Genomic DNA, 230,686 nt, shown 5'->3' with positions numbered 1-230,686 from the left:
TTGTATTTTTCGTAAAGGCGATCCTTTTTTCTGAAGTGCCATTTTTTGCAGCATCCAACCCAATAAAGCTAACTGGCAGTACCTTGTATTGACTTCTTACTAAAATTTGATCAACATAGTCACCATTTTTATCTGTCTTAATCGGAATGCTAGGGTAACCATTGTAAAAAGGCATTACTGAATACTTCGATGGGTCTACAGGGATACCATAGCTGTTCGTTTCTTCCATTTCAGTATCTTCTACATGTACATTAAAGTCATACAAAAATTGTCCTTGTGAATCTAATTGACTATCACTATATTCAATGACCTTTTGATCTAATGAATCAAAGCTGGTCGTTACATTTGGTATTCCAAATTCGTTCATAACATCTTGTGATGCTATGAAGGTATCTCCATTCTCATTAGTCCCAACAAGTTTGACGACATAATGACCAGGTTTTAATATTTTCCAATCATTGCTGACAGGATTTTTCTTATCACCTGTAAATGGATAGTAATAATTACTGACTAATCTAGGAATCTTGTAGAGTGCATTTTCATCCATAACAATGGTATTAAATGATCCTACCACTCCTAAATCTTTACCTGTCTTTGGATCGTGAATGACCACATCCAATGTTTTCATATGTGATTTGATTACTATTTCAGCATCCAAAAATGGATAATAAGCCAATGAAACTGTTTTGTTCGTTGAATAAATTGGGTTAGCTACCTTAAATGTTTCTATTCCTTCATTAACTACACGGCCGCCAAATGGAATTTGGTATTGTTCAGTTGGATTATCATTGTTCGTAAAAACAATATATCCTTCATACGTTCCTCTTTCAGCTGTTTTTGGAATGTTTAAATCAAATTTGATATCTCTGACACTATTACCCACAACTTTTACTGTGGTTGGACCTTCTAATGTCACATTGTTTTTAGCCGCATCTTTTGATCCTCTTAATCCCGTTTGGAATTTTACATCTACGTTGAATGTTATGTTTTGTTTTGTAAGACTTTTTACTGTAATGTGTCGGGAATCAGTAATATCTTTACCTGTATAACCAAATGTTCCAAAACTGATTCCACCCGTTAAATTATCGATTAATTTCTGTTTTCCACTAAGGTTCATAGGTGTTTTATCGTTCACTACAAACTCAACACTCGAGTGAATCGCTTCATAAGCATCCACTCGTCCGCTTCCTGCTTCAAAAACACTATAGTCCTTTGATAGTGGGTCAGCAGTATTCATTAGAATTGACTTGATGTCGGCTGGTTGAAGGTCCTCATTTGCTTGAAGCAATAAGGCGGATATACCTGCAACATAAGGTGTTGCCATTGATGTTCCTGATAAACGTTCATATGCATATTGATAATCTTCCGGTTTCGACCCATCTGCCGTTTTATTATTCATATAAAATGGAACTGTAGATAATATGGAAACGCCTGGTGCCGTTATTTCAGGTTTTATTTCATAATTTACGCGGGAAGGACCTCTTGAACTAAAACCAGCAAGCTCATCTTCGGCCGTTCTTAACTTTGTATAGTCACCAAAAGTGAAATCAGTTTTACCTGCTTTAATGGCTTCTAAAATTACTTCCCCATCTGCATTGGAAACTGAAAATGCTGGAATAGCATCTACCGATTCGCCTAAAAATGCCTGAATCTCGCCCTCTGCGCTGTTTGCTTCATCATTATACATAATAACTCCAACCGCACCACGAGCTTTTGCGTTTTTGATTTTATCCATTAATCCAATTGAACCACGCTTAATGAAAGCAATATTTCCAGTTACATCCTTACCATTAAAATCAGCTGGGTTACCTAACCCGACGTCAACAAGGTTATAGGTTTTTCCTTTTAACTGTGTTAAATCATCACTATAGTTTCTTGCCAACTGTCTTAACGAATAACTCTTTCCATCTTGAGCACCTGCATATCCATAAATATCAAATGCAACAGATGACGCACCAACTGTAAGCGCTAACGATGCTGCACCTGGTGAACCAAGTGTAAACATCTTGTCACCAGTATTCCCTGCAGCTATGACAGCGGTGACTCCATTAATAACAGCATTGTTAACTGCAATAGAAGTTGGGTAGTTTGGGTCATTAATCGTGGCACCCAAAGACAAATTGATGACATCCATACCGTCTTTCACAGCGCGATCTATACCTGCCATTACCGCTTCACTTGAACCACTGCCGTATGGTCCAAGTACACGATAACCATAAACATCTGCCTCAGGTGCAGCCCCTGTCATTTTATACTCACTATCTGCTGCTCCACGGCCCGCAATGATCCCTGAAACATGCGTACCATGTTCTGTATAGTATGCACGGCCACTATTTAATTCTGGCTTACCAGACTCTTTCCAATCGGCGTATGTTGTTTCCATTGGATCGCTATCATTATCGACAAAATCAAATCCGCCTTTATATGCATCCTTTAAGTCGGGATGGTTATAATCGATTCCTGTATCGATAACACCGACCTTGATTCCCTTACCAGTGAAACCTTCAGCATGTAAACGATCTAGTCCATCATATGGTGTATAATTCGTAACACTGATTTGATCTGATTGATCATTTACCTCATCTTGATCAGGAGGATCAATCGTAAATGTTTCGTTGCTCCAAACCGCTTTAACAGCATTTAATTTTAATAGATTTTCAATTTGGTTAGCAGGCAGACTAATGGAAACACCATTAAATGCATGTTTAAAAGAACGATGAATTTTGACATCTGACTTTTTATTTTTTTCGTCCGTTAATTGTTGAACATCTTGACTAAACGTTTCATGATCCTGGTCAACAAGTTTTAATGCTTCCGTTTCAGATAATTGTTTCCCTTCTGCGCGTGCCACAATTTGAGCAACCTTTGCAGGCTTATTCTTAAATTCAACTATGACAGTTGTTTCATTTGAAGAGGTTAAATCAACATCGGAAGAAATTTGTAACCCCGTTTCTTCATTCGTTGAGATTTGCTTAAGTGCTGCTCTTTGTTCTGGTGTTAAGCTGGCAAGCATCTCCTCCGCCTTCGAAAAACTTGTCGCTTTTGATACAAGTGGTACTTGACCAATAGAACCTAAAATAAAACTAGCTGATAAAGCCGCTACAGTTAAGCTTTTGGCAATTCTACTTTTGTTTATTTTTTTCCCCATTTTTAGTCCTCCATGTTTCTATAAATTACATCTGTAAGTGTTAATGAAGTACGAAAATATGATTCTAAAAGGATACTTGTATTTTTAGCCTTCATCTCTATCGTTTGCTTCTATTAAAATTACTTATGCACTTATAATTATTGTAAAAATTTCAATTATTGTAAATTGGGGGAATTTTCAATTGAACGTATATTCATAAACTCATCTTTCTTTTCAGTGGTTATGTAGTAAATTATCTTTTAATAGGAAACCGTATAGAATTTGCTCGAAAATGCTTTTGTTTTGTCGTATTTTCTGTTTTTTTATAATAAAAATTCGTCTAAAAGTTGGGGGAATATCGTAAAAATCTATTTAATTTTGTGGTTAAGTAAACAAAAAAGGAACCAATAAAATTGGCTCCCCCTTCACCCTCTTTAATAAAAAAAACCGGGAAGTTGAATTCTCCCCGGTTTTTCTACTATTTTAAAAATCAGCACTAATTTTAGTTGTGTGAGTTAAACACTTTGAATTCGTATAAAGAATAACCCCAGCTTGTTGACCGTTTCACACCAAGCATTCTTACATATCTTGCGTCTGTTGAAGGAAACTTGATTTCATCTATTCCCCCATTACTATTTAACTCTGTATAGACATCCGTCCATTGGCTGCCATCTTGTGAAACCTGGATTTTGTATTGTTTTCCATAGGCAGATTCCCAGTTTAACACAACTTTATTAATAGAATAAAGCTGACCAAGATCGACTCTAATCCATTGATTATCTGTATATAAAGAGGCCCATCTTGTATTGTTGTTTCCATCAACTGCTAAATCAGGCGTTAGCCAGCTGACTTCTGATGAAGAAGCTGTAGCGGTTTTTCCTTCTGCTAAATTTACTCCATAAATAACACGCTCAAGGAAGGTTGGGATGACACCCAAGCTTAGCTTTTGCGGGAATTTTTCCATTTCTTCCATCGTGTTTTGAAGTAATGTTCTTTGCTCAGCTGCAGTTTGGGTATCATTTTCCTGTTCCGCCAGGGCCATTTTAATGGCTGCTTCGCCTGCGACTCCATAAAGCTCCATCTTCTTTAGATAGGGATCGACTTCTTCTAGGAAATTCTGATTTTTCATGGCATTCCGCAGTTGAGACGGTGCAGTTTTCAGCTTCGTGAATTCTTGTATAAGAGCGTCTGCGGCCGCTTGCCCATTTTTAGCCTCATATTCTGACCAAAACTGCTCGATTAGCGGCTTTAATTTTTCCGAAATCGGTTCTTTATAGTTATTAAGACTGATAGAATAGGATGATTCTACAAACAGTTTTAATGGTTCATAAGCAGCTCCAGCAAATTCCTTTAAACTCTTTTCCAAAGAGTCATTTGGGTCATAGGCTTCTGGGTTCCATGTATAATCTGCTACGGTAAACAGCGGAATTTTCGATGCCTCCGCTTCGTTCATTGGATTGGCTGTTAGACCAATGACGCCATGTTCTGGGGTAAGGCCTGCATCTCTTCCAACTAATGGCCCAAGGAACAAACGATTACGGTCATAATCATTTACCGGATAATTATCCCAGATTAATAAGTCATGCTTGAATATCCCATGGATCTTATCGGCATCAGCAGTGGTAATTGTAGGAGCAACTACGCCAATTCCCGTCCACTGAACGACAATATCTGGTTGAACCAGTTCGGCGAATCTTTTTCGATAAGGGGTAGTATCCGCTTGATAATAATCTGTTGGCACGGTAATTAAACGCTCTGCCCCTTCATGTTTTTTGATAAACTGATCATTAAAACGATTTAACAAATAGGCTTGTGCAGCTGCAGGCGGGTTTGCATCCTTGCCAAACATGGCTCGGTCCTCTGGTGAGCGAAGATTTGGGTCAATATCATCAAGGAACAAGGCAAATGACCTAACTCCGACGTCCCACATTGCTTGGGCCTTGTTGACTAAAGCCTGCAGGTCAGCATCACTTGAATAAGTGATTGTATTCCCTGGTGAAATGGCGAAGGTGAAGGTGACATGGTTTTTTTGTGCAGTCTTAACAAGCTGTTCAATTTCTTTTATTTTTCCTTGAGGATAGGGATCCTTCCACTTATCACGATGGTATGGATCATCTTTTGGCGCATAAATATAGCTATTCATTTTATGCTCGCCGTAAAAATTCAGTTGACTTAAGCGATCTTCATGTGACCACGGTTCGCCATAAAAACCTTCAATCGCTCCTCGTGTCGGCATCGTTGGCCAGTCGTGGATTTCGACTTCAGGAATCCAATCCGTTCCTTCCCGTTCGATAATCATTTGTTTGAATGTCTTGGCACCATAATATGTACCTGTTCCATCTTTCCCTGAAATCACAATATGCTTTTTACTTTCTTCGCCATGTATAGAAGTGACTACATACTCTTCTTTCTTTGTTACAGTCAAATCATCAAGGCCCGTACTATCCTTAATAACTTTTAACTCAGCTTCATCTGAAAATTCCCCTAGCCAGATAATAACTGGAGCATTAAGAAGGGGAGCATTTATGTCACTCTCAACGATTGTTTTAACACCTGCTTTTTTTAGGGCGGCTTTTACTTCTTCAATTGCTGATTGATCTGTTCCATTTTCAGTAACCAATCCAACTTTTGGATTAAGCGGGAACCCATTCCCTGTATTTTCAATTAGTTTCGGGGTAGGAGATACAGTAAACACGTATTTTTCATTTCCTTCCTTCGCGCTTGTCTTTTGCATGTCTAGGGGAATGACTAGTCCGGTTACTAAACAAACTGAAATGATAGCCTTAGAAAACAACTTTCTTTTTGCCAACTTTGCCACCTCTTCTTTCAAATTTTGTTTTCTCTCCAAAAATCGAACTAAGATTTTTTATTGTCTTAAAATCCCCCTTCCGCTTCAAATAAAATTTTAAAAAATATTGAAAAAGCATAAAGCTTATTCAAACTGTGCAACTTGTAGAAATGCCAACATTTAGAAAAACTTGGTGTTCGCCAAGTCCTTTTTGGCGAATGCCTTAGTTTTTATTATGCGATCTTATTAGCAGATATTTAATTGAACACACTCTTTACTTTAGTACGTTAATAGACTTAAACTTTCCTTTTAGCCAAAAAAGGCAGGGGAACACTAACAAAAGGGATGCTTCCTTTTGTTAGTGTCGCCCTGCCTGATCGAATCAGTAACATGCGGATATGTTGAAGTGTAACCATTTTCACTGCTATTTACAGAATAGTATAATTTAAAATGAAAGCGGTTTACAGGGCAATAGTACCTGCTTTTTTAGGAAAATGCTCCAAGTTATTATTATCATTTTTTTCCATACAATCCCATAATTTATCTCCTAGGTGAAAAATATTAGATCACCTCTTCATGTTCAAAAAAACACGGGGACGGTTCTTATGTTTCCGAGTCAATATATGTTGTATATATCACACATGCTACTATATAAGATTAAACGAAATTCGCTATATCAAGGTGACTAGAACTCCTTGCAAATGGTGCTTCACAATGAATACCATTGACTTTCAAAGTTCTCGCCTCTTCCTTGAACAGTGCCTGTCACTCCTCAAAAAATGTCCAACTAACCAATTTTTCGACAAAATCCGAGTGATAACAGGCACTACTTCAAAGGCATCACTGTGACAAAGTTTTTAGCGCTATGGCCCTCTCAGGAAAATCAGTCATAATCGCATCTACTTGTAAATCTAAAAGACGTACGATATCAGTTGGTTCATTTACAGTCCAAACACGTACTTTGTCATAGAGGCCTTGAAAAGGCAGATAATCTTTTGTTTTCGGTAATACAATCGTTTTGTTGAGATGAAAAGCATCTAAATCTAAAGCTTTTAAATAATCTGCTGGATGGGTGATGGCCTCATTTAGTAACCAAGCGATTTTCGCATGTGAATTTATTTTTTTCATTCTTATTAGAGTCGGCAGATGAAAGGAAGAATAAATGACGTCCCGGCCTTTTCCATATTGATCAACGATGGCATGAACTTTTTCTTCAATTCCCTCATAGGTAACAGCATAGGTTTTAAGTTCAATATTCAATTCAAAAGGATATGGAGTTAGAAATTCCAGCATTTCCTGCAATGTCGGCACTCGTTCATTGTTCCATCCCTCCTCATAGCGAGGAAAATGAGAAAATGGACTTCCTGCACTAACACTTTTAATGTCTTCTAACGTCAAATCTTTAATCCATCCCGTACCGCTTGTCGTGCGGTCAAGCGTTTCATCATGAATGACAACCACTTCGCCATCCTTCGACAAATGAACATCTATTTCCAGTCCATCAACACCTTGTTCAATCGCTTTTTTAAAGCTTAGTAAAGTATTTTCAGGATATATGCCTTTTGCACCACGGTGGCCATAAATTTTCGTCATAATGATTCATCCCTTCCTAATTGATCAAAGAACAAATGCACAAGCGCCTTCGAAACAATTACAGATCAAATTGTTTCTGCGAAGTTTATTCAAGGAGGCTTTCCTTTGTGCTCACCTCCGACAAGCACAAGACGAGCCTCACGGAAAGGTGTTCTTTACCTTTCTGGGAGGATTGATCGAAATGTGAAGGCGACTGTTTAGGGACGACTGCATAAGACGAGCCCTGTAAGAAGACGTTCTTTGTCTTCTGGAAGGGATCGGCTTATGACGCGAGTCCCTAGGAGCCGTAACTAGACAAGCTTGTGACCTCGAGGTCGACAAAAACGCGACGTCCTCCCAAAAGCTTCTCTTTTGGTCGTGCGATGTCTCGCTAACGTAGCTTTCCTTATCCTGTCGCATTGTCGACACTAGTACGTCCTGTACGTCGGAGGTAGGCGCTGGAGCTGAACGTAGATAAACTATATCTTAAGTTATCAACAGATAGCGAAAATTATAATTTTCTATACAATAAAAAAGGAGAAAAAAGCATGGAAAGCCCACACCTTCTTCTCTTTTCCATTCACGATATGATGTGATGTTTTATTCTCCTCTAGCTTTATTCGCTTTTTTGATCGCTTCATTAAATTGTTTTACTGCATTTTGATGGGCTTCATCAACATCTCCGCCATTATAAACTGACTCAAGAGCAGCCTCTGTAATTTTACGTCCTTCAGGAAGCATATCCATTAATGCACCTTGAGTCGCAAAAGAAGGTTTTGTTGATTGTAATTGTTCTACTGTTACTTGCAATTGTGGTTTTTCAGCCCAAGCCTCTTTCACCACTTGTTCATCATAAGCTGCTGGGTTGATGGCAAAATAACCTGTACCTACATGCCATTTCCCTTGAACTTCAGGAGTTTGTAAATACTTCATGAATTCCCATGCAGCCTTTGTTTCTTCTTCTGGTTTGCCATCAATCATCCATAAACTGGCTCCTCCGATGACAACACCTTGACGTTCTTTATTTTCTGGATGTGGAAGGAAAGCAATCCCTACTTCGAAAGGAGCATTATCAATTACATCTCTCGCACTTGCAGAAGATTGTAAGAACATTGACACATCACCAGCTAAGAAACCAGCAACCATGTTATCACCGTTCGTACCGTAGTTGGCAAAAGTACCATCATCCACCATGTGTTTAACCCAATTCAAAATAGATTTTCCTTCTTCTTCAGTCCAGCCAATTTCTGTTGGGGTTTTTGAACGACCATTATCATTGTTTAATAATAAAGCCCCTTGGTTTGCTAATAGCTGCTCCCATAACCAGCCGTAAGCTTGTAAAGCAAAACCTTTCATATCCGAATGAGCTGCCACGATTTTTTTGGATGCTTCCTCCACCTCTTCATATGTTGCTGGCGGATTTTCTGGATCTAATCCAGCAGCCTTAAATGCATCTTTATTGTAGTACATAACTGGTGTAGATGAGTTAAATGGCATGGAATAAAATTTTCCATCCAAAGAGTAATAGTTAATGATGTTTTTTTCTAATCCGCTCATTTCATAACCATCTGCATCAACAAACTCTTGAATCGGAATAATATTTCCGCTGTTAATCATCGACTTCGTACCAATTTCAAATGTTTGGATCATCGTTGGAGCACTATCTGTACCGGCAACAGCATTAAATTTTGTTAATGATTCATCATAAGTCCCTTGATATTCTGCATTTACTTGAATATTATCTTGAGACTTATTGAAATCTTCCACAATACTGTTCAATGCATCTTGACCAGCACCACCCATAGAATGCCAGAATGTCACCAGCTGTTTTTCACTGCTTTTTTCAGAACCTGTTTTTTCAGTTTCTTTGTTTTGAGAGCCGTCGACTGGATTAGAATTTCCGCCAGAGCATGCCGCTAATATAAAAACCAAACTGAGCGTCAGAACCATCATGATTTTCTTCATTATTTTCTCTCCTTTTTCATCAATCGTATTTTATTAATGAAGACAGCTGTTACTTTAGAGCCCCTTCTGTTAAACCTTTTTGTAATTTCTTTTGACCAAGGAAAAGTAAAATTAAAGTTGGGAGGATGATTATAACTGCACCTGCCATAATGACTCCCCAATCGTTTAATTGTTCCTGCGTCTGCAATTGTTTTAAGCCAATTTGAACAGTGCGAACCGTATCATTCGTAGTCACTAATAACGGCCATAAATACATATTCCATGAAGTTAAAAAGCTATAAATCCCATACGTTACTAAACTAGTTCTCGAAACAGGCAGAATGACCTTTAAAAAGAATTTAAAATCACCAATCCCTTCAATTTGACTAGCCTCTCGTAATTCTTTAGGGATTTGTTTGAAATTTTGCCGCAGCAAGAAAGTTCCAAAAGCTGTTGCAAAAAAAGGCACAGTCAGTCCAGAATAACGATCAATCCACCCTAAATCACGGATAATGTGAAAGTTAGGAATAACCGAAGCTTCAAAGGGAACCATCATCGTTGCAATAAATAAATAGAACAGAAAATCTCGTCCTTTAAACTCCAAAAACACAAACGCATAAGCGGCCAACGCCGATAAGATAAGCTGTCCAAGCATGATGACAATCGAAACGATAAAACTATTCAAAAAATATTGCAGTAATGGAAAACGAGTAAAGGCAGCAAAATAATTATCCAAAGAAATCGTTGTTGGCAAACTCCCTGTTAAAATATCCTGATTGGTCATGAAGCTCATGACAATCGCCATAAGAGCAGGCCCGGCTATCAGGAATGCCGAAATAATCAGCAACACATAAAAGATGGCCTTTTTTCCAGCAGACAGCATCATTGATAATGGACCCTCCTTTCGCCCAGCTTAAATTGCAGTGCAGTCATCAATAAAATAAAGATGAATAACACAATCGCTTGGGCACTAGCGGATCCAAACTGATAATTGACAAAGGCTTCCCGATAAATCGAATACACAATCAAATTCGTTTCATTGGCTGGACCGCCTTGGGTTAAAATATCAATCTGTCCGAAGGTTTGAAAGGCATTAATAATCGAAACGGTGATAACAAAGAATAATGTTGGCGATAGCATTGGAATCGTAATTCTTCTTAGCTTGTAAAAATAGCTTGATCCCTCAATATCGGCACTTTCATAGAGGGAAGAATCAATGGATTGTAATCCTCCTAGTAGAATCAAAAATGTAAAGCCAATATTCATCCAAATGGTCGTAACAGACACGGCAAAAAGCGCCCAATCTGGATCAGTCAGCCATCCGATCGATTCTGCTCCTAACAATTCAAGAAATTTGTTCAGCAATCCCATTGTCGGATTGAATAAATACAGCCAAAAAACGGAGGCAGCCGCAACCGATACCCCCATCGTTGAAGAAAAAATGGTCCGGAAAACACCAATTCCCTTTAATTTTTCATTCGCAATGACAGTTAAAAACAAACTGATTATGACTGTTAACGGCACTGTATAGAAAACAAATAAAAATGTATTTTTCATGCCTTTTAGAAAAACAGAATCAGTAAAAATTTCTTTGTAGTTATCCCAGCCTACAAATACGGTTGTCGCTCCTTTTGCATCTGTTAAAAAGAAGCTTAAATAAATGGTTTTTAACATGGGGTAAAACAAGAAAACACTGAATAAAATAAGGGAAGGCAATAAAAATAACATGCCTTTTATGAAACTTAACTTGCGATTTTTCTTTTTTACTCGTTCTACCTGATACATAAACGTTTCATTTGCTTCGAGCGCTGAATTTGCCATTCTCATATCGTGACAACCTCTCGTAGCTTCCCAATGTCTGCCGATTGAATTAATTGACCTGTTTCGACATCAAAGAATAATAAATATTGTGGCAAAATTTGCACGGGCACTTTTTGACCAAATTCAATCGTCCATTGTCCAGGCCATTTAGCCGTCCACAGCTCTGAACCTACCTCAAAAGCAATTAAAGTTTCATTTCCTAATTGCTCTACATTGACTGCTTCTAAATGGTGAATGTGATCTTTTTTCGATTCTCCTGGAAAAAGATGTTCAGCCCGAATGCCGACTTTTAAGTTTCGATCTTTTGGTACACCCATAATTACATCAGGATCTATCGATATATGTAATTGATTTTCGATAATGAGATGGTTTCCATCAGCAAAAAAGGCAGCATTCCCTAAATTCATCTTTGGCGATCCGATAAATGAAGCAACAAACAAGTTTTCCGGTTCATTATAGAGAGTAATGGGTTTCCCAACTTGTTGAATCTTTCCTTCATTGAGCACCATAATACGGTCACCCATCGTCATCGCTTCAACTTGGTCATGAGTCACATAAATCATCGTCAACCCTAATTGCTTTTGCAGTCTGCGAATTTGAACCCGCATGTTCGCTCGAAGCTTCGCATCCAAATTCGATAGGGGCTCGTCCATTAAACATAGCGGCGCATGACTAACAACTGAACGGCCCAATGCAACCCGTTGCCTTTGTCCGCCCGATAGCTCTCTAGGTTTCCGCTTCAACAATTCTGTAAGTCCTAACATTTCTGCCGCTTCCATGAGTCTTATTTGCTGTTCTCGTTTCTCTACTTTTCTCGCTTTTAAGCCAAAGAGAATATTTTGTTCAACCGTTAAATGGGGATATAGCGCATAATTTTGAAAGACCATTGACAAGTTCCGCTCTTTTGGCGGAAGATGATTCACTGTTTGATCATTAATTTTCAAAAAGCCTCCGGAAATTTCCTCTAGACCTGCAATCATTCGTAACAATGTACTCTTTCCTGAACCAGAAGGACCAACAAGAACAAAAAATTCGCCCTCTTCAATTGATAGATTGATTCCGTTTAGTACGTCCTTTTGTTTATCGTATGATTTTGTGATATCTATCAACTCTACCTGACTCATACTTATACCTCCCTTCTAATCCCCTTACCCATTTAACCATATTCATTCCTTTGAAATGGGTAATTTACAAATAATATACAAATGTTCAAATATATTCACACACTTTTAACAATCGGTTTGATAAGTGGGTAAGAAAAAAACTCACCGTGCTCCCCGCACCGTGAGTTTTTTTTCTATATAACATGGGGATAGTTCTAACAAAACATGGGGACGGTTCTAATGTTTCCAGGCTAATATGTGTTGCATATACCACACTTGCTGCTATATAAGATTAAACCAAGAGGATTAGGACTCCTTATCAACTTACAATCTCTTAGATAAGCGAGAGTCTGTTTTTCCCTGGCGCAATTCACTGTGGTCAAGACCCCAAAATATAGACATTATCAAAATACGACATTATATCGCTTTTTGATAGTTTAAATAGTAACTTTTAGGAGAAATGAATCCAAGTTTATATTGGGTTCGTTTTTCATTGTAGTAACGGATATATTTATTTAAATCTTGTTGAAATGTTTGTAATTGAATTTTTGGATAGAAACAAGGAAATTCTGTTTTCAATTGAGAAAAGAAGCTTTCAATCACAGCGTTATCCCAACAGTTTGCCTTACGAGACATACTAGGTGTAAACTTCAAATTCTTGCTCAAGTTATAATAATTAAACGATCTATATACACTTCCTTGATCACTGTGTACGGTGACTCCTTCAAGCGTTTTTAATTTTCGTTTCTTTCGAGCTGATTCAATGGTAGCTTTAATAAGCTCTTGATTAGGGCTAGAGCTAACTTCTAGGGCAAGAACTTCCTTATTAAATAGATCCATCAAGGCTGATATATAAAGTTTTTCTTGTTCAACTTGAATTTCTGTCATATCCGTAACCCATTTTTGGTTGGGGTGACTGGCATGAAAATCTCGTTCTAAAAGATTTTTATACACATATCCGGCAGCCTGGCCTTTTGTTTCTTGCGTTGTTTTAGGCCGTCTTACTAATGCTTTAATATTTGCTTCCCTCATAATACGAGCTACTCTTTTATGATTTGCAATAGTCCCCTTATCTTTTAAATATTTTGCAATTCTTTTGGCTCCATACGTGCCTTTATGAAGAGTGTATGCCCGTTTTATCTTAGTTAAGAGCTTACGATCCTTGTTTGAGACTTGCTTTTTAGGTCTACTAAGATAAGCATAATATCCACTTTTTGAAACCCCTAATACACGACAAAGAAGAACAACTGGATAATCCTTTCTCAAAAAAGAAATAGCTTCGAATTTCTTGCTTATTCGTTCTCTTTGAGAAAGGCCTGGAACTTTTTTAATATCTCATTCTCCAATTCTTTTTCTTTTAGTTTTTTCTCTAACTCCTTAACTTTTTTATTACTATTTTTAGATTGAGGGGTACTATGAGAATGTGGATTTTCTAAGCCCTTTTCTCCTCTTTCCTTATATGCATTAACCCAACGATTAACAGTATCACGGTGTAAATTTAGTCCTCTAGCAGCCTCTATTACTGATTTCTCCCCATCTATTATCTGAAGTACAGCTTTTAACTTAGTTTCGACACTTGTATGTTTTCTTGTCATTTTGTATGTCCCCCAATAATGTAGATATGTCGTATCTTTATCTATCCTATATGTCCATTATAAGGGGGGCAACCACTGGCACCACCCGAATTTTGTCGAAAGAATTCCGTAGTTTTGACAAAATCCGAGGATTGACAGGCACTTGGTTATGCCAATTTTCCGCCATTTTTAAGATAATTCTCCATTCCTTCTGCCGCCCGATAAGCCAACGCCCCAATTGTTGCGGTCGGATGATGGCCTGCAAATTGAGGAAACGCGGATCCGCCCACTACAAAGAGGTTTTCCATATCCCACATTTGCAAATAATTGTTAACAGCAGACGTTGCAGGATCTGCTCCCATGATCACGCCTCCAGCATAGTGCCCGCCTTGATAAATATGATCGAACTCATCGGGAATATCATCCTCATCAATAACATTTGCCCCCATTTCCTTCATGATTTCTTTGCACTTTTCGACACCGAATTTCGCTATGTTGCGGTCTTGATCTGTATACTTATTTGTTACCCGCAGAAGCGGATCGTTGAAGTCATCTTTATAGGTCGGATCCAAGTCGAGGTAATTATGCCACCAGGACATAATCGCTGGTGTATACCACACTTCCAGATTTCGGTTTGCGTAAAACAGGGATTTATCCTTGAATTCTGGGCCCCAGCCCGGGGTGCCCTTGGGGACATGATTACTCGCAATTGCCCCGTCGCCATATTGTCTGAGCTCTATGCCTCCACCGTTGATAAAATCCAGTTTTGTATGGTCGAAATTATCCGCGGCAAAATCACTCATTGTGCCACCCAGTGCTCCTGCTCCCATATATAAGTTGAATTTTTTCTTGTTGAAAAATCCTCTTGCACCTAGGAATGTTATATTAAACTGCCCATTGAAATTCCTTCCAATCACACCTTTTCGAGTTTTTGGATCATAAGGCTGTCCAATTCCAGATAACATTAATAGACGGTTGTTCGTAAATGTAAATGCACCGAGTGCAACTACATCGGCAGGTTGTATGTATTCTTGGCCCGTTCTTGTATCCACATACATAACCCCTGTTGCCTTTCCGCCTTTATGGAGCACTCTCCTTGCATAGGACTCATATCTTAATTCAAAATTATTGGTTGCCTGAGCCGCTGGGATTACCGTTACTCGAGCATCCGACTTCGCGCCGAAATCGCACCCATATTGGGTACAAAAAGAACAATACATGCATTGGTTAATGGTTTGCCCATCTGGGTTTGTATAGCCTTCCGATAGATTGGCAGATGCAACCTGGTAGGGATGGTACCCTAATTTCTTGGCTGCTTGCTTAAATAAATGGATCGGCGGAGACTCTTTCATCGGTGGGGTTGGATAGTCACTCGAGCGTTTGGCTCCAAGCGGATCCGGTTCACCTGAGATTCCGGCGGTTTTTTCCCAACGATCATAGTACTTTTCCATCTCATCATACTTAATTCCCCAATCTTGGATGGTCATGCCGTCTGGTATCTTGTTTTTACCATAGCGCTCGACTGTTTTACTGTACATTTCGAAATCGTATGGCCACCATCGATAGGTTGCGCCCGCCCAGTGAACGCTTCCTCCTCCTAAATCAGTTCCAGCCATCATTTCATCCCTAGTTCTTACTGGCAGCGCTGTTTCATCCAGTGTGTTGCGGGAGGTGATCGTTTCGTGTGATAAATTTTGCATCAATTCAAATCGATTGGTAAAGCGCAGTTCATCTTTGACACCTGTAAAATCGGCGAGTTCTCGATGCTCGCCGCGTTCCAATGCTACGACTTTTTTTCCTGCCTTGGCAAGTTCAGCTGCGACAATACCTCCAGCCCAGCCTGTTCCAACAACCACCACATCTACTTTATCCAGTTTTATTGCCATGTTATAAGCCCCCAGTACAGTTTATGAACCATGTGATTGATAATCCCTTAAGCCTTCAGGTTCCATCAAAATAAAATCTTCTTTATCAATATCATTTAAATAGGCCATTCGTGGACCGGGGTATTCTTTCATTTTCCAGCCCATCATATTTTTATTGCCGCCATACACGGGATCCGAATAAACCCCTTCTAGCGTTGTCTGTACAAGCAAATGAAAAAAGGTTACAGCGGCTACACCTTTCATATCAACTTCCCCCTTTTCAAAAGCCTTCAGCACTTCGTTTTGTTGGTCCACTTCGGCTTTTGGAAATGGCACATTATATTTTTTTTGGCTCACTTGATCGATTTTTCTTAGGCCTTCGATGAAAATTTCACTCCTGTTAAGTCTCGATTGATATCTGGGTGTTGGTGTTGGTAATTTTGTGGATGTATTTGGCCCCGATTTATCCTGCTTGGTCGTTTTATGTTGGTATTCATGAACTTGTTGAGTTTGAATGAACGGATCTTTCATATACTCCTTGGCATTTGTACCCCATGATCCGGCCAACTGCTTATCAATGTAATATGGAACACCCAGTTCAACTGCGCCTGGCCCATTATCATCTTTCGGAAAGATCCGTTCTGTAGCAGCTTCCAATACTGCAAAATCCTCTTCGCGGCTAAAAAACACCCGTGCTTCTTGTAAACTTTTCGTTGTTTTTTTGTTTTCCGTTGGCTGCCTTGTTTGCCATTGGCTTGTCAACAGTCCGCCAATCAATGAACCTCCAACTACACCACCGGCTACCAATCCCGTATTCTTAATAAATGTACGGCGGGTAATATTTTTTTCTTTATTATCATCTGCCATGTTGTTTTCCCTCCTGCAAGAAGTTCAATTATTATTCGTAAATCCTTCTGGTAATTCTATCCTTTCCAAATAAAAGAAGAATATTCTTGGTTGACAGCGAATTTCTAAATCTCTGGACTTTTAATCCTTTGTGGAATAACACGAACCTAAAAATATCACAGCCAAAAAGACCATAGCAGAAGAAAATTTTCTTTTCTTAATCGAGTAGGAGGGGGTGACTAATCCCCGACCTCTCACACCACCGTACATACGGTTCCATATACGGCGGTTCATTTAGGTATGACGCAAATGGTTGTATCTGTCCAGTAAACTTTTCAGCTTTTGTTTTCGCCAAAACTCTAAGTCAAGCGTTGTGTGTAGGATTGAACTTTTTGAAATGCGCCAGTATTTCTTTCTGGAATTTCCCCAATCATAGGCTTTCTCTTTTGGAACTCCAAGTGAGATGAGCCTTTTTATTTTTGTTTTGGGTAGCTTCCATTGTCCATCTATCTGCTTCATTTACTCTGTATCATCTTCGGCAGAAAGGACTTTGCTTTGTTATGCAAACTTATCCAATGATACCTAGCCTTATATGAAGTTCGTGTCCCTCAGACCGGAGATTTGCCGCTCGCTTCCTTCAGATTCTGCGTCACCACAGACACCCTTGCGTTAAGCTACTGCTTCTTCTGCCTTCGCAGTTCGGGACTTTCACCCTATAGACTGCACTTATGCTGGGCACACTAAAAAAAATCAGAGCCGAGGCCCTGATTTTTTTTCTTAGCTAGTGATCCGTAAGCCTGTTACACTTTAGTTTGCTTATACTCTACGGATTACCTTTTTGTATTTTCCATTTTAAATGATTTGATTGAGTGTTACCTGCAATGCAAAAAGGAGTTCGAAGGAAGGTAAAGTGGGGGAATATCTTTAAATTTGATTAATTTATTTTCCCATCGAATATACTAATCATTTAATCCCTTTCCATTGAGAACTTGCTGCATGCATTTTTCAACTCTAGGAAAACAGGGACGGTTTTAATGTCTCCGGACTAATATCGAATCGAACTAGTCAAGAGATGCTTGTTCCCTGGTTGCCTTCTGGGTCAGAAAAAGACCGGTTAATTCAGCTATTGCATTGTTATACACCTGATGGAGAGTAGAACGCCCCCTACGGATGGAGGCATGATCTTGGGATGGAAAATCACAAACGATCAACAGTTTTCATTTTTTGCTGTATTAAATTAGCATGCATAAATGCGATTTGATGAGAAAACATTTCAATATTTTTTAGTAATTCTGAATCTGCAATTTCATTCCGAGCATTAAAATGACTATTATGTGCGAAAACAAAACTAGGTGCAACATAGGCATTTAAATAACCTGCAATGGGTTTTAATTGATTTTCAATCACAAGGTAATGCTGATTGTTTCCGCCTGTAGCAACAAAGCCTATTACTTTATTGCTAAATTCAGATGGAGGAACCAAATCTATTAAATTTTTTAATGCGCCAGTAAATGATCCTTGAAATATAGGAGTCCCAAAGATGTAACTGTCAGCAGATGAAATAATTTCAATTACCTTCCGGGTATCCCCTGAATAATCTGAAGGTGGACGCCCATCACAAAACTGAACATTGTACTTCTTTAGGTCTAACACTTCTACTTCAGCTTCAGGTAATTTTTTTTTTATTTCATCCATTACTTTATTTATTACTATTAATGTTTTCGATCCAGTAATCGTTCCAGAAATCCCTAATATTTTCATAATTCACTGCTCCCATTTAGAGTTATTTAAAAAGCCCCGTCTCATAAAAATTAGAAATTCATTATTTATTCGGCCAATTTTCTGGAATCGGACCTATATTTCTATTGAAATAAAGTAATGGTTCCTTATCTTGTTTGTTTAGATCTATTACTTCACCTAAAAGGATCACATGATCACCTGCATCAATTTGTTGAATGGTTTTACACTCAAATGTTCCTAATGAATCTATAATAATAGGCAATCCATGCTCAGAAGTCTTCCAATTAACCTTTGAAAAACGATCCGGTTCTTTACCGGCAAATGCCCAACAAGCATCTGCCTGATCTGAAGATAATGTGTGTACAGCAAAGTTTTTTGCATTCATAAATTTATCTAAAGAAGATGCCTTTTTATCAATACACCAAAGCACGATAAGAGGATCAAGAGATACAGAGGCAAAAGAATTTACCGTAAGTCCAACTGGAGTTCCATGTTCATCCATCGTAGTTACAATCGTAACTCCCGTTGGATATAAACCCATAATTTGCTTAAATACACTAACCTTATCAACAAGTTCTTTCATAAAATATCACCTGTCCTTTTTATATTTTAACTATGAGTAAATCTAGCTGTCCTCTTTTCTATAAAAGTTTCTACTCTTTCTCCAACATCATCCGTAGAAAATATATCCCCGAAGAAATCTCCTTCAATATTTTTTATATACTTATAGAATTCAAGAATTCATCAAACATAGCTGACAATCCATTCTTGCCGATTTTCATTCGGCCATTCGGTTTAATCTCCTTGGAATGATGCATATAGAGGAGGAAATGAATGATTTTGTTCCGCCGCTCCAGGATATCTACACTTCCCTTATGAAAAAACCAGGAGTCAATGACATTATATACACCGCGATTGACGCCAAATTCCTCTTCACAGAACTGCACGAAAGACAAATCAGGCAAATGAGGGATTTCATCTTGATTAGGAATCCCCCTCCGTTCCCAGTAAAGAATAGGTTGAGGAAATTTCTTCGTTCCCAGTAAAGCAAATCTGTTTCGGACAAGTTCAACATCCCGACAGATTTGCTGAACCAATTCATCCTTATCCGGAAAAGAAATCTCTTTCCTTACAAAAAAGAGAAGATCCACTGTCAATCGTTCATGATAAATATTTTGATTAAAATCAAACAAGTGAACTTCATAACTGATCTGGCTATGATCATGTATAGTCGGCCTTATGCCAATATTCATGATGCCGTAAAATTGCTTCGCCGAAAGAGTAACCGATACACCATAAACTCCATGTTTAAGTCGGGGAGTCGGAGAGGTCAAAGATAGATTGGCGGTCGGGAATCCAATCGTTCTCCCCAACTGATTGCCTTTTATCACAACTCCTTCAAGTGTACTAAGGACCGGAGCCATACGTATCCTCCTTTTTCGTTGAAGCATAGCCATTTGTTTAGCTGAAAAGGCATTAGGGACGGATTGCTTCATGGGCTTTTTAGGAATTTTTAACTTCCTCTTTTCCTTTACTGATTCCATTTTCCACCTCATATCTTAATTGATTTTTTAAAAAGGAATTTGGTAACGAAAAGATTTTTAAAATTTCGATAAATTATCTACTATTATATGTTAGAAAAAAGGAAAGCTATCGCTTCCCCCTTCAGCTTTCGCCTCCCGTTATAATGGAGACTTTATTCTCTAACCGTTTCCGTATAACGCTCCATTGTGCCGGTATTTCAAACGAAACGTCAAACACGCCGCCTCTGTTTGATTCTGATGAATATTTCTTAGAATCCCTCTCGAAACGAACAGCACTCATTAAGATGTGCCTGATCTGCCCAACAATGTTGAATTAGGAGTAAAGGCCTTACAGTGTGAAAGCAATATCGCTGGTTTTCAGAAAGTCTCGAATGAGGGAGATCACTTCCTCCGTCTGTTCAACGTCGACTAAATGTGAAGCGCTTTCAATGATTTTTAGCTCAGAGTGGGCAATACGGCGATGAAATTCTTCCCCATACACGACTGGGATTAATCCGTCTTGTTTGCCCCAGACCAACAGCGTTTGTGCTTTAATCCGGTGTATTCGCGACTTTAAACCTTTATCGGGGATCGGCCATAAAAACTTGGCAGCCGCTACCTGGTTTTGGATCCGCTCGATCATCATCTCCGTTCGCTCATCGAGGTCTTCCGGAACATAACGCATCATTTGCGCTGCAGGCGAATCTTGATCCAGTACGACAAGTCTATTAAGTTCCTCCGGCAGCATGGCAAACATATCCGGAATCGGATGATCTTCTCGAAACAGTCCTGCCGGGGCGATCGCCACTAATTGCTTTACCCGGCTTTGATCGGTCGCCGCCAGTTCCGCCGCGATCATGCCGCCCAGTGAATGGCCGATGACATGGGCCGATTCAAGTCCGAGTTCATCGAACAAATCGTAATAGCAGAGAATCAAATCCCATAAATCCCGGATTGTCTCAAGCCCTGTCGAAGCCCCTGTTCCAGGTAAATGAGGGGCGTACACCTGGTAATGATTGGACAGTTCATCGAGAAACTGGTTCCACTTCAAACCTCCTAAATTATGCAAAAACACAACGGGCTCTCCCTGCCCTGCAATTTTCACTTCAAAAGAAACATTTTCATTTATTTTAATAATTTTGCTGATCGGCTGTGCCATGTTTTCACCCTCCTCCTCCATTGAAATGCCCACTACGGCTGTGTTACCGCTTCTTGTACTTTTTCTTCTGAAAATCCTTTTGGCCAATATTGCGAGTGATCCCATTCACTGTGGATATCTTTTACGTAAGGCATTACTTCTTCGGCAAACAACTGCATATTTTTCAGTGTAAGCCAATGCGGCATGGAACCAGCGTGCAATAAGCAGACAACGTTTCCGGCTCGCAGAGTCTGCAGAACATCTCTCAACCGGTCGCGAACCGTAGCCGGTGAACCCGCGATGATAAAACCTTCATCAATCAAATCCTGCCAGGTCATCGTACCGTCTTTAAGCATGTCTCCCGGTCTTTTTTTAGTTCCGTCAAACTGGGAGCGAAGTCCGGCCCGCAGACTTTTGACGGTCCGGTAGCCCGGAGCTTCGGCAAATCGGCGATCGGTGTGCATGCACTTACTGAAAAAGTAGCGAATATGTTCTTCATATTCTATTTGAGCTCGCTCGTCTGTCTCGGACACAAAAATAAACTGGCAGATCCCTGTTTTATACGGATTCCTATCCCCACCTAACTCATCGTTACGCTCCCAGAAGGGGCCCAACACCTTATTGGCATACTTATGGCCGAAGTAACTAAGAAAGGAGAACGAATATTGGTTTTCAATGCAGAAATCATAGGTTTCCACACTGCCGCCGCCGGGAATCCAGACCGGCGGATGCGGTCGTTGAGCCGTGCGCGGCCACGGATTGACGTAGCGCAATTGATTGTACTTGCCATTCCACATGAAAACATCATCACTCTTCCACGCCTTCATAATCAGGTCATGTGCTTCGTAATAACGTTCCCGTAGTTCCGCTGGGTTAATTCCATACGCGTAGTTTTGATCCATGGAGGTGCCTACCGGAAATCCGGCGATCAGCTTTCCGCCTGATAAGACATCGAGCATAGCCATTTCTTCGGCTACCCGTACGGGAGGATTATATGAAGCCAAGCTGTTACCGAGTATGAGTAGGCTGGTTTTGTCGCTTTTTCTTATTTTTCGAGATAAAATAGACGCCATCAGATTCGGGGATGGCATCATGCCATAGGCATTACTGTGGTGTTCATTGACACCCACGCCATCAAAGCCCAAATCAATCGCATACTCTAACTCATCCAGATAGTCATGATACATGCGGTGTCCTCGCTCCGGATCAAAGAGTGTCTTGGGAGGTGTTACCCATACGCTCGGGTACTTTTCTTCAAAGTCTGAAGGTAATTCGCGATACGGCATGAAATGAAAGGCAATAAACTTCATAATGGTTTCCTCCTGAATTTACTAGTTTTACAATCGGCCAGTCTCCTGTATGTTTAAATTCACCTACGAAGCTTCTATTCTCTTAAAGTTACCGTGTTCCTCCCTATTAACGCATAGTTCGGCAGCGTAATCCAACCTGGCGTGTAGTTAGCTCATAAGCGTCTTCCACCCAGTCGCACAGTACAGCGCGTGTTTCGCACGGCTCAATAATATCCACAATTCCGAATTTTTCGGCGGTACGGAACGGAGAAGCAAGCTTGTGGTAGTAGCCCTCCAGCTCTTCACGGCGTGCATCCGGATTCGCTGATTCCGCAATTTCCCTTTTATAAGCTGCGGCCACACCGCCTTCGATTGGAACAGACCCCCAGCGTGCCGACGGCCAGGCAAAACGATGATTGAGTGAGCGGCCTTCCGGGCCTTGCTTTGGTCCGTGCGCACCACCGCCGACTCCGAATGCACGGCGGACAATGATCGAGCACCATGGAGTTTGAGCCTGTTCGATCGCTGCTATCGCCCGCATCGCCGCAGCCATGGTACCGTTGCTCTCGGCTTCCAATCCCGTCATCACTCCTGGCTGATCGACCAAATTAATAATCGGGATATGGAAGGTATCACACAAGTCAACAAAGCGCTCCATTTTTCGCGCTGACTGCAGGGTCATTGCCCCTCCCATAACAATCGGGTCGCTCGCCATCACACCTACGGTATAACCGTTCAACCGCGCCAGGCACGTAATGGTGGAACCCCCAAAGTACCTAGCGATTTCAAACAATGATCCTTTATCGAACACGGTTTCCAGTATCTTGCGAGGCTTGTAGATTTTTCGCCGGTTTTTCGGAATGATCGAGTTCAATTCTTGATCGACACGCCACGGGTCATCATCCGTAATCTTGCGTTCAGGGACTTCCCAAACATTTCGCGGCATGTAAGAGAGAAATTGACGCACTTGGCGGAATGCATCCGCTTCATCGACAGCTTCATTATTGACCACGCCGCTCAATCGGGTGTGAACATACGAACCTCCCAATTCCTCCTTGGTCACATCCTGGTTAAGTCCTTGCTTCACCACTGGCGGACCTGCGGCAAAGACCTGGCTCATATCTTTCACCATCACAGAAAAATGCGAAAGCCCTACTTTGACCGCACCAAGACCTGCACAAGCACCTAGTGCAACTCCGACAACGGGGACACGACCCAAAAGAGAGATATTCGACCACATAGGATAACCTGGAATCTTGGTTCCTTGCAATCTTTCAAGATCTTTGACACTTCCGCCGGCCGTGTCTACCAACCGAATGAGCGGCATCTCCATCTCATGTGCCATTCGCTCGGCATATACCCATTTCTCGGAAACGGCAGACTCGGATGAACCGGCACGTATCGTGAAATCGTCACTCGTTACGATAAGCTTCCGTCCATCGATTCGTCCTGTGCCGGTAATGGAGTTGGACGGGGTGAACGATTCCAGATCTCCATCCTTGTTGTATTTACCTTTTCCTGCAATTTTTCCTAGTTCGCGAAAGCTGTCCTTATCAAATAAGAGATCAATCCTCTCACGTGCAGTCAGCTTACCTTTGCTATGCTGATAGGCAATCGATTCAGGACCGCCCAGTCCCTCGGCTACCTCGCGTCGGTATCGAAGCTCCTCAAGCTCCGGGGTCCAATCCAATGCTACTTCCGTTTTCTTATTTTCTGTCGTTTCCATCTATCTTTCTCCTTTAACTTTGGATTTTTTTCTCTTTCCAGCATCGTGTCGTCCCATCAGGCTATTCCCTCGTCCCATTCCCAACATGAACCTGTTTCACCATTTCCGCTGAATAAATCAAATTCCGGGATTCCAACTCCGCGATGCGCAATTCGTTCAAGCCCAGTAAATCGACCAGCACACTGCGAGTATCTCGTCCCACTTCACCGCCAAGCTGATAAACGGCACCTGGTGTGGCAGAAAGCTTCGGTGCTACCCCGATGACGGTCAGTTTCCCAAATTTCTCGTGGGGCATTTTAACGAGCTGTTCGCGCTCCCTGAAATGCGGGTCATCAAAAATATCCGCAATGGTGTACACACGCGCGGTTGGTACCGCCGCTTCTAGTAAAACGCTTTCAATTTCTTTGCCAGTATGCTCTGTGGACCATGCTGAAACGATTTCATCCATTTCATCGACCCGCACTGAGCGTGACTTTTGTGTGCTATAACGCGGATCGTCAGCAAGCTCCGGTTGTCCCATGGCCTCTGTAAGTCGCCGGAAGATGGCATCGTTGTTGGCGGCAATTAATACATATTCGCCATCCTTAGTGGGATAAAGGCTATTGGGAGCGGTATTCGGCAGTTTTGCACCCACTCTTTTGGGTACGATGCCAAGCTGTTCAAAAGCTGGAACGTGCGGCTCCATCAAGCTGAAAGCGGCTTCGTACAAAGATGCGTCGATTACCTGTCCTTTTCCTGTCTTTTCCCGTTCAACTAGTGCCATCATCGAACCAAAAGCAGCGTAAACGGCGGTCAAATGGTCAGTAACGGCAAGTGCCACCCGAGCCGGAGGAAGATTCGGTTCCCCTACCATGTGTCTTACGCCAGCCACTGCCTCGCTGGTGACACCGTAACCCGGACGAGGACTGTAGGGGCCAGACTGGCCATACCCGCTGATCCGTACCATGATAAGCCCCGGGTTATCTTTTGTAATGTCCTCATAATCCAGTCCTAGCCGCTCCAGCGTACCGGGGCGAAAGTTTTCGATCACGATATCGACTTTATTCATCAGTTCGCGTACAAGATTCTGTCCTTCAATGGTCTTCATATCAACGGAAATAAGTCGCTTGTTGCGCAGAATTGAAGCCGCATAGAGCGAAACGTCGTCGGCGTGCCGCCCCATATTTCGGACCGGGTCACCGGTTGGCGATTCAACTTTGATGACCTCTGCACCGAAGTCAGCCAGTAGGCGTGCACAGAACGGTCCAGCAATAGTCGAACCCAGCTCCAATACACGATACCCGGTCAAGGGCCCTTGCGGCTTATTTAGTTGTAGAGCTGATTGTCTGTCGTTACCCGCTTTTTGTTGTTCCTGAGACATTTCCATCCACCTCTCCTTTAAAGTGCTTTATTCCTCCAGAACGACTGCCAGATCACCCTCTGCTATGGTATCTCCTTCCTTTACCTTGATTTCCTTGACAACACCCGCAGCGGGCGCCATAATCGGGATCTCCATCTTCATTGATTCCATTATTAGTAAAACATCCTCTTCCATCACCTGCTGTCCTGCCTTTGTTTCAATTTTCCATACAGATCCTGATATTTCGGCTTTTACTTGGATAAGTGCCATGTGAGCATCACCTTTCTTATTATACTAATATTTAGAAAATTAAAATTTTTATTATTTGTATATTATATAAACATATAAGGGATTTTGATGTGAAATACAAATTTACAATATCAATATAAGCATGAGTTATGATTGTCTTAATCAAATCATCAGTGGTACAATCAAAGCTGGTTTCTATTACAGTTGGTTGATTGGATCTTAATCTATTAAACTCTATTCCAAAACCAAGAAACGACTTAACATCTTATGAAAAAAAGGAGCTGTGTGCTTTCTGCACTTAGCTCCTTTTGTTATGATTTCACTTTCTTGTTGATTTCCTTACTTTACTTACGGCTTAACCACGAGCTTACCCCAGGATTTACGGCTTCCTAAAAGATCTAAAGCTTGCGGTACTTCTTCGAATGGAAGAGGTTTGTAAATGAGAGGACGTACATCGCCACGTTCATATAGGGCCAGAAGGTTCCTATGGATCTCTCTAACCTGTTCAGGGAAGTGGTCCCGGAATAATCCCCAATGTACCCCAACTATAGAATAGTTCTTAACGAGCGCATGGTTAGTCGGTGCATCCGCAATGCGTCCCCCGGCAAAACCAATAACTAGCAGTCGACCGTCAAATGCAATACACTTTCTGGAGCGATCAAAGGTATCACCACCAACCGGATCGCAAATCACATCTGCCCCGCGTCCTCCTGTTTCTTCCTTGACGATTTTCACGAAATCTTCCTTGAGATAATCGATGGCCACGTCAGCGCCCAAATCCCTGCAAATCTGTGTCTTCTCCGGTCCACCCGCGGTTGCAATCACACGTGCTCCCGCTGCCCGTCCCAATTGGATCGCAGCGGACCCCACGCCGCCAGAGCCCGCATGTACCAACAGTACTTCACCAGCTTTGAGATTTCCTCGATTGTGGAGTGCATAATAAGATGTCTGATAAGTGATAAACATTGCTGTTGCCTCTTCAAAAGACATGGATTCAGGTATCGGGAAAACGGATTCTTCTGAAACAGCTACCCATTCGGAAAGACCTCCAGCAGGCAACTGAGGCCTAGCAAATACCCGTTGCCCAACAATATATGAACTCCCCTCACCAACCACCCGGACAATTCCGGAGATTTCAGCACCCGGTGTAAACGGTAACGGTGGCTTTGTTTGATACTTTCCTTGACACAGCAGGATATCAAAAAAGTTTAATGCCATTGCCTTAACCTCTATCAATACCTGTCCCGTTCCCAAATTAGGTTTAGGTACCTCTCTGATTTGCAATACATCACTTGGATTCCCATTTTCAGCAACTACCCAACTACGCATTCATGATTACCTCCTTTTGAATCTATAAAATCATATAAAGAGTTTTAATGTAAAATACTAATACAGAATATCAATATAAGTATCAGTTATGACGACATCGGTCTTTTTTTGCTTCCTTAACTAGACAATATAGTTGAGGCAAGACCTGTGTGCACCTGGCCTGCCCTAAACTGTTCTGAGGCAAGCGCATCGAGCAGAAAAGGAATATTCGTCTTTATTCCAGAGACTTCAAATTCCTTCAGTGCATCTATTAAGATTCCGATCGTTTTTTCGCGATTTTCCGCATGGGCAATCACTTTAGCGATCATTGGATCGTAATAGGGAGTTACGGTCAGCCCTTCTGCGTATCCCGTTTCCACACGAATGCCGTTTCCGCTGGGCGTACGAAATGTGTTGAGTTTACCTGGAGAAGGAAAGAATTTCTTCGGATCTTCCGCATACACCCTTACCTCGATGGCATGGCCACTGCGCTCGATTGGCGTTGGAATTATATCGCATAATCGTTCACCTGCAGCGGAACGGATTTGAGCTACAACGAGATCCACTCCCGTAATCTCTTCAGTAACAGCATGTTCCACCTGCAGACGGGTATTCATTTCCAGAAAGCTATAGGAACCGTCACTTCCCCGCAGCATCTCAACTGTTCCGATATTATCGTATCCAATGTCTTGCAGCACTTTGGTGATTTGTTGCGCCAACCCATCCATTTCTTTTCGATCTACAGCAGGTGCGGGTGCTTCCTCGATGATTTTCTGGTGACGTCGCTGCACAGAGCAATCTCTTTCAAACAGGTGCTGTACCCCTCCGTGTTGGTCGCCAAGAATCTGGAATTCAATATGGCGCGGCAGAACCATGTACTTTTCTAGGTAAACTTGATTGTTTGAAAACGACCGAAACGCCAAGGAACGGGCTCTTTCTACCACTTTAAGCAATTCTTCCTCGTCATGAGCCGGAAGCATGCCAATTCCCCCGCCTCCACCAGCGGGTTTGACCAACACCGGGAATCCAATATGACGTCCTTGCGCGATGATTTCCTCTTGATCATCACTAAGAATGCCCGATCCACGCCCAATAGGCATTCCGTATTTGGCCATCAACTCTCGCGCCTGACTCTTGTGGGACATCGCGTCAATCCAATGGGGTGCCGGTCCTATGAAACGCACGCCAGCACTTTCTACACGTGCAGCAAATTCCGTGTTCTCAGACAGAAACCCATAACCGGGGTGAACTCCATCTGCGCCCGTATCTTTAAGCACTTTTAATAGAGCATCCTGGTTCAGATAACTGGCTTGAGCCTGTGCTTCTCCAATCAGATACGCCTCATCCGCTTCTGCAAGATACGGCGCCCCTGCATCGGCCTTAGAGTAAACGGCAACAGAACGGATGCCGAGCGTGCGGAGGGCACGGATCACACGTCTGGCCACATCCCCTCTATTCGCCACTACTACCTTATGAAATTGATGAATCCCCCTCGTTTTGCGCTCTCCTTTTTCGATCCGTTGTGTTTCTAGATTCATTTGACAACACCTCTTTTTTAAGTTTGGTAGGACGGGGATAAACGCATGAAAATTTTAAATATTGTAACTATTATTTAACATATAAAGATAAATGATGTAAAATACTAATATTGAATATTAATATAAATACTACTTATAAGGTGGGATAATATGCGTATTGAACAGCTAATCTACTTAATTGAAATAGCGAAATGTGGATCTATTTCATCAGCAGCAGAGCAGCTTCACATTTCTCAGCCGGGCATCAGTCAAGCTATTGATAGTCTAGAAGAAGAGATGAACACAAAATTATTTCTTCGTTCCAAAAGATTTGGTTCGCAACCGACGGAAGATGGAAAAAAAGCTATCAAAATTGCAAAAGAGATTTTAGGCAAATTTGATGAATTAAAAGAAGTTTCCAATGCAGAATCCGAGCAATTAAACGGGACACTTTCTTTTTCTGTAATTCCAAGCGTATGTATGAGTGTCTTACCTAAAACATTGGCCGCGTATACAAGTAGGTTTCCCTTGGTAAATATCGAACTTTCTGTACAAGGTTCATTACAGATTGAGAGCGATGTACTAAATGGAAAAATCGATATTGGAATCATTTCCAATGGAAACTATGAGGAAAATAATTTGGAGCATTCGTCGAAATTATCCTTTGAAAAATTGCACGACTTTAAGACTTTCGTATGTGTAGGCCAACGATCACCTTTATCGCGTAACGATTCCGTTTCCCCAGAAGAAATACTTAACTATCCGATCGTTATTCCCAGCCCAGATTTTAAAATGTATCATAAAATAACAGCATTGCTTAGAAAGTACGGTGAACCCAACATTCTTTTAACAACGGGAAACACGGAAGCCTCCAAACGAATTATAGCCGAAGGATTAGGAATTGGATTTTATACGGATTTGGAACTAAAAAACGACCCCTATGTACTTACGGGTAAAATTATTCCCTTGCAAATCTTCGGAGAGGAAAAGAAGTCTGTATTTGGCTGGGTCAAGTTGAAAGACCAGTATCTCTCAACGACTAGTAGAGAATTTATCAAAGTTCTGAAATCAACCATTTTGGTAGATTTCTAGGGAAATCTGGGCATGCGACCAAGAAAAAGATGACTTCGGATATTCTGAAGTCATCTTTTGGCTGCCTACAACAATTAAGGAAATGTACTCTCTTTTTAATTGTTTAATAGGAATTCAAGGGCTATTTCATTAAATTCCTCTGATTGCTCAATGTGTGCACAGTGGGAGCTATTTTTAAATACTCGAACTTTAGCATGTGGTATGCTGCTCTGTAATTTTTGTGCATAATCTGGGAACTTTAATGTATCGTTTTCTCCTGCACAAATCAGGACGGGAACCTTAATCTTTCCATAATCGGGAATATGGCGCTCCTTTTCCGTTGCAGCAGGCGATTTTAGGCGAGCAGCAGTAGCCGATTCCCATACTCCAGGAATCAGACTTGTTTCGTATCTTTTTTCTAAATACTCTCCAGATTTCCACTTATCGTCATAAAAAAGGAGATCTAAGATTTTTCCCATATACTCCTTACTGCAATCATAGTTATTCAGAATTTCGAAAACGTCGGTATTGATTGGGCCTCCCCCACTAATCGTGATAAGCTTTTTTATCGGCAAGATCGGTTGGTCTTGTGAAGCCGCTGCTAAAATCATACCTCCCCCTACTGAATTTCCTATAAAGGAGGCTTCTTGTATGCACATCACCCGCATGAATTCCCGAATATGATTAAATCGAAAGCCTTGCGCGTCATCAAAACTGAATAATTTATCCGTACCCCCAAATCCAACCATATCTAAAGCATACACATGAAAGTGTTTACTCAGTGCTTCGATATTGTACTCCCAACTGTTTACCGCACTTGCTCCATATTCCCCACTGTGCAGCAGCATTAACGGTTCTCCTTGACCAGCCTCTAAATAGTGGGTTCGTATATTCCCCACCATTACGTATTTACTTTGAAACATAGTAATCCTCCTAATTCGTTCATTTTCATAGATTTGTAGAGATATCCCTCTAAAAGCTCCAAAGAAATCAAATCATCGCATAAATTTCACGATTTCGGCTGTGAATAGTTCGGCAGCCTCAATGTTCGACAAATGAGCGGCCGCCAATTCAAGATATTCGGCACCAGGAATCTGTTCAGCAAGTAATTGCACGACGCTCGAAGGCATGGACAAATCTTCACTGCCCCCAATCACTAATGACGGAACAGTTATACGCCCAATGGTATCCCTTTGATCCATGTCCCGGATTGCTGCACAGCAAGCTGCGTAGCCCTCTGGTGACGTTGCCAATACCATTCTTCTTAACTTATCCACCTCGCTTGGTGCCGTATCGTGAAAGGACGCACTAAAGCAGGTCTTTAAACTTCCGTTAACAACAGCATCCATCCCGCCCATGAGAACGGATGCAATGCGCGAGTCAAAGGTTTCAGGAGCTCCTTTATATGCCACAGTATTACAAAGGGCGAGTTTCGTCAGGCGCTCAGGAACATGTCCGGCCAGCCATATACCGATCATGCCACCTATCGAAATGCCGCAAAAATTTGCCCGCTCAATTTCCAAACCATCCAGCAAGCCCACTACATCCATTGCCAACTGCTCTATCGTATAAGGTCCAGGGGTTGCCTCCGACGCACCGTGCCCACGCATGTCATAGCGCAAGACCCGAAAATGTTGTGTGAATTCTGGTATCTGCAAATCCCACATGGAAAGATCGGTTCCCAGCGAATGGGAAAGAACCAAGACAGGCAGATCCGCCGCACCGTCAAAACGATAATGCAATTTGGTTCCGTTTACATTAATAAAATTCATACCTTATCTCCTTAAATTGTATAGTGTTATTTACGCCCGCAACCCACCATCGATCTTATATTCGGATCCTGTTATAAAAGAGGCTTTTTCCGATGACAAGAATAAAACGAGCTCTGCAATTTCTTGTGGCCTAGCATAACGTTTCAAGGGAATACGCTGTTCGGATTGCTCCCTTGCCTTCTCCGTGCTTTCCGGCGAACGAAACTCTTCGATAATATTCACCATAGGTGTATAGACAGCAGATGGGCAGATGACGTTAACCCGGACCCCAAAACCTGCCGACTCCAGGGCGGCTGTTTTGGTGAGTCCGATGATTCCATGCTTAGTAGCCGAGTAAGCAGCTAGCCCAATACCCCCATGCAATCCAAGGCCAGACGACGTATTCACGATGCTTCCTGATTTTTGTTCTTGCATGACTTTCAACACGTGCTTTAAACCATAAAAAACACCCTTTAGATTTACATTAACAACCTTATCAAAATCTTCAGCAGTGGTATCCGTCATACGTGCCAACTTGCCTACAGTACCAGCATTATTAAAGAATATGTCAATCCTGCCGTACTTCTCTTTTGTCGCCTGAACGTAGTTCATCACTTGATTCTCGTTTGAAACATCGGCTCCTATAGCCAAGTAATCTTCTAGTTCTAGTTCCGACGCAACGGATTCCAGGGCGGATTGATCTAAATCTACCAATGCTAGTTTTGCCTCTTGTTTGGCAAACAGGCGAGCCGTCTCCTTACCGATTCCTCCAGCAGCACCCGTAATGATTACTACCTTATCTGCAAATTCCACCTAAGTTTCCTCCTCACTTAAATACGGCGTAACCGTCATCCAACATAACAGTACTTCCATTAATAACATTTGCTGCATCCTGACAAAGCAGATAAACAGCATCCGCAATAGCTTCCGGTTGGATAAGCTCATTTCGCATGTGCTTTCCGGTAGCCCTATCTTTGGGCCGTTTACTGATAGGTGTATCGACGTATCCTGGTGCTATCCCGACAACACGAATACCATATGGTGCCAGCTCCAGCGCAGCACATTGGGTCATCATTTTCACAGCAGCTTTGGAAGTATGGTAACCAATAATTCCTCTGTTAGATGCAAGAAAACCAAATGTAGAACCGTTATTGACAATTACTCCTTGGATGCCAAGATCTTTCATTTTGCGTGCTGCTGCTAAAATGCCATAGTAGACACCATACTGGTTTACTTTTACAACACGATCATAAATCTCCGGATCATGCTCAAGCAGTGGCGCTCTTCCACCTATTCCAGCGTTATTAAACATAATGTCTATGCTTCCATATATCTCCACCGCAAAATTGACTGCTTTTTCCACATCTTGTACGTTTGCCACGTCGGTTTTGATATACGCAGCTTCTCCACCTGCTTTTTTTATCAAATCAACTGTTTCCATTCCACCAGCTTCGTTAAGATCAGCAACGACTACTTTCGCTCCTTCACTGGCAAATTTACGCGCTGTCGCTCGACCAATCCCGCTGGCTGCCCCTGTAATGACAATTACCTTTTCTTTTGCATTCATACTTGTTAACTTCCTCTCATAAACTCGTACCCAGTATAACCATTTTGGATTAAAAGAACAATTACACTATTTCTACTCATCTGAAAATTCTATATATTTTTTGTCAATAAGGGTAATTGTCTATGACCTTACCATTTAACCCAAAGCTCTTTCGGTCCACGTGCAAACAGATTAGCAACGATAGGTTTTATTTCATCCTCAACAAGCTGGAGGTTTGGCAGCCGTTTGGCAAACTCTTCGAGAATCACTCGCACCTCTAGGCGGGCAAGCGGAGCACCGAGACAGAAATGTTTTCCAAAGCCAAAGCCCAGATGGTCCTTCGTATTAATACGGTGAATATCGAACTTTTCTGGGTCTTCAAACATGGCTTCATCATGGCCGGAGGAAGCCATCACCAGCAGTACGTTTCCGCCTTCTGGAATCTCTACACCACCAATATTTACCGATTTCAGTGCACGCCGCCGCCAGTAGAAGACGGGAGGATTGTAGCGCATAACTTCCTCTACAGCATTCGGGATGAGGCTCGTATCAGCACAAATCTTATCCCAGGCATGCCGTTCGGTGAGCAAGGTACGGAAGGCGTTGCCTGCTAGGTTAGTCGTCGTTTCATGGCCGGCAAACAGGAGGCCGTACAGGAGTCCCGCGATGTCTTCCAGGGATAATATGTTATCATCCCCATTCCGATAACGGAGCAAGTCTCCCAGGAAGTTATCTGGAGTAATCTCGGCATCTGCGACCTCTTTTACCATATTTTTAGATAATCTCCAAAAATCCACTGCCGCGTGGGCTTCGTTTTGTTGCTCTTCTTCCGTGAGGTTACCAAACTTCAATATCATACGCTGCTCGGAGAGTTGCTTAATCTCAGACAAATACTTTTTTGGAAAACCTAAGAATTCGAAGAGAACCTCTGCTGGAAATTCAAAGAACATGTCTGCGACTAAATCGGCTTTTTCCTTATGAATAAAACGATCAATATATTCATTAACGAGAGTCCGCACCTTCGATTCCATTTCATTTACACGCTTCGGGACAAACGCAAAGTTAATAGGTCTGCGAATTTTTTTATGTTCAGGATCATCATTAGTGACCGTACTTTTCGGGTTAACCTCGCCCTCCCTAAGGATTTGGGTGGCCTTTGGAGATAACGAAACAAGGGCTTCCTTGAGAATCTGCGATGAAAACGTAGCTGGATCAGCCAGAATCTTTTTAATGTCTGCATAGCGTGTTACAACCCAGTAGTTCAACTCAGGGTGATAAAACACGGGTTCGTTCTGTCGAGCATTTTCCCAAAAAGGATAGGGATCTGCCCAATAGGTTTGGTCGAAGGGTTTAAATTCGCTTCCCGCGCCATGAAACGGACATTTGCCAGTGGATACAGCATTATTCTCAAGATACATACATTTTCCTCCTTCAATAAAATCATGTTTGCTACTTTAAAATCGAGCTATTGGCAGTAACAAAGAGGGGAACCCTAGGTAACCAAATCTAATGTTCGCATTCGGGTCTCACCTCAACTTATGTGGCTTTCTCTTCCTATTCAAAATGGTATCATACACTATTCGGGCTGTCTTTCCCTTTAATTTAAGGTATATAATTATCGTAGAAAAAAGTTAACACGCCCCTGTTTAACCTACTGACACTTCTTCACTGTGATGTACAGTCTTTCTTATATACGCATCCGGCTTACAGAATAGGGAGAAAACTAAACCGGTAACCACTAATAGCGAGCTCATAAATAAGATCGAATAGTTAAATCCAAGCGCTTCATTCGTACCGGCAAATTGCACAATGAGTCCGGTCGCAACGGGTCCAACAATCCCTGCGAATTGGGCGCAACCCGTTCCCACACCAAGGATTAACCCTTTCCTTTCAGGCAGCAAGCTCACCGCAATCGACACCCACAGGATAAACACGGCATGTACCATGGCTTTAGCTAAAATCATAGCGATAAGTATATAGATGGGATGGGTAATAATGGTCATTGAGCAGTACAGGGCACCTGACAGAACGGTACCGATACCGGCCACCATGACTCGCGCTTTACGCAGGCTGTTATGTTTCTGGAATAAACGATCGGAATACCAGGCAATTAATATGGTTAACACAACATACGAAGCCCCTAAGATGGATGAAAAATACCCCATCTCAGTCGGTGTCAAATGGATCACTTTCACCAAATAGGTAGGTAAAAAGGACTGTGTCCACACCAAAACCCAATAGGTCGAAAAGAGAATCAGACAAATCATTACAAAAGGACGAGACAGTAATACAGGGTAGGTTTCCGACCATTTCAATTTTGGCATCGTTTTTACTTCCGTCTTCCCGGCGTTCTCCGAAACCGGCTTATCCTTCCCTAACCATATCCACATGACAACCCAAGCTAGACTAATCGCACCTAAAATGCCAAACGTATGCCGCCAACCCAATTCCTGAATACCGAGAACGAGCAAAGGAGCACAAATCATACTGCCTACCGCACCGCCTGCATTGACGATGGAAATAGCGAAACTGAGGCGTTCCGGCGGAAACCACTTGCTTACATGATTGTTCGACGTGGGAGAATACGGTCCTTCGAAAGCACCTAACGCCACTCTCATGATAATCAGACCGTATAACCCCGTAACTAGAAATGCGCCGGACTGAATGACCGACCAGGCAAGCAGCATGATAGTCAACAAATTTCTGGTTCCAATCCGGTCGCTAAATGCCGATCCGAAAATTCCCGAGATCATAAAGAGCCAGAAAAAGCTGCTGCTTAACAATCCCCATTGCGTGTAGGTTAGATTAAACTCTTCCATAATCGGGACCGCTGCATATCCTGCAACCATTTTATCAGCAAAGTTTATCACCATACCTAAAAACAAAAATACAACTATTCCCCAGCGCATAAACAATTCACTCCTCCAAAATTAAAATCTAACCCCTTAACACGCATTTGCTTTTAAATGGTTGCGCTTTCATTTTTTCGGATGCAGTTTCCCTATTCGTTTGTTACGATCTATCATCCAGATAGATCCCCCCCTTCCATATCCAAATTAGCTGTGAACGAATGATCATCCTGCACGCTCTGGAACAATGACCGCAGCCTCTGGGTCGAAAGCTAGCAGAAGACTTTCTCCAGCCTTAAACCGTCGTCGCGAGTTATCATATACGGTTAACAAATCCCCAGTTTCAAGCTTTACTTCAATTTGGTTTTCCCGGCCAATAAAGCTGGACGATAGGATAACCCCGGATATGCGGCATTCAGAAGTGTTGTCTACCGTATTGCTGTCCACAATGCGAACCATCTCTGAACGTAGGACCAAGCACACGGAACTTCCTAAGGAAATTCCCGTATGAGCGGGAACCGATCCCAAGAGCTGCAAGTTTTTGTTCGAATTCTCCAGTTCGATTTTCCCAAGGCCACCTTTGGAAACGTTAACCAACGTACCATTTAAGGGAAATGCCCGGCCAATAAATCTAGCCACCCGAGCGTCTACCGGACGAAAATATACAACTTCAGGATGATCGGACTGTAGAAGTTTACCTTTTTCCAACACCAACAGATAGTCCGACATGGCTAACGCCTCTTCCTGATCATGTGTTACATACACAAAAGTAATTCCAGTTGTTAGTTGAAGTTCTTTCAATTGCTCACGCATTTGAATTCGCAATTCAGCATCCAAATTACTAAGAGGTTCATCAAGTAACAGCAGTCGAGGTTTTAGAACCAGACTTCGCGCAAGCGCAATCCGCTGTTGCTGCCCCCCGCTCAATTCACCGGGGCGGCGCTCCACGTATTTCTCCATATTGACGAGTTGGAGAACCTCGTCCACAAGTTTCTTAATCTCTGGCTTATGAACTTTGCGCGCGCGCAGTCCGAATGCGACATTTTCAAATACGGTCATATGCGGCCACAAGGCATAACTTTGAAAAACCATGGCTAAATCCCGCCGATTCGTCGGCAGAGAATGAGTATTGTCTGACACGATTTGATTATCCATGTAAATTTTTCCTTCCGTTGGTTGAAGGAATCCGGCCATTAGACGAAGAATCGTGGTTTTTCCGCTTCCACTAGCACCAACCAAAGAAGTAAATTGTCCTGCCGGTATATCAAACGAAATGTCAAACACGCCGCCACTGCTTGAATCTGAAGAATATTTCTTAGAAACGCCCTCAAAACGAACTGCACTCATCAAGATATCCCCCTTCATAACTATTTTAAAAACGAACGCCCGACCATTCGGTACACAAAGGCATATGAAATGGCTGTAACGATGAACAAGATAGTGCAAAAAGCGTTCATTTCCGAAATCAGCCCTTCTTCGCTGTAATGAAGCAGGACAGTTGAAGCCACTTGCGTCCCTGTCCCAATCAACAAGATTGAAGAGGAAAGTTCATTAAATGCAAAGATAAACGAGAGGATCCCAGCTGCGACCACTCCCCTGCGAATAAGAGGGCAAAATACTCGCCGAAACCAATCCATTTGTGAACCACCATGCGCATATACACTTTCCTCCAATTCTGCACCTACCTGGCCTGCAGCATTATTGGTAAATCGCAACGCTACAGGAAGAAACTTTCCTACGTAAGCCAACACTAGAATGACAGAGGTACCGTATAAAATCAGCGGCGGTTTGCTGTAAGCAGCAATGAGTCCCACGGCAAGAACAATTCCGGGTATCACAAACGGGATTTCCGCCACAACTCTTGCCATTTTTGACCACCATTTTTTTCGTCTCGTGAAATAAGTCAACGACAGTGCAATAGCAACCATGAGAACTGCTGACACCATCCCTAATCCGAAACTATTAGTCAGGGAAGGAACTACGTCACCCAAATGAAATAATTTTTTATAAGAATCAATTGAAAGGTTGGAAATAACAAAACCGTTCCCGTATGTTTTTAAAAAGGATGTGGCAATGATTATCATCATGGGAACAACTAATGTTACCGATATAACCACAACATTTAATGCTAGGAACATCCCTCTGCTTAATGCTCCCATATCGATCATGGCGGGTTTCATTCCCTTTCCGAAGATCGTTGGGAATGTCTTTTTGGCTACAATAACACTTACAATGGTGGTTATTATCAACGAGATGGCAATTAGAATGAGAGAGAGATTGGCTGCTGCTGTAAACTGAACGGGATAACTGAAGTGAGAATAGATCAACGTTGTTAATACGGGAATCCTTGCCGGAATGGCAATGAGCGCTTGAATACCGAAATTGTTTAATCCAATCACAAACGATAGCATCCAACCAGAGAGAATTGCCGGCAATACCATCGGCAGAGTGACCCGCCATGCAGTCAAAAGTTGACCGGCTCCATGAGCAAGCCCCGCATTCTCTAAATCAGGATCAAGATTTTCCAAAGCAGCTGCAATGGTCAAAAAGATGATCGGATACGCTCCACAAAAGGTTAAAAAAATCAACCCCCACCAACTATAGATACTCGATGAGATCCCAAACGAATTTAATAAATCTGTTAATAATCCCGCATTGGGACCAAAGATGATAATATAAGCGAACGCCAATAAGATAGGAGGCTTCATAAATGTCAGAAAAACAAGAGCACGGATCAGCCCGCGAAGCGGCATATTTGTCCTCGTACAACTCCAGGCCATGGGTACAGCTACCATCACCGCAATGAAAGTAGAAACCGCAGCCATGACAACCGTGTTTAGTGTTGCCCTCCAAGTCAAATTGGAACTAAGTGTACTCCTAAAGATACTGAAGTCAACTACTCCCGTATTGATATCAGTTATAGATAACCAAAGAATTCGTAAAGTGGGATAAACAACGATCGCTGCCAGACCAACAAGGGTAAAAATCCACAGGAAATTCGGAACAAGGGAAATACCCCGTGTTTTTTGCTTGCCCTGCTGATCAGGTTTTGGGTGCAGGATAGTCTTCATAGGTTCAAACTCTACCCTATCATTTTTCATTACAGTCCCCCATTTCATCATCAGCAATTTAGTGAACTTTGAGATGCGTGTTGAAGGCTTTCTTGATATTGGCTACATGACTTGGATCAGCCAGTTTTTCAGTGTCGGGCCAGATTAATTTAATTTCTGACAATGGTCTAATATGATTCGCAGGCTGAACATCATTTCGCGCTGGATAGTAATGGTTTTCAACCATAAAGTTTTGATACTCCATTGAAAAAATGAAGTTTTCGAAGAGTCTGGCTGCGTATGGGTGAGCTGCTTTAGCGTTAATGCCTACCGTTGTTAGCATCCCAAATTGTCCCTCTGATGGTTCAACGATCTTAATCGGTTTTTTGTCAACTAAATCTGCATACGCTCGAAAGCTAAGAACAACCCCTATAGGTGCCTCTCCCGATAGAATGCTGTTTTCCGTATCTCCAAAGCTCTTTAATACCCGCACATTATTTTCCCCAAGAGCTTTCAAATAGGCTTCGCCGCCAAACTCCTGCACCCATCCTTGTATGGTAGCAATAGAAGTTCCTGCATAATCTGGACTCGCCATGGAGATTTTTCCCTTCCATTTTGGATCGGTAAGATCTTTCCAACTTTTTGGTGCCTCCTTTTCCGATATAATATTGCTGTTATAAGCGATGGTTGCTGTTACAAGCCCACCACTGCTAACCCAGTACCCGTTGGGATCTCTCAGATGTTCATTGATCTTGTCAGCGTTTTCAGGAATATATTTCGCGATAATGCCACGGTTTACTTGATCAATGATTGCCGGACCGTCTGTATAATCCACCACATCCGCTTTGAGTGCACCAGCGTTTAATTCTGCTTCAACTTTGGATAAAACTTGTGACCCGCCAGCTTGAAAAATTTCAACTTTGATGCCCGGATATTTCGCTTCAAACATCTCGGCAAGTTTAATAGAAATAGGTCTTGGTTTGGATGTATACACCACCACCGTACCTTCCTGTTTGGCCTTGTCTATTAGCGAGTCGGAGGTAGCTGTAACCGGCAGGTCAGACGAAGTAGTTGTGTGCTGTTTTTCACTCCCTCCGGCAGGATTACCAGTACAAGCTGAAAGTAGTGCTGTTGAAAACAAAAGAATAAGAACCATCGTCATTACTCGGTTTCTGCTGTGAATCAACATTTTCATACCACACCTTTCTTTTTGCACTTCTACCTGTTCGTACCAAGTCCCGGTGCAAGTTCCCTAATCGGTATCTCCGTCTTCATTGGCTCCATCACCCGCTCACCTGCTTTCATTGCCATTTTCCATACAGCATCTCAATTTCGCCTCTGAGTTCGACTTATGCCATGTAAACATTGGGGTTTGTAATTGTAGTGAATATTCGAAATGGTTTGAATTTTTTATCTAATTACTATAAAAACATATATGTAGTTCCAATGTAAAATACAGATTCATAATATCTATATAAGCGCAAGTTATATAAACAATGGTACATCTAGGATTACCCCTGCACGATCGACATCAAAGGCTCCTTCATAATCCAAAAACGGGCATATCAAAAATCCTCTTCCATATGACCGTGAATCATAAACATAATATTACTTGTATTCCAGGTGTACTTGGGCAGCTATGATATTTTAATCATGTATTTTTGAATCACTATCTTCCCTTGAATACTGCTGATCGTTTGTCCAAAAATGCCTGCGTTCCTTCGTTCTTATCATCGCAACCAAATAGGATGGCCTGGGCCAATTTCTCCATCATCAAAGCCGTATCCATATCTAGATCAAAACCACGATTTACCGTTAGTTTAGCTAGTCTAATGGCGAGAGGACCTTTGGCAAGAATCTTATCCGCTTTATCCTTCACGGTCCTCCACAGGTCTTCTATTGGAACCGCACAGGATACGAGCCCGATCGCTTCAGCTTGCTTTGCCGTGATAATATCTCCAGTAAGGATCATATCTAGCGCTCTCCCTTTTCCTACAATTCGCGCTAGACGTTGTGTACCACCAGCCCCGGGGATAATCGAAAGGTTTAATTCAGGCAACCCAATTTTGGCATGTTCAGCAGCGATTCGAATATCGCAGGCCATCGCAAGCTCACACCCGCCTCCAAGCGCAAATCCATTAATCGCAGCAATCGTTGCCTTGCTGGAGTTTTCAATGAATCGGTAAGTAGCCGACATGCTTGGAAGAAGGGCATCCATTGCTGTTTTTTCTCTCAATTGGCGAATATCTGCCCCCGCGGCAAACGACTTCTCCCCAACACCTGTAAATACAATAATCCCAACTTCTTCATCACGTTCCAAGCTTTCTAAAGCCCGTTCTATTTCCTTTAATGTATTACCATCCAAAGCGTTTCTCACTTCCGGCCGGTTGATTTTTATTACGCCAATACGCCCTTCTTTTTCCACTAAAATATTTTCAAATCCCATGATTTCTCTCCCCCCTAAACGATTATTTTCGCGTAACTTTGAATGTTCCTGTTCCTTTGGCTAACAGCTTCCCATTGCCGTCCGTAATTTCTCCTTCTCCGATCAATGTTTTATAGCCTTGCTTGAGTATTTTAGCCGTTGCAATCATTTTCCCTTCACTAATTGAGTCTAGATAGTGAATATTTAGATTTATTGTTGTTACAGGATCTTTTACAACAGAACGAATTGTCATGCTTAAGATATTATCGAGCATTGCCGCATACGCTCCACCGTGAACCGTTTTATTCACATTGATCAATCGATTATCGATCGGCAATTCCAATATGACTTTTCCTTCCTCAAAATGAACGAATCGAAATCCTAAAAAAGCAACAAAAGGACTGTTCTCAAAAATCTGCCTTACACCCTCTAATGTAATAGGCGACATTTCATCCCTTCACCCTTCCTGACTAAGAATACGTATAAAAACCTTTTCCAGTTTTACGTCCCAAATCACCCTTTTCGAATAATTCTGTCACTATTTTGGAAGGCTTCATTTTTTCATCACCTGATTCCAGGTAACGCTGCATCCGAACATGATAGTTTACATCGATTCCAGTCAGGTCAATCAGGGCGAACGGGCCGATTGGATGGTTTAGCGCTTTGGTGCAAGCCAGATCGATTTCCTCGACTGTGGCGATACCATTTTCTAACAGATAAATCGCCTCATCCATCAGCTTTCCTAAAATTCGGTTGGCAACAAAGCCGGAAATCTCTTTTTTTAATAAAATGGGAACCTTGTTGATTCGCTTTGCTAATTCAAATGTGATTTGTGCCGTTTCTTCTGATGTATGCGGTCCTTGCACCACTTCAACCAATTCCATGACCAAAGCAGGGTTAAAAAAGTGCATATTGCATATCTTGTCCGGACGACTAGTTGCATCGGCTATTTTCGAACTGACGATCGTGGAACTGTTGCTGGCAATGATCGTATGGGCAGGGGCTAGTCGATCCACTTCAGCATAAAGGGCACGCTTGGCTTCCAATTTTTCCACAATCGCCTCAATCACGAAATCAGCATTCTTTACCGCTTCCTCCAACAAACTCTCGAAAAGAATTCGATCAAAAGCACTTTCCACCTGATCCTGTGACAATCTGCCTTTTTCTACTCTGCGCTTCATATTCCCTTCCAAAGACTGCTTTGCTTTTACCAGGCTTTCTTCATTGATATCCTGCAAGGTCACGTGATATCCGGCTAAGGCGCAAAGCATAGCAATTTGCGACCCCATTGCTCCGGAGCCAATCACAGCGATTTGTTTGATTTGATCGATTTCCATATCTATTTCACCTTTCCCATCTTTCAAGATTTATTTACACCTTCCTAGCATTCTTCTAATACACGTTGTGAGATGATTATTTTTTGAATTTCATTGGTTCCTTCATATATTTTGGTTATGCGGGCATCGCGGTAATAACGCTCTACCGGATAATCTGAAATGTAGCCTATTCCGCCATGAATCTGAACGGCATTGTCCGCAACTTTGTTATACACTTCTGTAGCGAATAGCTTAGCCATAGATGATTCCTTAATCGCCTTTTTACCTTCATCAATCAACCAAGCAGCACGATAAGCAAGTCCTCTAGCCGCCTCAGTTTCCGTTGCCATTTCCGCCAGCATCCATTGCACGCCTTGATTTTTTGCAATCGAGTGCCCGAATTGAACGCGTTCTTTGGCATAGCGTGCTGACATTTCAATTAACTTGTCGCATGAGCCGACAGACCGAGCCGCGAGTCCAACACGACCTTCACTCAAAATACGAAGCGCAGAGGAATATCCCATGCCTACTTCCCCAATAACATTTTCATCAGGAACCTCACAGTCTTCGAAAATGATTTGAGAAGTATAGGAACCCCTCAAACCCATTTTTTTATCGTTTTTGCCTACGACCAGGCCAGGGAAATTACGTTCTACCAAAAAAGCGGTGATGCCTTTTGCACCCTTTGTCTTGTCGGTTATGGCAAAAACGGTATAAACATCGGCAATCGGGCCATTCGTGATAAAGTGCTTCATCCCATTTAAAATCCACTTATCTCCTTTTTTTTCTGCTTTCGTAGAAAGATTGGTCGCATCCGATCCTGCCCCCGGCTCAGATAGAGCAAAAGCTCCTAGTTTTCTGCCTGCTGCCATATCAGGAAGATACTTCCTCTTTAACTCTTCTGATCCCAACCTGACCAGCCCCATACTACCGATCCCCGTATGTGCATTGATTAAGGTTACGAACCCGTTATGCGTACGCCCCAGCTGCTCCAACATGACCACCTTTTCCATCATGGAAAGACCAATTCCGCCGTATTCTTCTGGGATGCTGATTCCAAACAATCCTAACTCTTTGGACTTTTCTACTAAATGATCCGGAATTCTATCTTCTTCTTCAATTTGCTGGGCATAGGGCTCTACCTCGTACTCGACAAAATTTCTTACCATGGTGCGAATCTGATGCAGTTCTTCCGTTAAATGAAAATCCATGCTGAATCTCCTCCACAATCGTTATACACTTATATTTTCCAGTTTCTCTCCACTCGAGATTTATAACAGACATTTCACTATTGGATCGAAAAGCTCTCAATTACCCTATTTAATTAACTCAATGGCAATCGCCATACCCTGTCCGCCACCTACACATAGAGTAGCTAAACCCAGTTGTTCATTACGACGCTTCATTTCATAAAGCAGTGTAGTAACAATTCTTGCTCCAGTGGCCCCGAGCGGATGACCAAGAGCTATGGCTCCCCCGTTGACATTCAACTTATCGGTATCTAAGCCCAATTCCCGAATGACAGCAAGAGCTTGGGCAGCGAATGCTTCATTCAGCTCCACTAGGCCGTAATCGGACAATATGCTTCCTGTTCTGGTCAGCAACTTCTTCACAGCTGGAATCGGCCCGATTCCCATCACCTCGGGAGATACGCCAGCTGTAGCCCAGTCCACAATTTTGGCCATTGGCTTCACGCCCAACTCTTCTGCCTTTGCTCTAGACATGATTACCAGTGCCGCCGCACCGTCGTTTCTTCCGCACGCATTTCCAGCGGTTACAGATCCGTCTTTCTTAAAAACTGGTTTCAGAGCGGCCAATTGTTCCAACGAAGTATGGCGAGGAAATTCATCCGTCTCAAATAGAATGGTATTTTTCTTCTGTCTAACCTCCACGGGCACGATTTCATCTTTAAACTTTCCATCCTTGATGGCTTCAGCAGCCCGCTGCTGGCTCTTTAATGCAAAAGCATCCTGCTCTTCACGGGAAATTCCAAACCGTTCCGCAACGTTTTCCGCCGTCATACCCATACCGAGGTGAGGGCCATAGATTTCGATCGGCTGCTGCCCGTTTTCCAAGTTAGAATCGACCAAAATGGGAGCCCCCTCGCCAAATCGGGAATTCCTGAGATAAATGGGAGATAAGCTAAGGCTTTCAGCCCCTCCTGCAATCACTACATCCGCCTGTCCGAATGCAATCTGCTGTACAGCCGAACCGATGGCCTGCATGCCGGATGCACATAGACGATTTACCGTGAACGCCGAAGCGGTCTCAGGTACTCCTGCGCGCATCGCAGCAACTCTAGCCATATTGGAGGATTGGGTCGATTGCCGTACCTCACCCATGATGACCTCATCAACGCACTCCGGTGAAATACCTGCACGCTGAATCGCCTCGCGAATGACCATAGCTCCTAACTTCCCGGAATCGATGTCCTTAAGCGTTCCTCCAAATTTCCCAATGGCTGTCCTGACCGCTGATACAATCACAATTTCATCCTTCATTTACTTCACCTCATTAGTTTTTGTACTCTATCTATTTCTGTTTTCTGATCAGGAAAATCTTTTTCCGTAGAAACACCTGCAGGGTAATGGTTATACCATGGTCGCATGGTTCATTACCTCCTTGGATAATGTCAGAACTCTCCATCAATCACTTTCAAATAAATGCAAATTTTGTGCCAATTCTCAAAAATAATAGCCTGGATGCAACCTTTTGCTAATTTCTTTCAGCATTTAGACCCCATCCAGGCTAGTCGATCATTCATCTACATGATTGTATTAATCGAAAAATAAATTAAAATCGTGATAATCATAGAGTTATTCTTGTATTTTAATTTATTTTTGAATTACTTCCATTCGGATACTGCTCAAAAAAACTCTTAACGCTCTAAAATAAGGGCTATGCCCTGTCCGCCACCAATGCAGGCGATAATTAACCCGCGCTTAACGTCCCGGCGTTTCATTTCATAGGCTAGTTTAGTTACCAACATAGCGCCAGTCATTCATTCTCCTATTCTCCCTCTACAAATTAAGATTTCTTTTTCCACCATTCGTCATGAACTGCTTTGTTCCATTTATTTACCTCTAAATTAAGGGATGCGCTTTTCAAAGAAAGCTTGTACCCCTTCTTGAAAATCCTCTGTTCCAAAACAAACTCCCTGGGACAATGCTTCAAGCTCCAGCATCGTATTAGACTTCCAAATGTATGCTGTAAAAAAGGCTTTCTTCCATTAAATTATCTTTGCATCGGTTAATTCATTTTTGAATCTGTTTTCAACTCCACTTTCCATCCCCGGCAGTGGTTCTGTTCTGTAAATCTAACGTGGAAAGATCCAAGTCTCTTTGAAATTCTGCTTTTGTTTACCGCCACAAAAATACCCCCAAAAGAGTTTCAGACAAATCCCTAGGGGTTTTTATCCAATCTTTAAGGGGGCACATTACTTCTATTTACATTATGAAACCTGAATGCTTCTTCCATCAAAATAGGGGATAATCGATAACACCCCACATTGAGCGACAAAACTCAAGTCGGTTTCCAATCCACGTCCTAGAAACCTTTGCCCTACTCTCGATTTCTGCAGGATCTCTTCACTTCGATGCCGATTGCCTTGATAGAAGAGCAAAGCGGCCTGTGCGGCATCCGTCAATTCCCAAACCTGCTGTCCGCCTTCTGACAAACAATCCAGTAAGTAGCCCGCTCCATAAAAATCCTCGATGCAAAAAGACCCATCCGAACCCGAACAGATAAGAATGATCGTCTCTTCGCGATGCTTTTCAAGAATACGCCCTGCAACCGCTCGGCCATTTAATAAGGAACATATATAGACTTGATTAGCAGTAGATGCCTTGCGGACCGCGACTGTACCATTTGTTGTGGAAAGGATGATGCTTTTCCCCCTAACTTCGTCTTTTAACGGCAAGGGTTTCGGAGCGTAAAATCCATCGAGCGTTTTTCCCTTATATTCCCCCACCAGCAAAAAACTGTCTTTATTTCTTCCCTTAGCCTCTCTCAAAGCTTCTTCCCCCTGATGGACCGGTATCACTTCTTTGGCACCGAAATGCAGTCCGGCTGTAATCGTTGACGTGGCTAGAAGTACATCAAAGACAACGGCCACATGATTTTTCATTTTTTCTTCATCTATCTCTTCTTTTTTAAAAAGTAGATGAATTCTCCCCATTGTATACACCTCTGCATCTTGCCCTTATTTTCTGGTCGATAACTCTAGTGCCACATGGATTAACCCACGAGCAGTATCTTCATAAGTGGAAAAACGTTCATCTGACGTTTGCCCTTTTTTCCACCGGAAAAAAATTTGTTGGACAATCACTGCCAGCTTAAAGTAGGCGAATGTTAAATAAAAATCGATTTGGGATACGTCCCGTCCGCTTTTCTTCGCGTACTCTTCAATAAATTGATCTCGGGTCATAAAGCCGGGTAAGATCGTGACCGGAGGTTTTTCATTCTTGTTTTTCAGGATATCCGGATCATCTTCCTGAACCCAATAACTCATAGCACAGCCCAAATCGGCCAGGGGATCACCAATAGTTGTCATTTCCCAGTCAAATATCCCGATCATTTTACCTAAATCATGATAATCAAACATCACATTATTTAATTTGTAATCATAATGGATGATGGTCGCCTTCGGCGAAACCGGAACATGATCTACCAGCCATTTTTTCAGTTTTTCCAGCCCTTCCACTTCAGCAGTTTTAGCCCGTTCGTACCTGCCAATCCAGCCGTGCACCTGTCTATCCATAAACCCTGTGGGATAGCCCAATTCCTGGAGTCCTGCTGCCTCATAATCAATTTGATGGAGCTCTACCAGCCGGCCGACCATGCTTTCCGAGATTTTTCTGCAGTTCTCTTGTGAAGGGATATGGGACGCAGGAAACTCCGTATCCAAAACAAGCCCTTTCCGTCGTTCCATTAGTAAAAAGGCACTTCCAATGATCTCCTTATCATCGCAGAATAAATATGGCTCCGGCGCAAGAGGAAAGACTGCATGAATCTTTTTGAGCAGCTTGTATTCGCGTGCCATGTCATGGGCCTTAGGCGCCACCGGGCCATGGGGAGGTCTGCGAAGCACAGCCTCCCAATTCCCTTTGCGCAATAGATAGGTTAAATTGGAAGCACCCTGTCCGAATTGCCTGACAACCAATGGCGAATCATCCAAATGTTCGAAACTGCCCCGGAGATAGGCATCCAATCCCTCTAGGTATAGTTCATCTCCTTGGCGGACAACGATCGTATCACCATCCGCTGGATTCCAAGTGGCCTGATCCTTACTCATCTAGCTCATCACCTGCTTCTTTCCTTGCGTTTTCCCTTGTGTTTTTAGCTCCATTTTGGCAATAGCAGCTCGATGGACTTCGTCAGGACCATCCGCAAATCGAAGTGTCCTTGCTTTCGCCCAAGATGCGGCAAGCGGAAAATCCTCGCTCACTCCAGCTCCACCAACAGCCTGTATCGCCCGGTCTATCACCCTTAGCGCCATATTTGGGGCGACAACTTTAATCATAGCTATTTCTTTCCTAGCCACCTTATTCCCGACAGTATCCATCATATAGGCCGCTTTTAATGTCAGAAGGCGAGCCTGTTCAATGTCCATTCGTGACTCAGCTATCCACTCTTGGATGACCCCTTGTTCTGCAAGTGGTTTGCCAAAGGCAACACGTTCTTTTACCCGATTGCACATAATCTCAAGCGCTCGCTCAGCTGCCCCGATTAAACGCATGCAATGATGAATTCGACCAGGGCCAAGTCTTCCTTGAGCGATTGCAAAGCCCTTGCCTTCTCCCCAGATGATATTGGAAACCGGAACACGGACGTGGTTAAAATCAATTTCGGCGTGACCATGAGGTGCATGATCATAACCAAAGACGGGCAACTGTCTGACAATCCTTACTCCTGGAGTATCTAGAGGCACCAATATCATGGCATGCCGTTCATGTTTAGGTCCTTCCGGATTCGTTATCCCCATTACAATGGCAATCTTACAGCGGGAATCTCCGGCTCCAGAAGACCACCATTTCCGGCCATTGACCACATAATGATCCCCTTCCCTTTCGATCGTTGCTTCCATATTTGTCGCATCAGAGGATGCTACATCAGGCTCTGTCATCGAAAAGCAGGAACGGATTTCCCCATTTAATAACGGAACCAGCCATTTCTCTTTTTGCTCTTCCGTACCATAACGAACCAACACTTCCATATTCCCCGTGTCTGGTGCACTGCAATTAAAAACATCCGGACCAATCATGGAACGCCCCATAATTTCACAAAGCGGGGCATATTCAAGATTTGTTAATCCCGCCCCATATTCGCTGTCCGGCAAAAATAAATTCCATAATCCAGCAGCCTTCGCCTTTACCTGTATTTCCTCCATAATCGGAGGCACCTGCCACCGACTCGCGCCTTCATCCACTTGACGTTTAAACACAGCTTCATTTGGATAAACCACTTCATTCATAAATAAGGTTAAACTTTCCTGCAATTCTTTCACTCGATCACTGTACTCAAAATTCATGTTTTTCCCTCCCTGGAATTTAGATAAGACTTCCTCCATCAATGAAAATCGTTTGACCAGTCATATAGGATGATGCTTCGGAGGCAAGCAAAACCACTGTACCCGCTAAGTCATCCAGTTCTCCTAACCGTTTGATAGGCATCGCAGAAAGAATTTTATTCCGAAACGATTCATTGGAAAGTTCCTCCTCGTTTAAGGACGTTTGAATATACCCTGGAGCAATGGCATTGACATAGATGTGATACCTGGCCCATTCTTTAGCCAACGCCCGTGTGAGGTTAATGACTCCAGCTTTGCTTGCACAATATGGAGCCATGGCATTACTACCCTTTACACCTGCTAAAGACGAAATATTGATAATCTTGCCATACTTCTGTTCCTTCATGACTCTAGCTACAGCTTGGGCACAGAAAAATACTCCTTTTAAGTTCGTGTCTACAACCTTGTCCCAATCCTCTTCGGTCACTTCTAGGGCAAACTTGGTTATTCCCACTCCAGCATTATTGATGAGAATATCTATTCTTCCGAATTCTTTTGTTACGGTTTTTACCATTTGGCTAATGGAGGAAATGTCTTGCACATCTACCGAAAGTGCCATAGACTTGCGCCCCATGCCACGGATCTTCGCAGCAACCAGTTCCCCCTCTGCTTGATTTCGGCTTACAATGACAATATCCGCTCCTTGTTCTGCCAAGGCATAGGCCATTCCTGATCCCAACCCTTTGCTTCCTCCAGTGACAATAGCCACTCGTCCACTTAAGTCGAATCTGTTCATAAACCTCTCCCCCTATTCCATTTTTTCATAGACCAAAAGGGTAGCAAATTCACCTTTTAACCTTCGAATGTTAATAAACCCATTTTCTGTGCCATTTCAAAAAACGGATGTATAGCAGTTCATAAAATGATGCCATTCTATACTGAATTAATAATCAAGTGTTTACCACAAATCACAGTGATCACTTGTACTCTTGATGTAATTGGGCAGCGATGATATTCTTTTGAATTTCTGATGTACCTTCGTAAATCTTGGTGATTCTCGCATCTCGATAAAAACGTTCAATCGGGAATTCTGCGATATAACCAATCCCTCCATGGATCTGTACGGCCTTATCCGCTACACGATTATAAATCTCAGAACCTAGCAATTTCACCATCGCGGCTTCCTTAATCACTTTCATTTGTTGATCCACCATCCACGCTACGCGATACGTCATGGAACGAAGGGTTTCTACATCTAAGGCCATTTCGGCCAAGTAATGCTGGATAATTTGCTGTTCAAAAATGGGTTTTCCAAACTGTACCCTCGTATGTGTGTGATCAATGGACATCTCTAGCAATTTCACACAAGAACCAAGATTTCGTGCAGCAAGCCCTGCCCGTCCATTGGCGAGAATTTTCAGTGCATTCACATACCCTTGTCCCTCTTGACCGAGCACATTTTCTACCGGCACTTCGCAGTCTTCAAAGAATATTTCAGCGGAATGTGACCCGCGGAGCCCCATTTTCTTTTCGTTTTTCCCTAACTGGAACCCTGGAAAGTCTTTTTCTACAATAAAAGAAGTAATCCCCTTGGCTCCTTTAGAAGGATTTGTGACGGCCATGACCGTAAAGACATCAGCAATCGGGGCATTGGTAATATAGTGCTTAGTTCCATTTAATATAAATTTGTCCCCTTTTCGAACCGCTGTGGTTTTCAAATTCGTCGCGTGGGATCCTGCACTCGGTTCGGTCAATGCAAAGGCGCCAATCATCTCGCCCCTTGCCATCGCCGGCAAGTACTTTCGCTTTTGTTCTTTGTTTCCCATCTCCACAATCCCGACAGAACCGATTCCGGTATGGGCTCCAATGACGGTGGTATAGCCATTATGCGTTCTTCCTAATTCCTCATAGATGGCACATTTTCCGACCATCCCGATTCCTATTCCCTCGTATTCCTCAGGGATACTTAAGCCAAATAGTCCCATTTCCTTAGACATCCGCATGATTCGCTCTGGAATCTCATCCTTTTCTTCAATTTCCATCGCGAGGGGGTCTACCTCGCTATCAATAAACTCTCGAATACTCTGTTTTAAAAATGTAATATCCTCAGATAATCGGAAATCCATGTTGTTCACGATCCTTTCGGTTAAATCGTATAACTGTAAAATCCTTGACCTGATTTCTTTCCTAAACGCCCAGCTTTCACATATTTCACCAGCAAGGGGGAGGGACGATATTTTTCTCCTAAATGGTGATATAAATACTCCATATTGCGTAATCGACTATCTAATCCAACCAGATCAGCTAGTTCCAGCGGGCCCATCGGATGGTTTAATCCAAGTTTGAGGGCTTTGTCGATGTCCTCAGCTGAAGCCACCCCTTCCATCAGCATATTCATGGCCTCGTTTCCAATCAGACAATTCATGCGACTCGTTACAAAACCAGGAAGCTCATTCACTTCGACGGTTTCTTTCCCCATCTTTTCTGCTACTTGTTTGACGATCTCGACCGTCTCATCAGATGTGTTTAAACCTCGGATGATCTCGATCAATTTCATCCGGTGGGCCGGATTAAAGAAGTGCATCGCTACACATTGACTAGGCCTCTTCGTCGACGCCGCAATTTCTGTCGGGCTCATGGTGGAGGTATTTGTGGCAAGGATCGCATGAGAAGGAGCCCATTCATCCAGCTGCTGAAAAATGTTGATTTTGAGTTCCATCATTTCCAAAACCGCTTCTATAACCAAGTCCGTCTTTGCCACAGCTTCTTGCATCTGCGTAGTATAAGAAAGATGATTCCTTGCGATGTCTCGTTGTTCAGCACGAATATGACCCTTTTCTACACTTTTATCTAATTGGCGATCGATATAGCTTCTCGCCTGTTCGATCGCTTCTTGACGGATATCCTGCAACGTTACCGAAAATCCTGCTAGTGCCGCGGTATAGGCAATTCCTCTTCCCATCGTGCCACTGCCGATCACAGCGATATGATTAATCATCTCAAAAACCCCCTTATTACATGTTGCAATTTTCTGACGATATTAATTTTAATGCAACTTTTGTGCCAATATACAAAAAAAATAGCCTTGATGCAATCTTCTGCTAATTTCAGCATATAGATCACTTCCAAGCTATTCGAGCATTCTATTGGATTAATTCAAAAATAAATTAAAATGCGAAAATCATGAGTCATTTTTGAATTATAAGTTATTTTTGAATCACATTTACAGATTATACTTTTGTAGTTTCCTTACAATGGTCGACTGACTTGTCCCCAGTTCCTCAGCCATTTTATACGTACTATCATACTTTTGAAGCGCAAGAGCCAAAATCTCTCGTTCAGCAATCTCTGCTGCTTCTTTCAATGTCATTCCGCCGGTACAGTGAACAGGAACTTCTTCTCTCTTTTGATATTCAAAAGGTAGATCTTCAGCCGTTAAGGTTTGCGCGGGTACCGTAAGAATTAAACGTTCTACCATATTCGACAGCTCGCGTACGTTCCCTGGCCATGGATAATGGTAAAGAAATTCCTTCAAACCTCGATCAAATTCCTTGGAAATATGATATTTCTCATTAAACTTTTTCAGAAAATATTGTACAAGGGGGAGAATATCCTGTCTACGTTCCCTTAGTGGTGGGATAGAAATAGGTATGACATTCAAGCGATAATATAAATCCTCTCTAAATTCACCCTTCTGTACCATTTCTTTCAAATTGCGGTTCGTTGCAGCGATTAGCCGAACATCCACATTTTTTGGTTTAGTTGCTCCAATCCGTTGAATCTGCTTCTCCTGCAAAACACGGAGTAATTTTACCTGTAGGGCTAAAGGCAGTTCGCCGACCTCGTCCAAAAACAGAACTCCTTTATGTGCCAGTTCGAACATACCAGGCTTTCCAGTCCGGTTTGCACCGGTAAAGGCGCCCGCTTCATAGCCAAATAACTCGGACTCCAGCAGATCATGGGGAATGGCTCCGCAATTAATTTTAATAAATTCTCCCTTTTCATGGCGATTGCTTGCACGATAGATGTGTCGTACTAACACATCTTTCCCAACTCCGGTCTCCCCTAGAATTAAAAGCGTAGCGTCAAAATCTGCGATGCGGTCAGCCATATCATAGATATCTAACATTCGTTTACTTTCCACAATCATATCCGGGTCTTGACGCGTTTTTGTCTGTAATTTCTCTAATTCTCTTCGATATTGGTCGTTTAAATCCAACGCTTTTTTTAGTTCCTGGTTCAATTTATTCAATTCAGAAAGATCACGGATATTGATGATGACTTTTTCGACCTCCCCATTTTCATCAAAAATGGGGGATCCTGTTAACAATGTTTCTTGTCCTGCGTAATTTTCTTGTATTTGGCTAACCGTTTTTTTTTGTTCCACTACTTTTAACGTTATGGATTCCTTTAAGAACCCTCTTGCAATGAGATACTGCACATTTTTTCCAATATAGTAATGATTGGGAATCCCTGTAATCCTTTCGATCGCCGAATTGGTTCTTAGTGCCGTTCCTTCACGATCAGTTATATAGATGGCATCATACGAATTATCAATTATCGCATCCAATTCGCGGTTTAAGTTATCCAAATCTCGCATTTTTTGCTGTAAGCGCTGAAATTGTGAACCATCTAAGAGAACATAGAGCCATTTTTCATGGGATTCGACGGTTATTGACTGATACATTAATAAAAAGGGACATTGGTTTAATGTGACATAAACTGTTTGATTTCCATGATCTTCCCAAGTGTCAAATAGTTCTTTTAAGGAATCCTGATTGGTTTCTTCTATTAATAGGCTAGAGAAAACCTGATTTTTATATTCGATTCTGCCATCTGAATTTGTAAGAATGATTGGAAATGGAAAGAATTCCAAGAAGGCTTGTACTTGGTTCATCATCAATCTCCTCTTCTGATCTATTATAGTCAAAGTATCGTACAGCTTGTCGGGATAGGGAACTTCTATTCCGAAGGTCCTCTGAATGCACAATACTGTGGTTAATTATTTCACGGATAGCAAAAATGTCAGAAAATATTTAATTTATAAACTTTTCTACTATCGTACCTAGCAATGATCTTTACGTCAATATTTGTTAAATAATTTGCATCTTCTCTACCATTCTTAAAAGAATGATTGAAGCTTTTCCCCTATATTAATTGTTTAATAATCAAGTATCATGCCAAAAAAATAACGGATTGTATCATTTCTTTGAATAGGGCATCGGCAACTGAAACACCGATGAATACACGGTAAGCCTCATCCATATTTCCATTTTGAAACAATTGGACAATTCTTTCTAGAATCTGAAAAAAGGGACCTGGCCCCCGGGGTTCGTTTCATATTATGAATAATTTGCTCACTTTCCTTAGGAAAATAGCCACAAAATTCGCGGCAATAGTTAATTCTTTTCTCAAAATAAGTAGAATCATCCAAGCCGGCATTATGAAGTTCCGCTTCTAAGTCTTGGCAAAGGTTGCTAATAAAGAAGCTGCCACTATATTGTTTGTTTAAATAGTCTAGGCTTCCGAATATAGGTTTGAAGCGATACTTTAACGCTTCCCAAACCTTTAGTCATTGAAAAATCGAGTAAAAAGGACTCTAAAAGAAGCCTGATTGCAAGTGAATGTGCGATCAGGCTTTTACACAAAACAAAATGTAAACTCCACTTTACAAAATGTATACTATACTTTACAATGGAATTAGAAGTAATCTGAAGGTGGTGTGATTGGTCATTAAGAATCGCGTAAAGGAATTAAGAGCAAAGTGGAATTTTACCCAAAGTGCCCTCGCTGAGGCCGTAGGTGTGACAAGACAAACAATTGTAGCATTGGAGAAAGGGGATTATATCCCATCGCTTTTGCTGGCGATGAAAATTGCCCGTGCTTTTCATTTGACGATTGAGGAAATATTTTTTATGGAGGATGAGAAATGAATAACTTTCGATATTTAATTTCTTTTACGGTGCTGCTCGTTTTATTTGGCTGGGTGATTTCTGCATACTATTCTGCATCTGAACAAATAGCCGATTTCGTGAAAAATCCGGATAGGAAATATATGTTTGAACTAAATATCGGCCCATTTATTGCTTTGGTGTGCATTGGCGGTATTTTGGCATTTTTCATATACAGGAAGAAGAAACGAAACAATAAAATATTATCAAAAGTATTTTTGCTCCCGGCGGAGTTCGAGGAAGTCGATGAGCGTGAAAAAATGATTACAGCCCGTGCGTGCAGAACATCTTATGTCGCCATGATGTACGCAGGTCCGATTATAACCGCTTTATTTATTTTTTATCCGTTTGTTGCAGAAAAGGTCCCTTATTATCCGATCATTCTGTTTCTGTTGCTGCCATTTGTCCAATACGTTGCTTACTTTTTGTCATGGAGGAAGAACTACTAGGTATCATCAAAGACATAAAACGAATTTTTCTATGAAAAAGAGAATGTTCGTTTAATATTAATTATCTTGCTAGTATCATATTAAAAGAAATTGTGCTAAATTTTTAATTGTCTAAAAATTATAAACCTGAATTATTCATAGCTTAAATTTAAATTAACCTAAAACGCAGTAGTGACAAGTGATTTGAAGTAAAATGAATTTCACCCAAAAGGTGATAGTCTAAAAACATGAAAAAAAGCTACATCATTCTTGAGAAGAAAACAGAAACGCCAATCGGAATTACTTCATTGATAAACATCGATTATAAAAATCGCAATGCGGAATGCATTATCGATATTGGAAAGAAAGATAGCTGGGGGAAAGGGTATGGAACGGAAACGATGGGATTACTGCTTGACTATGCATTCCTCGAAATGAACCTGTATCGTGTATCCTTAAGGGTATTTTCCTTTAATGAAAGGCTTTGTTAAATAGTATTGTTGTTTTTCAGGCAAAAAATATGGGAACGTCTGATTTGGATGTTCCCGTTCTTATTCCGTTAAAGCACCCGTTAATGAAATAAGGTAATTTATTTATTAAATCTTACCAGTGTACTTGAAGTTTATTACCATTTGGGTCATAAAAGTGGAAAAAGGCATGACCATTATCTTCTTTTATATCCTCGACCTTAACTTGATTATCAATTAAGTGTTGATGAAATTTAGATAATTCTGGACTTGTAAAGCCAATGCTAAATTCTTGTTCATTATCAATTGTAAAATGTGCAAATGTTTCATCTTCGGTAGGAACTAAGATAAGTAAGAAAGGTCCTTCATTGACTTTTAAAATTGCAAGTTCCTCAGTATTGTTTAGTAACTGGAGCCCTAATACATCTCTATACCATTGTGCAGACAGTTCTAAATCTTTTACAGGAATTCTAATATAATGTACTTGTTCAATAAATGATTTACTCATAGCCTTCTCTCCTTTATTTAATCCGGTATATCAAATAGTTCCCTTTCTATATACCTTTTTCCTTCCGATTATTGTATCTCAGCTCCTGAAAACCTCTCAATAATCCATAATCCTAGATCAATTCCTGAAGTAACTCCCCTAGATGTAATTACACTACCTTCATCAACAATTCGATATCCTAAGTAATCAGCTCCATATCTAGGAAGTTCATCTTTCGCCAGATAATGCATAGCAACTCTCTTGTCTTTTAAAATACCAGAAGCAGCCATCAACATGCCACCTGTACAAACTCCGCACACGATCGTACCTTCGTCATGCATAGTCGAGATGATCTGCGTTAACTCCCCCTTCTCCGCCTCTTGTCTAGCCCCATGTTGGGCTTTATGGTTCCAGCCACCGCCAGGGATGATTAACAAATCTGGTCTATTGTCTAAACGTAAAAAATCATGGAGCGTCACTTGAACGCCAAAGGATGCGACGACTTCTTTTTGAGACCGACTTCCGACTAATTCAATCTCGAATGGAGCTCCTGCCTCGATTCCTCGCTTTAAAACTTCATAAGGTGCCAAAGCGACAAGTTCCCCAAATCCTTCAAATAATACAATTTGTATCTTCACCCTCATACTCTCCTTTAAAACCTCAAACAAGATAACCCCATTCTAGTTTTTTAGACGGGGTTAAAATTAGTTGTTTAATTTTTGATGTGCAATATTTTTTCGCACTTGAAAATATAACAATAAAGTTGTTTAAATCTAAGGGTATATATGCTCCATTGAGGAGTTAATACCACTCATTTTTGCCAGACGGTGACGATAAATTGGAACCGTCTCCTTCCAATACTTAGGGGATTAACTGCTCGATTCTCATAGATAACCCAACAATTCATCATAATGACGCTTCCAGCGTCTGGCGATTTCCTCTTCAGAGGATATATCATCATAAGCTGGTGAAATAAGCGGGGCAGCCTGTAGAACCTTAACTAAGACTACAGCCTTTATGCGGCTTGGATTTGTTCCCCTGCTTTGCTTAAAGTGTTCAACGATTTTGTTAAAATTGGAGCCAGACTTCAAAATTTCCGCTATGCCTTTAAAGCGATACCCTTTCCGCCTAATTGGATCAACAACATTAAGTTCTATAGACGAATTCTGTTCAAGGTTATTTACTGTTCCCTGTGAATACAGATGTAAGAAAACAAGATGCTCCTCTTCCCATACAGCGATAGTCCCCTTTGGGGATAAATTTGGACTGCCGTCTGGACAAACGGTAGCCACAAAAGCCAAGCGCTGTTCTTCGATTACTCGACGCATGTCGTCGTCAATCATCATGGTAATCACCCCTTGCATTGAATCTAGACCAATCATAATGTATTTGCAATTGAAATGTTGATAACAACATCTCTATCCAAATATTTATTTTCGACATAAAAATGCTGTTTCCCATTTCCCCTGATACTTTTTAGAGCATAGAATCAGTATTGACACAACAACCTAAAATACAGTTCGATCAACATTATTCAACAATTTAGCCCAATTCATGAATAAGGGCACTTTTCTTGCTCAAGAAATGCGCCCTTTTCCGTAACAACTAGAGCATGGATTTAATCCTAAAACCGCTTAATTCTATTTAAATTAACGTATCTAGTTGAACAAGATATTTTGAAATAAGATATAGTAAGGGCGAGTTATTGTTATTGAGAAGGTTTTGATTTCCTCTCCAATATACTCATAAAGTTTTTTCTGTAGTAAAACAACAAATAACCATGAGTGAGGACAAGTATTACTGCTAAAAAAAGTAACGAATGGTCTAGGAACAAATGAAGTAAAAAAATATTGGCTACAATAGGTGATAATATTGCAATGGCTAATGGGGTAAATTGGTTGATTATAAGTAAAATTCCACATATAACTTCTAAAGATTTTTCTGCAATTAACAGATATTCAAACTCGAATAATGCCATTGCTTCGGGGCTAGTTGCAATAAATGGTTCAAATCCAAAGATGACAAAATAACCATTAATACCTGCAACCAAAAAAATGATCCCTAAAAATAATCTACTTATTTGCATAAATATTTTAGACAATTTGCACACCTCCTATTAATCATCATTTTAATACTGAGAAATTGTGCTTTTTTTATTACTCCATAAAGCGTCCGTTATATGTAGTATGATTTTCGACCGTATTTAACGTTAATAAAGATGCAAAAACAGCCTATTTGCTATCTTTGTTTACTTGTTTATATATAGTTAATAATTATAGTTTCCAATGTAAACAACGATAGGACTTTACTTGGACGGGTGGGTATGAAAGGCACAGGGAAGCCATATAAATTTTCAAATGGCAGGTAGAGAAAAAACAAACTAAACTAAAATAATAAATAACTCCCTCTAAAAATGGTGCAGCAATGGCTATTGTCCAACCAACCATTCTCTTCCGTGCTGGGAGTTCCAATCGGTGTCAAAATTGGCGCAGGTGGAAAAATTGAAGTAGATATTGATCATATAATCTTTATGGGGGTTGATTTTATTGCCATTGACGGCGGACAAGCAGCCATGCACGGTGCACCGCCTATTTTATATGATGACTTTGGGATCCCAACATTGTATGCGATAGTCAGGGCTGCTAATCATCTAGAAAAAAGAAAGATGAAGGGAAAGATTAGTTTAATCGTTTCAGGAGGACTTTTAGTCCCCGGACATTTTTTAAAAGTTCTTGCACTCGGAGCCGACGCTGTCTATTTAGGCTCATCAATGTTGTTTGCTCTTGCACATGATCAAGTGTTGAATGCACTTCCATTTGAACCGCCTACACAGGCTATTTGGTATGACGGGAAGTTCAAGGATCAATTTAAGGTTGAAGAAGGCGTAAAATCAGCGGAGAAATTCTTAACAGCAAGTACAGAAGAAATAAAAATGGCATTAAGAGCAATGGGAAAAAGGTTCTTTAAAAGAGTTGTCAAGAAAGGATTTAGTGTCCTATGATGAATTGACCGCTAAAATGATTGGAATTCCGTTTTCCTTTGAACCATGGGAAGACAAACAAAAAAACGATATGTAAAAAAGGAAAGTCAGTTGTAAAGTTCCATCTTCAGGAGAGAGAACAATGTATTGTTCTCCCATTTCAATGTGATTTATCATTTCCTATTTGTTTATTGATATATATACAGTGATGGTGAGTTTCACCATTTTTCGAAACAGTATTTTCTTTGTTGGATAAGACGCAAAAAGCAGAGGGCCTCCCTCTACTTTTTACATTTCGTTATTTTAATAGAAGATCTGTCACTATCTCCTTATGATTGAAATCTTGAGATTGGGTATGATTATTTCTAACTGGCCAGGCATTTTGCAAAAATTCATGAAAGGTTTGGATATTCGGTTCTTCTGAACGAATTTTTAAATTGACGGCCGAGGTAATGATAGGTTGAGAAACTTGTTGGAGGATAGTGATGGAGCCATCCTTTATTTCATTCTTAATCACATTTTCACCTAATATGGCATATCCCGTTCCGTTTAAGACTGCCCGCTTAATCATTTCATCACTTCCACCAACCATTATTGTCGAATGCGGCTTCAGTATGCTTTTCTTGAAATGCTTGTCTATGATATTACTGAAACTGCAATCATCGTTGTAGGAAATAAAGGCATATTGACTTATGATTTCGTGAAAACTTCTCTCCTTACTAATTTCTGATGAAACGACTAAAAAGGTCTGTTCTTCCTCTAAAAAGTTTTTTCTTATATCGATTTCATTACATTCACTTGCAATTATCGCAATGTCTGCCACTTGGTCCCTTACGCTTTGGATGGCATGGACACTATTTAGCGGGAGAAGACTGATTTTCACGTCAGGGTACATTTCCGTATATGCTCTTACTATCGGTGAAAGATGTTGCCTGCAATAGTATTCAGAGGCAGCAATCGTAAGGACACCAGATGGCCCATGCAATGCCTCCATGTCTGTTTCCATTTCATCTATAAGGGTAAATAGTTTATCGACATGTCCTATTAGTTTTTTCCCTGCCGTTGTTAACATCGTCTTTTTGCCCACTCTGGTTAAAAGAGTATGATTTAGTTCTTTTTCTAAAGATTGTATTTGCAGCGTAATAGTGGGCTGCGTATATTTTAATTTTTTGGCAGCCCTTGTCATATTTAATTCTTCTGCCACCACTTGAAATGTCTTTAAATTTCTAATTTCCATTCCATCACCGCTTCATCAGATAATATGATTAGAATAATCACTTTGGGTGATATCCTCTATTATTATAGCAAGTTTCAATCGGTCATTGGATATGGAAAATTTTAGTGCTTACTCAAGATGGCTTTTTAGATGATCCATAAATTTTTTTAATGATTCGCCGGACCATCTTTTATCCTACTATACATCTACTTTACTAGAGATGCATATTCTTTCTTTTTGGTTAACGGGCGTTCTAACAATTTTTCACCGAATAACGCCCCCATAAGAGCTACTGCAACTTGAGCTGTTCTATTTCTTTCATCAAGTATCGGGTTTACTTCTACAAATTCTGCTGACGTAATGATTTCTGCATCTGCTAACATCTCCATGGCAAGATGGCTTTCACGGTAACTAATTCCACCCAGCACAGGAGTCCCAACCCCAGGACATTCGTTTGGATCGAGCCCATCCAAATCTAACGACAAGTGTACGCCATCGGTATTTTTTAGATAATCAATGGTTTCTTCCATCACTTTTGTCATCCCCAGCTTATCTATTTCGTGCATCGTGTACACCTTAATACCAATCTCTTTGATCAGATCCTTTTCACCATCATCGAGATCCCGTGCGCCAATATGACCACATTTTCAGGTTTAATTTTCGGAGCATACCCACCGATATTCGTTAGGAAAGGATGTCCAAATCCTAAACTAGCGGCAAGCGGCATCCCATGGATGTTACCTGATGGAGACGTTTCCTCTGTGTTCAAATCCCCATGCGCATCATACCAAATCACACCTAGATTCTTATAATGACGAGATACACCAGCCAATGTACCAATTGCAATACTATGATCCCCTCCAAAAGTCAAAGGAAACTCCTTTCTTCTGATGATGTTGTCCACTTTTTCCAATAAATCCAGGTTCGCTTTCACCACAGCCTCTAAGTTTTTCAAGTTGGTATGTGTGGCAGTGGCTCTCTCTGGAGGTGCAATGTCAATGTTGCCAAGGTCTGTTACCGTGTGGCCTATTTTTTCTAATCGCTCGACAACACCTGCGTAGCGGATGGCGCTTGGCCCCATGTCCACCCCGCGTCTTGATTGTCCTAAATCCATCGGTACCCCTAAAACTGAAATGTTCGTCTCCATGATCATGACCTCCTCAATGAATATAAGAACATTCTAATCTTTTTAAATTATTTGAATCAACCTGGCTAACAGCCTTTATATATATTCAATAAAACCTTTCTGCCAAGAGTTCTTATCATTGAGATAAATGATTGATAGAATTGAACTTTTCTATAAAAATACGTTTTATTCCATTAAAAATATTGATTGATTTTCTGTATTTTTATTAATTTATCATAAATCACCAACGCCCAGCTTCCTAATTTTTACTATTGAAATTTTTTATAGTTGGCATTTGACCGTTTTTGTAAATTGTAGCAAAATTCACTCAATACTTATTTTTTCGAAATGGGGATGAGGATATGATTGATTGGAAAACCATAAATGAAGAGGGTTTGTTGGCACCCACAATGGCAAAAGATTTTCCAAACCTGCCGGTCGTAAAATCTGAGGGATTTTTTTATTTAGGTGCAGATGGCAGAAAATATTTAGATTTTACCTCTGGTATTGCGACAGAAAATACTGGACACAGACATCCAAAGGTTATTGCCGCGATAAAAGAACAAGTTGACCATTTAGTTCATGGCCCTATCGGGATCATTAATTATGACTCTATTATTCACTTAGCAAAAAAATTGAAAGCGGTTTTACCAGAGCCATTGGATTGTTTTTTCTTTGGGAATAGCGGGGCAGAGGCAATTGAAGGGGCAGTAAAATTAGCCAGACATGTGACGAAGAGAACCTATGTCGTTTCTTTCCTAGGAGGATTCCACGGAAGAACGATGGGAGCCCTCAGTCTTACTACCTCCAAAAGTAAGTACAGAAGAAATTTACCTGTAGGAGCCAATATGACTTATCAGTTGCCATATGCTCAAATAACGGAAACACCAGATGGGAAAGACCATGATGATTATTGGTCAGCTCACGTTGAAAAAGACTTTGAACGATTATTTAATCACCAAGTTGCACCAGATGAAGTAGCTGCCGTTATTTTAGAACCGGTACTAGGCGAAGGCGGTTATGTCATCCCGCCAAAGGCATGGCTGCAAAAAATCCGGGAAATCTGTGATCGATATGGGATCTTATTAATATTTGATGAAGTTCAAACAGGTTTTGGCCGAACAGGAGACTGGTTTGCTGCCAATCGATTTGGTGTGACTCCGGATATCATGGCGATTGCTAAGGGGATTGCGAGTGGATTGCCCCTTAGCGCAACCGTTGCTTCACGAGGGTTAATGGAACAATGGGACATTGGAAGCCACAGTACAACATTTGGCGGAAATCCTGTCGCATGTGCTGCTGCTTGTGCAACCATTGAAGTTCTAAAAGAAGAAGGATTAATTGAAAATGCTAGAATTTTAGGTGATTATGCATTAAAAAGATTACTAGAACTGAGAGAAAAACACTCTGCCATTGGAAATGTTCGAGGCATTGGATTAATGCTGGGGATCGAAATAGTCCATCCTGCAACAGGAAAACCAAATGGTGAGGGTTTAATGAAAATTCTCGAGAAGTGTCTCGAGAAAGGAGTCATTTTCTATTTAAGTGGTAATAAAGGGGAAGTCATTCGAATGATACCACCGCTCAATATAGATAAAGAACATTTGGACTATGGTATTTCCTTTCTTGACGAAGCGGTCACGGAATACGAAAAAGAATCCAAATTTGGGGGTTTTTAGATGAATATACTGGATACGTTTGTCCTACTGCTGTATTTTGGTATGCTGATGGTTGTAGGGATCATTGGAATCAAAAAGGCAAAGTCGGAAAAAGATTTTCTGCTTGCTGGAAGCCGATTAGGCTACTTTAGCCATGTCGGTTGTTTAGCCGCCGTCATTATTGGCGGCGCCGCCACAATGGGTACAACCACTTTAGGGTATGATTTTGGTATTTCCGGTTTTTGGTTTGTATCGATGATGGGCTTGGGTATCGCCGCATTGGGGTTATTCGTCGTAAATAAGATTGGCGGTTATGAAGTTTTTACGATTAGTCAGCTGCTGGGAAAACGTTTTGGTGAAGGAACGCAGCTTATCAGTGCTATTGTGACTGCCATCTACACCCTTATGGTCGTCGTAACACAAGTCATTGGGATGGGAAATGTGATTCACGTCCTGCTGGGCTGGTCCGTTATTCCTTCCATGTTTATTGGCGGCGGAATTGTTCTCTTTTATACGATTCTAGGCGGGATGTGGAGTATTACCTTAACTGATATTATTCAATTTGTGGTTATGACGATCGGTGTCTTCTTTATTATGTTCCCTTATAGTGTCGATAGTGTTGGTGGGTTAACTGCTCTTTTTAATAGTATCCCAGAAGGTCATACCAACTTGACCAATATTGGTTGGGACCGTATTTTTCAATACTTTTTATTATACTTTTTTGGTTTAATTGTTTCTCAAGACATTTGGCAGCGTGTTTTTACTGCGAGGAACCAAAAGGTAATGAAAAGCAGTGCCATATCAGCTGGTCTATATAGTGTTTTTTATGCATTGGCACTAAGTATGGTCGGTATGTGCGCATTCGTTCTTCTTCCGAACTTAGGTGAATCACAATCTGCTTTTACTAGTCTGGCATTAGAAATTTTGCCTCCGGGGCTGTTAGGTCTTGTTCTTGCTAGTGTTTGTTCGGCGCTCATGTCCAATGCTTCAGGAGCGATCTTTGCGTCTGCCACCTTAATCACAAACGATATCATTAAGGTATACGCGAAAAAAGATATGACTGAAAAAGACGTTATCAAAACGTCTCGTATCGTAACACTTGGATTAGGTGTGTTATCAATCATCTTCTCGATTTGGATTCAAAATATTCTTGTTGCGTTAGATATGGCCTATGCCATTTTATCGGGAGCTATTTTCGTCCCTCTCGTCGTTGGTCTGTATTGGAAGCGTGTCACGAGCCAAGCTGCATTCTATTCTATTATTGCCAGCTCAATCGTCATCTTTATTACGTTTATAATTTATGGAATTACCTCTACACTGCCGATCATATACGGGTTAATTACAGGAATCATCGTTATTGTTAGTCTAACTCTATTGAGTCCACCTGCTTCTATTCAGTTGAGCGGAAGCGACGTTAAGACTAGTAATCATAAGTAATGCCACATAAAAGAGGCGTGTTCAATGCCTCTTTGGAAACTCGGGGGAAACACGGGGACGGTTCTCATGTTTCCGAGTCAATATGTGTCGCATATATCACACATGCTACTATATAAGATTAAACGAAATCCGTTTGTAATAAGGAGACTAGTACTCCTTATCAACTTTCATCACTTAAATAAGCAAGAGCCTGTTTTTTTCAATAAGGAAACGTAGGAACCGTCCCAATGTTTCCAATCCGGGGAGTGACAGGCACTTGGTTGATAGGATTCATTTTTTCTCTAACTTTTTGAGAATTACATCATTTTACTGTCCCCATCCATCAACATTCATTTCCAAAGTTATTGAGCAATTTACGCACTTCATCTGTTGACTTTGTGTTCATTAATTGATTTCTTAATTCACTTACCCCTCGGAATCCTTTGACATATATTTTGAAAAAGCGATGAAGCCTAGTGATTGAACGTGGCAATTCTTCTAAATATTTGTCATGAAGATCAAGGTGCAATCTTAGAAGATCAAGGTATTCCATACTGCTATGCTCTTTTGACTCTTTTTCAAAAGCAAAAGGATTTTTAAAAATACCGCGCCCATCATAACCCCGTCCACACCGTATTGTTCAACGAGCTTCAGACCAGTTTCTCGATCAGGAATGTCTCCGTTGATTGTTAGTAGCGTATTTGGTGCTATACGATCACGTAATTTTTTGATTTCCGGAATGAGCTCCCAATAAGCATCTACTTGGCTCATTTCCTTTCTTGTACGTAAATGAATAGAAAGGTTCGCGATATCCTGTTTTAAAATATGCGTTAGCCACTCTTGCCACTCGTTTACTTCCGTGTAGCCAAGGCGTGTTTTCACACTGACAGGATCTAGAGAATGGAAAATAATCCGTTTAATTCGTCCGATTTAATTTCTAATATTCTAGTTCCTTTGAAACTTTATTCTTACAATCCTAAACTTCGATAAGTAATAACAGCTTGGTTGCGAATACTTGAGTTCTCGTCACTTAATGCCTTATTTACGATTGGAATAGAATCACTTCGATCCACCCATTGGCTATTACCGAGTTCCTTCAGTAATCTTCTCCTTACATCAAAACTGTTACTCTCCATTAAGGAAAGTAATTCTTCTGAAACAGACTTTAATATAGAATGTTCTATACTGAATATAGCTTCTAGTAATACTGTGGATTCTCTTCCATCCTTAGAACAGTGCCTGTCACTCCTCGAAAAATGTCGAACTAACCAGGTTTTTCGACAAAATCCGGGTGGTGACAGGCACTATTTCTCAGCAGTAGGGAAACGCAGGAACCGTCCCTGTGTTTCCATGATGGATGCTGGGCTCGACTTGGAGACCAAATGCTTGCAGCGTAAAAACGGGAAGGTAATGGTTACGGATGGTCCTTTTGTAGAAACCAAAGAGTTAATTGGCAGTGTGTTCCTCATTGAAGCAAAGCATCAAAACATTCAAGGGCGCGGGCTTCAATAAAAGAAGATGGGAGGGAGAATTCCTATTAAGGGGATAAAAAGGCGATCCAAATAATTGAATCGCCTCTTCCCTTGAAAAAATGGTTCATGGGTGTTGTTTTTAATTTTCCATTTCTCCATACCCTTCTGGTGCTGGAATGGCCTTTTCAGCAGCACGGCTTACTTCTTCCCACTGCTTCCAGACATCGATTCGTTTTTTAGCAGAATCAATTGCTATGTCATAGACAACACTTCCCAGAATCAGCCGTAACGGCGGATTTTCACTATTTGCCAATTTTAAGATCGCTTCGGCCGCCAGTCTTGGGTCGCTATCGACAGATCCTTCCGAATTTTGTTGAGCCAGTTCGTTCCGTAATGGATCATAAGCGTCCATAGGCTGACTCGTTCGCATTTTTAAATAAAGATTCGTCCAATACCCACCAGGTTCAGCAATCGTCAGTTTCACTCCAAAGTGAGCTGCTTCCTGGGCTAAAGCCTCGCTCATGCCTTCCAATGCAAATTTGCTCGCACTGTAAACGCCGGCCATTGGACCGGAAACCAAGCCGCCTATGCTGGAAATTTGAATGATATGTCCTGAGCTCTGTTCCCGCAAATGAGGCATCACTGCCTGACAAACCCAGAGGGCGCCAAAAAAATTGGTCTCGAGCTGGCTTCTCGCTTCCTCTTCACTCTGTTCTTCGATCATCCCCAAGACCATGTTACCTGCATTGTTAATCACAATATCAAGCTTTCCAAAATGTTCAATAGCGGTTGCAACGGTTGAAAAAACTGCCCCTCTATTGGTCACATCAAGTTTTAAAGGCAATAACGTTTCAGGATATTCGCGGTACATCTCATTTATTTTTTCAATATTTCTGGCCACTGCAACGACTCTGTCCCCTGTTTCCAAGGCAGCATTTACAAATTCCAGCCCAAGGCCGCTGCTTGCTCCTGTAATAAACCAGACACGGGGTGTTTTAACGTTTTCGGTCACAGTTAGTCACCATCCTTTTCGTTTTTTAGATTCCAAGTTCATTAATCCCTGACTACTTCTTTATTATTTTCTCGCTCATTCGTGATTCCTCCATATCAATCAAAATAAAAAACACAGGTTGGCCACCTGTGCGTGAATAAACGGGAATACTATCCCAAAAAGATAAAATTTTTTTTAAGAAACGAGATAAATGGCAAAGAAAACGTCAGAAAAATTAGAATTACTAATGGGTTATGGCATTCCCTTCGACATTTTCTTTATCATTTGATCGATTTTAGGCACACAAAAAGAGGGTAGAATCGTCCCCCCTCTTAACGCATGTTTATATACCGGTTAAAGGTTTCTTAAAAATAGGCAGACTAATCCCGATTACTCTACGCACAGGTAGAGCCTTTAATAACTATTAAATTAGTTAAATAAAGGTGCAAATCGGAACTTCATTTTTAAGGAACCCTCCAATCATCCAGATAAAAAAATGGTATCATATGGGAGTAAATTAAACAATGTGTCTTTTGTCGGCTTTTTAAACAATTCAATAGTTTACCTGTATATAATCCTGTATTTTGGAAAAATAACCCCATTGTTATATTTTTTTAGGTCCATTAGTTCTAATTGAATCTGCTTTGTACTCGAACCAAAAAGTGAAATACCTTCTATAAATAATTGTTATTCTTCATCAACCTGTTCATTAAATTTGACTAGTGTTTTACAACATTCTGGCCCTAAAATGAAAATGAGCGCTTATCCTGTTCCAGGATTGCGCCCTATATTGGTAATTAAGTAAATTAAAATGCCCCTTTATATAACAAATTCAAACCCCGTCGGTTTTTGGAATGGCCCTTTATTGCTTATTTGAATTCTACGTTGCCTGTTTCCTTATCGCCCGATGCAGGTATATAATAAGGCATATTGCCCGGCTTTAATTTCCATTTATCGTCGAAAATCTTGGATCTATAGTCTCTTATATTCTGCAGCTCTTCCTCTGAGAAACGGCCATCTATAAGAAACTTCTCAATGTAATCACTCTGATAATCAGTATAATCATGGGCAAATAACATAACTGTGTCAGGCTTGGCATCGACTAATTTCTGTAGATTACGGGTTGCCTCCAGCTGTTTTTCTTCCTCTACACTACCTAAAGTCAGCTGTCTCACCTCTTCAATTGACATATGATTTAAGGTGTATGGAGTATCTCCCATGAATAAAAGATCATATCCCTCCGTCTGTACCAAAACAGCAGTGTGTCCTGGGGAGTGGCCGGGAGTAGGGAGAAGTATAACACTTCCATCACCAAAGTAATCCAGGCTTTTTGAAAAGCTCTTAAATTCACCAGAATCATAGGTAAACAGCTCGAGATCATCCTTTACTAAATCAAAGGAATATGGGTAAATTGAGGTTCCCTTTTCCCAATCCTCCTTGCTTATTACAGCTTTGGAATTGGGTAGGTTTCGCAGCCCGCCTGCATGGTCATCATGAGAGTGCGTCATAAATACCGTTTTTATATCCTCAAGCTTATAGCCCAGTCTCTCCACCTGAACTTGAAGCTCCTGCTCCGTAGTAAGTCTGTATTCATTTTTCACCGTCAGCAGACGTGAAACCATGTAATTGTGGTTATAGAACCCATCATGTTCATTTGCCTGTTCCCAGTTAATGGCTGCATCAACCATCATAAGACCATGGTCGGGGTGGTCTATAAGATATGTGTATAACGGTATAGTAATAGTATTTTCATCCACAAGTGTCTTAAAATATCCTGTCAATCCTACCCAGCCATCAAAACCCCCGTAGAATTGCCCATAGGCGAGAATTGTATCTCCCACGTGAAGGGGATAAACCTTAACCTTGCCATCTATTGCGGGCGTTTTAATAGTTGCAGATTGAATGGCCTGTAGACGCTTCTCCTCGGCCTGCTTAAAAAGGCTTGTAAGATAATTTTCAACCATTGGCACCGAAATAAACATTAAGACTAGCAATATGATAGCCGGTACACCGAGTAAGCTTAGTCGGCTGCATTTACTTTTTTTCGCAAAAGATTTCGACAAGGATTCAGGTCTCTTAAAGTCTATAACCATAAGAAGAAAAGCGATAACTGAGAGAATCCCCAAAATTACTGGTAAATCCTGAATATAGAATATAACTGCTGCATAAAAAATAATAAACAACACTGCTGAAGGTATACCAAAGAACTTCAGCACTCTCTTTCTGCTTTTCTCCCCTTTGGCGAGGAATTTGAAAATACCCGGCCAAAGAAGTCCAGTATTCACCGCAAGTGACATGATGACATAAAAGGTTAGCAATATGGGGTTTATCCCCTTCATATAGAATACGATAGACATAATGGCTAACAGCCATAGAGATAATATCAATAGTAGACCTTTTCCAATGTTTTTGAGTATTTTTAAGGTTATTGACAAAGTTGTCATCTCCTCTAGTTTATATAAACCAATGATTGATTGTTTCATAATCAATTAGACTAAGAGTAGATTCAGGTATTCCCAATACCTTCTCTATGGAATCAGTATACGCTGCAAGTATGTTTTTCATTTGGTCAATGCTGTTTCTGTCCTGCCCATCGGTTAGAATCAGCATAGATAATCTATCCCATAGGCTTTGTATCAGAGACAGCATAACTTCACCTGCGTAATCAGGAAAGGAAGGTTTAAATGTCCCTTCATGAATCCCTTGTAAAATAATCGAAGACAGTAGAGGTGAAATGCGTTCAGTTGAATAGGTGAGCATCTTCTGACGAACAATTGCATTATCATCGCTGTACCATACCCTCATTAGACTTATCAAATAATCCTTTTGTCCAACCTTCCACTTTCCTGCCACTGCGAAGTAATTAATCAACTTCTCTATGGCCGATAGGCCCTCATCCCTAACTATTGGGGTTATCTGCTCCACTCCCTGATCCATTAAGCGCTCAACGAGTACCTCCAACATAGCCTGCTTTGATGGAAAATAATGAAAAAAAGTACCCTTAGAAATGCCTAGTTCAGTCAGTATATCCTGAATTGCCATCTGCTCGTAGCCCTTTGTATAAACAAACTTTTGAGCAGCATTGAGAATTTCATTGCGCTTTGCATTATATTCCTCTTGCTTTAAAATCCTTGCCATAGTATCACTCCTTTTAATAAACCAACCGTCGGTATATTAATTTTACATAATATTCAACCTATGTCAATCGCTTATAAAATATATCTTTTCGAACAATGCCTGTCACTCCTCGAAAAATGTCGAACTAACCAGATTTTTCGACAAAATCCGGGTGGTGACACAGGCACTATTTCTTAAAACAAACCTTAACACATTTGTGTCAAGGTTTATATTCCGAAATTGTTTATACTAACTTACAAAATAGGCGAGAGTAGGCGGGAGACGGCTTCTTTACATTTGATAATAGTGGATCGTTCTTTATATCGTTCAAGTGTAAGTTTTGAACTTGCTTCACTGTCCTTAAGAAATAAATTTTGAAGTTGTGCAGAAATTTGCTCATCATATACAATGGCGTTTACTTCAAAATTTAATCTAAAGCTGCGCGTATCAATGTTGGTTGTACCTACCGAAGCCACTTCCTCGTCAACAACAATCGTTTTAGCGTGTAAAAACCCATTCTCATATAGCAGTATTTTAGCCCCGTATCTCAAAAGTTCTCCAGCATGCGCCCAAGAAGCCCAATAGACAAAAGGGTGATCAGGTTTATTAGGAATCATAATACGTACATCAACCCCAGAGAGCAACGCTATTTTACAAGCATCCATAAAACTAGTATCAGGAATGAAATAAGGGGTTTGTATATATACACTTTTTTTGGCAGACATAATTAACTTTACATACATATTTTTGAGGTGTTCTATTTTTGAGTTAGGTCCGCTAGCAATGATTTGAGCAATGCTACTCCCGTCATGCAATCCCTTTTGAAATGAAAAATCCCTACGATCTACCTTTTTTTGCTTTCTTGCTTGGTTCCAGTCTAAAATAAATCTCCCTTGAATATGATTGACGGCCCCTCCCTTCAATCTGAAATGAGTGTCCCGCCAATAGCCAAATTTTTCATCCTTCCCTAGATATTCATTACCGATATTAAATCCTCCGATATAGGCAATTTCACCATCGATGATACAAAGCTTCCTATGATTTCTATTGTTAACACGGAAGTTAATTAATTTAAAGAAAGAAGGGAAGAAAACCTCAACTTCCCCATTATAGGAAAGAAGTTCTTTAAAAAACGAAGGAGTCATCTTCTTAGAACCAATTTCATCATAAAGGATACGGACTTTGACTCCTTCCTTTGCTTTTTTAGTAAGTTCATCTCTCAGTTTTTCCCCTAGGGAATCTCGTTGGATGATGTAGTATTCAATATTAATTTCTTTTTTGGCTTGTCTGATATCGTTAAACAAAGCATCAAATTTATCATTCCCATCATGAAAAATGACAACTTCATTATCTTGTGTCACTAATGCATTGGATGATTGTAAGTTCATTTTAATTAACTGGGAGTACTTCTGTAACATCCTATTGTTTTTTTGAAGCTCCTTATTCCGTATCTGCTCCAATTGTTCATTAACTGAAGATTGAAGATAGCTTCTCTCTTCATCAGACAGTTTATAGAAATTTTTCCGCTTTAATTGACGGCCTAGGAAGACATAAACGAAAAATCCAATAATAGGTAGAAAGAGCAACACCATTAGCCATGCCCACGTTGAGCCAATATCTCTTCTTTCGAAAAAAATAACAACTACTGCTAACAAGATATTCAAAACCACTATTATGACAACAAGTAGTGGAACCAAGTTATTTAATTCCAAACAAAACCAACCCCCGTTCAATTTATATTTATTAGATTATTTTAACCTTTCACAAGTAACTTCATTACCTTTTCAGATTAATATGAAAAGGTGCACCAAATCAAGGAAAATGGAAGTTGAAAAGACCACCAAAAAGCCTTGAAAGGAGCACCTATTTAGTGTTTATGCAACGTATGGATTTGGAAAAGTAAGTGAATATGATAAAGTGATAGAACAGTTTGATGATCTTTTGAAATACTTCTAAATAAAGTGAAACTTCAATTAGTGGGGGTGTTACAGCCCGTTAATCTGCGATAAAATAAGCATTCTAGGAATTGTCCTATGAATGCTTTTACACTTCTTTTATTTAGCGTGAATTTCTTGGACGCGTCCACTCTGTCCATCTTTTAACCTGACTTTAATACCTTGAGGATATATTAAAAATTCATTGCTAGTCTAAGTGGCCTTCTTTTGAGAATTAAGGACCTTCACGCTCAAATGAATTATCAGAATTATTAGTGCATAATACATCTTAATAATCTATACTATAGGTAACCTTCACTATTCATCTCGTTTATTCCCCTCTCTGTTGCAAATTCCCTGTTTTTACAACTTAACAAGAAAGAAGGATGATTTATTTCATGAGAAGATTAATATTATGTAATTGTGGCAGCGGAAAGGATCAAGTAATTTGCTGTGGACCTATTCCGCAAGTAAAGGTAAGAAAATTCCCCATTAACTGCGAACAGGAACGCAAGGAAGTCCTCCAAAATATTCAAATCAGCTCACAATTTAACATGAGGTATCGAGGGTTGTTTGAATACTATGGAAAGGATCTAATAGCGTATAAACGCGAAAAGCCTCGAGACCAAAACAGAAATGAATTTCTTCGAATCATCTCTATATTTATGAGTTTTTACTTAGAAGATACCTGCCCCACCTCTTGGGAAAACTGCCAGCCATCATTTTGGGAAGAACTTATGATTACGATTTTCCCTCTTCATATGCATGTCACACCCCAGAAAAAAGAAGTTGAAAAATTCCTCCATGAACTAAAAAAATTTGTTCGCTGGCTTGACAGGAGAGTCGGTACTTCCTGGTCCCTCACTATTGAAAATCACATCAATAAATATCATGATGAACTAAAAATGTGTGAAGTATTGCTAAATACTCACTTCTTACTCCATTTTCCTCAAATCCACAAATCCGACAACTGGGATCCCCTACAAAATATAAAAAAATTAAAAGAGGATAGCAGTGAATTTAACAATACGATAAATAGTATTTTTAAGATTTGCAGCACGCATGAAAATACAACTGTATTAAAAGATATTTCGGATGATCGAGATTTTTATGTAATAGGACTTGATTGTAATCAGACTATGGAAGGGATTCTACTAGATTGTTCAATTGGAAAAAAAGATAGTGATATCTATTGGCATTGGCTTTTTACGGAAGGGGTATATCCTGGAAATACAAGTAAATACATTTCATTTGATTGATTCTATAATAAAAACACAGGCATATTGATTAACCATTTTTCACTATTACTGTTAAAGTGGGAATTGGATTTCCACTGAAATAATTTTTAGGCAAAACGACCAATTGGATACTACTTCCAAACTACAAAATTTCTCGAATCGCTACTAATTGTTTGCCATACTTCTGAATTTTGACGATAGAGGTTAGGATCCCCTGTTTCTATAAAACCTTTTATCGAACTTACAATCTCCGAATGAAGTAATTCACGGCTTTCTTCATTGTCCTTTGACCAGACAAACCGACCTAAATTCGGAACATCGCTTAAGAAGTTCCCAAATGTAAAAATTACATCCAATCCATGAAAAGTACCAAATATCTTCCTCCATGGTAGCGGTAGCTGATCCCATGTAAACTTGTATTGGTAAATTGGCTTTGGAATATCAGCAATCCTTCGCATGAGCTTGTTATCAAACCAATAGAAAAGGGATTTATTAAATAATGTACATTTCAATTTATAAGACAGGTACGATGGATTCTTTAAGAAATCACGCCTGTTAAAATTTTTTTCATTATGATTAAATAGCTCCCACAATTCCTTCTGCCCTTTGTAACCATAGACAAGTAAAAGACTGGCTTCATTAAGCACAGTGCCAATCATCATTGGAACTGCATTTGCTACTTGTAGCTCTTTCTCATTCCCGAAAGGTAATACTATCCCATCGCAAATATGGGAAATCTGCTTCACTCCTGCTCCTGCTTTTATTAGTTTATCTGTTGTTTGGCCTAACAAATACTGGCGAATACCCTCCGCTCCCATACTACGCTTATATTGCTCTGCCAATTTAGATGAATCAATTAATCCATCTTGCAATAACAATACAGTAATCAAAGCCTCCGCAGCTTCTTCGGCCTTCTCTATCGAACGAAGTTGCGGATATCCTGACATCGCAATCGCCTTGTGAAACAATCCGGTTGCCATTTGTGAATGAATAAGCCCCCATACATTCATACATCCAGCAGAATGCCCTTGAATGGTGACATTACCTGCATCCCCGCCAAAATTTCCAATGTTGCGCTGTACCCACTCTAAACCTTTTATTAAATCGAGTGTCACATAATTACCTGAATCATTCGCAGCATCGCCTGTATGCAGAGCTTGATGATAAAACGCCCCTAGGAATCCCAAACGATAATTAACCGTCACAACTACCACATTCGCTTCTTCTGCAATCCGAGAAGCTTCATAAATTGGATCGCTAGCAGTTCCCCGCGTGTTACTTCCCCCATGGATAAAAACTAAAACAGGCCGTTTGTCGCTAGCATCTCTAACTGGCGTCCACACATTTAAATAAAGGCTATCTTCAGACCCAACAAGTTTCCCATACATACTTGTATCTGGAGTTCCATAAATTGTTCCAGATTGTGCAGATGGCTCCTTAAAAGCCTTTACCTCCAATACCCCTTCCCAGGGTTCCACATCTTGTGGCTTCTTCCATCGTAACTCTCCAACCGGTGGTGCAGCATAGGGAATCCCCAAATACTTATCCACTTTCGCTAATCGTATTCCTTCAATCCATCCTGCCATCGTTTCCATTAAAGGTCTTTCTTTTATCTGCATTCAATCGCCCCATTCACTCCGAATATGTGTTAGTTAAAGTGAAATCATTTTGTTTATTATATATTTAACCAAAAATTCAGACAACTACAATTCTACTATTTAACTAACTATATAAGAAGCCAATTATTAATGGTAATTGTCTTTTTGTTTTGTCGTTATAGATATGCTATTACGCTTCTAATTATGAAAATCAAAGAATAGAAGGACACCACCAATTAGCTGTAACTAATCGAAGTGTCCTGAATAACGGATAAATTGATCTATTAATCTCAGAATATAAACGAAACAAGAAAATATAAAATCCCAGCCCCAAAACCTACACTAATGCTTGTGTTAAATCCTTTAATAAATCTTCCACATCTTCAATCCCAACCGAAATTCGGATAGAACAGTGCCTGTCACTCCTCGAAAAATGTCTAACTAATCAAGTTTTCATCAAAATCCAGGTGGTGACACTATTTCAAAGCAGAATGCTACGAAAGGATATGTTGCGACTACATCTAATTTTACTGAAAATGCCCGTTTATATGCAGAAGGTATAAATATTGGTTTGATAACTGGAACTGATTTAGTGGAAATGTGGCTGAATTATACTAACCCAGTTTCAGAAAATATTATAATGAATTCAGTCAACAACCATACGACTAATAAACTTGAAATGCCGATTTAAGAACTGCACCCTAACCGAGTTAGGGTGCAGGCTTTTTTACTTGTGTGGAAAGATTGATACTTGTATACAATCTTATAACCGCTATAGTTAATCATTTTCTTTCCCACACTTAAACATTTTCTACTATATCTAAATCTGTTTTAAGAAGTATTCACACACTTTACTCGAAGAAGTCTAACCGCTTTTCACTATTGCCCTATTATCCTCAATTTCGTGCTTAACTGTTCATTTTTTCAGGTGTAATAAACAAGAAAAAGGACGAGCATTATGTTCTCATCCTTTTTCTTATTGGCTGAAAGATTCTTGAGCCAAACAGATTACTTTTTTCATTCTTATCTGTTTCACTTGCTGTGCCAATGTTTGCCCTATTAGTATTCTGTTTGGTCCTCTGCAACTTTCCTTTCCCATTTTGGTGATAAATCTTGATATAAGCTAGTCTTTTGTAAACGCTGCTTAAAGTAATGATTTAACTTTGGATTTGTGCAAAAGATAAAGCATCCCTTTTGTCCGCGGGTCATCAGTGTACGGTAGGTGTTTCGAATGATTTGGTCTGCAACAGCTTGTGCTTTTTCTGGATTGTCCCTCGCCATTTTCTTTATCCCTTTTAAAGATTGATCAGTCTTTGCACGTTTTGTATAGTCTGATATGACCTCACCATTTTCAAAGCGTAAATCATCACCTATGATCACACCTACATAATCAAATTCTAGTCCTTGTGAAGTATGAATACATCCCGCTTCTTTAACAGAATTTTGATCAATTGCCCAAATACCATTTGATAAATTCCAGCTTATTCCAAAATCAAATTCTGGAATGACAATATCTTTATACATGGTGTTAGTCCGCTCTCCAGAGGGCCACTCCCAACAGTATCCAGCTAGCATACGTGATTTATTATTTTTCTTGTTTAATGTTTCAATCTCTTGTAGCAACTCATGTGGATTGTCGAACACACGAAAATCATAATCGACACCATAATCATGAGTGTTAGCCGTTTCCCTTATCTGAAGCACATCATCCAACCAGGCAATATAGGCATCTGATCCATCACAGCGGAATTGAGATATTAATTTCCCTGAGATTATTTCAGCATCAAACTCTTTAGAAAATTTTTCAATTAAATCAATACTTCCTATATCCTTTAATGTGACCCTCTGATTTTCATCTATGAAAAAGATGGTGAACTTTCCTGCCTTAATTAATTCCTTTATTTGATTTTCTCCCTGATTTCCATAAAAGCCCGATTTTTCATTTAATCGATGTGCTTCGTCAACAATAATAACATCGAACTCATTCAATTCTGCGTTAGTAAAACTCCCAGACCCTTTAAATAAGTTATCAATTTCCGTCTTTCTCACTTCACCTTTTAATTTGGAAGCGTACACATCTCTAGGTGCAGAATTTTTTGAAACATAAAGCGTCATTAATCCTTTATTTATTAGATTGACTAATAGATTTATTGCCATCACAGATTTACCTGTACCTGGACCACCTTCAATAACCATTACTTGTTTCTTCTCATTTTTTACACACTCTAATGCAAGATGAAAGGCATCTTCATAATATACTTTTTGTTCATCTATCATGAGAAATTCTTGGTTGCCATTTAACATATTTATAAGGGAATCCTGCAACGACTTTGAAGGACGAATTCGACCATGTTCAATTTGGTAAATTAAGTTATTCTGATCACCTTGCCGGACATATTTTTTTATAAAATCCCTTAATTTTTGAATTTCCCCTTTTGTAAATATAGGCGCTTTTAATAAATGATCCTTGTAATGTTCGTCAGTTAAAGGGTCGTTTTCCGTTTTCCTGTAATTATGTAAATATGCACATGGCTGCAGTTGTATTTGCTGCTCTTGAACATTTTCATTAAAATCCTTTATTAAAGAAGCATATGTCCAGGCCTGATAAGAAGGATGTGGTCGCTCACGTAGGCTTCTACCTAAATATGTTTTAACAAGTCCATCTTTATTCGTTATTTTCTCCACCTCAGACCATTGCTTCAGTTCAACAATGACAACATGATCCTGCTTTCCATCATTACCTGTAACGATAAAATCAACCCGCCTTGATGTATTCGGAATTTTAAACTCAATGGCGACCCCAGCATCATTAGGAATCTCTTCATCTTGCATGACATTTGACATTCGTTGGAGAGAATTCTCCCAAGATAATATTTCCTGTTTAGAAGTACGGCCTATTTTTTCCTGATATGAATTATATAAACGTTCAACCAATAACTCATTAGTAACATCTGAAACAAATTCAGATTTGGTTGCTTCATAAATAATCAATTTCCCCACAACTCCCAATAACTTTAATCACTATCTTCTGAACCCAATCCTAAATTGATATGATGGCAGTCTTTTATATACCTTTTTTCCTATTTTACCATTTTCTAAAATATTCTTGCTGTTTGTATCTTATAAAAATTTTCCCTTCCCTATACTAATCTATTAAGGGTTACAGAAACCCCAATACCGTCCCAACATTTTTCTAAACTCCATAAATTAAGGTGCCAGTCTCCCACAGTATTAAATAATTACTGCACTGGAGCCTGACACCTAATATAAAAGTTTTCCCTACTTATTTTCACCTGGAAACAAAACCGCTATAATAACGATGTTATTATCAAATTGTTTAAAATAAATTTGAAACTTCTTAATAAATATAATCTGCAATTAAATCTTCTTTTTTTGTTAAATCACAATTGCCAATAATTGACTTTAAGGTCTTTGTTGAAGGGTCCGTGTTTATACCTCCATTTATTGAGACAGTTATAGTAAGAAGAAAGCACTAATTTTAATCCTTATACTTCCTACAAATTTTAACTCACATATTTAAGAAAGTGCAAATTTCTGTCTATTTTTTAACATTAACACCAATTAAATATTGATAACTTTTGTCAAACATTTTAATATGATTCTAAAGGAGGGAATTTATCCTATAAAAAAGTAAATCTTATACTTTTAACAATTATCGGTATGTTCTTTATAAATAAAACTAACTTAAATCAATAAGAGGTTTTGATGTTGGAACATATTTATAATCTAGTATTTTAAGGAGACTAAATAAAGATGACAGCAGTATTTCTAATAGGATTTCTACTATTTTTATTTTCATTGATTTATATTCTCTTTCACTTCCTAAGGAAAATTAAGGATAGAAATAGAATTCTCTCAAAAAAAATCTTTTTTTCAACCTTTGTCGGAGGATTACTTTTGTTCATTATTGGCGGGACGAATATGGACACCGGAGTACAAAACGAGTTAAATGAATCTTTAGCAACTATCGAAAAATTAAGTACAGAAAATAATGATCTCCACTCAGAAGTTAAAAAGCTTAAATCAGAAAACGAACAGTTTTCAAAGCAAAATGGAAAACTAAGTGAGGAAGTAAAAGATTTATCAACTAAGGTTACAGCAGCTGAAAGTGCAGAGGCTGATAAAACAAATCTTAGCAAACAAATCACAGAGTTGGAATCTAAAAACAAATCGCTAGAAAATGAGGTAAATAGCTTAAAGGATCAGCTTGCTAGTAAGAATACATCAACAGCTAGTTCTAATACAAATGAATCATCCACTAGCACAACTTCTAGTGGAGAGAGCGAATACTTTTCAAATTGTACTGAACTTAGAAAAGTTTATCCAAATGGTGTTTCATCTGATCATCCAGCCTATCAATCTAAAATGGACAGAGATAAAGATAATTATGCTTGTGAAAGATAAGAATTGCCCTTTTTGGGCTCTCCTTTTTGTGTAAAAAATAAATTGTCGGTCTGATTAATTGAACAAGCCTTTATGTACGAAGTAATAACCAACGCAGTGAAATTAGGCAGACCGACATTTACATACAAGGTTGCAAGCAGATGGCTCATGAATTTTTTCCAAGAAAATCAGGTAGAATCATTTTTATCCGAGGCCGAGAAAAGTAGTAGGTGAATCTCCACTTCTTTATCGTGTACCCACCCACTTTTCACAATTGCCTCACTACCCTCTATTTGTTGTCATTTCATACTTAGCTTCCTTTTTCATTAACCATGGCTTAGATAACCAGCGCCTTAGTGCAAAAATTCCACGAATCCATTCATCAAACCCTTGAGCTACCCAAATTCCAAGTAACCCTAATCCAAACATTAAAACACAACTGGTAATTCAATTAATCCACGCAACAAATAAGTTGGACGCCATTTCAACGTTTCAGCATCTGTCTTCAGATGTAGATTAGGCATTCTGCGCAGTAAAGTGAGAAGGCCAATCATTATTTCGGCCTAAGAATATGGCTAATATAATAATGAATGCTCCTGTTTCTATTAGCAGCCACTCATTATTTATAAATACTATACGGGAGTGGTGCCGTAGAAAAGGGGGCATTTTAAAATGTAGGTAGTCATTTACCTTATTCTACATTTAAAATATTAAGGCCCTTTATAGTTGCCTACAACATTTACTATAATTTTACTGTGAGGAAATATAAATATAATAGTTATACATTACAATACATTAAAGAGCCTGTTCAAAAATCACCATTTCAGTTTAATGAGAGCAGCAGTAGGAGAAAATCAAGGTTCAATATTGGGAACGAAAGGGGGATTTCCGTGACGAAAAATCTCCTCTCATCCCGATCGATGGGAGGATGCCCGGCTACGGTGCTTTTTTTTTACTCAATTTTACGAGCGATTTGAACAGGATCTTAAAATACATAAAATATGGAGGTTTTCTGTAGTGAAAAGAATTTTATCCTTTACCCTTATATTAACGATGATATTCGTAATGTTATCGCCCACCGCAGACGCAGAAACTGCCACGGATTTAAAGGGCAATAATATCGTATCGGTCGAAATCGATAATATGCAGCCGGTTTACGGTCAAAAGATCACCGCCAATGTTATCACGAGTAATGGTTCAATGGGCAACAATCTAACATTTCAATGGCAAGTACAGGAATCACGTATGAGCGATAAATATATTAATGTAAAATCGGGTGGTACATCCAACAGCTACAAAGTAACGTTAAATGATATTGGTAAAAAATTGCGCGTTGTAGTTGGTTTAAAATCAAATGGTGAAAGTAAAACTTCATTGCCCACGAACGCAGTATTAAATGCCAACCCCCTTATTGCATCGATTAAATTCGATAATAATTTAAAGGACGATGCAAATAAAGAGAATTTGACAGCAAATGGGGATTATAGTTTTGTAAACGGTGTATTGCCCGGGACCAAAGCTCTGCACTTAGAAAGTGGAAACGGCAATTATGTCAGTACGAAGCATAGCTTGAATTTTGGTAATGACAGTTTTACCGTATCTTTCTGGTATAAGGGCGACACTAACAAGAATCAGGTCATATTATCAAACAAGGATTTTAGTAACGGCTCTAACGCAGGCTGGGCGATTTACACATCAGCCAATTCGGTCAACATGAATTTAGGATTCCCGACCGCAAAAGAAAAGAACATTTCCTTTGGGCGCAACACGTTTGATGCTTCCGATTGGCGTTACGTGACATATGTTGTAGATAGAAATAAAATGCTCGCGTCGTTGTATATCGATGGTTACGAAATGGCTGAAACTACGCTGAAGCTCGGAACTTTAGATACATCGAACCCATTAAATATAGGTTCCGACGGATTGGGCAACCTCGGAGGTAATTCATTCGATATCGCTGATCTGATGATTTGGGAAGGCGCATTTAGCAGTGATGTAGTTCAAGCTAATTATAATAGTTACGCTGTAAATAAAGTAGATATGAACGCGCTTAACGACACAATATCAGAAGCAAAAAAAATAATAACAGGCGGTCTCGGCAACGGCTTCAGCAAAACCGATTTTGATTATTTGAAAAAGGTTTTGAATACGGCAAATACGGTTGCAAAAAAGCAAAAAGAAAAATTATATACACAGGAAACCATTAATTATTACGAACGTGAACTAAACAACGCCATATTCATCTATCAAAAAAGCAATAAAACATTAACTCCCGCCGATTTAAATATGATTGTGGACAGCGACCCGGAAATCAGTAATAATCCCGCTTCAATCGCGCGCGTGGAGGCAGGTTTCAGAAAAGAACTGAGCTTATTCCCGCAGGCCGATGTAATGTTGCTTACCGGCGACATTACCGGCGGTAACAATGCCATAGAATATCTGTGGATGAATGAGCTGACAGGCATATACAATAAACTTAAAAATGAGGGTTTATTTGACAATACGGAGTTTTATATGATTAGAGGCAACCATGATATGGGCGGCGCCGAAAAATTAATACCTGTCGGTTCGGCGGGCGCGTGGAACGAATCTACGCAATCGTACGATAACAATTTCTTTAACGATTCTTATAGGGTAAAGGTAAAAGGATATAATATTGTGGGTTTTGATGGAAATTATAACAACGACAATACGGTGGCAAAAACCAACAACTTCCTCGACGAAATTACAAAAGAAGAGGATTACGATCCAACAAAACCCATATTTGTAACTTCTCACTTCCCTATTAGTGGAACCACGTGGTCATCGGCATGGAGCAGCGCGGCAAGTAATAATGTTGGTAAATATATTGCCGACAATAATTTGTCGCAAGTGGTATATCTGTCAGGTCATACGCATTACGACCCGACAGACGAACGTTCTCTCTATCAAGGTGCGGCTACTTATCTCGAGGCTGGTTCAACGTCATATTCCAGTTATATTGATGGAGGTCCGTACGGCGGATATATGGAAGGCGCGTATATCAATTACAATACCACACCTCGCATCGCGAATTTCTTAGAGGTTTACGGTACAAAAATTATCATCAAACAGTATAATTTAAGTTCAGATGAATATGTAGGCATACCTTTTGTAGTAAACGTTGGCGAAGGCAAAGATGCCTTTACTTATAGCAAGAGCGATACAATAGAACTCATCGCTCCGCAGTTTGATGAGGGCATTACGATCAATTCCTTCAAAAACAACGAACTTACTTTTACAATGAAGCAAGCCAATGACAATGTGCGTGTGTTGGAATACAATGTTCAGCTTATCAACAAGCTTACCGGGGAAGTTGACAAATCGTTCAACAGTCTTTCGCTCCCGCTAGACAAGCCATTCGATAAACACAGGGAATACAAGATTACAGGTTTGTCGCCGAATACTCCATACACACTCCGAGTCTTCGCTGCGGATTCCATGTATAACCGTTCGTCGCAAGACATTGACATTACGCCTTAAGGTGTTAATTTAGAGAGCATCACTGCACCTGCTGGCAAAACAGGGGTGGCATTCGGAGCGGCGAAGACAGCAGACAATCTGAACAGCTTTGTGAATGAATTGAAGGCTCAAAGCGGAAGCATATCTCAAGCGAAGCGGCTGAATATTTGCTGCGAGAAGCTAAATATGTATTGACACAAAAGTAGAGCGATTCAAGTGTTTGAAACCCTTTAACTTTAATCTGGAAATATTCCACAATATTGAAATGACTTACAATTATTATTGTAAATTATTTGATTCTATGTAAATAATATCGATAAGCAGAAACAGAGCTTCTTCAATTTCTAAACTTGTATAAATTAACATTTGTATAGAAGCAGGTTTTCCCTTTTCGGGAGCCTGCTTCTTCTGTTAGAAATGGATAAAGAGTATTGTTGTTGAAATTTCATATCAAAGAGTCTTGCTTAAAACACTGTTTATTCAAAAAAAGATGCCTGCCCCCAATATATTAATGGATTAACGCACTGGGGGCAGGCACCAGGAATTTATTAGAGGAAGGTTTCCTTTTCTGATACGATTATATCTAAAGAAACTGAAATAAACGACAAAGCCCCATACGGGATTACTCCTTATGGGGCTTTGTTATTTTTTAATAACTTACCGGAATAATTCCAGAATCTGTTCGATAGCATGCTAGCGGGTAAGCAGGAATCTCCTCATCCCAACGGTTTGGATTAACCTTTTCTACTTCAACTGTAGCTAAGCCGTAAAGTAAGGGCTTTTAATCCAAGATAATTTTGTTTGATTAAATGCCCGTTTGATTTTTATCCTAGATTTCCATCTCTTTTATTTCCTTTCGTTTCAAAAAAGATATCTAAAAAAAAATTCCTGACGTTACTAAAATTTGAGTAAACAGGAGAAGAGTCCCCACGTTTTTCCAATGGATATCGATATATTACACCTTAAAAGGATTGCCTCGTGCGGTAAGCCACATCCATATTTCCTGTTGTAACAATTGGAAAAAAGGAACTTGCAACTTGAGCGAAGGCGCAAATTCTCGGGGTATACCAGGTGCATTTATAAATAATATAAAGTTTAAAAAATTAATTGAGGAGGACTTGTATGCAACAGGATCAACATAGAACAGTGCCTGTGGTCAAGACCCCAAAATATAGACATTATCAAAATACGACATTATATCGCTTTTTGATAGTTTAAATAGTAACTTTTAGGAGAAATGAATCCAAGTTTATATTGGGTTCGTTTTTCATTGTAGTAACGGATATATTTATTTAAATCTTGTTGAAATGTTTGTAATTGAATTTTTGGATAGAAACAAGGAAATTCTGTTTTCAATTGAGAAAAGAAGCTTTCAATCACAGCGTTATCCCAACAGTTTGCCTTACGAGACATACTAGGTGTAAACTTCAAATTCTTGCTCAAGTTATAATAATTAAACGATCTATATACACTTCCTTGATCACTGTGTACGGTGACTCCTTCAAGCGTTTTTAATTTTCGTTTCTTTCGAGCTGATTCAATGGTAGCTTTAATAAGCTCTTGATTAGGGCTAGAGCTAACTTCTAGGGCAAGAACTTCCTTATTAAATAGATCCATCAAGGCTGATATATAAAGTTTTTCTTGTTCAACTTGAATTTCTGTCATATCCGTAACCCATTTTTGGTTGGGGTGACTGGCATGAAAATCTCGTTCTAAAAGATTTTTATACACATATCCGGCAGCCTGGCCTTTTGTTTCTTGCGTTGTTTTAGGCCGTCTTACTAATGCTTTAATATTTGCTTCCCTCATAATACGAGCTACTCTTTTATGATTTGCAATAGTCCCCTTATCTTTTAAATATTTTGCAATTCTTTTGGCTCCATACGTGCCTTTATGAAGAGTGTATGCCCGTTTTATCTTAGTTAAGAGCTTACGATCCTTGTTTGAGACTTGCTTTTTAGGTCTACTAAGATAAGCATAATATCCACTTTTTGAAACCCCTAATACACGACAAAGAAGAACAACTGGATAATCCTTTCTCAAAAAAGAAATAGCTTCGAATTTCTTGCTTATTCGTTCTCTTTGAGAAAGGCCTGGAACTTTTTTAATATCTCATTCTCCAATTCTTTTTCTTTTAGTTTTTTCTCTAACTCCTTAACTTTTTTATTACTATTTTTAGATTGAGGGGTACTATGAGAATGTGGATTTTCTAAGCCCTTTTCTCCTCTTTCCTTATATGCATTAACCCAACGATTAACAGTATCACGGTGTAAATTTAGTCCTCTAGCAGCCTCTATTACTGATTTCTCCCCATCTATTATCTGAAGTACAGCTTTTAACTTAGTTTCGACACTTGTATGTTTTCTTGTCATTTTGTATGTCCCCCAATAATGTAGATATGTCGTATCTTTATCTATCCTATATGTCCATTATAAGGGGGGCAACCACTGTCACTCCTCGAAAAATGTCGAACTAACCAGGTTTTTCGACAAAATCCGGATGGTGACAGTGGTTGCCCCCCTAGGAAGTGTATATAGATCGTTTAACTATTATAACTTGAGCAAGAGTTTGAAGTTTACACCTAGTATGTCTCGTAAGGCAAACTCTTGGGATAACGCTGCGATTGAAAGCTTCTTTTCTCAACTGACAACAGAATTCCATTGTTTCTATCCAAAAATTCAATTACAAACATTTCAACAAGATTTAAATAAATATATCCGTTACTACAATGAAAAACGAACCCAATATAAACCTGGATTCGTTTCTCCTAAAAGTTACTATTTAAACTATCAAAAAGCGATATAATGTCGTATTTTGATAATGTCTATATTTTGGGGTCTTGACCACAGGCGCTATTTCAAAGATATGGATAATTGGGGAAACGTACGAACCTTCCCCTTGTTTCCTTTGTAAATGATAAGAAGTAAGAGCCGTGTGTATTAAGGGCGAACGTTTCTGTGAAGGAAAGGAGTCCACCCCAAGTGGAAAGACCCCAACCTACTTGACCCTTATTCATTACAGTTTTTCATTTTCAGAAGCTTCATGATAGGCTTGTACATATTGTTTTGTTTTTTTTAAGAGTGTTTCATAGTCTGCCTGCGTATTCAATTTCTTGACGTTGACGAGATTACTTCCTATACCTATACCAGAAGCCCCGTTATTCACATATTCAGAAACATTATCTAAATTTATACCACCCGTGACCATTAAAGGAATTTGAGGTAAAGGACCATGAATATTTTTCACATAACTAGGCCCAAATGCATTAATAGGAAAAATTTTCACCATATCTGCCCCGTTCTCGTAGGCCGTTACAATTTCTGTTGGGGTTAATGCGCCCTGAATACATACTACACCGTAGCGTTTAACAAGTCGGATTGTATCAATATTTACCGTGGGAGAAACAACGAAGTGAGCTCCGGCAGAAATAACCATCCTTGCCGTTTCAGGGTCAAGAACTGTCCCAGCTCCCACCAATATTTTATCTCCCATATTGTCTACTGTTTTTTCAATTATAGGTACTAATTGCGGAGTTTCTGCTGTAATCTCAACTACTTTTATGCCACCTTCATATAATGCTTCACAAATTGGAATAACATTTTCCATTGTCGATTCCCGAATTACAGCTATAAGTCCCTCTTTCAATAGTGTAGATAATATTGTCACTATTAACAGCCCCTATTCATTATTATCTATCTATAAATTCTTTTTCACCCATTCGAATTAGGACATCATCAAAATAAGGTAGTCCTTCATTATCTCCAATTACACCAACAACAATGGAACCAATAGTATTGGCAAATAATAGGGTTCTTTCAAGTGACCAGTTATTAAGAATACCGTAAATAAATCCCGCATCAAATCCATCACCAGCGCCTACCGTATCTACAACCAATTTAGCCTTTACTGGGGGTGCGTCAATAAGCTCTCCATGAAAATAACCAATAGATCCAGCGTCTCCTTGTTTTATTGCGATGTAAGTAACGCCTAATTGAGTACTTTTTTTGATTATTTCTTTTGTATTTATTGTGCCGAATAAAATCTCTGCTTCTTCAATACTTGTCAATAAAATGTCTACATACGGAAGAATTTGTAATAAGGCTGATTGAACTTCATCTCTTTTCCATAACCTTAGACGAATATTTGGATCAAAAGAAATAAGAACCTTATTTTTTTTCGCAATTTGAAGAGCTTTTAATATCAAAGGAATGTTCTTCTCCTTATTAACAGCTAGAAAAACACCTGTGATATGAAGTACCTTCGTATTTCTTATATAATTTTCATCTATTGTCTCTTCAGTTAATGTATCTGTAGGGGAATTCGTACGATAATAAAATGATCTTCCACTACCATCTTCCAAAACTTCTTTAAAATAAAGAGAAGTAGCAAAGCCGTCTACTAGCTTTACTTGGCTTGTATCAATTCCCTCACCCCGAATAACATTCAGGGCATATTGACCAAATTCATCATTTCCTAATCTGCTAATCCAGCCTGTTTTTAGGCCCAATCGTGCACAGCCGATTGCAAAATTAAGCTCTGCACCGCCAATCTTTCGCTCAAAAGTATTTACAAATTTCATTGGACCCTTTGATCTTGGATTAAATGTAATAAGAACATCACCAATTGTCACTACTTCATTCATGACCAAACACCTCCCTCTATAAATGTTGATTTATCAACGGTTTGGCCGTTGTTTGGGGTGTCAAAAAAATATTTTTCGACACGTTTTTTAACGTTACTTTCACATAATTCAATATATTCCAATATTTAAGCATGCTTCTCGGTCACTACTAGAAAAAGATCGTAAGTAGTGATAGGGAATTATGCGATGCACAATGGATCTCAATTAGGGGGCATTTCGCGCTACCATTTTGACACCCAGGAACATACCAAGAGGGCTCTTTTTGTTCAAGTCCCCAAAAATCTTACTAACAGAAATGCTCCTTATACCTAATGATGTCGAATATGTAATGGAGAGGATGTTGAAATCTTCTGCTTTCTATACTATTTGCCGAAATCATAGAAGTATTTGTTCATCTACTTCTTTCTATCTTTTATATATTTCATATAAGAAGAAGAAACTGTAATAATTGCCAGTAATAAAAATATTACAGTGATAGGTCTATCATAAAGGAATGAAAGGCTTTTCTCATTCAACATAGCTGCTCTACGGAAATTTTCTTCTGCCATCGGTCCTAAAATAATCGCTAATACTATAGGCGATGTAGGGATATCCATTTTCCTCATAAAATAACCAAGTACACCGAAGCCTAACATAACGTAGACATCGAACATACTGTTATTAATGGCGAATGCACCTACAGTAGTTAAAACTAAAATGATTGGCATTAATATCTTTGTGTCAGTCTGTAGAACTTTTGCAAAGACTTTGATTGTTGAAAGTCCCAAAACAAGCATGAAAATATTTGCTACGATCATAGCTGCAAATATGCCATAAACTAGTTCACCGTTATCCATAAAGAGCTTAGGTCCCGGCTGAAGACCATGAATGAGAAAAGCACCTAATAATACAGCGGCAGCAGCATCACCTGGAATTCCTAAAGTAAGCAGCGGGATCATAGTCCCACCCGTTACTCCGTTATTTCCTGCTTCAGGTGCCGCAACACCTTTAAGATTTCCTTTTCCAAATTCATCTTTATTTTTAGACCATCTTTTAGCTTCATTGTAACTAACAAATGCTGCAATATCCGCACCAGCACCAGGAATCGCACCAATAAAGGTTCCGATAAAGGAAGATCTTAAAATGGTACCAATTAACCCTTTACCTTCTCTTAACGTAATAATTGTATTATCCAGTTTCACTTTTATTTTTTCTTCAATATTATTTTTTTCTACAATAGAACCTAATATCTCCGCTACACCGAACAATCCAATTAAGGCAGGTATTAAAGAAAATCCACCCATTAACTGTGTAGTTCCAAAAGTAAAACGTGGGTATGCGGTAAGTGGATCCATTCCCACCATTGCAATAAGTAATCCCAAACATGCTGCAATTAGACCTTTTATAGGTGAATTACCAGATACGCTTGCTATAATACTTAACCCAAAAACTGCTAACGCAAAGAACTCTGCGGCACTAAATTTTAGTGCAAAATCAGCTAGGATTGGAGAAAAGAAAATTAGGCAAGTAACGCTTACTATTCCACCGGAAAAAGATGCGATTGTAGCAGTACTAATTGCCTTACCAATCTTTCCTTGTTTTCTAAGAGGGTACCCATCCAGCACAGTAGCTGCAGCGGCGGGGGTTCCGGGGATGCTAAGTAGAATTGCTGTAACAGACCCACCATACATTCCTCCGATAAATACAGAAACCATTAGTGCAATAGAGGAGACTGGTGATAATCCGAATGAAAATGGAAGTAACAAAGCGATTGTCATCGTTGCAGTGAGACCTGGTAAAGATCCTACGACAATGCCCAATAATACTCCAGCAAATATGATGAAGATAACGTCAATTGATAATATTGCTCGGAAACCTTCAATAACCATATTTTACCTCCTTACCAAAAACCGCTAGGCAATTGGACATTTAATAATGTATTAAAACAGTAGTAAATTATGCCAGTAGCAAGTATTGGTACCGGTATCGTAATGCTCCATTTTTTTTTGTTTAATAATCTGAGTGATACAAACATAAATAAGATAGTAGCTAAGATAAAACCAATTGACACTAAAAGGAGATTATAAATAATTAGTAATAGAATTACTGAACCAACTTTTACTAATTCATATTTTTCAAACAGTTCTCCTATTGTTTGATTTAGTTTTCTGTCTGATGCTGTTGTAACAATAAGGGTTATCGATAGCAAAATTATTATTATTGAAACTAATTTAGGGAAAAATGAAGGACCTAAATCTACTTGAGTAGAAACTTTGAAACTATTAGCCGTAATAAAAAATACAGTTGCTAAGACAAGCATTATTAAACCCAGAATATAATTCATTAATCTCATCTTGAAATCCCCTTAGTACTGAATAGGATAAATAGTAAAAAGCTGATTTTTATCTAGTAAAATATTATTCCTATTGATTTTTAAATATAGGTGTCAAATTATTAATATCATTATCAATCATCTCTTTGAATTCTTCGGGACCACGGTAGTCAATTCCGAGAAATGAACTATTCATAAAGTCTACGAATTTATCACTATTCACTGCTTTTTTTAGTGCCTTTTCTAAAGTATTAACGATTTCATCAGGTGTATCAGGTGGAACAGCAATTCCTCGATAAGTTCCAGACGTGACATTTATGCCTTTTTCAATTAAAGTTGGTACATCGTGAAAACCAGAAAAGCGATCCTCAGCCATAACTGCTAATGCCTTTAAATTACCACCTTCTATGTGAGCTTTTACCTCTCCAGGACTATATAGACCAAAATCTACCCCTCCGGACAGAATTTCTGTAATTGCTGGAGCTGCACCTTGATAGGGTATTGTTTGGAATTCAACATCCGTAGCAAGTGCAAATTGAGATGAGTAAGTATTTGGAACTGCCGAAGCTCCAAATTTTAGTTTTCCAGGATTTTCTTTCATAGTGTTCAATAAATCTTCAATGGTGTTAATTTCAGAATCAGCAGAAACAACAAATACAGCAGGGTCATAGTTTACGTTCGAAATGTATCTAAAATCCTCAGTTTTAAAAGGTGCAGTTCCCAATAACGGTAAAGTTACTACCTCGCGTGTAACCATTGTTAATGTGTAACCATCTGCCTTGGCATTTAGACCTTCATTCATTCCAAGGGCTCCTGACCCTCCATCTTTATTTACCACAACTACATCTTGATTCAACTCTTCTTTTAATGTTTCAGCTAATACACGCCCCACAGCATCTGTTCCTCCCCCAGCAGCAAAAGGAACTATGATACTAATCGGCTTATTTGGGTAATCGCTTCTTTCTTTTTTATCAGAACAAGCTGATAATAATAGGACCAAAACGATTAAGAGAAAGAATAATAAATTATTTTTCATAAAAAAGCCTCCCTAATCAATATTTCATTTTTTATTTTTCTCTTTCATTCTCCACCAAACTTCTTTTATATGAGAATCAAATACATCTAAAATAATCTCTTCATTCCCGTTTTTTAATGCATCGATTAATTCGAGATGCGTGTCAGCTACTATTTTTAAATTAGGGTAATATAACTGATTGGTTGTTACAATAAATCGCATCACTTTAATCTTGAGATTTTTCCAAACTCGTAAAATCTCCGTGTTTCCACTGCGTTCATAAAAAAACTGATGAAATTCCATATCTAATTCGATTAGTCTGAGAAGATCTTCATTTTCTGCTGAGTTACGCATCTCATGATAGATAGATTCCAAGTGGTGGATATCATCGGGTAATCTTTTTTCGAGATACACCCTCATTACATAATTTTCCATTAATTCCCTTAATACGTATACATCCTCAATTTCTTTTTGTTCAATTTTTGAAATGATTGATCCTTTATTCTTTATGCCGATAAGTAATCCCTCTTGTTTTAGCCTTTCAAAGGCCTCTCGTACTGGTGCTTGACTTACTTCAAATTCTTTAGCAACTTCTAATACTAATAACCTTGTATTAGGTGTATAAATACCTGTTAGTATTTTTTTTCTAATTTCATAATAAATATACTCACTTCTAGAGCTTTTATAGTTTCCCATTGAAACCAAATCTATCCCTCTCTCTATAATTATATTAATGCTTAATATTTGACTCATCACCAAAACCTATGCCTGACAACATTCATAGTAAGTGGTCAGGAATTTCCGTTACGGGCGGACGCTTTCCGCGGGCATGGCTTGCGCCTCCTTGCACTACAATCCTACTTATAAAATATAGAGGATCAGGTGTTCCTCTATATAACTATATCCACTTTCCCTTCAAAAAGTAGATTAAAGCCAAGAAAATATTTCGGTTAAAAGACTAATATTTACTATTATATTTTATAATTTAAAGATTTGGTTCATTTCAAATTTGGGAAGCGTATAATTTCAACTTTCTATTACAGTATCTCGTACTTTTTAAATACTTCAGAAATTTTTACTCCCTTTAACAATTCTTCACGAACCATATTTTCACCACTCACTTTTTTAAGGGCTTTTTCAATTACTTCTGCTTCCAAAGCCGCTGGAACTACTACAATTCCGTCAATATCAGCAATAATTAGATCCCCAGGATTAACGGTTACGCCACCGCAACTGATGCTGACATCATATTCAATTACTTCATTTCTTCCATAGGAGTCTGTAGGGCGAAATCCGCGAGTAAATACAGGAAAGCCCATCTTTTTCAGTTGTCGAGCATCTCTAATCAGACCATCTATAATTGCTCCACGACCTCCTGCAACACTGGTAGCTGTAGCTAATAATTCTCCATAAAATCCAGAACGATTGGAAGCTCCAGTAGATGCTATAAAAATATCACCTTGTTCTATACTGTCTAATGCTTCAATCAATTTTACATACGGTTCTTTGGGCTCCCTATTTACTTCAGATGCTTGGATTGTTTTAGCTCTCCCCACCAGTACTTTATCCGAATTTATTGGACGTATTCCAGGGTCCGCTGTTTGGTTACGATAACCCAATGAATCCAATACATCATTCACTACTGCCGTATATAGTTTTTTTTCCAAGTCATCAAAATACGCTTTCGAATTATTTTTTAACATCTAAATTCCACTCCTCTTTATCATTATCGATAATATTATCGATAATACAGAATATACAGTCAATTTTATTTATAGTCAATACATTTTTTTAAATATATTTTTCGGGTGACAGTCAGAGCGACCGAACTTAGGAAAACACGGGGACGGTTCTTATGTTTCCGAGCTAATATGTGATAAACTAAATTCGTTGGAACAAGAGGATTAGAACTCCTTATCAACTTACAATCTCTTAGATAAGCGAGAGTCTGTTTTTCGCAGTTGGGAAACGAAGGAACTGTCCCTGTGTTTCTCCAACCCTAGGCTTAGCCTAGGGTTTTTCTTTTCCATAATAAAAAAAACAAGCAGCACTGGTGCAGTGCTGCTTGTAAAACAAAATACATCAGGGCGTGCCTGCTACTTATCTCACCTCAATCACTTCCCGAGCTTCTTCCTTCCGAACTAATTCCTTAATTCGCTGGTCAATTCGCTCGATTTCATTTACAGGATTCTTCCACCAATTCCTGCTCCAGATTCGTTCGATTGTCCAGCCTCTTGATTCCAAATATCTTTGGCGATAAACATCGCGTTCTCTAGCACTTGGTGAACTATGATACATAGCTCCATCACACTCTACGCCCAGTATATATCTAGAACTATCGTGAGGATGGACGACCGCCATATCAATTCTATAGCCAGACATTCCTACTTGAGTGGTAATTTCATAACCTAGATTACGAAGTTGTTGGTATACTTGCTCTTCAAATGGAGAATCAAAATGCAGCGTTTGTTGAACAACGTGAGTGTTAACTGCTTCATTAATCTCTTGAATTACTGCATTGATATCCTCTATCTTTCCACCAGAAACAGCTCTTGCATATTTCAAATAGGACTTTAACAGCTTTGGTCCAGGTTCGGACGTGTTGGCAACATTTAAGTCTTCTGGTTCGATACTAGAAACCACGATAATTCCTTCTTTAGCACGTGTAACCGCAACGTTTAATCGATTTTCTCCGCCTTTTTGGTTTAGCGACCCGAAACGGTTGTACACTTTACCTTCTTCATTTTTTGCATAGCCAATAGAGAAAATGATAATATCTCGCTCGTCCCCTTGGACGTTTTCAATATTTTTGACAAATAGTCGTTCATCTAGATCACGTGCCATTAGTTCATTATAAAGGGTTCTAAATTCTTCATCTTCTGCAGCTACATGATCAATCACATCTTGTACTTTTGACTGTTGTTTTGCGTTAAAAGTAATGATTCCAACTGTCTTACCAGGTTGTTGCTGCAGAGTACACTTTAACTGTGTGACGACTTCCAGAGCTTCTACTTCATTCGACTGGTTAAGCCATCTTCCATCTACTCGTTTCCATACTATTCCAGGCGGTTCTTTAAATGGTGTGACGTTTGGAGCAATTTGAACATAGCCGTTATAGAAGGCATGGTTGGAAAAGTTAATGAGCTCTTCATACTTTGAACGGTAATGCCATTGCAAAATCTTCTCTGGAAAACGTCGTTTTGCTAAATTGAGTAAGCTAACAGACTCATCCGTATCAAATTTCGCTTCTTCCTCATCTTCTTCATCCGCATATCCTGCTCGGAATAAATTGGACGGAGGGAGCTGCTTTTCATCCCCCGCAACGATAATTTGTTTACCCCGATATACAGAAGGCATGCCACTTTCAACTGTTAACTGAGAGGCTTCATCAAAGATAACGATGTCAAACAGTCCTTCTGTTAACGGAAAAATAGAAGATACCATTTCTGGCGAAGCTAGCCACACCGGTAAAATATCCACTAGTCCTTTATCGGCAAAGTCGTTTACTAGTTTACGAAGTGGCCAGATCATTCGCTTTTTACCGGTTTGATGTTTCAACTCTTTCGTCGATTTCCCTTGTACTTGCTGAACGGACTTTACTTTGTCTTTCAGTTCGTGGATCATAAACTCCGCTGCTACTTTTCGTTTTTCTTCCAATAGATTAGCAAACGATTCACGAATTCTTCCAAACTCGTTTGTAGAGATCTTCTGTACATCCGGATATTTAGCTTCAATCTGATCAATCCAGTGTATATACGCTGAATTTTTAAAAGTATCTACCCAAAAATTCGATAGCGATTGTTCTGTGTTATGCTCTTTTTCCTGCAGGGCAGTAATAACATACTTTGTGTCGTCACTTGCCTGCCGCCAGAACGTATCCATTAATTTCAGGTCATCAAAATCACGATGGATATACTCTAATAATAAGTCTAACTCTTTTAACGGAATATCCCCTTCTGCCACGCGGTCCTGTAATTTTTTCACTTGTTCCTCTTGCATAAAAGCAAACAGTGCCTTCATGTCATCCGCCATAGCTTTCGTTACTTTTCCTAAGTCGTGCATAATCTTTAACGACTGCTTTACCTTGATCCACTCTGTAGAACTCGTTCCTTTGAACTTCTCCCCATTTGTAATTTCTTCAATTATGGATTTTCCTGTAACTGTCGTCCACCAGAAAATGCGCAAACCTTGAAGAGTTCGTTTTTGACTATCATCTAAATCTGGATAGATTTTATCTAATCGATTTTGTATTTCCCATGTATAAGCAGGCGTAATCTTTTCAATATCCAATGCTTCGATATAGTCTGTCGCTTTTTTCGCTTTCTGGATTAGTGCCTCTAACGCTTCAATCGCTTCTAACTTCGCTTTCATGTCAAATGCGGCAAAGCTCTTTCGTTGATGCAGCGGATATGACTCTTGTCCAAACTGCTCGAACCACTCTCCATACGTATATACTGCTTCTGCCGTATCTCGTAAAGACTCTCTTGTTAATTGGTCGATCACACTGTTTAAAGAGATAATCTTGTTTGAATCAGTTATCGGTTTCGATTCACCGTAAAGTTCGTATAATTTATATCCATAGGCTTGAGTTTCATAGAGCGCTTTGGCAATCGTATTTAGTAACTGTTCTTGATTATCTAACCGTGAAGTCACAGTGATCAGCTTATCGACCGCTTCTGCAAACCGTACTTCATTATGTTCTAAAACGGTAGAAATCTTTTGGTAAAGTGCTTTACGGTCCATTTTCTCGTCATGCACAAGGGCAACATGGTCACTAAGCCCTAAACTATTCATCCGTTGATACACTACATCTAGTGCGGCACGTTTCTGACAGACTACGAGTATTTTTTTCTTTCGATGAAGTGCGTCTGTTATGAGATTTACAATGACTTGCGACTTCCCTGTTCCAGGAGGTCCGTGTACGACCAAACCCCTTTGATGGCGAGCCTCCCGCAAAATTTCTTCTTGAGAACCATCTGTATGTAATAGATTCAAAATATCTTCTTTTTCATTAGTTTGTACGTCTTCCTCAACACAACTAGGTAAAACCCCCGCCTCAATTGTTAAACCATCAACTGGATTAATCATTTCTCCAACTAACGAAAGAGAGCTCGTTTCTGATAGGTTAATCAGCTCGTCATAATCACGAACAATGGAAGAACCGCCTTGTGGAAAATCACCAATAATCGCATTTTCAAGTAATGTCATATTAGCAACTTCCGGAATATCACTTACCTTATACTCCTTTAATCGACTTAGGCCTGTTTCAGTAAATTGAACCTTCAAATGGTGTTTTTCCAAAAAGGTCTGAATGGATGCAAAGTCCATGGAGCTTGCAACGGAAACTGCCTCTTCAAAAATCTCCTCTGAGAAGCCAAGTTTATTTAATTTCTTTAACGCCAAAAAGAGCGTCCGATTTAACTGTGGCCCGCCTTCCTCCAATTGCAACACCCATTTTTGCATCGTAATATTATCTTTTTCCAACCGAATTGGGTACAAGAAAAGTGGGGCTTGAATAAAGGTTCCATCGAGGAGAACACCAGATAGGAAAGGATAACCTAAGTAAAAATCATGTACACCAGTTTCATCTTCCATTGCTTTAATTTGACGATAGAGATCGGTTAGCTTCTTTGATAAACTCATTGATTTATCATCATCAAGAGAAGGATGCAATAAAGTAATCTTTCCTTTCGTTTTCTGCTGTACTATTTTCTTTAAAATCGACTGTGCGTCTTCTTTAGCTTCTATCGAATCTATATTTTCAAGGTCAAAGCTCCATTTCTGATAGATCTTCAATAAGCGAATGGAGCGATTCCGTTTGTTAATATTATTTAGCTTATCACGCATATGCATTAAATGAGATTTCAATTGTATCACTTCTTTCGGTTAATACGGTTTTGTAGAAATAATCTGTTATAGTAAATTATACTTTAACTTGTGAGGAATTGGTAACAGAATTGGGATAGTAATATTTTCATGCTGTATCATCCCATATACTATAGATATGTAGTTTGTGTAGAGAAACACTGGGACGGTTCTAATGTTTTCTAGCTACAACCCTATTTCAAGATTTAAATAGACTTACAGTATAGATTCTTTAAAATGTCTAGGAATGAATAGAAAAAACGGGAAGCGTTCCATTTATTTTATTCAAAAATCAGGAGCAATTTCTGTTAATGAATATTGAGTAAAAAAGAAATAACCACTCTAATTCACCAAAGGCAAAAGAGCGGCTGTTTTGATCAAAACAAGAATTTATGTAGGATGAACGAAGAAATCTTAGGACAACTCTGCTGATCCCTTGAATTCCACCGTTACTTTAGGGCAGCAATCTTCAAAAAGCGCAAGAACCGTCAACATGTTTCCCTACTGAAAGAATGGGCCAAGTCTTACTTTAAATGGCGCCTCTCCTCAACTAACCTCTCTCTATCCTGGGCAAGAACGGGCCCTGATTTTCAACAATCAGATTCGTGGTAATTTCGTGATGGGCTGATAGAGTTTCCCCGATATTTCCGCAGTAGCGGAGTACATTTCCTTCTCGAAATCTATTTTTCTTTTGAATACCGTTCTCACATCAATACATCGACAGCTTGTTTGCTATCGACAAAATTTAGGAATGCCTGTAATGACAAATTCAAACCGTCTAACTTTCCATTGTAAATCATCGTTTGTCGCTAAGAACCTTTTACTGCTCCCTTTATCATTTTTCAGTATAAAGTGTTGTTTTCTTTAACAACTTAAGAAAAATCTGTAATGCAGGAGTTCTGTTATTTTTGTTCCAAGCAACTGAAACAGTCCAGTTTGACAGACTATTACCAATTGGCATCAATTCAACCTCTTCTCTATCTATAAACTTTATAGATGACGGCAATAACGCTACTCCAATACCGAAGGAGACCAGTGATATAAAAGTAAGATACTGTTTTGCTTCTAATATAATATTCGGTTCAAAGCCTGCCTGGTAACAAAGGTTCATCATGGCATCATAATAACCAGGTCCGTCCTTTCTGCGTGGCATAAGGAAATTTTCATTAGCCAAGCTAGATAGATCAACAGGCGCCCCCTGCTTAACTAAAGGATGTTTTTTAGGCAATGCAATCACAAATGATCCTTCATTCAAAGTTTCTATATTTAACAAATTACTATTAATCGGGGGGACAAGTAAACCCACATGAATTTCTCCCTTATTTAATGCCCTTACTTGCTCCGCTGTAGTTAGTTCTTTCAATTCAATTTTTAACTCCGGATATTCTTGTTTAGATACTTGAAGGACCCTTGGAAGTATGTGAAATGTTGGTGACCCCGTAAAGCCTAAGATGATATCTCCTTTTTCCCCAAGATGTATTTTTTGAGCTTCATCACATGCAAAATTGAGATTTTCTAGTAACTCACATGCTCTTTCATAAAAGGAAACTCCAGCTTCTGTTAACTCAACCCGTCGCTGGGTTCGATTAAAAAGTTTAACCCCCATTTCTTCTTCTAACTGTTTAATTTGTTGACTTAATGGTGGTTGAGCCATTTGTAAAAGTTCGGCTGCCCTACTAAAATGAAGTTCCTTTGCTACGGTAATAAAATATTTTAAATGCCGAAGTTCCATCTGATTAGCCCCTTTTGATATTTATTAGATATTAATAACTAGTATATATATATTAGACATATCATTGGACGATCCTGTATCATTCGTATTAATTAATGGAATATTTAGAAAAGTTCATTATTTAACTCGTTTCTATTACGGTAACAATAATTAAAAAACACAGGCAACTAATAAACTGTAATAAGAAAACTTTAATTTTTTTTGGAGGGAGACACATGAAAATAGCTTACTTGGTAAATCAATTGTTTGACGGCCGTAGTCCAGGGTACAAGCAGGATGTTGCCATCTTGGTAGAAGATGGCATAATCCAAGATGTTATAGGAAAATATGAGGTTCCAAGCCACTATTTAATAGAAGATCTTGGTAACCTTTTTGTACTTCCTGGATTAATAGACTGTCATGTCCATTTGGTTTGGAACGGATCCCAGGATCCAAATTCGATTATGGTACATGAATTTAATGAAAAAACAGCAGCACGTGTCGCTGAACATGCAAGGGAAACACTTATGCATGGAGTTACGACTGTTCGAGATGCTGGAGGGGATTATAAAGCGGTTTTCCCAGTACGTGATCTAATTGAAGAAAACGTCATAAGAGGTTCTAGGATTCTAGCATCTGGGAACCCAATTATGATGACAGGAGGACATTGCCATGATTTAGGATTCGAAATAGATGGACCACATGAGGCACGTAAAGGTACTCGTAAAATGATGAAATCAGGTGCTGATCTTATCAAAGTTATGGCGGGTGGAGGTTGCTATGGAAAATGGGAATCCCCCGATTGGCCGCAACTGACAGTAGAAGAATTATCTGCAATCGCAGAAGAAGCACACCATGGTGGCCGTAAAGTTGCAGCCCATGCAGAGGGGCTGCAGAGCATTATTAATGTTGTTGAGGCTGGTGTAGATACAATCGAACACGGGAACATGATGACTGCTGAAGTAGCAAAGGTTATTGCAGATAAAAAAATAATGGTTGTTCCAACTATAGCAACATTCTATCTATTAGCAACACTTGGAGAAGAAAAGGGTGTACCTGATTATGCTATCCGAAAAGCGCAAGAGATTCTATCTGGGAGTTATAAAGTCATTCAATATGCTAAAGATTATGGTATACAGCTTGCTGCTGGGACGGATTGTGGTGCACCAGGTTTCCCACATGGTGCCTTAGTATTTGAATTGGAAGTTCTCGTCCATGCAGGATTAACACCATTAGAAGCGCTAAGAACTGCGACATCTAATGCTTCAAAAGCATGCGGGATTGAGCAAAACCTCGGGACAATTGAATCAGGAAAAATTGCAGATTTTATCGGCATAAAAAATGACCCTTTGATCTCAATCAGTGCTCTACGAGAAGTAGATACAGTAGTAAAAAATGGAAATTTAGAGAAAAGACATGGATTTGGTAAAGAGACAGAAAAAGACTTCTCTACTTTAAATATTTTAAATAGTCATAAGGTGTTAGAAACGAAATAATCATATTTACTTTTAATACAGATCCATGTTTGGAGGTAACTGTAATGGATGTTTTGGTATATTACCAGATATTATAAAATCTCGTACCATATAGAATATATTGATTATTGCATAATAACCAATGAGTATTGTAAACAAATTTCTGACGAATTCTAAGATGATCTTTTAGAGAAAAACTCGTCGAGAATTAATTATATAAAGGGGAGATGACCTTGTCGGTTCATTTAGCTGTAGTTTTAGCATACTTAGCTCTCATGGTGTTGTGTGGTATCTATTATGCAAAAAAAGAAGTAAAAAGCAGTGAAGATTTTATGGTTGCTGGTCGTCGTTTACCAGGAATTGTACTTGTTGGAACATTGCTTGCTACATGGGTTGGGTCTGGAACCATCGTCGGTGGGGCAAGTTTTATTTATAAATATGGACCACTTGCTAGTATTATCTATTTTGCAGGAGGGCCTGTTGGGATTATTATCTTGTACTTTATTGCGGATAAAGTTAGAGCATTAAAAAAGAACACTCTGCCGGAATTGCTAGAAATTAAATATGGTAGTACAACACGATTAGTTGCGACCATTTTTATGCTGTTAGCCTACATTGGGATTGCAGCTTATCAGTTTATTGGTGGCGGCATTATTCTTAGTACCACAACTGGCTTATCCCCCGAAACCGGGACGATATTAATAGCTATTTTTGTTATTTTCCTAGCAGTATCAGGAGGTATGTTTTCTGTTGCATATACCGATTTTGTTAGCTCCATACTGATTGTTGGAGGGTTGATTCTTGCTTTACCTTTCTTAATACCTAGTGTAGGAGGCTTTTCTGGTCTTGCAGCTGCCCTGCCAGATACACACAAAACGTGGAGTGGCGGTCTAACGGCCATGCAGCTAATTGGTTTTTTCTTGCCAACCCTAATGCTTATTTTGGGTGACCAAAACATGTATAATCGCTTTTCTTCAGCCAAGGATGAAAGAACGGCTAAAAAATCCACTATTGGATTCTTTTTAGGAAACATCATCATTATCTCCACAGCAATTCTTATGGCAACTACAGCCGTTGTTTTGTATCCAAATATTAAAGGCGATACAGCAATTCTTCATATTGCAGCGCATGGAGTACCGATTCCAATAGGGGCAATAATATTAGCAGCAGCAGTAGCATTAATCATTACTACAGCCAACTCTTTCCTATTATCAGCAGCAGGAAATGTTGTTTATGACCTATATGCAAAATACAAAGGAAACCTATCCGAAGAAAAGCATTTATCCTTTAGTCGAAAAGCGGTTATTGCTATTGGAGTTTTGGCTTATATTCTAGGAACCTTTTTCCCTAGTGTATTAGAGGTTCAAATGTATTCTTATACGATGTATGGTGCAGCAATAACACCGATCGTATTAGCCACCTTTTTTTGGAAGCGTGCAAATACTCCAGGGGCATTGTCCTCTATAATTACTGGAGGCCTAGCCACTCTTTTTTGGGAAATGGTACTTGGAAAGCCTTTTGGTTGGAATAGTATTCTCTTCTCCTTACCGTTATCTATTTTAGTCCTCGTAATTGTGTCTTTGGCAACTGAAAAAAAATCAATAACACCTAATATAGATACAACTATTTAATTTCGTCTTTATCGTCCTAAGTAAAAAATACTATGATTCTATAAATACAATATACATTAGGAGTGAAATAGAATGAATGTAAGTCACCGCATATCTGAATTAAGGTCCTTTATGAATATAGAAGGCATAGAAGCTACTATCGTTTCTAACCCAGATCACCAATATTATGTTAGTGGATTTAAGGCTTTGCTTTATTCACGACCTATTATCTATGTGCTAGACGATCAAAATAGTCATTTAATTGTCCCTGCTCTAGAAGAGGTTCATGCGAAAGATGAAGCAAAGATAGATTATATACATGTTTATTTTGAGCATCCTGAAAGAGCGGATGAGGGTATAAGTCCGTATCAACATTTAAAGACACTGTTAAAAAATTATAAAACTGGATCAAAAATAGGAGTTGATATGGCTTCGACTCCTGCAGAACAAGTAGTTTTCATCCGTGAATTGGGCTTGGAAATAGTAGATATCGGTAAAAAGATAATGGAAATGCGATATGTTAAAGATGAAGAGGAACTAAAATTAATAGAGGAAGCTGGCTATCTAGCTAATGTTGCAGTAAGAGAATCATTAAATGCTTGTGAAGTAGGAATTACGGAAATAGAAATAGATGCAAGGGGAAATATAGCTGTATTTAAAGAAACGGCAAAAAAATATCCTAATGCAACTCTTGATTTAATTGTTATGTCCCCTTCAGGAGTAGAACGAACGATTATGCCGCATGTTTTTTCAAATACTCGTCAAGTAAGAACAGGTGACATTATTATACACAGCCGACAGGTTGCCTTAAATGGCTATCGTGCAGAATTAGAACGGACGATTGTAATAGGGGAACTGACAAAAGAACAAAAGAAAGGGTTTGAGGCAGCAAAAATTGCACAACAGGCTGCAATGGACTTTATTAAACCAGGGGTGACAGCAGCTGAGGTTGATGAAGTTTCCCGTAGCATTCTAAAAAAAGAAGGTTTTGCTGATTATGCCATTCACCGAGTAGGTCACGGAATTGGCATCTCAGCACATGAAGAACCCTCTTTAAGATTTGATAATAATCTTATCCTCAAAGAGAATATGGTTTTTACCATTGAACCAGGTATTTTTATTCCAGGCGTTGGAGGTTTCCGTCATTCAGACACGTTAATTTTAACAAAAAACGGCAGCCGACGAATAACCGAATATCCAAGCGAACTTGAAGATTTAACATATAGTTAATAATTACCAGCGATATTATTCGATCAACTGAGGCAAAGATATATGATCCATTATGAGTTAAATCAGTGCTTTGCAGTCAGGATCCCGTTTAGAATACTAGCAGATAACTGGTGATGCAATTTACTTACTTCCTAATTGTTGAAAAATAAGAAAAGAAGAAATCAACATTCCGTTCATAAAAGTTGATTTCTTCTTTTCTATGTTTAATTTAGACACAAAGAAACTGCACCTCTGAATGTTAGCATACGTCTAACAAATAGGTGCAGTTCAATAGGGTACCTACTTCTTTTTTAATAACTTATTCTATCTGTATTGTACAATATCAAGCTCTTAATGATCCCGGTTCACCATATAATTCAAGAGATGCTTCAGAAATGGAGTTTTGCGTGGCATTTCTTGTATCGCTTCCATCGAAAGACAGTAATGTTCCCACATTGCTTTTCTGGCACCTTCCTTACCTAGGATGGCTACAAAAGTCTTATTGTTGTTTTCAGCATCTTTGCCGATTGGTTTTCCAAGTAAGATTTGATCTCCTTCAACATCAAGCAGGTCATCCTTAATCTGAAACGCAATGCCGGCATGACGAGCGAATGTTTTCAATGCTTCCATTTCTACCTCATTTGCATGAGCGAGAATGGCAGGCATGATTAAGGAAGCTTCGAATGCAATTCCAGTTTTATAAAAACTCAACGTATTTAATTGTTCCAAAGTCAATTGCTTCCCTCTAGAATCCAAGTCCATTGCTTGTCCCTGACACATCTTCTCTGTCATTTGGGCCGAATATTGGATCAATTTAAGGACAGTTTTCGAATCGAACTGGTCAAGAGATGCTTGTTCCCAGGTTGCCTTCTGGGTCAGAAAGAGACCAGTTAATTCAGCAATTGCACTGTTATATACATGATGGAGGGTTGAACGTCCCCGACGGATAGTCGCATTATCTTGAGATGGCAAATCATCAAAGATTAGGGATGCAGTGTGCATATATTCCAATGATCTTAGAAGTGGAACGATTGCTGAACTTTCTAATCCATATTCGTTAACTCCCATGAACCAAGCAACTATGGGCCTCAGTCGCTTTCCATCGCCTTCCAAACTGTAGTTTGCAGCATCAATGATTGGCACATTCATTGTAGAAACATCATCGGTTTTATGAATATGCAGGACATTGTTGATTTGATTGCGGACCGTTTTGATTGTATCTAAAAAGGCTTCTTGCTCATTCCGTTCATTTCTCAGCATAGTAATCATACGGTCTCGTAGCAGCTTATCAAAGAAATCCACATCATCCGCTTTTTTCACCATATTTTGAATCAAACTGTTGAATTCCGGATTTCCAGAAGCAAAAAAATCCATCAATTCGTTGTATTTTTTGGTTCCCAATCGTTCTTTACATCGTTTTAGGCCATTTATCGCACGATCCAACATCACTTCGCAAGTCTTGGTATCTGAATGATACACATTATGGATCAAATGGGAAATGACCGTCCAATATAATTCAAAGGGATTTATTAGATCCGGACGCTTATCATGGTATTTCAAATAATAGGTATAGGGTGTGACCGCACCTTCCTTCATGTCATCAAACATATCTGCAAAATCATCAGCCAGCTGATTGTAAATGCCATAAAAGAATGTACGTTTGTCAAAGCCCTCATCCTCAGAAGCACTGATGACTGACCGGACAATTAATCGTGATGAAGAGGATTTTAATATGATCGGTATATAAAGCTCTTCATTGGTGTAATTTGCATTCGATAGTTCTTTAACTCGGTCCACTTCCTGGGAATTAAAAAATACATAGGATTGCTCGAAAAAATTTTTTCTTGTCTCGGGTCTCTGATAGGCCTTAATATACTCAAAGGCCTCACGAAGTTCCGAATGAATATATTGGATTAACCTTGAGTTTTCTCCAGTCCACTCGCCCAATTCCGGCACATCTCCGGTAATAAGTGTGGTCCGTATTAATTGGGAATACTGCCTTTTCTCTTTTTCAGATAAGACTTTGGCATCGAGTAAATCGTCAATGAATGGATAGGTCAGACCATAGTAATACCCTAGCCTAATAGCTTCATCAAGTTTCTGCCTACGTTCTTCAATTGATATGTCATCACCCATCACATCGACCACATGCATGATTACCCCGACTATGATTTTGATCAGTTTTCGCTGGGCTTCTTCAGCATCCATCCCCTTTGGAAGATTGGAAGATACCGTCTTTAGTTTGTCCATCACCCAGATCATAGACGATTCGACGCCTTCTTTCTGAGCCTTCCTGTACAACCCAGCCATGCTTAACATCTCATCTGTTGCGGTGGAATGAGTCAGGTTATTTTTAATATTTTCAATGACACGGCGAACTCTAGTCTGTGTGTCAGGTGAGTCCAGAGCTCTGCCCAGATCCCTCAAGTAAATATAGGAGATGCTTCGATCCAAGTAATTATCTAGTTTGCCTGAACGGTCTAACCATCGGATATAATTGTGATACTCTTTAGAATCAGGTTTTCTTTTTCCGCGCGAAAAAAAGGATAATAGAGAATGTTGAATATGATTATGTTTCCATGATTGAAAATCTTTTGTTAGGATAGGTACAAAAGCCTTTTGCCTAACTTGCACATAAAGTGATTGAAAGTACTTGGCAGCCCTCCGCTCCGCCAGTCTATAGCATTCATCGGCATCTATTATTAACTCTTTATTCATCATCCATTACCTCTACTTAACTTTCTCTTCTATAATCTATGCAATATAAATTCAAGTATTTTTCATAAAAATCGACAAAAATTATTTTACCCAAAAATAACATCTTTTTAACTAAATAGCTAAATATAGACTTTTGTAATATATACCATTAACAAAAGGTGCCTGACCCCCAATATATTAATGGATTAACGCATTGGGGGTCTGGCACCGAGAATTATGTTAAAATAACAAAAGTAGTTTTAAAAAAGTAGGGATTGGATGAAAAAAATTTACTTTGGCATCATATATGAACTTGTTCTTGCTGCATTAGTTATACTTTCTCTTGTCCTTGATCTACCTTCAAAACAAGGGGCGATTTTCGATGGGTTTATTTGGGGAATATTTATTCTGGACTACATGATTCGACTTTACAATAGTGAGAATAAATGGGAGTATTTCAAGGGCCACCCTTTAGACTTTATTGCCATTCTGCCTTTAGATCAGTTTTTTCGGACTGCGCGTTTTGTTCGGATTTTCAGGGTTCTTCGCATGTTAATGATTATGAACAGACGAACAGCCTTCCTTGATCAGCTCCTGAAAAAATACAAAATTGACACTTTAGTTGTTTCGGTAATGTCCATTCTTTTCCTTATTGCTCTGCCTATGAAGTTCATTGAACCGGGTTTTGATTCATATAGCGATGCGCTTTGGTGGGCAATTGTAACAATGACAACAGTCGGATATGGGGACCTCTCCCCGGAAACAACGGTAGGCAGAATCATTGCGAGCGTTCTAATGTTAGCAGGAATAGGTATCATCGGTTTAATAACAGGAACAGTTGCCTCCATATTTACAGATAATAGAGATGACCAACTTCCCAAGGAGCTAAAGGATATAAAACAAACGATTGATGCTTACCCAAATATTGATGAAATTGACTATAACTACATGATTGAAAAACTACAAAAAATGAAGGATAAGCACAATCATACTTAAAAAAGGTGCCAGTCCCCCAGTAATTTAAAATATTACCGTACTTAGGGACTGGCACCATAGCCAAAAATACTTCTCCATTTCATCTTTATCTACTACACCCCTCAAAAAAAATTTACTTACATTCTAGTAATCGTTTGGTATTTGATATCGGTTTTATCGGTTTTGGATTTTTTTGAGAAGGTAGATATTACTATTTATGGAGGGGTATGAAATTGAAAATGCCAGAACGCTTCCAAAGTCCTTGAAGTTTCCTGACACCTATTTTGAAATCGTAAGCATTGTATTTCTTTGCTAGCGCAACTATTTCTGGAAGTGGAGCAATATCACCATCCATACTAAAGACGCCATCCGTCAAAATTAGCTTCTTTCCATCACCGCTTGATTGCCGCAATTTGCGCTCTAAATCCACCATATCCGCATGTTCATAAACAATTGTATTTGCTTGACTAAGACGACAACCATCTATGATACTCGCATGATTCCAGGCATCAGAAAATATAATATCCCCTTTCTTCATTACACTCGAAATCACGCCAATGTTTGCTAAATAACCACTGCTAAAAAACAAACGCTGCTTCCGTTTCTTTCAAATCCGCAATTCACATTCAAGTTGCTCATGAATGACGAAATTTCCAGTTATTAATCTCGAACCACCAGTCCCTGTACCGTATTTACTAATGCCTTCAAATGCCCTATTTCTCAAAAACCGAATATCTGTTGCATGGCCTAAATAGTTATTAGATGAAAATACGATCAATATACATATACCCGAAATCTTTAACTAAAGGTGCCTGACCCCCAGTGTATTCGGTACTTTCTTTATTTAAAGATTGTGAGCAGGACTTTTGATAGTTATACAAAATAGGCAAGGAATAGTTATCTGAATGTTATTACTATTTGCTCATTTACTTCATTGGATTAAAATGCCATCATTTAAATAGTTCGTGTTACGAATTAGTAGTTTCAATTGTAAGTGATTCAAGGGAAAAAATTTATTTTATGGAGGTTCAGATGAAGAAAAAGCAAGTATTAAAGGTCCTTAGTTCAGTAGCAATCGCAGCATCCTTGTTCGTTCCACAGGTAAGCCATGCGGAAGGAGCAAAACCTGTAACAGAAGAAAATATATCAGTCAATGGCTTTATTCAATACGAGGAACTAAAGAAAAAACTTTACCAAATCGAAAAGTCATCAAATGGTCAGGTAAAGGTCGAAACGGCTGGAAAAACAAATCAGGGCAGAGATATTTTTACCGCTCGAGTCGGTCATGGCGATAAAGTAATCCTTATTCAAAGTGAAATTCATGGTAATGAAAAAACAGGGACTGTTGCCCTATTAAATATTCTTCAATATTTAGGTTCTAGCAATTCAGAAGATGCAAAGAAAATTAGGGAGGAACTAACCATTGTAGCTGTCCCAATGATGAATGCTGATGGCTCTGAATTAGACCGACGCGGGAATGTCATGAGTTGGAGGGAAGTTCAAGAACAATTCCCACAATTAAGAAACACGTTACCATCATGGAACTATTATTCAGGTTCCTTGCAAGGTGACAATTATAGCAATAATCCTGGATTTGACGTAAATCGTGACTTTAATCCGAACTTAAATTATGTACCAAAACCTGAAGATTTCCCGGGTGCTACCAATAAAGCAGGTTGGTTTATAACACCAGAGGCACAAACGGTACGGGATGTATATAAAAGTTTACAAGAAGAATTTGGAATAGTAGAAGTGTTTTTAGACCTTCATCACCAAAATTTCTATACGATTGAAGGTACTGATAAAGAAGTAACGATGTCGATTTCTGCAGACTTTGTTCCTGATCCAAAAACACCTAAAGGATCGAAATACAGCCAATATGCGGATAATTTCCGTTTTGATTTTTCGCGCCAAATTAATGTAGCCCTTTATAATGCACTGCAAGAAAAAGGAAATTCGATTTTCTCGAATATTTCCTTATATGATCAAAATCTAGATTTACCAGGTACAGCTTTAGGAGCATTCTCCCTCAATGGAAGTGGAATCGCCATATTTGAGGTGAAAGGCCAAACCCAAAATTTCGGCCAAAAAATGAAAGGGCAATTAGTTAAAACTGTAGAAACAGGCATTATGGGAGTCATTAAAGGTGTAGCTGATGGAAGTGTATACAAGTTAAACCCTGAAGACTATGATAATATTCCAAACAGAGTCCATAAGTAAAGTTAATATAGCAACTATTTCTATGGGACCGGTGCATTATAATTGCACGTATTAAAAAAGGTAGCTGCGAGTCATTCGTCTGCGGCGGTCATTTCAGCAAACCCACCTGCAATCAACTCCGCAACGTGAACTCCCTCCCAAGTACATTCGGGAGATCACTTCCGAATCACTCGCTGCCCTTTTGGACCCTTGGTGATCGTCTTTGAATTAAGCGTTAAATATCAAAAAGCAAAGAAAAGAGTCACTGTGTTCCTGCATCGTGGTTCTTTTTTATCCATTGTTTTAATAATTTCATAAAGTTATAGGTAATCGAAGGAGCTAAAGTCCTTTGCTACGTTCATTTTTCTTAAGTATGATAAAAGGAATAGGACGTAATCACTGAATACTCAGTATTGTCTAAAAGTAGAAAAATGTGGTCATATAATTATCTAAACTCAATAGCTTTATTTTGTACTAACTTACGGGGAGGTTCTTTAATGAAAAAGTTTTTTGTATTTCTTGCCGCTGTCATTTTAGCATTTTCTTGTACACTTACATATCAACAAAATGAGGTGTCCGCAAAAGATTCAACCGCATTAGATATACATTTTAACTCGATAGTCGTGGATAGCCATAATGATACGATGATGCAGGTAGTCGATCCAAATACATGGCTGCCAACGACCGATATTAAAAATAATACTCCATTCCATATTGATATACCAAAACTTCGTGATGGAGGGCTTAAAGTTCCGTTCTTTGCTGCATATACATCAGGCTACTACGGAAATAACCCACGCAGCATAAGCAGAACATTAGCTTTAATTAATGCTCTTTATTGGACTGAAGAAATGAATTCAGATATTTTCAGTATCACCCCTTCTTTAAAGGAAATTGAGAAAGCTATTCAGATTGGAAAAATTGCAGCTGTACCAACTATTGAAGGAGCTTATTCCTTAGAAGAACATAATGCGATTGGATTACTTCATCAATACTACGACCTTGGGGTCAGAGCAGTAGGATTCACCTGGAACTATTCAAACGCCTTAGGAGAAGGAGCAAACAGAGTATATGGGGATCCGGATAGAACCCCTTCTCAAGGCGGGTTGACAGAACTGGGTAAAAAAGTCGCAGAAGAAATGAATAGACTTGGAATGATCATTGACGTATCACATATGTCTGAAAACACGTTTTGGGATGTTATAAAGGTTTCTAAAGCTCCGATTATTGCAAGTCACTCTGCCGTACATTCATTAAGAAATCATCAACGAAACTTAACAGATGAACAGCTTAAGGCATTAGCAAAAAATGGTGGGGTAGTAGGCATTGTCTTTTATCCCGAGTTTTTGACATATGAATATCCTACTAAACCAAACTATATAAAGGACTATGTAGATCATATTGATTATGCTGTTAAATTGATTGGCATCGATCATGTAGCGCTTGGCTCCGATTTTGATGGAGGGCCACTGCCATCCGATATAAAGGATTCTTCGGAATTGTATAAGGTAACAGAGGAATTAGTTAAAAGAGGTTATTCAAAACAAGATCTTGAGAAATTATTAGGAAAAAATACATTACGTGTTTTAAAAGAAGTGGAAAAGGCGGCAGCACATAACCCTGACAATGTTGGCCAAACGCTTTCTGTTATCCCAGACTACAAAATGGGTGAAGTTATTCAAAGCAACACACCTCTTCTGAAAGCGAATATCGTACGAGATAAAGGATCTGAATTAGATGAGGCGAGTATGCGGATAATCGTTGATGGCATTGAATATAAGCCAACTTTCGATAAGGAAAATTCAACTATATCATTACAGGTTAAAGAAACATTAAAAGAAAAATTTCATGTCGTTACTTTCGAAGTTGCTAATAATACAGGTAAAATCACCAGAGAAACTAGAATTTTCTATGTTAATCAATAAAGTTGTAAATTGTTTTAGGTCCAACGCACGTGGGGCCAGGCACCGGGAATCTATTAGAGGAAGGTTTTCTTTCTTGATACGTTTCTGATTAATAACTCAAACTTCGCAGACTGAAATCGACAAATAAGCCTTGATATAGTTAGGCAGACCGTCAATCCATTGCTGAAGTTGACTTTTGAATAATTTTTGAATTGTTTTATTCGACTTTTTTAGGGTATCTTCAAGAAGCTCGATTAATTGCTGTAAAGCTACAGCCCAATCAAGTTCATTTACTTCATCGCAAAGTTCATAGAAGATTCCACCTAATGTTCGATGATCTGTATTGCAGCGGTTCTGCCACGATAAAACGATATATCTAGAAAACACAATGGCTGTATGGCTAATAAGCAAATCATAAGACATACCTTGGAACTCTTTTTGAAGGCGTAATAGTGATTTAGTCATCTTAAAGAAGACTTCAATATCCCAACGCATCCCATAGATACGAATGATTTCTTGTTCAGAAAGCGTACAATCTGTGCTGAGAATCGCAAGCCATTCACTCTTTTTGTTGCGATTTCGAACAAATACAACCTTTACTTCAATACCATTTGCCATCGTTGTATGGATAGATCGCAAAATGCCTTTCTTGTCTAAAACAGGTGTGGCAACCTTATATAGTTGTTTCAAAGACAGTTTTTGATTGTTTACTAAATAGCGTTGATTCGTTGCCTTGACCATGCCAATCACATCAAGACCGATTTCAACGATGGATTGAATAAGGGGTTGTTGAGTAAACCAAGTATCCATTAACACATACTCAGATGAGACACCTGCTTGTAATGCTCTCTCTATCATACTTGGAATGATGGTAGGAGCTGTTTCTAACGCTTCAACACGACGTTTATATCCTGAAGTACGTTTGTCAATATTCTCAGAAATCCCATTGATTTGAGCGTTTTTCGAACTCAATAAAGTAAAATCCAGCGGCATAAATGTAAAGCCATCTGACCAACCGAGAGTAAGCATTCGAAAGCCTTTATAGAAACGCTTATTCAAAGAGGAATGATCCATACAACGAGCGAGAAGCTCCACCTTTTTACTACGATTACGATCAAACATGGAATCGTCTATGATCAATACTTTTGAACGCTTTACATCCGTAAGCGCATCCACTTTTTGAACGGCATGATACTTAAAAGAGTTAAAAACCGACGCCAAGCAAACTTGGAATGATTCAAGAAACGGTAAACAGCGTCCTTAGCTGGATAGCGGTCTCCCTTCTTTGATGTTAAAAGGGTAAACCAACTTTTCTGATGGAAGATTAAACAAAAAACAAGTTGAAATAAGTAGCTAGCTTTGAAGCCAAATTTCTTAGTAATTCCAGCATTTCGAAGATGTTTAAACATCTCTAATTCACTGAATACTGTTCTTAATACTTTTGTTAGTTGATTGTTTTGGTCATTATGCTCTATCATATAGGAGGCACCTCTTCTGTTTGGTAGTGTTTTCTGGACAATCACACTATACCAAATAATGAGGTGTTTTTTGTATTTATTAAGCATATTGTCAAGGATCATATTGAAATGAAGAAGAACCAAATAGTCTCAACTACCGTACTTATTTATTTGGTGCGAAGTTTGAGTTAATAACTAAAGAAACTGAACTGAACGACAAAGCCCCATATAGGATTACTCCTAATGGGGCTTCGTTCTTTTTTAATAACCTACTGGAACAATTCCAGAATCTGTTTGATAACCAGCTAGCGGGTAAGTTGGAATCTCTTCATCCCAACGGTTTGGATTAACCTTTTCTACTTCACCTGTGACTAAGCCGTAAAGTAAGGCTTTTAATCCAAGATAATTTTGTTTGATTAAATGCCCGTTTGATTTTTGTCCTAGATTTCCATCTCTTGTATTTCCTTTCGTTTCAAAGAAGATGGCTGGGTTGCTGTGATTAGTTGGATTGATATTGTCGTAGTTTAAGCCCATCATCATAGCAGAAACAACTCCGCCTTTGATATCAATCTCGTATCTCTTATCACCACTACCGGTTTGGTAACGATCAATATGCATATACCCGTAATCTTTTAATGCATCATATACATAGACGTTCATTTGGCGTGTAAGGTCATTGTATAAGCCGTCTTTAATACTTGGTAAAGTCGGTCCATTTGGTGCTAATGATACTCCAAGCGACATGGATGTTGAATCATTTGTTCCGTAAACGGTTTTAAATCCTTGGTGGTGAAGATCCACAGCGAAATCTGGTTTCACATCTGCCCAGTATTTGTAGAAGACAAGTGATTCTTTTGCTTGAAACCCGTTTTCTCCCCAATCACGATTTAAATCAATGGTCATGGCATGACCTCTGTTGTCTACTCTAGGTTGTCCATTTTCATCATGAAGCACAGTCGTTCGCGTGTTCATGATGCTTCCATCCGGATTATACATTGGGATTGCATAAATAGTTGTTTCTTTTAAGATCTTTTCAATATCTTCGGATCCATTACTACCAAAAGTCTTCAATAATTCTAATACGGCATCCGTTGTTAACTTTTCATCTCCGTGAATTTGAGCTTGGACCCAAATTTTCATTGGGCCTGTACCGACTTTAGCTACGTAAAAACTTCGGTTCTGCTCACTCTTTCCGTATTCATCTAACGTGAATACTTCTACTTTCCCTTTACTCGTGTGTTCGATTTTCTTCAGTTCTTTAATCATGTCATCGTATGTAATCATACTGTCCATACTCGTGTTTCCATTTGTCGATGGACCACCAGGAATGGTGTTAGCTGCATTTGCTTGAGATGAAAACAGTGCTGACACAAAGAACATTACTACGACAAAAGACATCCATAATCTTTTCAACATATAACCTCCCAAACTATCATTATTTTCAAATACAAGACTAGTATAATCGAATGAATATTTAAACAAAATGGTGATTTTGGATTATTCTGACTAATTGAAGGTAGGGATTTTGTCTGTTTTATTGGATAGTAACATAGGAGGAAAGGATACTGTAATCAATAGCGTTATTTTCTGGTTTGTGTTTTTTCCTTGACTCCAACGCTTCACGGTCGTAACAAACACTTCTGCGACCTTTAGGACTTTCCGCTGAACAATCATAAAAAATGTATTCGCCCGTCTCTTTATCATGACCAACAACATCCGGTTCACCGCCAGTTCCTTCCATTTCATTGAGCGACCACAGTTTTTCAGTATTAGCTTCAAGCTTAGCTTGTACTTTAGCCCATTCAAGACCTTTATGGCGGTTCATGTTTTTCTCAAAACGGGCTTTCAATGTTCTGAGTAATTCTTCATGTTGTTCAGGTGAAAACTTGCTTTTATCATTTTTCATACTAAATCTCCTCGTATCATATGTTTAGAACTGCTTCAGCTCTTCAAAAAAACTGTTTCAAAACGTTTAGATGGTTCCAAATCATAAAAATCTTGCATGTCAAACAGGCTTCCTTGTCGTATAATACATGGGAGTCAACCTCTTTTCTATTCTTGATATGTTTGTTTGGTCACTTAAATTATACAAGAATTTGGGGAGGTACTCCTTTTTTACAGTAACCAATCGATTGCACATCAGTTACAAATCAGTGAGCGACGTATTGGGGAGATCATTAAAAATATAAAAAGAAAATGGAATGTAAAAACGAAATTGCAAATTGGTTTGATTGTGCATGAGCTGTTATTGGGAATTGACGAGAAGCAGCTCACAATTAATAAAGTAAAGGAAGTGAGTACCGATTGATTAGCAAAGTGCTCTATCCTATCTTTCATCTATTTTGTATGGGAAGTATAGGAGCTATTGCCATTCAACATACCAATAATTTATTCTTACACATTGTTTTCTTCCCATTAAGTTATTATTTGGCTATGATTATACATGAACTTGGCCATATCATCATCGCAAAAATCGATGACTGGAAGTTGAATCAAGTATCTTTCGGATTCTTTCAGTATGACTTTATACAAAAATCCTTTTCCTTCTCCAAAACGGTGGAAGAGTTCCTTGGAAAATCAGACATCTCAATGAGTCGACAGATCATCAGCGATCTAGAGAAGAAATTCATACGTCTTTCATTGGGCGGACCGTTAGCGAATCTTTTTTTTTCGATTATAGTCATTGCACTGATTCAGGTTACTTCACAGGAAAACATACAGACGATTTTTGCTAATTTACTTTTGGCGTCTCTTATGTTATATATATTTTCGATTATACCAATAAACTTTCTGGGAAGTGAGAGTGATGGATATGTTGTTTACTTGCGCATCTATCACCAAGCATTGTTTCAAAAGGATATTCTAATAAAAAAACTGGATTATGTTATGTTGGCAGATGGAATAGACTCTGGGAAAACAGCGTTTAAAACTTCTTTTCTATCTTTAGCTCTTAAGAACTTACATCAGGATCTCCAAACGTTAAAAGGAACAGCACTACATTTAGAAATAAAGCTTCGAAGATATATCGCTTATTACTATATAGATACCAATCAGTATAAAAAAACATCACAATTATTAAAACAGGCCGCATTCCTTCCAAGTAATTCTCCACTTAAACCAGAATTGATACAGTTATATGTAACCGCTGAGCTTTTACAGGGGAAAGAACTCCCTGTCATCGAACAGTATGATTATTCCGGTGATACAATTGGACAAGAACGGAACAACATTATCATATTGAGCAGGGAGAGAGATTCAAATCTAGAACAGAAAGGAAAAGAGTTTCTGGAAAATGTCGTATGGGATAATTATGTTTCCAGCATCGAGAGAAAAATTGTCAGAAATTCCTTACAACGGGACAAGGGGACAGGTTAACTGTCTCCTCACCGTGATAATCTGCTCATATTGATTTGCATACAAAGGATAGTAATGATTTCGTTTCTGAATCAATTCTTCATGAGTACCCGTTTCAACTATACTTCCCTTGTCTAAAACAAGAATAGTATCTGCTCCCTTTAATGTACTTAATCTATGAGTGATGATTATGGTTATACAAGCTAATTTTAGCACATCAACAATACCCAACCAAACAAGGAAATCCACTCTGCTCCTTTTTCCATTCCCGAAAATTAAGAAAGCGATTGCCAATCAATACCTCTTGATCCAGAGAAAGTTCTTGGCAATTCAATGGTTTACTCCCCGTTGTTCTCCACAAATGTACTTTCGCTTCTTCTGGGCTTTTGGCGAAAATAAATACCCATTTCCCCTTCTTCACCTTCAGTGCATACATATGAATCTTGCAAATACCCAGAAAATTGTTTTCAATCATGTTTGTCAATTTCTCTATATCAGGCTGGACTTCGAATAAAACAGAATCCTCATCATCCCATGCGATTTTTCCCTCTTGAATTAAGCAAAAAATGTAATGAGCAAGGACATGTTCCTCATAGCAAATGGCCTCTTCAAAAAGAGTTTTAATGGATGACATCCTCAATTCTCCCCGTAAATTGATTATAGTTTGCAAAAACGGTACCGACTGGGCCGTTGCGGTTTTTTGAAATAATCAGCTCCAGCTGTTTCTCGTCAGAAGCCTGATCATAGTACGTATCACGGTAGAGGAAAATTATGACGTCCGCATCTTGCTCGACACTCCCCGATTCACGGATATCCGACATGAGGGGACGTTTATTTTGCCTTTGCTCCACCGCCCGATTTAATTGGGCAAGTAAAATTACGGGGCAGTTCATTTCCTTGGCAAGCATCTTCAATTCCCGGGAAATTTCCGACACTTGCAAATGCATGTTTCCGCCATAATCCTGTTTTGGGCAAATTAACGTTAAATAATCAATCATGATGATTGGTTTTTGTTCGGGAAATTGATGAATGAGCTTTCTCGTTTTCGCTCTCATCTCAGCGATTGTTTGTCTGGCACCGTCAAAAATCTGCACATCTGTCATGGATACACGCCCGATAATGTCCGTCCATTCTTCCTTCTGCTCCAAACTAAGACTTTGAAACGGGTTCCGTAATTTGATGCGATTAATTCCCCCTGTCGACGCAATTAATCTTTGGACCAAGCTTTGATAAGGCATCTCGAGTGAAAAAATAACGGGAAGATATCCATGCCAGCCTGCTTCTTTCGTAAAATGGAGCATCACATCTGTTTTTCCCATCGATGGCCTTGCCGCAATGACCGTCAGCTCTCCTGCTTGAAAACCGTTTGTCATTTGATCCAAAAGGTTAATCCCTGTAGGAATCCCTTTTGTTTGCTCCCCTTCCTGCCATGGCGCTTCATACACTTCAGCCAGTGCCGTTGTAATGGAGAAATGGTCATCCATTCTCGCTTCATCAATGAGATGTAAGGTCTGAATCACTTGCTGGATTCCCCAATCCTCCTCTTTTGCCCGTGTTAAAATATTTCGCTTCTCCCGCTCTTTCCATTGCTCGAGAAGGAGCTGCTCATATTCATCAAACTTTTTCGGATTGGCGTACGATTGTAAATCATAAAGATAGGAGATTCCTCCAAATGGTTCCATATCCACCTTTGTGGTGAGCGTAATGATGTCAACGCTCCTGCCTTTTTCATGCAAAAGACGCATTTCCCTAAAAATGGCTTGATGACGCCGGTCTTCAAAATGTTCAGGCCGGATTATGCTATCACCTATGTAAAAATTCTCTTTCAGCATACTGCCAAGCAGCGCTTTTTCGACCGTCATGGCAGGTCCTCCCCTTCAGACGGATTATGCTGATAAATGCCTGGTACATTGGGTCTCATTTCCGTCATAGCTGGAGCCTTTTTTCGCTGTTCAAACTCCTTCTCCAACGCCCATACATCTTCCATTGTTTTCACCTGTTCGTCACGCCATCTTTTCAAAATCCCATATGTATACCGCCAATTTCGTTTGCCGACAGATAAAGATATTTTCATAGCCTCCATCACAAGAGGCTCCCCAAATTCTTCTACGGAATCTCCAATCTCCTCTGCGATAAATGGAGAAAGTACTCCAAAATTATGTTGATAAAAATCAAACACCTGACCACACTGACGATTTAGTAGTTGTTCTTCTTTTTCTTTTTCTTTTTGTTTTTCTTTTTGCCCCCGTAACGTGGACGTATCGTCTAAACCGTCACGAATCGATTGATCATCTGGCCCGTCTTTGGACCATTCAAAAGGAGAATCAGTATACGACTCGTATAGTTTCCGCACCTTTTCGTTTCGAATATGTTCTCCTACATACCGAATGAGCTCTAAGTCTTTTACCTTTTCTAACTCAGCATTCACGCAATCCTCCACCGGTTTTCCGCCGCGAATAAAATTGAATTTCCCCCAATTTTTAATTGCGATTTCCCGTGTATCCAGGTTATATTTCACAAGTTTGTGCTTATTGATCAAGCGCTCTAAGATACTTTGAATGGTCTCTTGCGAATACCCCGTATCAAAAGCCATTTGCTTCTTCGTGATCGTGTAGATCCCGATTTGCTTCGTATTTTTATTCGTTAACAAATAAAGAAACAAATACTTATCCTCCGGTGTCATTTCCTCTACTACCTTCGGATCATCCCAAAATTGAGTGTAAACCACACGATACTTTGCCATCGCTTCTCTCCCTTTCCCAGAGACTCTTTCAAATAATCGATTCACCTCATATATATGGATTGGTTCGAAAAAAGGACACGTTATATCAAAAAAAAATCAGAGCCGAAGCCCTGATTCGTTTTTTGTGGGAAATAATATTCATCCGTATGCATTTCTTGTTAAGGGAACTAACCTTTGCTCCTCGACTTATATGCTCTGCTGATATGGAAAAATCAGTGGCATACAATCGATTATACGCTGAAGCAAAAGAAGGATAAGCTTTCTCTGCTTAGGAGTTTGAATGTTTCATATACTTCCATAATTTTAGCTTCTATGTTATGATGCCTATAGTCAGAAAATTCTATATGTGAAATCACTAGGGGAATCCTTTTAAAGGACTGAGAGAAGAGTGTACTCTGATACCCTTATAACCTGATCAGGTTTGAGCCTGCGTAGGGAAGTGTCATGTTACTTTATATTTTATTTAAAGTACCACTTTCCTTGCTTAGGAAAGTGGTTTTTTATTTGCTTAATAGGGGGAATGTGATTGAAGCTGATGGCCGTGACGAATGATCGGTTCAAGGTGGATCATCTCACTAAAATCATGATTGATACAGAACCGTTCGTAGATTATTTCATCATCAGAGAACGGACGAAAACAGCCAATGAATACATAGAGTTGATCACTGCATTGACTGAAGCAAAAGTCAGTAAGGAGAAATTAATTGTGAATGACCGGGTGGATGTAGCTGTTGTTTCAAATATTCAACGAGTGCAGCTTCCAGGTCATGGGCTTTCCCTTTCGCAGGTGAAAGGCAATTTTCCTCAGTTACTCGCGGGACAATCAGTACATTCCGCGATGGAGGCTGAACGCGCTTCGTATGCGGGAGCCGATTGGCTACTATATGGACATGTATTTAAAACGAACTGCAAAAGGGGCGTAGAACCCCGCGGGCTTGCGGAACTTCATGAAATCTCGAAAAAAGTGACGGTTGATTTATATGCAATTGGAGGGATCAAACCAGAACATATCGAAATGTTGCACGATATCGGGATAAATGGGATAGCTGTTATGTCAACGATCTTTGAAAGCAATGATCCTGTATCGGCTGCAAAGGAATTTTACGAGGCTTTTCAAAAGATTGAAGGAGCTGAATTTTAATGAGTATTACGCTAAATGGTAAAGCTTATAAGCTGCCCGAAGATGTTTCAACCGTTCAGCAATTACTTGAGCATTTGGAGCTCTCCAAGCGGATTGTGATTGTTGAAGTAAATAAGGAAATTGTTCAAAAAGACCAATATGATCACCCTATTCGCGAACGTGACCAAGTTGAGATGATTCATTTTGTAGGGGGAGGATGAAGATGAGCATGTTAAAAATAGGAGATAAAACATTTCAATCAAGACTTTTACTGGGGACAGGAAAGTATCCATCTTTTGAAATACAAAAGGAAGCAGTCCGTGTGTCTGATGCTGAAATTCTTACATTTGCCGTAAGAAGGATGAACGTATTTGAGCCGTCTCAGCCAAACTTCCTGGAAATGCTAGATTTATCCAAATACACATTACTTCCAAATACAGCAGGAGCCACTACAGCTGAAGAAGCGGTGCGGACGGCAAAACTGGCCAAAGCATCAGGGCTGTGTGACATGATCAAGGTCGAAATCATCGGCTGCGACCGAACGCTTTTACCTGACCCTGTAGAAACGTTGAGAGCGTCTGAGAAGCTGTTGGCAGAAGGGTTCACTGTGCTTACCTATACGTCGGACGATGTTGTCTTGGCAAGAAGATTAGAAGAGCTTGGTGTTCATGCGGTCATGCCGGGTGCATCACCGATCGGTTCCGGAAGAGGAATTTTAAATCCCCTTAATTTGAAATTCATTATTGAACAATCTTCAGTTCCTGTAATTATCGATGCTGGCATTGGTTCACCAAAAGATGCAGTATATGCCATGGAGCTTGGGGCTGATGCGGTTCTGTTGAATACCGCAGTGTCCGGTGCGAAAGATCCTATAAAAATGGCTGAAGCTATGAAGCTTGCCATCGAAGCCGGCCGTTTGGGTTTTGAAGCAGGCCGGATCGAGGAAAGGGATTATGCTGTGGCAAGCAGTCCGCTTGAAGGATTGCTCCCGTCGTGAACAGCCGCTATTCAAGGCAGGAATTATTTAAACTGATAGGAGAAAAAGGCCAAAAGAAAATTTGCCAAGCTCACGTTTTAATCATTGGAGCAGGGGCGCTTGGCTCGGCAAGTGCAGAGATGCTTGTACGCGCGGGCGTCGGGAAGCTAACAATTGTTGACCGAGATATTCTTGACTGGAGCAATTTGCAACGGCAGCAGCTTTATACTGAGAAAGATGTAATAGACCAGCTCCCTAAGGCTGTTGCTGCCAAGAAGCGACTATACGAAATTAACAGCACGGTTGATATTGAAACAATTGTGGCTGATGTCACAGCAGAAAATGCTGAAGAGCTTGTCAGCGGAAAAACATTGATTGTTGATGCAACAGATAATATAGAAACGAGACTGTTAATGAATGATGCTTCAAGGAAGCTGGGCATTCCATTTTTTATGGGAGCGGTTGTTGCCAGTTATGGATTGACTTATCCAATTGGATTGGGGGAGCTTCCTTGTCTTCATTGCTTGTTGGACACACTTCCGCCACAAACACTTACATGCGATACAGCAGGGGTCATCAGTCCCATTATCCAGGTGGTGGCTGCTCATCAAGTAGCGAATGTATTCAAATATCTTGTCGGTGAAGAAGTGGATTCCAAATTGAAATCTTTTGATCTTTGGACGGGCGAGCAGGCCGCAATAGATGTAACACCGCTAAGGCGGTCTGATTGTCCAAGCTGTTCGAAAGATGCATCATACCCATTTTTATCCAAGGAAAGTCAGACAAGAACGGCAGTCTTATGTGGTCGGGATACGGTGCAATTGACCTTGCCTCCAGATCGGGAAGTGGAATTAAGGCAGTTTGCCGAAGCCATTCACCCAATCGTAACCGGACTCATTTGTAATATGCACCTTGTGGCATGCAATTTTAACGGTCACCGCATTGTTCTTTTCCGTGACGGTCGCATGTTGATCCACGGTACCAAAGACGTTGTCAAAGCTAAAATGATTGCGTCCAAGTTGATGGGTTAATAGTTTCTGAAACATCTCTCTATGGGATGTTTTTTCTATTCTAGGACCTTTTCCGCTGTTCAAACTCTTTCTTAAACGCCCATACATCTTCCAATGTTTTCACCCGTTCGTCTCGCCATCTTTTTAAAATCCCATATGTATATCGCCAATTTCGATTACCTACAGATAAAGATTATTATTTCTTTTAGCTTTTCGAAACATTTTTTATGTCTTTTTTAGACGAATTAGTATTGTCTTCTAATGCCGTTGCAAGTCTATCGCTAATTATCCAAGCTTGTGCCATAGTTTATCTATTACTAATCTTGCATACTTTTTTATTCATTCGTTCTTCAACGAACGCCCCCATGTAAAATTGAATGATTGATCTCTATTGATCCTCAATTTTCGGAAATAGAAATTGAATGACAAATTCCTTCCCATACTTAGATTCAACTTCAATTTCAATCTGCAATTCATCGCATAATTTCTTTACAAGATACAATCCTATCCCAGTAGACTGTTTTCTGTTAGGATTATCTCCTGTAAATCCTTTATCAAAAATGAAAGGGAGATCAGAATGAAGCACCCCGATACCATTATCAGATATCCTTAAAGAATACCGATTTTTTACACTATCAAAACCAGTTTTTAACCAGATAAAGCTATCAATTTTTTCATTAGAGTATTTAACTGCATTCACAAGTATTTGCGTGAAAATAAACTGGATCGCCTTTTCATCTGACACGATTGGCACATCTTTCATCTGAGAAATAACTTTAACTTCTTTTTCATCCAGTAATGACTGAAGTTCCAATAGTACATCTTCACAACAGAGATTGAGCGAGACTCTCTCTAGTTTATGATCAACATGCGCTGCCTGTAATCTTGCATAAAATAGGATCTGTTCGACATTATCATGGATATTAATTCTTGCATGCTCAAGTCTTTGATACACCAATTCTGACATTTCTTCTTTACGATTTTGTAGAACAAAGCTTAATAAAGAAATAGGTGTCTTTATCTCATGAACCCAACTTTCAATAAACTCTTCATAATCTAGTGACTGTAATTTAACCTCATCTAGCTGGTCATTTAGCATCCGCAATTTATTTGCTAGATAATTCACCTTTTCTGTATGCATTTCACCAATAGATTCTATCAATACATATTCCTGCTCCGGTGATGGTTCTCTAAGAAAATGATAAAATACTTTGTCATTCTTCGTCTGACTTTTTCTAACAAGTAACAAGCCCAAGACAATACTAGCTGCTGAAAAAATAATCATAATACCAACTAAAAGCTCGAATGTTTCAGGATACGCTACCCAAGCCAGAAAAATAAAAAAAGCATCATTTATACAAAGAAGTAATAGCCAAGGACGTGATACCTTTAGCATAGTTAGCCAATCCCTTGGCTTCATCGGCAGGAACCTCCTATTAATTGGTAACCAATTCCTCTGACAGTCTTGATTCGATTTGACAATCCAACTTCATCAAGAGTCTTACGTAATCTAGTCATATTCACTTGCAAGATGTTCTCATCCACATATTCGCTACTTCCCCATAACTGATTAAATAACTCTTCTTTTTTCACCACTGAAGGTACAGCTTTTACCAAGGCCTTCATAATCATTCCTTCATTCTCCGATAATGAAATAGAATTCTTGCCAACATACAATACATTTGCCTTCTCATCTAACTGAAAATCACCAGCATCTAAAAGAACATGCATATTTGCATATAGGTGATGCAGTTTTTGAATCCTAGCAATTAGACGTTTAGGATGACAAGGTTTCGTTAAATAATCATCTGCACCTAAATCCAATGCATGCAGCTCATCACGAAGTTGATTGCGTGAAGTCAGTACTAATATAGGCCCTATTCCTCTAGCCTTTAATGCACGGCAAATTTGGAATCCAGATAGCTTTGGTAAATTTAAATCTAATATAATTACCGAAGGAGCAGCTGAAATAATATCTTCCAAGGTCGTATCAAAAGAAGAGATACTCTCTACAGAATATCCCTCTTTCTCTAAAATACTTTGTAACTCTGCACGGAGAAAAACGTCGTCCTCAACAATGACGATCTTTACCATGATTTCACTCCTACTCAATCTCTTTTAATTTCTTTATTTCTTCATCACTCTTTCTCTGAATCATCCATATATAACAAAGTTCAAAAACGATAAACGCAATAAGACTAATTGCTATCACCATACTATTTTCTAAGCTTAATGTCATTGATAGGAAGGCATTCAACATGGACCAAATACCAAAAATACTGCTGATCAATGCTACCGAGATAACCAAACCAAAATATAACCAAATTTGTTTCCTTGCTGATGAACATAAAGATTCAATACTTGCTCCTAGCATAGCTACTGTATAATATCTATGTCTCGTACTTCGTTGTTGCATAAGGAACTTTAAGCCCAATACCGTGTTTGCTATGATAAGGAACATGATGCCTAGATAAAATGTCGTATAGCTTCCTGCCACAGTGTAAAATAACTGTCTTCCCATACTGGAAAGATAACTTTCATAGTCTAAGCCGGATGTATTCATTAACTGCTCTACTTCATACATAGCCTGCATTAGACCTTTTTCCTGAACAAAATCATGATTTAGAGCCATATTCCAGAGGTGTGAATCTTGAGAACTTCCAATGAAGCTGTCATAAATATCATCGGGCACAATCAATGCATATGAAAGCGTAATCGCTCTATCTGCAACGACATTGCTTGTATACAGTGTCGATACCAATTCATATTGTTTTTCACCTATACTAACTGTTGGATTAAACTGCAGTACCCTCTTTAATATATCATGAGAGTGCGAAAATTCTTCATCAGAATACATGGCAACTTCATCGTCTCCCAATATAATAGGAGCTTTGTTGATAGATATTAGCATTGTATTATAACTAGAAAGTGAAATGAAATAGGGCATATCTTGCATAGATAAATTCCTTAATAAATTCTCTTTTTCTTCTGAATTTTTTTCTCTAGAGATAGATTCTTCTAATCCAGACCAAGAAAATGTACGCGAAGCTGTATTTTCAGACATCTCTGAATCGGATGGCCAAAACTGTCCTAGATTCATAACGTAATAGCTTTCTATGTATGGCTTCATTTTATCAGAGGTTAGTGCAGAAACAATTTCTTCTTCTGATCCTCTAAACGTAAAGTCTACAGTTCTACTAGATGTAGCACTATTATTGAGAGCAGTAGAAGTTCCAAATGCAAAACAAACCATTGCCATTAGAATTAACAGTGATGATATGGCAAGAGAACTCCATTGATGCAGAACATTCTCTTGAAGTTGTCTTCCTGTAAATACAAATAAACCAGTAGAAGAACTACTTTTACGTTTTACCCATGCTCCAATTAAACTTCCCAATCCACGAAACAGGATGAAAGTTCCACTTATTCCTATGACCAATATTAACGCAAATATCCTATAATCAAGGCTACGCAAATATAATACTGCTAATACATAAGCTACGCATAGAAAAATTGCACCAAGGAGCAATACTGCTCCAGTCAGTAAACTAACCATACTCCACACGGGTGAAAGGACTCGTTGCGATTCATCCTTCTGATCATTCAGCAAATCCGCAGGTTCCTTCCTGCTCATTCTCCAGCTTAGAATAAATACGGCCAATACTTGAACCACAATAAAACCAAATACCGTCAATCCTAGCCCCACCCAGGAGATGCGAAATTGATGACCAATAATGCCCATTCCAATAAGCCTTGAAGTTGCCAGACTAATTAGCTCTGTTAAAAATAAAGCGACTGGAACTCCAATGCACAAAGCAACAAAACCATTCCACAATGTTTCCCCCATAATCATGGCAAATAACTTACTTTGCCTCATTCCCATCATTAAATACATGCCAAACTCATGGCTACGTTGTTGTAATTGATATCTATTTGCAAAATAAACCAAGAAAAATACGAAGAACAGCGAGACGGCATAGAGTATCGGAATCATTAACAAAAGCCTTGCTACCGCGTTACTCTCAACTGTCTTCAGATATACCATAACATCTTGTTCACCAAGTGACAGGATGACATAAAAAGCAACAATAGAAATGATGAGTGAGGCAAAGTAAACCCCATTTTCTTTTCGGGTCTTACGACTATTACGCTTGATAAAATTAAAGAACATTGCTGCTGCCTCCTCCCAACTGTGCCAAAACAGTTAGGATACGTTCATAGAACGAATTCTGAGTTTCTCCAGGCACATTCTTTCGAAGCTCATGAAAAATCACTCCATCTTGGATAAATAAGATTCTTGAGCAAAAGCTTGCTGCATTGGCATCATGAGTAACCATCAAAATGGTGGTCCCCTCTGTCTGATTGTTAGAATATAGTTTATCCATTAAGGTCTTTGCATTTTTTGTATCCAAGGCTCCTGTTGGCTCGTCTGCTAATACAATGCTTGGGCTTGAAATCAATGCCCTTGCTGCAGCAACTCTTTGCTTCTGACCTCCTGACATCTGAGATGGGAATTTATTCAATAAACTCTCAATATCAAATTGTTTAGCTAATTTTTGCAGTTGTTCCTCTTGCTCTTTAGGATTTACTCCATGTATTGACAACGGTAGAATGATATTTTCTCTAGCTGTTAAGTTATCTATCAATTCAAATTCTTGGAATAAATATCCTATCTTACTTCCTCTATAGTTCGCTAGTTGTGATCCTTTAAATGAGGATATATTCTTACCCTCCAATAAGATTTGTCCAGATGTTGGCTTTAGCATGGTTGCAATGGAATTAAGCAATGTTGTCTTGCCCGATCCACTTGCTCCCATTATTCCAACAAACTCTCCTGGAAGAACATCAAAGGAAACACCCTTCAATGCAACGGTTTCACTTTGTCCCTCACCAAATGTCTTATGTACTTCCTTAACTTGAAGCAGTTTATCTGATATATTCATATAAATTCCTCCCACACATATTCTCTATAGTAATACCATACAATAAAAAAATATTAATTAACTCTTACAGTTGTTGTAAGGTTTGAAACGCGAGGAATTGGAACCACAATTTATTATCGAGATTAAAAAAGTACCAAGTCTAAAATAAATAGACTTGGTACTCATATTTTCAAAAAACCGCACTTACTTATGATGCAGTTCACCGTAACGCACCTAAATGCGTTTTAACCTTTTTTACTAAAATAAATATATTAGAAATTCAATAAAGAACAGTATTGATAAAAATGCTATTACCCTTTTAATTTATTTCCAACATTGATTTTCTGGGTATGAGAAAATAAAGGTTAACTGGCACTGCTTATGGGCAGAATAAGCTTAATCTCTCTTGTAAACCTTCTAAGACTTCTTCTGGCACTTCCCTGACCTTGATATCCTCACCTAGGAAAAGCAGCCAATTTGTTATTTCGGTCAATTCTTCGGGATTATTAACATTGATAAAAGTCTTTAGTATGGCTGTGGTTTGGTAAGGATTTGTATAGGAAATTGAAACTTTTAAAGGATGGTATTTTTTGAACTGGGCAATCGCCTTTGGACCAAGTTCAAGGACAAGGTTGATTACTTCTTCCTGCTTACTTAGTTTTTCTAAAATCTTTTTCTTACTTAATCTTTTTTTCGTAGGGTATGGTTCGACATCGGTGAGATTGTCGACAGGGAAAATCCTCCTCTTCTCATCCTTTAAATCAAAGCCATCAATCAGCCAAAGGCCCTTTTCATGATAAAGATGCAAGAGGTTAATTGGATATGAATTGATTACCTTCCCTTCTTTGATGGTAATCAGTAAATAGCGATCCAAAAGAAGGATTTGGATGAGTTTTTCTAACATAGGATGGGGAAGGTCTGACAGTTCAAGTAGGTCGGGATTATTGGGGTTGGTCCCTTCAAAAAGCAAGATTTGATTTAATAGAACAAGGTCATCTTGCTGGTTTTCTGAGATGAGGCCTAGTAATTTTTCAGCTAAAGACTGACGGCTCTTTAAATATGGGAGTTGTTGATTTCTTGTGGCCATAAAGGCAATAAAGAGAGCTTTAATCTCATTATCGGTAAAGCGAACTGTGGGCAGGACAGAGTTGTTCATGACAAAATACCCCCCATCCCTTCCAACTTCGGCGACAAGTGGCATCCCCATGGCTTCAATTTCTCTAATATCTCTAATAGCGGTCGAACGAGAGATATTAAATTCTCGCATGATTTCAGAAATTGTAAAGTGGGAGCGGTTGTTGATATACCGCATGATGGTATTAATTCGTTCAACTTTTTTCATCGGGATCTCCTAAACAGTATCATTTTTTGACATGATTAAAGACTATTATAAACTCATCAAGTGAAAAGACAAATCATTTGATAAATTTAAAAAAGAGGATGGTTTGAAGATGGCAAATTATACCCTAGAAGAAAAAGAAAGCTTTACCGTTTTAGGCATTGGAACTGAGCTTAAAAGCGATTACACCGACTACGCTGGCATAAACAAGGAAAAGGCAGACTTTTGGTCGGCCGTCAAACAAGATGGAAGGCTTGATAAGTTAAAAGCCGTAGCCACAAATGATTACATTTTTGTCGTGAATGAAGCGGTGAATAACAAGATGATGCATTATGCCGGCGTCATGACAGAGGCATCATTACCAGAAGCATCCAGAGTGATTCAATTTCCTAAAGGAGAATACCTGGTTGTAAAAGGGGAAGCAGAAACAGCTGAAGAGTTGAGTAATACGGTTACTGGCATTGCATTTGGTCAAGCATTACAAGAAGCAAACGATGTTGCCTATGTTGGTGGACCTAATGCAGCGGTTGTGATGGAGCAGCGAAACGGAGTCTTTTATGGTGAAATGTGGATTCCGGTAGTTAGGAAATAAAGAGATAAAAGGAGAGATGGAATTGTCCTATACCGTTGATTTTAAAAATGTGTCTACGGTTGGTTTAGAGTCTTCACCTATAGTAGAAGCGCTTGCTGGTTTACGTGCTAATGAAGCTCGATACTTTATGAACAAATACAAGCATGAATTTACGGTTGTACCAGCTAGCGAGTCCTGCGAGACCCTTGATTATGTGAACCAAATTTTGAAAGAACGTGATATTGAGTTTGCAGCCAAACCTTTAGAAACGTCGCGTTTTCAAGTAGAAAATATCAAATTTGCCTACGTCTTTTATGAGGATGGTCTTAGCGTCAACGTCATGTATACGGTGGATGATCCTAAGAAGCGGGCTGTTGGTTTTAAGCTTTCTGATGGGATGGAAGTACCAAAAGAGTTAGAGGGGAAGTTTAAGTTTGCTAGGCAGAAGTCTAAACTAGCTGGAACCATTCGGGGCTCGTATTTTGTCATTAAAGGAGAATATTAAAGTAAGCAGAAGCATATGTGGAGGAATTTCTAGGCATTTAAATAACAAGACAGCACCTCTCCAATTAGAGCGTGCTGTTATTTTTTTCGTAAAAACCTCATTACTCATGATACGGTTCTCCGTTACATGTCTAAGTGCGGTTTTTATTCTCCTATACTTAGTTTAAGAAATTGTAAATAATTTTTATTTAACTCCGACACCTTTTAGCTATTAGTTTTATAAGAGGTTAATTACGATTTATTAATCCTCAAGTTTTTCATACATCTCTATTTTTTTATTTAATAAATCTTTACCCCACACTTGCATTGCTTCTAATACAGGTATAAACTTTTGCCCCAGCTCTGTTAACGAATATTCTACCTTTGGTGGTACAACTTTATATACTTCTCTGTGTACTAGCTCGTCCACTTCAAGCTCTCTTAATTGTCTAGTTAAGATTCCTTTTGAGATACCAGGTAACATCTTCAATAATTCATTAAACCTAATCATTTCATTTTGGCTTAAATGCCACAAAATCACTATTTTCCATCTGCCTGCAATTGCATTTTGAGTAACTGTTAATGGACAAATTTCTTGCTGTATTTCTTCAGAAATCGATGCATCTTTATAACTAAAACGTGCCAAAATAAAACCTCCTCCTTCTTCTCTAGGTACTATTTTTATGACTATGTTATTAAATTGTGCCTACTTACATAGATCTTTCTTAAGAAATAGTATATGTATTAGGTACAAAAATCAAAAATAACACCATAGTGGAGGAGATTGTATGAAAGTATTCGTAACAGGTGCAAATGGAAATTTAGGTTCTAAAATTGTCGAGTATTTACTTACCAAATTATCCGTTGAAGAAATAATTGTTGGTGTACGTGATGACCAGTCTGAAAAAGCACTTAGCTTTAAGGAACAAGGCTTAGAAGTACGTGTAACGGATTTTGAAAATAAAGAAACATTACTTACAGCCTTCAAAGATGTAGATCGTCTATTTATCATGTCAACATTTGGTGATTTTGAAACAATTATGCGTCAACATACAAATGCAGTAGAAGCTGCCAAAGCTACCAATGTAAAACAAATTATTTATCCAAGTGTTACGCGTGCAGAGGCAAATGACTTCTTCCTGGCAGGCATGCATAGAGTGCGTGAAGTAGCAATTATTGAATCAGGTATTCCTTATGTGATTCTACGTAACAACTGGTATGTAGAAAATGAACTTGGAACAATTCAAGGCTGTATGGCTGGTGCCCCTTGGATAACTTCTGCAGGTGAAGGGAAAATCGGTTGGGTATACCGACCAGATTTAGCTGAAGCAGCAGCGAATGTTTTAGTAGCTGATGGTCACGAATATAAAATTTATGAGCTTTCTGGTGAAAATTTATCACAACAGCAATTTGTTGATACGTTAAATGAAGTGTTAGGCAAAGAAGTTCCTTTATTAGCAGTAGACGATGTTTCTTTTGAAGCAATGTTAAAAGGTGCTGGTGTACCTGAAGCATACCTTCCAATGTTAGTTATGACTCAAAAAGGTATTCGTGAAGGTGGATTAGAATCAGCACATACAGATTTGGAATTTTTATTAAGTCGTCCGGCTACATCGTTAAAACAAGCACTAACACATTTATTAGTAAATACAAAATAGGATGAAACAAATTCTTCAGACAAAACAGATACTTTTTGTAAATAACAAAGTGTCAGCCTTCATTAGGACTGGCACTTCTCTTTTTTAGAAAAATCGCACTTACTTATGATACGGTTCACCGTGAAAGTTCTAAGTGAGGTTAGCAAGGTTCCGTTCAGCTATTAACGGACTAAAGTTGGACCAACTAATGCTTCTGGGTTTTCCCCCAATGCCAACTTGCTAATATTAGCATAGCTGAGTTGGTTATGCGTTTTTAGTAATTGCTTTAAATCAAGGAACTTTTTGTCTGTTTTTAAATTTTCGATTTCCCGATAATAGACAGACAACACATAATCATCTTGAGACATCGGATTGAATTTACCTGGGTCTTCATCCATAATTAATGAGCCCATATATTGATATCCAAACTGCAATTGACGAGTCACTTTAATGATATTGATAAATTTTCTGTAAATAGATGGTTTTGTGGAATTTAGTTTTCCGATAGCTATTTGCGCACTTTTCAATTGGTCGTAACTTGATGTTGTTAGCATAATCTCCCTCCCTTTTTGCTTGGTATTAATCCCATGGTTTATCCACTGAAAGTTTGGACACGAGTTCGTTATTTTGTTGTCTTTTTAGCTTGCGAATTTTTTCACGTTCTTTCCCCGTATCATAGAGAAATTTTTCTTCCTCTGTTTCTGGAATAACACCTGGAACTTCTATCGGCCTTTTATTTTCATCTAGAGGGACAAAAGTTAAGAATGCTGTAGCTGCAATTCTACGTTTTCCAGTTTCAAGATCTTCGGCCACCACTTTACAGAAAATCTCCATTGACCTTTTACCTGTATAGCTGACAAATGATTCGATACAAACCGAATCACTTACTCTGATTGGTTCAATGAAGTTAACTGAGTCAGTAGATGCCGTAACACACTCCTTTACCCTTGAGTGCCTGCGAGCGGAAAGTGTCGCACAAGCATCCATCTTCTTCATTAGTACTCCACCAAATAATGTATGATGATTGTTCAAATCATTAATGAGTACTTGATCGGTTTGAACAACACGCGTTTCTTTAACCTTTTTTGCTTGCATAAAATACCACCTTATATAAAGTGAAACTTCAATCAGTGGGGGTTTTCCTTCATCCCCCACTTAGAAATCTATTCTTCACTCAACTTCTTGAAGTGGGGCTCTTACAGCCCGTTAATCTGCGATAAAAATACATTTGAGGCGCTCTTCTCAAATGTGTTAAAGTTTTCACAAAGTAATTATAATATGACTATAGTGGAAAGATACAATGCCAATCCCATATGCAATTCATAACAAAATAGTATGTAAGCGCTCTTTAGCATACACAATAAAAAAAGCCTCCCCATAACAAGAGGATGCCTTCTACTATTTGACTCAATTTTAGATTATGAATCATCGTTATGATTAGATGTCGACAGCTTTATTTTGGCAAATCGGATAAATTCTTTCGCAACCTGTGATAAGTATGCATCTTTTTTCCAGACCATCGCTAGAGTCCATTCGATTGTCGGATTGATTACGGTTATAGTGCGAAAATCATTTGTTAGTTCCAAACATGTATTCTCAGGCAGCAAAGTAATACCTATATTGTAAGCAACCAATTCTTGAATAAAATCTAATTGTGATGTTTCCGAAATAATTATCGGTTGAAAACCAGCTTCTCTGCAAGCAGTCATGACAAGGTTTCTTAACTCAAAATCTCGATTGAACATAATAAAGCTCTCTTCTTTAAGTTCTTTCAATGACACTTCCTGTCTCCCAGCAAGACGATGAAACGAGGGTACCACTAGTTTTAATTTCTCATTAACAAACCTATAATGGTCAAGATTATCATTTTTCTCCGGAAGAACGATAACCCCAAAATCTAACAACCCACTGACAATCTTCTCCTCAATCGGCTTAGATCCATCCTCTTCCAATTGGAAAGTCACCTCTGGATATTTTTCATGAAACGAGGCAATCAGTTGTGAGAAGAAAATAGAATTAGTTATCGCTGGGAGTCCAATACGGACATGGCTTTTTTTTAGCATGAACATCTGACCAAGTTCCGTATCCAAAAGATGCAACTGTTTTTCAATTATTAATGCATGTTTTTCTAGAATACGTCCTGCCTCTGTTAAAATCAGCCCTTTTCTTGTGCGAATAAATAGCTGTGTACCAAGTTCCCCCTCCAAGGATTTGATAATTCTACTGAGGGCAGGCTGCGTAATAAACAGATTTTCAGCTGCATTGGTGAAATTGCCAGTACGTGTAACTTCAATAAAACACTCCAAATGTTTAATTTCCAAACCTATCAAACACCTTATATACTTTTTTAAAGATATTTTAGTTTACCACACTTTTTACTTTAGTAACCTCACTTGTGATTTATCAAAAAGGCAAACCAATATTTTTGAAAAAACCTGATTTACTTATGATGCGGTTCACCGTTACACCTGCAACAGAGGTTTTTCAATAAATAATTATTTATTTATTACTAACTACTTTTAACTTCTTTTACATATTCCCATGTTTCTCCATTATCTTTTGATTGATAAAGTGCACTACTATTACCATTATAATCTCCATCTGATCCTTGCCCGACTAACATATTAAAAACTCCATCTTTCTCATAAGGCATACCTGGAGAATCGAAAGGACTTATAGACTGTCCACTATTTAATTTTACTTCATGAGGTGTATAATTTACCTTTTTAAAAGATATGCCCCCATCATCTGTACGATATAACTCTCCGTTCGTACCAGAAGGACGGATTGCTCCTATAAATCCAAGTTTATCATTTATAAAAGTTATTCCTGATACACTACCAATTCCTCCGATGAACGGATCTTCATTTATAACCTCCCATGTTTCACCCCCATCAACAGTCTTACTTAGTGAATAAAAAGTACTTCCTAATGCTTTATCTGTAAAATTTAGTTGATAACCAACTTCTTTTGATAGGAAAAACTGTTCATTGTTATTAGTTAACTCTTGTTGCTTCTCTTTAGAACTATCTTGATTTGGCGTAGTATTTGATTTACTCCAACTTGGGTCACCGATTAAGTTATATCTAGCAGGTATCATCTCTTTCTCTTTTCCAGGGACAAATATAGATACCGTATATCCAATTATTTCAGAAGTTGCTTCTTCAAGATGAACCTCCTTACCTTCCTCATTAATATTAATAATTCCCTCTGTGTTATATCCCCAATTTCGTTTTCCATAATAAACCAATCCGTACTTACTCTCATTCCACTTACTAACGGTTTGCTGAACTGGAATAGCATTAACCGTTTTAATTAGGGGTTCTACTAGTTTATCATCATCATAATCAGAACCTGCATATCCATTTAGCCATAAAGTAATATCTTGTGACTTATTTTTATCATAAGTTATTAAGTAACTTTCTTCTTTCCCATCCGTATTTTTCCCATAAACAAATGTATCAAAAGATGTGATTGTTCCATCTGAATTAAATGTAAGCTTAAAATCACTTGCCATATATAATTTCTTTGGCAAAGTATATTCCTTATTTATATCTTCAAAAATACCTTCTACTCCATATTCATATATATTATTATGTTCAAATTTAACTGATCTTTCATTTTTTAATCTTTCTATAGTCCACGCAAGTTTGCCACCATAATTTGTTGCACTTTTATAAATCTCTACTCCATAAAATAATGTTATTGCCAAAATAATTATTATAGAAATATATTGCCAAGTATTTGATTTTTTAGAGCCATATTCTCTATCTTTTATAATTCTAATTGTAGTAAATGCAATGATAGATATTAAAAATACGATACATAATAATAAAATATAAATATTATTATTAATTCTTCCATACCTACATAATGAAGCTAACTCATAGCAAAAAATCCAGTATCCAATTATTAATATTGGATTTGTTAATAATGATCTAAGTATCGTTTTTATATTTTTCCTAAATATGAAAATCACCCCTTGTCGAAATTAACACCGTTTTCCCCCAAGTAATCTAAATTTAGTTTCTATTAATTATTATGTTTCGCTAGTAGAGAGAAATTTTCCTTCTTAACCTAAGCTGCATTTAGTTGAATAAGACCGCTTCATTTTCAAATGAAACTAGTTTAAACCATAAAGTGAAACTTCAATCAGTGGGGGTTTTTCGACGCACAGGATGTGCTAGTGCAGACGTTGCGACAGGACGTCACGTTCTTAGTCTGCTTATCCCCCACTGATTGTTAGTTGCGGCCCACACGAAGTGGGTCACGCAGACGTTGCCACACGATGTGGCGCTTTTAGTCTGTGTTCATCATACGGGCTTTTACGGGCTGTTGATCCCCCACTTAGAAATTTATTCTTAACTCAACTTCTTGAAGTGGGGGTCTTACAGCCCGTTAATCTGCGATAAAAAAGAACAAGCTTATTTTATGCTTGTCCTTCCTCAAATACTTCTAAACGCTTATTAAATTTCAGTCTATATTATTTGATTCTTTAACTTATACAATCTATATATTTCAACTGTAAATTCCAGTCTACTTGTAATCATTTTTAGGTCCTTCATCCATTATAACTTCTACCATATTTGAAGATCCCATCCTAAGTTTAGGTCTACGCTCTGAGTTCGGTGTACTATAAAGCTCCAATGGACTTATAATAACTCCATCTTGCGTATTATGAAGGATTCCTGGCACACATGTATAAATTCTATCATTATTATTTGCATTCTTGGAGGATATGGTAACGGAGGTTCCGCTATGATTATCTATACTCATGGACACTTTGTATCGGTAGAACGATCCTGTTCCATTTGACTGAGCAGAATAAACCACAGGAACAACTGCGAGAATATCATTATTCAGCCTTAATTTAATGACTTCTGTCTTAGTTGATAGATTATTTCTCCTAACATCCCCCATATGTTCCACTGCTCCGTTGCCAAAACTCTTGAGGGGAGATGTTCCTTTCGCCCCAAACATAGCTACATCTATCTGCTTACCATCCTTTGTATAGACTAAAGCATATATATCATAATCTGTCCCAGTCTTCCAAGATACCGTTGCAGTAATTTCTGGTGTTTTATCAATGATAACTGGCTTTTGACCTTTTTCAAGACTTATCTTACCCTTTACCTTTACAAGGCTTATCGGTGACAACGTGTTTTGTCTATTTTTATTTTCAGGAACAGTTAGAGTCTTGACAGGTTCTTTTGGGGTTTGTTTTTGAATAGTTTTAGGTTCAGAAGGCTTGTTTTGCTCATCAGATTCAACCTCAACACCGTAATTTTTACATAACCCTTCAAGCCCAGAATTAAAGCCACGCCAGATTGATTTTGCCTTTGTCTGACCATTCCTTAGATATAATTCTAATACTACAATTCCATTTTCATTTGTGAAACTAGATGGGGTTAACTGGATAATATTATGATCGGTACATATCTCAGCCTTTAAATTCTTTACATTTGAAAATCCAGTGCTATTATCCTCTGTAAGAGTTATTGCTATTTTAGTAATACCTTCAGGGACTTTACTCATATCAAAATTAATTTTATGTATTTTTGTATTACCTAATTTCTCAGATGGTATTAGGGTAGCTACACCAGAAGAGCTCTTTGGTTGATTATAAAATATAATCCCGCTATCTCCTTCTACCTTGTCTGAATCAGTTAAAAGGAAAGCTGTTAAGGAAATATCTATCGAATTAGAAATTTCGTAGCTTACAGTAACATTACCTTTTGGGGAACTTAAAACTGTATTTGCTCCCATCTGAAGAAATTGATTCATATAAACCACTCCCTACTCCTCTATCCATTTATCACCTAACAATTTTTCATAATTCACTACAAAATTCTCTTGTAGTAATTTTGACATTTTTATTGTAGTTTCCTTCTATTCACTTTTTCTTAGACATAAATTACTCATACTTTAAGACCAATGGAGAAAAAAACTCCAAATAGTCCTCACCTTTCAGAAGTCAGGACTTGGATTATTGTTTAGTTAACTTGTTAAAGGCTATTCAAGTTGCAGGAAGTGTTATTGACCAAGACAGTAACTTGAAAATGACTATAGCGATTAGTTGGAAGTTTGGAATAGTTAAATTAGAACAGTGCCTGTCACTCCTCGAAAAATGTCGAATCAACCAAGTTTTTCGACGAAATCCGGGTGGTGACAGGCACTATTTCAAAGACTCTCAACCATTTTGGTTGGGGGTCTTTTTTATGTTTTAATATTGCTATGGTCCATATCTTCTAGAGAATTAACTTCATTTGCTAAATACTGAAATATAATTTCACTCTTTTTATCAGAAATTTCAAAAAATAATGCTGATGGCGTAATCCCTTTGACATGTAGAAACGACTGTTATGAGACTTATGTGGTATAGACTACTGTACACCATTACCTATATGCTTTTACTATATGCTGTAAGCGTTACCAGAATCTTGGTATATATCGGGGAGACCCGCCTACAATTTTTTCAATTATATAAAGGAGGGTATATGAAAAGAAATACATTTATGATTACTGCAGTTTGTACTATTCTACTAGGCACATCAACAGTATTTGCCAACAATGACTATCCTAATGATCCAACGATTGAAAAGGAAGAAAAACTCACATTCCCCTCTAAGAAACCACACCCTGTCTTTACATGGAATTCGACTGTCATCCCTGTTTCGAGCGTTCTTCACCCAAGCTCTGCACGAGGAGCCGGGATGGTGGAAGCTCCACTCCAGCAAATCGATCAAATTATGAACCAAGCAATTTCACAAAAATTAATGCCAGGCGCTGTCACACTTGTAGCAAGAGCTGGGAAAATTGTAAAACATGACGCTTATGGCTATTCAGCTCAATACACCGATGGTAAGTTTACCGAAATGGAAAATCCAATTCCTATGGAAAACGACACGATTTTTGACTTAGCATCTATCAGTAAGATATTCACTGCTACGGCCGTGATGGTACTTTTTGAAAAAGGATTAATCAATCTTGATGATCCGGTGGCTAAACATATTCCAGAATTTGCTGCCAATGGTAAGAATAACGTGACCATTCGCCAGTTGTTAACCCACACTTCTGGGTTCACCGCTTGGATTCCTTTATATTCAAAAGGTAATTCAAGAGAAGATCGGCTGAAGTTAGTATTAAACCAACCGTTGAAAAATGCACCCGGTACGACTTACGAATACAGTGATTTAAATATGATTACGTTAGGAATGTTAATTGAGCACATGTCCGGACAGCGCCAGGATGAATTCGTTCGGGAGCACATCACAGAACCTTTAGGGATGATGGATACGATGTACAATCCACCAGCTTCTTTGAAACATCGCATTGCGGCAACTGAATACCAGGCCACACCAAATCGCGGTCTCGTGTGGGGAGAAGTTCATGATGAGAACGCTTGGTCATTGGATGGGGTTGCTGGACATGCCGGTGTGTTCTCAACCGCAAATGACCTGGCTAAGCTTGCACATATTTTTATTAATAAAGGCAAGTATGGCAGTAAAAGAATTCTGAAGCCGGAAACAGTACAATTACTGCTACAAAACCAGAATACTGCATTCCCTGGGAATGACCATGGACTTGGCTGGGAGCTCGGGCAGGGCTGGTATATGGATGCTTTATCAGAAGGTACGTACTCTTTTGGCCATACAGGGTATACTGGAACTTCAATTGTAGTAAGCCTGAACAATAAAACAGTAGCGATTTTACTGACCAACCGTGTCCATCCGTCTAGAAATATGGGGTCCATGAATCAAACCCGTCGCTTATTTGCTAGAAATGTAGCTGATTCGATTCCTGTCTCGATTCCTGGTAAGAGTGATGCTTGGTTTGCAGGGTATGGCGACAAACTAAACCGAGTAATGGAAACTGACCTTCAATTATCTAAGGATACCAAACTTACATTCTCAACATGGCATATGATTGAGAATGTATGGGATTTCGGAACCGTAGAGATTTTTAGAGATGGCAGTTGGGACCAGCTTGCACTATTTACAGGCACAAGCAATGGCTGGGAAAAGAAAGAATTGGCAATACCTAGTGATGCGACGAAATTACGGTTTGTCTATGGAACCGATAGTTCAACAAATTCCCGCAGCTGGTATATCCAGAATCCAAAACTGGATTCTGGATATGATCTTTCTTTTTCAAAAAATGAATGGGTATTAAGAGACTTTTAAATCATGAAATACTAGAGGAGGAGAAACATGCGAAAATATTTAAAGACATTTTTCACCTCGTTACTGGCATTTGTACTAGTGTTAACAGGGATTCCACTTGCAGGGGCAACCGCTGCTTCGGGAATTGAGGATTTAGTGATTGACCTCAATGTTCCCCAGGTCACAAGGGAAGTTAAAGATAACAAGCTTGATTTAAACGCTCTGCATGTTTATGAGGATGGCCACTTTATGCTGGCGTCTAAGAACTTAAAATGGAAGTCATCTAATAAAAATGTTGCCTCTGTATCTAAAGATGGAGAAGTAACTTTATCTGGTCATAATGGTACAACGTTTATCTCTGTCAGCGATGGCAGTAATAGCGATAGAATTTCGATTCAATTCAAGGGAAATCAAGACAAAATCCTTGTTGAAAAAGAAAAAGGCACTCGCTATGACCTTATCGGCAAAGCCATCGAGCATATGACGATGGAAGAAAAGGTCGGGCAAATGCTGATGCCTGATTTTAGAAATTGGAATGGCAAAAATGTAACAGAAATGAATGCGGAAATTGCCCAGCATGTTAAGGAATATCATCTTGGTGGTGTGATTTTATTCCGCGAAAATACGGTGACAGCTGATCAAACAACTAAGCTCGTTAGTGCCTATCAAGAAGCTGCCGAAAAGTACGGCCTAATGATTTCGATTGACCAGGAAGGCGGAATTGTTACACGTCTGCAAACTGGTACCGATATGCCAGGGAATATGGCGTTAGGTGCGACTAGATCTGAAGAGCTAGCTGAAAAAGTCGGCAGGACAATTGGTGAAGAGCTAAACGCACTTGGGATTAACATGAATTTTGGACCAGTGTTGGATGTAAACAATAATCCTGATAATCCGGTGATAGGTGTTCGATCATTTGGTGAGGATCCTGAGTTAGTGGCTAATCTAGGAAATGCCTATATTAAAGGGCTCCATGAAACGGGCATTGCGGCAACCGCTAAGCATTTTCCAGGTCATGGAGATACTGCGGTTGATTCCCATGTAGGACTTCCAGCGATACCACATGATCTTGATCGATTAAAGAAAGTAGAACTATATCCATTCCAGCAGGCAATGGATTCTGGTATTGATGCGATTATGTCAGCACACGTGACGTTCCCGAAAATTGATGATACAAAAGCAATTTCTAAAAAGGACGGAACAGAAGTCTCTGTACCAGGTACGCTTTCCCACAAGATATTAACGGGTCTAATGCGCGAAGAATTGGGCTTTAAAGGTGTTATCGTAACTGATGCCATGAATATGGGTGCAATTACAGATCATTTTGGTTCTGTTGATGCAGCGATTCGTGCAGTTAAAGCCGGAGCGGACGTTCTGTTAATGCCTGTTGGAATAGTAGAAGTAGCCAATGGAATCTATGATTCAGTAAAATCTGGCGATATCTCAATCGAAAGAATTGAGCAGTCAGTAGAGCGGATTTTAACCTTGAAATTAAATCGCGGCATCGTTAAGGCAGAAGTAGAGCAGAGCCTTGATGAGAAGGTAGCAAATGCGATACAGGTGGTAGGCTCAGCAGATCATAAAGCAATAGAAAAAGAAGCTGCAGCTAAATCCATTACGCTTGTAAAAAATAACACTGTACTACCACTTAATGTAGCAAAAGAGGATAAGATTGTCGTGGTGGGTGGCTCAAGCTTGTCCGCTAATCTCCTCGCAGATGAGGTCAAAAAGCACCATGAGAACGTTACCTATATTAATACATCGACTACGCTTACCGACTCACAGATGGCACAAGTACAGGGTGCAAAATCCATCATTGTGAGCACCTATACATCTAGTGTTTCAGCTAGAATGCCAAGCGGCAGTCAAATGTTAATGACCAATCAGCTTATTGGTACAGGTATTCCTGTAATTGCAGTGGGGGCTAGAAATCCGTATGACATTATGTCCTATACAGATGTAGATGCCTATCTTGTACAATATGGATTCAGACCAGCAAGCTTTGAAGCAGCAGCAAACACCATTTTTGGTAAAAACAATCCAACTGGAAAACTTCCAGTCACGATTTACAACCATGATGATAGTGTTTTATACGGTTTTGACCACGGTTTAGGATACTAAGTAGGGAATTTATTAAAGGGAATTTAGTTTTAACTCTGAGAGTTCTGCTATTTTCCCTAAGCTGGTTAGATAAAGTGAAACTTCAATCAGTGGGGGTTTTTCGACGCACAGGATGTGCTAGTGCAGACGTTGCGACAGGACGTCGCGTTCTTAGTCTGCTTATCCCCCCACTGGTTGTTAGTTGCGGCCCACACGAAGTGGGTCACGCAGACGTTGCCACACGATGTGGCGCTTTTAGTCTGTGTTCATCATACGGGCTTTTACGGGCTGTTGATCCCCCACTTAGAAATTTATTCTTAACTCAACTTCTTGAAGTGGGGGTCTTACAGCCCGTTAATCTGCGATAAAGGTGAGGAGGGGTACTTTTGAAACGGTTGTTAACTGGTTTATTGGTTCTTGTTCTACTACTGTCTACCGTTTCTGCGACGATGGCCAAGAACGATCAAGAGAAAAAGAATAAAAAGTTCCGTTTGGGCATCGAGGTTTTGTTACAGGATCAAATTGATTTGATTAAAGATAAACGTGTAGGTTTGATCACCAATCCAACCGGAGTTGATCAGAACGTTGCGAGTATCGTAGACTTACTCTTCAACAACCCCGAAGTGAACCTCACTGCTCTTTACGGGCCTGAGCACGGTGTTCGTGGAAGTGCACAAGCGGGTCAATATGTCGAACAATATACGGATGAAAAAACAGGACTTCCTGTTTACAGCCTATATGGAAAGACAAAAAAGCCTACACCTGAAATGCTAAGCAATGTCGATGTATTGTTATTTGATATCCAAGATGTGGGGGCACGATTTTACACCTATATTTACACCATGGCACTAGCGATGGAAGCAGCAAAAGAGAACAATATTCCAATTATTGTTCTTGACCGTCCGAATCCAATCAGTGGGACAAAAGTCGAAGGACCTGTGCTCGAGGATAAGTACTCTTCGTTCATCGGAGAATATCCGATTCCTGTCCGCCACGGGATGACAGTTGGGGAACTAGCCAAGCTTTTCAATAGCGAATTTGAAATTGGTGCCGATTTAACAGTTGTGGAAATGGAAGGCTGGAAACGGAACATGTACTACAATGAAACGCCATTAGAATGGGTCCTTCCGTCACCAAACATGCCAACATTAGAAACTGCAGTTGTCTACCCAGGGGCTGCCCTCATTGAAGGAACCAATGTTTCCGAGGGACGAGGAACAACAAAACCATTTGAATTGATTGGAGCACCGTTCATCAATAGCGACAACTTGGCTGCAAAGTTAAACTCGTACCAATTACCTGGTGTCACCTTCCGAGCGGCATCGTTTATACCGACCTTCTCAAAGCATGCGAATGTGTTAAGCCATGGAATTCAAATTCATGTTACGGACCGAAACTCCTATAAGCCGTTTGAAACAGGTTTGTATATCGTAAAAACAATCCATGATATGTATCCAAACGAATTCCAATTTAGAGCACCGAGTGCAGCAGGAATCTCCTTCTTTGATAACCTTGTCGGCAATGGCTCCATCCGCGCTGATATTGAAGCTGGCAAAAGTATTGAAGAAATGAAAGCATCATGGCAGGCTGGTCTAGATCAATTTAACGAGGTTCGTAAGAAGTATTTATTATATTAATAGGTGTGAAGGGCCTTCTTTTCAGAAGGCCTCTTTTTAGTATGAGATTAAAGTAGAAAAATCAGAAATCTAGTCGATGTTTGTATTTCTGGGGAAATAATAGGCGGTTTTTGCTGAATAATTCAACGATATAAATATATTGGATTACGATTAATGAGATTATATCGTTACGCGATATGACTAAGCCTCAGGAAGAAGATACTGCTTAAAACCATATCGTTGTTCATTTTGTACTATCGTATCGTTGGGCGATATGCCTTGTAGATAAAGTATGTATCGCCACCCGATTCAGTCAAGCCGCTTTCTCTTTTCTTTCAACATGACAAAAAATGTCACTTTAGATGTTGTTATATCGATGGTTGAGGGGCAAATTAGTCGGTATAGTAAGGTGGTGAAGGAGGACGAAAAAATGACTAAAATTATACAAACAAAGAACTTGTCGAAATCCTACGGAAAAACACAAGTGTTAAAAAATATTGATTTGAAGATTGAACAGGGTGAATTCACGGCGATTATGGGGCCGTCTGGCTCTGGGGAAATAACCTTAATGAATACCCTGTCAACATACTTAATATTTTCACAAAATTTTCTATGATAAAGCCTCATTTACTTATAATGCGGTTCACCGTAATTGTTCTAAATGAGGTTTTCTGTTTCGTTTTACTTCTTTTTAGCTTCATATACTTTCAACAACTTACCTTTTATTGTCGTGTTTTTCATCCTTTTCAACACAATCGGACCTTTATCATTTAATATTTCAACATAAGAAACAGTATCTAGTATTGTAATAATGCCAATATCCTCCACTGTTACTCCTTCGATTTTGGCAATCGTTCCAACAAAATCTACTGCCCTTAGCTTCTTTTTCTTCCCGCCATTAAAATATAACTTCATGATTTGTTTGTTTAGTTGTTCATTTTTTGCCTTTTTAATCGTTGGTTCAACACTCATTTTTGCTTCAAAGGCAGTTTTCTTATTTGAAACCTCTTCTATTGAAGGAGGGGTTATGTTCGGGATCTCAAATCCAATATATTCTTCAATTTCACTTAAAAATCGATCCTCAAATGGGGTAACAAACGTGATGGCTTTCCCCTTCTGACCCGCACGTCCCGTTCTTCCCGTACGATGGACGTAGCTTTCTTTCTCTAATGGAAGATCATAGTTGATGACATGTGTGATATTTTCAATATCAATTCCTCTAGCGGCTACATCTGTAGCAATTAAATAGCGGAATTCTCCCCTTCGAAAATCATTCATCACATCCAGCCGATCTTCTTGTACCATCCCACCGTGAATTTTATCGCAGCTATAACCTAAATCCGTTAACTGCTCACACACATCATCTACTCGATCTTTTGTTCGACAAAAAATGATGCAACTATCTGGATTTTCAACAATCGTTACATCTTTAAGCATAGAAAATTTATTGTCTTCTTCTACTTCAAAAAGAGAATGATCTATATTAACTGTGGTGAGTCCAGTTGCTTTTATTTCAATATCGATAGGTGTTTTCATATATTTAAGTGATAGGTTTTTGACTTGCTCTGGTAAAGTAGCCGAAAATAGCATCGTCACTCGATTTGTGGGTAGCTTTGTTATAATTGCCTCTACTTGTTCAATAAAACCCATGTTTAACATTTCATCAGCTTCATCAATAACTAGATAGCTAATCCGTTCTAACGCTAGAGTACCTCTTTCAATATGATCTAACACACGGCCCGGAGTTCCGACGACTACATGTGTTTTTTGCTTTAATTCAGTTTTTTGAATGACAAAAGGTTGTTTTCCATAAACCGCAGCTGCTTTAATTCGTTTAAATCTGCCTATGTTCGTGATATCCTCTTTTACTTGAACAGCAAGTTCTCTCGTCGGTGTCAAAATTAACGCCTGAGGTTTGTTTTCCTTCCAATCGATCATGTCACAAATAGGAATCCCGAATGATGCCGTCTTTCCACTTCCTGTTTGCGATTTCACAACAAGATCGATCTTCTCTAACACAAGAGGTATGACCTTACTCTGTACATCTGTTGGATTTTCATATTGTAAACTGTCCAGTGCGTTTGCTATTTCTTCACTTAATTTAAAATCTTTAAAACTTCTTTTACACATAACTAAGCCTCTTTTATTTAGATTATTTTTCTTATTATTTCCGTAAAGATCATTACCTTATACAAACTACTATTATACGCGAATATCCACCTAGCAAATGAATAAATGCTCCTATTAAAAGACTTTTCGTTAAGATTTCCCTTTGCTCTTTACATTCCCAACATTCTACAATTTTAGTAGTTATTAAACACCGCGGACAGAATTACTTTGTCCACAACACTACTTAATTGTTTATCATTGCACACAAAAGAATAGTAACCAAAACGGTCACTATTCTTTGTATAAATTATTTCTTCTTCAAACGGGCAGGATAGTTGAAGAGTGCTGTTTGACCTTTGTTCAACAATCGGGCCATTTAACCTATAAGGGTTTACCTACGAAAAATCGAATATTCAGCTCGGAAAATCTCTAGAACCCATTTTACTAAAGCTTTGTAAAAGGGGTGGGAATACGCGAAACTATGACTAGTTTTGTATAGGAATACAAGAATAGAAGAGAATCTGATCGCTATATATCTCCATAAAAATCTTATAAAACTGTTTATCATAAAAAAAACTTAAAAATCCCCTCAATTTAATTTCTTCTCATGTCCAACTAAAACAATATAAAATGTTTTGTATTATTTTGTTTTATTTTTTTTACGTGTGCTTTACTTATATTTATATTTCATTAACACGTCCCATTTACAATTAGATATGTACTTATGAAGTCTCATTAAAGTAGGAGGATAAATAATTGTTATAAACATCAAGCTTTAACTTAAAAGTATTTTCTAAACATCGTCGAAATGAAACTGATGTATCTTCCTGCAGTTGAAATGGTTAATAATTTGTGATGAAAAGAGGATCAACATTATGAAAAACGACAAATCACAGAAAAAAAATAAAAATAGTGGTGTTTTTGAAAAAGAAATGAATCGACGAGATTTTTTACAGGGGACAACGAAAACAGCTGGACTTGCCCTCGGCTTCTCGCTTTTACCGTTTGGTGGTTTTCAATTGAATGGAGGGCAAACAGCCCTTGCTGCAGCAAATAGTAATGTCATCACGATATCGAATCTTGAACAAGGGACAGGCTTGTTCAAAGTTAACTTCCAAGGTACAGGATGGGATCATTGGTCCTCGCACTCTGTTAACAATAAACCAGGCGTCTACTTTGAATTTGAATTTATAGGAGATCATTTCCGTCTACTGGGAGAAAAAGATCCCGGAGACGGGATTGCCGCTATCTCTATTGACGGGGGACCTGAACAAAAAGCAGACTTGTATGCCCCTAGTAGACAAACAGGTGTTTATTATGAAAGCCCTGAACTTGAAGCGGGGAAACATAAAGTAAAAGTAACTGTTACCGGGGAGAAGAACGCAGCGGCAAGCAATGCGTTTGTCAGCTTAAGTCAAATTGAAGTGAACATTCCTGCGGATATTTCTTTCATCGACTTAGTCCAAGCCGATGTTCAGCATGCTGGATTTATTGAGGAGAGTACCCATACTCCTTTCATGATTCGATTGAATGAAGTATACAGCGATTTTGTACCGAAAAGCATGAACATTCATTTTGATGCATCCATTCTCAAAGTTAATGATGTGACAGGAATGCAAGAGGGATTGCAAGCACAGATGAAGGAAGTCTCCAAAAATAAAATCGTAGTCAACTTCAAAACTGGAAATCCTTTAAAACAACGAAAGACGGTCAATCTTGCGAAACTAAACGTACAAGCGAAAGGTAAAGTAGGTAAAACTGGCAGCATCACGATTAAAGACCTTGTCGTAGCGGATGCCAATGGTCAGGAAACTGTTATTTCGGAATTGAAAGTAGACATCTCCATCACGAGAAAATCCATCATGACTTTCAACGTCATTAGTGATACTCAAGGGGATACCGTGGATTTTGATACCGCATTGAAGCAAATGAATATCATCAACCCTTATTCCAAAGCGCTGGTTATTAACGGTGATATTACAAACTTCGGCGATCCCGAAGAATTTGACGCGGTACGCAATATAATAAATAACAATGCAGTTCCTTTCAATATCATTCCTGCCATGGGAAATCATGATTTGTACAGAAGACAGGATAGCGTAGAGGTCAGGTTTCAGCGTTTTTATGATTTTGCTGGAGTGGACAAGCCATACTATGAGCGAAAAGTTCAAGGTATTCCATTTTTAGTATTGGGTAACGAAAACCATGCAAATTTCAGCACAGACCAAGTATATTTTAGCGATGATCAATTGAATTGGTTGCGCGATCGATTGGAAAAGTATTCGAAAGAAGCCAAACCGGTTTTTATCGCGACCCACCATGTCCTTCGTGACACCGTCTCGGGCTCGTACAAAACGTATTTGGGAGACTATCTGCGGCAAGCAGAGTTTATGGATATTATCGGGGATTACCCGAATGTATTCGTGTTTACGGGCCATTCACACTGGTCTTTGGAATTGCCAGATTGGGCGGTAAATGTTAAAGTACCGGGCGGTCATAAGAAAGGCATTACAGTCGTTAACGCCGGTGCCATTCAAACCGGATGGATGCCGACGAATCCGGAACCCGGAGAAATGATACACCCAGAAGGCGGCGCTTTTAATCAAGGCTTGCAAGTACATGTATATGAGGATGAAGTTGTCATCAAAGGCCGGAATTTTAGAACCAACAGTTGGATGCAGGAGTACATTGTGCAAATCGATAAATAACAGTTTGAAAAATGTTATATAAATAGGAGGAATTTAGAATGTTACAAAATATAGGGATTCCTGGTTTGATACTAATCCTTGTTATTGCATTAATCGTTTTCGGTCCATCAAAATTGCCAGAACTAGGTCGTGCAGTCGGTTCAACATTAAAGGAATTTAAAAATTCAACACGAGATCTGGTTTCAGATGGTGAGCCAGAACAAGAGCAATCGAAAATTAAGAACGAAAAAAGTATAATATAAATCTAGTAAGATGTGAGTAAATCATTTAACTCGCATCTTCTTTTTTTAACTAGGGATATTACTAATGGGCATATATCATCGATTCAAGCATACTGCCACTCAATTTGATGAATCATAAATGGGCAAAGTTAAACTGAAAATTACGACAGTATTTATGCAACGCTAGTGAGAATTTATACATGTCCAATAGGACTTAAGCAATATGGATGCTGCGTGTGTCTCTGTATCGCTTTCTAGTTTTCCCCATTTTCTCCAATAAGTTTATTCATTTTCTAATATATAGACAAAGGAAACCAGTCATTAAAAAACCTCATTTATTTATGATACGGTTCACCGTGATGTAACTAAATGAGGTTGTTATTTTCATCAGATCATTACTTAACGATCATTTTCTTAAAATCTATGATTGAACCGGATTTAATCATAAAATCTATTCCAAGAATGCCGTTAAATCCATAAGTTTCTTTTGTAATTCCTAACTGTAATGGAAAAGAATCCAACAAATGGTTATTGATTTTTATTTTCTTTACATTTTGCTCATAACAGAGTTCGCTTTCTCCGCCGACACCGTACATTCTTCTCGGTCTGCCATTTTTTCGATCAATTATAAGCCCAATTGACTCTACTTCAGCAGTATCGAAAATCGTCATAGAACACCCAGTGTCTAAAAGTACATTATGTAAGAACATTGTTTTTCCCTTATAAGATAAAGAAACGGAGACAATAGGTAATCCATCGTACATCTCAATCTTCATTGAAATCGTCACCTTACCCCAATAAATTTTTGCTCTTTAACTTCTATTGTTTTATGATCAGTATGAAAAATGTAGTATTCGCGTGAAGGATCGGCTAAATGCAGTTTCTTATATTCTTTCCATGCAAAAGTTGATTCGGGGAAGTTAGAAATGACTGATAGTTCATCAAGATAGCGTATTGAATTTTTTGAGTAGGCAGAGATTGCTTCGACAAGCACCCATTGTTCCGGATATTGTTCACGTACTTGCTCCCATTTCACTTGTAACACCTCCTCGTTCTAATGTGTCTAGTATATCATTTTTTAATAAATCTAATAGAATAAAAAGGTCCAGCCCCCAAAATTTAAATATCCAGATAGATTTATAACGTTTTGATGGAAGCAACATAGTCAGGATTATTGCGGCATAAAACTTTGCTTTTTTCGGCTTTTTAATAGGATGGGCTATGAACGATCCCCTTCGTTACCTAAAGTGGTAAATAAAAAATGTTGTTAATAGTAGTATCTTTTATGAATGTAAAAAAAGCCATAATAAGCAAGTAGTGCATGAAAACTTGCATATTTTAGGCTCTTTCATTTTATTTCTTATTGTGTTAAAGCCAACGTTACGTTATTAAGAAAAGAAAAATACTGCACACAAAAGTGCGGAATTGAGTGAAGCCTGCGATCCAAATAGGAGTTCGAATGAACGCAAGGTGAGGTAATTTCTTAAATTTATTTTCTTATCGAATGTTCTTGTGTGAGCCGTCACAGTTGGGCTTCTTTTGAGATAGTCCACAAGTGCAATCATTTAATCCCTTTCCATCGAGAATTTGCTGCATATATTTTTCAACCCTTGACACTCGCGTTTTGGATTGTTTGGGCTGAGAAAAATAAAGAATGTATGCTCTTTGCCGTCCCGGTGTCAATGCTTCAAAAGCAGTTTTAAAAGTAGGCATTTCATCGAATTTATTTTGAAGCTCGTCAGGAATGATGAATTCTTTATGTTCTTTCTTTTCCACTTCCAAACCGGCTTTTTCAACTTCAATGGCTTCATTAATATAGGCTTTCAAGATGGGTTCCATTTCAACGATTTCTTGAACACTAGTGAACCGAATCTGGCGCCCCGCCTGTACATTCTCCGTTTGTTGGATTAGAATCCCATGGGCATCCTTTAGCAAGGCACCTTTGTGAAACAGAAGCGCGCAATATTCTTTAAATCCATGTATTAAAACGATGTTTTTTTTCTCGAACGTGTAACAAGGATGCATCCACTTAAAATCTTCGGTCAGGTCACAGTCAAGAACGATATTTCTCAACGTCTCATATTCTTCTTTCCACTTTTTAGCTTTACTTAAAAAGTCATAAACCTTAGGATTCATTCTACTATTGGTCATCAAGAAACACCTCTCTTCACTTTTTCGATTTATAATAGGACAATAATTGGTTTCGTGTCAAGCAGACATGGCTTGGAAAGATTAATAATCATACTGCCAAAACATATATTAATTAATCTCCAGAAACACTAAAGTACAATCCTTCAAAATTTGCAAATTAACAAGAGGTGCCGCTCCCCAGCGTATTAAAATATCACTGCACTGGGAGGCAGGCACCAATTTTTCAAGTACATAAAAAGCAAAATATTGGTAATTAATTACCTTATCAAGACCTAAATCAAAAAAAGTCATAAAAATAGGGAGTTATACATATTATACATGACTAATATGTATAACTCCTTTACTTCTTGTTCAATAATCGCGCCCGTTCGTAATATAAGGTCAGCCAGTTTTTTCTGGTTGACCTTTTTTCATGAGGTCTTATGATAGCGGTAGTCGGGGTAGAACGTAGCGCCCGTGGGACTGGATCCCGTCAGCAAAACTGTTCGCCCCCTACTTGTATAAACATGTTTCTGGCTGGTTGGGACATTGATCCCGTTTAACAAGCGAACCTATGGCATTACAAGGAGTTTAGGGGTTACCGACTAATTCATTTCTAGGAGGAGATTGATAAATGAATCCAGTGATTGGTCTGGATGTTTCAAAAGGAGAGAGTCAGGTTCAAGCCTTTTTAGATAAAGGAAAACCTTATCGTAAAAGCTTTAGTGTAAAGCATACTTTGGATGGTTTAGATAGTTTATTAGATTTCTTAAAGGAGGTTACGATAGCATCAGAGGGGATGAAACCTTCGGTTATCTTGGAATCAACTGGTCCTTATCATTCCCCTGTTGTCCAGTTTTTAGATGAACAAGACTATGTGTATATTATGGTGAACCCTCTTGTGTCTCATCGCTCACGTAGTGCCAATCTTAGAAAGGTAAAGACAGACCCTGTAGATGCGTACCAACTTTGCGAGCTATTCTACAAGGAAGAGTTAGAGCCTCATAGAAAAAGAGGAATTCAGTTATTAAATCTAAGAAACCTCACCAGACAACAGGAAGCAATTGTAGGTGTCTCATCTCAAACAAAATTACAATTACAAACTCTATTGGATCAAGTATTCCCTGAGTATCGAGGTGTTTTTGGAGCTCTATATTCCAGAGTCTCTTTAAATGTCCTTAATACATTTCCTACATCAGAGTCTGTATTAAAAGTATCAAAGTCAGCGTTAATCGACATTATTTCATCCTTGTGTAAGAGTCGATCAAATCAGTGGGCTGAAGAGAAAGCAGAGAAACTTATTGAGGCGGCTGAAAGAAATCCATTTCAACATAATATGTACGACAGTCACATCTTTAATCTTAAGATATTAATCAATATCGTTCTTCAATACGAAGAGCACCTATCGAAGTTAGCAGCTGAAATAGATGCCCTCGCTGAAGAATTGGAAGAATATAAGATTATCCAATCTATCCCTGGTATCGGAGAAAAAATTGCGGCAACAATCATCTCAGAAATTGGAGAGATAGAAAGGTTTAATCACCCTAAAAAGTTAGTTGCATTTGCAGGAATAGACCCTAGTGTTTACTCTTCTGGTCGATTTACAGCTACAAAAAACAAAATTACTAAACGAGGATCTAGCCGATTAAGACGATCTCTATATATGGCTGTAAGATGCGGTATTCGTGATACCAGAAAGCAAAAGACAACAGATGAGATCATTGCAAGAAACAAAAAACTACGAGAGTTTTATGATAAAAAACGCGATGAAGGTAAACCATTTAGGGTTGCAGTTATTGCTTGTGTGAATAAGCTCTTACATTGGATCTATGCCTTATTGAAAAGCAAAACAACCTTCCAAGATATAGCTTAACTACTACATCTAACTATCAAATGAAAAACCTTCCAAACAGTATATTCGGAAGGTTATTTGTCATGGACAATTTAAGTATAGCATGGATAAATAAAGTTTTTTATTAAAAAATGTTGACAAACTATTAGCTGGTTTTGTGGAATTGGATACTTAAATATCCCTTATCCATTTATAAAATGATATAGAAAAAGTGCTGATAAATAATACTAGAAAAGAAACACCTATAATCATTGGAATAAATGTGAAGGCATCGATTACGTCACCCGAAGTTATCCATGATGTTGCGCCAGGTGGTCTTGAGAAAATCGATGCAGTTTCTCCCCCATTAAACCCCAATATTAAAAAAAGAACACCAAACACTAAAAAAAACAGTGGGATTCCAAATAATTTCATGTTTTTATTTCTCATAATCCATTCTCCCTTCCGCAATATGGCCCTATTACTGAAAAAGGCACAATTCCTCTTCAAGAATTGCGCCCTTTAATGGAATAACTGAGTAGCTCTTATTAGCTGGTTTAGTTTGGAAAAAGCGAGTAGCTGGTTTACCTCTGATTGTTAGTTTGTTCTATTTGATTTAATTTCTTTTTAATATACCTATTAGAAATGAACAGAAGCAATAGCATTAAAACTAAACATCCACCCATAATCATAAGGAAATAAGGAAGCCAAGCACCAAAGACTAAAAATTCCATTTACCTTTATTCCTCCTCTTTTAATGAAATTACCTTGGAGTCTATTGTTTATTTCTATATATGATGCAGACATTCCTTGGTAAACTAACTTGCTCGCTTCTTTAAGTATATTCTTTCAAAATTATCTTTTACATAAATATCCAAATCAATTGAAGAATGTTATTATGACTAACTAGCCCTTTTCAAAAGGAAGGACGCGTCTCTTATTACAGAAACGCGCCCTTTTGTTGAGAACTGGTTTAATAGGTTCTTCCTTTATTAGAAAACACCTTGACTTTATAGTGTTCTAAATCATTTTTAGATAAATTATCTTTTATATACTTTTCCACATTCGGAATATCATTTTTATCATATACGTCTATCCATATAACTGGATCTGTTACGCCAATTTGAGTGCTTTGTACTTCGTATTTATCCAACACAGAATTCACAACCACCTCTGTACTATATGGCTCTTTTGGTGAATACCAAAATAATGCAGATACAACAACAACACACGCTAAAATTAGTATTCCAAACTTGCTTTTTACACTCATTTTTGCACCTCCGATGTTTTTTTATTTGCTATAAATATTTCAGCAACCTGACCCGTTTCCTGTATAACTTTTCTTCCGTTAATGCCCCCTTTAGTTCAATAAAAGAGGAAGTCTTCATAATAACAAGTATAAAATTCTTTCATAAAATTATCATTCTTCATGTCGTCCACAATTCTTTCAGACACTGCGATAATTTCTTCTTTCTTTTTAAAGGAGACGATTCTAACGAAAGAATTCCGCTCATTTATTCTACCTTTTCTATTACAAGGATAAATTTGAACAACATAATCCTTCCAGACAGGTTCATAATAAACCTCTACGAACCAATACGTTACATACGGGAAATCGAGACAATATCCTTCAGTAAAAGCTGATTTATCTTCTTCTCCCATAGCTATAACCTCATAGGTAATGTATTTTGGTCCACCACCCTTTCGTTTGTACATTTGTCTTTGCACATACCTTAAAAGATTATATTTGTTTCCCAGCTTTTTCTTTAATCTCTTTTTCATATATCCCCCTAAATTCAATCCATGTCTTCTTAAACTCTTCTACCCCTTACTTCAATAAGCAAAGGAGCAATCCCTGCTTTTTAAAGGATTGCACCCGTTACTTCAAGAAGCCTTATCGAACTTCAATTACAAAAGCATAACTCGAACTTCCTTTTTCCCAACTTGCATGGACATCGTAAATATAAACACCTTTTTCTTTTGGTGCTATCAAAACATTATTACTTAACGAAACGTCTTCCACTTCGTTATCATTAAGCCATCTATTTACTCCCAATGTATTTGCGTTAGGTTCTTTTTCAAATTCTATTTTTAATTCAGATTCAGGCGATACAATCACAGATTTAATTTCATGATGTTCAATTAGCATTGGCGGAGAAATCGTATCGGCACAAATAGAATTAAATAAACCATCCCAACAATATGAACCTCGTGCCACTTCTAGTTTCTTTTTATCAACAGTTATACTTGGTTCAGGTGGATTATTATTAAATAACCCGATAACGAAGTAAATCCCAACACCTAAAACAACTAAAGTAATTAACGCCTTTTTCATAATTACCCCCTTATTGTTTTGAATCATCCCTTTCTTTAACTCTACTGCCTCTTTAGTACAATAAGTTCAACAAAAATAGGCGTTAACCCTTCTTAGATTAACGCACCCGTTAGCCATCCATGCAGCACAAAATCAGTGCTGCACCACAGAGTATGAAAATAATTAGGAAGCGCCAATACTAATACTGACCTTAATCCAGTCAACCCATTCCATAGATCAATGAATTGTAGCTCTTTCCATTTTTTTTAACGAAGGATAAGGGGTCTCTTTGGTATTGCCTTTTTTCGAAGTTAGAGAAGTTTATTTTCATGGTAGCTTCACAAGTACCTTCTCTTCTACTTCACACTAATTTATTCTCAATCACTTTGCACACCGAACATGTTTTAAGTACATAAAATGCCTATATATTTTTAACTACTTATGTAATGAGGTGAAGAAAATTATGGCTTTATATATGGATTACACATCACCATCAACTCAATACACATTTGACGTAAATAACAGTCCCTTGTTTAAAAAGGATGACAACAACTTTATTAACATATTAGGTGTGAACCAGTTAAATACATTGGAAAATGTATCTCTGTTAGACATTTTCCTAAGTGCCAATAATGTAGCAGAACCGCAATATCACCCAAATGCTGCCGAATTGAACTATTGTATTTCCGGGGAGCTAACTGTTTCGATGCTGAACCCATTTACAAAACAAATTCTCAATTACGCTATTACCCCCGGTCAAGTGGCAAACATTCCACAAGGTTGGTGGCATTATCAAATGGCTACTGCTGATAACACTCACTTTTTAGCAATTTTTGATGCACCAACTCCAGAGGTGGTTTTTGGTTCAGACATTTTAAAATTTACTCCTACAAATATTATGGCACATACCTACTGTCTCGATGAAAATAAATGGAAAGAAGCAATTGAATCGGTTAAACCATCAACAGTTATAGGACCTTACACAAACTGCAATAGTAAAAACGAAAATTTCACTCAGCAGTATTTAATTCAACAGTATCAACAACAACAATATAATCAACAATATCCCTACGTGCGTCAGTATCAGCAATACTGGGGCTTTAGATAAATTAAATAAATAAATCTATCGGCATGGCTAATCCATGCCTTTTCTGTGTACCTGTTTGTCTCAAAAGCAACAAGAAGGAGTTATTTCGCTTCTTCAACTAAACTGCCAGTTAGCTTAAGTACATTTTTTCACAATCTTTTCGGTATACAATCTAACCTATTATTCAAGAAGATGGCCTTGTTGGTAAAGAAACCGTACGGGGAAATCTGGAACAGGTGGCTCTTGCTGCGTTGGAGGATTTTCATAAATCGATGCCATTAATCTGTTCTATTTTCTCGGAGCCGGAAATATTGCTTCGCCATCGAGAAGGGGTTACTCTGCGAAATGAAGGTCCGCAAAGGGCAAATGAGGCGGTAGAAGCTTATTTGTTGAAAGAACAAAATATTGGCAGAATCCACGACAAACTGCATTCGAGAGCCGTAGCGGATTTATTGCTGGGAAGTTGTTTTCAACATGCATTTCAATTGATTTTTTTGGGTAAAGAGGAGACAAAAGAAGACCGGAGTGAATTTGCAAATCGTATTTTGGATACGTTATTTCCGGGACAAGTATAAGAGTAAGAACATGCTTTCACCTTGCAATAAATTGTATTGTATTCGTAAAAGGTATACCAATCAATATAAGTGATTTTACGAATTTCGGGTGCCTAATTGCAGTTTGAAGAGAGATATGCCCTCCCATTGGTAAGCCACAAAGATTGGCTTGTTTTACATTTTAATGTGCTAATGTAGCTTTTGAATAAAGCTTAACTAAAAGGATTGCAGAAAGCTTTATTTAGCAACAATAAAAAAGAGAAACTATTTTGAACAAAGATTGATCAGAATAGTTTCTTCTATCTAGAACTACTAGCTAAGTTATTATAAAAAAGATTGATTATTTTCAGATTCAAATTTTTCAAAGAAAGCTACCTGTTGTATATAAAGTTACTTTTATACACTATACAGTATCCTATTTTTATTTCCGCCAAAAAGTGGAACAGTCTGCCTTATCCAAAATATTATACTCAATCATTTTCCCAAATAATGAGAAATCAACCGGACGATCCCACGGGAAACGTATCAGCTGCTGGGTGTGCTCATAGCCTGCCTGTACAATTTCATCAGAAAAATGAATAATCCCTGCTCTTTCAGGGGCAACTGCCAAATGATGTTTGGCTATGCTAAAACCAATAATAAATGTGCCGTGATCGGTAAACATAGGCTGATTCCACTTAATTACCGGCATTAAATTTGGAAATTCCTTCGTTACCCAACCCAAAACTTCCTCCGTTCGAGACCGATGCTGAGGGTTATCTATACCCGCTAAATATTCTGCAAAAACTTCCATGTTGTTCCCTCCTAAAAAAATTATGTCATTCGGAGAAGTACCTCAAACACATTTTCTGTTAAAACTCCTCACAGAACCGCTAAGACTCCGTTAATTGAAAAATACTATTGCCTTAAAGCATAATCAAGTATTTCTTGGTACAGTTCGTTCCAATCATGATCATATCCTGTTCTTCACTAGGATTTATAAGAATTCTTTCTCCTGACCAAAATATCTAACATACCGGCTGAAGTACCTCATTCCTTCACCTGTTATTCCAAAGATATCTTCACAACATCATCCAAATATTTCGTTGTGCTATAGCCATCAATAACCAATTTCACAGAGGTCGCATCGATATCATGGAACCGAGCACTTTGAACCGTATGGAAATAACGAGGCTGCTCAATTTCTTCATATGACATTTCATTCACATCATATTCTACCCCATTTTTATCAACGAGCACTCCTTCAGAATTCATATCCATTGAACTAGGTTCATTTTTATCCTCACTAACAATATGGAATAGAAGCCTCTCATATGCTCGATTCTCAATTTCATGATTACTTATGACAATATCGGTAAACTGTCCAACTTCTAGATTGTCTATCGAGATTGTACTGCCTGCATATTCAAAGGTTTGAGGATATTCCTGAGTACCATCCAATTCGATGGATTTTTTGTCTTCAAATTCAAAATAAGCCGCCCCAAATTGAACGTTTACCTCTTTTGGTTTTTCTCCGCAAAGAGGATCAAAGTGTGTTTGAAAAGTAGTCCAATTTATGTCTTGCTGGGAATCCAAATAAGTGCTGCCATACATATCAGGTTTCATTTCTTTATTGTTCACTCTTAGATTGGTAAAATTAAGAACGTTTATCCGCTTCCCTGGCTGTTCATTATTAATACCAAATTGCAGAATCGTCGCTGTTGGAGCCATGGTTAGTTTATCAAATCGAACCGGAATCCCTTCTACTTCTGTTTTTCCATCCAATGCATATTCGATGGAAGGCTGTTTTGTTACAGGGATCTCGAAGCTCCACTCCCCTGTTTTAAATTCACTGTTCTCGTAAGGCCAAAAACTATTACGCATAGAGGAATCGTGAATTATTTTATGAAGCTTAGTGATCTTGAGTTTGATTGTCTCGTTATCCGCTGTCAGTGGCGGCAGACTAATCTTCCCTTGATACACGTTCTTTTCCTTGTTATTTACATCTGATTCAAGGTCAGGAGGATAGTACCTTGGATATGTTACACGGTTCATGATTTCATGTTCGTTCTCCACAAAAACCCCATCATCATAATTCATCACATATTGGTTGTCTTCATCTGTATCTTCTATTTCATAAAAAACAAGCGTCTGCACATCATCAGCTATTGCGCTCTTAATCTTAATTTTCACCCCATCGCTTTCCGCTTCCAGGTTCAGCATTTGACCAAGGTCCTGTTGTAGAAAAGCCCGCAATTCCGGATCTTCTTCTGTCCATGTATAGTAGAGGTAAGGAAGCACCCCAGTAAAGAAACCTATACCGATCAATAATGCGAATACACTTACAAAAACAAGTCCCTTTCTTTTACGTTTCTTTTTCTTCTGTTGTCTGCGCTTCTCCTTTTCTATCAGCTTATCTTTGACCTTCTCCATGAAACCAGATGGCACATGCAAATCTTCCATCCTATCAGTAAGATTTAACATGGTTAACATGGCATCCTGAAAGGCAGCCAGATCCTCCTGACATTCTTGACAATGATAAATATGTACTTCGAAATCAATCTTTTTCGACCGATCCATGGCTCTTTCTAAATAATCGAGGTAATCCTTTTGATAATCCTTACAGCCATTAAAGGTTGATCCAGACCTCATTTCATTTCTAAGTGACTGGATTCCGGAGAACAAAATCTCTTTCATCTTTTCCGCTGAAACTTGGAGAAGATGTGCCGCTTCCTCCTGAGAGAATCCTTGTACATAGGTAAGGACCATGGCTTCTTTCTCATACTCTTTCAATTGATCAAGTGCTTTAAATAAACCCTGACGTGGTTCACTTTCCTCTGAAGCTTGTAAACTTCTATCATTAGAAAGCTCCCGGCAGTTATGTATAAAAATGGCTGTAACCCACGTTTCGAATCGTGTTTTACCTTTAAATCGAGGCAACTCCTTTTGGACTTGTAAAATGGACCGGTAAAAAAGCTCTTCCATTTGCTGCTGATTATTAAGATAGGACCAACCAAGCGTATACAACGATTGTTTATGCTGATCGAACCAATCGACGATGGAGTCCCAGCCTTTTTCTCTTTTTGTAGTGATAGAAATGGGTTCTATTTTTGCTGGAATCATAAACGTGTCCCCCCTTTTTAGCGTAATTCACTGTCACTCCCGACTTTTCTTGGGCTGAAAGTTAATAATTGTTATCAATATATTACAAAAATTATAAATAATGGTTCATATATAGAATATCAAACTTCTTATTCGTTCGTAAGTCTATGTGTCTATTATCTAACTGATAACAGCTGCTTCCTTCTATTTAATCCTCGATATGGAGGAAAAAATGGCAAATTAAAAGAATCCATTTTGAAAAAGATCGATCAAAGTGGATTCTACTCTTTTGAAAACAGATAAATTTTTATAACAATGCTTGCTCACTTTAGGGGCGTTTGTTTAACACATTGCCATCGGTTAGCTTACTATCATACTTGCCGTTTATTCCAGCAAGTACGAAATAATATTTTGATTCGTACTTTGTAGTGTGCTTGCGATATCATCACGATTTGAAATTAATCTAAAATAACAAGTATCGACTTTATCCTGAAATAAACGATATCGTAATAGGTTCTTTTCACTTGTGAGTTTACTTATAATTTGTTCATAGAATTGTCCTTGAGTCATTACATCTGCTGAACCTAAATGAAATGTTCCCTTTAAATCATGTTCAATAATAAATCGTAATTGTTTTGCTAACAGTACATCCAAAAGATTGTTACATACGAGATTACTGTACACATCGATCACTTTATTATTTTTTATGCTTTCATTGATTAATTTCCATCTTGGTGAATCCTTCCCCCATATTGCCGGGATTCGGATAATGACCACTCGCTCATCCAAAATTTCTTTTAGCTTGTTTTCACATTTAATTTTGAACTTCCCATAATCTGATTCAGCAATAGGTATATCTGTTTCTGTGTGGGATCTTGAGAAGTCCCCATCAAATACATTCGTAGTAGAAAAGAAATAAACTCGACTACAATTATTTTGTAATTCTTTAGCCAATTCTTTATGAAACGTAAGCTGTTGATCAAATTCTCCTCTTAGGCAGAAATCACAATGTCAGGCTTAATTGTCCTTGTAATTTCCTTCAGTTTATCTATTTGCTGAACTTCTAATTGGAATTGCTTTTCATTAGGGAGGCTAGTTAACGAAGAAAAATACGTTCCATATACGTCATATTCATCAGTAAATTCATTTATTAAAACTTTTCCTACAAGACCACTTGCTCCAATAATGAGTATTTTTTGCATCGCCATTTCCCTCCACAAACTTTTTTAAACAAATATCATTTCTTTCACTTATGATGCGAATCATTTCTTCCACCTAAAAATTCTCTTTCCTATCCAACATTCCTCCCTCGTGAGCTTAACAAGAAAAGAAATTTTCACTACATGATTTTGCTCGAACTTTTTTTACGAATTATCAATCTTTTTTATAAACGATCAGACTTTATTACAATATCAAGACCTAAATCTAAAAAAGTCATAAAATATAAAAAGTGATACATATTAGTCATGTATAATATGAATCACCCTATTAATTATTGTTAAACAATCGTTGCCCTTTAAATAATGATTTTTTGTTTATTAGTATAGTGATAAGAAATTATCATTTCATTTGTGATTAAGACTAAGTACTTATTTACTCTAAAAACTAGAATTTGCTCCGATCACGACAGTAGCGTCAAGTTCCTCGTCTCTAGCCACTTTTGTGGTAAGCCCAGCACCTGAAAAGATGTCAAAGGTCTGAGGTGCCTGCATTTCGCTCGTCTCTATCAAAAGATGTCCTCCCGGTGCTAGCCAGAGAATTGCTTCTTCTGCAACTCTTCGCTGAATGTCAAGTCCATCCTCTCCTCCGTCAAGTGCCACTTTCGGTTCATGTAGGCGAGCCTCCTGTGGCAGCAGCTTGATTGCCTCGGTAGGAACGTAAGGTACGTTCGCAACTAGGATATTCACATGGCCTTTAAGTGAGTAGGGCAGAGCTTTATACAAGTCACCTTTAAAAACATGGCCACCGAAATCGGTTACGTTGCGGCCAGCGCATCGTACTGCGACAGGGTCAATGTCAACAGAATACAATTCAACTCGTCCTAAAGATGCAGCCAGTGCTACACCCACAGCACCTGACCCGCAACATAGGTCAACGACGATATCACCAGAACATGACAGGGCTTTTGCCTGGTGAACAAGAAACTCGGTACGTTTGCGAGGCACGAAAACGCCTCGGTCCACTTCTATCCGCAAACCACAAAACTCTGCGTATCCAACGATATATTCAAGAGGTAAACCATCGGCTCGCATTTCCGCCATTTTCTTGAGGTCCTCTAGAGTTCGTGCCTCTGAGATAAGTAACCGGGTCTCATCTTCTGCGAAAACACAACCCGCGCTCCGAAGCCTGTTAATTATACATTTTTCCGTTTCATTGTCCAAAAAGAAATTAAATTTTTTTCCTATTTATCTCACCACTTTTGATAAGCTTATTTATAGCACTGTATTCGTTAAAAATTGGAGATATCCTTCTTCAACAAAATGGCTTTAAAATTAAAAATGAGGCTTATCCATGTTCCAGGATTACGCCCTATAATGGGGGACTGCCAACATTTCGGAAATTTTGTACGATAAGCAAATTTCGACATAAATATAGCCAAATACCTATACGCTAAGGGATTGGGCTTATGTTATTGGTTAGTTTTTATTTAAGGGTCTTAATGAATTAACTGGTAATCTATTTGAATCAAATTTATATGTTCCAGGAAGATTTATATGTTCCCAAACTAAAGGTGAAATATGTGGAAGTAATCGTTCTTTTAGGGCATCATTTTTCTTAAACTCTTTTGTAGCTTTACTTAAATACACAGTGTTCCATACGCTTATTGCATTGATTAATATATTTAATGCACTAGCTCTTTGCAGTTGATCTTGTATACCACGCTCTCTTAATTCACCACGTTTTCCAAAAATCAAAGCTCTCTGGCTGATCCATTCATTGCCTCTTCTTTGTTTAAACCACGTTGTATGCGGCGACGCAATACTTCAAATGGGTCGTGTTTTCCGGACCGATAGCCTCTTGCACTTAACCGTTTGCAAAAAAATTAGAAAAACTTGGCGTTCGCCAAGTCCTTTTTGGCGGATGCCTTAGTTTTTCTTATGCGATCTTATTAGCAGATATTTAATTGAAATCACACTTTACTTTAGTACGCTAATAAACTTAAACTTTCTTATTAGCTAAGAAAAAAACCGAACCTTTTTCTGATAGAGAGACAATATAGTGTGTAAGCTGCTTACTCAGGAGGGCCCTCTGAATGCAAAGTGAAGATATGTACCAATTACTCACAAAAATGAAAGATGGTGATCAACAGGCGTTTCATACGATATATGATGCCACCTATCAGGATGTCTACCGGACAGTCTCCTTTATGGTGGATCATCAGCAGGATCGAGAAGATGTCATGAATGAGATCTATATGCAAATGTGGACCTCACTTGCTAACTACGATACGAACCGTCCTTTCCACTTTTGGCTACACGGATTGGTAATCCGTCAAGTGCAGAGATTTCGGGTCAAGAGCTGGCGGAGATTCCGAATTTTTGAACGCATCCGTGGCTTCTCACGGGAAGAGTCTCATTGGGATCAACCTACTGTGTTGATCGATGGGACAAACCAACTGATATCGCAGGCAATCCAAAAACTGACCGACAAACAACGAGCGGTGATTATCCTCCGCTTTTTTCACGACTATACTCTTGAGGAAATCGCGACATTGCTCGGTATTCCGCTGGGTACGGTCAAGTCCAGATATCATGCGGGCCTCCAGTCGCTTCGAAAAAATAAATGGATTCTCCCCCCGGAAAGGATGGAAAAGATCAATGACTATTGAACGTAAAATCCGTGAACATCTGCACAAACAGGCAGAAACTATGGAGTGCCCTACGGCCATTTCCAAACGAATAGAACAATCATATTCTCAATATTTGCAACGAAAAAGGAGCGAAATAACCATGAAAAAACGATTAATTGGTGGAATAGTTGCTGCTGCAATTTTGATTCCAACCGCTGCATTTGCGGCCCCTCCGCTGATTGAAATGCTTACTAGAACACCAATGACTGCTGAACAAGTCAAGGTGGATAAGGTTGGCGAAGCAACACTTGAAAAGCTGTATAGCGCATTTCCCGAAACAAAATCGTTTGAGATTATCGATGCAAGCTACGTTCAAGGTGTCCAAACAAGCATCATACTGCAGGAAAAAGGAGGAACTGGCAAAAAGATTACCCTTCATACAAACGGTATTACGGGTGAGGTTGAACACGTGAATCTAGAGAATTGGGAGCCTAAGGAGAAGCCACTCATTACTTTAACCGATCAGGAAATCAAGGCGAAGGTAGATTTGCTCATTGATAAAATGTATGGCAACATCGAAGAGTACGAGTTTGCTATGGAGCGAATGGAGAACCCGGATCAAAAAACGTTTATGTTGAATTACATCAAAAAGGGAGAAAAAACACCGTTCTACCAGGTATTTGTTCAGGGCGATACAATCAGTGTTACTCTTATCGGAGGTGAGACTACACCTTCAAACATTAGAGTAGAAGGTTTCTTCTCATCAAATGGTATGCCCGATTATACTGCTGATGCCTTTATAAACGATGAAAAACTCTTTTCTTTACTAAAAATGAACCCGACAGAATTAAAACAAGAATTAGCAAAAGGTAAATCTGTTGTGGAGATTGCAGCATCTAAAAATGTCTCTAAACGACAAGTGATTGATGTGATTGCAAAAACACAGGTTGAAAGACAAATTCAAGCTGAGCAAAATGGAGAGATTCCTAAAAACAATCATTCAACGGAACAATTATTAAAAGCTATTGAACCGAAAGTAGTACAAGTTATTGAACACAAAACTGAAACACCATGGTAGAAATAACAAGTGAAGTCGAATGAGGTTGACAAAACATCGCTTGAGAAGCTGTATAGTGCAATTCCCGAAACAAAATCGTTTAAGATTATCGATATGGCTTTTTTTCAAGCTCAACTTCATCATGGCATAATGCACACTTACTCATAAAAAACTATCCCGATTTCATTTTTAAATAATTTTAAATAAAGATAAGGGGCAACAGGTATAACCAGATATGTTTGCCCTAAATCCCTCTGATGTTCTAATTATAACAATGAGAGGAGGGTTTTTCTTTTTTCTTCTAGGGGTAGCATTACATACCCATTAAGCTAACAAGAACGAGTTACCCCGAAACGAAAAAAATGAGCTGAATTCCCATGGACAACTATGAAGGGATAAAATTTTCATTTTGGGGGTATTTCTAGCTTGATGGGCATGTGGTACTACCCCTTTACGGCAAGATTTTGGGTGCTTTGCGTACGGAACAATAGAGCCTGAAGGCTGAATTGAGTGAGCTACGGCTGCAAAATACTAAGGACTTTGGCGAAATCAAAGACCAATTGAGAAATACGGAAGTCATTGTGGAAATTTTGAAAGAAGAAACTTGGAAGAATCAAAAAGACATTCGCAGAATCCAGAAAACGATGGGCATAAAATAAAGGCTTCTACAGAACGTATTCCTCATTACTTTCTTCTTAAAATTTTTCGCCTCTGACTTTTCTTTTCCCCAGCTAAATCCCAATATTTTTGAGAAAGGGATAAACTATAACGTAGCATCTAAAGCGAAAGTGGGGTGTACCATTGGAAACGAATCAGCTTTATCCCTCCGATATGACTCACCTGTTTAAAAAACAGTATGTTGAAGAATGGATGGGAAGAAGAAAACATTATTTTAAAAAGGGAGAGCAGATTTATTTTCCCAAAAAATTAACCAATGAAATCTATCTACTGGTCGACGGTACGGCAAGAATGTTTCATGTGCACCACCATGGAAAGGAATGTGTCCTGGGGCTGTTATCGCAAGGGGATTTTATTGATTTGACGAGTGTGTTTACCGACAAATCAAGTAATGTTTTTGCAATGGCATTGACAGATGTTGCCGCTGTGCAGGTCCGGAAACAGGAAATCAGGGAGCAAGTGATGAATACACCGGAGCTTTCGATGGCTTTGCTTCATTATTTTTCGAATAAACTGCATGAAACAGTTCATATTTTGGAGCAGGTTGCTTATGAAAAAGTGGAAGAGCGATTGATGAATATGCTGAGGAAATTGGCCGATCCGAAAGAGGAGCTGGACGGCTGGTACCCGCTGCCCCATTTTTTGACCCATAAAGATATTGCCGGAATGATTGCGTCCACAAGAGAAACCGTGACATTCTTACTGAATAAATACATTCAAAACGGAGTAATTCGCCAGCAGCAAAATCGGCTCTGGATCCATGCAGATCCATTTACTTAACAAATGGATCGCTGGCGCCGTCATGTAAGGACGCTTACATACAGGCTTCCAATCTCCCTGTTATGGTTATGGTGTAGCCATCCTACAAAAAATCAGGGAGGAGATAAAGATGAATAATATCAATTTCAGGGCAGTCCAACAGATGATGGAGGCCATTCAATCTGATCCGGCGTTAAAAATGAGAAAATGGCATGCTTCAATCAAATGGCAAGACGGTGTCCGGAACGAAGTAAAAATACGTGATTTCGAGCCATTTATGATGGATGAGCCACAGCCATTGGGAGGCACAGACCAGGCTCCCAACCCGGTTGAAATGCTGATTGCTGCCGCGGGAAGCTGCTTTGCGATCACTTTTGAAGTGTTGGCAAGCCAAAAAGGAATTACCTTGGAAGATGTTACGGTGAATATTGAAGCAGACTTGAATGCTGCAGTATTTTTGGGATTGGAAGAAGGGGATGGCGGCATCTTGAATCCCGTACTGATTATCAAGGCAAAGACCTCCGCTTCCAAAGAAGAGATTGACACACTCGTTGCCGAGTCTTTAAGCAAATCAGTGGTCTTGGCCAGTTTAAAAACAGACGTAAACGTAACTGTTTCATAAAAAACTGCACCTTCAATTGTTAGACTGTGTCTAACAATTGGGGTACAGTTCATCAGTAAAAATTGAGAAATTGGACTTTTTTCTTTCTCCAGAAAAGCGCCCTTCGTATTATGGAAGAACAAATGCGCAAGCGCCTTCGGAACAATTAAAGGACAAATTGTTCCTGCGATGAATATTCAAGGAAGCTTTCCTTTTTGCTCACCTCCGACAAGCACAAGACGAGCCTCTCGGAAAGGTGTTCTTTACCTTTCTGGGAGGATTGATCGAAATGTGAAGGCGACTGTTTAGGGACGACTGCATAAGACGAGCCCTGTAAGAAGACGTTCTTTGTCTTCTGGAAGGGATCGGCTTATGACGCGAGTCCCTAGGAGCCGTAACTAGACAAGCTTGTGACCTCGAGGTCGACAAAAGCGCGACGTCCTCCCAAAAGCTTCTCTTTTGGTCGTGCGATGTTTCGCTAACGTAGCTTTCCTTATCCTGTCGCATTGTCGACACTAGTACGTCCTGTACGTCGGAGGTAGGCGCTGGAGCTGAACGTAGATAAACTATATCTCAAGTTATCAACAAATAGCGAAAATTATAATTTCCTATACAACAAGAAATGCAAGTTGTCTCACTTACTCATTTAATATTAGTTTTCCAGCCTTTTTGTAGTTGTTTTCGGATGTAAACAATTTGTCCAATATGGTAAGCGTTATGTGTGGAAATATTTCCTAGAACCCCCCACCACATTGCAGTCACTGGGAAACCATTCACTTCACTTTCTACCTTTTCTTCAGTTAGTAGATCTTGCCACTGAAGCAGAACCTCTAGGAGGCACTCTTTTAAGTCAGCAAATCTTTTATTTTCCGGAACAATAAAGCTTTTATTATTATCACCTATTGGCGCAACAGCATTCACATGAGATTTTTCGTACCTTTTTTGCCATGTCTCATTCCAGTAAAGTAGATGTTGCACAATTTCAGCGATACTGTTACTTTCATCGTTGGGTTTCCAAAACGCTTCTTCCTCTGACAAGTTTGCTACTGATTCCGAAAACGGAACGTAAAAGCTAGGGTCGTTCGCATTTGCTAGAAACTGATCGGCCAAAACATCTTTAGCATGGGACATATTAGTCACACTCCCTTTAAATTATATCTTTTCTATTTCCGTGCTCGTTTGAATTCTCCTGCCTAATTTCCAACTTTAATGGGTTCGAACAATGAATCAAACCCTATAGAATTATCTTCATCCGCTGAAAAAAATTGAGGATTATAACTGCTTTTAATAAACCCATAAAAAACGGTAAAATATACAGTTCTTACGAAATCCTTGGCAGCAACAGAGAAAAAGGGGAATTATATATTTGGGTGGCAAGCCAAGAGTATTATAAAGAAAATGAAGACGATGTGTTTAAGAAAACATCGGGCTTCTCTATAACTATAGTATTAGAGTTAAGCAACGGTGAGGAGTTAAATATTAAAGATTTTAAGTCACCAAGAGATGGAAAAAATTTATTATAAAGATATTGAAAATTATATCCTAAAGATGTAAGGGAAAAAATTAGCACATTTAATAGTGATAAGCTTTTTAAAGACTGTATAATGCTTTGACTGCCAAATAGTGATGAGTGACAATAAAGTTGTTTGGAAAAACAGAACTAGAAATAATTATGCATTAAAATAAAAAATACTCTAGAAACTAATCCAGAGTATTTAAACTATTAAAAAACAAATATTTATTTAACCGCTTCTTTTAATTCCTTACCCGGTTTAAAGGCTGGAACTTTAGAAGCTGCAATTTCTATTTCTTCACCTGTTTGTGGATTACGACCTTTTCTTGCAGATCGTTCACGAACTTCAAATGTTCCAAATCCAATAAATTGGATTTTCTCTTCTTTAGCAAGTGTGTTAGTAATTGTTTCAAATATCGCATCAACTACATTCCCAGCATCTTTTATTGTTAACTCTGCCTGTGTAGATACAGCTTTCACTAATTCTGTTTTATTCATTTTTATACACCTCAAATTTTTTGTATATGTAGAAATAAAATCATATCATATATTCTTCTTTTTTCCTATTTTAAGTATAAACTAATTAGATAAAAATTTGATTTTCAAACTCACACTAGAATATATTTCCCATGCCGAACAACTGTATTTGGCTGTTCGTATCCTAAAGCTTTTGCATCCTTACTTGAAATTTCGACTAATACACTATTAGTCCGAACAAGAAACACTCTACCTTCATATATGTTACTTTTTCTTTCAAAAAGAATAATATCCCCTGCATCCGCCTTCTTTTTATCGGAAAATTCACTCTTTCCTTTTTGCATTTTCTGTTATTACTCTCCTATTTATATTATTCAAATGGCTGATTTCTTTTGACTATAAGGAAGAATATTCTGTTTAGATGTTTAAAATCAACATTAAAAAGATATGATATCTTTTTAATAACCACCTTTCTAAAATTATCTAAACTCCGACCGCTTCCTTATTTTGTGTTATCATACTAATTGCATATGTAAGATTTTCTAAACATTCTAACCGAATTCTTTCATCGCAAACAAAATCATATAAAATTTCTTTTTTTAGTTTTGAAGTAATGACATATAGAGAATCTTCACTTATTTCTTTTAATTGATTCTCATTCAGATAGTTGTAAATTTCTCTTTCAAAGTATTCAACTGTACCAAATAACACCGTCAATTAACATTCTACCTCCTTTTTTCCCATTTACTCGATAGTCAAGCTTCGCCAAAACTATCTCAAAAAAAGCCCACCAAAAAGATTGGTGGACTTGTATGATAAAGGCTATTCTATCATAGGTAACAGTATCCAATCATTTGGTAACCCGACTATCATAGCTAATCACCTTAGACTCGAGGCTTTGCGTCCTTATCTTTCAATAAGTTTGCCTTTATCAAACTAATACTTTTATAATATTACTTTAGCACGGTATTTTTCAATAAAATTCATCATTTCCCAACATATTTTAATAAAAATAGTAGTTTCTTACCGTTTTTATCATAAATAAAATGATTCTAAAGACTTATTTAAAAAGTGATGGATGAGAATTTTATAATTTGATTGAATTTTTGTCTTGTAAGGTATGTCTGAAAACTACCTTTAACCTAGCAATTAAAGACATACTGAATTGAAAATTAACAATAAAGATTATTGATAAAATAAAGGTAATTAATTCAGACAAATACATTCCCTCCCTTTACTTCTTCAGATTATTAGAGAACCTATTAAATTGATAGTTTAGATATGGTCTCATATACAAAAAGCGAACTCAGGAGAAATAGAAAAGTTAGATAAATTTTTGTACCCCTTCTTAACATTAATATTGATATACCTGATGTTTGCGCATAATGAAAAGCAGTTAACCCAGCTAATATTCCCATTATGATGAACCACGGCTCGTAAAATAAAAGATCCCATAAAACTAAACTTTTGACATTGACTACACTCCACCATTTAAAGTCAATGGTAATGACACCTAGCAAATGAAGGCTCTTTGTAATAATACCACTGATACCATGAGCAATTAAGAACGCAGTCCCAGCTAGAGTTGGTACCAATAACAGTAGACAAGGAATTTTTCTGCCTCCAATCACCGGTACCCAATTTGGAACAACTTTTCCCCAGGGTTTGATTAGTAAAAGCAAGGCAAATCCGCAGAACATAATTTCGACACCAGCAACATAGCTTGCCATGTATCCTGATTTAGGGTCTATCAATTGACCAGGCATTCCTACCGATCCGCCTGCTGCTTGATAAAACCTAACAAACACAGCATAAAATAAAGCCCAAAGGAAACCAACATAACCCGGCCAAACAGATGTCATTGTAAAGCGTTCAAATTTATTTAATTTTTCTAATGGAAATTTTTCGTTTGTTAGTGTGTTTTTCATTCCTTTTTCATTCTGTATCATATTTAAGCTCTCCCTCCTCTACTGCATTTCGAACACTTATCTCTCCTGCGATAATAATAAGCAATAGTAGCAAGCCCGAGGCTGACTCCCCAAGGTATCCAAAAAATCATCGGCCCGATCGTTCCCCAGATATTGTTGACTAAAATATTATCTACTGATGTAAGATGAAGAGTGACAGCAATAAAACCGACGGTAAAGACAAACCCTGCAGAAGTTATAGCAATGGAAACAATAGAGGCAGGGATTACCGCTAATAAAATCGGGACTCTTTTACCGCCAATAAACGGGAACCAGTCCGGAAAAATTTCACCCCATTTCTGTATCAATCCAAGTGTAAGGATTCCTCCCATTATGCAAAGTGATCCAAATACCCATTCTGTTAAATGATGCCCCGGATTAATTGTAGATAAATCCTTAAAAAACTGTTTATCTACTCCAAAAGGAATATTCAATGCCCATGCAAAGCGTGATAAAGCATACAGAAGTGGAGCTATAGCAGCAATAATGGTAATCCAAGATCCCCAACGGACAAGGAAGGGAACTTTTCCAGTCTCTGTCCTTCCACAATACTCACAAGCTCCACTGGTTTTGCGTAGATAGATAACTCCTGTGAAGAACCAAAGGATTGCCCCAATAATACAAATAATCTGGTTAAACATCGTCCAGTTAAAAGCAAATTTTAGCATGAAGGCATAAGCCATCATCGCGAGTAATGTCATATCTGGGACAAAGAGAATCAATGAAGCAGCTAATCCCCAAGCATAAACTAAGACCAACCAACGCGGAAGAAATCTTTTAGAGTTTTTTTGCATGACGATACCGATTCCTATACCTAGGAGACAAAGAGTAACAAATGTAATACCTCCTGCTTGAGGGGAAAGATAAGTGATCATTCCTACGAACAAGCCCATACTCTCTTCATTCTTGAAAGGGTAACCGTCTCCTCCAAGTAACCAATACAATTGTAAAAATCCATAAAGTACCGACCAAATTATCGCAGCATACCCAATCCAGGAGGGCCAACCTTTTACTGATTTAACCATTTTTTTCTCCACTGAAGGTAATGGGGATTGCATTTAAATCGTCCTTTTCATATAAATTTTATTGTATATCATTATTCCTTTTACTGAGCGACCGCGGCTACTAGGCCGTAACGCTGGACTAAGTCTTCTTTCAGAGGAGGAAATCGTTCCTCCTCTGAATACACATTTATATTACAATGAGAGGAAGAGTTTGAAACGAATCTACAGAACTGTTTATAAACAGTTCTAGAGTAGCGTTCATGCTTGAAGACATTTCAGAAGCGCTTTGATTTTTATCTGGTGGAACAAATGGATGATAAATGAAGTTTTTGAAATTCTAAGCTGGCGCAATTAAAAGAAGAACTGCTCTATTACGTAAAAACTCGTCAATTTTTTGACGAGTTTAATAAAATTATATATATTTTTTTAATCTGATTGCATAAATCCTTGTTTCCAGGCAAAAACCGCTGCTTTCGTACGGTCGAGCATGTTAAGTTTACTTAAAATATTGCTAACGTGGCCTTTAACTGTTTTTTCACTAATGAACAATTCTTCTGCTATTTCAGCATTTGTTAGTCCGTTAGCAATATAACGCAGTACTTCAAGTTCACGTTCACTTAGTTCAGAAAAAGGATTGGAGGGGGGCGGATTTGTTACCCGAATCTCTTGAACAACTCGAGCCGCTACTTGTGGATGCATAATTGATTCTCCTTGTACAGCCCTCTTTACTGTTTCAACTAATTGATCAGGCTCTATGTCTTTAAGAACATACGAAATCGCACCAGCACGAAGAGCAGGAAAAATATACTCATCCTCATGATATGAAGTTAGTACAATTACTTGTGAACGCGGACTTACTTTTTTTACTTCTCGAATAGCCTCAACCCCATTGATGCCCGGCATTACTAGATCCATTAAAACAACATCAGGAACAAGTTCCGCTGCCATCGAAACAGCCCTTTCCCCATTATCTGCCTCCCCGACTACATGAAAGTCGGGTTGAATAGTGAACAGCGTAATTAACCCTTGTCTTACAATTGTGTGATCATCCACTATTAAAATCGAAATCGGTTCTGTCCTTGTCATTTTGTTTCACCTCTTCTAAATAACGATTCATACCTACTTTACTATCTGTAGAAATGTCTTTTTGGCTACATTGAACGGTAATCTTTACACCTTCTCCTGGCATGCTTTGAATGTCAATCTGTCCCTTTAGTATATGTATCCGCTCACGCATAGAGGAGAGACCAACGCCTTGTTGGTTATGGCTATTTATATCGAATCCACAGCCATTATCTTGAATGGAAAGAGTAACGTCTTCTTTACAAATCAAATGAATCGTCACCACGCTAGCCTGACTATGACGCACCACATTGTGCAATGCTTCTTGTGTAATACGAAAGAACACCTCTTCAATAATAGGGGAAACCTGCTGCTTCTCAATTGTCTTAAGGTCCACGTAAATCCCTGTTTGTTCCTGCCACATCTCAACATAATCCTTAAGTGCATCAGATAAATTCTTCCCTTCCAGTACAACTGGACGTAATTCACGTATTAATGCACTTAATTCCCGTTGTGTTTGATGTAACAAATTTTCAGCTTTCATCAAATGATCTCTAGCTGTTTTCTCATCTTTTCCGATAAGGGTTTTGCTCGTATTCAACCAGATCGAGGTAGCAAACAGCTGTTGCTTCACACTGTCGTGCAGCTCTCTCGCTAACCGATTCCTCTCCTCAAGTGTGGCTAAATCCTGCCGTATGCGAAATAAGTTACGAAGTTGTTTCGCCATTTGATTCAGTCTTCGTGACAACTGTCCTAATTCATCTTTAGAAGGATCATTCACAAATGTTGTAAAATCCCCTTTACTCCATCGATCAGTAGAAGATAAAATCTTACGAATCCTGCGAACCAGACTTCTTGATGTAAATATACCAAAAGCAATACCAACAAGAGCTGCACCTAACAGGAACGCTAAAATACTAAGAACGAAAAATTGAAAACTTGATTTCCAAAAAGTAAAGTATGAAAAATGTATATCATTAGCTTTTAAGACTAAGGTCCCTCGTACATCCTTTTCATTTGCTAATGGTGCAACAATATACAAGATATCATCACGAGTATAACTATACGATTTTAGTTTACGAGCTTCTGAGGGTGGGAGTGACAAAGCAATCTGAATATCCTTTTGTACTTTTTCAGGCAGTTCTGATTGAATATCTATTTTTTGCAGCGCCCTTTCTCCAGTACTTGCAATTATTTGCCCTTCTGGGTCGATGACCATAGAAAATCCTTGGAATTCAACTCCAACTTCAAATGGCCAATCTTCTAAAGCTTTCTCTAGTTGATTTTGATTAACAAAGGGACCATTAAAATTAGAAGCTATCACTTGTGCTTGTTTAGCAACCTGCAGTTCAAGTGCACGATTCGAATTAAAATTAACGAGAGTAAGAAAAACGAGGAAACCTATCACTTCAAGTAAAAGAAGAACAATTATGGTAATTAAAATATAGTATAGAGTCAACTTCCATTGTAGACGTCGGAAATTAAAATGGGGTAATAATCTCATACTTTATTCCTTTCTTCTGAACGATTAAAACCGTTTTAAATATTTAAATTTTATCTAAATTCGCTTTCTACCTAAAGATTTCTCTATACTTTTGTAATTCCCTTTATAAATAAATTATTAATTTAAAGAAGTGGAATTCTAAATCGATAGCTTTCTTCTACATAAATTAATAAAGAATTCTCGGCATTTAAGGTAATTAGAGAGGTGTTATTTAGAATATATCAAAACCTCTATCAGATATAAAAACCAAATGAAATTTCTTGTTCATTCTCTGTTCACATTCCAATAATAAACTACAGTTGATAGAAAGAGAATGGAGGAATAAAAAATGAATATTGCTTGGAAAGAAATGAAAAAAAATAAAGCAAGATTTTTAATATTAGGTTCTATCGTTTTTCTTGTTAGTTTATTAACGTTAATTATATCTGGTCTGGCAAATGGATTATCACAAGACAATGCTGCATTAATTAAAGATTTACCTGATGGTCAATTTTATATGACGAAAGATTCAGACCAGACGTATACTCTTTCAAAAATCGATAGCAACACACAAGATAAAGTTTTAGATAAAGAAAAAGATGCCGCTGCTTTTTCTATTCAAATGGGATTTGTGAATGATAGTGCTGATAAACAGCAAAGTGTCGTGTTTGTTACATCAACCGAGTCCGAGTTGTTCGAGAATGTGAAAAAAGGGGAAATCGTCCTAGATAACTCAATGAAAGATAAAGGGATAAAAGTGGGAGATGTCCTGACAAATAATCAATACAGCGGCGAGTTTACTGTAAAAGGTTTTGTAGACCAAAAGAAATTCAGTCATGCCCCTGTTGCTTTTATTAATATGGAAGACTACAAGGAAATGTATCGTACAAATGAAATGCAAATGCTTTTCGTTCCTGGAGAGGATTCACCACAAGCAATCGATGGATTACAAGCATTTTCGAAAAAGGAATTTCTTGATACCATTCCAAGTTATAGCGCAGAACAGATGTCCTTAAATATGATTGTTTGGTTTTTAGTCGTCATTAGTGGAATGTTGTTTGCCATCTTTTTCTACATGATGAACGTTCAAAAAATTGGTTTATACGGTATTTTAAAAGCAATCGGTGTCAAAACAAGTGCTTTGTTTAAAATGATGTGGACACAAATGCTGTTTATTACAGTCATTGCTCTTAGTCTATCCATTGCACTCAGTCAAGTTTTTAATAAGTTCGCACCTGAGGGTATGCCATTCCATTTAACCCCTGATACAACGGTAAAATTGTCAATCGTCTTCCTTATAATCGGATTTATTGGAGCTACTCTTTCAGGTATGCAGATAAAAAAAGTGGAACCATTACAAGCAATTCAACAAGGAGAGGTTTAATATGACAGTATTTACAATAGAGGACGTAAGAAAAACCTTTACAAATGGCGAAGTGACAGAAGAAATCCTAAAAGGAGTCAATCTTTCCCTTAAAGAAGGCGAGGTAACAGCATTAGTAGGTGCTTCGGGTTCGGGTAAAAGTACGCTTCTAACAATCGCAGCTGGACTTCAGCCAGCATCAGATGGACAGATATTGTTCGAAGGGACAAACTTGACTGAAATGAATGCAGAACAAGTTCGAAAAATACGGGCAAACAAATTTGGTTTTGTTTTTCAATTTGCCCATCTGGTCCCTTTTCTTACAGTAGAAGAGCAACTAATGCTGATGTTAGATGTAGCAGGCACTAAAATGAAGAAACGTGAACAAAAAAAAGAAATTGACGAGATCCTTTCATTAGTTGACATGGGCCATCGGAAAAAGGCCTATCCATCTTCCTTATCTGGCGGGGAAAAGCAGAGGATTGCCATTGCTCGTGCCATTATCCATAAACCGAAAGTTCTCTTTGCAGATGAACCAACTGCCAGTTTGGATTCTAAAAGGTCTAAAGATGTAATGGCATTAATCCGAGAATTAACCAAAACGCTTAACATTACTACCTTACTAGTTACTCATGATGAAGAAATGCTTGCATATGCTGATCGTATTATCAAAATGAGCGATGGACAGGTTGCATAGCACTAAGCTCGAATAATGGTTATTCAGATATGAAGAAGCAAGAGACTCTCCTCCTGCTTCTTCTATTTTAAATTTAAAAAATATTTTTTTACATAATGTTCTACTTCTATCGAAGTTTTCAATTGTAAAATATGTTCTAAATGGTCATTAAGTTGGTCTTTATTTAGCTTGGCAATTTGTCCTCTTGTCTTTAATATCGATAATGGACTCATCGAAAATTCATCTAACCCTAATGCTAAAAGGATTGGAATCGCCACTTCATCTCCTGCCATTTCACCACACATCCCTACCCATTTTCCATGATTATGGGCAGCATCAATAACCATTTTAATAAGCCTTAATACAGCAGGATGATAGGGTTGATATAAATATGAAATTTTTTCATTCATGCGATCGGCTGCTAATGTATACTGAATTAAATCATTCGTTCCAATCGATAAGAAATCCGCTTCTTGCGCAAATAAGTCGGCTATGACAGCAGCAGATGGAATTTCAACCATCATTCCAATTTCGATTTGATCATTAACTAATGCCCCGCCATCCAACAGCTTTTGCTTTTCTTCAAGCAAAATCGCCTTTGCTCTTCTAAATTCATCTAAGGTCGCGATCATAGGGAACATGATTTTCAAATTCCCATACATACTTGCTCTTAATAATGCACGTAATTGGGTGCGGAAAATATTCTGTTGATCTAGGCATAATCGAATGGCACGATAGCCTAAAAACGGATTTATTTCAGCTGGCAGCTTTAAATATGGCAGCTCCTTATCACCACCAATATCTAATGTACGAACAACAGTAGGCTTCCCATCCATTTTCGAAAGAACGGTTTTATATGCATCAAATTGCTCTTCCTCCGTCGGCAACTCCACTCGATCCATGAATAAAAATTCTGTTCGAAATAAGCCAATTCCATCTCCACCGTTTGCAATTATGGCATCTACATCTTTCGGGTTACCAATATTACCAGCGATTTCCACGATATGACCATCAGCACTAATGCTTGGAAGTGTTATATAATTTTTGAGTAATTTACTATCTTTCTCAAGTTCCTTCAGAGAAGCTCTATACTGAGCCTGTACATCTTCTGTAGCATTTACAATCACTTTTCCTTTTAGTCCATCAATGATAAGTGGAGACCCATTAGGAATATTCTTCGAGGCATTTTTAGTACCAACAATCGCTGGAATACCCATTGCTCTGGCTAAAATGGCTGAATGTGATGTTCTTCCTCCAATATCAGTAACAAAGCCTTTCACAAATTGCTTATCTAATTGGGCTGTCATGGAGGGAGTTAAATCTTCCGCAACGATAATAACTTCCCTTGATATTCGGCTATAATCAGGAAGCTCAACCTGTAATAAATGAGCCAATATTCGTTTGCAGACATCACGAATATCAGCAGCACGCTCCTTCATATAATCGTTATCCATTGATTCAAACATACCTGAATACATTGTACAAACTTCATCCAAAGCAGACTCCGCATTTATTTTTTCATTAAACTTCGCTTCTAATGCTGAAAAAATTTCAGGGTCCTGAAGTATTAATAAATGGGCAGAAAAGATCGCTGCCTTCTCTTCCCCCAATTTATATATTGCTGAATCGCGAATTGCCTCTAGATCCAGCTTTGTTTTGGCCACTGCTTCTTTTAATCTATTGATTTCAGAATCTACATGAGTGATCTCAACCTTTTCAAAAGATAAATCCGGCTCTACTAAACAATACGCAGCTGCTAGGGCGATGCCATTTGAAACAGAAATCCCATTAATCTCTAACATTCTTCACCAAGACCTTGTGAAATAATGACCTCTGTCACCTTACTGATTAACTCTTCCGCATCCGCCCCATTGGCTGAAATAGTGACAAGCGCACCTACTGGAATAGCTTGTGCCATTACACCCATTATTGATTTTAAATTTACGGATTTATTATTGTAGAGTAATTCAACACTTGCCGTAAAAGGTGAAACGGAGGAAACTAATAATGTAGCAGGCCTCGCATGCAAACCTTCGGATGTAGTAATTTTAAATGATTTTTCCATTTGTCATGTCCCCAATCGTTTATTTCATTAATTAGTTATTATTAAAATATGGGCTATGTTAAACTTCCCTGTTGATTTCCGCTGCAGGCACTCGCTTTCCGCGGGCGGTCCGGAAGCCTCCTCGTCGCTATCGCTCCTGCGGGGTCTCCCTTTGACTCGCTTTTCCCGCAGGACATTGAATAAACTCCCCTGAATAAACACCGCACGAAGGAAATGCGAATGCATTTTCGAGGATCTCGCGCCTTCCGCTCCAATCAACAACAAAATAGCATTTTCAACACTGAGTTTTAACACAGCCAAAATATAAAAACTGTTTAACTAGTTTTTACTACTGCTAAACAGTTCTTATAAGGTTATAGCAGCCCAAAAAGCCCATTCTTAAAGAATCGAGAATATTAATTATTTATCTATTTATTACGGATTTTTTTAACTTCATCTGCTACAAATTGGACATTTGTCCCTACGATTACTTGAATGCTTTTTGGTCCGGCAACCTTAATCCCATGGACACCTGTGGCTTTAATTTTCTTTTGATCCACATGATCCATATTTTGAACTTCTACACGCAAGCGAGTTGCGCAATTATCAACTGAAACAACATTAGCATCTCCGCCTAAACCATCGTAAATCTTCGTTGCCAATTCATAAAACTTATTATTAGAATCATTACTATGACCGCTATTAATCTCTTCTTCTGTCTCATCTTCTCTGCCAGGTGTTTTTAAATTGAATTTCAAAATTAAGAAACGGAATAATACATAATAAATAACTGCAAAGACTAGTCCTTGAACGAGAAGCATTAGAGGCATATTGGCAATCGGTATGCGAAGACTTAAGAAATAATCAATAAATCCTGCACTAAACATGAAACCAGCAGTCCATTGGAAAGTAGCAGCGATAAATAGAGAAAGACCCGTTAACAAAGCATGAACTACATAAAGTGCTGGTGCTAAGAACATGAAAGCGAATTCAAGAGGCTCTGTAACACCTGTAAAAAAGGAAGCAAATCCTGCTGCCAACATTAAGGAAGCTGCTTGTTTTTTTCTCTTTGTTTTAGCTGTATGATACATGGCGAGTCCTGCAGCTGGTAATCCAAACATCATAATCGGGAAGAATCCAGCCTGGTACATTCCAGTAACTCCTTTTTCACCTGAACTGCTCCAGAAATTCCCGATATCATTGATTCCAATCGTATCAAACCAAAATACGGCATTAAGTGCATGGTGTAAACCTGTTGGGATTAATAGACGGTTAAAGAATCCATACAATCCTGCTCCTGCAGCACCTAAACTACTTATTCCTTCACCAAATGAAACTAGTGCCCCATATACGATAGGCCATACATAGAATAATACAGCTGACACGACTAGCATTGCGACAGCAGACATGATCGGGACGAGCCTCTTCCCACTAAAGAATGCTAAGAAGTCTGGCAGCTTTACTTGACTAAATCGATTGTACATGATTGAAGCTACAATACCTGATAAAATACCAATAAATGCATTTTTTATTTTCCCAAAGGCTGGGTCTACACTTCCAGCATCAACCCCCTGCAATAAGGCAACAGTGTCTGCCGATAACATCGTCGTTACGACTAGGAATGCAACGAGACCACTTAGTGCCGCAGATCCATCCTTTTCCTTAGCCAATCCAAATGCTGCACCAACCGCAAATAAGATAGGAATATTCTCAATAATTGAACCGCCAGCTTTGAGTAAAAAGGCAGCTAGTGCATTCCCTGCCCCCCATCCATCATGGTCAATCCAATATCCGATCCCCATCAAGATGGCAGCCGCTGGCAGTACAGCAACTGGAAGCATTAGTGAACCTCCAAGTCTTTGCAGATATTTCATCATCTTCTATTCAACTCCTATTCATAGTTTTTGAAAATAATAAAATGATAGCAGTTCCTGTTGAAAGCGTTACTTCCTTAAACGCTCAATATGAAGTGTGATATACCCTAGTTCTTGTTCTGGAAGATCTATTTCGTGAATCCTTACTAAATCCTCAGCAACCTTCTTTGCACAATTGAATGAGGAAGGAAACTTTCTTTGAATCATGAATAGCATTTCTTCATCCAACGTGTGAAGCTCGTTTTCACTCAATCTTGTTAATGTAAACCGAAGATGTGTTATGAGGCGTTGATAAGAAATATCGTCTTCTTCAAAGGCAATGGCTAAATGTCTCTTAATTGATTGAACCATATCACGGACAATCGCCGTTTGCCGTACCGTCTGGTGCAAATCACTTCCTTGTGGTTTCATTGTATGAAGGTGAAGCGCGATAAAAGCAGCTTCATCTTCCGGCATTTCCACTTGGCAAACTTTTCTTATATGTTGAAGCGCCCATAGACCAATTTCAAATTCTTTTTGATAAAGTATTTTAATTTCATTTAATAATTTATTATGGATATAAATGCCTTCTATTGTTCTTTCAATTGCAAATGAAAGATGATCTGTTAGAACAATATGAATATGATCATTTAATTTCGTACCCATACATTCTTCTGCATACGTAATAATTTCTTCTGATATGGTAAAATGTTCTGCTGGTATTCTACATAATAACTGTTCAAGCTTTTCATTTTCCCGCATGACAAATATCTTCTCTACTTTTTCAACATTTACAGGATCATTTCGTTTTTTGTTAAAAGCAATTCCAGAACCAATCGCAATTTTCTCCCGGCCATCGTGGATGACAATGACTGCATTATTATTAAGAATCTTTTTTATTTTGATTGCGAGCACCTCCTTTCTTCACCAAATAAGTTCTTATCTTATAAAGTGAAACTTCCATCAGTGGGGATTTTCGACGCACAGGACGTGCTAGTGCCGACGTTGCCACAGGACGTGGCGTTCTTAGTCGGCCTTCATCCCCCACTGATGGTTAGTTGCGGCCCACAGGAAGTGGGTCACGCAGACGTTGCCACACGATGTGGCGCTTTTAGTCTGTGTTCATTTTACGGGCTTTTACGGGCAGTTGTCCCCCACCTATCTTCCTCGCTTCTCTCTCAATCTTAAGGTGGGGGTCTTACTGCCCGTTAATGCGGGATAAAGGTGAGACAGTCATTAATACTGTTTCACCTGCAAAACCTTGCTTGATATTTTCAAACTGGATGACCCTGTCACTACTATTTGTAATGACAATTGGAGTAATAATACTTTCGGCATGTTCTTTGAGATAGGTCCAATCTACCTCTATTAGCAATTGGCCAATTGCAATTGAATCACCCATTGTTACATGTGTATTAAATCCATTGCCTTTTAATGAAACCGTTTCCAATCCAATGTGAATAAGAATTTCCGTTCCATCTTTAGAACGTATTCCTATTGCATGTTTTGTGTCTGGCATCAGAATAACGGTTCCCTCAATAGGAGCATGGATATTACCTTCATCTGGCATGATGGCGACTCCATCTCCCATCATTTTTTCGCTAAAAACGGGGTCGGGAACCTTATCAAGTGAGAGGACCTCTCCATTAACAGGTGCGAATATTTGTAATTTACGTTTCTTAAATAAATTGGAAAACATATTTAAAAACTCCTTAATATTGAAATTGTTAAAACAAAAAAGGCATGGAGGTAAAGGAAAGAGCTAGTAGCTCTCCCGTTTTACCGCCATGCCTGATCGTATCAGTAACATGTGATCATTATGAAAACTTAAATATACAATACCAGTAAATATAAAATTAATCAATATTATCTTTATAATCATCTGAATAAATAATTAATTTTGTTAAAAGAGTACTTTGTAGTACTATATCTACCTTATTTTCCAGCGCGCGAAGTACTTACTGCAGCATTACTTTGGAGGGTTTAGGTATTTTCCAAATTACGCAGCAGCTAGGTCTTTGGCTAGAAACCAAAATCTAAAGATTTTCCAGTTTCCGCAATTGTCTTAATGTTACTTAGTATCATCCACCAGTATGGATCTGTTTTACTGAAGAGAGGATTGTTCTCTGTCCATTGATCATTAATAAGATGTAGTTTTGTACATGCCCCTACTAATTCCAAAGATAAGGTAACTCGGCTTTCCATCTGTGCATGTTCGGCGTAGTGAGAAGGACCAGGGTGATCCGTGTAGCTCAAAATTCGATTCGGTTCATATTGAAGTAATTTGCCATAAATGTGAACAGTTTCGTCTCCATCGGCGCCCGGTCCTACAAATTGAATGTCGTCGCCAACCTGATATGTTGATTGGATAACTCCACCCATGAATGCTTTAAACGATTTCTCCGGATTGACCAGAACATCCCACACTTGCTCAGGTTTTGTTCCGATATAAAATACATACTCCAATTTCACGATTAATTCCTCCCAATATAAAGTAATATTTTCTGCTCGTTTAATGAATTTCACCTCGTCTGTTAGGATCATTAGTAGTTTATAATGAAAACATAACATGTCTCCTACATGAATTATTGTAAAATCGCGCCAACCCATGAATGCAATATCGATTTTCGTTTTAGGGGGTGTAACAAGTGAACAACAATCGCAATCCGAATATGGGGATATTGAATTATGAAACGGGTAAAAATAAGTTTTCAATTTCCCGTCACGCTCCGTCTAAGGATCTCCAATTTTTTATTCGGCATTATTGGCTTGTCGAATGGGATTTACGAGAACAACCCTCTTATTCCCAAGAAGTTTTGCAGCATCCGGGAGTAAACGTGGTTTTCCAGCGTAACAATTCGTATATAAGCGGCATAGAAAGAAGAAAATCTGTAAATGTTCTGCAAGGGGAAGGACAGATTGTAGGAGTTCTTTTCAGGCCTGGAGCTTTTCATTGTTATTTTCAAGACCATGTTTCTACACTTACAGATCAAGTCGTCAATATTTCCGACTACTTTACCCTAGATATTAACACTTTTGAAGAGGAACTGTTTACGCTTAAGAATAAAGAAGAGAAGATTTTGATCGTTGAACAATTCTTACGGCAAAGTATGCCTGAAAATGATAAAACAGTTGACCTTCTTAATGAAGTGATAGATGAGATCGTTTATAATGCTGGCATCACCAAAGTCGAACACTTAGTCGATCAGTTCGGCATTTCCAAGAGGACATTACAACGTTGGTTCAATCAATATATAGGTGTGAGCCCTAAATGGGTCATTCAGCGCTATCGAATGCATGAGGCGATCGAGTTAATAGAACGTGGAGTGGATATGACTCAATTGGCGATGGATCTCGGTTATTTCGACCAAGCCCACTTTAGCAAAGATTTCAAAGCAGCGGTCGGCAAATCTCCGAAGCAATACGCAAAGGGCAACAACTAATATTTCAGAGTTACTCTAAACAAAAAAAAGACGACATTAAAACACGGAGACGGTACGAGACCACTGAAAAAGTGCACTTTTTCAGTGGTCTCGTACCGTCCCTATGTTTCTAAATAACATTGGGTGATGGTTACAATAATTGACCCACCTCCATCAAATTTTATACCTCTTAGCAGGTCTCCATTTGAATCCACAGTACATACAACCTTTGACAATTTCACTTCTTCCAACGAACCCGACTAGGATACTTACAGGGAAGGGCAAAGGCTATATGCTCCAAACCATCTTATATGTACAGTTGTCACTATCTTCACCATACTTTTTTTTGTAAATAAAACGTATCTGTCTAATTCTCTTTTATATTTAGTTGTAAAACACATAAATAATTCTTATTGCATTATCCCCTGTATTTGACAGCTAACCCTTTTAAGAAATTCCTGGCATATTTATCTCCACACTCTTTATAATTCTTATGCCCTTCTTTTCTTAATAAAGCACCGAGTTCTCCCTTTGAAACCGTAATCCCTGCTTGTTCGAATATATCAAGCATATCCTCAGTAGTTAATGCTAATGCTATTTTTACTTTCTTTAACAGGAGATTATTAACGTTTGTACTTTTCTTTATAGACGGTTCTGGCGTATCAGGCTGTTTTGGTTTTAGATCCTGTTTTCCTCGTTTAAAAATAATAAATCCATTTAAAAATGAATCTAACATACTGTTATTACATTTTATTTGATCGTCACTTTCAGCATCATACTCGTCTGATTTGGTGAGAATCTTTATGACTTCTGGTACTTTTACATCCATACCGCCAAGTTTAAATATCTCTGCCATTTCTTTATTTTTAATCTCCATTGCATATCTCAATCGAATTAATATATCGTTATTATCCACAATGAACCTCCTATATGTAAAATTAGTTACAGTCCTCTTAAACGACAGGCATTATTTTTTCGATCTCCGCATCTTTCCTGGACTGTGTTGTAGTAATTAAGTAATAGTGATAGTCATGTAGTTAGAGTCTCCATGCTTATACATTTATAACCTATATACTCAAACCAGTCAAAAGAGCTTATTTTTACTGCTTGGACTATAGATGCATATAATCCTAATTCAGTCCCAACAATGCCACTTGATAAAACGAATACTACTTCGTCGTAAATACCATATCAAAAAAGTAAATAGGCAACTCCCCTAAAGGGTTTGTTGCCTTCGTTAAAGCTTCAACTTGGGTTTAATAGTAATCACAGACCTCCCATCAACATTCTTTTTCAAAGTTATCAAGTAATGCACGCACTTCATCTGTTGATTTCGTGTTCATCAATTGATTTCTTAATTCAGCAGCTCCAGGGAATCCTTTGACATAAATTTTGAAAAAGCGATGAAGCCCTGTAATTGAACGTGGCAATACTTCCGCATATTGATCTTGAAGATCAAGCTGCAGTCTTAAAAGATCAAGATACTCTTTACTGCTATGCTCTTTTGGCTCTTTTTCAAAAGCAAAAGGATTTTTAAAAATACCTCGCCCGATCATAACGCCATCAATACCATATTGTTCAGCAAGCTGCAGCCCAGTTTGACGGTCAGGAATGTCTCCATTAATTGTTAGCAGCGTATTTGGTGCGATACGGTCACGTAATTTTTTGATTTCCGGAATGAGCTCCCAATGCGCATCTACTTGGCTCATTTCCTTTCTTGTACGTAAATGAATAGAAAGGTTCGCAATATCCTGTTTTAAAATATGTGTTAGCCACTCCTCCCACTCATTTACATCGTTATAGCCAAGTCGTGTTTTCACGCTGACAGGCAGTCCGCCCGCTTTTGCTGCTTGAATAAGTTCTGCCGCAACGTCTGGACGCAGAATAAGGCCACTACCTTTCCCTCTCGATGCCACATTCGGTACAGGGCAGCCCATATTAATATCGATGCCTTTAAATCCTAGCTCTGCCATGCCAATGCTCATTTGACGGAAATATTCAGGATTATCCCCCCAAATATGTGCCACCATTGGCTGTTCATCTTCTGTAAAAATCAAACGGCCACGCACACTTTTCATGCCCTCTGGATGACAATAGCTATCCGAGTTTGTAAACTCTGTGAAAAATACATCCGGTCGTCCGGCTTCACTTACTACGTGACGAAAAACAACATCTGTCACATCTTCCATTGGTGCAAGTACAAAAAATGGTCGTGGTAAATCACGCCAAAAATTATCTATCATTTCAAACTCAAATCCTCTCACTATGGATAAAGTAAGTAGGGGTTTTCTTCATCCCCCACTGATTATTAGTTGAACCAATCACGCTCAAAACGCCACGTCCTGTGGCTTTTGCCTGACTAGGACAACCTGTCCGTCGTCGGGCATTTACGGGCAGTTGATCCCCCACCTAACTTCTTTGCTTTCGCTGAATTTTGAGGTAGGGGTCTTACTGCCCGTTAATGCGGGATAAACAAAAAAGCAGATGGTCTAGATTTTTTCTATATCACCTGCTTTTCTATTATACCAACTCAAAGCCAAAAAACACGGGGACGGTTCTCATGTTTCCGGGCGAATATGTATGCATATATCATACTTGCGACTACATAAGATTAAACCAATAGGGAAACGCAGGAACCGTCCCCATGTTTCCCTCGTTCTATATATAAAAAAATGTTCTTAAAAGGGGTTAAAATAAATGGAAGAATGTATTATAATGGCAATATGTTATTTATAAAGAACAATTATGTTCTATAATGAGAAAAGGGGGAAATTCGAAAACAATGGGAAAATGGTTTAACTTCCTTTTTCTTTTCATATTAGCTGCTGGATTTTGGGTAAGTCTATATTTTATATTTTTTGATGATAAAAAAGGAGAAGAGAAGAGTCCAGGTTCGTTAAAGGGAATACACGACAGTACTGAGATTCATGTAGATGAAAGTGAAGCTGAAACTGGCGAAACGGAGGTGGAAGCAATGGTGAGCCATAATGGGTGGGAGCTTGTTTGGGAAGACGATTTCGAAGGCTTACATTTGGATCAAAGCAAGTGGAATATTGAAGAATGGGCAGCAGAAAAGAATAATGAATTGCAATTTTACTCGCATCAAAATCTAAATGTTGAAAAGGGCTTTTTAAATATCGTTAGTAAAGAGGAAGAGAAAGGTGATAGAAAGTATACATCTGGGGCTATCCATTCCAAGGATAAATTTAGTTTTTTATATGGGAAAGTTGAAATGAGGGCCAAACTTCCATCAGGCCAAGGGATTTTTCCAGCTTTCTGGATGATGCCGAACGCGGATCATATTTGGCTGCCAGAAATAGATATTATGGAGATGCTGGGGCATAAACCAGAGGAAATCTGGATGGTGATGCATTGGCAAGGGGAGGATCGTTCTTTAAAAAGTCTTTCCAGTAACTATATAGGTGAGGATTATTCCAATGGGTTTCACGTTTTTGGAATTGAATGGACTCCAAAAGAGATTATATGGTTTATTGATGGAGTTGAACGGTTTAGAGTTGATCAGCATATTCCTCAAGAGGAAATGTATTTATACTTAAATACAGCAGTTGGCGGGGATTGGCCGGGAAGTCCCGATCACACAACCCCATTTCCAGTTCTTTTACAAGTGGATTATGTCAAGGTTTATCAGCAATCTGGGGGATAGTTCGTTATTTTTTTATCCATATTGTTCTTAATAACGAATATTTTTCTTATGTGTGTTTTAGTATAAAGATCAATCCATCAAACTATTCATGGTGGTCCGAGGAGGATGAAAAGTGATCTTAATAATGACAATCGTTCTTTTTTGTATTTTTGGCCTTTTTCACACTATATATATGTTTATTCCTCTATATACAAGCAGACCTCAAAAACAAAATGATCCAAGCAAAGAAACAGGAGTTTGCATACTTATTCCTGCTTACAATGAGAGCCTTGTTATAAAAAATTGTCTTATGGGAATCCAAAATGTGAATTACACAAATCTTGAAGTTTTTTTCATAAATGACGGTTCGATTGACAATACATTAAAGATATTAGACGACTTGCTTACGCTAAAAAAAACTTTCAGAAGGAAATTAGGACGATTAAATCACGAAAGGGTGAACGATCTGTATCGTTCTCAAAGATTTCCTAATATCTTTGTGATTGATAAAGAAAATGGGGGGAAAGCAGATGCATTAAACACAGGTATCGAATTTGCGGAAAAGGAAATTATTATTACTTTGGACGCTGACAGCGTATTAGAACCAAACGCGTTAAATGAGATGAACAAAGCCTTCTCCAATAACAAAGTCGTCGCTGCCGGTGGGTTGGTGAACATTGTTCAAGGATATAAAAATGAAAGGAATGCCTTCACGCCGTCTTTTAAAATTTCCGGACTTATTCGTTTTCAAGTTGTTCAATACATGACAGCCTTTTATTTGCATAAAGCAACCCAAGCTAAATTACAGTCCATGACAGTTATCGCCGGTGCGTTTGGGGCTTTTCGCAAAAGTATTTTGCTTGAGGCTAAAGGTTATCGAAAAACGGTTGGTGAAGATATGGATATTACATTAAGAATTCAAGAATTGATTGGAACGAAAATGAAAGGTAAACGGATTGCATTTGTCCCAGAAGCTGTTTGTTATACAGAATGTCCAGAAAGCTTCAAAAATTTATTTAAGCAGCGCATACGATGGCAAAAGGCATTTGTGGATTGCATTATTACGTATCGAAAATCCTTTTATCGAAAAATGAACTTTACAGCATCAACTTACCTTTTATTCGATTCTCTATTACTAGGAACATTAAGTGCGTATTCAACACTTCTTGTCCCTGTTGTGATCCTCATAACGATGAGTCATTTAAAATTAGCATTTCTTCTTTTAACCATTTCGATCTCACTAGCGATTTTGCAAAATATTGCTACTCTAATCGTTTCTAGAAGATATGGCCACCAATATGAAATAAAAGATTTTGTTTCACTTTTATTTTTTATCCCGTTGGAGGTTATGTTTTATCGTGTAACAGGCCTGCTCTTTGTATCCATTGGCACAATTATCTATTTTTTTGATAAGGAAGGGTGGAGTCGATCTGAACGGATTGGAAAGCAGATCGTATTTCATAAAGAAGGAAATGTGACTAAAAATATTGGAGGTTAAATGAATGAAAAAATATGTTGTATCCAATGTTATTTTTACAACCTTTTTTTTGATGATTATTTTGCCTCTTTGTTATTTACTTTATGACTATATTATCCATTATGGAGCTACTCCTGCTGCCGCCAAAGGACCATTAAATGTATCAGATGTCCCATACAATTCTGTGAATAAAGATTTTACGGGAGTGGAGGAATATGCTAGTAAGGTCGTCGTGCTCATGTATCATCAAGTGATTCCAAAGAAAAAATTGAAAAAACACCATTTCCAAGATAATGGAGAGTTAGAGGAGACGATTATCACTCTTGAAAACTTTCAATCCCAGATGGACTACTTAAAGGAGAATCATTATACGGTATTATCGTTAAAGGAATTCGAACTTTTTATGACTGGGGAGAAAAGGGTACCCGCTAAAAGTGTCTTACTTACCTTTGATGACGGCTTTAAAAATGTTTTTGAATTTGCCTATCCTGTATTAAAAGACCATGGTTTTCCAGCCGTACATTTTTTGATAACTGGCTTAATTACAAAAGAAAACGTCCATTATAAACCAGCTCTCCATCAATATGCCAGTATTGATGAGGTGAGAAAAAGTGCGGATGTATTTGATTACGGAAACCACACGAACATGTTCCATCAAAAAAATAAAAATGATATGTCCTTCGTGACGGCCTACGATAAAGCAGAAGTGAAGGAGGATTTGGTTCGGGCAAATGAATGGCTTGGACAATCCATAACATTTGCTGCCCCATATGGAGAATATAATGAAGAAACATTGGAAATTTTGCAGGAACTAAATACAAAAATGGCTTTTACCGTTAACCCTGGATATGCTGAGCCATTTGGGCGATCATTGGAAATCCCAAGATGGCAAGTATTCCCCAAATTATCATTGGATGATTTTAAATATATTTTAGGTGAGTGAAAGGAATAGTCCCTGTCACTCATCGAAATTTGGTCAAAAGAGTACTTTGTCGTACTATAACGACCTTATTTTCCAGCGCGAAGTACCTGCTGCAGCGCTACTTTGGAGGATTTAGGCGTTACTGCCAGTCAGTACATCGTCAGTCATCAAATACAGGTATGGATTTATTAAAAAATTGTATAAGACATGGAAAAGCCGAACTGAACATAAGTCAAAGTCAGATGGGCATGCAAGTTGATATATGTTATTAAATATTGTGTGCTGACGAAGAACAGTCATAATAATTTCATAACACTTTAAGTCTTTCGTTGTCATGTCGAGAAGTATCTATTTAACGAAAAAATAAATACGGTGGCTTTGAATTGTTTATTTTCAAAACCGCCGTATGTATATTAACTGTCTATTTAGCTTTTGCACTTGAAACAACGGTTTCCATGTTGGATTTAATGAGTATAGAAATGTACTGTGAATTTTTACAAATAGTTACAAATTTTAATATCTAATTTTAAAATAACATTTATTATTGGTCAATTTCATATGATATCATTTTTTCCATTTACTTGTTAACTTGATTTCCCATGGAAATAGATAGCCTATTCCACATATTAATCTGATTAATGATCATAACTAAATCTACATATTCTTTTTCATCATAATGTTCTCTCACTTGGTCATACAACTCATCACTAACACCTTTTTCTGAAATTAATGTATAGTGCAAGTTTTTGACGAAATATTTAATTTTAATTTCTCGAAAAAATGAAAAGGTGGTGGCGAAGTAAAGGATATATTCATACTTCTTTTTTAAATTTTTATCGCCACCCTTTTATATGATATTTAACAATCATCCAGTTTATATCTTTTTAAAACGTTAGAATATCATGATCCATACTGATGGGTTATCTCCAGCAATCCACCACGATTGCATTAGACACATAAATTATCGCTCGTTTCTAACGAAAGTCATGGCGTATGGATCAAGTGGCTCATCATCAGTAGAATGTATCTGATTTTTTGTTTATACTGCACGGCGTTATCTTCCGTGCTTTCTTTGTCAAAGAACAAACATATGATGAATGAAAGGGAAAACCTAACAGTTATTACTTCAAATCTTGAAAGCTAAAACAGATTGCATAAGCTTCAATCGTAAGCGATCACGCGTATCTTAATCGATACCCCATTAAGTATTCCTGAGTTCATCACGGAGCTTACGCATGTACAGGCTTGTCATGTAGCTTTTGTTATCCTTCCAGAACCATCCCACGGGTAAACCTCCTTCGTATTGAAATGAAATTATTTTATCACAATTTGTACAAATCCGATTTATTAGATATGAAGCCTTTGGATTTTGCCTATAGAGTTAAATAATACCTCTCCATATCACTGACTAGTTCCTCAATTAATTCCTCTTGGTAGCCAGCACGATAGGTTTTCAGCAATTCGGTTTTCACACTTTCCAAATCGGGTATGTGGAGTCTATTTAGCTGGGCTAATTTGTCAATGGCAATTTCTTTAGTAGAAAGCGATTTTAAATAATCATGCGGGCTATATCTCCATAGTGTTACATGCTTTGAATGACGTAATTTCATTCTCTGTGCCATCAATAAACCTTCAGGATCAAAATCACCGGAATAGTAAATTTCTATCTCCTCTTGCACGAATAAATCGAGCAGCATAAGGGCTGCCAGTTTAAACTGCCCATTGGTACTAATGAGAGGCGGATAAAACGGAAGCTGCCAGCGATCAAGAATGGCACTGCATACTCCAGAGTTTTCCACAATAAAAACACGCTTGCCAATATGTGGTCTAGCACTTGTCAGTTTTAATATTTCTCTTAAAGGAAGAATTAACACAGTCCTATTATCTGCTGCAGCTTCTATAGTGGCATCAATCCGATCATTTTTCCATCCTTTAATCCCACTCACAGTAACAAAATTAAGCAAATCATCGCGAAAAATATGAAAAGCCTGTAAAATCTCATTTACTTCTTCCGTATTTAGTTTATTTTTAATAATGCTCCATTCCCCTTTTTGATGAAGGGAAAATTGGAGTGAGTGAATAAATGCCCGACCAAGCTCTGTGTCTAAATCAAAAGCATGGGGATTTTTGGTTATTCGTTGTGAAAAAAACGGCAATCTCTCAAATTGACCATTTTGTGGAAGACTTTTAATTGCTTCTGCAACTAAAAGAAGTATCTTTTTTAATTCAAGACAGTCTTTTTCATAAAGTGAATGAAATAGTCGTGAACCGCGTCCTTTTCTCTCTATAAAAGAAAGCCAATCCTCTATTTCGGGTACTTCCTGCTTTAATTCATAAAAAAATGCACTTTTCTCGTTTTCAATTAGTAGTTGCTTCTCTGAATTTGTTTTAATTTCCCTGCCTTCATACGCTTCTAAAATATCAATGATCGCTAGCTCGAAATACTTTGTTTTAGCTAATGCATTTTCAAACAGGGTAAAAGAGATCGTTGCCGAAGCTTGTCTCGTATAGTCTTTTCGAAAAAATGCACTTAACGCCTCTTTTTCATACGGTTTTAATCCTGTTAATTGAACAGAGCCACCTATTCTTCCTAACGAGCGATATCTTTCAATTAATTTTGGAAGGAGCCGAGATAATCCCGGCTCCTCTTTAAAATATTGAATGCATTCCTGCAGCCGTTCATTCAAACCAATCACACCTTTAATTCTTCCTCTTCCCATTCATCCATCTTCAATGATCTTACCTTCCCATTCCAATAATAGCGAATAACAGTTACAAATGGGGCATTTTTAGGACGTACAAGCTCGCAAATCGATAGGTTAGAAACAGTATCATAATCTCCCCAAATAGCTTGTGAGTTCATAATGTAATTGAATCCTAGTTCCTCAACAAGCTCGAACATATCGCGAATGTTATTCTCATCAACGCCTGCAAATGCCTCGTCGAGCGAAATGATGTACGGGGCATCCTTTCGCGCTTCCTGATAGCGGGAATAGGCTGCTGAGAATAAGGGGATGTACATTGCCATCGCCTTTTCCCCTCCGCTGAAGGTAAAAAACACATGGTTGGTGAGCTCCTTCTTTGATTCACCTTCGCGCTTATAATAAAGGGTAAAAGAAAACCATTTTCGATAATCGAGAATTCCCTTAATCACTTGATGAAGAGTCGTTCCATAGCCTTCTGTTTCAGACAGTTCCCGTGCTCGGGTAATTTTTGAACGGAAATGCGCTGTTACTTTCTTCATGTCGCTCTCTTTTAACAATCTTGGATCAGAGCGCAATAAGTCAACAAGGTCTTTCGTATCCATTTCCTCTTCTGCATCGGCCGTTTTTGGTTTCCATTTAATAGAGAATGTTAATCCTGATGACGTATCCCTTTTTTCCATTAAATCATTAATTGTTTTTACCCATCTTTCAGCCCTTTGGATTTTCGCACGAATGATTCGACCAACACTATTTAAAATAATTTCTTCGTACAATTCGCGATCAGTTTCATTCAGCACTTCTTTTTGCATTTCGATATCATTGGCTATTTCCTTTAGCACATAAAAAGGCGTCACTCGTTGACCTTTATAATCAAGTAGCATAACCGTTCGATAGGCTTTATCCATTAACATTTTCCGCTTCAGCTTCATTTCTTCATTCTCATTCATGTCGCTATCATGAGGGATATCATACGAGACAACTTCCTCCGATAAGCGGTATTCCACTAATGTTTGCTGCTCACGGTAAAACGTTTTGGCTAGCTTATCAGAAATCGATACATGACTTTCCTTCTTTAATACCTCACTATTTTCTTTGTAAACTAATTTTGCTAGAGTGAGTGGATCGTTATCAAGATGTTCCTCTCTATCAGGTTGGAAACGCAATTCTTCTACAAATAAAGCAAACCAATCCTTGAACAGCTGATCATAAGCGTTCTTTTCTAGCTTTTTACTTGCAAGCTCATTTGTTAGAGATTCTAAATCTTTTTCAAGTCTTGTGCTTTCTTTCATTAATTCAGGAAGCCTGCTTTCAATGGCAGCTAGCTGTTCAATCACCTCTTTGATTTGCTTGCGAATGTCATCGGCTCCTAATTCCTCTAACCGCTTACGAATCTGTTCAAGCTTTAACTCTTCAAGTTTTAATTTGTCGATAAGAAGCTGCATTTCACCCTTATTACTATCAATATCCGCTATGACTTCCTCAAGATTCGCCCTCCGAGATATTAAAAACTTTCGGTTCGCATCATATTTAGCAAAAACGAGCTGCAGTTCCTGCAAAAATCGCATATAAGAGTTCATTGCTAAAAAAGCCTCATCATATGCATTTTTTGAAAACTCTATATTCAATACACTTGTTTCCTCTTTAAGAACAAGGCGAACTTTCTCCCATTCTGTATAGGTAAGTTTCATTTTTGCATTTTTTTCTTCCACTTCTTTTTGATCACGCAAAACCTGTTGTTTAGTGAGTTTCAGCTCATCATTAGCCGTCTTCACCTGCTCTGCAGTAGGGAAATCCGCATACCCTTTTTTCATATTTTCTAAGCTTGATTGAGTAATTTCTAGCTCCTGTGTGTGCAGCTGAATTTCGTCCGCCAGGCGAGCCACTTCTTTTTCAATCTCCAATATAAGCATTAGTCTATGGCGCTCACGGGCTTGCGTACCAATATACTGTGCCCTCTCGCCAATTAATGGTGCATGTCCATGGATCATTCCGATTGAAAAACGGCCATCTTTGGAAATCGTTGTCGATATACTCAGATTACTCGAATTTATCGCAATGCTTTGAAGAACTTTTTTCACCTGATTGGCTTCTACGTTTGCATCATCAGGTAAATCGACGTAAAGCCATTTTAATAGAGTCTGCTGTTCATCAAGGATCTCCTCGCTCGCAAGGAGGATTTTATCATTTTGACCGATAAACTCCTTATTCTTTTCATTGATAATAATGGCATCGAGGATCCCAGCTTCTGCTAAAGCCGATTCGATTTTTGCCCGCTCATCCTCATTTAATTCATCTTGAAACTCTACTGCTTTATAAAATGGAATAAAACCAATTCCTTCAGAAGTTAATACATCCCTCGCTGCTATTGTATCCGGATGTAGAGAAGGTTCTGGCTCCTTCATCTCCTGCCAATAAGCCAAATCTCGTTCTTTTTCGTTTTTATCCTTCTTTAACGCATCAATCTTATGCCTTAAAACGGTCAAATCTTCTAATAATTTTTCTTGTTTTTTACGAAAAATTTCTGCAAACGGTTCTATCAACTGCTCTAATGAAAAGAGATCAAATAGGTCATGAATCTTTTGTGCTGTAAGTTGTTTACCTTCCTCATTTAACTGAAATGCTTCGTATATTGTCATCCAATCTAAAATTTTTTCTAAAAGAATGGATTTTTCTTCATCTAATAATGCAAGCCATTTCTCTTCGTCTCTTCTTGAGCTATCTAACTTTTTCCTCGCCTCGCCTAAATGGCGATCTGCATCATCGAAGCGATGCTTCAAGCGTTCATATTCATCCCATAGCCTCAAAATCTGCTGGAGCTGCCCCTTATAGCCCTCTGCTTCTTTTTTCCATAATGCAAAATCAAATGAGGCTTCCTTATGACGAAGAAAATCCTCGGCATTGAGACGATGTTCATTAAAGCCTGCTTCCTCTGCATCCGTTTCGAGCTCTTCCATTTCCTCCTCAATCTTCTTTTCGTATCCAAATTGCTCTTCTTCCTGGCGCATAATGGCTTCTTTTAACTCGCGCTCTTTTTTCTCCTTTTGCTCTAAGGTTTGTTGCTTAGCATCTAACTCTTTCTGCATCATGAAGTAGCGTTTTTCAATCGCTTGCTTTTCCTCTTCAGCGTTAAAGACCTCATGTCTTTCGAGCTGTGACTTTGTTTCTTGGAAAACTTCCTGCTCCCTCTTTAATTCACTTTCTTCCTGTTCATTTGCAGTCAACTTCTCTGCGCACTCTGTCAACGAGTTTTCGAGCTGTTCCAATTCTTTTTCCCGCGTTTTGATTGCTTTCTCAACTTGTATTAATTCATTCGCTTTATCTACTAAAACAAACTGATTGTATTGTTCGTATTGCTTGCACAATCTTTCTAAGCTTTCATAATCCCGTTCAAGCTGTTCTAATTGATGCTTCGATTGATCCATATTTTCAATCGTATCTGATAAGGAACGCAGCTCTTCATCCCCTAATTCAGGGAGAGATTCTTCTAAAATCCCATAAATAACAGTCGGTTTAAAATCTTTAGACAGCTTTGGACTCCTTAGCTGAATTAACAGCTTAATTAAATCATCAAAAGCCTCGATCGATTCAAAACCGAAAACATATTTATTCACGAGCTCCATATACTCTTTTTGTGTGCCCACAACCAATCCGCCGTCAGCTAAAGTATTTTCTAATTCCTTCTTTGTTAATGGGATTTTTTGAAAGCCACCACTCACTTTTTCTTCTTTATAAAGAAAAAAATCTCGACCGATTCTTCGCCCATCATGTATGACAAAGCCCCAAAAATCCATTGACTTATGTCTTTTTGCCTTTAAACCAATGCCTGTCGTTATATAACGATCCGTATTGTTCTTTTTGTATTCAATAAAAAGATAGCCTGTCCGTTCATCTCTTTTTGTGACCTCAAATTCCCCAAGTAAGTAATCCTCCATTTTCCGGGCTCTTGAGCCAAATGGATCCAATCTGTCTGGGGTCTTCTTTCCATCAAGAAGGACTGGGAGAAAACTCTGCATCGTTACTGATTTCCCCGACCCATTGCTGCCTCGAAGCAATAGCTTGCCATCTGCAAAATCAAATACTTCTTCATCGTAATACCAAAAATTCACCAGTCCTGCCCGGTTCATCTGCCATACATCATGCGTCACGATTTTCCCCTCCTTTAAAATCTTTTGGATATTTTCCTACAGTTCGTCCAAGTAAAGGCATGAGCAAGATCATACCTGTCTCTTCCTCTAGGCTCGCCATCTTCCATTCGATTAAAACATCTAGTAACCCATTAGTAAGCTGTTTAATGCTTGCATCTCTGAGCGCTTTGCTCCATCCCGCTTGATAATGATCGGAAACTTCCATTGTCAGATATTCAAAATCTGAATATGAAAATCTTATCATTCCCATTTCATTAATCGAAAACGATTCTAACTTTTCTTTTAAAAGATAAGCAAATTGGAGAACAACATCACTAATTGCTTTTGCATCTGGAAAGATCGTTTGCAACGCACTATTTTCCTTCACAGATAACATTGCTGCATTTTTATAAAGCTCAAATTGGTAATCTGTATGTTCTTCAATATCCTCTCGAATTCTGTTGCGATAGTTTCTTAAATAAAGGAAATCTGAATCGTCTGGAGACGACCGATAGGTCACTGGTGATAGAAAAAGCTTTCGGTAAACACGATGTCTGCGATATTCCGCACTTTCTCTACTATATTCTTGATTCAAGATCTCCTCTATGGAATTATATTTAAAAAGATCTTTCGGATAAGAACGCATGAAATAGCGTGAAATAACAGGAACCTCGTATAACACCTCCTGGGCTTCATTTTGTACAAATCCCGCAATTTCACCATCTACTGTTCGAATAATTTTAAATTCAGATGCTACATGTAAAACTCGAATAAGCGATTTACGATGTTCATAGTTTGTCCAATCTAACGTAATATGGCTTGGATACTCTGCTCGTAGATCTTCACAAAGCTCCGATAATAAAAATTGTTCGTCCACTGATTTTCTTTCCAAAAAAGCTAAGAGACAACAAAACAAAGCATAATCCCTTTGACTATGAAAAGCTTGAATTCCCATCCAGCTTTCAGGTTCAACAGGAATTTTTTCAAGCTTGATGAAATGGCGATGCACGATCAAGCGATAGTTGAATTTTTCCGTTATATATCTCCGTAACACATGCTCCCGTTCCCGAATCAGCTGATAAACAAGAGGCTCATCCTCTCTTAAAATCCAAAACCGCTCAAAAAGCAGTTCAAGAGCATCTTTCGCCTTATCATCAAACCCTTTTTTATCTTGCTCCATCTTTATTCGCCCTCCAAAATTTGTATTTCAAAGTTGGGCATTATTAAATCTCCATCTGTCGATCGTAAGGTAATCTGTTCATCATTGATCTTACTTACTTTTATTCTGTTCCCAATTTCCACTTTCGTAGTTTGATCCTTATTTGAAAGTGCCTTTGCTAACCATTGGAGCAATATTTTCCGAATCGTTCCATCGATCTTAGGCAAATTTTTAAAAATAATTTTGTCGTCTTGAATATATTGAAGCATTTGATTTTTCTCTGCCTCTTTCTGATCCAAATATTCATTTAACACCATTTCCTTTTCAAGCTTATGGTCGTGTAAGGCAGAAGGCTTTGTTTTTTCACGATATTGTCGGATTCTTGGCTTAATCGTTAAAACTGTCGGCTCTTTTTCCCATATATCTTTGTAAATATCTTCTGTTGCCTTTTCATCCGCAAAAATATGCTTTGTGTGAAAAACGCCAAAAACGGCAGATGAAACTTTATGCGCTTCTTCTAGTGAATCTAATTCGGCAAACCATGCTGCGAGATGAAGATAATCCTTTTTCCTGCTTCGGAGGTTTTGATGTTTTTCTCCAAGCCGCTGGGCAAAGCGAGTCAATTTTCGAATCGTCTCATTCGTTTTTTCCTGAAGCTGATTTAGCTCACTTGTCTGTCCATCGCTACCTAAAAACCATTCCTTCATGCCATTCCAACTATCGATCCACTTGGTCATTATTTCTTCATTCGTAACGGCTATTTCTTCAAGACGCGGAATTCTTTGTTGGTATTCTACTACCTTTTCAATATACAATTTAATGGCATCCTCATTTATTTCCTTAAGCTGTAATTCAATATGAAGTGAAGTTTGCTGTAAAGAGATAATAAAATCCCTTAAATATTCAGTGAAAGAATCTTTATACAATAGGAAGGATTCCGTTTGCATTTTTTCTTCAACATTTTCACTAGAGACATAGGCAATATAATCCGCTGAGTTTTGAACCATTTTTTTATAATAATCAAATACATCCTCCCAATTGCGGAATATTTCTTCAAGCGGAGTCTCACCCAGATTCTTTTTGGAAATGAGGGTGTAAATCTTTTTAATCGCTTCATATAACCGATCAAATAATGTTTTCTCCAGTGATCCCCCAAAGGAACCACCCATATTTTCTAACGTCCTTACCATCCGCTCAATCTCAACTGTATAGGGGCTGCATTGATAGCGAAACCTCTTTTTCTTAAACTCTTCAATTGTGCGCACTCTGCCCGTTTCCTGCCGAGCAATTATATTTTTCCATTTGACGAGCTGATCCAAATCATTTTGCATCATATCCATTGTGTATTCACGAAAGGCATTATGTTTTTTCAAAAAATGAAAAATCTCTTCAGGGAATAAAAACTGGCGCATTCTTTCATGCTGCTCATAAAAATACCTTAAAATCGCCCGATATCTCCAAGCATTATCAACTGTTAAATAAGTAGCTTCTGAAATGGGCTTTAAAATCAAATTATTCATTTTCTATCACTCTACTTCGTTATATACTGTTATTTTTTAATTATAAAGGAATTCAATTAATCAATGTGAAGATAAGAAAGGAGAAGTTTTGGAAGTTTAACATTAAGTTTCCTTTGGAGAAAAAATTGTGGATAATCTTAATCTGATCTATTTATTCAACACCCTTCAATTTCGGCATATATTTATCATTCGACATAGTTCGTTCTTTTCCTTCTAAATAATAATATTGAATGGGATATGATAATTATTCTAAAATAATAATAAAATATATTTAATTCTGGTTGTTTACTTTGGTATTTCATTTATTAATCTGCTGATCTTAGAATCATTATTTAACATTTTAAAAAGGAAACATTTATAGAAGCTAAGTTATTTTCCATTAATACATCTTTAATATTATGGTATCAGAAATTTTTCCAACATAAAAAAATAAAAATTAGAAGCCCATATCATTTAGCACTAAACTTCTAATTGTTTACTAATTCTATTTATTTTTAGGAGAATGGCGTTCTTTTATTGAGGAAGATGGATAGACTGCACGTACAATTGATCATTCAATCTGTGTTCAATATGAACATACTGTTGCTATTACGAATAACGGACCAGAGATTTTAACAAGACTGTAAATAAATTTAAAAGGCATTCCTTAATTGCAAAGAAGTGCCTTTTTTCATTATTTAGACTACTTCCCCATTTATTGTATTTACATGAAGCTTTTATCATGTCCATATAAAACAAAGGACAGCATCCAATTTTTCTATGAGCTTGCTCCCTATTGGATATATCAGTAGATGAATTGAATTTCCAAAACAAGGATTAGAGAAAAACTCCTAGTATTAATAGCTTGAAAGTTTGTTGGACGGCATGGATATCCAATGAGCTGATCAACATTGATTATGACCCATCGTCATGACTTCAAAAAGGCAACCATCCAAATTGGTCCAGAACAACCCACGAGAAGCAAAAGGATGATCAGTACGTTGATTGTCCGGTTCATGGGGGCTACTTCCGAAGGCGATATTCTTTTCACGAAGTCGGTCAAGAATTTGGTCAAAAGAATGTCCATTTACATCAAATGCCAAATGTTGCTGAGGACTATTGCCATCTATTTTCATAAAAAAGATCGAGAGTTCAGCATTAATACGAACCGATGCAAATTTATTGTCTTTCCCTTCATACCCCTCAAGTTTTAGGCCCATAATATCGGCAAATTCATGTGCAGCTTTATCATTATCTTTAGCGAATACCACCGTATGATTAAGAGTAATAGTCATTTTTAAGTCCCCTTTCGTATTTTCAATCTCTATTGTTCATCTGCACTTTTTTTGTTTTCATTATCATTAGATATATTCAACAGCTCTGTGCGTACCTTTTCAATTAGCTGTTGTAGTTGTTCTTTTTTTTCGGGATTTTCCATAGCTTGACGACCTATCTTAAAAAATTCATAGAATAAACCCTGGATGTCAGATCTTAAAGTCTGTATTTCATCTAGATCCACATTTTCAAGCATATTCATTCTTGAGATGAAAGGATCTTCATCTTGGTTTTTTTCTAAATAGGTTTGCCCCTCATCCGTAAGATGATAAACTTTTTTCCGGCCTTCTTTGGTTACATTAACAAGATCTTGATCTTCAAGCATCTGTAGAATAGGATAAACGGAACCGGGGCTAGGCGAATAAAATCCCTTAAACTTTTTTTCAAGTTCCTTGATTAATCCATATCCATGTCTTGATTGTTCTTGTAACAATTTTAATAAGACAATCTTGAGATCACCACGCCCGAAAAAACGTTCACCACCATTATCTCCACCGGATTCTTTGCCTGCGAAGAAATGAGATCCACCTTGTCTTTCGAAGTTACCGTTTTCCATCCCCAATTCCCTATCGAATCTGCCGCCATTAAAGAAGCCATTATGATGAAAATGACCCTCTCCTTTTAAAAAAGGATGTTGAGGCATATCAGGTCTTTTGAACATTGTAAACAACCTCCTGTTAGTTTTCATTCTACGATAACGATATATCGTTAACTAAATAATAACCGATATATCGTTAACTATCAAGATGGAAATGTGATTTTCTTCAGTTCATCCGCCTAAAGCAATAAAAAGGGCGCTTTTCCTGAATAAAGAGCATCCACTCTTCATTGGCCGAGTGACATAAGTTTTTGAGAGATTCTTAGATAAATCTTTTCAAAGGGATATGCAAAAATGCCCTTCTTTCAGGTGTCCATTCCGATTCCTCGAACCATTCCCCAGCGTGACTTTCTACCCTAGCCCGGTGCAACCGAAAGCCTGGCGGAAACTTGTCTTGCAAATAATTCAATGCGGGGTAAATCCCCCATAAGCTCGACAATTTTTTCTCTTGCAATGTCTGGTTTTTTACTATGTTGTTCTATCGGACTAACAATAAGCTGATGCACCTTTTTAGACACTCGTTTTGGACGTCCTCTAACACCAAGTAGACAAATTTCAGCGGTAGAGCTGTGTCCAGTACCCTAATCTGAAAAAGAAGCCTTGTCCTTTGCTTCGCCTATACTGCCACGGAGGACAGCATAGATGATGTTATATTTCATATTTCACCTCTGTCAAAAATTTTAGGATAAAAAAATAGACGTTTGTTTTTCTTGAACGTCTAAATATTAAAAAGGCACTATTTGTAATAGCACCTTTTCAAATCCCTATTCTATTGTGTTCCCACACTCTAGGTCAACAACTACAGAAACAGTAATGTGATCTTTCATGACCTTATTTCTAGTTTTTTCACCTTTCGATACAAACACGAAATGCTTGTGAAAGTGCTTGAATCTAAGGATTTCTATATAGTTCGACGTTGTATCAACGCTATAGCATCCACATGTGCACAGTGTAGGTAGCAACACAAGAGTGCTGGTGGGTTTATTACATTCTTTAGACCATTTTCTTTCAGAAAACAGACTTTATCAAAACAAAAGCTGCCAGCTGCAAAGGAACTTGAAAATGAATAAAATAAGTATACATGAGTTGATGTGATTCATTTTTTCTCTAACTTTTTGAGAGTTAACCTCAAACTCTCGGTCAAAAAATATAAAGCCAAATGTTCTACTTCTTTTACACTTATATCATGCTTAATAACTTATTATCAAACACAAGTACATTTGGACATTTATAATTTGTGAAAAACTACCTGCGAAAATCGGTCCTGAATGGTATTTTTATCAACAAAAAAGCAGATGGTATAGATTTTTTCTATATCAACTGCTTTTCTATTATACCAACTCCAACCACGCGACCGCTTCACAATAGCCAGGCACTGTTCGCCATTAGTGATGGATAGGATATATGTGTCAGTCCCCTGTCATTCTTATTATCTTTGGGCTAACGTCTAAATACGCATTAATGCGCCATTAGGCTTTGGTAACTCTTGATCTGTTATCTGATTCATTTTACAAAAATGTTCAAAAAACTGTTGTGCCAGCTCTCGTTCCTTTGGGTCACTTTTCAACGAAACTATATCCAGCAAAATTTGAGCCATCCATGAATTATCAAAATAACGGTATTTACCTGTATTCCATGTCATTTTGTGGGGGAATTTTCCATTTACATAATATTCCCAGAAAAGCATCTGATCCGATTCCTGTTCTGTAAGTTGGAGTCTGTATTTTGAATGAGCAGGAATATATCCATCTTCACAAAGCTTACCGATAAAATCTTCATTCACCATATAGACACCTAAGATACGTCTGTCTTTTTCAGGCATGCTAGAATCTATTGCTGTTAACAGGACAGCGCTATTTTGGTGCAAGCGGATGGGTTTGTTTGGCTTCCCCTTGTTATTACCACTTTTTATTACGCCTGAAAAAACCTTCCACTCTGAAAAAGAACTATTCTGTTCTTCTGTGTCACACCAAAAAACCATTTGTGATTCGGGATGAAGTTTATGATTTTTCATAAGTTTTTCATGTTCCAAGCGAAGTTCCTGGTTTTTTTGTTGTAGTTTTTTTTCCTCTTCCTTCTTCCGTTCTTCCTCCTTTCGTTCCATTTCCTTTTTTTGTATAATTTTTTCAAGTGAATTAGCAACACTTTCATCATGTAGTTTTAGGTGCTTTCCAAATACATCGGGGAAAACAAACTTTTTAATTTCCGTTGCGAAATGTATTTCAATACTAGAATCATTATGTTTAACTATACTACCCATGCCAAAACGCTTGTGTGTAACTTTCTTATTGATTAGATTCATTATTCTAGTCCTCCTTGTAGAATAAAAACTCGGTTACTATTAGATAGTAAATTGATAATTTTATTCAACTAACTTCCTTTAAAGCTCACACAACTGTTTGAATTTTTCTTCGGTTTAAAAAAGGATATTAAAAAAACGTATCCATATTTCTATCTGCAAAAAAGACAGCGGAATACGATTGAAAAAACAATTGTAAGACTATTATAACATTTTTTGAAAATATTGCAAATTTCTTATTGACAACACATTTTATTGTGAGGTAAAATGAAGTTTTATTCACTTTACTTCCTTGAAATAACTATGAAATAAAGGCATCCAAAAAGTCGCGAAACTTCTGGAAAGCCCCTATAAATAACCACTTGATTACCGGTGATAAGTGGAATGATTCCACGATTAAACAAATCTTAACTAACCCTCATTACCTTGGAGACTTAGTTCAGGGGCGTACTACTACAGTAAGTGTTACAAGTAAAAAGCGTAAAACGCAAAAGAAGAAGATATGAACATTATTAGTAATACACACGAAGCTATTATCTCAAGCTGTACAAAATCAAACGAAACAAAGAAAAATGTTCATTACAGCCCCAAAGTTATATTTATTTACAAACAAACTCTACTGTGCGGACTGTGGAAAAGGAATGTGGTTTCGAAGCAATCGACAAAATGGTTATATATGTGGGAGCTATGCTCGTCATGGTAAAAAAGCTTGTAGCGCTTATACCATCAAAGAAGAATTTCTCAAATAAAAGATTCTGTGTGATACTCGTTCACTTCTTCAAGAAATTGATAAGGAACAATATTTAAAAGAGCTAGAAGTAAAATCAAAGAAAGCAAAGAAAGACCTACAGAAAAAGCTTGACAGAATCAATAAGCAAATTAATTTATTAAAGGTCCGAAAGCAGAACTTCATTAAAATGATGGCGGATGAAAAAATCACGCATGATGAATACTTAGAAATGGTTGAAGACAATAACACTGAACTCACTCAATCAACTGTTAGAAAAGAAGAATGAAATGTTATCATTGCTTGAAAAAGAAAAAGTGATCGATAACATCGATAATCTAAAAAAAGAACTTCTTCAATTTCTTAAATTTGATGAATTAACACCGGAGACGTTGTATGGCCTAATTAATCGAATTGATGTAAAGGCAGATGGAGTACCCATTATCCATTATCGCTTCAATACCCCAGAATTTGAATAGAAGCAGGTTATTCCCTTATCGGGAACCTGCTTCTTCTTTTAAAACTATCTGCGATACTACCTCTACGTGACTCGTCTGCGGAAACATATCCACCGGCTGGATCATGTCAATCTTGTAGTTTTTGCTTAATACTGCAATATCCTTCGCCAGTGTAGACGGGTTACATGACACATAAACAACCTTTTTCGGTTTAACTTTCAGAATAGTTTTTAATAGCTGCGCATCAAGCCCAGTCCTAGGCGGATCCACAATGATCACATCTGGTTTCCATCCCTCTTTCACCCATTTCGGCAGCAATACCTCTGCTTTTCCAGTGACGTACTTTACATGCTTAATCCCATGACGGGCAGCATTTTTCTTAGCATCCTCAATCGATTCTGGAATAATATCCATTCCGCGGATTTCTGCCGCTTGGTCAGCTACCCATAAGCCGATTGTGCCAACGCCGCAATACGCATCCACTACTTTTTCTTTTCCTGTTAGTCCTGCCGCTTTTTTTACTTCATTATAAAGTTTGACGGTTTGCTCTGGGTTAAGCTGGAAAAATGTTCGGGCAGACAGTTCGAATGAGAGATCACCTAGCGTCTCCTGGATAAAATCCTTTCCTTCGAGACTGACAGTTTCTTCTCCAAAAATTAAGGACGTTTTTTGTCCATTTATATTTTGGATAATCGATTTAACCTCAGGTAATCTCTTCTTGATTTCTTGAATAATCAATTCTTTTTTTGGCAGTTCTTTTTTCGTTGTGATAAGAACAATTTGCAGCTCTCCTGTTTGAATGCCGACTCTTGTGACGATAGTTCTTATGAGTCCCTTTCTTGTTTTTTCATTATAGATTGGGATTTTTAAATCTTGAAGAATTTGTTTCACCTTTGCTGTTGCTTCGCTTGTTTGCGGATGTTGAACCGCACATTGCTCAATGTTGATGAGTCGATGGGAGTTCATCCCATAAAGCCCTGCTAGCACTTTTCCATCTTTAAAGCCTACTTGAAATTGACTTTTATTGCGGTAATTCCACGGATCTTCCATTCCGATGGTGTCTTTAATTTCAATTTGATCAAGATTCAGTTTTGTATGTCTTTCAAACGCTTGGATGACGATGTCACGTTTTTCTTTAAGCTGCTGGCTATATTGTAAATGCTGAAGCTGGCATCCTCCGCATTCCTCATATACAGGGCAAAGCGGCTGTACCCGATGCTCTGATTTCTTGCGGATTTTCTTAATTTTTGCTTCTGCGAACTTCGGATGGACTTTCGTCGCTTCTACCACAACCTCTTCCCCTGGTAAGGCGCCTGGGACAAAGACAACCTGCTTTTTAAAATAGCCTACGCCCTCACCATTAATTCCGAGTCGTTTGATTGTAAGTGGAAAAGTTTGATTTAGTTTTATTTTAATGGTCTGTTCTTGTTTCATGATGGTTATTCACTCCAGATTATTCGATGCTCCTCCATAAATAAAGAGAAGCATAGCTTAAATAAGGTTCCCAACTTTTGGAGAATGTCTCCATTTCTTCTATGGATGGTTTTGCTTCTAATTGGTAAAGCTTTTTTAAAGCATTTTGAATTCCAATGTCTGCAACTGGAAAAAGATTCAATCTGCCAAGCCCAAACATGAGGAAGTTTTGTACGGTCCATGGTCCAACTCCGCGAAGCTTGATCAATTGTTTAAATATATCCTCATCAGATTTGTTTTTCATTTCTTCAAAGTTTAAATTTCCTTTTACGATTTCATTAGCAATGCCGATTACATATTCAGCTTTACGACCGCTAAATTGCAGTTCCCGAAGATCTTCCACTTTAAGTTCAGCAACTGTTTCTGGCAGCGGATAGAACCAAACCCCATCATTTTCAAACCCAAATGTTTTGACAAACCGTTCTGTTAATGTGTGGGCAAAAGCTAAATTCAGCTGCTGGTGAACAATACATTTTACTAAACAGTTGTATGGAGAAAAATCTAATACAATGGGAGTCCCATAGTGCTTGTTGAATATCTCTTTTAAATCGGTATTTTTGAAATGCTCAGCGATGCTTTCAAGCGGCACATGCCATTGGAAAATTTCCGCCAATCTCTTATCGGCTTTTTCTTTAAATCTTCCTTCCATTCCTTCGATCGTAAATTCAGGCGCAAGCGTCGTTCCTGTTGCTTTCACCTCGGCTACTACCGGCTCGTTTTCAAAAACCAACGGCACTTTTACCGATCTATTTTCCAGATCGACTTGATTAAGAGGGTCTATGGATAGCCTGTCCAATACTAGATCAAAATTATATGGCCCTTTAATTTGTATTGTCTCCAAGAATGATCCGTCCTTTAACCATTTTTCCGTAATTATAGCATTAAATCATGTAAAGTCTGTAACCAAGTTTGAATTAAAAGATAATATGAGAAAATATAAGTACGTAATCGATTGTTATTGAATGACAATAAAGATGTTGAATTACAAATAAAGTCGTTTAAATTACAATATGTTGCTTTGAAAAAAAGTTTGATCAAAAACACCTTACAAACCTGTTTTTTATAGTAAATAAAAAAGAATCCATTTTAATAAAGAATAATTAAAATAGATTCTTCTTCAGTAGATTTAAGTTTGATTTTCATAAAAAAGTTTGATCATTTTCTACCTAGTTTGTCAACAAGCGCGTCCTTATAATGGAAGAACAGAGGAGCTTCTATTAGCTGGTTTTGTTGAAATTCATAATCTGTTAAAATCGAATCGCATTAATTTTGGCATCAAGAGCACGAAGAATTTCTTTGTTTGCTCTAGGTCCCACACCATGCAAATCAAATTTATCGTTTAAGGGAGTTTTCTTCTTATGAGTCACCCTTTTTATTGATTCAAGTCAACTCTTAATTAGAAAGATTCGTTGTTTCATACACCAGCAAGGATGCGTCATTGTCATCTGGAACAGCGTAAAGTCGAAGCTCTTGACCGGCATTCTCCAAGAAAACTGGGTTACGGGTAATGACATGCCCTTGTGAAGAAAATTCCGTTACAGGCACTTCATGGATCGTATTGAACGTTTTCAAATCAAGCAAGGCTACGCCGCCTAATTCATAAGATTCAGAACCTACTGTGGTAGGTAGTCCAGCAATACCGCTGCAAACCATTTTATCTTTACCTACACTTTCACAGTCCTGATAATCAATAAAGAAACTCGAATTTTCTTGAACATTTCGCTCTTTCCCTTTACTATTCCATTCATAAAAATTGCGAGAACCCCAGCTTATGCCATAAAGTTTTCCGTTTTGTTCGTCACTAACAATCCCGCCGATATGGTCATTGACTCGGAATACTTCTTCCGATTCCATGGTCTCAGGATCTACTTTGTAAATGATAGATTCGCTGTTGGGACGATATTCGGCGACAGAAATCCATATAAATTCACCATCGAAATCAATGCCGCCTGGGTGATACATGTTTCCTTCCCCAAGCTGGATGTCCTTCAACAGTTCTCCATTTTGGTTAAAAACAAATAAGTGACCCACTCCTTTCCCCGGAGTGCGATCATAGCCATCAATCGGCTGTTCATACTTCACCGTACTTTCGATAATTTCCACAGAAGACATATAATAGAGATCTCCGATTCGCGTTATTCCTTGAGGGTGATAAACATCAAATTGCAAATCAATCTCTTCTTGTTGCTGCCAATCCGTATTACGAGTAAGCTGCTGGAACTGATCTTCTAATTTTAGTTCCTTTGCACTAATTGTTTCGGATTGAGGTACTATGAGAGATGCGGACACTGCCAGAATAGCTATTAATAGAGTTGCTGTAAAAATGAATACAAATTTTCGATTGATAAATAATCCCTCCTTCTATTTTCAATTATCATTTTAAGAAATTGCTATTTAGAAGGTTTGATATTATCATTAAATTTTAGTAAATATGGAAAAATAGTTAATTAATCCTGTGTATTATTAATGCAATAGTCTTGTATTTTTTTGATTTTGTTTTTAATATAGAATTCCTAGTTAAAATTCACCATTAAAATAGACAATCGAAATTACCAAAATGCACCTTATGGTTAAATAAGAGCTTAGCAAAGGTAAATGAGCATTTACAAATTAGCTCTAGTTGAATACCAAAACAGGCAGTAAAGTATTTCATCTTTCTACCATTACTGCCCTAACATGCTTTGATTAATTCTTGGAATCTTCCACCAATGTAACCTTTGCTGATTCAGGAAACGTTGCAACATCGTATTTTTCCTGCTGTGTAATAAGTTTTAATGTTGTATACGCCATTAAGAACATTAAAAACAAAATCGGAAAGCCTGCTATCGTTGCAATTTGCTTTGTAGCATCGATCCCGCTAATCTTTCCGCTAGCAGACAATAGATTGATAATAGCCATTGAAGACATAATAATACCCCAATAGATTTTCACTCTGCCTGGAGCTTCAGAAACTCTGCCTCCTGAGGATTTTACTGTTAAAGAAGAAATAGTCGTTGTCGTTGAGTCAGCCATCGTAACAATGGATATATACACAGTGATGATAAAAACAAGGCTCGTTATAGTCGCTAAAGGATAATGTTCCAAAAAGGAAAAAACGGATACTTCCATCCCATGTTTTTGAATAGATTCCCAAATACCTGCACCATTTAATTGAAGATTAATGGCTGAACCACCAAAAATAGAAAACCAGATAAAACCAAAAATAGCCGGTACCCCAACGTTCATAATCATAAACTGTTTAATGGTTCGCCCTTTTGAAATTCTTGCTAAAAACATTCCCATTATTGGTGCATATGCCAACCATATTGCCCAGTAATAGATTGGCCACCATCTTGGCCATTCTGAACCATCGATTGGACTCAAATACAGAGATCTAACGAAAAAGTCTTGAATGTAATGGCCCAATGACTGTGTTCCAAGTGATAAAATAAATGACATTGGTCCAAAAATAAACACAAAGATAGCAATTATAATAAAAATTTTCGTGTTTTTGTCAGCTAGCCAACGAATTCCTCTATTAATTCCGGTATAACTCGAAATGATGTACGTAGCCACAATTACACTAACAATAATAATCCATGTCATTTTTCCATTGGGGACGCCGGTAATGGCGTTTAAGCCTGTTGCAATTTGCATTGTGCCTACCCCAAGTATAGCAGCGACACCGCCAACAATAGCGAATAAACAGATATTATCGACTATCGCTCCCACTGATCCATTAATTCTCTTTCCAAACACTGGGTATAGTACAGAACTAACCCGATAAGGAAGTTTTGCATTATAAACAGCAAACGCGATCCCAACCCCTGCCAATCCGTACATCGCATATGGAGAAAACGTCCAGTGGATGAATGTTTGAGACATTGAGAACATAGCCGCCGCTTCACTTCCTGGCACTAATCCTAGTTCTTTAGGAGGGTCCATAAAATGGGTCATAGGCTCTGCAATTCCCCAAAATAAGATCCCCGTTGCAATACCTGCAGTTAATGAGATCGTAAACCAATTCCACGTTGACAGTTCTGGTTTCGCATCAGGACCACCGATCCTAATTTTTCCATACTTTGAGGCCATTAAATATATACAAATACCTAAAAATAACACACTTGAAAGCTGAAATAACCATCCAAAGTTTTGGAAAGCAAACTGAACAATTGCATTTTCAATATTATAAAACGATTCAGGTGCAACTACCCCGATAATGATGGCTAGTACCAGAATGACGGACATCGGAATAAAAACGGATAATCTTATATTTGTGAATAACTTCATAATAGCCCCCTTTTTTTTAGCCAAATAATCATTTAAATTGATTTTATCAAAAAAAAGATGAAATTTACTAAAGAAACCCGAATTTCCTAAGAATTTCGGGTTTCTTTTGCATATTCAGAAAGAGAATTTTCCTTATATCGGTCACTTTTTCAATAATATCGGTCAGTTTTCACATATATCGGTCACTTTTTCAACTATATCGGTCAGTTTCCCTGAAATATCGGCCACTACCCAATTACATTAAACTTTTCTTCTACGATCATTCCATTATATCCGCGACTTTTTGGAATATATCCGCCAGAATTTGATTATATCCGCCACTTTAGGCATTATATCCGCCAGATGTGCAAATTTATCCGCGAATCCCCACTTTAATAAAGCATCCTATCCTCAAAAGTCTCACTCATCATTAAATCATCCAAGCTTTTAAACGTATATCCCCTCTTTTTCAAATCCTGGATGGCTTTTTCAAGGGCATCGGCATTGTCCTTTGAAATGCTATGAATCAGTAAGATCGCACCTGGGTGGATTTGCTTCATAATATTATCATAGGCATATTGCCAGCCCTTTTGCCGGTCAACATCCCAATCCCTATAAGCTAATGACCAGAATACATGAATATAGCCTGCTTGTTTCGCTACTTCGATTGTCCTTTCGCTGAATATGCCACGGGGTGGGCGCAAATAAACCATATTCTTAATCCCAGTTAGCTTTTCTGTTCCCTCTCGAACCATTTCCAATTCCTCCGCAATCCTCTCATTGCTAATCTTTGTCATATCGGGATGATGCCAGGAATGATTTCCAATAATATGCCCTTCCGCAGCCATTCGTTTGACAAGATCAGGGGCACTTTTTAAGTAATGGCCTGTAATAAAAAAGGCGGCAGGCACTTTTTCCTTTTTTAAAACGTCCAAAATTTTAGAAGTATACCCATTTTCATAGCCATTATCAAAGGTTAAATAAATATCTTTTTTGCTCGGATTTCCTTTGTAATACGCTCCGAGTCTGTTAAGCATATCATCTAGCGACTTGCCTGCATCTGCCGGCTGTTCATTTGATCCCTTTTTAAACCCCCAATGAAGTGGAGAATTTGCGTAATCGGCATACACAGTTGAAGAAAAAAATACAAAAATGACACTTAGGATGACCAGATGCTTCATAACTTTCATCTGCGGCTCCTCCTCTATTTTTTTCTTATTGTTTGTGCCGCTTAAACAAAACATTCACTGCATCCAATGCCAAAAAACGCCATCAAAAAAGCTCCAGCCATAAAAAATGACTAGAGCTATCATTTAATTAAAACACACGTTCTTTAAACTGAGCTAACTTTTCTAATGATGATTTATCCACATCAGCATGTAAGCTGTTTCCGTGAGAATCCATTGTAACAACTGCAGTAAAGCCTTCTACCTTCAGATGCCACATCGCTTCTGGAATTCCGAATTCCATTAGGTCAACGCCTTCAACGTCCTTAATACAATCTGCATAGTATTGAGCCGCTCCACCGATTGCATTTAGGTACACACCGCCATGCTCTTGAAGAGCTGCCAATGTTTTCGGACCCATTCCGCCTTTTCCGATTACTGCACGAATGCCGAATTTTTTCATGATATCGCCTTGGTATGGCTCCTCGCGAATACTTGTTGTTGGGCCAGCAGCCTTCACATGCCATTTTCCTTCAGCATCTTTTAGCATTACAGGACCGCAGTGATAAATAACTTGTCCATTTAAATCAACTGGTGCATCATGTGACATTAAGTAATGGTGAATGGCGTCACGGCCAGTGTACATTCTGCCGTTAATTTGAACAACGTCGCCAACCTTTAAGCTGCGGATTTGCTCCTCAGTAATTGGAGCTTGCAAAGTAATAACCTCAGCTTTTGTTTCAGCAGCTGCAGCTGTTTCTTTTTCTGCTTCCGTTGCACCGAAGTCGATGTTTTCGCCTTCTTGGTACATCCATTCGTTGATTTCACCTGTTTCAGGGTTAACCGCAACCCCTAGGCGACGGAATGCCCAGCAGTTGTAGGCAACAGATACAAAGAAGCTAGCAGGAATACGGTTCATAACACCAATTTTACAGCCTAAAAGAGTTGTCTCACCGCCGAAGCCCATCGTACCGATACCAAGCTTGTTGGCATTCTCCATGACATATTCTTCAACCTTACGAAGATCTTCATTTAGATTCACATCGTCATTTGAACGGAATAACTGTTCCTTTGCAAGGTCATAGCCTGAAGAACGGTCACCACCGATTCCAACACCGATAAAGCCAGCGCTGCAGCCTTGTCCTTGAGCTTGATATACAGAATGCATGATACATTTACGGATACCATCAAGATCACGTCCAGCACGTCCTAATCCTTCAAGCTCGCATGGCAGGCTATATTGGATGTTTTTATTTTCACAGCCGCCGCCTTTTAAAATTAAACGCGCATCAATATAGTCTTTTTCCCATTGATCAAATTTAATGACTGGAAGTCCTAAACCTAGATTGTCCCCGCTATTATCCCCAGTAAGCGAGTCAACTGAATTCGGACGAAGCTTTCCATCCTTTGTTGCTTGTACAATCGCATTCTTGATTGCTTCTTTCATCACAAGCTGGTTTGCTCCAACAGGAGTCTTAATTTTGAAGGTAGGAAGACCAGTATCCTGACAAATCGGTGATACATTATCATCCGCCATTTTAATATTATTCGTGATTGTAGCTAAGCTCATCGCTGATCTAGTTCCAGCACTTTCTCTTTCCTTAGCAGCCTTGATCGCACGGCGAACATCTCTTGGAAGCTTTGTTGATGTTTCAACAATTAATTGATACATGCTTTCTTGAAACTTTTCGATATTCATCCTCGTTTCCCTACCCCTTTGCTTCGTGTTTATATCAATTTCTTTATGAAAATTATAATAATTACCGTCCTTATTATACTCCTAACATAATTTTAATGAAAGACAAAGCTTCCAATTGGTTGCAGGAAAAGGAGGCCAAAATAAAAAGAGCCTAAACGGCTCTTAGAATAAGTTTAAAAGAGAATATGCATGAAAATAGCTACAATTGGAATAGCAATTAAGGTTCTCAGCAAGAATAATACAGCTAATTCCAAGAATTTGACAGGTAATCTAGTAGCCATCATCACAACAACAGTTTCTGAAAGGAAAATTATCTGAACCATTGATAATGTAGTAATAAAATACCTTGCTCCAATATCAATGAACTCAATTTTATCAGCAATGAGCAATACCGGAAGAAACATTTCAGCGAAGCCTACAGGAATTGAAGGGGCTATTTCTTGGGTGTTCGGAACTGCCATTAGATTCAATAAAGGAACAAACACCTGACCCATCCACTGAAACAAAGGCGTATATTCAGCGATAATTAAACCTGTAATGCCTGCTGCTGATAAAAGCGTTAAAACCTTTGGAATCACTTTAAATCCATCCACTAAGCTTAAAATAATCTCTTTATAGATGCTTTGTGCTGTATAGGCACGTTTGGCTGCACGATCCAAACCTCTTCTAAGAATGCCTTTTTCAAACTTTGTTTCACTTGTGCGGTCTTCATCTGTTTGAATCTTCCCACTCGAATATTCATTTGACTTTTTTGACAATGGCGGAATTCTGACCATAAAAAATGTAATGATGAACGTAATGATTAGAGACGAAAAATACGTTTTTAAAAAGTGATCTCCTAAGCCAGCTGTATTAATAACTAGTAAAGCAAAACCAACACTAACTGCGCTAAAGGAGGTTGAAATGACGGCAGCTTCTCTTTTTGTATAGACATTCATTTTGTATAATTTACTCGTTATAATAACTGCCATCGAGGATGAAGTGACAAAAGAAGCAATAGCATCAATGGCACTCTTTCCCGGAACTTTAAAGACAGGCCGCATAATAGGCTCTAGTATGGAACCGACGAAATCAATTCCTCCATAATTTAAGAGAAACGGCATGAAAAATGCTCCGACAATAATAATCCAAAAAACGCCTAACACTATACTCGGGATAACCGTTCCGCCAGTAGCACTCCCAACTATCCATTCTGGACCTGTAACGGAAGCGAAATTTACGTGAAGGGTGTAAATAATCGTATAAACGGCTCCTAATAGGTAAAGGAACGGGTGAAATATAGAGTCATGACCATAGTATTCGTGGAAAAATGACCCCTTTTTGGCGAGAAATTTCCCGTAAAAACTCCCAATAGTATTAGCAATCATCAAAATAGTCACAATCCATAATCCTAAATTCCCTACTAAGTTCACAAAATAATTATAAATATAGCCAAATAATATATCTGTTTTTCCATTTATCGTTAAAGGGACAAAAAACACTAATAAAGCAATGCCTGTAAAAAAGATTGATTTGATAAGGCCAATTTTATATTGGCTCTTTGTAATCGTAATATAATCAACATAGCTTGGATCATCGCGGTCTGGTATTTCAATAGGAAAAGCCGGTTCCTCATGATATAATTTGTTTTCTTCTAAAATCGCCGTATGGTCATCCATCCAATCACCTCCAAATATTTGAAAGACTCACAAAAATAACTAATTATTATTAACATTCTGAATAATTGTTATTTTAAGAAAGGAGAAGTTCCCTCCTCCTCTGATGCTAATGATTATTTTGAACTGCTTACCTGTACAGCTTTTTTCGCATTAATTTCTTTTTCTTTCAAGACAAAACTAATAAAATCAAGGGCAATTCTTGCTCCTACTTGTCCAGTAATGCCTGTTGGGTCATATGGCGGGGAAACCTCCACTAAGTCAAAGCCAATAACAGTCCCTCTCTTGGCAATTCCCTCTAACAGCTCATTCACCTCATCATACAATAAACCGCCAGGAGATGGAGTTCCTGTTCCAGGTGCTAAAGAAGGATCCAACCCATCAATATCAATGGTTACATAATATTTTTCTCCTTCTGGGATCATTTCAAGAATACGCTCCGCACCCATTTTTCTCATTTGTCTTGGAGATAATATGACACTGCCATACTCTCTTGCGGCGTCAACATCTTCCTTTTTACTGCTGCTAATTCCGCGAATCCCTAATTGATACATTTTTTTCACATGATCCATTTCAGCTAATCTTCGCAGCGAGCTTCCATGTCCAAACCTTTGACCTGAGCGGTGATCGGCCCAATCGAGATGAGCATCGATATGGATAACATGAAATGGACCAAGGGAGTCCAAAGCTCTTCCTACTGGAATCGTAATGGAATGATCTCCTCCTAATACGACTGGCATAGCCCCTTTCGAAACAATTTTTCTAATCGATTCTTCAACATTTTCAAAGCATTGCTCTAAGTCCCCATGAACCATATCTGCATCTCCGCAATCCACTACTTTGCAGTTAGGACCTAAATACATAATATCCTTCTCAATATCATAGGCTCCTTCTAGTCCAAAGCTGTATAAAGTTGAGCCTTCTCGGATTCCACGCGGTCCCATCCGAGTACCGGACTTCCATTGTGTTCCCATATCATAAGGGACACCAATAACAGCAACATCTGCATCCAACTGATCTAAATTTGTACAAATTGGATATTTTCCAAACGAACAAATTCCGGTAAAAGGTAAATTAAGAAATTGTTTTTCGCTTCTTTCTGCCATTCGTAGAACCCCCTAATTAATGAAATCTCATTTTCAAATCTTGCAACAATTGTGCCAACATGAAAAAAAGTAAAATAAAAAAACCGCTCAGCGGTCTTTTTGGAAGTGTATATTAGCGATCTTTTATTAATTCAGGGATTTCAACAACCTTTTCTGCTTTGCTTTTTTAAATCAACCTATTCATTTCTGACTAGGCTTCTGGACATGCTGTCTTATTTTACGACTAGCTTTCGATTGGCTAATGCCTAGTTTTTTTGCAAGCTTTACACTGCTTGGATAATGTTCATACATCTTTCTAATAAAATCCCGCTCGGCCATTTCCATAAATTCATCTAATGTCATATCCTCTTCAATCTTCTTTTGTTGGTCAGTCTGGTCAGCATCAATGACGTTTTCATTAGACGTAATCATGATTCTTTCAATAAAATTTCGCAGTTCTCGAATATTCCCAGGCCAATCTTGTTTGCTTATCCAGGAAATCATATGCATCGAAAAACTTTTCTTCATTTTATATTTTTCATTAAATTCATCAACGAGATCATAAATTAATGGAATCATGTCTTCTCTTCTATTACGTAACGGCGGAATTATAATTTTGACAACATTGATACGATAATATAAATCTTCGCGAAATTTCTTCTCCCTTATCAGCTCAGGCAAATTTTGATTAGTTGCACATATAATTCTGCAATTTAATTTCTTGATCGTGTTTCCTCCAACACGCTGGATCGTCCGATTTTGCAGTACGGATAATAGCTTCACTTGCAGATTGAGAGGAAGCTCTGCAATTTCATCCAGAAAAATTGTTCCATTGCCAGCGGCTTCAAAGTACCCGATTTTCCCGCTTTTCTTTGCTCCTGTAAATGCTCCTTCTTCATAGCCGAATAGTTCTGATTCAATTAGAGATTCAGGTATTGCCCCACAGTTTACCTCAATAAAAGCTTCATCCTTACGATCCGAAATTTGATGGATAGTCTGCGCAATATAATTTTTACCTACTCCTGATTCTCCCCCTAGCAGAACAGTAACATCCAAGCTTGATACCTTGTTCACTATGCTGAAGACGTTTTTCATTTGTTCATTATTGGAACCTCTTTTTTGAAATTGTTTAATCTTCAGCTTTTCTAGCTCGATTTCATAGAGCTGTATGGTTTTGGCTACTTGGTCATTTGTTTTTCTTAAATAAACAAGTTCAGTAATATCCCTCGAAAAACTGATGGCCCCCATCAGCTTTCCATTTCCATCGATAACCGGATAAGCGGAGACCACTAGCTTTCTGCCTAAGCCAGTTTCTTGGACAATCGTTTCGATTTTTTTCGTTTTTAATACTTTTCCCGTCACGGAAGGCGATAAGATCCCTTTTTGCTCTAATTCAAAGCCATTTTGATTGATAATTTCCTCTGCATGGATGCCAAATAAATTTCTAAAACTTGAACTTGCCATCTGAACATACCCAGCTGTATCCGTAACAAATATTTCATCAAAAGAGTATTTAATAATATGTTCTAATAAAATTTCTGCCTGTTTAGTGGAAAGCATCTTGATTTCCCCCTAGTCAATTATGAATATATACTATTCTAAATTGGCTAAAAATTCAATTATATTTATCCCCCCAAAAAAAAGAGCCATAATGGCTCTTAGTCACGATTATTAAATTCACGGCATTTTGATTCAATATCGTCAATGATTTGAATTAAACGGTCGATATCCTCAATATCAGCTTCTTCCGGCTCAATGGCATCTAGAACATCAAGAAACATATTTAATCGCTGTTTTAAAAAATCAACTTGGCTGTTTTTATCTTGAATTGGACTTCCCAAAAACGTTCTCTCCTTTCAGTTACGTTACCATCCTACCGAAAAATTCCTCTTTGCGCAAATTGTTTTTAAGTTTTATTCTTTCCAACAAACGAATTTTTTCGTGCAGTTCAAATAATGGCTAGCTGAAAGGACTTCTTTATTTACCGCTTATACTCCACATACATCTCTCCATTTCGTTCTTCCATACGAATACCTCTCCAACCTTCAGCGAGCTTCGATTGCTGAGCCGAAGTATCTCCCATTGGAATATACAAGCTCTCCTTCCATTCGAACTCAGCAGTTTCCCCTAAATCTAGTACAAAAATATACCTCAAGCTGCCGCCATATTTCTCTTTCAACTCAGCAATCCGCATGCCTTGGGAGAACTTGTCATTTAAACTCGGGATATTGAATGGTGCGACTGTGCAGCAAACATAACGAAAGCCATGATCATGCTTCGCTAGTTCCTTCATAATCAAAGAGGCGAGTGTTTTCTGCAGTTGGTTTCCGCGATATTCAGGAAGAACATTGGAGATTTCCTGATAAATGACTTTTTGCAACTCTGATTCTGTTAATCCGATATCGATTCCAAGATGCTCTTCATCGATTATTGGTACTAATAAGGCACGAAACGCAATAAGATGTTCATCAGAAAACGCCCCAATCATCATGCCTTTTCCCTCTAAAATATATTGAAACTCTTCCTCAGTCAGCGGCTGCAACGTTTCCCGCCCATTCAGATGCGCCACAACCTGATCTTGAACCTCTAATATACTTGGCAGATGCTCCATCGTTAAGGGCTGAACAACAAAAGGAAGAGTTTGCCCATTTTTAATTAGCGTTCCTTCATAAATAGAATTCATTCCTTTCCCTCCTTCAACGTACTATATCCTGATGTATCGTTAATTCACCTAATATTTTTTCATTAATATCTATCCCTAATCCAGGCTTATCAGTTAAGCGGATAAAGGGAACATCATACTGTAAATTACCTACATCCTTCGAAAATTTCAAAGGACCCGTAAGCTCTACACTCGTGATAATCTTCTTGGAAAAAGCAACATGAAATCCTGCTGCCGATCCAATAGAAGATTCGACCATTGAGCCAATCTGACACTCAATCCCAGCAAGCTCTGCTTGGTGAGCCAGCTTAACCGCAGGATGAATCCCGCCACATTTCATTAATTTAATATTTACTTTATGGGCCGCACGTTTTTGGATGATCTCAAGCATTTCTCGCTGACCTCTTAATCCTTCGTCAATCATTAGAGGGATCATCGTCTTTGACTTGATTTCCACCATCCCATCGATATCATCAGCAACTACCGGCTGTTCAACCCAATCAAGCTGACAATCCTGCAATTGCTTTAACGCTACAAGCGCTGTTGCACTGTTTTTCCAGCCTTGATTGACATCAACTCGAATGGCGATATCTTCTCCTACACATTCGCGAACAGCTTGTATGCGCTCAACATCTTTACTAACATTCGTTCCCACTTTCATTTTAAAAGAATTGTACCCTTGCTCGACCATAAACGCAGCTTCAGCAGCCATTTGATCAGGCTCGGCAATACTTAACACATGTGTAATCGGAAATTCGTCGTGATAACGTCCGCCAATCAGCTGGTAGACTGGCTGCTGCAGCTTTTTCCCCATAATATCAAAACAAGCGATATCGATAACCGCTTTTGCAGTCGGAGCCCCATAAATGGTTTTGTTCATCAGGTCATGAATCTTCTCAATTTCTAATGGATTTTGCCCGATCAAAACTGGTGCTAATGTGCTTTTTAGAATATGATACACACCTTCCATTGATTCCCCTGTTACATGCTCATCTGCTACTCCTTCACCATACCCAATAATTCCTTCATCCGTTTCGATTTTCACAATAATGGATGGCATGTAATCGTATGTATGATAGCTGACGACAAAAGGAACATGGAGTGGCAAATGAATCGCATAAAGTTCGATTGCTGTAATTTTCATTAAAATAACCCCTTTTCTATTTAAAAATATATAAAAAATTGATACACTTGTCGGTAAATAGTCGTTTATTACTCAAGAATCCCCACAAATGGAGGTAAATGGATGAAAGCAAGAGTTGCAGTTATTGGCTCAGCAGAATTTATCGAAAGAACAAAGTCTGTTGCCGATCAAGTTGCAGATATTGAGTTAGACTTTTATATGTATCAGCAGCCCCAGGAAGCCTTGCAGATATTAAAACAATTATTGCCATGCGATGCTGTGTTTCTATCCGGAGCTTTGCCGTATTATTTCTCAAAAGATTATCACGAACAGCTGCAGATTCCTGTTTTTTATTTAGTTCAGGATGAAATGACGGTTGCCTCTTCTTTATTGGCGGCATTATACCATAAAAAGATCTCAGTAGAGCGGATTTCCATTGATTTATTCGACGCATCCATTGTCTCGAATGTTTTAACCGCTGTTGATATTGAAGTCACTCCGATGCATGTTATGGATTATGAGCATTTTTTACAGAAGGATCTTTATGATTTTAATCAGCTTGTTTCCTTTCATCAGTCCCTTTGGGAAAATGGTGAAATTGACTTTGCGATAACAAGTGTACATGCCGTCTATAATCAATTGCACCATCTCGGGATTCCAGTCATGAGAATGGCGGACCCGAAAACAGCTCTTATTCGCGGGCTCCAAAATGCTAAAGAAAAAGCCGAGTATAGGAAAAGCCAAGCATCTCAAGCTGCCGTTGGCTATATTTCAATCCATTCAGTCCTTCAAAGAAAAAAAATTGAATCCTTTGCCCATGCTATTCATGCTACTGCCCAAGAAATGAATGATTCCTTGTTCGTACTATACTGTACGCGCGGAGACATTGAAGCACTTAGCTCAGATGTTCTCCTACAATTATTTACTGAAACAGAGGAAACAGCCGTCGGTTTTGGTTATGGTGTTTCTATCAAGGAAGCCCATAAAAATGCTATGATTGCCCTAAGCTTCGCAGAGAAGGATCAAGAAAATAGTTGCTGCTATATTTTAACAGATAGCAAGGATTTACTAGGACCATTCCCTCATAAGCAAAAGCAGCAAAAACTAGTGAACAACCATCCTGATTTATACCTTATTGCCCAAAAGGCAAAATTAAGTCCTGCCAACCTCTCAAAAATGATTGAATTTGTCAAAAACAAACAAATACATCACTTTACTTCTGCAGACTTAGCAGATTATCTGCAGGTCACAAGGCGCTCCGCAGAAAGAATGATAAAAAAGCTTTCTGACCATGGATATATTCAGATTGTCGGCGAGGAAATGACTTATCAGCAAGGACGGCCTCGCGCATTATATAAACTTAATATCCCCATTTTCTTTTGAGAACCTATTGTCTAAGAAAAAGGAAAGCTCAAGCTGCACATGAACTTTCCTTTTCTTCTTGTATTGAAATTATCCCTTCAGGAACAATTCATCTTTTTTCTGAAGTGCGATCTTCTCAGATTCGGTTAATTTTACAATTGAATAACCAGTCATGGCATAGATGATCGAAATAACGGGAACGACAAAGTTTAATATGGCGTATGGGGCATATTCAAAGGCACTAACGCCAAGTGTTCCAAAAATAAAGACTCCACATGTGTTCCAAGGAATAAACACTGAGGTTAATGTTCCCCCATCCTCTAGGGCTCGAGAAAGATTTTTCGAATGAAGTCCTTTCTCACGATAGGCCTTAGCATACATCCGAGACGGGATAACGATCGAGATATACTGCTCTGAGCAAGATGCATTTGTTGCAAAGCATGATAAGACAGTTGAAGCGACAAGACCTCCTGCTGACTTGGCAAGCTTTAGAATTTGTTTCACAATTGCTTCAAGCATGCCTGTATTTTCTAGAATTCCTCCAAAGGTCATGGCGACAATCGTCATTGAAACGGTATACATCATGGAATCTAATCCACCACGATTAAAGAGTTCATCAACCATTACATTTCCTGTTTTAATAACAAAACCGCTTTGCAGCGATGCAACCGCATCGGAAATGGATCCGCCTTGAATGAAGATTTGTGATAAAAATCCTAATAAAATACCAACAATTAAAGCTGGTATCGCCGGTACTTTTTTTGCTACTAAAACGATAACAAGTACCGGAATAATTAATAGAAAAGGAGATATTACAAAGCTATCTTGAAGAACTTGAATGGTTTGTTCAATGTTCGCTGCATCCATTGCTTCATTTTTAAATTTCATCCCCATAATTGCATAGGCAATTAATGCAATCACAAAAGCGGGAATTGTGGTAAAAAGCATATGGCGAATATGTACAAATAAATCTGTATCTGTTAATCCCGCCGCTAAATTCGTAGTATCAGATAGTGGTGACATTTTGTCCCCAAAATAAGCTCCAGAAATTATAGCTCCTGCAATCATTGGAGCAGGAATCCCCATACTCAATCCAATCCCCATGCCTGCAACACCAATGGTCCCCATTGTTGACCAAGAGCTTCCGATCGCAAGTGATACAATCGCACAAATCAACGTGATGGAAACGAGGAAAAGCGAAGGGGTAATAATTTTTAAACCATAATAAATCATTGTGGCAACAATTCCACCGCCAATCCAAGCACCAATGGTCATTCCAACCAGCATAATGATGATTACTGCCGGAAGTGCCAGACGGATCCCCTTATACATGGCTTCTTCAATTTCATTCCATTTATACCCACAGCGCCAAGCAACAAGGGAAGCAGTAGCTGTTCCCACTATTAGCGGAATATGTGGTCCTTGCTTAAGCGCAACCACCGTAATCACCATCGTCACAATCATGACAAATAGTGGAATGATTGCTACTATAAATGGCATCTCCTTCTTCATCGCTAAGTCCCCCCTTGAAATTCCACTCTCCAAAAAATGTAATTTTTAGACTATTTTTAATTGTCGTTAAATGGTCGTTAATAGGCTAATAATAAACCTTCTTTCGCTTTGCGTCAATTTGTTTTTTTCTGTCATTTAAAGGGAACGAAAACAATAAGCTTAAATAATATTGATTTCATCAGTGTTTTTAGACATGAACGGTTGACAGAAGTTCATTTAAGATGAATAATGTCAAGGGATTTAATTATAAAGGAGAAAACGATGAAGTCTAAACTTTTTCAAATAACGCCTGAACATGATCCATGGGAAGCCTATCTCGATATGGATGAATATGGCAGGCTAACACTTTCGAATATAGAATTTACAACAACCGTTTTATGTAATATGCGCTGTGAGCATTGTGCAGTTGGCTATACTCTTCAGCCAAAAGACCCGAATGCCCTTCCTGTTGAGCTTATGCTCAAAAGATTAGAGGAGATTCCTCATTTAAGAGCCTTAAGCATCACTGGCGGAGAACCGATGCTATCCACTAAATCAGTTGAAGAATATGTTGTGCCATTGCTTCGATACGCACATAATCGTGGCGTCAAAACCCAAATCAATTCCAATTTAACACTCGATTTAGCCCGTTATGAAGCCATAATCCCTTATTTAGATGTTCTGCATATTTCACACAATTGGGGGACGGAAGAAGAATTTATAGAAGGCGGCTTTGCGATGATGGAGCGTAAGCCAACGATCGAACAGAGGCAAAAACTTTTTAGACGGATTATTGACAACAGTCGGGAGTTAGTGAAGGCTGGCGTAATCGTTTCAGCTGAAACGATGCTTAATAAGCGGACTTTTCCTTATCTCGAAAAAATCCACAAGCAAATTGTGGAAGAAATGAAATGCCAGCGCCATGAAGTTCATCCAATGTATCCTTCAGATTTTGCATCCAACTTAGAAACACTCTCATTAGATGAAATTCGTTCAGCGATTCATCACCTATTGGATATACGTGATGAGAATACTTGGATATTATTTGGAACCCTGCCTTTTTACGCATGCAATTCGAACGAGAAAGATTTAGAGCTTTTGAAACGATTATATTCTGCAAAAAATGTAACGGTTCGTAACGATCCGGATGGACGTTCACGCTTGAATATTAATATTTTCACCGGGGATGTGATTGTGACTGATTTTGGTGACACACCACCTCTCGGAAATATTCAAAACGACATGCTCACAGACATATTCGATAAATGGATGGGAACAAGCCTTGCGCAATCATTAAATTGCCATTGTCCTAATGTTCGCTGCCTCGGCCCAAATGTTCTTGTGAAAAATAGCTATTATAACGATACCGACTTTCTTACTATGAAATCTAAAATAACCAGCTGTTGATTTCAACAGCTGGCTTTTTGTGTTTTATCTACCTCGGTCTCTCTGATGCTAAAAACCCAAATGACACATGATCCTGAATCGGGATCCATGCTCCTACTCCTTGGGATGTTACATTTTTAATGATCATCATTTTCTTATTTCCTTTTAACATTAAATACACTTCCCCATAAGTGACTTTGCCTTTTTCATTCACAGCAGGAGCATAGCCATACAGATAGCCTAAACGCTGAGGAGGAATATTGTATTTATGATCCTTTTTCGTTCCTGCCCCGATAATCGTTTCGAATGCAAGAGGAAGGCCCGATTTCTCCATTGCTTTTAACAGCATCATTTCTTTAACATCCTCTGTATTTGGAACTTTTGCAGTCAATCCCCCTCTTACGATTTTCTGAGCTTCTTGAACATAGTGAATTTGATAAGGCGCATTCCCGCCTCGATTATCATGATAATTTGTATTAATTTTTTGGTATTCCCAATTTGGTGCTGTTTCCGATGATTCATAATTTAATGGCCATTGACCAAGGTATATGATGGCGCGATACCCAATTGCAAACGGAGTGCTATTCACCGTTGTTTCATTTAACAATCGAATTAAATCTGGATTCTCAATCTTTACTTTCGCTGAATCAATGAGACTTTGTGCAAGCTCACTAGGCTGAAGAGAGGGCATATCCTGAGCTGGATTTGGATATGTGTTCTCCTTTGTGATTTTCAAAACAGAGTTTGGTACAGCAATCATTTTCGGTGCTTGCTCTGTTTCTTTCTCCTCTTTCTCTGCCCAGATTGGCTGTTGAAATGAAAGCATGAACATTAGACCTAATAAGAAAATGTACATGTATTTTTTCATGGTGCGAACTCCTTTCAATTCACTATTCTTTTAGGTTTGCTTATAGTTTTTTCGGAGATTAGGTTTATTATCCATTTGAGAAAAAATAATTCTTTCTGTAATAAATGAATTAAAAATTTGTAATAGTTTTGTAAAAATCAGAATATTTACAAATATCTAAAATCAAAGTATAATAAAGCTACCTTTAAGAAAAAGGAGGGCCGTTAAGTCAATTCGCTTATCAAAAAGGAGGATGAATTTTTTATTGCATAGTAGTCATCATTCCCATATAGGTTTCATGGTCAAGTAACAACGTAAAGGTTGGTGATCAATGCCTTAGAGCGAGTAGATTTACAATCCTTTTAGAAATACGAAAGCGCCATAAAATAGAACGTCGACGTTCGCCGCGTCCTGTGGCAACGTCGACACTAGTATGTCGAAGCTAGACATTTCTATGACTCAAAAAATGTATTCTTATTTAATGACTCTGACTTTGTCTAAAGGGTTTAATTTGAAATGACAGCCATATTGACATAGCTATTGGTATATAAAAAAGTAAAACTCGCCATGGTATTGGCGAGTTTTCTTTATTTGAGGATCCTGGTTCAACTAAAGCGCGCCAATTAGGTTAAGTACAATTCTTCACAATTTTTCTTTCCATATTAAAAGAGCTACCATAGGCAACTCCTCTTTTCACTAATTCGGTAAACAATTAAAAAATCATTTAGAGTAATGATGAACTGCCAATATTTTATGTTTCATCAATAATAATTAAGTACTTACAATAAATTGTTTAGTTAATATTACCAAACATCCCCGAAACGAACTTATTTTATTTCCAAATATTTTAGTTGTTCTGCATCTAAAACAAAAGATAATTTTTAACTTGCGATTTCCAATAGGAATAATCATGTCCGCCTTTTCCTACATGGAGTTGTGTTTTAACACCGTGCTTATCTAAAAGAGAATTTAGATAAGCATCCCCTTGTATGAGCCAATCATGGTCCATATCGCCATGATCCAGATACACTTGAATTCCTGTAAGGTCCTGTTTTTTTGCAAGATCAAAAAGATTCATTTCCGATTTTGCTAGCCAAGACAATCCCTTGGCTATAAAGGGTTACCTTTATTGTATTCGGATCTCCTTGATTAAAAAACAGATATAACAGAAATAAAGCAGGTATTAAAAACGGCAATATTTTTTTTATATACCTCCCCCCTCGCATATTAGTAATAAGAGTTAAAAATTACTTGTTTATCCCCAATATATTGCAACAAAATCTCTTTATTCCTTCTTAAGCTAGCCTGCACCTTTAGCTTAAAAAGAAAAGCCACCAAATGGCAGCTGGTTTTTTCTTCAATTATCCTGCTCCCGTTACTTTAAGGAGAAAAAGGGGACCCTCGTTATTGAAGCAACTTAACCGTTACTTGAAAAAGATAAAAGAGACCATAAGATTGTAGCCTGGGTTTAAAGCAGCTGGTTTTTATATATGGATTGGTAAATAAATCTCTACTTCCTCCTCACCATTTTCCATTGGATGATAGGTCTCCACAATATGAGATTCTAAATCCCTTTTATACCCCTGATCATCTGCCCATTTTAATAAATGGCTATGTAGGTTATTAATATTAATTATTCTTCCCCTAGTCGTGACATAGGATTGAGCAGTTTCGATATAATCCATCCCCACTGGAACTTCTTTTAAAGCCTCATTAACAATTAATCCTACATAATAGTGACCTTCCAGATGGTTAGAATCCCTTGGCTCGAAAAGAGCTATTTCAGTACCCGAATGATTTTCAACTTCATCTAAACGAGTTAGAAATTGCTGGGCAAGTTTTGGAACCTCAGGACCAAAATTAGCATAAGCTCCACAGCCCTTAATACCAACAACTCTAAAGATTTTTTTTACCTTTTTACAATCCACCATTATCCCCCCAAAGACCTTTTTCATCGCTCATATTCCAATTCTCTTCCAATTAATAAAATTCCTTCTTTATGCAACCTTTTTTTATTAAACTAAATTGCCACATTTGTTCATTAAGGAAGTTCAAAAAAAAGCGTTGATCCTGCCTGTAACGGGTTCTTCTTGGGGAGAGAAAAAAAATATATCACTTTTTGACAGACCAAATAACCAAACTTTTTTATAGGTATCTCAAGGATTTTGTTTCAAATCGAGTGAAAAACACACAAAATTAGCATATAAAATGACAATGGATAATAACTATTGTCTTTGATGTTTTTACAAAATTCAGGATAAATTAGGTGCTAAACTCATCCAAGAAAAACGATTAGGAATTGCTGCAAAAAAATTTCGAAATAAATGAAATATTTTATTTGAGCTAATGGTGGGGTGATTATGGGGTTCAGCCGTTAGGAATTCAATAGAAAAGGCTAAATGGGGAACACCTCATCATGAAAAACGTGTTTTTTGGATTGTGATTGAAAATCAACATAAAGATAAGATAGGAACATTGCTGTTTGAGCTTTCTCATTCACATATTGAGTTTAACTTGCCAGCCCCGCCAAGGTTCCTTCCTTTAGAAGAAATTAAACGAGTAGAAATCATAAAAAAAATTACTCAACTAGAAGAGAACTTGTCATGATCAAATTGACCACTTGGCTAATTTGTAAAGAATGAGTTCTATTATAGAATCCAAATAGAAATTGTTCCATAAAAATTTTTCAAGAAACATTCTATTACTGACAATATGCTTTTATGGTAAACTAACTTTGCCCGCCTTATAAAAACTTCTTAGACATGAATCCAATCCAATTATTCTCTCAGAATTACTAAAACATTTTCTATAAAAAAAGGAGGAACTGCATGATGGTGAAAATCGAAGAATATGAACTTCCTGACATAAATTCTGGCCCTTATGGAATAACCACAGGAAATGATGGTGCGCTATGGTTTACACAACATAAAGCCAATCAAATTGGCCGAATGACGGTAAACGGCGAAGTTACTCATTTCGTTCGTTGTTCCTACACCCGGTGCAGTTGTGCTGTCTATAGTCTCCACAGCCCAGGGCGATGTATGGTTTACGGAAAATAAAGCGAATAAAATTGGAAAACTGACAGCAACAGGTAAAATCATCGAATATGTTCTTCCATGCCCAGATTCAGCACCCTTTGGAATAACTGAAGGACACAATGGAGACATTTGGTTTACGGAAATGAATGGAAATAGAATAGGACGAATTTTACCATCAGGTGAAATGATCGAGTATGATTTGCCGATTCCTGGTTCCTCCCCCTCCTTTATTGCTGCTGGGCCGGATAATGCCATTTGGTTTACCGAGAATCAAAGTAATCAAATTGGACGGATTACAATTTCTGGAGACGTAACGAATTACCTTTTGCCTACAAAACATGCTTGCCCTGTAGGTATTACAAATGGACCTGACAACGCCCTCTGGTTCGCTGAAATTAACGGAAATAAAATCGGCAGAATTACTCCCTCTGGAACAATAAGCGAATATGCCATCCCCACTGCAAATGCTCGCCCACACGCAATAGTAACAGGCCCTGATTGTGCTTTATGGTTCACCGAATGGGGAAGTAATCAAATTGGCCGAATTTCCATGAAAGGTGAAATTACAGAATACTCAATTCCCACACAAAATGCGGAGCCACATGGCATTGTATTAGGATCCGACGGTGCCATTTGGTTCGCTGAGGAATGCAATAAGATAGGCCGGCTAAGTTTATTATAAAATCCTGAAAGGAGCAGATTTCTATGGAATCAAATAAGCAGCATGGGCCAAATCCTAAAGATAATTATCCGATTAAAGGAAATAATGTTGTTCAATTTATTAGAAATACAATTACTAGACCAAACATTATTGTGGGTGAATATTCTTATTACGATGCAAGAAATGGTGAATCCTTTGAAGATCAAGTGTTATATCATTACGAGTTCTTCGGAGACAGACTAATTATAGGGAAATTTTGTGCTATAGCACCCGGTGTAACGTTTATTATGAATGGGGCTAATCATAGAATGGATGGTTTCTCAACCTACCCGTTCAATATTTTCGGACACGGCTGGGAGAAATATACACCAACGTTAGATCAGCTGCCGTTTAAAGGTGATACCATCATTGGAAATGATGTTTGGATTGGGATGAATACTGTCATTATGCCTGGAATAAAAATAGGAAACGGTGCAATTATAGCAGCCAAATCGGTTATTACGCAAGATGTGGAACCTTACACTATCGTTGGGGGAAATCCTGCAAAGAAACTTAAAAATCGTTTCTCAGAAAAAATTGTTAACGAATTGCTAGAAATTAAATGGTGGGATTTAGATATTGATATTATTTCTGCTCATATTGACGTGATAGTTAATGGAGATATAGAGAATCTAAGAAATTTAAAAAATAATATATGACAAAGTAACAACTTCCGAGAATCCTGTTCAATAAAGTGAAATATAAAATGCTGTAATTAATTATCAAATTAAAAGCACGCTCACTTTCACGTATTTAGCACAGATGATTTCTCAACATTCACGGGCGACATACTTCTGTCAAAAAAAGAATAAATGAAAAGGATGTAGAGCACGTGGGATTTCTGTTGTTTTTGCATCTTTTAGGGGCGGTTATTTTTTGGGGAATATTATTACTACAGCGTTTTGAAAAATTCGGGCCGATATAAAGGAGGATCCTACATCCATTCACAACACGGTGAAAAACGTGATGTTGGCCGACTTTATATTTACTCTGCCAGGTTTAATTTTAATTATCGTTTCCGGTAATCTAATGGCTATTCAAGCCGGGTATTCAATGTCCGGTTTCAATTGGCTTACCCTTTCGTTGATCCTGTTTTCTCTAACCGGCATCCTCTGTTGTCGGTACTGTTGCCCGTACGCGTAGCATGATCCGCCACAGCGCCCAATCGATAGAGAACGGTATCATTGCTAAAGCGTACCGGAAAGCATAGCTTTATTGGGCCATTTTCGGAATCTGCTACTTTATTACCTGTCATTATTTTGTATTTTATGATAACCAAATGTTTTTAATAAGAGGAGGAATACGAATGGCTCCGTTTATCCTATTAATTGTGTCATTCTTGATTCTTCGCTTGATCGGTTTTCTTGGACTGTCTTATTTTGATGGTTGGGAAACTTCTTTACGAATCGCTATTGCTCTGATGTTTATATTTACAGCAACGGCTCATTGGGGAAAGAGACGTCCGGATCTTATCAAAATGGTACCTCCAGCTCTGTCAAATCCAGATTTCATCGTGTCCATTACCGGAAATTTGCTTTTCTAGGTTCCGAAGATTGGCAATGGCTACCTTTCACAAACAATCCTGAAAATGGGATAGTTGCAGATAGAGAGGCTGGAAAACGTTTTAGAAACAGGCTTGGATTTGATATTTAAATAGCAAAAAAGAGCATTCTATGTCCATGCAATGCTCTTTTTAATGCTAAATTCGGTGCTAAATAACTATCATTTACAACAAAATAACTTACTTTCCCTCTGAAAAGAGAACCCGTTATCCTGCCTGGATCAAAGACCCTATTAGTTGAAGAAATAGCGCCAATTTCTCTTTAATAAAAATCGATTTCGTATATACTCTATACGTTTAGCGTGATGCTTTTGGTGGTTGGCACTCGTCACATTTACGTTGGTGATTATTTTTAAATTTCGTAAACGTTTTTTCAAAGTTGCTACCACATGCACATTTAAATAGTAACTTTTGAGAAAAACCTTGAAATTCTGTCGTAAGCAACTTACTTTCCGAATTGTTCTCAACAAATTCCTTAATTTTACCAATCGTCCATCGTTTGTTCATTCTCTTACACCTCCATATTTTACGCTCGCGCGGAGGCTTTTCTTGGCATCCGTTCAATTATGAGTAAAATTCGTAATCATCCTAAGTTCCTTATTATAACATGAGCCAGCACACAATTAAACAGATGGAAGGTATCTTATTAAACTAAACTGCCTTGTTACTTTAAGTACAAAACTTCACAATCTTTTATAAGCTCTATCATACATATCTAATTTTCTTTAAAGTGTTATTCAATTAACTTGCCCTAACATAAAAAAAGAGCGTAATTCTTGCTGCAGAATTGCGCCCGTTAATGGAATAATTGTTTTCAACAGTATTATGTTATTTCGGCATACCGATTTCTTGCAACGGATAAAATCGAAACTTCACTTCTCCAATAACCGAATCAGTCGAAATAAATCCGAAATCTCTACTATCTCTACTTTTCAATCGATTATCTCCCAAAACAAAGAAATAACCATTTGGAACCTTTTTGTTTCCGGTAAGTTCATTTAGTGTAAAATCACTAGTAACCTTACTTAATTCGATATTATTATTTCTTTTCACATAAGGCTCCTCATACGGCTTTCCGTTAATGTATAGCACATCATCTCTCATTTCCACACTATCCCCGGGTAGACCGATTACTCTTTTAATATATTGCTCATCTTTATCAGGTGCTTTGAAAACAATCATATCAAATCTTTCTATTGCGCTTGTTTTACTTACTACAATCCTATTATTACTTTCAAATGTAGGTTCCATAGATCCACCCTTAACAACCACTGGTGTAAAGATAAATTCACGGCATATAAACACAATAACTAAAGCAAATGCAATTGATTTAATCCAAGAATAAACTTCCTTTTTTGTACTTGCTTGCAAGAGAAATCCCCCTAACATAAATTTTTTAAATATTTATTTTAACGTTTTTCACCGTTAATATCCAAACACTATTAACTCAGTTACTCAAGATAATGGCCCGATTGTTGAATAGTGGAAAATGAGAAAAAGCTGCAAAAATAACACCTTATTTATTGTGCTAAAGCACCCGTTAGCTTCACAAGTACCTTCTCTTCTACTTCACACTAATTTATTCTCAATCACTTTGCACACCGAACATGTTTTAAGTACATAAAATGCCTATATATTTTTAACTACTTATGTAATGAGGTGAAGAAAATTATGGCTTTATATATGGATTACACATCACCATCAACTCAATACACATTTGACGTAAATAACAGTCCCTTGTTTAAAAAGGATGACAACAACTTTATTAACATATTAGGTGTGAACCAGTTAAATACATTGGAAAATGTATCTCTGTTAGACATTTTCCTAAGTGCCAATAATGTAGCAGAACCGCAATATCACCCAAATGCTGCCGAATTGAACTATTGTATTTCCGGGGAGCTAACTGTTTCGATGCTGAACCCATTTACAAAACAAATTCTCAATTACGCTATTACCCCCGGTCAAGTGGCAAACATTCCACAAGGTTGGTGGCATTATCAAATGGCTACTGCTGATAACACTCACTTTTTAGCAATTTTTGATGCACCAACTCCAGAGGTGGTTTTTGGTTCAGACATTTTAAAATTTACTCCTACAAATATTATGGCACATACCTACTGTCTCGATGAAAATAAATGGAAAGAAGCAATTGAATCGGTTAAACCATCAACAGTTATAGGACCTTACACAAACTGCAATAGTAAAAACGAAAATTTCACTCAGCAGTATTTAATTCAACAGTATCAACAACAACAATATAATCAACAATATCCCTACGTGCGTCAGTATCAGCAATACTGGGGCTTTAGATAAATTAAATAAATAAATCTATCGGCATGGCTAATCCATGCCTTTTCTGTGTACCTGTTTGTCTCAAAAGCAACAAGAAGGAGTTATTTCGCTTCT

194 protein-coding genes, 14 pseudogenes and 2 riboswitches (1 of these 210 cut by a window edge) are annotated in these 230,686 nt (G+C 38.4%); of the genes and pseudogenes, 59 read left to right on the top strand and 149 right to left on the bottom strand.

Going from position 1 to position 230,686, the window contains the following annotated elements; genetic code table 11:
- The 21 genes from KHA94_RS19810 to KHA94_RS19710 all read right to left on the bottom strand — a co-directional run.
- Window positions 1-3,148 carry the 5' portion of a S8 family serine peptidase gene (locus KHA94_RS19810; protein WP_213103814.1) on the bottom strand. The gene continues 1,004 nt to the left of window position 1, outside the view, so only the first 3,148 of its 4,152 coding nucleotides appear in the window; the start codon lies at window positions 3,146-3,148; the stop codon falls past the left edge of the window.
- Window positions 3,149-3,629: 481 nt separating this feature from the next.
- Complete coding sequence (locus KHA94_RS19805; protein ID WP_213103813.1) at window positions 3,630-5,936, bottom strand: glycoside hydrolase family 84 protein; 2,307 nt, start codon at window positions 5,934-5,936, stop codon at window positions 3,630-3,632.
- A gap of 819 nt (window positions 5,937-6,755) precedes the next feature.
- Entirely contained in the window at window positions 6,756-7,508 is a 753-nt protein-coding gene (locus KHA94_RS19800) for a glycerophosphodiester phosphodiesterase (RefSeq protein WP_213103812.1), read from the bottom strand.
- 579 nt (window positions 7,509-8,087) lie between these two features.
- Complete coding sequence (locus KHA94_RS19795) at window positions 8,088-9,452, bottom strand: ABC transporter substrate-binding protein (protein ID WP_213103811.1); 1,365 nt, start codon at window positions 9,450-9,452, stop codon at window positions 8,088-8,090.
- A 49-nt stretch (window positions 9,453-9,501) separates the two neighbouring features.
- Window positions 9,502-10,317 carry a carbohydrate ABC transporter permease gene (locus tag KHA94_RS19790; RefSeq protein WP_213103810.1) on the bottom strand — a complete coding sequence of 272 codons (816 nt, stop codon included), beginning with the start codon at window positions 10,315-10,317 and terminating at the stop codon, window positions 9,502-9,504.
- Window positions 10,314-11,216, bottom strand: coding sequence for a carbohydrate ABC transporter permease (locus KHA94_RS19785; protein ID WP_249365654.1), 903 nt, complete (start codon window positions 11,214-11,216; stop codon window positions 10,314-10,316). The genes KHA94_RS19790 and KHA94_RS19785 overlap by 4 nt, the downstream gene beginning before the upstream one ends.
- A 38-nt stretch (window positions 11,217-11,254) precedes the next feature.
- Entirely contained in the window at window positions 11,255-12,376 is a 1,122-nt protein-coding gene (locus tag KHA94_RS19780) for an ABC transporter ATP-binding protein (protein ID WP_213103809.1), read from the bottom strand.
- A gap of 396 nt (window positions 12,377-12,772) precedes the next feature.
- Window positions 12,773-13,621, bottom strand: a complete 849-nt coding sequence (locus KHA94_RS19775) for an IS3 family transposase (protein ID WP_213103760.1) — start codon at window positions 13,619-13,621, stop codon at window positions 12,773-12,775.
- A gap of 26 nt (window positions 13,622-13,647) precedes the next feature.
- Window positions 13,648-13,950, bottom strand: coding sequence for a helix-turn-helix domain-containing protein (locus KHA94_RS19770; protein ID WP_213101633.1), 303 nt, complete (start codon window positions 13,948-13,950; stop codon window positions 13,648-13,650).
- A gap of 146 nt (window positions 13,951-14,096) precedes the next feature.
- The gene (locus tag KHA94_RS19765) at window positions 14,097-15,815 is read right to left on the bottom strand and encodes a GMC family oxidoreductase (RefSeq protein WP_213103808.1); all 1,719 of its coding nucleotides are present in this window, start codon (window positions 15,813-15,815) and stop codon (window positions 14,097-14,099) included.
- 21 nt (window positions 15,816-15,836) lie between these two features.
- The gene (locus KHA94_RS19760; RefSeq protein WP_213103807.1) at window positions 15,837-16,661 is read right to left on the bottom strand and encodes a gluconate 2-dehydrogenase subunit 3 family protein; all 825 of its coding nucleotides are present in this window, start codon (window positions 16,659-16,661) and stop codon (window positions 15,837-15,839) included.
- A gap of 1,176 nt (window positions 16,662-17,837) precedes the next feature.
- Window positions 17,838-18,401 (bottom strand): NADPH-dependent FMN reductase, encoded by a 564-nt coding sequence (locus tag KHA94_RS19755; protein WP_213103806.1) that lies wholly within the window; start codon window positions 18,399-18,401, stop codon window positions 17,838-17,840.
- A gap of 61 nt (window positions 18,402-18,462) precedes the next feature.
- Window positions 18,463-18,963 (bottom strand): flavin reductase family protein, encoded by a 501-nt coding sequence (locus tag KHA94_RS19750; RefSeq protein ID WP_213103805.1) that lies wholly within the window; start codon window positions 18,961-18,963, stop codon window positions 18,463-18,465.
- A 133-nt stretch (window positions 18,964-19,096) separates the two neighbouring features.
- A complete protein-coding gene (locus KHA94_RS19745; RefSeq protein WP_213103804.1) occupies window positions 19,097-19,924 on the bottom strand; it encodes a riboflavin kinase in 828 nt (275 codons plus the stop codon).
- 328 nt (window positions 19,925-20,252) lie between these two features.
- Window positions 20,253-21,062, bottom strand: a complete 810-nt coding sequence (locus tag KHA94_RS19740) for an alpha/beta fold hydrolase (protein WP_213103803.1) — start codon at window positions 21,060-21,062, stop codon at window positions 20,253-20,255.
- Window positions 21,063-21,094: 32 nt separating this feature from the next.
- Window positions 21,095-22,351, bottom strand: a complete 1,257-nt coding sequence (locus tag KHA94_RS19735; RefSeq protein ID WP_213103802.1) for an LLM class flavin-dependent oxidoreductase — start codon at window positions 22,349-22,351, stop codon at window positions 21,095-21,097.
- A gap of 106 nt (window positions 22,352-22,457) precedes the next feature.
- Window positions 22,458-24,056, bottom strand: a complete 1,599-nt coding sequence (locus KHA94_RS19730; RefSeq protein ID WP_249365615.1) for an acyl-CoA carboxylase subunit beta — start codon at window positions 24,054-24,056, stop codon at window positions 22,458-22,460.
- Between the two features lie 61 nt (window positions 24,057-24,117).
- The gene (locus tag KHA94_RS19725) at window positions 24,118-25,416 is read right to left on the bottom strand and encodes a CaiB/BaiF CoA transferase family protein (RefSeq protein ID WP_213103801.1); all 1,299 of its coding nucleotides are present in this window, start codon (window positions 25,414-25,416) and stop codon (window positions 24,118-24,120) included.
- A gap of 27 nt (window positions 25,417-25,443) precedes the next feature.
- Window positions 25,444-25,665 carry a biotin/lipoyl-binding carrier protein gene (locus tag KHA94_RS19720; protein ID WP_213103800.1) on the bottom strand — a complete coding sequence of 74 codons (222 nt, stop codon included), beginning with the start codon at window positions 25,663-25,665 and terminating at the stop codon, window positions 25,444-25,446.
- Between the two features lie 327 nt (window positions 25,666-25,992).
- Window positions 25,993-26,973 (bottom strand): NADPH:quinone oxidoreductase family protein, encoded by a 981-nt coding sequence (locus tag KHA94_RS19715; protein ID WP_213103799.1) that lies wholly within the window; start codon window positions 26,971-26,973, stop codon window positions 25,993-25,995.
- A gap of 116 nt (window positions 26,974-27,089) precedes the next feature.
- A complete protein-coding gene (locus KHA94_RS19710) occupies window positions 27,090-28,490 on the bottom strand; it encodes an acetyl-CoA carboxylase biotin carboxylase subunit (protein WP_213103798.1) in 1,401 nt (466 codons plus the stop codon).
- Window positions 28,491-28,640: 150 nt separating this feature from the next.
- Between KHA94_RS19710 and KHA94_RS19705 the strand changes: the two genes are divergently transcribed.
- Complete coding sequence (locus KHA94_RS19705) at window positions 28,641-29,561, top strand: LysR family transcriptional regulator (protein WP_213103797.1); 921 nt, start codon at window positions 28,641-28,643, stop codon at window positions 29,559-29,561.
- A 95-nt stretch (window positions 29,562-29,656) separates the two neighbouring features.
- Here the strand turns inward: KHA94_RS19705 and KHA94_RS19700 are convergent, their stop codons facing one another.
- The 22 genes and pseudogenes from KHA94_RS19700 to KHA94_RS19595 form a co-directional block, all read right to left on the bottom strand.
- Window positions 29,657-30,463, bottom strand: coding sequence for an alpha/beta fold hydrolase (locus KHA94_RS19700; protein ID WP_213103796.1), 807 nt, complete (start codon window positions 30,461-30,463; stop codon window positions 29,657-29,659).
- Between the two features lie 72 nt (window positions 30,464-30,535).
- Window positions 30,536-31,312: a 3-oxoadipate enol-lactonase gene (gene pcaD / locus KHA94_RS19695; RefSeq protein WP_213103795.1), complete on the bottom strand. Its 777-nt coding sequence runs from the start codon at window positions 31,310-31,312 to the stop codon at window positions 30,536-30,538.
- A 30-nt stretch (window positions 31,313-31,342) separates the two neighbouring features.
- The gene (locus tag KHA94_RS19690; RefSeq protein ID WP_213103794.1) at window positions 31,343-32,104 is read right to left on the bottom strand and encodes an SDR family NAD(P)-dependent oxidoreductase; all 762 of its coding nucleotides are present in this window, start codon (window positions 32,102-32,104) and stop codon (window positions 31,343-31,345) included.
- 13 nt (window positions 32,105-32,117) lie between these two features.
- Window positions 32,118-32,858 carry an SDR family NAD(P)-dependent oxidoreductase gene (locus tag KHA94_RS19685; RefSeq protein WP_213103793.1) on the bottom strand — a complete coding sequence of 247 codons (741 nt, stop codon included), beginning with the start codon at window positions 32,856-32,858 and terminating at the stop codon, window positions 32,118-32,120.
- 128 nt (window positions 32,859-32,986) lie between these two features.
- Window positions 32,987-34,255: a cytochrome P450 gene (locus tag KHA94_RS19680; RefSeq protein ID WP_213103792.1), complete on the bottom strand. Its 1,269-nt coding sequence runs from the start codon at window positions 34,253-34,255 to the stop codon at window positions 32,987-32,989.
- A 228-nt stretch (window positions 34,256-34,483) separates the two neighbouring features.
- Window positions 34,484-35,746 (bottom strand): MFS transporter, encoded by a 1,263-nt coding sequence (locus tag KHA94_RS19675; RefSeq protein WP_249365653.1) that lies wholly within the window; start codon window positions 35,744-35,746, stop codon window positions 34,484-34,486.
- Window positions 35,747-35,911: 165 nt separating this feature from the next.
- A complete protein-coding gene (locus KHA94_RS19670) occupies window positions 35,912-37,033 on the bottom strand; it encodes an ABC transporter ATP-binding protein (RefSeq protein ID WP_213103790.1) in 1,122 nt (373 codons plus the stop codon).
- 20 nt (window positions 37,034-37,053) lie between these two features.
- Window positions 37,054-38,787 carry an ABC transporter permease gene (locus KHA94_RS19665; protein WP_213103789.1) on the bottom strand — a complete coding sequence of 578 codons (1,734 nt, stop codon included), beginning with the start codon at window positions 38,785-38,787 and terminating at the stop codon, window positions 37,054-37,056.
- Between the two features lie 28 nt (window positions 38,788-38,815).
- Window positions 38,816-39,931: an ABC transporter substrate-binding protein gene (locus KHA94_RS19660; RefSeq protein WP_213103788.1), complete on the bottom strand. Its 1,116-nt coding sequence runs from the start codon at window positions 39,929-39,931 to the stop codon at window positions 38,816-38,818.
- A gap of 474 nt (window positions 39,932-40,405) precedes the next feature.
- Window positions 40,406-41,182 carry an enoyl-CoA hydratase/isomerase family protein gene (locus tag KHA94_RS19655; RefSeq protein WP_213103787.1) on the bottom strand — a complete coding sequence of 259 codons (777 nt, stop codon included), beginning with the start codon at window positions 41,180-41,182 and terminating at the stop codon, window positions 40,406-40,408.
- Between the two features lie 22 nt (window positions 41,183-41,204).
- On the bottom strand, window positions 41,205-41,609 hold the full coding sequence (locus tag KHA94_RS19650) for a PaaI family thioesterase (RefSeq protein WP_213103786.1): 405 nt from the start codon (window positions 41,607-41,609) through the stop codon (window positions 41,205-41,207).
- 22 nt (window positions 41,610-41,631) lie between these two features.
- Complete coding sequence (locus KHA94_RS19645; protein WP_213103951.1) at window positions 41,632-42,498, bottom strand: 3-hydroxyacyl-CoA dehydrogenase family protein; 867 nt, start codon at window positions 42,496-42,498, stop codon at window positions 41,632-41,634.
- 44 nt (window positions 42,499-42,542) lie between these two features.
- Window positions 42,543-43,688: an acyl-CoA dehydrogenase family protein gene (locus KHA94_RS19640; protein ID WP_213103785.1), complete on the bottom strand. Its 1,146-nt coding sequence runs from the start codon at window positions 43,686-43,688 to the stop codon at window positions 42,543-42,545.
- A gap of 105 nt (window positions 43,689-43,793) precedes the next feature.
- Window positions 43,794-44,978 (bottom strand): thiolase family protein, encoded by a 1,185-nt coding sequence (locus KHA94_RS19635; protein ID WP_213103784.1) that lies wholly within the window; start codon window positions 44,976-44,978, stop codon window positions 43,794-43,796.
- Window positions 44,979-45,355: 377 nt separating this feature from the next.
- Window positions 45,356-45,475: pseudogene (locus tag KHA94_RS19630) on the bottom strand (acetyl-CoA C-acyltransferase); the annotation flags it as partial.
- A 453-nt stretch (window positions 45,476-45,928) separates the two neighbouring features.
- Complete coding sequence (locus tag KHA94_RS19625; RefSeq protein ID WP_213103783.1) at window positions 45,929-46,654, bottom strand: 2-phosphosulfolactate phosphatase; 726 nt, start codon at window positions 46,652-46,654, stop codon at window positions 45,929-45,931.
- Between the two features lie 24 nt (window positions 46,655-46,678).
- Complete coding sequence (locus KHA94_RS19620) at window positions 46,679-47,770, bottom strand: phosphotransferase family protein (protein ID WP_213103782.1); 1,092 nt, start codon at window positions 47,768-47,770, stop codon at window positions 46,679-46,681.
- Window positions 47,771-49,006: an acyl-CoA dehydrogenase family protein gene (locus KHA94_RS19615; RefSeq protein ID WP_213103781.1), complete on the bottom strand. Its 1,236-nt coding sequence runs from the start codon at window positions 49,004-49,006 to the stop codon at window positions 47,771-47,773.
- A gap of 19 nt (window positions 49,007-49,025) precedes the next feature.
- Window positions 49,026-49,781, bottom strand: a complete 756-nt coding sequence (locus KHA94_RS19610) for an SDR family NAD(P)-dependent oxidoreductase (RefSeq protein WP_213103780.1) — start codon at window positions 49,779-49,781, stop codon at window positions 49,026-49,028.
- Between the two features lie 181 nt (window positions 49,782-49,962).
- Window positions 49,963-51,111, bottom strand: coding sequence for an acyl-CoA dehydrogenase family protein (locus tag KHA94_RS19605; RefSeq protein WP_213103779.1), 1,149 nt, complete (start codon window positions 51,109-51,111; stop codon window positions 49,963-49,965).
- Window positions 51,112-51,131: 20 nt separating this feature from the next.
- A complete protein-coding gene (locus KHA94_RS19600; RefSeq protein ID WP_249365614.1) occupies window positions 51,132-51,983 on the bottom strand; it encodes a 3-hydroxyacyl-CoA dehydrogenase in 852 nt (283 codons plus the stop codon).
- A 225-nt stretch (window positions 51,984-52,208) separates the two neighbouring features.
- Window positions 52,209-53,885, bottom strand: coding sequence for a sigma-54 interaction domain-containing protein (locus KHA94_RS19595; RefSeq protein WP_249365613.1), 1,677 nt, complete (start codon window positions 53,883-53,885; stop codon window positions 52,209-52,211).
- 826 nt (window positions 53,886-54,711) lie between these two features.
- On the opposite strand from KHA94_RS19595, the gene KHA94_RS19590 reads away from it, so the two are divergent.
- The 3 genes and pseudogenes from KHA94_RS19590 to KHA94_RS19580 all read left to right on the top strand — a co-directional run.
- A complete protein-coding gene (locus tag KHA94_RS19590) occupies window positions 54,712-54,918 on the top strand; it encodes a helix-turn-helix transcriptional regulator (protein WP_213103778.1) in 207 nt (68 codons plus the stop codon).
- Window positions 54,915-55,385 carry a hypothetical protein gene (locus KHA94_RS19585; protein WP_213103777.1) on the top strand — a complete coding sequence of 157 codons (471 nt, stop codon included), beginning with the start codon at window positions 54,915-54,917 and terminating at the stop codon, window positions 55,383-55,385. Before KHA94_RS19590 ends, KHA94_RS19585 begins: the two co-directional genes overlap by 4 nt.
- Window positions 55,386-55,618: 233 nt before the next feature.
- Window positions 55,619-55,846, top strand: a pseudogene (locus KHA94_RS19580) (GNAT family N-acetyltransferase); the annotation flags it as partial.
- A 121-nt stretch (window positions 55,847-55,967) separates the two neighbouring features.
- Here KHA94_RS19580 and KHA94_RS19575 read toward each other — a convergent pair.
- The 4 genes from KHA94_RS19575 to KHA94_RS19560 form a co-directional block, all read right to left on the bottom strand.
- Window positions 55,968-56,339 (bottom strand): VOC family protein, encoded by a 372-nt coding sequence (locus tag KHA94_RS19575; protein WP_045516608.1) that lies wholly within the window; start codon window positions 56,337-56,339, stop codon window positions 55,968-55,970.
- Window positions 56,340-56,407: 68 nt separating this feature from the next.
- Complete coding sequence (locus tag KHA94_RS19570) at window positions 56,408-56,956, bottom strand: DJ-1/PfpI family protein (RefSeq protein WP_213103775.1); 549 nt, start codon at window positions 56,954-56,956, stop codon at window positions 56,408-56,410.
- Window positions 56,957-57,202: 246 nt separating this feature from the next.
- Window positions 57,203-57,664, bottom strand: coding sequence for a pyridoxamine 5'-phosphate oxidase family protein (locus tag KHA94_RS19565; protein WP_213103774.1), 462 nt, complete (start codon window positions 57,662-57,664; stop codon window positions 57,203-57,205).
- Window positions 57,665-58,026: 362 nt separating this feature from the next.
- A complete protein-coding gene (locus KHA94_RS19560; RefSeq protein WP_213103773.1) occupies window positions 58,027-58,419 on the bottom strand; it encodes a DoxX family membrane protein in 393 nt (130 codons plus the stop codon).
- A 360-nt stretch (window positions 58,420-58,779) separates the two neighbouring features.
- Between KHA94_RS19560 and KHA94_RS19555 the strand changes: the two are divergent.
- A pseudogene (locus tag KHA94_RS19555) lies at window positions 58,780-59,395 on the top strand (glutamate synthase-related protein); the annotation flags it as partial.
- Window positions 59,396-59,596: 201 nt separating this feature from the next.
- On the opposite strand, the gene KHA94_RS19550 reads toward KHA94_RS19555, so the two are convergent.
- Both KHA94_RS19550 and rocF read right to left on the bottom strand, forming a co-directional pair.
- Window positions 59,597-60,535 carry a LysR family transcriptional regulator gene (locus KHA94_RS19550; RefSeq protein WP_213103772.1) on the bottom strand — a complete coding sequence of 313 codons (939 nt, stop codon included), beginning with the start codon at window positions 60,533-60,535 and terminating at the stop codon, window positions 59,597-59,599.
- 185 nt (window positions 60,536-60,720) lie between these two features.
- Window positions 60,721-61,661: pseudogene (gene rocF / locus KHA94_RS19545) on the bottom strand (arginase).
- Window positions 61,662-62,002: 341 nt separating this feature from the next.
- On the opposite strand from rocF, the gene KHA94_RS19540 reads away from it, so the two are divergent.
- Both KHA94_RS19540 and KHA94_RS19535 read left to right on the top strand, forming a co-directional pair.
- A complete protein-coding gene (locus tag KHA94_RS19540; RefSeq protein WP_213103771.1) occupies window positions 62,003-63,319 on the top strand; it encodes an aspartate aminotransferase family protein in 1,317 nt (438 codons plus the stop codon).
- On the top strand, window positions 63,320-64,735 hold the full coding sequence (locus KHA94_RS19535) for a sodium:solute symporter family protein (protein WP_213103770.1): 1,416 nt from the start codon (window positions 63,320-63,322) through the stop codon (window positions 64,733-64,735).
- 322 nt (window positions 64,736-65,057) lie between these two features.
- Here the strand turns inward: KHA94_RS19535 and KHA94_RS19530 are convergent.
- Window positions 65,058-65,605, bottom strand: a pseudogene (locus tag KHA94_RS19530) (tRNA-dihydrouridine synthase); the annotation flags it as partial.
- A 77-nt stretch (window positions 65,606-65,682) separates the two neighbouring features.
- Complete coding sequence (locus KHA94_RS26555) at window positions 65,683-65,886, bottom strand: HEAT repeat domain-containing protein (protein WP_338030843.1); 204 nt, start codon at window positions 65,884-65,886, stop codon at window positions 65,683-65,685.
- A 214-nt stretch (window positions 65,887-66,100) separates the two neighbouring features.
- Between KHA94_RS26555 and KHA94_RS26550 the strand changes: the two genes are divergently transcribed.
- Complete coding sequence (locus KHA94_RS26550) at window positions 66,101-66,226, top strand: YciI family protein (protein ID WP_338030827.1); 126 nt, start codon at window positions 66,101-66,103, stop codon at window positions 66,224-66,226.
- Window positions 66,227-66,325: 99 nt separating this feature from the next.
- Here the strand turns inward: KHA94_RS26550 and KHA94_RS19515 are convergent, their stop codons facing one another.
- From KHA94_RS19515 to KHA94_RS26720, 5 genes are all read right to left on the bottom strand, one after another.
- Window positions 66,326-67,198 carry an SDR family oxidoreductase gene (locus KHA94_RS19515; protein WP_213103769.1) on the bottom strand — a complete coding sequence of 291 codons (873 nt, stop codon included), beginning with the start codon at window positions 67,196-67,198 and terminating at the stop codon, window positions 66,326-66,328.
- An 848-nt stretch (window positions 67,199-68,046) separates the two neighbouring features.
- Complete coding sequence (locus KHA94_RS19510) at window positions 68,047-69,612, bottom strand: N-acyl homoserine lactonase family protein (RefSeq protein WP_213103768.1); 1,566 nt, start codon at window positions 69,610-69,612, stop codon at window positions 68,047-68,049.
- A 19-nt stretch (window positions 69,613-69,631) separates the two neighbouring features.
- A complete protein-coding gene (locus KHA94_RS19505) occupies window positions 69,632-70,315 on the bottom strand; it encodes a TetR/AcrR family transcriptional regulator (RefSeq protein ID WP_213103767.1) in 684 nt (227 codons plus the stop codon).
- Window positions 70,316-70,548: 233 nt separating this feature from the next.
- Window positions 70,549-72,006, bottom strand: a complete 1,458-nt coding sequence (gene cls / locus KHA94_RS19500; protein WP_213103766.1) for a cardiolipin synthase — start codon at window positions 72,004-72,006, stop codon at window positions 70,549-70,551.
- A 342-nt stretch (window positions 72,007-72,348) separates the two neighbouring features.
- Window positions 72,349-72,423: a DUF2196 domain-containing protein gene (locus tag KHA94_RS26720; protein ID WP_213103947.1), complete on the bottom strand. Its 75-nt coding sequence runs from the start codon at window positions 72,421-72,423 to the stop codon at window positions 72,349-72,351.
- Window positions 72,424-72,626: 203 nt separating this feature from the next.
- Here KHA94_RS26720 and KHA94_RS19490 point away from each other — a divergent pair, with 203 nt between their 5' ends.
- Window positions 72,627-73,487 (top strand): hypothetical protein, encoded by an 861-nt coding sequence (locus KHA94_RS19490; protein WP_213103765.1) that lies wholly within the window; start codon window positions 72,627-72,629, stop codon window positions 73,485-73,487.
- Between the two features lie 110 nt (window positions 73,488-73,597).
- On the opposite strand, the gene KHA94_RS19485 is transcribed toward KHA94_RS19490, so the two are convergent.
- Window positions 73,598-75,085, bottom strand: a complete 1,488-nt coding sequence (locus KHA94_RS19485; protein ID WP_213103764.1) for a carboxylesterase/lipase family protein — start codon at window positions 75,083-75,085, stop codon at window positions 73,598-73,600.
- A gap of 316 nt (window positions 75,086-75,401) precedes the next feature.
- Complete coding sequence (locus KHA94_RS26715; RefSeq protein WP_213103946.1) at window positions 75,402-75,470, bottom strand: PLP-dependent transferase; 69 nt, start codon at window positions 75,468-75,470, stop codon at window positions 75,402-75,404.
- Window positions 75,471-75,542: 72 nt separating this feature from the next.
- Between KHA94_RS26715 and KHA94_RS19475 the strand changes: the two genes are divergently transcribed.
- The gene (locus tag KHA94_RS19475) at window positions 75,543-75,755 is read left to right on the top strand and encodes a restriction endonuclease (protein WP_213103945.1); all 213 of its coding nucleotides are present in this window, start codon (window positions 75,543-75,545) and stop codon (window positions 75,753-75,755) included.
- Between the two features lie 368 nt (window positions 75,756-76,123).
- Here the strand turns inward: KHA94_RS19475 and KHA94_RS19470 are convergent, their stop codons facing one another.
- Window positions 76,124-78,055: a DUF2075 domain-containing protein gene (locus KHA94_RS19470; RefSeq protein WP_213103763.1), complete on the bottom strand. Its 1,932-nt coding sequence runs from the start codon at window positions 78,053-78,055 to the stop codon at window positions 76,124-76,126.
- A gap of 1,311 nt (window positions 78,056-79,366) precedes the next feature.
- On the opposite strand from KHA94_RS19470, the pseudogene KHA94_RS26710 reads away from it, so the two are divergent.
- A pseudogene (locus KHA94_RS26710) lies at window positions 79,367-79,489 on the top strand (excalibur calcium-binding domain-containing protein); the annotation flags it as partial.
- Window positions 79,490-79,750: 261 nt separating this feature from the next.
- On the opposite strand, the gene KHA94_RS19460 reads toward KHA94_RS26710, so the two are convergent.
- On the bottom strand, window positions 79,751-79,897 hold the full coding sequence (locus KHA94_RS19460) for a hypothetical protein (protein WP_213103761.1): 147 nt from the start codon (window positions 79,895-79,897) through the stop codon (window positions 79,751-79,753).
- A gap of 588 nt (window positions 79,898-80,485) precedes the next feature.
- Here KHA94_RS19460 and KHA94_RS19455 point away from each other — a divergent pair.
- Window positions 80,486-82,969, top strand: a complete 2,484-nt coding sequence (locus KHA94_RS19455; RefSeq protein WP_338030826.1) for a LamG-like jellyroll fold domain-containing protein — start codon at window positions 80,486-80,488, stop codon at window positions 82,967-82,969.
- A 1,173-nt stretch (window positions 82,970-84,142) separates the two neighbouring features.
- Here the strand turns inward: KHA94_RS19455 and KHA94_RS19450 are convergent.
- Window positions 84,143-84,991 (bottom strand): IS3 family transposase, encoded by an 849-nt coding sequence (locus tag KHA94_RS19450; protein ID WP_213103760.1) that lies wholly within the window; start codon window positions 84,989-84,991, stop codon window positions 84,143-84,145.
- Between the two features lie 26 nt (window positions 84,992-85,017).
- On the bottom strand, window positions 85,018-85,320 hold the full coding sequence (locus KHA94_RS19445; RefSeq protein ID WP_213101633.1) for a helix-turn-helix domain-containing protein: 303 nt from the start codon (window positions 85,318-85,320) through the stop codon (window positions 85,018-85,020).
- Between the two features lie 196 nt (window positions 85,321-85,516).
- On the opposite strand from KHA94_RS19445, the gene KHA94_RS26320 reads away from it, so the two are divergent.
- Entirely contained in the window at window positions 85,517-85,753 is a 237-nt protein-coding gene (locus KHA94_RS26320; protein ID WP_420828178.1) for an integrase core domain-containing protein, read from the top strand.
- A 210-nt stretch (window positions 85,754-85,963) separates the two neighbouring features.
- Here KHA94_RS26320 and KHA94_RS19435 read toward each other — a convergent pair whose 3' ends face one another.
- The 9 genes from KHA94_RS19435 to KHA94_RS19395 form a co-directional block, all read right to left on the bottom strand.
- Window positions 85,964-86,614, bottom strand: a complete 651-nt coding sequence (locus KHA94_RS19435) for a bifunctional 4-hydroxy-2-oxoglutarate aldolase/2-dehydro-3-deoxy-phosphogluconate aldolase (protein ID WP_213103759.1) — start codon at window positions 86,612-86,614, stop codon at window positions 85,964-85,966.
- Window positions 86,615-86,636: 22 nt separating this feature from the next.
- Window positions 86,637-87,590 (bottom strand): sugar kinase, encoded by a 954-nt coding sequence (locus tag KHA94_RS19430; RefSeq protein WP_213103758.1) that lies wholly within the window; start codon window positions 87,588-87,590, stop codon window positions 86,637-86,639.
- 395 nt (window positions 87,591-87,985) lie between these two features.
- Window positions 87,986-89,458: a tripartite tricarboxylate transporter permease gene (locus KHA94_RS19425; protein ID WP_213103757.1), complete on the bottom strand. Its 1,473-nt coding sequence runs from the start codon at window positions 89,456-89,458 to the stop codon at window positions 87,986-87,988.
- Window positions 89,459-89,469: 11 nt separating this feature from the next.
- Window positions 89,470-89,922 carry a tripartite tricarboxylate transporter TctB family protein gene (locus KHA94_RS19420; protein ID WP_213103756.1) on the bottom strand — a complete coding sequence of 151 codons (453 nt, stop codon included), beginning with the start codon at window positions 89,920-89,922 and terminating at the stop codon, window positions 89,470-89,472.
- Window positions 89,923-89,992: 70 nt separating this feature from the next.
- On the bottom strand, window positions 89,993-90,937 hold the full coding sequence (locus KHA94_RS19415) for a tripartite tricarboxylate transporter substrate binding protein (protein ID WP_213103755.1): 945 nt from the start codon (window positions 90,935-90,937) through the stop codon (window positions 89,993-89,995).
- A gap of 24 nt (window positions 90,938-90,961) precedes the next feature.
- Window positions 90,962-91,669: a GntR family transcriptional regulator gene (locus KHA94_RS19410; RefSeq protein WP_213103754.1), complete on the bottom strand. Its 708-nt coding sequence runs from the start codon at window positions 91,667-91,669 to the stop codon at window positions 90,962-90,964.
- Between the two features lie 284 nt (window positions 91,670-91,953).
- The gene (locus KHA94_RS19405) at window positions 91,954-92,619 is read right to left on the bottom strand and encodes an RraA family protein (RefSeq protein WP_213103753.1); all 666 of its coding nucleotides are present in this window, start codon (window positions 92,617-92,619) and stop codon (window positions 91,954-91,956) included.
- A 397-nt stretch (window positions 92,620-93,016) separates the two neighbouring features.
- Window positions 93,017-96,784, bottom strand: coding sequence for an AAA domain-containing protein (locus tag KHA94_RS19400; protein ID WP_213103752.1), 3,768 nt, complete (start codon window positions 96,782-96,784; stop codon window positions 93,017-93,019).
- Window positions 96,785-97,616: 832 nt separating this feature from the next.
- Window positions 97,617-98,513, bottom strand: a complete 897-nt coding sequence (locus tag KHA94_RS19395; protein ID WP_213103751.1) for a LysR substrate-binding domain-containing protein — start codon at window positions 98,511-98,513, stop codon at window positions 97,617-97,619.
- 215 nt (window positions 98,514-98,728) lie between these two features.
- On the opposite strand from KHA94_RS19395, the gene KHA94_RS19390 reads away from it, so the two are divergent.
- The 3 genes from KHA94_RS19390 to KHA94_RS19380 all read left to right on the top strand — a co-directional run bounded on the left by KHA94_RS19390 (window position 98,729) and on the right by KHA94_RS19380 (window position 102,807).
- Window positions 98,729-99,988 (top strand): metal-dependent hydrolase family protein, encoded by a 1,260-nt coding sequence (locus KHA94_RS19390; RefSeq protein ID WP_213103750.1) that lies wholly within the window; start codon window positions 98,729-98,731, stop codon window positions 99,986-99,988.
- Window positions 99,989-100,200: 212 nt separating this feature from the next.
- Window positions 100,201-101,598, top strand: coding sequence for a sodium:solute symporter family protein (locus tag KHA94_RS19385; protein ID WP_213103749.1), 1,398 nt, complete (start codon window positions 100,201-100,203; stop codon window positions 101,596-101,598).
- Between the two features lie 72 nt (window positions 101,599-101,670).
- A complete protein-coding gene (locus KHA94_RS19380; RefSeq protein WP_213103748.1) occupies window positions 101,671-102,807 on the top strand; it encodes a M24 family metallopeptidase in 1,137 nt (378 codons plus the stop codon).
- Window positions 102,808-103,137: 330 nt separating this feature from the next.
- On the opposite strand, the gene KHA94_RS19375 is transcribed toward KHA94_RS19380, so the two are convergent.
- Window positions 103,138-105,507, bottom strand: a complete 2,370-nt coding sequence (locus KHA94_RS19375) for a polyprenyl synthetase family protein (RefSeq protein ID WP_420828177.1) — start codon at window positions 105,505-105,507, stop codon at window positions 103,138-103,140.
- A gap of 255 nt (window positions 105,508-105,762) precedes the next feature.
- On the opposite strand from KHA94_RS19375, the gene KHA94_RS19370 reads away from it, so the two are divergent.
- Window positions 105,763-106,479 carry a potassium channel family protein gene (locus tag KHA94_RS19370; protein WP_213103747.1) on the top strand — a complete coding sequence of 239 codons (717 nt, stop codon included), beginning with the start codon at window positions 105,763-105,765 and terminating at the stop codon, window positions 106,477-106,479.
- A 190-nt stretch (window positions 106,480-106,669) separates the two neighbouring features.
- Here the strand turns inward: KHA94_RS19370 and KHA94_RS19365 are convergent.
- Window positions 106,670-107,050: pseudogene (locus tag KHA94_RS19365) on the bottom strand (aminotransferase class I/II-fold pyridoxal phosphate-dependent enzyme); the annotation flags it as partial.
- A 15-nt stretch (window positions 107,051-107,065) separates the two neighbouring features.
- Window positions 107,066-107,236, bottom strand: coding sequence for a hypothetical protein (locus KHA94_RS19360; protein ID WP_213103745.1), 171 nt, complete (start codon window positions 107,234-107,236; stop codon window positions 107,066-107,068).
- Window positions 107,237-107,490: 254 nt separating this feature from the next.
- Between KHA94_RS19360 and KHA94_RS19355 the strand changes: the two genes are divergently transcribed.
- Window positions 107,491-108,678, top strand: a complete 1,188-nt coding sequence (locus KHA94_RS19355; RefSeq protein WP_213103744.1) for a M14 family zinc carboxypeptidase — start codon at window positions 107,491-107,493, stop codon at window positions 108,676-108,678.
- Between the two features lie 476 nt (window positions 108,679-109,154).
- A complete protein-coding gene (locus KHA94_RS19350) occupies window positions 109,155-110,582 on the top strand; it encodes a dipeptidase (RefSeq protein WP_213103743.1) in 1,428 nt (475 codons plus the stop codon).
- A 96-nt stretch (window positions 110,583-110,678) separates the two neighbouring features.
- On the opposite strand, the pseudogene KHA94_RS19345 reads toward KHA94_RS19350, so the two are convergent.
- From KHA94_RS19345 to KHA94_RS19335, 3 genes and pseudogenes are all read right to left on the bottom strand, one after another.
- Window positions 110,679-112,039: pseudogene (locus KHA94_RS19345) on the bottom strand (IS4 family transposase).
- A gap of 240 nt (window positions 112,040-112,279) precedes the next feature.
- Window positions 112,280-113,434: a M14 family zinc carboxypeptidase gene (locus KHA94_RS19340; protein WP_249365612.1), complete on the bottom strand. Its 1,155-nt coding sequence runs from the start codon at window positions 113,432-113,434 to the stop codon at window positions 112,280-112,282.
- 154 nt (window positions 113,435-113,588) lie between these two features.
- Window positions 113,589-113,924 (bottom strand): annotated as a pseudogene (locus tag KHA94_RS19335) (DUF4256 domain-containing protein); the annotation flags it as partial.
- A 398-nt stretch (window positions 113,925-114,322) separates the two neighbouring features.
- On the opposite strand from KHA94_RS19335, the gene KHA94_RS19330 reads away from it, so the two are divergent.
- Window positions 114,323-115,393, top strand: coding sequence for a site-2 protease family protein (locus tag KHA94_RS19330; protein ID WP_213103742.1), 1,071 nt, complete (start codon window positions 114,323-114,325; stop codon window positions 115,391-115,393).
- Between the two features lie 196 nt (window positions 115,394-115,589).
- Here the strand turns inward: KHA94_RS19330 and KHA94_RS19325 are convergent, their stop codons facing one another.
- From KHA94_RS19325 to KHA94_RS19315, 3 genes are read right to left on the bottom strand one after another with little or no spacing between them, the layout of a single operon-like run.
- Window positions 115,590-116,006, bottom strand: a complete 417-nt coding sequence (locus tag KHA94_RS19325; protein ID WP_213103741.1) for a hypothetical protein — start codon at window positions 116,004-116,006, stop codon at window positions 115,590-115,592.
- On the bottom strand, window positions 115,993-117,234 hold the full coding sequence (locus KHA94_RS19320) for a replicative DNA helicase (RefSeq protein WP_213103740.1): 1,242 nt from the start codon (window positions 117,232-117,234) through the stop codon (window positions 115,993-115,995). Before KHA94_RS19320 ends, KHA94_RS19325 begins: the two co-directional genes overlap by 14 nt.
- Window positions 117,231-118,115, bottom strand: coding sequence for a DnaD domain-containing protein (locus KHA94_RS19315; RefSeq protein WP_213103739.1), 885 nt, complete (start codon window positions 118,113-118,115; stop codon window positions 117,231-117,233). Before KHA94_RS19315 ends, KHA94_RS19320 begins: the two co-directional genes overlap by 4 nt.
- A gap of 347 nt (window positions 118,116-118,462) precedes the next feature.
- A riboswitch (TPP riboswitch) is annotated at window positions 118,463-118,570 on the top strand.
- Between the two features lie 80 nt (window positions 118,571-118,650).
- Between KHA94_RS19315 and KHA94_RS19310 the strand changes: the two genes are divergently transcribed.
- The 4 genes from KHA94_RS19310 to KHA94_RS19295 are packed head-to-tail and all read left to right on the top strand — an operon-like array spanning window position 118,651 to window position 121,242.
- Window positions 118,651-119,256 (top strand): thiamine phosphate synthase, encoded by a 606-nt coding sequence (locus tag KHA94_RS19310; protein WP_249365648.1) that lies wholly within the window; start codon window positions 118,651-118,653, stop codon window positions 119,254-119,256.
- Complete coding sequence (thiS, locus tag KHA94_RS19305) at window positions 119,256-119,456, top strand: sulfur carrier protein ThiS (RefSeq protein ID WP_213103737.1); 201 nt, start codon at window positions 119,256-119,258, stop codon at window positions 119,454-119,456. The genes KHA94_RS19310 and thiS overlap by 1 nt, the downstream gene beginning before the upstream one ends.
- 2 nt (window positions 119,457-119,458) lie before the next feature.
- The gene (locus KHA94_RS19300) at window positions 119,459-120,232 is read left to right on the top strand and encodes a thiazole synthase (RefSeq protein WP_213103736.1); all 774 of its coding nucleotides are present in this window, start codon (window positions 119,459-119,461) and stop codon (window positions 120,230-120,232) included.
- The gene (locus tag KHA94_RS19295; protein ID WP_213103735.1) at window positions 120,229-121,242 is read left to right on the top strand and encodes a ThiF family adenylyltransferase; all 1,014 of its coding nucleotides are present in this window, start codon (window positions 120,229-120,231) and stop codon (window positions 121,240-121,242) included. The genes KHA94_RS19300 and KHA94_RS19295 overlap by 4 nt, the downstream gene beginning before the upstream one ends.
- 40 nt (window positions 121,243-121,282) lie before the next feature.
- On the opposite strand, the pseudogene KHA94_RS26705 reads toward KHA94_RS19295, so the two are convergent.
- The 6 genes and pseudogenes from KHA94_RS26705 to KHA94_RS19265 all read right to left on the bottom strand — a co-directional run.
- A pseudogene (locus KHA94_RS26705) lies at window positions 121,283-121,390 on the bottom strand (hypothetical protein); the annotation flags it as partial.
- 219 nt (window positions 121,391-121,609) lie between these two features.
- On the bottom strand, window positions 121,610-122,641 hold the full coding sequence (locus KHA94_RS19285) for a sensor histidine kinase (RefSeq protein WP_213103734.1): 1,032 nt from the start codon (window positions 122,639-122,641) through the stop codon (window positions 121,610-121,612).
- A complete protein-coding gene (locus KHA94_RS19280) occupies window positions 122,638-123,315 on the bottom strand; it encodes a response regulator transcription factor (protein WP_213103733.1) in 678 nt (225 codons plus the stop codon). The genes KHA94_RS19285 and KHA94_RS19280 overlap by 4 nt, the downstream gene beginning before the upstream one ends.
- 10 nt (window positions 123,316-123,325) lie before the next feature.
- The gene (locus KHA94_RS19275; protein WP_213103732.1) at window positions 123,326-125,392 is read right to left on the bottom strand and encodes an FtsX-like permease family protein; all 2,067 of its coding nucleotides are present in this window, start codon (window positions 125,390-125,392) and stop codon (window positions 123,326-123,328) included.
- Window positions 125,382-126,164 carry an ABC transporter ATP-binding protein gene (locus KHA94_RS19270; RefSeq protein WP_213103731.1) on the bottom strand — a complete coding sequence of 261 codons (783 nt, stop codon included), beginning with the start codon at window positions 126,162-126,164 and terminating at the stop codon, window positions 125,382-125,384. Before KHA94_RS19270 ends, KHA94_RS19275 begins: the two co-directional genes overlap by 11 nt.
- Before the next feature lie 358 nt (window positions 126,165-126,522).
- Window positions 126,523-127,485 (bottom strand): helix-turn-helix transcriptional regulator, encoded by a 963-nt coding sequence (locus KHA94_RS19265; protein ID WP_213103730.1) that lies wholly within the window; start codon window positions 127,483-127,485, stop codon window positions 126,523-126,525.
- A gap of 109 nt (window positions 127,486-127,594) precedes the next feature.
- Between KHA94_RS19265 and KHA94_RS19260 the strand changes: the two genes are divergently transcribed.
- Both KHA94_RS19260 and KHA94_RS19255 read left to right on the top strand, forming a co-directional pair.
- Complete coding sequence (locus KHA94_RS19260) at window positions 127,595-128,074, top strand: GyrI-like domain-containing protein (RefSeq protein ID WP_213103729.1); 480 nt, start codon at window positions 127,595-127,597, stop codon at window positions 128,072-128,074.
- A 22-nt stretch (window positions 128,075-128,096) separates the two neighbouring features.
- Window positions 128,097-128,558, top strand: coding sequence for a phage tail protein (locus tag KHA94_RS19255; RefSeq protein WP_213103728.1), 462 nt, complete (start codon window positions 128,097-128,099; stop codon window positions 128,556-128,558).
- A gap of 240 nt (window positions 128,559-128,798) precedes the next feature.
- Here the strand turns inward: KHA94_RS19255 and KHA94_RS19250 are convergent, their stop codons facing one another.
- Window positions 128,799-129,182 carry a winged helix-turn-helix transcriptional regulator gene (locus tag KHA94_RS19250; RefSeq protein ID WP_249365611.1) on the bottom strand — a complete coding sequence of 128 codons (384 nt, stop codon included), beginning with the start codon at window positions 129,180-129,182 and terminating at the stop codon, window positions 128,799-128,801.
- 142 nt (window positions 129,183-129,324) lie between these two features.
- On the opposite strand from KHA94_RS19250, the gene KHA94_RS19245 reads away from it, so the two are divergent.
- On the top strand, window positions 129,325-130,194 hold the full coding sequence (locus tag KHA94_RS19245; protein WP_213103727.1) for an SDR family oxidoreductase: 870 nt from the start codon (window positions 129,325-129,327) through the stop codon (window positions 130,192-130,194).
- A gap of 161 nt (window positions 130,195-130,355) precedes the next feature.
- Here KHA94_RS19245 and KHA94_RS19240 read toward each other — a convergent pair whose 3' ends face one another.
- The 5 genes from KHA94_RS19240 to KHA94_RS19220 form a co-directional block, all read right to left on the bottom strand.
- On the bottom strand, window positions 130,356-130,727 hold the full coding sequence (locus KHA94_RS19240; protein ID WP_213103726.1) for a hypothetical protein: 372 nt from the start codon (window positions 130,725-130,727) through the stop codon (window positions 130,356-130,358).
- Window positions 130,728-130,752: 25 nt separating this feature from the next.
- Window positions 130,753-131,268 (bottom strand): acyl-CoA thioesterase, encoded by a 516-nt coding sequence (locus tag KHA94_RS19235; protein WP_213103725.1) that lies wholly within the window; start codon window positions 131,266-131,268, stop codon window positions 130,753-130,755.
- 323 nt (window positions 131,269-131,591) lie between these two features.
- A complete protein-coding gene (locus tag KHA94_RS19230; RefSeq protein ID WP_213103724.1) occupies window positions 131,592-132,494 on the bottom strand; it encodes a LysR family transcriptional regulator in 903 nt (300 codons plus the stop codon).
- A 188-nt stretch (window positions 132,495-132,682) separates the two neighbouring features.
- The gene (locus KHA94_RS19225) at window positions 132,683-134,152 is read right to left on the bottom strand and encodes a WD40/YVTN/BNR-like repeat-containing protein (RefSeq protein WP_213103723.1); all 1,470 of its coding nucleotides are present in this window, start codon (window positions 134,150-134,152) and stop codon (window positions 132,683-132,685) included.
- Between the two features lie 557 nt (window positions 134,153-134,709).
- Entirely contained in the window at window positions 134,710-135,957 is a 1,248-nt protein-coding gene (locus KHA94_RS19220; RefSeq protein ID WP_213103722.1) for a TerD family protein, read from the bottom strand.
- A 713-nt stretch (window positions 135,958-136,670) separates the two neighbouring features.
- Between KHA94_RS19220 and KHA94_RS19215 the strand changes: the two genes are divergently transcribed.
- From KHA94_RS19215 to KHA94_RS19200, 4 genes and pseudogenes are all read left to right on the top strand, one after another.
- On the top strand, window positions 136,671-138,356 hold the full coding sequence (locus tag KHA94_RS19215) for a serine hydrolase domain-containing protein (RefSeq protein WP_213103721.1): 1,686 nt from the start codon (window positions 136,671-136,673) through the stop codon (window positions 138,354-138,356).
- Window positions 138,357-138,383: 27 nt separating this feature from the next.
- Window positions 138,384-140,456 (top strand): beta-N-acetylhexosaminidase, encoded by a 2,073-nt coding sequence (nagZ, locus tag KHA94_RS19210; RefSeq protein ID WP_213103720.1) that lies wholly within the window; start codon window positions 138,384-138,386, stop codon window positions 140,454-140,456.
- Window positions 140,457-140,821: 365 nt separating this feature from the next.
- Window positions 140,822-142,072: an exo-beta-N-acetylmuramidase NamZ family protein gene (locus KHA94_RS19205; protein ID WP_213103719.1), complete on the top strand. Its 1,251-nt coding sequence runs from the start codon at window positions 140,822-140,824 to the stop codon at window positions 142,070-142,072.
- Between the two features lie 409 nt (window positions 142,073-142,481).
- Window positions 142,482-142,637 (top strand): annotated as a pseudogene (locus KHA94_RS19200) (ATP-binding cassette domain-containing protein); the annotation flags it as partial.
- Window positions 142,638-142,732: 95 nt separating this feature from the next.
- On the opposite strand, the gene KHA94_RS19195 reads toward KHA94_RS19200, so the two are convergent.
- Complete coding sequence (locus KHA94_RS19195; RefSeq protein WP_213103718.1) at window positions 142,733-144,181, bottom strand: DEAD/DEAH box helicase; 1,449 nt, start codon at window positions 144,179-144,181, stop codon at window positions 142,733-142,735.
- A gap of 854 nt (window positions 144,182-145,035) precedes the next feature.
- Here KHA94_RS19195 and KHA94_RS19190 point away from each other — a divergent pair.
- Together KHA94_RS19190 and KHA94_RS19185 are read left to right on the top strand one after the other, a co-directional pair.
- Window positions 145,036-146,868, top strand: a complete 1,833-nt coding sequence (locus KHA94_RS19190) for a DUF4073 domain-containing protein (protein WP_213103717.1) — start codon at window positions 145,036-145,038, stop codon at window positions 146,866-146,868.
- 38 nt (window positions 146,869-146,906) lie between these two features.
- Window positions 146,907-147,110 (top strand): twin-arginine translocase TatA/TatE family subunit, encoded by a 204-nt coding sequence (locus KHA94_RS19185; RefSeq protein ID WP_213103716.1) that lies wholly within the window; start codon window positions 146,907-146,909, stop codon window positions 147,108-147,110.
- Between the two features lie 374 nt (window positions 147,111-147,484).
- Here the strand turns inward: KHA94_RS19185 and KHA94_RS19180 are convergent, their stop codons facing one another.
- The 3 genes from KHA94_RS19180 to KHA94_RS19170 all read right to left on the bottom strand — a co-directional run bounded on the left by KHA94_RS19180 (window position 147,485) and on the right by KHA94_RS19170 (window position 149,240).
- Entirely contained in the window at window positions 147,485-147,865 is a 381-nt protein-coding gene (locus KHA94_RS19180; RefSeq protein WP_213103715.1) for a retropepsin-like aspartic protease, read from the bottom strand.
- A gap of 8 nt (window positions 147,866-147,873) precedes the next feature.
- Entirely contained in the window at window positions 147,874-148,125 is a 252-nt protein-coding gene (locus KHA94_RS19175; RefSeq protein ID WP_213103714.1) for a hypothetical protein, read from the bottom strand.
- Window positions 148,126-148,586: 461 nt separating this feature from the next.
- Entirely contained in the window at window positions 148,587-149,240 is a 654-nt protein-coding gene (locus KHA94_RS19170) for a DUF1801 domain-containing protein (RefSeq protein WP_213103713.1), read from the bottom strand.
- Window positions 149,241-149,853: 613 nt separating this feature from the next.
- Between KHA94_RS19170 and KHA94_RS19165 the strand changes: the two genes are divergently transcribed.
- Complete coding sequence (locus KHA94_RS19165; RefSeq protein WP_057776995.1) at window positions 149,854-151,092, top strand: IS110 family RNA-guided transposase; 1,239 nt, start codon at window positions 149,854-149,856, stop codon at window positions 151,090-151,092.
- Between the two features lie 150 nt (window positions 151,093-151,242).
- Here KHA94_RS19165 and KHA94_RS19160 read toward each other — a convergent pair whose 3' ends face one another.
- The 4 genes from KHA94_RS19160 to KHA94_RS19145 all read right to left on the bottom strand — a co-directional run bounded on the left by KHA94_RS19160 (window position 151,243) and on the right by KHA94_RS19145 (window position 153,385).
- Window positions 151,243-151,500 carry a hypothetical protein gene (locus KHA94_RS19160; RefSeq protein WP_213103712.1) on the bottom strand — a complete coding sequence of 86 codons (258 nt, stop codon included), beginning with the start codon at window positions 151,498-151,500 and terminating at the stop codon, window positions 151,243-151,245.
- A gap of 523 nt (window positions 151,501-152,023) precedes the next feature.
- Window positions 152,024-152,320, bottom strand: coding sequence for a YolC/YozM family protein (locus tag KHA94_RS19155; protein WP_213103711.1), 297 nt, complete (start codon window positions 152,318-152,320; stop codon window positions 152,024-152,026).
- Between the two features lie 95 nt (window positions 152,321-152,415).
- The gene (locus KHA94_RS19150) at window positions 152,416-152,832 is read right to left on the bottom strand and encodes a hypothetical protein (RefSeq protein WP_213103710.1); all 417 of its coding nucleotides are present in this window, start codon (window positions 152,830-152,832) and stop codon (window positions 152,416-152,418) included.
- A gap of 112 nt (window positions 152,833-152,944) precedes the next feature.
- Entirely contained in the window at window positions 152,945-153,385 is a 441-nt protein-coding gene (locus tag KHA94_RS19145) for a hypothetical protein (protein WP_213103709.1), read from the bottom strand.
- A 442-nt stretch (window positions 153,386-153,827) separates the two neighbouring features.
- On the opposite strand from KHA94_RS19145, the gene KHA94_RS19140 reads away from it, so the two are divergent.
- Together KHA94_RS19140 and KHA94_RS19135 are read left to right on the top strand one after the other, a co-directional pair.
- Entirely contained in the window at window positions 153,828-154,472 is a 645-nt protein-coding gene (locus KHA94_RS19140; protein ID WP_213103653.1) for a cupin domain-containing protein, read from the top strand.
- A 230-nt stretch (window positions 154,473-154,702) separates the two neighbouring features.
- The gene (locus tag KHA94_RS19135; protein WP_249365610.1) at window positions 154,703-155,026 is read left to right on the top strand and encodes a TetR family transcriptional regulator; all 324 of its coding nucleotides are present in this window, start codon (window positions 154,703-154,705) and stop codon (window positions 155,024-155,026) included.
- Window positions 155,027-155,426: 400 nt separating this feature from the next.
- Here KHA94_RS19135 and KHA94_RS19130 read toward each other — a convergent pair whose 3' ends face one another.
- From KHA94_RS19130 to KHA94_RS19110, 6 genes and pseudogenes are all read right to left on the bottom strand, one after another.
- Window positions 155,427-155,798 carry an iron chaperone gene (locus tag KHA94_RS19130; RefSeq protein WP_213103708.1) on the bottom strand — a complete coding sequence of 124 codons (372 nt, stop codon included), beginning with the start codon at window positions 155,796-155,798 and terminating at the stop codon, window positions 155,427-155,429.
- A 251-nt stretch (window positions 155,799-156,049) separates the two neighbouring features.
- Window positions 156,050-158,107 carry a sigma-70 family RNA polymerase sigma factor gene (locus KHA94_RS19125; RefSeq protein ID WP_213103707.1) on the bottom strand — a complete coding sequence of 686 codons (2,058 nt, stop codon included), beginning with the start codon at window positions 158,105-158,107 and terminating at the stop codon, window positions 156,050-156,052.
- Window positions 158,108-158,470: 363 nt separating this feature from the next.
- Entirely contained in the window at window positions 158,471-159,040 is a 570-nt protein-coding gene (locus KHA94_RS19120; RefSeq protein ID WP_249365609.1) for a sugar nucleotide-binding protein, read from the bottom strand.
- A 38-nt stretch (window positions 159,041-159,078) separates the two neighbouring features.
- Window positions 159,079-159,288, bottom strand: a complete 210-nt coding sequence (locus KHA94_RS26040) for an NAD-dependent epimerase/dehydratase family protein (RefSeq protein WP_249365608.1) — start codon at window positions 159,286-159,288, stop codon at window positions 159,079-159,081.
- A 396-nt stretch (window positions 159,289-159,684) separates the two neighbouring features.
- On the bottom strand, window positions 159,685-160,467 hold the full coding sequence (locus tag KHA94_RS19115) for a putative protein N(5)-glutamine methyltransferase (RefSeq protein ID WP_213103706.1): 783 nt from the start codon (window positions 160,465-160,467) through the stop codon (window positions 159,685-159,687).
- Window positions 160,468-160,722: 255 nt separating this feature from the next.
- A pseudogene (locus KHA94_RS19110) lies at window positions 160,723-161,072 on the bottom strand (Tn3 family transposase); the annotation flags it as partial.
- Window positions 161,073-161,339: 267 nt separating this feature from the next.
- On the opposite strand from KHA94_RS19110, the gene KHA94_RS19105 reads away from it, so the two are divergent.
- The 5 genes from KHA94_RS19105 to KHA94_RS19085 all read left to right on the top strand — a co-directional run bounded on the left by KHA94_RS19105 (window position 161,340) and on the right by KHA94_RS19085 (window position 164,992).
- Window positions 161,340-161,915, top strand: a complete 576-nt coding sequence (locus KHA94_RS19105; protein WP_213103705.1) for a sigma-70 family RNA polymerase sigma factor — start codon at window positions 161,340-161,342, stop codon at window positions 161,913-161,915.
- A gap of 121 nt (window positions 161,916-162,036) precedes the next feature.
- Window positions 162,037-162,954 (top strand): hypothetical protein, encoded by a 918-nt coding sequence (locus tag KHA94_RS19100; protein ID WP_420828183.1) that lies wholly within the window; start codon window positions 162,037-162,039, stop codon window positions 162,952-162,954.
- A 485-nt stretch (window positions 162,955-163,439) separates the two neighbouring features.
- Window positions 163,440-163,592: a hypothetical protein gene (locus KHA94_RS19095; RefSeq protein ID WP_213103703.1), complete on the top strand. Its 153-nt coding sequence runs from the start codon at window positions 163,440-163,442 to the stop codon at window positions 163,590-163,592.
- Window positions 163,593-163,734: 142 nt separating this feature from the next.
- The gene (locus KHA94_RS19090; protein WP_213103702.1) at window positions 163,735-164,391 is read left to right on the top strand and encodes a Crp/Fnr family transcriptional regulator; all 657 of its coding nucleotides are present in this window, start codon (window positions 163,735-163,737) and stop codon (window positions 164,389-164,391) included.
- A 109-nt stretch (window positions 164,392-164,500) separates the two neighbouring features.
- Complete coding sequence (locus tag KHA94_RS19085) at window positions 164,501-164,992, top strand: OsmC family protein (protein ID WP_213103701.1); 492 nt, start codon at window positions 164,501-164,503, stop codon at window positions 164,990-164,992.
- Between the two features lie 621 nt (window positions 164,993-165,613).
- Here KHA94_RS19085 and KHA94_RS19080 read toward each other — a convergent pair.
- The gene (locus KHA94_RS19080; protein ID WP_213103700.1) at window positions 165,614-166,102 is read right to left on the bottom strand and encodes a DinB family protein; all 489 of its coding nucleotides are present in this window, start codon (window positions 166,100-166,102) and stop codon (window positions 165,614-165,616) included.
- A gap of 239 nt (window positions 166,103-166,341) precedes the next feature.
- Between KHA94_RS19080 and KHA94_RS19075 the strand changes: the two genes are divergently transcribed.
- Window positions 166,342-166,494, top strand: a complete 153-nt coding sequence (locus tag KHA94_RS19075) for a hypothetical protein (protein ID WP_213103699.1) — start codon at window positions 166,342-166,344, stop codon at window positions 166,492-166,494.
- 215 nt (window positions 166,495-166,709) lie between these two features.
- Here KHA94_RS19075 and KHA94_RS19070 read toward each other — a convergent pair whose 3' ends face one another.
- The 7 genes from KHA94_RS19070 to KHA94_RS19040 form a co-directional block, all read right to left on the bottom strand.
- Entirely contained in the window at window positions 166,710-166,982 is a 273-nt protein-coding gene (locus tag KHA94_RS19070) for an HU family DNA-binding protein (RefSeq protein WP_213103698.1), read from the bottom strand.
- A gap of 110 nt (window positions 166,983-167,092) precedes the next feature.
- On the bottom strand, window positions 167,093-167,305 hold the full coding sequence (locus tag KHA94_RS19065) for a DUF2187 family protein (RefSeq protein WP_213103697.1): 213 nt from the start codon (window positions 167,303-167,305) through the stop codon (window positions 167,093-167,095).
- 139 nt (window positions 167,306-167,444) lie between these two features.
- Window positions 167,445-167,672 carry a hypothetical protein gene (locus KHA94_RS19060; RefSeq protein WP_338030842.1) on the bottom strand — a complete coding sequence of 76 codons (228 nt, stop codon included), beginning with the start codon at window positions 167,670-167,672 and terminating at the stop codon, window positions 167,445-167,447.
- A gap of 142 nt (window positions 167,673-167,814) precedes the next feature.
- Window positions 167,815-167,898: riboswitch (cyclic di-GMP riboswitch) on the bottom strand.
- 325 nt (window positions 167,899-168,223) lie between these two features.
- Window positions 168,224-168,910, bottom strand: a complete 687-nt coding sequence (locus tag KHA94_RS19055; protein WP_249365607.1) for a DUF3995 domain-containing protein — start codon at window positions 168,908-168,910, stop codon at window positions 168,224-168,226.
- A 2-nt stretch (window positions 168,911-168,912) separates the two neighbouring features.
- A complete protein-coding gene (locus tag KHA94_RS19050; protein WP_249365606.1) occupies window positions 168,913-169,953 on the bottom strand; it encodes a hypothetical protein in 1,041 nt (346 codons plus the stop codon).
- Between the two features lie 405 nt (window positions 169,954-170,358).
- A complete protein-coding gene (locus KHA94_RS19045) occupies window positions 170,359-171,018 on the bottom strand; it encodes a response regulator (protein WP_213103694.1) in 660 nt (219 codons plus the stop codon).
- Window positions 170,978-172,498 carry a sensor histidine kinase gene (locus KHA94_RS19040; protein WP_213103693.1) on the bottom strand — a complete coding sequence of 507 codons (1,521 nt, stop codon included), beginning with the start codon at window positions 172,496-172,498 and terminating at the stop codon, window positions 170,978-170,980. Before KHA94_RS19040 ends, KHA94_RS19045 begins: the two co-directional genes overlap by 41 nt.
- Window positions 172,499-172,826: 328 nt before the next feature.
- Between KHA94_RS19040 and KHA94_RS19035 the strand changes: the two genes are divergently transcribed.
- Both KHA94_RS19035 and KHA94_RS19030 read left to right on the top strand, forming a co-directional pair.
- On the top strand, window positions 172,827-173,861 hold the full coding sequence (locus tag KHA94_RS19035; RefSeq protein WP_213103692.1) for an ABC transporter permease: 1,035 nt from the start codon (window positions 172,827-172,829) through the stop codon (window positions 173,859-173,861).
- A 1-nt stretch (window position 173,862) separates the two neighbouring features.
- Complete coding sequence (locus KHA94_RS19030; RefSeq protein ID WP_213103691.1) at window positions 173,863-174,537, top strand: ABC transporter ATP-binding protein; 675 nt, start codon at window positions 173,863-173,865, stop codon at window positions 174,535-174,537.
- Between the two features lie 62 nt (window positions 174,538-174,599).
- Here KHA94_RS19030 and ptsP read toward each other — a convergent pair whose 3' ends face one another.
- The 6 genes from ptsP to KHA94_RS19000 all read right to left on the bottom strand — a co-directional run bounded on the left by ptsP (window position 174,600) and on the right by KHA94_RS19000 (window position 180,885).
- Window positions 174,600-176,318, bottom strand: coding sequence for a phosphoenolpyruvate--protein phosphotransferase (ptsP, locus tag KHA94_RS19025; protein WP_213103690.1), 1,719 nt, complete (start codon window positions 176,316-176,318; stop codon window positions 174,600-174,602).
- Window positions 176,312-176,581, bottom strand: coding sequence for an HPr family phosphocarrier protein (locus KHA94_RS19020; protein WP_213103689.1), 270 nt, complete (start codon window positions 176,579-176,581; stop codon window positions 176,312-176,314). The genes ptsP and KHA94_RS19020 overlap by 7 nt, the downstream gene beginning before the upstream one ends.
- Window positions 176,582-176,988: 407 nt before the next feature.
- A complete protein-coding gene (nagE, locus tag KHA94_RS19015; RefSeq protein ID WP_213103688.1) occupies window positions 176,989-178,437 on the bottom strand; it encodes an N-acetylglucosamine-specific PTS transporter subunit IIBC in 1,449 nt (482 codons plus the stop codon).
- A gap of 66 nt (window positions 178,438-178,503) precedes the next feature.
- Window positions 178,504-179,319, bottom strand: coding sequence for a PRD domain-containing protein (locus tag KHA94_RS19010; RefSeq protein WP_213103938.1), 816 nt, complete (start codon window positions 179,317-179,319; stop codon window positions 178,504-178,506).
- A gap of 292 nt (window positions 179,320-179,611) precedes the next feature.
- Window positions 179,612-180,112, bottom strand: coding sequence for a PTS sugar transporter subunit IIA (locus KHA94_RS19005; RefSeq protein ID WP_213103687.1), 501 nt, complete (start codon window positions 180,110-180,112; stop codon window positions 179,612-179,614).
- A gap of 323 nt (window positions 180,113-180,435) precedes the next feature.
- Complete coding sequence (locus KHA94_RS19000; protein ID WP_213103937.1) at window positions 180,436-180,885, bottom strand: SRPBCC domain-containing protein; 450 nt, start codon at window positions 180,883-180,885, stop codon at window positions 180,436-180,438.
- Between the two features lie 176 nt (window positions 180,886-181,061).
- Here KHA94_RS19000 and KHA94_RS18995 point away from each other — a divergent pair, with 176 nt between their 5' ends.
- Entirely contained in the window at window positions 181,062-181,856 is a 795-nt protein-coding gene (locus tag KHA94_RS18995) for a helix-turn-helix domain-containing protein (protein WP_213103686.1), read from the top strand.
- 397 nt (window positions 181,857-182,253) lie between these two features.
- Here KHA94_RS18995 and KHA94_RS18990 read toward each other — a convergent pair whose 3' ends face one another.
- Together KHA94_RS18990 and KHA94_RS18985 are read right to left on the bottom strand one after the other, a co-directional pair.
- Window positions 182,254-182,751, bottom strand: coding sequence for a YehS family protein (locus KHA94_RS18990; RefSeq protein WP_213103685.1), 498 nt, complete (start codon window positions 182,749-182,751; stop codon window positions 182,254-182,256).
- Between the two features lie 364 nt (window positions 182,752-183,115).
- Complete coding sequence (locus tag KHA94_RS18985) at window positions 183,116-184,099, bottom strand: tRNA dihydrouridine synthase (RefSeq protein WP_338030824.1); 984 nt, start codon at window positions 184,097-184,099, stop codon at window positions 183,116-183,118.
- 518 nt (window positions 184,100-184,617) lie between these two features.
- On the opposite strand from KHA94_RS18985, the gene KHA94_RS18980 reads away from it, so the two are divergent.
- From KHA94_RS18980 to KHA94_RS18970, 3 genes are all read left to right on the top strand, one after another.
- A complete protein-coding gene (locus tag KHA94_RS18980) occupies window positions 184,618-185,499 on the top strand; it encodes a glycoside hydrolase family 16 protein (RefSeq protein ID WP_213103683.1) in 882 nt (293 codons plus the stop codon).
- Window positions 185,500-185,611: 112 nt separating this feature from the next.
- A complete protein-coding gene (locus KHA94_RS18975) occupies window positions 185,612-186,976 on the top strand; it encodes a glycosyltransferase family 2 protein (protein ID WP_213103682.1) in 1,365 nt (454 codons plus the stop codon).
- A gap of 4 nt (window positions 186,977-186,980) precedes the next feature.
- Window positions 186,981-187,898 (top strand): polysaccharide deacetylase family protein, encoded by a 918-nt coding sequence (locus tag KHA94_RS18970; RefSeq protein WP_213103681.1) that lies wholly within the window; start codon window positions 186,981-186,983, stop codon window positions 187,896-187,898.
- A gap of 556 nt (window positions 187,899-188,454) precedes the next feature.
- Here KHA94_RS18970 and KHA94_RS26035 read toward each other — a convergent pair.
- From KHA94_RS26035 to KHA94_RS18930, 9 genes and pseudogenes are all read right to left on the bottom strand, one after another.
- Window positions 188,455-188,616: pseudogene (locus KHA94_RS26035) on the bottom strand (carboxymuconolactone decarboxylase family protein); the annotation flags it as partial.
- Between the two features lie 634 nt (window positions 188,617-189,250).
- Entirely contained in the window at window positions 189,251-190,597 is a 1,347-nt protein-coding gene (locus tag KHA94_RS18965; RefSeq protein WP_213103680.1) for a TIGR02679 family protein, read from the bottom strand.
- On the bottom strand, window positions 190,570-194,706 hold the full coding sequence (locus tag KHA94_RS18960) for a TIGR02680 family protein (protein WP_213103936.1): 4,137 nt from the start codon (window positions 194,704-194,706) through the stop codon (window positions 190,570-190,572). Before KHA94_RS18960 ends, KHA94_RS18965 begins: the two co-directional genes overlap by 28 nt.
- Window positions 194,707-194,716: 10 nt before the next feature.
- Window positions 194,717-195,886 carry a TIGR02678 family protein gene (locus KHA94_RS18955; RefSeq protein WP_213103679.1) on the bottom strand — a complete coding sequence of 390 codons (1,170 nt, stop codon included), beginning with the start codon at window positions 195,884-195,886 and terminating at the stop codon, window positions 194,717-194,719.
- A 2-nt stretch (window positions 195,887-195,888) separates the two neighbouring features.
- Window positions 195,889-197,385 (bottom strand): TIGR02677 family protein, encoded by a 1,497-nt coding sequence (locus tag KHA94_RS18950; protein ID WP_213103678.1) that lies wholly within the window; start codon window positions 197,383-197,385, stop codon window positions 195,889-195,891.
- Window positions 197,386-198,269: 884 nt separating this feature from the next.
- Window positions 198,270-198,659, bottom strand: coding sequence for a VOC family protein (locus KHA94_RS18945; protein WP_213103677.1), 390 nt, complete (start codon window positions 198,657-198,659; stop codon window positions 198,270-198,272).
- Between the two features lie 29 nt (window positions 198,660-198,688).
- Entirely contained in the window at window positions 198,689-199,360 is a 672-nt protein-coding gene (locus tag KHA94_RS18940) for a PadR family transcriptional regulator (RefSeq protein ID WP_213103676.1), read from the bottom strand.
- 293 nt (window positions 199,361-199,653) lie between these two features.
- A complete protein-coding gene (locus KHA94_RS18935; RefSeq protein WP_476695935.1) occupies window positions 199,654-199,815 on the bottom strand; it encodes a hypothetical protein in 162 nt (53 codons plus the stop codon).
- Window positions 199,816-200,744: 929 nt separating this feature from the next.
- Entirely contained in the window at window positions 200,745-201,599 is an 855-nt protein-coding gene (locus KHA94_RS18930; protein WP_213103675.1) for a malate synthase, read from the bottom strand.
- A gap of 359 nt (window positions 201,600-201,958) precedes the next feature.
- Between KHA94_RS18930 and KHA94_RS26700 the strand changes: the two genes are divergently transcribed.
- The 3 genes from KHA94_RS26700 (at window position 201,959) to KHA94_RS18915 (ending at window position 202,802) form a co-directional block, all read left to right on the top strand.
- The gene (locus tag KHA94_RS26700) at window positions 201,959-202,102 is read left to right on the top strand and encodes a recombinase family protein (RefSeq protein WP_213103674.1); all 144 of its coding nucleotides are present in this window, start codon (window positions 201,959-201,961) and stop codon (window positions 202,100-202,102) included.
- A gap of 66 nt (window positions 202,103-202,168) precedes the next feature.
- Window positions 202,169-202,345 carry a recombinase zinc ribbon domain-containing protein gene (locus KHA94_RS26695; RefSeq protein ID WP_213103673.1) on the top strand — a complete coding sequence of 59 codons (177 nt, stop codon included), beginning with the start codon at window positions 202,169-202,171 and terminating at the stop codon, window positions 202,343-202,345.
- Window positions 202,346-202,613: 268 nt separating this feature from the next.
- Window positions 202,614-202,802 (top strand): hypothetical protein, encoded by a 189-nt coding sequence (locus tag KHA94_RS18915; protein WP_213103672.1) that lies wholly within the window; start codon window positions 202,614-202,616, stop codon window positions 202,800-202,802.
- 15 nt (window positions 202,803-202,817) lie between these two features.
- Here the strand turns inward: KHA94_RS18915 and rlmD are convergent, their stop codons facing one another.
- The 12 genes from rlmD to KHA94_RS18855 form a co-directional block, all read right to left on the bottom strand.
- Window positions 202,818-204,215, bottom strand: a complete 1,398-nt coding sequence (rlmD, locus tag KHA94_RS18910; protein ID WP_213103671.1) for a 23S rRNA (uracil(1939)-C(5))-methyltransferase RlmD — start codon at window positions 204,213-204,215, stop codon at window positions 202,818-202,820.
- A gap of 19 nt (window positions 204,216-204,234) precedes the next feature.
- On the bottom strand, window positions 204,235-205,095 hold the full coding sequence (locus KHA94_RS18905; protein ID WP_213103670.1) for a DNA-3-methyladenine glycosylase family protein: 861 nt from the start codon (window positions 205,093-205,095) through the stop codon (window positions 204,235-204,237).
- Window positions 205,096-205,646: 551 nt separating this feature from the next.
- Window positions 205,647-206,543 carry a DUF6454 family protein gene (locus tag KHA94_RS18900; protein WP_338030822.1) on the bottom strand — a complete coding sequence of 299 codons (897 nt, stop codon included), beginning with the start codon at window positions 206,541-206,543 and terminating at the stop codon, window positions 205,647-205,649.
- Window positions 206,544-206,939: 396 nt separating this feature from the next.
- Entirely contained in the window at window positions 206,940-208,523 is a 1,584-nt protein-coding gene (locus KHA94_RS18895) for a BCCT family transporter (protein ID WP_213103669.1), read from the bottom strand.
- Between the two features lie 371 nt (window positions 208,524-208,894).
- Window positions 208,895-209,692, bottom strand: coding sequence for a delta-lactam-biosynthetic de-N-acetylase (pdaA, locus tag KHA94_RS18890; protein ID WP_249365604.1), 798 nt, complete (start codon window positions 209,690-209,692; stop codon window positions 208,895-208,897).
- 127 nt (window positions 209,693-209,819) lie between these two features.
- Window positions 209,820-211,367 (bottom strand): fumarate hydratase, encoded by a 1,548-nt coding sequence (locus tag KHA94_RS18885; RefSeq protein ID WP_249365603.1) that lies wholly within the window; start codon window positions 211,365-211,367, stop codon window positions 209,820-209,822.
- 173 nt (window positions 211,368-211,540) lie between these two features.
- Entirely contained in the window at window positions 211,541-213,025 is a 1,485-nt protein-coding gene (locus tag KHA94_RS18880) for a YjiH family protein (protein WP_213103668.1), read from the bottom strand.
- Between the two features lie 113 nt (window positions 213,026-213,138).
- Entirely contained in the window at window positions 213,139-214,128 is a 990-nt protein-coding gene (gene speB, locus KHA94_RS18875) for an agmatinase (RefSeq protein WP_213103667.1), read from the bottom strand.
- Between the two features lie 180 nt (window positions 214,129-214,308).
- The gene (locus KHA94_RS18870) at window positions 214,309-215,667 is read right to left on the bottom strand and encodes a sigma-54 interaction domain-containing protein (RefSeq protein ID WP_213103666.1); all 1,359 of its coding nucleotides are present in this window, start codon (window positions 215,665-215,667) and stop codon (window positions 214,309-214,311) included.
- Between the two features lie 98 nt (window positions 215,668-215,765).
- Entirely contained in the window at window positions 215,766-215,948 is a 183-nt protein-coding gene (locus KHA94_RS18865; RefSeq protein ID WP_213103665.1) for an SE1561 family protein, read from the bottom strand.
- A gap of 140 nt (window positions 215,949-216,088) precedes the next feature.
- Window positions 216,089-216,790, bottom strand: a complete 702-nt coding sequence (locus tag KHA94_RS18860) for a GNAT family N-acetyltransferase (RefSeq protein ID WP_213103664.1) — start codon at window positions 216,788-216,790, stop codon at window positions 216,089-216,091.
- Between the two features lie 13 nt (window positions 216,791-216,803).
- A complete protein-coding gene (locus KHA94_RS18855) occupies window positions 216,804-217,913 on the bottom strand; it encodes a mandelate racemase/muconate lactonizing enzyme family protein (RefSeq protein WP_213103663.1) in 1,110 nt (369 codons plus the stop codon).
- Window positions 217,914-218,015: 102 nt separating this feature from the next.
- Between KHA94_RS18855 and KHA94_RS18850 the strand changes: the two genes are divergently transcribed.
- Window positions 218,016-219,275 (top strand): HTH domain-containing protein, encoded by a 1,260-nt coding sequence (locus KHA94_RS18850; protein ID WP_213103662.1) that lies wholly within the window; start codon window positions 218,016-218,018, stop codon window positions 219,273-219,275.
- A 69-nt stretch (window positions 219,276-219,344) separates the two neighbouring features.
- On the opposite strand, the gene nhaC is transcribed toward KHA94_RS18850, so the two are convergent.
- Window positions 219,345-220,766, bottom strand: coding sequence for a Na+/H+ antiporter NhaC (gene nhaC / locus KHA94_RS18845; protein ID WP_213103661.1), 1,422 nt, complete (start codon window positions 220,764-220,766; stop codon window positions 219,345-219,347).
- A 228-nt stretch (window positions 220,767-220,994) separates the two neighbouring features.
- On the opposite strand from nhaC, the gene yfkAB reads away from it, so the two are divergent.
- Window positions 220,995-222,152, top strand: a complete 1,158-nt coding sequence (gene yfkAB, locus KHA94_RS18840) for a radical SAM/CxCxxxxC motif protein YfkAB (protein ID WP_420828176.1) — start codon at window positions 220,995-220,997, stop codon at window positions 222,150-222,152.
- A 28-nt stretch (window positions 222,153-222,180) separates the two neighbouring features.
- Here the strand turns inward: yfkAB and KHA94_RS18835 are convergent, their stop codons facing one another.
- The 3 genes from KHA94_RS18835 to KHA94_RS18825 all read right to left on the bottom strand — a co-directional run bounded on the left by KHA94_RS18835 (window position 222,181) and on the right by KHA94_RS18825 (window position 224,909).
- The gene (locus KHA94_RS18835) at window positions 222,181-222,999 is read right to left on the bottom strand and encodes a YfkD famly protein (RefSeq protein ID WP_213103659.1); all 819 of its coding nucleotides are present in this window, start codon (window positions 222,997-222,999) and stop codon (window positions 222,181-222,183) included.
- Between the two features lie 841 nt (window positions 223,000-223,840).
- Window positions 223,841-224,056 (bottom strand): alpha/beta hydrolase, encoded by a 216-nt coding sequence (locus KHA94_RS18830; RefSeq protein ID WP_213103658.1) that lies wholly within the window; start codon window positions 224,054-224,056, stop codon window positions 223,841-223,843.
- Between the two features lie 406 nt (window positions 224,057-224,462).
- Window positions 224,463-224,909, bottom strand: coding sequence for a GyrI-like domain-containing protein (locus KHA94_RS18825; protein ID WP_249365602.1), 447 nt, complete (start codon window positions 224,907-224,909; stop codon window positions 224,463-224,465).
- A 454-nt stretch (window positions 224,910-225,363) separates the two neighbouring features.
- Here KHA94_RS18825 and KHA94_RS26025 point away from each other — a divergent pair, with 454 nt between their 5' ends.
- The 5 genes and pseudogenes from KHA94_RS26025 (at window position 225,364) to KHA94_RS18805 (ending at window position 228,259) form a co-directional block, all read left to right on the top strand.
- The gene (locus KHA94_RS26025) at window positions 225,364-225,585 is read left to right on the top strand and encodes a DUF6022 family protein (protein WP_338030841.1); all 222 of its coding nucleotides are present in this window, start codon (window positions 225,364-225,366) and stop codon (window positions 225,583-225,585) included.
- A gap of 221 nt (window positions 225,586-225,806) precedes the next feature.
- Window positions 225,807-226,698, top strand: a pseudogene (locus tag KHA94_RS18820) (Vgb family protein).
- A 23-nt stretch (window positions 226,699-226,721) separates the two neighbouring features.
- The gene (locus KHA94_RS18815; protein WP_213103657.1) at window positions 226,722-227,375 is read left to right on the top strand and encodes a Vat family streptogramin A O-acetyltransferase; all 654 of its coding nucleotides are present in this window, start codon (window positions 226,722-226,724) and stop codon (window positions 227,373-227,375) included.
- 307 nt (window positions 227,376-227,682) lie between these two features.
- Window positions 227,683-227,859, top strand: a complete 177-nt coding sequence (locus KHA94_RS26020) for a DUF2269 family protein (RefSeq protein ID WP_249365601.1) — start codon at window positions 227,683-227,685, stop codon at window positions 227,857-227,859.
- A gap of 163 nt (window positions 227,860-228,022) precedes the next feature.
- On the top strand, window positions 228,023-228,259 hold the full coding sequence (locus KHA94_RS18805) for a hypothetical protein (protein WP_213103656.1): 237 nt from the start codon (window positions 228,023-228,025) through the stop codon (window positions 228,257-228,259).
- Between the two features lie 315 nt (window positions 228,260-228,574).
- Here the strand turns inward: KHA94_RS18805 and KHA94_RS18800 are convergent, their stop codons facing one another.
- Together KHA94_RS18800 and lepB are read right to left on the bottom strand one after the other, a co-directional pair.
- On the bottom strand, window positions 228,575-228,784 hold the full coding sequence (locus tag KHA94_RS18800; protein WP_213103655.1) for a hypothetical protein: 210 nt from the start codon (window positions 228,782-228,784) through the stop codon (window positions 228,575-228,577).
- A gap of 321 nt (window positions 228,785-229,105) precedes the next feature.
- Window positions 229,106-229,648, bottom strand: a complete 543-nt coding sequence (gene lepB, locus KHA94_RS18795; protein ID WP_249365600.1) for a signal peptidase I — start codon at window positions 229,646-229,648, stop codon at window positions 229,106-229,108.
- Between the two features lie 300 nt (window positions 229,649-229,948).
- Between lepB and KHA94_RS18790 the strand changes: the two genes are divergently transcribed.
- A complete protein-coding gene (locus KHA94_RS18790) occupies window positions 229,949-230,593 on the top strand; it encodes a cupin domain-containing protein (protein WP_213103653.1) in 645 nt (214 codons plus the stop codon).
- Window positions 230,594-230,686 lie beyond the last annotated feature (93 nt).

This window comes from Cytobacillus citreus (genome assembly GCF_018343665.1).
GTDB classification, from domain to species: domain Bacteria; phylum Bacillota; class Bacilli; order Bacillales; family Cytobacillaceae; genus Cytobacillus; species Cytobacillus citreus.
This window is presented reverse-complemented; position numbering and strand designations above follow the sequence as displayed.

Bases quoted from the DNA above. Each gene is read 5' to 3' on its own strand.
- KHA94_RS19800 (WP_213103812.1), bottom strand. From the start codon at position 7,508: ATGACGAAAATTTATGGCCACCGTGGTGCAAAAGGCATATATCCTGAA.
- KHA94_RS19795 (WP_213103811.1), bottom strand. From the start codon at position 9,452: ATGAAGAAAATCATGATGGTTCTGACGCTCAGTTTGGTTTTTATATTA.
- KHA94_RS19790 (WP_213103810.1), bottom strand. From the start codon at position 10,317: ATGATGCTGTCTGCTGGAAAAAAGGCCATCTTTTATGTGTTGCTGATT.
- KHA94_RS19785 (WP_249365654.1), bottom strand. From the start codon at position 11,216: ATGTATCAGGTAGAACGAGTAAAAAAGAAAAATCGCAAGTTAAGTTTC.
- KHA94_RS19780 (WP_213103809.1), bottom strand. From the start codon at position 12,376: ATGAGTCAGGTAGAGTTGATAGATATCACAAAATCATACGATAAACAA.
- KHA94_RS19770 (WP_213101633.1), bottom strand. From the start codon at position 13,950: ATGACAAGAAAACATACAAGTGTCGAAACTAAGTTAAAAGCTGTACTT.
- KHA94_RS19765 (WP_213103808.1), bottom strand. From the start codon at position 15,815: ATGGCAATAAAACTGGATAAAGTAGATGTGGTGGTTGTTGGAACAGGC.
- KHA94_RS19760 (WP_213103807.1), bottom strand. From the start codon at position 16,661: ATGGCAGATGATAATAAAGAAAAAAATATTACCCGCCGTACATTTATT.
- KHA94_RS19755 (WP_213103806.1), bottom strand. From the start codon at position 18,401: ATGAAAATATTAGGGATTTCTGGAACGATTACTGGATCGAAAACATTA.
- KHA94_RS19750 (WP_213103805.1), bottom strand. From the start codon at position 18,963: ATGAAAGAACTTGTTGATAAGGTTAGTGTATTTAAGCAAATTATGGGT.
- KHA94_RS19745 (WP_213103804.1), bottom strand. From the start codon at position 19,924: ATGGAATCAGTAAAGGAAAAGAGGAAGTTAAAAATTCCTAAAAAGCCC.
- KHA94_RS19740 (WP_213103803.1), bottom strand. From the start codon at position 21,062: ATGGCACAGCCGATCAGCAAAATTATTAAAATAAATGAAAATGTTTCT.
- KHA94_RS19735 (WP_213103802.1), bottom strand. From the start codon at position 22,351: ATGAAGTTTATTGCCTTTCATTTCATGCCGTATCGCGAATTACCTTCA.
- KHA94_RS19730 (WP_249365615.1), bottom strand. From the start codon at position 24,056: ATGGAAACGACAGAAAATAAGAAAACGGAAGTAGCATTGGATTGGACC.
- KHA94_RS19725 (WP_213103801.1), bottom strand. From the start codon at position 25,416: ATGTCTCAGGAACAACAAAAAGCGGGTAACGACAGACAATCAGCTCTA.
- KHA94_RS19720 (WP_213103800.1), bottom strand. From the start codon at position 25,665: ATGGCACTTATCCAAGTAAAAGCCGAAATATCAGGATCTGTATGGAAA.
- KHA94_RS19715 (WP_213103799.1), bottom strand. From the start codon at position 26,973: ATGCGTAGTTGGGTAGTTGCTGAAAATGGGAATCCAAGTGATGTATTG.
- KHA94_RS19710 (WP_213103798.1), bottom strand. From the start codon at position 28,490: ATGAATCTAGAAACACAACGGATCGAAAAAGGAGAGCGCAAAACGAGG.
- KHA94_RS19705 (WP_213103797.1), top strand. From the start codon at position 28,641: ATGCGTATTGAACAGCTAATCTACTTAATTGAAATAGCGAAATGTGGA.
- KHA94_RS19700 (WP_213103796.1), bottom strand. From the start codon at position 30,463: ATGTTTCAAAGTAAATACGTAATGGTGGGGAATATACGAACCCACTAT.
- pcaD (WP_213103795.1), bottom strand. From the start codon at position 31,312: ATGAATTTTATTAATGTAAACGGAACCAAATTGCATTATCGTTTTGAC.
- KHA94_RS19685 (WP_213103793.1), bottom strand. From the start codon at position 32,858: ATGAATGCAAAAGAAAAGGTAATTGTCATTACAGGGGCAGCCAGCGGG.
- KHA94_RS19680 (WP_213103792.1), bottom strand. From the start codon at position 34,255: ATGTATCTTGAGAATAATGCTGTATCCACTGGCAAATGTCCGTTTCAT.
- KHA94_RS19675 (WP_249365653.1), bottom strand. From the start codon at position 35,746: ATGCGCTGGGGAATAGTTGTATTTTTGTTTTTAGGTATGGTGATAAAC.
- KHA94_RS19670 (WP_213103790.1), bottom strand. From the start codon at position 37,033: ATGAGTGCAGTTCGTTTTGAGGGCGTTTCTAAGAAATATTCTTCAGAT.
- KHA94_RS19665 (WP_213103789.1), bottom strand. From the start codon at position 38,787: ATGAAAAATGATAGGGTAGAGTTTGAACCTATGAAGACTATCCTGCAC.
- KHA94_RS19660 (WP_213103788.1), bottom strand. From the start codon at position 39,931: ATGAAAATGTTGATTCACAGCAGAAACCGAGTAATGACGATGGTTCTT.
- KHA94_RS19655 (WP_213103787.1), bottom strand. From the start codon at position 41,182: ATGGGATTTGAAAATATTTTAGTGGAAAAAGAAGGGCGTATTGGCGTA.
- KHA94_RS19650 (WP_213103786.1), bottom strand. From the start codon at position 41,609: ATGTCGCCTATTACATTAGAGGGTGTAAGGCAGATTTTTGAGAACAGT.
- KHA94_RS19645 (WP_213103951.1), bottom strand. From the start codon at position 42,498: ATGGAAATCGATCAAATCAAACAAATCGCTGTGATTGGCTCCGGAGCA.
- KHA94_RS19640 (WP_213103785.1), bottom strand. From the start codon at position 43,688: ATGGATTTTCATTTAACGGAAGAACTGCATCAGATTCGCACCATGGTA.
- KHA94_RS19635 (WP_213103784.1), bottom strand. From the start codon at position 44,978: ATGAAGGATGAAATTGTGATTGTATCAGCGGTCAGGACAGCCATTGGG.
- KHA94_RS19625 (WP_213103783.1), bottom strand. From the start codon at position 46,654: ATGGGGAGAATTCATCTACTTTTTAAAAAAGAAGAGATAGATGAAGAA.
- KHA94_RS19620 (WP_213103782.1), bottom strand. From the start codon at position 47,770: ATGAGTAAGGATCAGGCCACTTGGAATCCAGCGGATGGTGATACGATC.
- KHA94_RS19615 (WP_213103781.1), bottom strand. From the start codon at position 49,006: ATGAATTTTGAGTACAGTGATCGAGTGAAAGAATTGCAGGAAAGTTTA.
- KHA94_RS19610 (WP_213103780.1), bottom strand. From the start codon at position 49,781: ATGAACAGATTCGACTTAAGTGGACGAGTGGCTATTGTCACTGGAGGA.
- KHA94_RS19605 (WP_213103779.1), bottom strand. From the start codon at position 51,111: ATGGATTTCCGATTATCTGAGGATATTACATTTTTAAAACAGAGTATT.
- KHA94_RS19600 (WP_249365614.1), bottom strand. From the start codon at position 51,983: ATGATTAATCATATCGCTGTGATCGGCAGTGGCACGATGGGAAGAGGA.
- KHA94_RS19595 (WP_249365613.1), bottom strand. From the start codon at position 53,885: ATGATGAACCAAGTACAAGCCTTCTTGGAATTCTTTCCATTTCCAATC.
- KHA94_RS19585 (WP_213103777.1), top strand. From the start codon at position 54,915: ATGAATAACTTTCGATATTTAATTTCTTTTACGGTGCTGCTCGTTTTA.
- KHA94_RS19575 (WP_045516608.1), bottom strand. From the start codon at position 56,339: ATGAGTAAATCATTTATTGAACAAGTACATTATATTAGAATTCCTGTA.
- KHA94_RS19565 (WP_213103774.1), bottom strand. From the start codon at position 57,664: ATGATGATTGACGACGACATGCGTCGAGTAATCGAAGAACAGCGCTTG.
- KHA94_RS19550 (WP_213103772.1), bottom strand. From the start codon at position 60,535: ATGGAAATTAGAAATTTAAAGACATTTCAAGTGGTGGCAGAAGAATTA.
- KHA94_RS19540 (WP_213103771.1), top strand. From the start codon at position 62,003: ATGATTGATTGGAAAACCATAAATGAAGAGGGTTTGTTGGCACCCACA.
- KHA94_RS19535 (WP_213103770.1), top strand. From the start codon at position 63,320: ATGAATATACTGGATACGTTTGTCCTACTGCTGTATTTTGGTATGCTG.
- KHA94_RS19505 (WP_213103767.1), bottom strand. From the start codon at position 70,315: ATGGCAAGGATTTTAAAGCAAGAGGAATATAATGCAAAGCGCAATGAA.
- KHA94_RS19490 (WP_213103765.1), top strand. From the start codon at position 72,627: ATGAGAAGATTAATATTATGTAATTGTGGCAGCGGAAAGGATCAAGTA.
- KHA94_RS19485 (WP_213103764.1), bottom strand. From the start codon at position 75,085: ATGCAGATAAAAGAAAGACCTTTAATGGAAACGATGGCAGGATGGATT.
- KHA94_RS19460 (WP_213103761.1), bottom strand. From the start codon at position 79,897: ATGTTTGGATTAGGGTTACTTGGAATTTGGGTAGCTCAAGGGTTTGAT.
- KHA94_RS19445 (WP_213101633.1), bottom strand. From the start codon at position 85,320: ATGACAAGAAAACATACAAGTGTCGAAACTAAGTTAAAAGCTGTACTT.
- KHA94_RS19430 (WP_213103758.1), bottom strand. From the start codon at position 87,590: ATGAATGAAGTAGTGACAATTGGTGATGTTCTTATTACATTTAATCCA.
- KHA94_RS19425 (WP_213103757.1), bottom strand. From the start codon at position 89,458: ATGGTTATTGAAGGTTTCCGAGCAATATTATCAATTGACGTTATCTTC.
- KHA94_RS19420 (WP_213103756.1), bottom strand. From the start codon at position 89,922: ATGAGATTAATGAATTATATTCTGGGTTTAATAATGCTTGTCTTAGCA.
- KHA94_RS19415 (WP_213103755.1), bottom strand. From the start codon at position 90,937: ATGAAAAATAATTTATTATTCTTTCTCTTAATCGTTTTGGTCCTATTA.
- KHA94_RS19410 (WP_213103754.1), bottom strand. From the start codon at position 91,669: ATGAGTCAAATATTAAGCATTAATATAATTATAGAGAGAGGGATAGAT.
- KHA94_RS19405 (WP_213103753.1), bottom strand. From the start codon at position 92,619: ATGTTAAAAAATAATTCGAAAGCGTATTTTGATGACTTGGAAAAAAAA.
- KHA94_RS19395 (WP_213103751.1), bottom strand. From the start codon at position 98,513: ATGGAACTTCGGCATTTAAAATATTTTATTACCGTAGCAAAGGAACTT.
- KHA94_RS19390 (WP_213103750.1), top strand. From the start codon at position 98,729: ATGAAAATAGCTTACTTGGTAAATCAATTGTTTGACGGCCGTAGTCCA.
- KHA94_RS19380 (WP_213103748.1), top strand. From the start codon at position 101,671: ATGAATGTAAGTCACCGCATATCTGAATTAAGGTCCTTTATGAATATA.
- KHA94_RS19375 (WP_420828177.1), bottom strand. From the start codon at position 105,507: ATGATGAATAAAGAGTTAATAATAGATGCCGATGAATGCTATAGACTG.
- KHA94_RS19370 (WP_213103747.1), top strand. From the start codon at position 105,763: ATGAAAAAAATTTACTTTGGCATCATATATGAACTTGTTCTTGCTGCA.
- KHA94_RS19355 (WP_213103744.1), top strand. From the start codon at position 107,491: ATGAAGAAAAAGCAAGTATTAAAGGTCCTTAGTTCAGTAGCAATCGCA.
- KHA94_RS19350 (WP_213103743.1), top strand. From the start codon at position 109,155: ATGAAAAAGTTTTTTGTATTTCTTGCCGCTGTCATTTTAGCATTTTCT.
- KHA94_RS19340 (WP_249365612.1), bottom strand. From the start codon at position 113,434: ATGTTGAAAAGATTATGGATGTCTTTTGTCGTAGTAATGTTCTTTGTG.
- KHA94_RS19325 (WP_213103741.1), bottom strand. From the start codon at position 116,006: ATGTCATCCATTAAAACTCTTTTTGAAGAGGCCATTTGCTATGAGGAA.
- KHA94_RS19320 (WP_213103740.1), bottom strand. From the start codon at position 117,234: ATGACGGTCGAAAAAGCGCTGCTTGGCAGTATGCTGAAAGAGAATTTT.
- KHA94_RS19315 (WP_213103739.1), bottom strand. From the start codon at position 118,115: ATGGCAAAGTATCGTGTGGTTTACACTCAATTTTGGGATGATCCGAAG.
- KHA94_RS19310 (WP_249365648.1), top strand. From the start codon at position 118,651: ATGGCCGTGACGAATGATCGGTTCAAGGTGGATCATCTCACTAAAATC.
- thiS (WP_213103737.1), top strand. From the start codon at position 119,256: ATGAGTATTACGCTAAATGGTAAAGCTTATAAGCTGCCCGAAGATGTT.
- KHA94_RS19300 (WP_213103736.1), top strand. From the start codon at position 119,459: ATGAGCATGTTAAAAATAGGAGATAAAACATTTCAATCAAGACTTTTA.
- KHA94_RS19285 (WP_213103734.1), bottom strand. From the start codon at position 122,641: ATGAAGCCAAGGGATTGGCTAACTATGCTAAAGGTATCACGTCCTTGG.
- KHA94_RS19280 (WP_213103733.1), bottom strand. From the start codon at position 123,315: ATGGTAAAGATCGTCATTGTTGAGGACGACGTTTTTCTCCGTGCAGAG.
- KHA94_RS19275 (WP_213103732.1), bottom strand. From the start codon at position 125,392: ATGTTCTTTAATTTTATCAAGCGTAATAGTCGTAAGACCCGAAAAGAA.
- KHA94_RS19270 (WP_213103731.1), bottom strand. From the start codon at position 126,164: ATGAATATATCAGATAAACTGCTTCAAGTTAAGGAAGTACATAAGACA.
- KHA94_RS19265 (WP_213103730.1), bottom strand. From the start codon at position 127,485: ATGAAAAAAGTTGAACGAATTAATACCATCATGCGGTATATCAACAAC.
- KHA94_RS19260 (WP_213103729.1), top strand. From the start codon at position 127,595: ATGGCAAATTATACCCTAGAAGAAAAAGAAAGCTTTACCGTTTTAGGC.
- KHA94_RS19245 (WP_213103727.1), top strand. From the start codon at position 129,325: ATGAAAGTATTCGTAACAGGTGCAAATGGAAATTTAGGTTCTAAAATT.
- KHA94_RS19240 (WP_213103726.1), bottom strand. From the start codon at position 130,727: ATGCTAACAACATCAAGTTACGACCAATTGAAAAGTGCGCAAATAGCT.
- KHA94_RS19235 (WP_213103725.1), bottom strand. From the start codon at position 131,268: ATGCAAGCAAAAAAGGTTAAAGAAACGCGTGTTGTTCAAACCGATCAA.
- KHA94_RS19220 (WP_213103722.1), bottom strand. From the start codon at position 135,957: ATGAATCAATTTCTTCAGATGGGAGCAAATACAGTTTTAAGTTCCCCA.
- KHA94_RS19215 (WP_213103721.1), top strand. From the start codon at position 136,671: ATGAAAAGAAATACATTTATGATTACTGCAGTTTGTACTATTCTACTA.
- nagZ (WP_213103720.1), top strand. From the start codon at position 138,384: ATGCGAAAATATTTAAAGACATTTTTCACCTCGTTACTGGCATTTGTA.
- KHA94_RS19195 (WP_213103718.1), bottom strand. From the start codon at position 144,181: ATGTGTAAAAGAAGTTTTAAAGATTTTAAATTAAGTGAAGAAATAGCA.
- KHA94_RS19190 (WP_213103717.1), top strand. From the start codon at position 145,036: ATGAAAAACGACAAATCACAGAAAAAAAATAAAAATAGTGGTGTTTTT.
- KHA94_RS19185 (WP_213103716.1), top strand. From the start codon at position 146,907: ATGTTACAAAATATAGGGATTCCTGGTTTGATACTAATCCTTGTTATT.
- KHA94_RS19180 (WP_213103715.1), bottom strand. From the start codon at position 147,865: ATGAAGATTGAGATGTACGATGGATTACCTATTGTCTCCGTTTCTTTA.
- KHA94_RS19170 (WP_213103713.1), bottom strand. From the start codon at position 149,240: ATGACCAATAGTAGAATGAATCCTAAGGTTTATGACTTTTTAAGTAAA.
- KHA94_RS19165 (WP_057776995.1), top strand. From the start codon at position 149,854: ATGAATCCAGTGATTGGTCTGGATGTTTCAAAAGGAGAGAGTCAGGTT.
- KHA94_RS19160 (WP_213103712.1), bottom strand. From the start codon at position 151,500: ATGAGAAATAAAAACATGAAATTATTTGGAATCCCACTGTTTTTTTTA.
- KHA94_RS19155 (WP_213103711.1), bottom strand. From the start codon at position 152,320: ATGAGTGTAAAAAGCAAGTTTGGAATACTAATTTTAGCGTGTGTTGTT.
- KHA94_RS19150 (WP_213103710.1), bottom strand. From the start codon at position 152,832: ATGAAAAAGAGATTAAAGAAAAAGCTGGGAAACAAATATAATCTTTTA.
- KHA94_RS19145 (WP_213103709.1), bottom strand. From the start codon at position 153,385: ATGAAAAAGGCGTTAATTACTTTAGTTGTTTTAGGTGTTGGGATTTAC.
- KHA94_RS19140 (WP_213103653.1), top strand. From the start codon at position 153,828: ATGGCTTTATATATGGATTACACATCACCATCAACTCAATACACATTT.
- KHA94_RS19130 (WP_213103708.1), bottom strand. From the start codon at position 155,798: ATGGAAGTTTTTGCAGAATATTTAGCGGGTATAGATAACCCTCAGCAT.
- KHA94_RS19125 (WP_213103707.1), bottom strand. From the start codon at position 158,107: ATGATTCCAGCAAAAATAGAACCCATTTCTATCACTACAAAAAGAGAA.
- KHA94_RS26040 (WP_249365608.1), bottom strand. From the start codon at position 159,288: ATGCAAAAAATACTCATTATTGGAGCAAGTGGTCTTGTAGGAAAAGTT.
- KHA94_RS19105 (WP_213103705.1), top strand. From the start codon at position 161,340: ATGCAAAGTGAAGATATGTACCAATTACTCACAAAAATGAAAGATGGT.
- KHA94_RS19100 (WP_420828183.1), top strand. From the start codon at position 162,037: ATGAAAAAACGATTAATTGGTGGAATAGTTGCTGCTGCAATTTTGATT.
- KHA94_RS19085 (WP_213103701.1), top strand. From the start codon at position 164,501: ATGAATAATATCAATTTCAGGGCAGTCCAACAGATGATGGAGGCCATT.
- KHA94_RS19080 (WP_213103700.1), bottom strand. From the start codon at position 166,102: ATGTCCCATGCTAAAGATGTTTTGGCCGATCAGTTTCTAGCAAATGCG.
- KHA94_RS19070 (WP_213103698.1), bottom strand. From the start codon at position 166,982: ATGAATAAAACAGAATTAGTGAAAGCTGTATCTACACAGGCAGAGTTA.
- KHA94_RS19065 (WP_213103697.1), bottom strand. From the start codon at position 167,305: ATGCAAAAAGGAAAGAGTGAATTTTCCGATAAAAAGAAGGCGGATGCA.
- KHA94_RS19055 (WP_249365607.1), bottom strand. From the start codon at position 168,910: ATGATACAGAATGAAAAAGGAATGAAAAACACACTAACAAACGAAAAA.
- KHA94_RS19050 (WP_249365606.1), bottom strand. From the start codon at position 169,953: ATGGTTAAATCAGTAAAAGGTTGGCCCTCCTGGATTGGGTATGCTGCG.
- KHA94_RS19045 (WP_213103694.1), bottom strand. From the start codon at position 171,018: ATGACAAGGACAGAACCGATTTCGATTTTAATAGTGGATGATCACACA.
- KHA94_RS19040 (WP_213103693.1), bottom strand. From the start codon at position 172,498: ATGAGATTATTACCCCATTTTAATTTCCGACGTCTACAATGGAAGTTG.
- KHA94_RS19035 (WP_213103692.1), top strand. From the start codon at position 172,827: ATGAATATTGCTTGGAAAGAAATGAAAAAAAATAAAGCAAGATTTTTA.
- KHA94_RS19030 (WP_213103691.1), top strand. From the start codon at position 173,863: ATGACAGTATTTACAATAGAGGACGTAAGAAAAACCTTTACAAATGGC.
- ptsP (WP_213103690.1), bottom strand. From the start codon at position 176,318: ATGTTAGAGATTAATGGGATTTCTGTTTCAAATGGCATCGCCCTAGCA.
- KHA94_RS19020 (WP_213103689.1), bottom strand. From the start codon at position 176,581: ATGGAAAAATCATTTAAAATTACTACATCCGAAGGTTTGCATGCGAGG.
- nagE (WP_213103688.1), bottom strand. From the start codon at position 178,437: ATGATGAAATATCTGCAAAGACTTGGAGGTTCACTAATGCTTCCAGTT.
- KHA94_RS19005 (WP_213103687.1), bottom strand. From the start codon at position 180,112: ATGTTTTCCAATTTATTTAAGAAACGTAAATTACAAATATTCGCACCT.
- KHA94_RS18980 (WP_213103683.1), top strand. From the start codon at position 184,618: ATGGGAAAATGGTTTAACTTCCTTTTTCTTTTCATATTAGCTGCTGGA.
- KHA94_RS18970 (WP_213103681.1), top strand. From the start codon at position 186,981: ATGAAAAAATATGTTGTATCCAATGTTATTTTTACAACCTTTTTTTTG.
- KHA94_RS18965 (WP_213103680.1), bottom strand. From the start codon at position 190,597: ATGGGAAGAGGAAGAATTAAAGGTGTGATTGGTTTGAATGAACGGCTG.
- KHA94_RS18960 (WP_213103936.1), bottom strand. From the start codon at position 194,706: ATGAACCGGGCAGGACTGGTGAATTTTTGGTATTACGATGAAGAAGTA.
- KHA94_RS18955 (WP_213103679.1), bottom strand. From the start codon at position 195,886: ATGGAGCAAGATAAAAAAGGGTTTGATGATAAGGCGAAAGATGCTCTT.
- KHA94_RS18950 (WP_213103678.1), bottom strand. From the start codon at position 197,385: ATGAATAATTTGATTTTAAAGCCCATTTCAGAAGCTACTTATTTAACA.
- KHA94_RS18945 (WP_213103677.1), bottom strand. From the start codon at position 198,659: ATGACTATTACTCTTAATCATACGGTGGTATTCGCTAAAGATAATGAT.
- KHA94_RS18940 (WP_213103676.1), bottom strand. From the start codon at position 199,360: ATGTTCAAAAGACCTGATATGCCTCAACATCCTTTTTTAAAAGGAGAG.
- KHA94_RS18930 (WP_213103675.1), bottom strand. From the start codon at position 201,599: ATGAATCTAATCAATAAGAAAGTTACACACAAGCGTTTTGGCATGGGT.
- KHA94_RS26695 (WP_213103673.1), top strand. From the start codon at position 202,169: ATGTTCATTACAGCCCCAAAGTTATATTTATTTACAAACAAACTCTAC.
- KHA94_RS18915 (WP_213103672.1), top strand. From the start codon at position 202,614: ATGTTATCATTGCTTGAAAAAGAAAAAGTGATCGATAACATCGATAAT.
- rlmD (WP_213103671.1), bottom strand. From the start codon at position 204,215: ATGAAACAAGAACAGACCATTAAAATAAAACTAAATCAAACTTTTCCA.
- KHA94_RS18895 (WP_213103669.1), bottom strand. From the start codon at position 208,523: ATGAAGTTATTCACAAATATAAGATTATCCGTTTTTATTCCGATGTCC.
- pdaA (WP_249365604.1), bottom strand. From the start codon at position 209,692: ATGAAAGTTATGAAGCATCTGGTCATCCTAAGTGTCATTTTTGTATTT.
- KHA94_RS18885 (WP_249365603.1), bottom strand. From the start codon at position 211,367: ATGAATATCGAAAAGTTTCAAGAAAGCATGTATCAATTAATTGTTGAA.
- KHA94_RS18880 (WP_213103668.1), bottom strand. From the start codon at position 213,025: ATGGATGACCATACGGCGATTTTAGAAGAAAACAAATTATATCATGAG.
- speB (WP_213103667.1), bottom strand. From the start codon at position 214,128: ATGGCAGAAAGAAGCGAAAAACAATTTCTTAATTTACCTTTTACCGGA.
- KHA94_RS18870 (WP_213103666.1), bottom strand. From the start codon at position 215,667: ATGCTTTCCACTAAACAGGCAGAAATTTTATTAGAACATATTATTAAA.
- KHA94_RS18860 (WP_213103664.1), bottom strand. From the start codon at position 216,790: ATGAATTCTATTTATGAAGGAACGCTAATTAAAAATGGGCAAACTCTT.
- KHA94_RS18855 (WP_213103663.1), bottom strand. From the start codon at position 217,913: ATGAAAATTACAGCAATCGAACTTTATGCGATTCATTTGCCACTCCAT.
- KHA94_RS18850 (WP_213103662.1), top strand. From the start codon at position 218,016: ATGAAAGCAAGAGTTGCAGTTATTGGCTCAGCAGAATTTATCGAAAGA.
- nhaC (WP_213103661.1), bottom strand. From the start codon at position 220,766: ATGAAGAAGGAGATGCCATTTATAGTAGCAATCATTCCACTATTTGTC.
- yfkAB (WP_420828176.1), top strand. From the start codon at position 220,995: ATGTCAAGGGATTTAATTATAAAGGAGAAAACGATGAAGTCTAAACTT.
- KHA94_RS18835 (WP_213103659.1), bottom strand. From the start codon at position 222,999: ATGAAAAAATACATGTACATTTTCTTATTAGGTCTAATGTTCATGCTT.
- KHA94_RS18830 (WP_213103658.1), bottom strand. From the start codon at position 224,056: ATGAATCTTTTTGATCTTGCAAAAAAACAGGACCTTACAGGAATTCAA.
- KHA94_RS18825 (WP_249365602.1), bottom strand. From the start codon at position 224,909: ATGGTGGATTGTAAAAAGGTAAAAAAAATCTTTAGAGTTGTTGGTATT.
- KHA94_RS18815 (WP_213103657.1), top strand. From the start codon at position 226,722: ATGGAATCAAATAAGCAGCATGGGCCAAATCCTAAAGATAATTATCCG.
- KHA94_RS26020 (WP_249365601.1), top strand. From the start codon at position 227,683: ATGTTGGCCGACTTTATATTTACTCTGCCAGGTTTAATTTTAATTATC.
- KHA94_RS18805 (WP_213103656.1), top strand. From the start codon at position 228,023: ATGGCTCCGTTTATCCTATTAATTGTGTCATTCTTGATTCTTCGCTTG.
- KHA94_RS18800 (WP_213103655.1), bottom strand. From the start codon at position 228,784: ATGAACAAACGATGGACGATTGGTAAAATTAAGGAATTTGTTGAGAAC.
- KHA94_RS18790 (WP_213103653.1), top strand. From the start codon at position 229,949: ATGGCTTTATATATGGATTACACATCACCATCAACTCAATACACATTT.